Source organism: Candidatus Bathyanammoxibius amoris (assembly GCA_024451685.1).
GTDB classification, from domain to species: Bacteria; Planctomycetota; Brocadiia; order Brocadiales; family Bathyanammoxibiaceae; genus Bathyanammoxibius; species Bathyanammoxibius amoris.
This window is the reverse complement of sequence record JAMXCW010000001.1, coordinates 115344-287405: the sequence shown is the minus strand read 5'-3', so window position 1 is coordinate 287405 and position 172062 is coordinate 115344. Positions and strand designations below refer to the sequence as shown.

The 172062-nt window shown below is 52.3% G+C and carries 151 protein-coding genes, 5 tRNA genes and 1 pseudogene (1 of these 157 cut by a window edge); 93 read left to right on the top strand and 64 right to left on the bottom strand.

Going from position 1 to position 172062, the window contains the following annotated elements:
• The coding region (locus NOU37_01360) for a heme transporter CcmC (protein MCQ4573884.1) at positions 1–350 on the bottom strand (350 nt) is incomplete at its 3' end.
• Positions 351–679: 329 nt separating this feature from the next.
• Between NOU37_01360 and NOU37_01355 the strand changes: the two genes are divergently transcribed.
• From NOU37_01355 to NOU37_01345, 3 genes are all read left to right on the top strand, one after another.
• Positions 680–754: transfer RNA gene (locus NOU37_01355), tRNA-Cys, on the top strand.
• Positions 755–762: 8 nt separating this feature from the next.
• Positions 763–846 (top strand) — tRNA-Leu (locus tag NOU37_01350).
• Between the two features lie 91 nt (positions 847–937).
• The gene (locus NOU37_01345) at positions 938–1123 is read left to right on the top strand and encodes a hypothetical protein (protein ID MCQ4573883.1); all 186 of its coding nucleotides are present in this window, start codon (positions 938–940) and stop codon (positions 1121–1123) included.
• Between the two features lie 138 nt (positions 1124–1261).
• Here the strand turns inward: NOU37_01345 and NOU37_01340 are convergent, their stop codons facing one another.
• Both NOU37_01340 and topA read right to left on the bottom strand, forming a co-directional pair.
• Positions 1262–3862: a DEAD/DEAH box helicase family protein gene (locus NOU37_01340; protein MCQ4573882.1), complete on the bottom strand. Its 2601-nt coding sequence runs from the start codon at positions 3860–3862 to the stop codon at positions 1262–1264.
• Between the two features lie 111 nt (positions 3863–3973).
• Positions 3974–6103, bottom strand: a complete 2130-nt coding sequence (topA, locus tag NOU37_01335; GenBank protein ID MCQ4573881.1) for a type I DNA topoisomerase — start codon at positions 6101–6103, stop codon at positions 3974–3976.
• A 233-nt stretch (positions 6104–6336) separates the two neighbouring features.
• On the opposite strand from topA, the gene NOU37_01330 reads away from it, so the two are divergent.
• The 12 genes from NOU37_01330 to NOU37_01275 all read left to right on the top strand — a co-directional run bounded on the left by NOU37_01330 (position 6337) and on the right by NOU37_01275 (position 18331).
• The gene (locus NOU37_01330; GenBank protein MCQ4573880.1) at positions 6337–8016 is read left to right on the top strand and encodes a peptidyl-prolyl cis-trans isomerase; all 1680 of its coding nucleotides are present in this window, start codon (positions 6337–6339) and stop codon (positions 8014–8016) included.
• Positions 8017–8982 (top strand): riboflavin biosynthesis protein RibF, encoded by a 966-nt coding sequence (ribF, locus tag NOU37_01325; GenBank protein ID MCQ4573879.1) that lies wholly within the window; start codon positions 8017–8019, stop codon positions 8980–8982. It begins immediately after the preceding gene.
• A 13-nt stretch (positions 8983–8995) separates the two neighbouring features.
• A tRNA-Phe gene (locus tag NOU37_01320) sits at positions 8996–9068 on the top strand.
• 127 nt (positions 9069–9195) lie between these two features.
• On the top strand, positions 9196–10014 hold the full coding sequence (locus NOU37_01315) for a transketolase (GenBank protein MCQ4573878.1): 819 nt from the start codon (positions 9196–9198) through the stop codon (positions 10012–10014).
• A 10-nt stretch (positions 10015–10024) separates the two neighbouring features.
• Positions 10025–10981, top strand: a complete 957-nt coding sequence (locus NOU37_01310; protein ID MCQ4573877.1) for a transketolase family protein — start codon at positions 10025–10027, stop codon at positions 10979–10981.
• A gap of 2 nt (positions 10982–10983) precedes the next feature.
• Complete coding sequence (locus NOU37_01305) at positions 10984–12264, top strand: S41 family peptidase (protein ID MCQ4573876.1); 1281 nt, start codon at positions 10984–10986, stop codon at positions 12262–12264.
• A 3-nt stretch (positions 12265–12267) separates the two neighbouring features.
• Entirely contained in the window at positions 12268–13278 is a 1011-nt protein-coding gene (tsaD, locus tag NOU37_01300; protein ID MCQ4573875.1) for a tRNA (adenosine(37)-N6)-threonylcarbamoyltransferase complex transferase subunit TsaD, read from the top strand.
• A 17-nt stretch (positions 13279–13295) separates the two neighbouring features.
• On the top strand, positions 13296–14054 hold the full coding sequence (gene larB, locus NOU37_01295; protein ID MCQ4573874.1) for a nickel pincer cofactor biosynthesis protein LarB: 759 nt from the start codon (positions 13296–13298) through the stop codon (positions 14052–14054).
• Positions 14055–14313: 259 nt separating this feature from the next.
• Complete coding sequence (locus tag NOU37_01290; GenBank protein MCQ4573873.1) at positions 14314–15576, top strand: hypothetical protein; 1263 nt, start codon at positions 14314–14316, stop codon at positions 15574–15576.
• 220 nt (positions 15577–15796) lie between these two features.
• On the top strand, positions 15797–16681 hold the full coding sequence (locus tag NOU37_01285) for an NAD(P)H-hydrate dehydratase (GenBank protein ID MCQ4573872.1): 885 nt from the start codon (positions 15797–15799) through the stop codon (positions 16679–16681).
• A 114-nt stretch (positions 16682–16795) separates the two neighbouring features.
• Positions 16796–17269: a CBS domain-containing protein gene (locus NOU37_01280; GenBank protein MCQ4573871.1), complete on the top strand. Its 474-nt coding sequence runs from the start codon at positions 16796–16798 to the stop codon at positions 17267–17269.
• 102 nt (positions 17270–17371) lie between these two features.
• Positions 17372–18331 carry a phospholipase D-like domain-containing protein gene (locus NOU37_01275; GenBank protein ID MCQ4573870.1) on the top strand — a complete coding sequence of 320 codons (960 nt, stop codon included), beginning with the start codon at positions 17372–17374 and terminating at the stop codon, positions 18329–18331.
• Positions 18332–18368: 37 nt separating this feature from the next.
• Here the strand turns inward: NOU37_01275 and NOU37_01270 are convergent, their stop codons facing one another.
• The 4 genes from NOU37_01270 to priA all read right to left on the bottom strand — a co-directional run bounded on the left by NOU37_01270 (position 18369) and on the right by priA (position 23987).
• Positions 18369–18719, bottom strand: coding sequence for a hypothetical protein (locus NOU37_01270; protein ID MCQ4573869.1), 351 nt, complete (start codon positions 18717–18719; stop codon positions 18369–18371).
• Positions 18720–19064: 345 nt separating this feature from the next.
• Entirely contained in the window at positions 19065–20060 is a 996-nt protein-coding gene (locus NOU37_01265) for a pentapeptide repeat-containing protein (GenBank protein MCQ4573868.1), read from the bottom strand.
• 89 nt (positions 20061–20149) lie between these two features.
• Positions 20150–21691 (bottom strand): IMP dehydrogenase, encoded by a 1542-nt coding sequence (gene guaB, locus NOU37_01260; GenBank protein MCQ4573867.1) that lies wholly within the window; start codon positions 21689–21691, stop codon positions 20150–20152.
• Between the two features lie 43 nt (positions 21692–21734).
• Positions 21735–23987: a primosomal protein N' gene (gene priA, locus NOU37_01255; GenBank protein MCQ4573866.1), complete on the bottom strand. Its 2253-nt coding sequence runs from the start codon at positions 23985–23987 to the stop codon at positions 21735–21737.
• Between the two features lie 355 nt (positions 23988–24342).
• Here priA and NOU37_01250 point away from each other — a divergent pair, with 355 nt between their 5' ends.
• The 12 genes from NOU37_01250 to waaF all read left to right on the top strand — a co-directional run bounded on the left by NOU37_01250 (position 24343) and on the right by waaF (position 38948).
• Complete coding sequence (locus tag NOU37_01250) at positions 24343–24819, top strand: pentapeptide repeat-containing protein (GenBank protein ID MCQ4573865.1); 477 nt, start codon at positions 24343–24345, stop codon at positions 24817–24819.
• A gap of 270 nt (positions 24820–25089) precedes the next feature.
• Complete coding sequence (locus NOU37_01245) at positions 25090–26154, top strand: 3-isopropylmalate dehydrogenase (GenBank protein MCQ4573864.1); 1065 nt, start codon at positions 25090–25092, stop codon at positions 26152–26154.
• A gap of 2 nt (positions 26155–26156) precedes the next feature.
• Positions 26157–26795: an HNH endonuclease gene (locus NOU37_01240; protein ID MCQ4573863.1), complete on the top strand. Its 639-nt coding sequence runs from the start codon at positions 26157–26159 to the stop codon at positions 26793–26795.
• 10 nt (positions 26796–26805) lie between these two features.
• Positions 26806–27876, top strand: coding sequence for a tetraacyldisaccharide 4'-kinase (lpxK, locus tag NOU37_01235; GenBank protein MCQ4573862.1), 1071 nt, complete (start codon positions 26806–26808; stop codon positions 27874–27876).
• Positions 27873–28862, top strand: coding sequence for a hypothetical protein (locus NOU37_01230; GenBank protein MCQ4573861.1), 990 nt, complete (start codon positions 27873–27875; stop codon positions 28860–28862). The genes lpxK and NOU37_01230 overlap by 4 nt, the downstream gene beginning before the upstream one ends.
• A gap of 30 nt (positions 28863–28892) precedes the next feature.
• On the top strand, positions 28893–29318 hold the full coding sequence (locus NOU37_01225) for a YkgJ family cysteine cluster protein (GenBank protein ID MCQ4573860.1): 426 nt from the start codon (positions 28893–28895) through the stop codon (positions 29316–29318).
• A 43-nt stretch (positions 29319–29361) separates the two neighbouring features.
• The gene (rfaE2, locus tag NOU37_01220; protein ID MCQ4573859.1) at positions 29362–30822 is read left to right on the top strand and encodes a D-glycero-beta-D-manno-heptose 1-phosphate adenylyltransferase; all 1461 of its coding nucleotides are present in this window, start codon (positions 29362–29364) and stop codon (positions 30820–30822) included.
• A 73-nt stretch (positions 30823–30895) separates the two neighbouring features.
• A complete protein-coding gene (locus tag NOU37_01215; GenBank protein MCQ4573858.1) occupies positions 30896–31438 on the top strand; it encodes an HAD family hydrolase in 543 nt (180 codons plus the stop codon).
• An 18-nt stretch (positions 31439–31456) separates the two neighbouring features.
• Positions 31457–35842: an AAA family ATPase gene (locus NOU37_01210; protein MCQ4573857.1), complete on the top strand. Its 4386-nt coding sequence runs from the start codon at positions 31457–31459 to the stop codon at positions 35840–35842.
• Positions 35843–35941: 99 nt separating this feature from the next.
• A complete protein-coding gene (locus tag NOU37_01205; protein ID MCQ4573856.1) occupies positions 35942–36343 on the top strand; it encodes a DUF559 domain-containing protein in 402 nt (133 codons plus the stop codon).
• Between the two features lie 18 nt (positions 36344–36361).
• Positions 36362–37879: a B12-binding domain-containing radical SAM protein gene (locus NOU37_01200; GenBank protein MCQ4573855.1), complete on the top strand. Its 1518-nt coding sequence runs from the start codon at positions 36362–36364 to the stop codon at positions 37877–37879.
• Positions 37863–38948, top strand: coding sequence for a lipopolysaccharide heptosyltransferase II (gene waaF / locus NOU37_01195; protein ID MCQ4573854.1), 1086 nt, complete (start codon positions 37863–37865; stop codon positions 38946–38948). Before NOU37_01200 ends, waaF begins: the two co-directional genes overlap by 17 nt.
• Before the next feature lie 216 nt (positions 38949–39164).
• On the opposite strand, the gene NOU37_01190 is transcribed toward waaF, so the two are convergent.
• The 3 genes from NOU37_01190 to lpxD form a co-directional block, all read right to left on the bottom strand.
• Positions 39165–40844 carry a thiamine pyrophosphate-binding protein gene (locus tag NOU37_01190; protein MCQ4573853.1) on the bottom strand — a complete coding sequence of 560 codons (1680 nt, stop codon included), beginning with the start codon at positions 40842–40844 and terminating at the stop codon, positions 39165–39167.
• 78 nt (positions 40845–40922) lie between these two features.
• Complete coding sequence (gene lpxI, locus NOU37_01185; GenBank protein ID MCQ4573852.1) at positions 40923–41741, bottom strand: UDP-2,3-diacylglucosamine diphosphatase LpxI; 819 nt, start codon at positions 41739–41741, stop codon at positions 40923–40925.
• A complete protein-coding gene (lpxD, locus tag NOU37_01180; protein ID MCQ4573851.1) occupies positions 41720–42769 on the bottom strand; it encodes a UDP-3-O-(3-hydroxymyristoyl)glucosamine N-acyltransferase in 1050 nt (349 codons plus the stop codon). Before lpxD ends, lpxI begins: the two co-directional genes overlap by 22 nt.
• Positions 42770–43543: 774 nt before the next feature.
• On the opposite strand from lpxD, the gene NOU37_01175 reads away from it, so the two are divergent.
• The 15 genes from NOU37_01175 to mnmG all read left to right on the top strand — a co-directional run bounded on the left by NOU37_01175 (position 43544) and on the right by mnmG (position 57398).
• Positions 43544–43981 carry a response regulator gene (locus NOU37_01175; protein MCQ4573850.1) on the top strand — a complete coding sequence of 146 codons (438 nt, stop codon included), beginning with the start codon at positions 43544–43546 and terminating at the stop codon, positions 43979–43981.
• A 22-nt stretch (positions 43982–44003) separates the two neighbouring features.
• A complete protein-coding gene (locus NOU37_01170; GenBank protein ID MCQ4573849.1) occupies positions 44004–44291 on the top strand; it encodes a co-chaperone GroES in 288 nt (95 codons plus the stop codon).
• An 83-nt stretch (positions 44292–44374) separates the two neighbouring features.
• A complete protein-coding gene (gene groL, locus NOU37_01165) occupies positions 44375–46087 on the top strand; it encodes a chaperonin GroEL (GenBank protein MCQ4573848.1) in 1713 nt (570 codons plus the stop codon).
• Between the two features lie 45 nt (positions 46088–46132).
• A complete protein-coding gene (locus NOU37_01160) occupies positions 46133–46294 on the top strand; it encodes a hypothetical protein (GenBank protein MCQ4573847.1) in 162 nt (53 codons plus the stop codon).
• A 227-nt stretch (positions 46295–46521) separates the two neighbouring features.
• Entirely contained in the window at positions 46522–47130 is a 609-nt protein-coding gene (locus NOU37_01155; protein ID MCQ4573846.1) for a hypothetical protein, read from the top strand.
• 407 nt (positions 47131–47537) lie between these two features.
• Positions 47538–48041, top strand: coding sequence for an orotate phosphoribosyltransferase (pyrE, locus tag NOU37_01150; GenBank protein MCQ4573845.1), 504 nt, complete (start codon positions 47538–47540; stop codon positions 48039–48041).
• A 24-nt stretch (positions 48042–48065) separates the two neighbouring features.
• The gene (gene purB, locus NOU37_01145; GenBank protein ID MCQ4573844.1) at positions 48066–49514 is read left to right on the top strand and encodes an adenylosuccinate lyase; all 1449 of its coding nucleotides are present in this window, start codon (positions 48066–48068) and stop codon (positions 49512–49514) included.
• Positions 49515–49521: 7 nt separating this feature from the next.
• Positions 49522–50154, top strand: coding sequence for a thiamine phosphate synthase (gene thiE / locus NOU37_01140; GenBank protein MCQ4573843.1), 633 nt, complete (start codon positions 49522–49524; stop codon positions 50152–50154).
• 19 nt (positions 50155–50173) lie between these two features.
• Positions 50174–50911 (top strand): VIT1/CCC1 transporter family protein, encoded by a 738-nt coding sequence (locus NOU37_01135; protein ID MCQ4573842.1) that lies wholly within the window; start codon positions 50174–50176, stop codon positions 50909–50911.
• A 51-nt stretch (positions 50912–50962) separates the two neighbouring features.
• Positions 50963–51346 carry a phosphoribosyl-AMP cyclohydrolase gene (locus NOU37_01130; protein MCQ4573841.1) on the top strand — a complete coding sequence of 128 codons (384 nt, stop codon included), beginning with the start codon at positions 50963–50965 and terminating at the stop codon, positions 51344–51346.
• A 336-nt stretch (positions 51347–51682) separates the two neighbouring features.
• Positions 51683–52339: a flagellar motor protein MotB gene (locus NOU37_01125; protein ID MCQ4573840.1), complete on the top strand. Its 657-nt coding sequence runs from the start codon at positions 51683–51685 to the stop codon at positions 52337–52339.
• 78 nt (positions 52340–52417) lie between these two features.
• Positions 52418–54211 (top strand): cytochrome c biogenesis protein ResB, encoded by a 1794-nt coding sequence (locus NOU37_01120; GenBank protein MCQ4573839.1) that lies wholly within the window; start codon positions 52418–52420, stop codon positions 54209–54211.
• Between the two features lies 1 nt (position 54212).
• Positions 54213–55052 (top strand): c-type cytochrome biogenesis protein CcsB, encoded by an 840-nt coding sequence (ccsB, locus tag NOU37_01115; GenBank protein MCQ4573838.1) that lies wholly within the window; start codon positions 54213–54215, stop codon positions 55050–55052.
• A gap of 10 nt (positions 55053–55062) precedes the next feature.
• Positions 55063–55356 carry an acylphosphatase gene (locus NOU37_01110; GenBank protein MCQ4573837.1) on the top strand — a complete coding sequence of 98 codons (294 nt, stop codon included), beginning with the start codon at positions 55063–55065 and terminating at the stop codon, positions 55354–55356.
• Positions 55357–55559: 203 nt separating this feature from the next.
• A complete protein-coding gene (gene mnmG / locus NOU37_01105) occupies positions 55560–57398 on the top strand; it encodes a tRNA uridine-5-carboxymethylaminomethyl(34) synthesis enzyme MnmG (GenBank protein ID MCQ4573836.1) in 1839 nt (612 codons plus the stop codon).
• Between the two features lie 22 nt (positions 57399–57420).
• On the opposite strand, the pseudogene rho reads toward mnmG, so the two are convergent.
• The 6 genes and pseudogenes from rho to NOU37_01075 form a co-directional block, all read right to left on the bottom strand.
• A pseudogene (rho, locus tag NOU37_01100) lies at positions 57421–58671 on the bottom strand (transcription termination factor Rho).
• 146 nt (positions 58672–58817) lie between these two features.
• The gene (gene coaE, locus NOU37_01095; GenBank protein MCQ4573835.1) at positions 58818–59405 is read right to left on the bottom strand and encodes a dephospho-CoA kinase; all 588 of its coding nucleotides are present in this window, start codon (positions 59403–59405) and stop codon (positions 58818–58820) included.
• Positions 59406–59418: 13 nt separating this feature from the next.
• The gene (polA, locus tag NOU37_01090; protein MCQ4573834.1) at positions 59419–62097 is read right to left on the bottom strand and encodes a DNA polymerase I; all 2679 of its coding nucleotides are present in this window, start codon (positions 62095–62097) and stop codon (positions 59419–59421) included.
• Between the two features lie 522 nt (positions 62098–62619).
• Positions 62620–64317, bottom strand: a complete 1698-nt coding sequence (locus tag NOU37_01085) for a tetratricopeptide repeat protein (GenBank protein MCQ4573833.1) — start codon at positions 64315–64317, stop codon at positions 62620–62622.
• Positions 64318–64333: 16 nt separating this feature from the next.
• A complete protein-coding gene (locus NOU37_01080; protein MCQ4573832.1) occupies positions 64334–65725 on the bottom strand; it encodes an AAA family ATPase in 1392 nt (463 codons plus the stop codon).
• 19 nt (positions 65726–65744) lie between these two features.
• A complete protein-coding gene (locus tag NOU37_01075) occupies positions 65745–67475 on the bottom strand; it encodes a secretin and TonB N-terminal domain-containing protein (GenBank protein MCQ4573831.1) in 1731 nt (576 codons plus the stop codon).
• A gap of 350 nt (positions 67476–67825) precedes the next feature.
• On the opposite strand from NOU37_01075, the gene lpdA reads away from it, so the two are divergent.
• From lpdA to NOU37_01055, 4 genes are all read left to right on the top strand, one after another.
• Positions 67826–69193 (top strand): dihydrolipoyl dehydrogenase, encoded by a 1368-nt coding sequence (gene lpdA, locus NOU37_01070; GenBank protein ID MCQ4573830.1) that lies wholly within the window; start codon positions 67826–67828, stop codon positions 69191–69193.
• A 26-nt stretch (positions 69194–69219) separates the two neighbouring features.
• On the top strand, positions 69220–70089 hold the full coding sequence (gene lipA / locus NOU37_01065; protein MCQ4573829.1) for a lipoyl synthase: 870 nt from the start codon (positions 69220–69222) through the stop codon (positions 70087–70089).
• Positions 70090–70102: 13 nt separating this feature from the next.
• The gene (locus NOU37_01060; GenBank protein ID MCQ4573828.1) at positions 70103–71125 is read left to right on the top strand and encodes a DNA polymerase III subunit delta'; all 1023 of its coding nucleotides are present in this window, start codon (positions 70103–70105) and stop codon (positions 71123–71125) included.
• A 129-nt stretch (positions 71126–71254) separates the two neighbouring features.
• Complete coding sequence (locus NOU37_01055; protein MCQ4573827.1) at positions 71255–72811, top strand: tetratricopeptide repeat protein; 1557 nt, start codon at positions 71255–71257, stop codon at positions 72809–72811.
• Positions 72812–72972: 161 nt separating this feature from the next.
• Here the strand turns inward: NOU37_01055 and ileS are convergent, their stop codons facing one another.
• The 5 genes from ileS to arcC all read right to left on the bottom strand — a co-directional run bounded on the left by ileS (position 72973) and on the right by arcC (position 79771).
• On the bottom strand, positions 72973–76062 hold the full coding sequence (ileS, locus tag NOU37_01050) for an isoleucine--tRNA ligase (GenBank protein ID MCQ4573826.1): 3090 nt from the start codon (positions 76060–76062) through the stop codon (positions 72973–72975).
• A 3-nt stretch (positions 76063–76065) separates the two neighbouring features.
• Positions 76066–76365 (bottom strand): DUF167 domain-containing protein, encoded by a 300-nt coding sequence (locus NOU37_01045; protein MCQ4573825.1) that lies wholly within the window; start codon positions 76363–76365, stop codon positions 76066–76068.
• Positions 76366–76379: 14 nt separating this feature from the next.
• Positions 76380–77126 (bottom strand): YggS family pyridoxal phosphate-dependent enzyme, encoded by a 747-nt coding sequence (locus NOU37_01040; protein ID MCQ4573824.1) that lies wholly within the window; start codon positions 77124–77126, stop codon positions 76380–76382.
• A gap of 266 nt (positions 77127–77392) precedes the next feature.
• On the bottom strand, positions 77393–78730 hold the full coding sequence (locus NOU37_01035) for a cyclic 2,3-diphosphoglycerate synthase (GenBank protein ID MCQ4573823.1): 1338 nt from the start codon (positions 78728–78730) through the stop codon (positions 77393–77395).
• Positions 78731–78820: 90 nt separating this feature from the next.
• Complete coding sequence (gene arcC / locus NOU37_01030; protein ID MCQ4573822.1) at positions 78821–79771, bottom strand: carbamate kinase; 951 nt, start codon at positions 79769–79771, stop codon at positions 78821–78823.
• A gap of 193 nt (positions 79772–79964) precedes the next feature.
• On the opposite strand from arcC, the gene NOU37_01025 reads away from it, so the two are divergent.
• On the top strand, positions 79965–80633 hold the full coding sequence (locus tag NOU37_01025) for an SRPBCC family protein (GenBank protein MCQ4573821.1): 669 nt from the start codon (positions 79965–79967) through the stop codon (positions 80631–80633).
• A 177-nt stretch (positions 80634–80810) separates the two neighbouring features.
• On the opposite strand, the gene NOU37_01020 is transcribed toward NOU37_01025, so the two are convergent.
• Entirely contained in the window at positions 80811–81431 is a 621-nt protein-coding gene (locus NOU37_01020; protein ID MCQ4573820.1) for a MerR family transcriptional regulator, read from the bottom strand.
• Between the two features lie 201 nt (positions 81432–81632).
• Here NOU37_01020 and NOU37_01015 point away from each other — a divergent pair, with 201 nt between their 5' ends.
• Positions 81633–82226: a hypothetical protein gene (locus NOU37_01015; GenBank protein ID MCQ4573819.1), complete on the top strand. Its 594-nt coding sequence runs from the start codon at positions 81633–81635 to the stop codon at positions 82224–82226.
• Positions 82227–82241: 15 nt separating this feature from the next.
• Here the strand turns inward: NOU37_01015 and NOU37_01010 are convergent, their stop codons facing one another.
• Both NOU37_01010 and NOU37_01005 read right to left on the bottom strand, forming a co-directional pair.
• A complete protein-coding gene (locus NOU37_01010; GenBank protein MCQ4573818.1) occupies positions 82242–82724 on the bottom strand; it encodes a hypothetical protein in 483 nt (160 codons plus the stop codon).
• 21 nt (positions 82725–82745) lie between these two features.
• Positions 82746–83639, bottom strand: a complete 894-nt coding sequence (locus tag NOU37_01005) for a DUF4438 domain-containing protein (GenBank protein ID MCQ4573817.1) — start codon at positions 83637–83639, stop codon at positions 82746–82748.
• Positions 83640–83868: 229 nt separating this feature from the next.
• Between NOU37_01005 and NOU37_01000 the strand changes: the two genes are divergently transcribed.
• The 23 genes from NOU37_01000 (at position 83869) to NOU37_00890 (ending at position 111908) form a co-directional block, all read left to right on the top strand.
• Positions 83869–84501, top strand: a complete 633-nt coding sequence (locus NOU37_01000; protein MCQ4573816.1) for a site-2 protease family protein — start codon at positions 83869–83871, stop codon at positions 84499–84501.
• Positions 84498–85265 (top strand): segregation/condensation protein A, encoded by a 768-nt coding sequence (locus NOU37_00995; protein MCQ4573815.1) that lies wholly within the window; start codon positions 84498–84500, stop codon positions 85263–85265. The genes NOU37_01000 and NOU37_00995 overlap by 4 nt, the downstream gene beginning before the upstream one ends.
• A complete protein-coding gene (locus NOU37_00990) occupies positions 85262–85447 on the top strand; it encodes a Trm112 family protein (protein MCQ4573814.1) in 186 nt (61 codons plus the stop codon). The genes NOU37_00995 and NOU37_00990 overlap by 4 nt, the downstream gene beginning before the upstream one ends.
• Positions 85448–85665: 218 nt before the next feature.
• Complete coding sequence (gene yidC, locus NOU37_00985) at positions 85666–87387, top strand: membrane protein insertase YidC (protein MCQ4573813.1); 1722 nt, start codon at positions 85666–85668, stop codon at positions 87385–87387.
• Between the two features lie 184 nt (positions 87388–87571).
• Positions 87572–89020, top strand: a complete 1449-nt coding sequence (gene mnmE / locus NOU37_00980; protein ID MCQ4573812.1) for a tRNA uridine-5-carboxymethylaminomethyl(34) synthesis GTPase MnmE — start codon at positions 87572–87574, stop codon at positions 89018–89020.
• Positions 88983–89474 (top strand): cytidine/deoxycytidylate deaminase family protein, encoded by a 492-nt coding sequence (locus NOU37_00975; protein MCQ4573811.1) that lies wholly within the window; start codon positions 88983–88985, stop codon positions 89472–89474. Before mnmE ends, NOU37_00975 begins: the two co-directional genes overlap by 38 nt.
• A gap of 434 nt (positions 89475–89908) precedes the next feature.
• Positions 89909–90376, top strand: coding sequence for a transcriptional regulator NrdR (gene nrdR, locus NOU37_00970; GenBank protein ID MCQ4573810.1), 468 nt, complete (start codon positions 89909–89911; stop codon positions 90374–90376).
• A gap of 171 nt (positions 90377–90547) precedes the next feature.
• A complete protein-coding gene (locus NOU37_00965) occupies positions 90548–90931 on the top strand; it encodes a hypothetical protein (GenBank protein MCQ4573809.1) in 384 nt (127 codons plus the stop codon).
• Positions 90932–90951: 20 nt separating this feature from the next.
• A complete protein-coding gene (gene nrdD, locus NOU37_00960; protein MCQ4573808.1) occupies positions 90952–93342 on the top strand; it encodes an anaerobic ribonucleoside-triphosphate reductase in 2391 nt (796 codons plus the stop codon).
• An 83-nt stretch (positions 93343–93425) separates the two neighbouring features.
• Positions 93426–93644 carry a hypothetical protein gene (locus tag NOU37_00955; GenBank protein ID MCQ4573807.1) on the top strand — a complete coding sequence of 73 codons (219 nt, stop codon included), beginning with the start codon at positions 93426–93428 and terminating at the stop codon, positions 93642–93644.
• A gap of 44 nt (positions 93645–93688) precedes the next feature.
• Positions 93689–94009, top strand: a complete 321-nt coding sequence (locus tag NOU37_00950; GenBank protein MCQ4573806.1) for a hypothetical protein — start codon at positions 93689–93691, stop codon at positions 94007–94009.
• Positions 94010–94060: 51 nt separating this feature from the next.
• Entirely contained in the window at positions 94061–94792 is a 732-nt protein-coding gene (locus NOU37_00945; GenBank protein MCQ4573805.1) for an anaerobic ribonucleoside-triphosphate reductase activating protein, read from the top strand.
• A 341-nt stretch (positions 94793–95133) separates the two neighbouring features.
• Positions 95134–98769 carry a chromosome segregation protein SMC gene (gene smc / locus NOU37_00940; GenBank protein MCQ4573804.1) on the top strand — a complete coding sequence of 1212 codons (3636 nt, stop codon included), beginning with the start codon at positions 95134–95136 and terminating at the stop codon, positions 98767–98769.
• Positions 98770–99102: 333 nt separating this feature from the next.
• Positions 99103–101058 (top strand): anaerobic carbon-monoxide dehydrogenase catalytic subunit, encoded by a 1956-nt coding sequence (gene cooS, locus NOU37_00935; GenBank protein MCQ4573803.1) that lies wholly within the window; start codon positions 99103–99105, stop codon positions 101056–101058.
• 13 nt (positions 101059–101071) lie between these two features.
• Positions 101072–103258, top strand: coding sequence for an acetyl-CoA decarbonylase/synthase complex subunit alpha/beta (gene acsB, locus NOU37_00930; GenBank protein ID MCQ4573802.1), 2187 nt, complete (start codon positions 101072–101074; stop codon positions 103256–103258).
• Positions 103255–103857, top strand: coding sequence for an ATP-dependent Clp protease proteolytic subunit (locus tag NOU37_00925; protein ID MCQ4573801.1), 603 nt, complete (start codon positions 103255–103257; stop codon positions 103855–103857). The genes acsB and NOU37_00925 overlap by 4 nt, the downstream gene beginning before the upstream one ends.
• Before the next feature lies 1 nt (position 103858).
• Positions 103859–105205: an acetyl-CoA decarbonylase/synthase complex subunit gamma gene (acsC, locus tag NOU37_00920; GenBank protein MCQ4573800.1), complete on the top strand. Its 1347-nt coding sequence runs from the start codon at positions 103859–103861 to the stop codon at positions 105203–105205.
• A 115-nt stretch (positions 105206–105320) separates the two neighbouring features.
• Complete coding sequence (locus tag NOU37_00915) at positions 105321–107273, top strand: ASKHA domain-containing protein (protein MCQ4573799.1); 1953 nt, start codon at positions 105321–105323, stop codon at positions 107271–107273.
• Positions 107274–107287: 14 nt separating this feature from the next.
• On the top strand, positions 107288–108604 hold the full coding sequence (locus NOU37_00910) for an astacin family metallopeptidase (protein ID MCQ4573798.1): 1317 nt from the start codon (positions 107288–107290) through the stop codon (positions 108602–108604).
• A gap of 86 nt (positions 108605–108690) precedes the next feature.
• Complete coding sequence (locus NOU37_00905; GenBank protein MCQ4573797.1) at positions 108691–109467, top strand: AAA family ATPase; 777 nt, start codon at positions 108691–108693, stop codon at positions 109465–109467.
• Positions 109468–109576: 109 nt separating this feature from the next.
• A complete protein-coding gene (gene cdhD / locus NOU37_00900; GenBank protein ID MCQ4573796.1) occupies positions 109577–110548 on the top strand; it encodes a CO dehydrogenase/acetyl-CoA synthase subunit delta in 972 nt (323 codons plus the stop codon).
• A 54-nt stretch (positions 110549–110602) separates the two neighbouring features.
• Entirely contained in the window at positions 110603–111385 is a 783-nt protein-coding gene (locus tag NOU37_00895; protein ID MCQ4573795.1) for a dihydropteroate synthase, read from the top strand.
• A 94-nt stretch (positions 111386–111479) separates the two neighbouring features.
• Positions 111480–111908 (top strand): acyl-CoA thioesterase, encoded by a 429-nt coding sequence (locus NOU37_00890; protein MCQ4573794.1) that lies wholly within the window; start codon positions 111480–111482, stop codon positions 111906–111908.
• A 217-nt stretch (positions 111909–112125) separates the two neighbouring features.
• On the opposite strand, the gene NOU37_00885 is transcribed toward NOU37_00890, so the two are convergent.
• From NOU37_00885 to NOU37_00845, 9 genes are all read right to left on the bottom strand, one after another.
• A complete protein-coding gene (locus NOU37_00885; GenBank protein ID MCQ4573793.1) occupies positions 112126–113877 on the bottom strand; it encodes an alginate export family protein in 1752 nt (583 codons plus the stop codon).
• Between the two features lie 632 nt (positions 113878–114509).
• Positions 114510–115541, bottom strand: coding sequence for a GTP 3',8-cyclase MoaA (moaA, locus tag NOU37_00880; GenBank protein ID MCQ4573792.1), 1032 nt, complete (start codon positions 115539–115541; stop codon positions 114510–114512).
• Between the two features lie 142 nt (positions 115542–115683).
• Positions 115684–116811, bottom strand: coding sequence for a hypothetical protein (locus NOU37_00875; protein MCQ4573791.1), 1128 nt, complete (start codon positions 116809–116811; stop codon positions 115684–115686).
• Between the two features lie 166 nt (positions 116812–116977).
• Positions 116978–118336 (bottom strand): sigma-54 dependent transcriptional regulator, encoded by a 1359-nt coding sequence (locus NOU37_00870; GenBank protein MCQ4573790.1) that lies wholly within the window; start codon positions 118334–118336, stop codon positions 116978–116980.
• Positions 118337–118638: 302 nt separating this feature from the next.
• A complete protein-coding gene (locus NOU37_00865; GenBank protein ID MCQ4573789.1) occupies positions 118639–120591 on the bottom strand; it encodes a molybdopterin-dependent oxidoreductase in 1953 nt (650 codons plus the stop codon).
• Between the two features lie 120 nt (positions 120592–120711).
• Positions 120712–121920 (bottom strand): M28 family metallopeptidase, encoded by a 1209-nt coding sequence (locus NOU37_00860; GenBank protein ID MCQ4573788.1) that lies wholly within the window; start codon positions 121918–121920, stop codon positions 120712–120714.
• On the bottom strand, positions 121917–122618 hold the full coding sequence (locus NOU37_00855; GenBank protein ID MCQ4573787.1) for a class I SAM-dependent methyltransferase: 702 nt from the start codon (positions 122616–122618) through the stop codon (positions 121917–121919). Before NOU37_00855 ends, NOU37_00860 begins: the two co-directional genes overlap by 4 nt.
• Positions 122619–122789: 171 nt before the next feature.
• Positions 122790–123932, bottom strand: coding sequence for an SEC-C metal-binding domain-containing protein (locus NOU37_00850; protein MCQ4573786.1), 1143 nt, complete (start codon positions 123930–123932; stop codon positions 122790–122792).
• A gap of 191 nt (positions 123933–124123) precedes the next feature.
• A complete protein-coding gene (locus NOU37_00845; protein MCQ4573785.1) occupies positions 124124–124420 on the bottom strand; it encodes a hypothetical protein in 297 nt (98 codons plus the stop codon).
• Between the two features lie 178 nt (positions 124421–124598).
• On the opposite strand from NOU37_00845, the gene lexA reads away from it, so the two are divergent.
• The 6 genes from lexA (at position 124599) to NOU37_00815 (ending at position 128837) form a co-directional block, all read left to right on the top strand.
• Complete coding sequence (lexA, locus tag NOU37_00840) at positions 124599–125213, top strand: transcriptional repressor LexA (protein MCQ4573784.1); 615 nt, start codon at positions 124599–124601, stop codon at positions 125211–125213.
• A gap of 36 nt (positions 125214–125249) precedes the next feature.
• Positions 125250–125513: a hypothetical protein gene (locus tag NOU37_00835; GenBank protein MCQ4573783.1), complete on the top strand. Its 264-nt coding sequence runs from the start codon at positions 125250–125252 to the stop codon at positions 125511–125513.
• A gap of 36 nt (positions 125514–125549) precedes the next feature.
• Positions 125550–125675 carry a hypothetical protein gene (locus NOU37_00830; protein MCQ4573782.1) on the top strand — a complete coding sequence of 42 codons (126 nt, stop codon included), beginning with the start codon at positions 125550–125552 and terminating at the stop codon, positions 125673–125675.
• 37 nt (positions 125676–125712) lie between these two features.
• Positions 125713–126981 carry a DNA polymerase IV gene (gene dinB, locus NOU37_00825; protein ID MCQ4573781.1) on the top strand — a complete coding sequence of 423 codons (1269 nt, stop codon included), beginning with the start codon at positions 125713–125715 and terminating at the stop codon, positions 126979–126981.
• 83 nt (positions 126982–127064) lie between these two features.
• Complete coding sequence (locus tag NOU37_00820) at positions 127065–128018, top strand: hypothetical protein (GenBank protein MCQ4573780.1); 954 nt, start codon at positions 127065–127067, stop codon at positions 128016–128018.
• 405 nt (positions 128019–128423) lie between these two features.
• A complete protein-coding gene (locus NOU37_00815) occupies positions 128424–128837 on the top strand; it encodes an ABC transporter permease (GenBank protein ID MCQ4573779.1) in 414 nt (137 codons plus the stop codon).
• Between the two features lie 195 nt (positions 128838–129032).
• Here the strand turns inward: NOU37_00815 and NOU37_00810 are convergent.
• From NOU37_00810 to NOU37_00780, 7 genes are all read right to left on the bottom strand, one after another.
• Positions 129033–129110, bottom strand: a tRNA-Glu gene (locus NOU37_00810).
• Between the two features lie 21 nt (positions 129111–129131).
• Positions 129132–129204, bottom strand: a tRNA-Lys gene (locus NOU37_00805).
• Between the two features lie 129 nt (positions 129205–129333).
• Complete coding sequence (locus NOU37_00800) at positions 129334–129894, bottom strand: response regulator (protein ID MCQ4573778.1); 561 nt, start codon at positions 129892–129894, stop codon at positions 129334–129336.
• Positions 129895–129925: 31 nt separating this feature from the next.
• The gene (locus NOU37_00795; GenBank protein MCQ4573777.1) at positions 129926–132247 is read right to left on the bottom strand and encodes an ATP-binding protein; all 2322 of its coding nucleotides are present in this window, start codon (positions 132245–132247) and stop codon (positions 129926–129928) included.
• Between the two features lie 50 nt (positions 132248–132297).
• Positions 132298–132942, bottom strand: coding sequence for a DUF3365 domain-containing protein (locus NOU37_00790; protein ID MCQ4573776.1), 645 nt, complete (start codon positions 132940–132942; stop codon positions 132298–132300).
• Positions 132943–133318: 376 nt separating this feature from the next.
• Complete coding sequence (locus NOU37_00785) at positions 133319–134440, bottom strand: PilT/PilU family type 4a pilus ATPase (protein ID MCQ4573775.1); 1122 nt, start codon at positions 134438–134440, stop codon at positions 133319–133321.
• A gap of 15 nt (positions 134441–134455) precedes the next feature.
• Complete coding sequence (locus tag NOU37_00780; GenBank protein ID MCQ4573774.1) at positions 134456–135559, bottom strand: type IV pilus twitching motility protein PilT; 1104 nt, start codon at positions 135557–135559, stop codon at positions 134456–134458.
• Positions 135560–136471: 912 nt separating this feature from the next.
• Between NOU37_00780 and NOU37_00775 the strand changes: the two genes are divergently transcribed.
• The 5 genes from NOU37_00775 to NOU37_00755 all read left to right on the top strand — a co-directional run bounded on the left by NOU37_00775 (position 136472) and on the right by NOU37_00755 (position 140735).
• Positions 136472–137131 (top strand): type II secretion system protein GspG, encoded by a 660-nt coding sequence (locus NOU37_00775; GenBank protein MCQ4573773.1) that lies wholly within the window; start codon positions 136472–136474, stop codon positions 137129–137131.
• Between the two features lie 120 nt (positions 137132–137251).
• Entirely contained in the window at positions 137252–137854 is a 603-nt protein-coding gene (locus tag NOU37_00770; GenBank protein ID MCQ4573772.1) for a prepilin-type N-terminal cleavage/methylation domain-containing protein, read from the top strand.
• A gap of 76 nt (positions 137855–137930) precedes the next feature.
• A complete protein-coding gene (locus NOU37_00765; GenBank protein MCQ4573771.1) occupies positions 137931–138536 on the top strand; it encodes a prepilin-type N-terminal cleavage/methylation domain-containing protein in 606 nt (201 codons plus the stop codon).
• Between the two features lie 313 nt (positions 138537–138849).
• The gene (locus tag NOU37_00760; GenBank protein ID MCQ4573770.1) at positions 138850–139617 is read left to right on the top strand and encodes a prepilin-type N-terminal cleavage/methylation domain-containing protein; all 768 of its coding nucleotides are present in this window, start codon (positions 138850–138852) and stop codon (positions 139615–139617) included.
• A gap of 530 nt (positions 139618–140147) precedes the next feature.
• The gene (locus NOU37_00755) at positions 140148–140735 is read left to right on the top strand and encodes a prepilin-type N-terminal cleavage/methylation domain-containing protein (GenBank protein MCQ4573769.1); all 588 of its coding nucleotides are present in this window, start codon (positions 140148–140150) and stop codon (positions 140733–140735) included.
• Between the two features lie 543 nt (positions 140736–141278).
• Here the strand turns inward: NOU37_00755 and NOU37_00750 are convergent.
• From NOU37_00750 to pheA, 20 genes are all read right to left on the bottom strand, one after another.
• Entirely contained in the window at positions 141279–142853 is a 1575-nt protein-coding gene (locus tag NOU37_00750) for a TolC family protein (GenBank protein MCQ4573768.1), read from the bottom strand.
• A gap of 130 nt (positions 142854–142983) precedes the next feature.
• A complete protein-coding gene (folE, locus tag NOU37_00745) occupies positions 142984–143547 on the bottom strand; it encodes a GTP cyclohydrolase I FolE (GenBank protein ID MCQ4573767.1) in 564 nt (187 codons plus the stop codon).
• A gap of 14 nt (positions 143548–143561) precedes the next feature.
• Positions 143562–144428: a 4-hydroxy-tetrahydrodipicolinate synthase gene (dapA, locus tag NOU37_00740; GenBank protein MCQ4573766.1), complete on the bottom strand. Its 867-nt coding sequence runs from the start codon at positions 144426–144428 to the stop codon at positions 143562–143564.
• 53 nt (positions 144429–144481) lie between these two features.
• Complete coding sequence (locus NOU37_00735; GenBank protein ID MCQ4573765.1) at positions 144482–145243, bottom strand: pyridoxine 5'-phosphate synthase; 762 nt, start codon at positions 145241–145243, stop codon at positions 144482–144484.
• A complete protein-coding gene (locus tag NOU37_00730; protein MCQ4573764.1) occupies positions 145240–146232 on the bottom strand; it encodes a CdaR family protein in 993 nt (330 codons plus the stop codon). The genes NOU37_00735 and NOU37_00730 overlap by 4 nt, the downstream gene beginning before the upstream one ends.
• The gene (cdaA, locus tag NOU37_00725; protein MCQ4573763.1) at positions 146207–147034 is read right to left on the bottom strand and encodes a diadenylate cyclase CdaA; all 828 of its coding nucleotides are present in this window, start codon (positions 147032–147034) and stop codon (positions 146207–146209) included. The genes NOU37_00730 and cdaA overlap by 26 nt, the downstream gene beginning before the upstream one ends.
• Before the next feature lie 5 nt (positions 147035–147039).
• A complete protein-coding gene (folP, locus tag NOU37_00720) occupies positions 147040–148230 on the bottom strand; it encodes a dihydropteroate synthase (protein MCQ4573762.1) in 1191 nt (396 codons plus the stop codon).
• The gene (lptE, locus tag NOU37_00715; protein MCQ4573761.1) at positions 148224–148706 is read right to left on the bottom strand and encodes an LPS assembly lipoprotein LptE; all 483 of its coding nucleotides are present in this window, start codon (positions 148704–148706) and stop codon (positions 148224–148226) included. Before lptE ends, folP begins: the two co-directional genes overlap by 7 nt.
• Positions 148703–149629: an outer membrane protein assembly factor BamD gene (gene bamD, locus NOU37_00710; GenBank protein MCQ4573760.1), complete on the bottom strand. Its 927-nt coding sequence runs from the start codon at positions 149627–149629 to the stop codon at positions 148703–148705. Before bamD ends, lptE begins: the two co-directional genes overlap by 4 nt.
• The gene (gene recO / locus NOU37_00705) at positions 149626–150366 is read right to left on the bottom strand and encodes a DNA repair protein RecO (protein ID MCQ4573759.1); all 741 of its coding nucleotides are present in this window, start codon (positions 150364–150366) and stop codon (positions 149626–149628) included. The genes bamD and recO overlap by 4 nt, the downstream gene beginning before the upstream one ends.
• 8 nt (positions 150367–150374) lie before the next feature.
• On the bottom strand, positions 150375–151022 hold the full coding sequence (gene pgsA, locus NOU37_00700; GenBank protein MCQ4573758.1) for a CDP-diacylglycerol--glycerol-3-phosphate 3-phosphatidyltransferase: 648 nt from the start codon (positions 151020–151022) through the stop codon (positions 150375–150377).
• Complete coding sequence (gene rimO / locus NOU37_00695; GenBank protein MCQ4573757.1) at positions 150997–152328, bottom strand: 30S ribosomal protein S12 methylthiotransferase RimO; 1332 nt, start codon at positions 152326–152328, stop codon at positions 150997–150999. Before rimO ends, pgsA begins: the two co-directional genes overlap by 26 nt.
• Before the next feature lie 7 nt (positions 152329–152335).
• A complete protein-coding gene (locus NOU37_00690; GenBank protein ID MCQ4573756.1) occupies positions 152336–154444 on the bottom strand; it encodes a DNA translocase FtsK 4TM domain-containing protein in 2109 nt (702 codons plus the stop codon).
• Between the two features lie 5 nt (positions 154445–154449).
• The gene (gene dut, locus NOU37_00685; GenBank protein ID MCQ4573755.1) at positions 154450–154902 is read right to left on the bottom strand and encodes a dUTP diphosphatase; all 453 of its coding nucleotides are present in this window, start codon (positions 154900–154902) and stop codon (positions 154450–154452) included.
• On the bottom strand, positions 154880–155509 hold the full coding sequence (locus NOU37_00680) for a phosphopantothenoylcysteine decarboxylase (protein MCQ4573754.1): 630 nt from the start codon (positions 155507–155509) through the stop codon (positions 154880–154882). Before NOU37_00680 ends, dut begins: the two co-directional genes overlap by 23 nt.
• Positions 155510–155513: 4 nt before the next feature.
• Entirely contained in the window at positions 155514–156089 is a 576-nt protein-coding gene (gene gmk, locus NOU37_00675; GenBank protein MCQ4573753.1) for a guanylate kinase, read from the bottom strand.
• A complete protein-coding gene (locus tag NOU37_00670; GenBank protein MCQ4573752.1) occupies positions 156079–156963 on the bottom strand; it encodes a YicC family protein in 885 nt (294 codons plus the stop codon). Before NOU37_00670 ends, gmk begins: the two co-directional genes overlap by 11 nt.
• 76 nt (positions 156964–157039) lie before the next feature.
• A complete protein-coding gene (secG, locus tag NOU37_00665; protein ID MCQ4573751.1) occupies positions 157040–157654 on the bottom strand; it encodes a preprotein translocase subunit SecG in 615 nt (204 codons plus the stop codon).
• Between the two features lie 10 nt (positions 157655–157664).
• A complete protein-coding gene (gene tpiA / locus NOU37_00660; protein ID MCQ4573750.1) occupies positions 157665–158441 on the bottom strand; it encodes a triose-phosphate isomerase in 777 nt (258 codons plus the stop codon).
• 16 nt (positions 158442–158457) lie between these two features.
• Positions 158458–159537, bottom strand: coding sequence for a prephenate dehydratase (gene pheA / locus NOU37_00655; protein MCQ4573749.1), 1080 nt, complete (start codon positions 159535–159537; stop codon positions 158458–158460).
• Positions 159538–159722: 185 nt separating this feature from the next.
• Between pheA and NOU37_00650 the strand changes: the two genes are divergently transcribed.
• Positions 159723–160298, top strand: a complete 576-nt coding sequence (locus NOU37_00650; protein ID MCQ4573748.1) for an NYN domain-containing protein — start codon at positions 159723–159725, stop codon at positions 160296–160298.
• On the top strand, positions 160240–160965 hold the full coding sequence (gene rnc, locus NOU37_00645) for a ribonuclease III (protein ID MCQ4573747.1): 726 nt from the start codon (positions 160240–160242) through the stop codon (positions 160963–160965). Before NOU37_00650 ends, rnc begins: the two co-directional genes overlap by 59 nt.
• On the opposite strand, the gene queC is transcribed toward rnc, so the two are convergent.
• Together queC and NOU37_00635 are read right to left on the bottom strand one after the other, a co-directional pair.
• A complete protein-coding gene (queC, locus tag NOU37_00640) occupies positions 160962–161648 on the bottom strand; it encodes a 7-cyano-7-deazaguanine synthase QueC (protein MCQ4573746.1) in 687 nt (228 codons plus the stop codon). The two genes, rnc and queC, sit on opposite strands and share 4 nt — an antisense overlap.
• Positions 161602–162309: a radical SAM protein gene (locus NOU37_00635; protein ID MCQ4573745.1), complete on the bottom strand. Its 708-nt coding sequence runs from the start codon at positions 162307–162309 to the stop codon at positions 161602–161604. Before NOU37_00635 ends, queC begins: the two co-directional genes overlap by 47 nt.
• 250 nt (positions 162310–162559) lie before the next feature.
• On the opposite strand from NOU37_00635, the gene NOU37_00630 reads away from it, so the two are divergent.
• The 3 genes from NOU37_00630 (at position 162560) to NOU37_00620 (ending at position 164989) form a co-directional block, all read left to right on the top strand.
• Positions 162560–163330 (top strand): hypothetical protein, encoded by a 771-nt coding sequence (locus NOU37_00630; protein MCQ4573744.1) that lies wholly within the window; start codon positions 162560–162562, stop codon positions 163328–163330.
• A 52-nt stretch (positions 163331–163382) separates the two neighbouring features.
• On the top strand, positions 163383–164450 hold the full coding sequence (gene mamK, locus NOU37_00625) for a MamK family actin-like protein (GenBank protein ID MCQ4573743.1): 1068 nt from the start codon (positions 163383–163385) through the stop codon (positions 164448–164450).
• A gap of 266 nt (positions 164451–164716) precedes the next feature.
• Complete coding sequence (locus NOU37_00620) at positions 164717–164989, top strand: hypothetical protein (protein ID MCQ4573742.1); 273 nt, start codon at positions 164717–164719, stop codon at positions 164987–164989.
• On the opposite strand, the gene thrC is transcribed toward NOU37_00620, so the two are convergent.
• Positions 164986–166362 (bottom strand): threonine synthase, encoded by a 1377-nt coding sequence (gene thrC, locus NOU37_00615; GenBank protein MCQ4573741.1) that lies wholly within the window; start codon positions 166360–166362, stop codon positions 164986–164988. The two genes, NOU37_00620 and thrC, sit on opposite strands and share 4 nt — an antisense overlap.
• A gap of 206 nt (positions 166363–166568) precedes the next feature.
• Here thrC and NOU37_00610 point away from each other — a divergent pair, with 206 nt between their 5' ends.
• The 6 genes from NOU37_00610 to NOU37_00585 all read left to right on the top strand — a co-directional run bounded on the left by NOU37_00610 (position 166569) and on the right by NOU37_00585 (position 171583).
• On the top strand, positions 166569–166781 hold the full coding sequence (locus NOU37_00610; GenBank protein ID MCQ4573740.1) for a hypothetical protein: 213 nt from the start codon (positions 166569–166571) through the stop codon (positions 166779–166781).
• A gap of 83 nt (positions 166782–166864) precedes the next feature.
• Complete coding sequence (locus NOU37_00605; protein MCQ4573739.1) at positions 166865–167524, top strand: endonuclease III; 660 nt, start codon at positions 166865–166867, stop codon at positions 167522–167524.
• Positions 167525–167773: 249 nt separating this feature from the next.
• Positions 167774–168055 (top strand): thioredoxin family protein, encoded by a 282-nt coding sequence (locus NOU37_00600; GenBank protein ID MCQ4573738.1) that lies wholly within the window; start codon positions 167774–167776, stop codon positions 168053–168055.
• A 12-nt stretch (positions 168056–168067) separates the two neighbouring features.
• Positions 168068–169132, top strand: a complete 1065-nt coding sequence (gene pdhA, locus NOU37_00595) for a pyruvate dehydrogenase (acetyl-transferring) E1 component subunit alpha (protein ID MCQ4573737.1) — start codon at positions 168068–168070, stop codon at positions 169130–169132.
• 107 nt (positions 169133–169239) lie between these two features.
• Positions 169240–170208 (top strand): alpha-ketoacid dehydrogenase subunit beta, encoded by a 969-nt coding sequence (locus tag NOU37_00590; protein MCQ4573736.1) that lies wholly within the window; start codon positions 169240–169242, stop codon positions 170206–170208.
• A 73-nt stretch (positions 170209–170281) separates the two neighbouring features.
• Positions 170282–171583 (top strand): 2-oxo acid dehydrogenase subunit E2, encoded by a 1302-nt coding sequence (locus NOU37_00585; GenBank protein MCQ4573735.1) that lies wholly within the window; start codon positions 170282–170284, stop codon positions 171581–171583.
• A gap of 267 nt (positions 171584–171850) precedes the next feature.
• Here NOU37_00585 and NOU37_00580 read toward each other — a convergent pair whose 3' ends face one another.
• Positions 171851–172062 carry the 3' portion of a YbhB/YbcL family Raf kinase inhibitor-like protein gene (locus NOU37_00580; GenBank protein MCQ4573734.1) on the bottom strand. 346 nt of this gene lie beyond the right edge of the window, so the window shows 212 of its 558 coding nt (coding positions 347–558); its start codon lies off the right edge, out of view; its stop codon occupies positions 171851–171853.

The following is a 172062-nucleotide window of genomic DNA, read 5'->3' as shown; positions in this document are numbered from 1 at the left end:
TTCTTCCAGGAGCCCCAGCCCTCGTCACCAAGGTCCCAGATAAGACCCGTGGACTGACCCCGCTCATAATGGCAGGCAGCGCACGAGTACTCGCCCTGGAGACCCCAGCTGGCGTCGTTAAACAAAAACTGTCCTGTGCGCACCAGCTCACTCCGGTAAGGGGAGTGCTTTACCCTGTAGTGCACCTCAGGGATGGTCAACGGCTCACCTCTCTCGGGGGGTGTCCACTCCGGCCCCGTCTGTATGGTGGCCACAACCTTGGCTTCACCCGCTGTAGCGCTGTCAGCGGCTGCAATGCCAAAGACCATCAAAAAAGACACTGCCGTAAAAAATACAAGCGTTCTACACATTTTCCCCACCTCACCTCCTTAGTACACATTAAAGAGCCCCAAACCTGCCCGGCGGGCCCCAGTACCGCAGACACCATAAATTCAAAGACTTACGTGCCTTTTCTCCGTCTCCCTTCCTTACTTCTGGAACGGTTACAGGCTCTAAGAGAATTATACCACATAATCCCGTTCCGGCAACAAAGGCCCCGCATAAACCCAGGCGCCGCAACAACTGCACCTAACGGCACTTAGGCTTTGAGCCTGCCGGCACGGCTCAACTTCTTGACCTTTGTTGGCGTTGCGCATATAATCCACCTTCTTGCAATCGCGCAAAGATATTTTATAGAAGTGGCGGCTTAGCCAAGTGGGAAGGCGGCGGTCTGCAAAACCGCTATTCCCGGGTTCGAATCCCGGAGCCGCCTCCATAATTTTCGGGCGAGTGGTGGAATGGCAGACACGAGGGACTTAAAATCCCTTGGGCGATGAGCCCGTGTGAGTTCGACTCTCACCTCGCCCATGTTCGCGGGATAACCTCTGTGAAAAACAGGGTCCATGACATATAGAACGATAATCCCAACCACGCTTATTTGTGTCATCCTCAGCGGAGTATGTTCGTTTTTCCCGGTCTCATCCGGCGCACCCACGTAGAAGACATCATAAACGTGGCTATAATGGGGGATAAGAACAAGATTATGCTCCCCGTAAGGATAGAGGAGCAGCCGGAAGATTTGAACGACAGGAAGTTTTTGTCCATACCCCCGTATGGTAAGCCGCAGGCCGGGCCAATGGATTAACCGCGTAAGCTTACAGGGGGAGCAACGCCGACACCCCGGTAGAGAGCAGAGCCAAAAAATCCCGCGTCAAATCTAATCAGACCCAACCGCGGCCGGTTGCTTTAAGAGATGTATGCTATAGACCACTTTCCAATGACTTCACGACGGCCATTCTTTGAAGAGTTCTTCTTCCTCCACAAACTCCGCTCGAGCATTCTTCAACACCCGCAAAAACCATCCATTAGGAGGAAGTGAGGAAAATGCTGCTCGACGCAATTTGGTGCGAACCGCAGCGTTATCACGTAACCAGCCCCTCCAGTAGCCTCGCATTACCTGCTCAAGTCGTGTCTGGATTTCGCTAACCAATTCAAGCGGAAGTATACGAATATCGCCCAGTGCAGTCGAGGCTATTCTATCGCTTTTTTTCATGGAGGTCACTATAACCGAAGCTATCTCCGCGTCATTTAGCGATTGTTCTTTCATGACTCCACGTCGATGCCCATCTGCCTGATTTACGTCGGAAAGGCTGACACTATCTCTCTTGACATCAATCTTTGCTTCAATCGTGATAGCATGATCCCTCGTAACCCAAAGGCCATCCGGTGCCCCATCACCCTCTGGCCGAGTTGCATTGTAACCAAGCGTGTAACCAAGAGTCTCCAGAGTAGCACACACTTGTTTGTGTGTGCCTTCCAAATACGCCTTTTGCACTGCTAGCCATTTCAGAAATCGCCCCTTACGGAGGGGGTACTTTTCAGCTAACTCATCCCAACGGTCGAACAATTCATCATAGTTGGTAATCGGTAAAGAGTCCTCCGGAGTACTGCTCAATTTGTTCTTGGTCTTCCTGAGCCGATTGAACCAAGACGAAGAGCCACCCTCCTTAATTGCCCTCTCTAAGTAGCTCAAGCACACATCCAAAGCTGCTGGCTGATCATCTAACTTGTAGCGGAGGTATTCCGCAAACGCCTCCATATACTTCCAAAAGCCTCTATGCTCACGCTCGGCATCCTCTAGCTTACTACTCACGCCCTCGAAGTATCTTGATGCATTCTCGAAATCATGGGTTCCAAAAAGAGCCCTCCATCCCTCTACCTCTTCGGATACAGTTGCCATTGTAGCTAGAATCTGCGTTGGCTCTACTGAAGGTGGCGAGACTTCTGATTCGCGTTTGTCAAACTCCTTGAAGTTCCCTTTAAGAAATGTTCTGGCGAACGGAACGACCGCACCTAAACCATCTTGCGTCAATTCGAGACCCAGTTCAATCTGCTTACAAGTTCTCTCGCTCTGGAGTGCACTGAAGGCTTTAGACTCCATCTCTGCATAAAAACGAGCATCAAGAAAATAATAGACAGCAAAATCCTCATTTCCACGAGTGCAACGACCTATTCCTTGCTTTATCCGTTCTAGCATCCGGGTCTTCTGGAAGGTAGCATCTTTTAGCTGTTCCGTTACGAACCGTTCTAAAGCACCCGTCGCCCGTGGTAAAGAAGGGAAAACTGCCAGACGACAGGTATCGTTCGGGAAATCCATTCCCTCGAAGCGACCAGCAACAAACAGATGGCCTTCTGCAACGGAGCAGAAGTTCTCTAATTCACTTCCTGTGGAGGTGAGCTCCCAAGTGGGTGGCAAGTTGCCATGTTCACCTAACTGCTCATTAAGCCAAGAGCGCCAGCGTTTTGCCTCATATCTAGATGAGCACAGCCAGACGCTCTTCTTCTGGGTACTGAGGAGTCCTCGCAATGGAACTAGAACTTCCTCTGTCGGTTCATTGCGAGAAGAGAGGGATGAGGTCTGGTTGAAGATGAAGAGACGGCGACCGTCTTCCTCTCTGCATAGGGAAGATGGAATGTCCAGTTTCTTTATCGGTGGCGTTCCGAGGCGGCGCTGAAGGTCATTAGGATCGTGCAGTGTGGCACTCATGTAAATTCGTTGGATAGGAGATTTAAGGTGAGATAATTCTAGACTCGGAAAGATGTATGGGCGCAAAACAATTTCCTCACTACTCAGAAATAGAAGTGCTTGTTGGAGGTTTGGTCGCAGCCGACCCCAGCTATATTTTAGGTTCTTCCACTCGGAATCGTTTCCTGCAGAGGCAAGTTGTTCTTCCACGAGAGCCTCAAGTTCCTCGTGCATCTCTATGAAATTGGGGAATGGAACAAGGTCTGTTGGACCCCACGGTCCCTGTTCTACATTCTTCACGAAGTCATCCGCTACGGGACTGTCCGTGTACTGCTCAATCAGACGCATGGCTTCAGTGAATAAGGAAGAATGTTCTCCGTGCCCTATCCTAACCGAAAACAAAGAGAGAAGAGCTCCCTCTGCAAGCTGTGCGTCATCAAGAACGAGAATATCAGCGGGCGCTACACTCGGTCTCTGGTTGATATAAACCCAATAATTCATTATACCTATGGAGTTGGAGCGGTCATATGCACGTAAGTCCTTGGGTAGGAGCAAGTCCCCACTGCCCTCGAAGCGAACAACTGAAACGCGCAGGTCATCCGCTTCGTCTTCAATCTGACGTGCGAGAGTTTTATTCCCCGTGAGTATTGCCACTTTCTTACCTTGCTTCCGCCAGTACTCTAGAATTAAAAGCGCAATGAGAGTTTTACCCGCGCCCGTTGGAAGTTCGATAGCAATGTCAGAAAGCTCATGGGCTTCCGAGGTATAGATGTCAAGAACTCTCTCCTGTGCCGCCCAGAGCTTAGAAAACCGAGTACCACTTATCGGTGCCGTAATAGTGGATAGGTCAAGTGCCATGAGTAACTACTTCGCTCCTTTTGTTCTATTGATACAGCCTCAAGACGCACCGTCATATTAATCCCGCAATAACCCGGCTGTAACGGTACCGCCAATCCCAGGCATCGGGCCTTAACCATCAGACCCAACCGCGGCCGGTTGCTCAGGCAGTTTGAATGCGGTGAAGTCGCACTTGGGATAGTTACTGCACCCGTAAAACCTTCTGCCCCGCTTCGAAAACCTTGACACGACGTCGCCACCGCACCCCTCCTTGGGACACTTCACCCCCGTAGGCAGGGACTTGGTATTCTTGCACTCAGGATAGGCCGAACACGCGAGAAATCTGCCCATCCGTCCCGACTTTATAACCATCGGGCTTCCACACTTATCGCAGGTCTCCCCGGTGGCTTCAGCAGGCACAGGCTGGTTATCTCCGGAGATGTCCATGGTGAACTTGCACTTGGGGAAGGCGGAACAGCCCAGGAACTTACCCGCCCTGCTCCAGCGCACAACCATACCGGCCCCGCACTGCTTACAGACTATACCGGTTTCCTCCGGGCGTCCCTTCTCACTCTCCATCTCTTCCGTCGCTGCTTCCAGCTCCTTCTGGAACGGGGTATAGAACTCCTTAAGCACTCCTACCCAGTCCAGTTTGGCCTCTTCGATTTTATCCAGTTCTTCTTCCATGTGAGACGTGAACTCGATGTTCAGGATCGTGGGGAAATGTTTCACCAGCTTGTCCGTCACAAGGATTCCGAGATCGGTCGGGTGCAGGGTTTTCTTCTCCCTCTTGACATACCCTCTATCCTGTATGGTGGAGATAATCGCGGCATAGGTGCTGGGCCTGCCGATGCCCTGTTTTTCCAGGGCCTTGACCAACGCGGCTTCCGTATATCTCGGTGGAGGCTCAGTGAAATGCTGGTTCGGCGTAAGTTCAAGCAACTTCAACTCATTTCCTTCCTGCAGTTCCGGAAGGAGTTCTTCTTTTATAGGCCCTGAAAGGACCGTGTGCCCCTGAAAGACTACCACTTTCCCCTTGGCCTTAAACCTGTAAGGGCCGGCGTCTATGGTCGCGTCGATAGTCTCGTACTCGGCCGGGACCATCTGGCTCGCAACGAACCTGTGCCAGATAAGCTGGTAAAGTCTGTGCTGGTCTCTCGTAAGATACTGCTTTATTGAGTCGGGGGTAATCTCAACGCTGGCTGGCCTTACGGCCTCATGGGCCTGCTGAGCACCCTTCCTGGAGGCATATATATTTGGTTTCGGCGGCAGGTATTCCTCGCCGAATTTCTCGGGTATAAACTTCCTGCAGGCCGCAATGGCCTCCTTGGACACGCTGAACGAATCGGTCCTCATATATGTAATAAGCCCCGTCGGACCTTCCGCGATATCAACGCCTTCGTAGAGTTGCTGGGCGACGACCATTGTCTTCTTGGTGCTGAAGTTCAACTGAATAGAGGCCTGCTGTTGAAGCTGACTCGTGGCGAAGGGCGGCAGGGGCTTACTCTGCCTGCGCTGCTTCGTCACGGCACTTACGATATATTTCGAGCCCTTTAAGCTCTCAACGTGTCCCTCGGCCTCGGTTTCATTGCCTATCTTTACATCGGCATCCTCCAGCCGCCACAGTTTTGCCTCAAAGCCTCTGGTCCCGCCGCCCTTAGGCTTCAGCTTTGCAATGATGTCCCAGTACTCTACGGGCTTAAACGCCCTTACCTCTTTCTCCCTTTCCACCAGTATCCTGACCGCTACGGACTGAACCCTGCCCGCGCTAAGTTTTTTTGTGACCTTCTTCCACAACAACGGACTTATCTTATAGCCTACCAGCCGGTCGAGGATGCGGCGGGCCTGCTGTGCGTTGACCTTATTCATATCTATACCCACCGGGTGCTCAAACGCATTCTTAATGGCCTCTTTGGTAATCTCGTTAAAGACTACCCTGTGGGCCTTTCCGTCAGGTATTTCCAGGGCCTTGCAGAGATGCCAGGCTATCGCCTCGCCCTCACGATCCTGGTCGGGCGCGAGATAGACCTCGGCGGCCGCGTCCACCTCGCTCTTCAGGGACTTAACCATTTCCTTGCGCTTCGGCAGAATCTTGTACTCCGGCTCAAAGTCCTTCTCTATGTCCACGGCGAGCTTATTGTACGGCAGGTCCCTGACATGACCCATCGAAGACCGCACCACGTAGTTTGAACCAAGAAATTTGTTTATAGTCTTCGCCTTGGTTGGAGATTCAACGATAACTATCCGCTTTGACGTATTCATCTAAGAACTCCTAACTATGTAACACCCCGTCACCCGGCAGTCACAACTGCCCGATAAAAGAACTCTAATAATGAAGTATATGAGCGGTGTCAAGGGCTTTTTTCCCCTACACGGCCTGACGACACCACCTAAAAAGCAGTTGATGGGGCATGAAAATCATATATAATCGGGTTTTCTGTACTTCAAACAAATTTCTCTGACTTCAACTGTATCTTGTCACTGGAAGGTATCCTATGGCACTAAACTGGATGAGGCGACACAAGAAGAAGATGTACATCGTCATGGTGTTCGCCATGGCGGCTTGGGGAATCGGATATTCCGCGACCTACCTGATACCCAAGAAACCCATAGGCACCATACTGGGTGAAAAGATCTCCACCGAAGAGTTCAACGACGCGATGATACGGTGGAACAGAATATTTTTGCAACAAGAAGGCCTGCCGCTGACCAAACTGGTCTGGGAACGGTTAACGTTTGTCAAAGAGGCTGAGCGGATGGGGGTTATGGTCTCTAACGCGGAGGTAATAGACAGACTCAACACCCTGGGCGTCACCATGTTAGGCAACATCGGTATACCCACGGAACAGATAGTCAGGCTTTTGTGCCAGAACTACAGGGTAACAGAAGAACAACTCCTGAGAACTTATAAAGAGGCGCTGCTGACAGAAAAGATGATGGTACTGCTCTCCGGCAACGTTAAGGTACCGACTGCCGAGGCATGGGAGAGATACGCGAGAGAAAACGAAGAGGCAAAGGTTGAATTCGTGGCCATCAAGGCCCGGGAGCTTGCAGACAACGTCAGCGTAACAGACGAAGAAGTCACCTCCTTCTATAACAAACATAAAGATAATTACCCCGACCCGTCGGAAGGTGTACCCGGATACAAAGAAGCGGAAAAGACAAAAATAGAATATCTGATGGCACGTTACAGGGACGTAAAGAAAAAGGTCACGGTTACGGAAGACGAGATGCGGGCCTATTACGAGGAAAACAAGGACAGGAGATACAAAAAGGAAAGCCCGTCAAAGGCTGACAAGGGCGAAAAGGACGAAGGAAACAAAGAGCCGCAACCTCCACAATACAAACCCTTCGAGGAGGTTAAAGAGAAGATAAACAAAATCATCGAAAGAAAAAAGGCAAAAGAACTGGTTAACGGGCTAATAAATAAAGTCGATGAAAAGATTTACGACAGTCTCGGACGGACCGACCACATAAACTTCGCAGACATCGGCGGCGACATGGGTGTTTACTATAAAGAAAGCGACTTCTTTACCAGAGAAAAGGCCAAGGACGTCATAACAGGCGTGGAGGAGACCGTGTACTCCAAATTCTTTGAGAGAGAGAAATACGATCCCAGCCCGCCGGTTGAGGCGCCGGGCGGTGCGTTTATATTTCAGGTAATCTCCATAAAAGAACCGTCCGCGCCGCCACTGCAAGAAATCCGCGAGAAGGTGGTGAAAGACCTGAAGGAGGAAAAGGCCCTGCAAAAGGCCGAGGAAATGGCCAGGAAGTGTGTGGAGAAGATAAAACAGGCCTCTTTCGAAGAGGGCATTAAATTCCTGAAGAGCGAGGCCAAAGGGATCGCCTTTGTAAAGAGACAAACAGAATTCTTCAAGAGACCGGAGACAAAAGACGGCAAGCCCTCCCGCTATATAAACACACTCGAGGCCAACACCCCCAACGTGGCAAAAAGCGCTTTCCGGCTCAAACAGGGTGAGTTGGACGCGGTCACCGAAAAGGCAGGAAAAAAAACCGTCTACGTCATAAGGCTCGAGGGGAAAAAAGCCGCAAACCAAAAGACGTTTGAAGAAAACAAGAAAAAATTGGTTCAAAAATACCTGGGGCAAAAACAACAAGACTTTTTTGAACAATGGAACGAACGCCTCAAAAAAGAGGCAAAACTAACCAGATAAATGGAGACCCTGTACGGAATAAAGGAACGGCCCAGGAAGCTCACCCGGCCGGTCATAACAATCGGCGGCTTTGACGGGGTACATCGCGGCCACCAGGCGGTAATCAACAAGACAGTGAACTGGGCGAAAGAAATGCAGGGTGAATCCGTCGTACTCACTTTCACCACACACCCAAGAAACGTACTTATCGGTCGCACGTCCAGCTTCATCACCTCATTAAAGCACAGGCTGCTTCTCTTCCGGCGCATGGGAGTGGATTTAGCCGTCGTCCTGGAGTTTGACAAGGTTTGTAAAATGAGTGCGGAACATTTCACCGAGAAGATTGTCTACGACTACCTGGGTGCCAAAGGCTGGGTAATGAGCCGGGGCTTTGCCTTTGGAAAGGACCGGAAGGGAGATTTCGCCTCCGTTTCCGCGCTCTCAAAAAAGTACGGGTTTGAGACACGCCTGTGTCCGGTAATCAAATACATGGACGAAAAAATCAGCAGTACCCGCATCAGGGAAGCCGTACTTCAAGGTGACCTGAAGAGGGCTCAGGAGATGCTCGGCAGGCCCGTCACCCTTATGGGCACGGTAGTGGAAGGCAGCGGCAGGGGCAAAGAACTGGGCTACCCTACGGCAAACCTGGAGCTCGACAACGAAATAAAACCACCTTCCGGCGTATACGCAAGCATGGTAAACGTGGACGGAGGGGACATGTTGTCTCTTACCAGCATCGGCACCAGACCCACCTTCGAGCCACAGGGGAGGGAGGAAGTGGTAGAGGTGCATATAATCAATTTCAATCAATCTCTATACGGTAAGGATTTAGAGCTAAAGTTCCTCTTTAAGCTGAGGGACGAGATGAAGTTTGAGAGCGCCGACGCGCTCCGCGCGCAGATGGACAAGGACAAAAAAAAGGTCGTGCGGAGACTGGGCAAAAAGACCTTGACAACGCAAGACCCCCCTTTTATAATGCGCACGTAAGCTTTTATATACAGGGCAGATAGCTCAGCTGGTAGAGCACGGGACTGAAAATCCCGGTGTCGACGGTTCGACTCCGTCTCTGCCCACAGGTACAGCCCGAGAGGAAAGGAACAAGACTTTTTAATCGAAGCCCTTGCCTACGGGTTCTATTATACAAACCCCGTCGCCGCTTCTTGCGCGCACCGCTACTGATAAACAGGAGACAACCCTTTATTGAGTAGGCCGAGCATCGAAGTACTTGAGGAGAAGGCCCGGCAGGTCAGGAGGCATATAATACGCACGCTGGCCAAGGCCGGTTCCGGCCACCCTGGAGGCTCTCTCTCAGCCACGGACCTCATGGTGGCACTATACCACGGTAAGCTTAAACATGACCCCAAGAATCCTGATTGGCCCGATAGAGACAGATTTGTACTCTCGAAGGGCCACTCCTGCCCTGCCCTGTACGCCGTACTGGCCGAGACAGGCTATTTTCCGGTGAGTGAACTCGACACATTGAGACAGTTCGGCAGCCGGCTTCAGGGCCATCCCGACAGACGTCTGACACCCGGCATAGAGATATCCAGCGGCTCATTGGGCCAGGGCCTCTCAGTCGGACTGGGCATAGCCCTCGCAGCCAAGATAGACAACAAGGACTATCGCGTATACGTTATGCTGGGTGACGGAGAGATAGAAGAGGGTCAGGTCTGGGAGGCTGCCATGGCCGCCAGCCACTACGGTCTGGACAACCTCTGCGCAATAATAGATAATAATGGTTTACAGATAGACGGTCCCATTAACGAGATTATGTCGCCGCTGCCCATACACGAGAAGTGGCTGGCGTTCGGCTGGAACGTTATACAGATAGACGGACACGACCTGGAGAAGATACTCCAGGCATACGATAAGGCGGAAACGCTGAAGGGCAAGCCCACCGTTATCGTTGCAAAGACCGTAAAAGGTAAAGGCGTATCATTTATGGAAGGGGAGGCCGGCTGGCACGGAAAGGCCCCAAACCAGGAACAGGCCGAAAAGGCCCTTGCGGAATTAGCATAAGGACGCACACATGCCCATAAAAACGCCCATTACAAAAATGGTCTCAACCCGCGAGGCTTACGGACAGGCGTTACTGGAGTTAGGAAAATCCCACGAGGAAATAGTCGTACTGGACGCAGACCTGGCAAAGTCCACCACCACGGCAAAATTCGGTAAGGAATTTCCTGGCAGGTTCTTCGACATGGGCATAGCCGAGGCGAATATGATGAACACCGCCGCGGGGTTGGCCACCTGCGGGAAGGTCCCATTCGTCAGTACCTTCAGCATCTTTGCAAGCGGCCGTGCCTGGGAACAGATCCGCAATACCATCTGTCACAGCGGCCTGAACGTAAAGATAGTAGCCACTCATGGCGGGGTCGCCGTGGGTGCGGATGGATGCTCCCACCAGTGTATAGAAGACTTCGCCCTGATGAGGGTTATTGCTGCCATGACGGTCATGGTCCCATGCGACGCCGTTGAGGCAAAGAAGGCGGTAATTGCCGCATATAACCACGAAGGCCCGGTCTATATAAGACTGGGCAGGGCCGCCGTGCCCATCATAACGCAGGAGCAGGACGGCTTCTCAATCGGTAAGGCGATTACCCTGCGTGAGGGAAATGACGTGGCCATCGTCGCCTGCGGCATAATGGTGGCAGAGGCCCTTAAAGCGGCAGAGACACTCTCAGCCAAGGGGGTCGAGGCCTCCGTCATTGACCTCCACACGATAAAACCCATAGACAGTGAGGCCATCACCAGGGTGGCAAAACAAACCGGTGCCGTGGTAACTGCCGAACAGCACGCCCTCGATGGCGGTATGGGCAGCGCGGTCGCCATGGTGCTCGGAAAGGAATGCCCTGTCCCCCTGGAGATGATCGGTATAGACAACCGCTTTGGCCAGTCCGGTGACCCCGGCACGCTTTTCAAGGAATATCGCCTTACCGCCGACGATATAGCCGAGGCCGCCCTCAGGGCCTACAACAGGAAATAACAATGCCTATGTTACGCACGTCATACTGTCTGGTCTTAACCCTTTCCCTGCTAATAACCCTTAGCCGTCCCCTGCCGGCAGAGGAGGAGACAGACTATTACGAGGATTACGTGGAGCTGATAAAGGTGGTAAGGCTTATCAAGGAAAAATACGTGGACGAGGTGCAGCTTCACGACCTTCTCACAGGCGCTTATCGCGGGATGTTGCAAGAACTGGACCCCTATAGCCAGTTCATAAGCCCCGATGAGATGGAAGACCTCCGGATAGAAACGGAGGGAGAATTCGGCGGAATGGGCATTGAGGTCATAATGAAGGACGGCATACTTACCGTCATCACACCTATACTTGACTCACCCGCGTTTAAGGCGGGGATATTGCCCGGCGACAAGATTCTACGGATTGAAGATGAACCCGCGGAAAATATCAGCTTCAGAGAGGCCATAAAAAGACTAAGAGGCGCTCCAGGCACCAAGGTAACCATCAGCGTCCTACACCCTGATGAAACGGAAACCACAGACATCACCATAGAGCGAGACGTAGTTCAGCTAAAAAGCGTAATAGGCAGCAGGATAGTCGACGAAGAGGACAAGATAGGCTACGTTGCGGTCAGCACCTTTCAGGAAAATACCACAGAGGACCTCGAAAATGCCGTCACGGCGCTCCTGCAGGAGGGGATGGAGTCACTCATCCTGGACCTGCGGTTTAATCCCGGCGGCCTCTTAAACGTTGCTGTAGACGTCTCAGACAAGTTTCTCGAAGACGACGTAATCGTCTCTACGAAAGGCAAAGATCCGTCCCAAAACCATGTATACCTTGCAAAAAAATCCGGGACCTTTCCAAACTTCCCTGTTATTGTACTGATCAATAACGGCAGTGCCAGTGCGGCGGAGATCGTAGCCGGGGCCATCAGGGACCGCAAACGCGGTTTACTCGTAGGCACAAAAACATTTGGAAAGGGCTCGGTCCAAAGCCTTGTGCCGGTCGAGGACGAGGGAAGCGCCATAAAACTCACAACCGCTAAATACTACACACCTTCCGGGGCCTCAATTCATGATATCGGCATAGAACCGGACGTCGTTGTAGAACTCAGTAAAGAAGAGACAAGGGATCTGCATGAATCCATAATCAAACTGAAGAACACAAGCCTTTCCAGAAGAGACAGCGGTGAAGAAGCCTCACCTTTAGAAGAGGTCCCTTCAGACATCCAGCTCCAGCGAGCCCTGGACATCCTCAAAAACGACCAGCAGCTGTTCACCAAGCTACTTAACAACCCAACCCTGTGAGTAATGTTAATACTCGGTATAGAAACCTCTTGCGACGAAACCTCTGCCGCAGTAGTAGAAGACGGTTGCAACATCTTGTCGAACATCGTCAGCTCACAGGAGCAACTGCACCTAAAGTTCGGTGGCGTAGTGCCTGAAATTGCATGTCGTGCGCACATTGAAGCCATATTGCCGGTAATAGACAATGCGCTCCGTGACGCACGGACACAGCTTAAGGATATAGACGCGGTGGCCCTGGCAACCACCCCGGGGCTTATCGGCGCGTTGCTCATTGGTCTGACCGCCGCGAAGACCCTTTCATGGCTCTTCAAGCTGCCTCTGATAGCGGTTAATCACCTCCATGCCCACCTCCTCGCCAGCAGGTTAGAATACGGGGAAGAACTCCGGTTTCCCGCCCTGGGTTTCGTAATCTCCGGGGGACACACAAGCCTGTACCTCAGCCGGAGCGAAACCGATCACCTGGCCCTGGGCGCTACACTTGACGACGCGGCGGGAGAGGCCTTTGACAAGGTGGCAAAACTGCTGGGCCTTGGTTACCCCGGCGGGCCGGAGATTGACCGAATCTCGATAAGCGGCAACCCCGCTTCCGTCTCATTTCCCCGTTCATACCTGGAACCCAGCTCTCTGGACTTCAGTTTCAGCGGCCTGAAAACCGCCGTATTGTACCACTATCAAGGCCTCCAGGGACGTAAGGGCGAACTGAACCGGCAAGAGGTAGCCGATATCTCCGCCAGTTTTCAGGAGGCCGTAGTGGACGTCCTGGTGAATAAGGCCCTCCTTGCCCTGAAAAGGCATCGTGTGAACGGAGTAATCCTTGGAGGCGGCGTGGCCTGTAACTCCAGACTGCGAAAGAGATTTTCCCTGGCCCTGGAGGATCTCCCCGTCAGGCTCTTCTGCCCCTCACCTAAACTATGCACAGACAACGCCGCCATGGTCGCCTGCCTGGGTTACTACAAATACCTGGAGAGGGATTTTTCCACCTTAGAGGTTGAGGCAGTCGCTCAGGCCGTATAAACGCCGCGCATGACAACATGGATATAAATCTTATCAAAAAAATACTGACCAAGGTCCGCAAAGGAGAATACTCTATGGAACAGGCCCTGGAGCATCTCAAGGACCTCCCCTATAAGGACGTGGGTTTTGCTAAGGTTGACAGCCACAGGACGCTTCGCCGGGGCTTTCCGGAGGTTATTTTCTCTCAGGGAAAGACGCCGGAACAGGTGGTGAAAATAGCGCAAGAGATTGCACGAGGTGAAGGCGACATCCTGGCTACCAGGGCGAACCCTGAGATCTACCGGGCAATGCTCAAGAATTTCCCGAAGGCGGAGTATAATGAGACTGCCAGGACCATCACCATAAAGAAGACGCGGCGTAAGGCGCCAAAGGGGCTTATACTGGTGGTCACGGCGGGGACACTCGATATACCCGTGGCGGAAGAGGCAAGAGTCACGGCGGAGCTCATGGGCAACAAGGTAAAGACCATTTATGACGCCGGTGTCGCGGGCATACACAGGCTCCTGGGGCATCGCAAGGAACTATCGCAGGCAAACGTCATCATAGTGGTCGCCGGTATGGAAGGTGCGCTCCCCGGCGTGGTGAGCGGGCTGGTAGACTGCCCCGTGGTTGGCGTGCCGACCAGCGTGGGCTATGGCGCAAGCTTCGGCGGTATCTCGCCGCTGCTTACCATGCTGAACACCTGTTCCGAAGGGGTATCGGTCGTAAACATAGACAACGGCTTTGGCGCCGGCTACACCGCTTCCCTCATAAACAAAACACGTGCCAAGACATAGAAGCGCCTGCTGACGGCAGAAACATTTTAGGGCAAATTGTTCCAGGCAAAATCTTATTGACTTTTGTCACATAGCGAATAAATTATTAGGACAAATGACCTTTTAGGCTTACCGTCTGCGGGTAAGCCGTGCCCTGACACAGATCCTTACGGCAGGTTTTAATTTTAGTTTGCGTCTTCCTACATAGTATAGTAAAGTCTGCGTCTAAGGTCTTATTCTGAGGCTGTAGAGGGAAGACAGTACTGGAGGAGAAAAAAACATGCTTCATCAAGTGCAGGTACATCCTGCCAAAAGAAATAACAGCAAAACCGAAGTTTTCTTGTGGTATCCTATATTTTGTGTCCTGTTTTCCGCAATCTTTTTATTCGTAACGAATACCTCTTACGCGCAGTACGCCACCCCCAAGCAGGGAGAAGCGGTTTGGTCCGTTGCCGCCATTGAGACAAACGACGGCGGGTATTTGCTGCTTGGCGGAGCACTTGACCCCACCGGTTCAAACCTTGTGGATAGTTGGGTACTGAAGATGGACGCGCTGGGGGACATTCAGTGGTTCGATACATACGGGGGAAGTAAATCCGAGATAGCCAATGCCGTGGCCCAGACCGACGACGGGGGTTATATTGTGGCCGGCTATGAATATTCACCCGCCACCAAGCTTTCCGACGGCTGGCTTGTAAAGCTTGACGCCCAGGGAGACGAACTGTGGCAGAAGAAATATGGCGGCGACAACCAGGACGATTTGTTCAACAGCGTCCAGCAGACCGGCGATGGCGGCTACGTCCTGGGCGGTTCCTCATGGCCCACAAGTGGAGGTAAATCGGAAGGCTGGGTGTTGAAGACGGATTCCACGGGAAGTATACTGTGGCAGAGGACCTTCGGTGGACGTGGTGACGACCATATCAACGTCGCCAGGCAAGTCCCTGATGGGGGATACATAGTTGTAGGAGAGACCCTGGCCCTTGAATCCGGGCTGAAGGACGGCTGGGTAGTAAGGCTAAACGCCGAGGGAAACAAGCAGTGGGAAAAGGTTTATGGCGGAAAAACCGACGACTCGATAAACGCCGTCTGGCTGACTGACGACGGCGGGTATATAGTTGCCGGCGCCACGAACTCCTTTGGTTCTGGAGGCGACGATATGTGGCTGATGAAGCTCTCCTCCACAGGCGAGACGGATTGGCAGACGGTCTACGGTGGCGAGGAGGATGATTTTGCCTACTCCATCCAGCAGACGGCCGACGGCGGGTACATAGTCGCCGGTGGTACTACTTCCTTCGGCTCCGCGGGTGACAGCTGGATAATCAAGCTGGACCCCTCAGGCAACGCCACCTGGCACAAGACCTTTGGTGGAGAGTTTTATGACACGGCAACCTCCATCCGGGAGACAGCCGACGGCGGCTATATAGTGTCCGGCAGTTCATACAGCTACAGTCCCGACGGTGTAGAGCAGGGTAAGGCCTTCTGGGTGGCCAAGCTCGACGCCAAGGGTGATGTGGTGTGGTACAGAACCAAGTGGCAGGCGTAACCGGTTTCATAAACTAAGCCACTGACGCTATTGTCTCCGATTAGATAGTCAAAGCGGGTACCCCAGGGTTTTGGCCCGGCGGTACCCGCTTTTTTTTACTCCTTGCCGCCCGGTTCCTCCAATGTTTTCTCCGTCTTGGGGGTCATATTGCCTGTTTACTCCGGTGATATAATTTGCTAGCCTGTCAAATGCCAAACAGGCATACAGACAGGATGGTTGAATGAAACGAATCACGGTCTTACCCCCACTTCCAGAGCGCAAGGCCGATTCCCATAAGGGTACATACGGCAGGGTACTCGTCCTGGCCGGTTCATCGGGGATGACAGGGGCGGCCTGCCTTGCCGCCAAGGCCGCCCTGCGCAGCGGGGCCGGGCTTGTAACCCTGGGCATACCGCAGGGTCTCAACCCAATTGTCGCCTCAAAATTGACCTGCGTAATAACAAAACCACTGCCGGAGACCGCGGAACAAACACTTTCCTACGAGGCAAGGGATGAGATAGCGGGCGTGAGTAAGAACGCACAGGTAATTGCCCTGGGTCCGGGGCTTTCTCAGAACCCCGACACGAAAAAACTTGTACTCTGGCTCCTTAAAAACCTTGAGGGACATCTGGTAGTAGACGCCGACGGCCTCAACGCCCTGGCGGAGAAACCAGACACGTTAAACAATATAAAAGCAGACATAATCCTGACCCCTCATCCAGGTGAGATGGACCGCCTCATGGCCCTGGACTCCGCTAGTTCGAGCCGCAACCACGGCCGGCGTGAAGAGGTGGCCGCCAGGTTCATAAAAAAGTATCCCCGTGTCACACTGGTACTTAAGGGACACAAGACCCTCGTAACCCACAGCGACAAGCTGTATGAATGTACGACAGGCAACCCCGGCATGGCAACCGCGGGTACGGGCGACGTGCTGACCGGCCTCATCGCGGGTCTGTGGGCCCAGGGAGTATTCTCCGCCTTTGACGCCGCCGTGCTGGGGGCATATCTCCACGGACTGGCCGGCGATATGGCACGGGAGACCATGGGAGAATATTCACTAATAGCCACAGACGTCCTCGACGCCCTGCCAGAGGCCTTCGTTGCCTGTGGAAAAACCCGCAGGTAACGGGTGCTTGATAACATTAATCCTTTGAAAAGAACCCCTCTCTATGATATATTCTCCTTGTAGTTCTTTAAAGTTTCTTCCCGCCCGGGTTACTAGACAGATGAGGAGCTTCCAGTGAAAGTCGAGCGATGCTATGAAAAGGACAGCGTGGTTTTGAGGCCTGAGGATGGAGTAAAACACGCCGCCTCAAAGTTCATAAGCAACAAGATATGGGCCGCTCCGGTAGTAGATGATGACAAGAAGGTGGTAGGTATTATTTCAATCACAGACATGCTCAACACCTTTAGTCCGGACTTCCTTCCAATCCTCGGCAACGTAGATTACATAAAGGATTATGGCGCACTGGACATTACCATAAAAGACGTGGAGGAACTGGCAAAATTAAAGGTGTCTGACATAATGAGCAAAAACGTCATCACAATAGATGAAGACGGCGACCTCGTGGTTGCCATTTCACTTATGAAAACACACGGTTTCCGAACCATACCCGTCGTCAAACAAGGTAAACTTGCCGGAATGATCACCACCGTAGATATCTGCCGGAGGTTCCTGGAGGTGTGGGAAGGCAAGACAAAGGGTGAAGGTTAATTTGTTTTACGTCAACTTCTTGCCATGGATGCGTCAAAGCTCAAACACCTTCTTCTAAAACTATTTGTTTCATGCCTCCTCTCGGCGACCTGTTACGGGGAGATGGACGTAGTATTCTCCCCCGACAGTGACATACAAGAACTTCTCATAGACAATATATCCCGCAGCGACAGCCGCATAGACCTGGCCGTCTCAAACCTGATCTCAGGCGATCTCATCCAGGCCCTCACCGACGCAAGGGCGCGCGGTGTAAACATAAGGATGGTCGTAGACTATCAAAATACCCGTTCCAGGCCCTCACGGGTCGGCCTTCTAAAAGAGGAAGGGTTTAAGATAAAAGCGCTTAAGGGTGGGGCCGGCGGCCGGATGAACAACAATTTCGCTATCTTTGATGATAAACTGCTCATAACCGGCACTTACGACTGGACAAATAAGGCCCCAAAGTATAGCCACGAAAACGTTGTCATCCTAGACGACCCGGACGTCATCGACTCATACCGCGCGGAGTTTGAACGCCTTTACGGTGAAGAAGACCTCCTGGCCTGGACCAATCCCGTACCAGGGCCGGCCCAGGACACCCTGAATCGTGGTACATATACAGGCGGCCCCGTGCGGGAAGTACCCTTTGCAAAAGGGGAGATACCGTCTCCCAAAGAAATACCGCTTCCGGAATCCGCACGCGGCGACAGAGAATTTGTAGAGGTCACCATAGACGAGCTTAATAAACTCTTCGGCCCGGAGAGCACGTTGAGCAGGAATGAAAGAAATGAGCTCTGGAAACAATATGAAGGAAAATACGTCCAGTGGAACGGCGTCATCGTGTATAAAGGCCTGACACACTCCGACTGGAATACGGTGAAACTAGGTTTTGACATCGGGGAGTCGCCCGAAGTTTCCGTAATCTTCAGAGACGAATACGTACCGCAGTTAATGTGGATAAAAGAAGGCAGTGTTATAGCTTACACGGCGAGGCTGAATAATAGAAAGTCCTTCGGGACACTATACCGGCTTGACGACGGGCAAATCCTGGGGAAGTTAGTAAAAAAGGCCCCAGGGCGTTAACCCTGAGGCCTTTCTTGACAACTTTATTTATATCACCTTAATCCCAAACTGACTCTATCTTCTGGAACAGTTCGAGGACGACAAAACGCTTCTCACCTCTTAACACCACGTCCTGACACTTCTGGCCGCTTTTTCCGCCCCACTCACCTTTTGCACACACTGTGTAGCTTCCGGGAGTAAGGGTAAAGCTTGCGCAACCATTGTTCATTGTGACCTCCTCGTTGTCCCCTACAGTAACGGTAGCGTCCTGTATAGGAGCGTTACCCAAAGCAATGACAATGACGTCCAGAGATACTACCGGGCCTTCATCGTCAGCTGTGGCAAGGCTGCTAAAACCAGATGCCACCAAGAAAACAACGCAGATGGCAAATGTTGCGAATTTCTTCATAAACCCTCTCTCCTTTCTCTTAAGTACCTCTCCCCTAACTTCTTAAAAAATATTTTCCCTTAAGACTAAAACAGTCTCCCAATCATGGAATGAAGGGATTTTCCTCGTCAACTTTACGAAGGTACATATAGTACGGAATTAGTTCTGTTTGTCAACAAAAAAAGTTAGACTGCGGTGTAAGGTCATGCTTTACAAACAGATACACATGGGTAAAGTATTATATTATAATGTACGGCATAGTGTACCCCCGGGTGGGCAATCTCCCACAGGGCCACAAAAAGAAAAAAGCCGGGCAGTATACATTAATTCTTTCCGTACGCGTCTCAGACCCTGTAATAACACGCCTTATTCCACTATTGCGCCGTTTTCCTCAACGTACTTCTTCTGCTCGGCGGAAAGACCCTTGACTTCCCGAAAATCCGCATCCCGGAGCTTGGCATGTTGCAGGTCAGCACCTCTCAGGTTGGCACCGGTAAAGGTTGCGCCACCCAGGTCGGCATAGCCCAGGTTGGCACCGGTAAGGTCGGCGTCATTCAGGCTCGCCCCGTTCAGGTTGGCATCACTCAGGTTGCAATTGCTAAGGTTTGCCTTGCTCAGGTTGGCACCCTCGAGGTCGGCTATGTGCAGGTTGGCTCCATGCATATTTGCCCCCCTCAGGTCGGCATCCTCCAGATTGGCCTCCTTCAGCTCGGCGCCGCGCAGGTCGGCTTCACCAAGGTAGCACCCGGGGCAGGCCATCGTCTTTAACAGTGTATCTATATTTTCTTCCAAAGAACTTCCCGACTCAGGCCCTACCTTTACGCCAGGCGCTACAGAAACAGCTCCGGTCGAAGTGAAAACGGCGCCGCGAGCCGTGAGGTCCTCTACCTGTTTTGCGCTAAGACCTTTTGCCCCCGTAAAGTTCGCGCCCTTTACGTTGTGTGGCTTCAGGTAAGCGTTGGTCAGGTCTGCACCGCTAAAGTCCGCGCCGCCAAGGTCGGCCCCCTGCAGGTTGGTGTCATTAAGCCTGGCCTTAGTCAGAACGGCGCCTGTAAGGTCGGCAGACGAAAGTATAGCGCCCGTCAGGTCAGCACCGCTGAGGTCGGCTCCGCTGAGGTCGGCGGCCTCCATGTTGGCGCCGGTAAGGTCGGCGCCGGTAAGGTCGGCGCCACTGAGCCACACGTCTCCCAGCCAGGCATCATGCAGATTTGCGCCACTCAGATTTGCATCGTGAAGGTCGGCGATGGTCAGTATCTCTCCGCTGAGGTCAGCGCCGCTGAGATCACACCGGGGACACAGGTCCGTCTCCTTCACCTTCTTCAGGTCGGCCTCAGAATATCCATAGGCAGGATGCGGCGGCACACCCCGCCCCACAGGAAGAAACAAGATTGAAACAACAGCTACGGCGGTCAACAGTAAATATTTAGTAGGATTTTTCGGCGGAACCAATGTTATATTTCCCTTCGATCTATTACCTGCTTGAAGAGACCCAGATGAGGGTCTTTGTATGAGTACAGCCCGTGCACACCACCCTCCGTCTGGGCGGAAGAACTTCTTATCTCAAACCGCAGTGTTTCGTTATAGAGGGCCTTGTGCAGGTCCTCAAGGGTTCTGCACCCCAGGTCTTGCATTGAGTGTTTGATGCTCTGTTCCAGATATCCTACCAGGTCAACAACAGAACCCCTGTCAACCACGGCCCCGGTTACTCCCTGCGCGACCTTTACCTTATCCTCATCAGAAAAATATCTCTTTGCCCCACCCGCGTCCATGGCCTCAAACGAGGCCATCCCGCGATACTTTTTTAATCTAACCCCGCCTTCGTAGAAATATTCACCGGGGGTCTCCGTCGTACCGGCAAGCATCCCCCCCAGCATCACCGAACTGGCGCCAAGCGCTAATGCCTTGATAAGATGGCCCAGATTAGATATCCCGCCGTCGGCTATCATGGGTATCTTTGCGTATTCCCTGGCAAACTTCGCACAGTGATATATGGCAGAACCCTGAGCCCTGCCTACGGCCAGCGCCTCCTGTGTTATACATATGGAACCACTGCCCATACCTATCCTGAGGGCATCCACCCCGGCATCTATCAGGGACTTACACTGCCTGGCCATCACCACGTTGCCGCCAATTACCTCCAGATGGGAGTATTTATTTTTCGCGTACTTTACCTGGTCTATCTGATAAACGGAGTCGCCCTGCGATGCGTCAATAACAATCACGTCCACCCCGGCGTCCGCCAGTGCGTCCAGTCTGTCTTTATCCTCCTCCTTTGTGGAGATAGCGGCGCCCACCAGGAGTTGCTTATCCTTATTTTTGGAGGCGTAGGGAAAGTCCTCGTTCTTCAACAAGTCCGTCCTGCTCATAAGCGACACAAGCCGTCCTTCTTTGTCGACTATGGGCAGCTTGCCTTTCTTGCTCTCCTTAAGAATATTGTTGCCCTCCAGCAGGGTTATTCCCACAGGGGCGGTTATAACCTCTGTCGTCATCACATCGCTGAGGCTCTTGGTGTCGTTTGTCTCGAAGCTTATGTCTCTTTGAGTCACTATACCAACCAGCTTTGAACCCAGCTTGCCGTCCTCGGTAATTGGTATACCGGAGAAGCCGTACTGCTCCTTAATTCTACGCACATCGGCGATAGTGTTATCACTACGAAGCACGACCGGCTCGGCAATGAAACCGTTCTCAAACCTCTTGACCCTCCTTACGTGTTTTGCCTGCTCCTCTACCGTGTTGTTGTAGTGGATGATGCCTATACCGCCCAGGAGCGCCATCTGGATGGCCATCTTAGACTCCGTCACCGTATCCATCGGAGAGCTGACAATAGGTCTCTTCAACACGAGGTTCCGGGTCAGCCTGCTATCAAGTTGTACCTCATCCACGTTAAAATCTATATGGCCCGGGAGCAGGATGAAATCGTTATAGGTGATGCCGCCCCTCTGGTTAAAGAAGCCCTCCGCCTCGTGGCCGTTAGCGCTGCCGTCGAATCCCATATCCTTTATTCTCCCATTAAGTTTTTTTGCATCATACTACTTATTACAACATATTATAGGGGTCTACGTCTACAATCTGCCTGACGCCGCCGGAGGTGGCTTTAATGTCGCCTAGCCCACGCTTCAACACATCACTTAACACCTTGTGGGAAGGCGCCTTAAGGGTGAGGTGCCAGCGGTAATTGTCCCTTATCCTGGAAACTGGCGCAGGGGCGGGCCCCACCACCTTTGTCCTCGTCTGACCGTTACTGCCACAGGCGTCCTTCAGGGCCTTCGCCACATGCAGGGCCCTTTTCTCGACCGCGCTTTCATTCCTTCCCCGGAAAACCATCCGGGCAATCACGCCAAACGGCGGATAACCAAGCAACCTCCTGTATTCCAGTTCACGCTTCGCGAAACCTTCGTAGTCATGCTCCGCCGCCGCAAGGATAGAGTACTGGTTCGGGTTAAAGGACTGTATAATAACCCTTCCTCCTTTCGGGCCCCGGCCGGTACGGCCCGCCACCTGAGAGAGCAACTGGAAGGTCCTCTCGCAGGCACGAAAATCCGGAAAATTGAGTATTGTGTCAGCGGAAATAACCCCTACCACAGTCACGTTGGGGAAGTCAAGCCCCTTGGCTATCATCTGTGTCCCTATCAGGATATCCACGTCCCCGTTCTTCAAGGCCCTGAAGGCCTTTTCGTGGGCGTCGCGCCCTTTCATCGTATCACTGTCCATCCTCATCGTCTTATATTCGGGGAAGTGCTTGCGTATCTCGTCCTCTATCCTCTCCGTCCCCAGTCCGAAATAATTCATCTTCGACCCCTTGCAGTCAGGACACTCCTCCGGTGGATGCACCTCTTTGTAGCAGTAGTGGCAGAGGGCGACGTGATGTCTCTTGTGGTAGGTCAGGGTGATGTCACACCTGTCACACCTGAGCACGTAGCCGCACCTTTGGCAGCTGATAAATGGCGAGAAACCCCGCTTGTTCAGGAACAGGATAACCTGCTCACCCCTGGAGAGGCTCCGGCGCATAGAGTGTTCGAGGGGGTGTGAGAGGAGCCGTGTATACCTGCCCACGTGGAACTCCTGTTTCATATCCACCACCTCCACAGGGGGAAGCGGCCAGTCTCCCACGCGTTTGCTCAAGACGGCCCTTCCATACTCACCGGCTACGGCCTTGAAGTAACTCTCCAGTGAAGGAGTGGCTGAGCCGAGTATCACCACCGCGCCCTCCTCCCTTGCCCTCATAATGGCAACGTCCCTGGCATGATAACGCGGCGCCGTATCCTGCTTATAGGTAGACTCGTGTTCCTCGTCAATTACAATCAATCCCAATTTCTTAACGGGCGCAAATACCGCAGAACGCGCACCGATAACCACCCGGGACGTACCATCTCTTACTGCCTGCCACTGGGCGTGATGTTCAGCACCGGTGAGATAGCTGTGCAGCACCGACACGTTATCAAACCGCTCACTAAAGCGCTCTATGGTCTGGGGTGTTAGAGAGACCTCCGGGACCAGCACGATGGCACCAAGGCCCTTTCGGACAACTTCACGCAGGGCCCGCAGATACACCTCTGTCTTGCCGCTGCTCGTCACCCCATGAAGTAATACCACACCGAACCTGTCTTCCGCCAGTTTCGCCTTTATCAGGTCCAAAGCGTCCTGCTGTTCTTTTGTGAGGGTGAAAACAAGGTCTGAAGATCTGGGGGCGTGCCGGCCGGCCGGGACGTCTTCCCGGGGAGATAACTCGTAAGACTCTACCAGTTTACGTCCTATCAGGGCACGGATGCTGGAGGGGCCGCAACCACTAAAGCGCGAAAGTTCACGCACCGGCATCCCTTCCTCAAATGTCTCAAGCAGTATCCGAAGGGCCCTTCCCTGCTTGGGAGCCCTTTTGCTCAGGGCCGGCAGCTCTGCCTCTATCTCATCCCGTTTCCTCGCCAGCCTCAGCACCTTTACCACCTTTGTGCGGTGCCCCCTCTTCACGGCCGCGGGGAGCACTGCCTCAATGGCATCGCCCCAGGGACACTGGTAGCGCTGAGATATCTGCCGGGTGAGACGGAGCATGGCAGGGTCCATGGCCAGCCGGCCATCCTGCACCTCTACCACATCCTTTATCCTCTTGGGGGAAATGTCTGAAGGAGAGTCTGTCAGGCCCACACAATAACCGCTCACCACCCTGTTACCGAGCGGCACCTTTAAGCGTTTACCTACCTCAATATCAGCGGACAGGGTTTCAGGCACACTGTAATGTAGTGTCTTACCAATAGGCGCGTTAACAACTACCTCGGCATAGCGCCTGCCATTCACCCGATATCCTCCGTTTTTAGGTCTTTAGCAAAGAATATTAACACACATTCCAAACACTGTCAACTACCTGAAATGACGCCCGGAATCATTGCTCATGGGAGATTTACAAAAACCGCTCTGGCGCCGTATATCGTTCTTATCCGCGTGAGGCAGAGAAGTTACGCCAAATGGAGGTCCCGCCTCAGACGAGAAAATTTTTTACACTTTCCCACATCTATCCCCCAAGATATTTTAGAGAAATACTTGACACTGCATATATAAGATGCGTATGCTTTCTTTCTTGGAGTGTCGTGCGGTAAGTGAAAGAGGGGACCCCTATAAACAAAATAAAGTAGACCGGTAGGGGGTGTTGGAAATGGGTTGCATTAAGATATCATTATCCGCCGCTGCCCTCATCGTTTCTATCGGGTTTGTCACTATGGTTCCGGGCACACACTCAGATGTGGCCTATGGGGCATCGGTGGAGGAGAACAGAGAAAACCTGCTGAAGACGAAAGAATGTGTCGGATGCAATCTGGAAGGCGTCAACCTGGAGCATGTCGCCCTGCGTGGTGCCGACCTGCACTACTCCAATCTGCATAACGCCAAGATGCGATTTGCCAGACTGCACAGTGCCAATCTGAATGGTGCCGACCTGAGCGGCGCCGACCTGCGTAGTGTCGACCTGCGCAGTGCCGACATGCGCTATACCGCCCTGGTGGGGGCTATAGTCAAAAACGCGGACCTTCGGGGGGCAATAGGCATTACTCCCGCGCAGAAGAAGCATCTCAGGAAACGCGGCGCCATAATAAACCAGGGCGACAGAGCCGTCCCAGACGATAACGACGGATAACCCCAGAGATTACCCAACCCCCTCAACTCTCAGGCACGACTTGCTGCCATGTTCAAATGTCGGAGCAAGCTCCGATGCCACATTGGCCCCATAAATGGGGCAGCTACAAATTGCAAATTAATCGTATTAACAAATTATCGTATGGGCGGAGTTACCCCGCCCCCACACATCCCCCATCCAACCCTCCCAATTTTGCTTGAAAAGACTGCCTAATCTTATTAAAATAAAGAACTTAATATTTATTTTCGTGGGAGGTTCATTACAGAACAAGTGCATAAAATAGCCGTAATACCGGGGGACGGGATAGGCCCGGAGGTAGTCAGCGAAGGGCTGAAGGTCCTCGAGGCCGTTGGCAGGAAAAGAGGTTTCAAGTATGAACTAAAGCAGTACGACCTGGGAGGAGAGCATTATCTAAAGACGGGGGAAACGCTGCCGGAAGGCCTTTTAGAGGAGTTTAAGGGTTTTGGGGCCATATACCTGGGGGCGGTGGGACACCCTGATGTGGCCCCCGGTATCCTGGAACGTGGCCTTCTCCTTAAGTTACGTTTTGAACTGGACCAGTACATAAATCTGAGGCCCGTAAAGCTCTATCCCGGCGTAGATTGTCCGTTAAAGAATAAAACACCTGAGGACGTAGACTTCGTTGTTGTAAGGGAGAATACGGAGGGGCTTTACATTGGCGCCGGGGGTTTTCTCAGGAGAGGGACCCCCCAGGAAGTGGCCATACAGGAGATGGTCAACACCCGGTCGGGAGTTGAGCGCTGCATTCGTTACGCCTTTGAGCTGACTAAGAAGAGAAACAGCAAGGCAAAGAAGCTGCTCCTGTGCGGCAAGACAAACGTCCTTAACTATGCGCATGACCTGTGGATGAGGGTCTTTGAAGAGGTGGCCGGTGAATACCCGGACGTAACTACCGATTACGCGCACGTAGACGCCACGTGCATGTGGATGGTAAAAAACCCGGAATACTTTGACGTAATCGTCACGGACAACATGTTCGGTGACATAATCACCGACCTTGGGGCGATGATACAGGGAGGAATGGGAATAGCGGCGGGCGGGAACATAAACCCGGAAGGTGTTTCCATGTTTGAACCCATAGGCGGCTCGGCACCCAAGTATGCCGGTAAGAACGTCGCCAACCCGCTGGCGGCCATATGTGCGTGTGCAATGATGCTCGACCACCTGGGAGAGACGGAATCTGCCAGGGACGTGGAGGAGGCCGTTAAAAGGGTGATTCCCACCCGGCTAAAGGGACTGGGCGCGGGCAATATGGGCGCCACTACCCGGGAGGTAGGCGACATGGTCGCCACGGAGATAATTAAGAAGGTATAGACATGGCAAGGGCATATGCGCTGGATTCGAGCGTGCTGGTACTGAACAAATTCTTTATGGCGATGAACGTCATCAGTGCCAAGCGCGCCATTACTCTGTTGTACAAGAACTCTGCCGAGGTAGTGTCTATGGACGAGGGCAGGTACAGTTCGTACAACCTGGTGACCTGGCAGGACGTGTCGCTGCTCAAGGCCGAGCTTGAACTGCCGGAAGAGGACGAAGACATAAGCTGGATAAAGACCGTCTCTATAAGCATACAGGTGCCGAAGATAATTCGTCTCCTGTTCTACGAGAAAACGCCAAGGTGGGGGATAAAATTTAACCGGAGAAATATCTTTGCCAGAGACGGGAATCGCTGTCAGTACTGCGGCAGCAGGTTCCCGACCTCGGAGCTTAGCCTCGACCACGTGATGCCGAGGGCCAGAGGCGGTGAGGCCAGCTGGACGAACATGGTCTGTGCCTGCACCGAGTGTAACAAGCAAAAGGGCGGCAGGACCCCTAAAGAGGCGGGCCTGAACTTGATCCGCAGGCCCTTTGTGCCGAAACACAGTCCCGTCATCACCCTGAAACTAAACTCCAGCAAATACAGCTCCTGGAAGCAGTTCATTGACCACGCATACTGGTCTGTACCCCTTAAGTGAAAAAAAAGCCGTGGTACAGAATTTAAGGAGACTATATCTCTCCATTATCAGGAAGGAACAGAAGGGGCTACTTCCTTCTCTAGTCCTGTCCATACTCTCTTTACTTTCGTACTTCTATTACGCGGCACTCAGGATAAGGGGACTGCTGTACCGGTATGGCATACTTGAGAGCGTCCCGCTTCCGGTACCGGTAATAAGCGTAGGAAACATCACCACGGGCGGCACCGGAAAGACGCCGTGTCTGGAGTTTATAACAAGATTCCTTTTGGACAGGGGTAAAAAAGTGGCTATACTGAGCAGGGGCTATGCTGGAATGGAGATACAGGGGAATCAGGTAAACGACGAGTCTCTGGAGCTTGCGGAAAGGCTCCCCGGCGTGCGTGTCTTACTTGGAAAAAACAGGCTTTCAAGCGCCAGGAAGGCCCTGAAGGATGACGGCCCGGACTGCCTGCTCCTGGACGACGGTTTCCAGCACCAGAGGCTTGCCAGGGACCTGGACATAGTCGTGATAGACGCCCTTCAGCCCTTTGGGAACGGTGACTTGATACCGGCTGGAATACTAAGAGAGCCTGTAAACGGCCTGAACAGGGCAAACCTGCTGATACTGTCCCATACAGACCTGTGCGAGCCGGTAGAAATACAGGCCATTAAAAAACGCCTTGGCGAGATAGACTGCCACATACCCACCCTGGAAGCCGTCCATCACCCCTTACACCTTGAAGACATGACCGGCCGGCGTATTGACCTCCCCTGGCTGAAAGGCAAAAAGATATACGCCTTCTGCGGCCTCGGAAACCCTAAATCCTTCGAGAAGACACTGCAACTAACAGGCGCGGACGTTGTGACATTTAATGACTTTCCGGACCATCACTACTACAGTGCGGGCGAGCTGGCGGAAATAGACGCCGGGGCCGTGAAACTCGGGGTTGACGCCGTGGTCACAACCCAGAAGGACCTTGTAAAAATAAAGAATGTGGGGGATCACTCATGGCAAACGCGCATACTCTCCCTGAGGGTGGAGTTGAGGATTACAAACGGGCTTGACGTATTATCAGAGAAACTTGAAAAGGTAATCGCATGAGCACAAAAGGAACTGGCAAGGCGGCGGAAAAGAAGCTGGGCCGGCCCCTGAGCCTCAGCGGTTTGAAAACCTACTCGATAAAAGACAGAAAAGGTCTTGCGAACATAGAGCAGTTTGCAAAACCCTTAAAAAATATTCCTCCCGGGGGTTTTGGGGAATTCCTGGACTCCCTGCCAAAGATCCTGGCGGCAAGGTCTCTACTGGAGGTTGTCAGGGCCATCGTAGAGGCCCACAACAACGAACGCCCCGTGGTAATGGCCATGGGAGCGCACGTGATAAAGTGCGGCCTGTCTCCCCTGGTAATAGACCTGATGGAACGGGGGGTCATAAACGCCGTCGCCATGAACAGTGCCGTGGCCATCCATGATTATGAGTTGTCTCTGGTGGGCAGCACCTCTGAAGACGTGCAAAAATCCCTCAAGGACGGAAGTTTCGGCATGGCACGGGAGACCGCCGAGGCCATCCAGGAGGCCGCTTCGCGGGGAATAAAGGAAGACGTCGGTCTTGGCGCCGCTCTGGGCAGGAAGATTAACGAGGACGGCTGCGAGTTCGCCGGTTACAGCATCCTGGCCGCGGCAGCCAGGCTTGACGTACCGGCAACGGTTCACGTTACCATAGGCGCAGACACCATCCACATGCACCCGAACGTCTCGGGAAGCGACCTGGGTGGATCGAGCCACATAGACTTTCGCATTCTGGCAGGGGTGGTTGCAAACCTTGAAGGCGGGGTATGGCTGAACGTCGGCTCCGCAGTGGTGATGCCGGAGGTATTTCTCAAGTGCCTGTCCGCAGCAAGAAACCTGGGCAATGAGGTGCAGAATTTCGTGACCGTGGACATGGACATGTTGAGACACTACCGGCCCACTGTAAACGTCGTCCAGCGTCCAACACAGCAGGGCTACTCACTGACGGGACATCATGAGATAATGCTGCCCCTGTTGAGGATGGGGATACTCTCTCTTCTCGACCAGGAGGAAGTTTCGTAACCTGTAACCATGGATATGAAAGGGTATGCCGTGACAGTATTGGGCAAACAACTTCGTAGAATCTACAATGACCTGGATAAGGAGCTCTCCGCAGTGGCCCCCTCGTGCGGGGCATGCGGCGAATGCTGTCATTTTGACAAATACGGCCACACGCCGTACACGAGCGGCTTAGAGGTGGACTACATACTCCACAACGCCGGACGGCCGGAGATAGCTGCCGAAAAGGGGGTCTGCCCGTACCTCGTTGACAACAGGTGCACGGTAAGAAAATACAGGCCCCTGGGGTGCAGGACGTTCTACTGCGAGGAGGGGTGGAAGGACACGTCATCTGACATCTACGAAAAGTATCTCCGAAGGATTAAGGGCCTGTACGAGGCAAACGGTATGGAGTGGAACTACGCGGAGATGCTTGTTCTATTAGACAACGCCGCGTGCGGGAGTTCATGCGTTGCATAGCAAACTGATACAAATACTGTCAGACATTAAGAGTCCTACCGTAATGGTGGTAGGCGATCTCATGCTTGACAGGTACGTCTGGGGAGAGGTAAACCGTATCTCGCCGGAAGCCCCTATACCCGTGATAAACGTGACTCAAGAAGAACTACGCCCCGGCGGTGCGGGTGCCGTCATAACCAATCTCACCCACCTCGGCGCAAAAGTCTTCTGCACGGGGATACTCGGTAAAGACCCGGCAGGCCAGGACCTCCTGCGGATTATAAAGGATTTAGGGGTGGATACCTCCGGGATATTTACCGAGAGTGAACGCCCGACCACGGTGAAGACCCGGATAATGGGCCAGTTGCATGCCGCCGGGCGCGCCGTCCAGCAACTCCTCAGGATCGATTACGAAAAGACACACCCCGTACCGAAGACGATAGAAGACAAGGTCCTGGACTATATCGGGGCGAACCTCCACCGGTGTGACGCCGTGGCCATATCGGACATGAACAAGGGGCTGCTCACGGAAAGGCTCCTCAGCGCCATCGCCGGCCTGGGACAAACCGCGGGAAAACCCGTTATCGTAGACCCCAGGGTGAACCGCAACTGCTCGTCCTACAGGGGTGTCACCGCAGTCACCCCCAATCGCCACGAGACGGAGATAATGACGGGCATAAACATCTCAGGCCCGGAAGACCTCAAGAACGCGGGAGACAAGCTGGTAAGCGAGCTGGACCTGCAGTGCGCCGTAATAACACTCGACAAAGACGGCATATTTCTGTACCAGAGGGACGGAACCAGCCAGATACTATCCACAGACCCCCGTGAGGTATATGACGTTACCGGCGCCGGCGACATGATACTGAGCATGATAACGTTTGTGGTGGCCGGGGGCTTCAGTTTCGCAGAAGCGGCACGGCTTGCCAACGTGGCCGCGGGTATTGAGGTTAGAAAGATAGGCGTCGTCCCCGTCAGCAAGGAAGAGATGCTCAGAGAACTCTCCGGAAACCACTCCGCGCTTGAGAAGATTCAGGCCGTTAAGAAACTCAAGAAGATACTCGACAAACACCGCACAAGGGGAGAAAGAATAGTCTTTACCAACGGCTGTTTTGACCTCCTGCACAGGGGCCACGTAGAGTATCTCGGGTTCGCACGCAACCAGGGTGAGTTGCTGGTGGTAGGGCTCAATTCCGACCGCTCCGTTAGTGACATGAAGGGGCCGGGTCGCCCTGTATTGCCGGAGCAAGACAGGGCCAGAATACTCGCTGCCCTGGAGGACGTAGACTACGTGGTTCTGTTTGACGAGCCTACCCCGGAGAAACTGATAAAGGAAGTAAGGCCGGACGTGCTGGTAAAGGGCGAAGACTGGAGGGAAAAAGGAGTGGTGGGACGTGAGTTCGTGGAATCTTGCGGGGGTAAAGTGGTACTCGCGCCGTTTGTCGAAGGTATATCCTCCACCGACATCATATCCAATATCGTGGAAAACCACCATAAAGCCCCTCAACAGCCTCATCTAAAATAATTAAAGCAATAATGAATATCAACATCGAAAAGGAACTGTTTGAAGGGCCCGCGTCCGAAAGGGATAAACAGGCATGAGCAGAAGGGCCGCTTTTATAGACAGAGACGGGACAATCGTCAGGGGCGTCGAATACCTGCGCTCTCCCGATGAGCTGGAGGTCTTGCCCAACGCCGCGGAGGCGATAAGACGGTTTAATGAGCGTGGATACCTCTCGATAATAGTGACAAACCAGTCCGGGATAGCCAGGGGGTTTTTTACGGAAGAAACGCTGGCGGCGATTCACCACAGGCTTTTAGACATGCTCTCGGAGGAAGGCGCACGCATAGACGCCGTCTACTACTGTCCCCATCTGGCCGGCGGCGCCGTGGAGCCATACGGCATAGACTGCCAGTGCCGCAAACCCAGGCCGGGGATGCTGGAGAAGGCGGCCAGAGAACATGACATAAATCTCTCAGAGTCGATAATGATCGGCGATACCCCCGCCGACATAATGGCCGGTAAGGCCGCCGGCTGTAAGACCGTGCTGGTACAGCCCTCCGCGAACGGCTTCGATATGCCTGAAAGTCCCGATTTGATTGTAAAAGACCTTATGGGCGCGGTCTCATTAGTATCTTAATGTCAGGACGCCAGAAACATGTCACTTGGTCATTGTGAAAGGTGCGAACATTATACAGATGTGGTGTTTGATAGTATTAACGAACAATGGTTGTGCGATGAGTGTTTAGATACACCCAGCGAACTTATCAATACCATTCTTCATTTACCAAAGGACACCTTTGCAGAAGAAAAAGATGCTCCACTTGCAAAGTGCGAAATGAACGATAAAGACCCTATAAAGAATGTGGTTATCTGTCCAAATTGCGGGCAAAAACTTAACGCACCCAAAGGAAGTTCTTTAATTACATGCTATCGCTGCAAAGAAGTCTTTGACTATCCAACCTTTAAGCTTGAGTCCCACCCACAAAAAGAACAATTACATCTCTTTGAAGGGCAAGAGAAAGATGTTCCGTTTACACATAAATTGGAAGAACAAAAACAAGGAAATCCTTCTTTTGTTGACACTGAACCACATTTGTTGGGAGAAGCAAGAGATAAGACAACACGGTTATTTGACTACATTGCAAAGGTGCTTTCTATTGACCTTCCAGTAATACGCAATATCATAGAACACAAAGAACAACTCTGGTGGTTAAATGATGTGCCCGTAGGGTCTTCCTGTCGACTGAGAAAAGTAGATTCTGTTGAAGCATCAGAAGAAGCATCGGAAGAGGAGTGGTGGTTAAGCGTCAGGAAAACAGAAATAAAAGAAGCGCCATCCTTACCCGAAGAATTACAAGACTGGGTAGAGTTAGATTTTCACAATCCTTCTAAATTACCTGAAGCATTTCCGTCAAGAAGCCGCGAAGTGTCCTCCGGTGACTACTACAACAAGGAAGAACTTCCTGAGAACGCAGATAAAAACCAACAAGTAATCGACAAAGAATTAATATCAGAGAGATTTGAGGATGACCCCACGAGAGCCGACTTATTAAATGACTATATAGCTAATCAATGGGGGCCTTGGTCAAAAAAGTTTATGCCTTACTTTAGAGCTAATCGGCTTTATCGCGAGCTTTATTCCCTTCACCAGAGATTGCAAATAGACGGTGAGCGTATTGAACTCCTATTTGGACATGCATTACTTACCTGGAAACACAAGGAAGGAGTTACAATAAGTCATCCTCTTTTTGTTACACCTATTGAAATTCATTTTGATCCTGACGAACGGGTCATTTCTCTCCTCCCCAGCGCTACGCTGCCAACGACGCCAGAGTTTGATTGTCTACGTGATTTAGAATACGACAACATGACGCAAATTGTTGAATTGACTGATAAATTGACAAGAGAACCACCCAACGTTTGGGACAATGAAGAAATATACGGGTGGACCCAAACTATTACCGGTCTAATTAGTCCAGAAGGAGCTAACAAGTATGATGAGTCAACATGCTCTAATCCCCCCATTATGAAACAACCATCCATTTGGAATGCTCCCAATTTTTTTGTAAGGCCAAGAGCCAAGAAGTTTTGGGTACAGGATGCAGAACAAGTACGTGATAATATAAAGGAAGATAGTTCTATTCCTTGGTTTATCAGTTCCCTAACCAGCGATCCTGCCGATAAGCAGCTAACTAATAACGTTGATGACGAAAATGTTGCTTCAGAATATATTCCGGAAGGAGAGTTACTTCTTCCGCTTAAGTATAATGATGAGCAGAAGGAAATTGTGCAACGACTACGCAAGCATAACGGAGTGTTGGTTCAAGGGCCGCCGGGAACGGGGAAGAGCCACACAATTGCCAATATTATCTGCTCTCTGCTTGCCCGGGGGAAACGTGTCCTTGTAACCGCCCAAACAGACCGAGCACTTAGAGTGTTGCGTGAAAAGATCCCTAAAGAGATTCAAAGCTTATGTGTTAGTCAACTCAGCAGCGACAGGGCTTCAAGGGGTGAAACTAAGGCGGCAGTCAATGCAATATGCGCAAAATTGGATCGAGCTAATACCCGTGAAATTCAATCACGTATTGATGAGATTCGGCAGAAACTGCGGAGCAATAGAGAGCATCAAGCCAGGTTAAGAAACGCTCTTTGGCAATGCGAAGAAGTAAACTTTGAAACCCTACCTTTAGGGGTAGAAAAAATTGATGCAGTAAAGGCTGCAAAAGAGATTTCAGCTAACCAAAAAGAACACGGTTGGCTCCCTGACAAACTTGCTCCATCAGATGAACCTCCTCTGACAAATGAAGAGTTAGAAGAATTATGCCAATTGCTTTCACAGATTGACCCGAAGGACCAAAAGATACTCTCTCAAGGACTCCCAAGGCTGTCCAATATGCCAAGTTCTGGCGAATTCAACGATGTCATTTCTCATCTTAAAGGCATTTTGTCTGCTCTTGAACAGTTTGAGGAAGTACCTACCGTGTTTAGAGAGGAACTTGACAGTACCTCCACAGATTTTATAGATGAAACCAATCAACTTACAAAAGAAGCACTTGCCAAACTATGTAATATCAGAGAGGACTGGCAGCATAACATCCTGAGCCATCTGTCTGCACAAGGTGACCAGAGGGTTTTATGGCATGAATTTGCCAGCAAAGCCCATAACACGTTAAATAAGGCGTGGCCTCATTTTAAAAAAATCCTACACCATGAAATTAGTTGTACACCCACTCAAAGTAATATTGACTACGAATTAGGTATTTCACAATTGTGGAAGTATGCAAAAAAAGGAAAGAAACTTAAAAAGCCATTGTTTGGATGGCCAAAGGAAGCAAAAGCAGTTTTGCAATGTAGCAAAGTTGATGGTGCACCGCTAGCCACTGTTGAGCAATTAGAGGCACTAGGGGCTGATTTTAATTACAAAAAAAATATTCGGGACTTTAAAAAGTTCTGGTCTGGATACAGAGGGCTTATTAACGCTCCTGATTTAAGGGATGACACCCCTTTACCCCTTCAGGATTTTGAGGAGAAATTAAATCAAGTTAAAGAGGTCTTAGATTGGGAGGAGAAATATGGACTAGTTCTCACTTCCAAGTTAGATGCTTTAGGTGTCCAGCAACAAAAGGCTTATCAAGTCGAATTCTTACGAGAATTTTCCAACTCACTGGAACACCAACATCTTGTTCGTGAAGATACACGCCTAAACAAGATTTTTAAAGATTGGGTTAATAACTTGCCGCAAGAAGCTTGTACGGCAGATTCTCGTACCTTATGGGGACGCATCAGGCATGCATTCGAGCAAAAAGATTACACTGCTTACCAAGAGGCATACAATGAGGTGATACGGTTAAATCAGCTTACGCCCAAAATTCTTAAACTAGAAGCATTACTTAGTCGATTAAGCAAGGTTGCCCCGCTATGGGCCTCACAGCTGAAAGCTGAGGCAGTTAGAAACAGAAGCCTTAGCCTGCCTAAGGCTTGGCAGACAGCCTGGCGGTGGAGCAGACTCAGTAGCTGGTTGGACGACCTTCACCGTTGCGGTGATATTGACTCTTTACAGAAACAGCAAGAGAGGGAAAAGGATAATGAGCGACAACTGGTAACGGAGTTAGTAACTAACCTCACATGGCAAAGACAGATTGAGCTTGTTACGCCTGAGCAACGGCAGGCGTTGATTGCATGGTCACAGGCGGATGCAAACTATGGCAAAGGTACAGGACCGAGAGCACACCACTATTTGGCCGCAGCACGAGAGGCGATGCGGAAGGCACGAGGGGCTGTCCCTATATGGATTATGCCGTTACACAGGGTGGTTCAATCATTCTCTCCACCTTGCCCGGATATGTTTGATGTTGTTATTGTGGATGAAGCCAGTCAGTGCGACATACGTGCCATCCCTGTGCTTTATCGTGCAAAAAAGGTCCTTATCATTGGTGACCCGCAGCAAATTAGTCCGGCAGGCCTGTTTATCAATAAAGAAAAGGTTTTTCAACTGATAAAGCAATTCCTTAAGGGAATCCCATTCCCAGAAAGCTTCGCGATCGAAAATAGTCTTTATCATATTGCAGAACTTAGGCTTCCGACAAGGACATTTCTCAAAGAACACTTCCGCTCTGTCCCAGAAATTATAGAATTTAGTAATCACCATGTCTATGTTAACGACAGAATAGAGCCTTTGAGGATACCGAACCCTGGTAATGCTTTACTGCCGACACTTAACGCTGTTCCCGTACGCAATGGGTTTAAAAACGAAAACAACGATGTAAATGAACCTGAGGCAGAGGCGCTTGTAAACAGATTAGTTGAGTGTTGCAAAAACCCAAAACATAAAAACAAGACCATGGGCGTAATTTCACTACTTGGTGAGCAGCAAGCAAAATACATTGATAAGTTACTTAGTAATTCCCTTGATGAACAAGAGATAGATAGACGCAAAATTATTTGTGGAGATGCCTATTCCTTCCAGGGAGATGAGCGCGATGTAATGTTCTTATCTCTTGTGATTGCAAATAACGCAGGATTTAATGCCTTGGCTAAATGAACTGACAAGCAACGTTTTAACGTTGCTGCTAGCCGTGCTCGTGACCAGGTTTTTCTGTTCCATTCTGTCAGTCTAAATGATATTGGCAATAAAGAGTGCATGCGTTACAAACTCCTCGATTGGTACTGCAATCAACGTAAGGCACAAATAGAAGCAGGATTAGAGGCCCTAAAACGAAAGGCTAATGAATTTGAAACAGATGTGGGCAAAATTATAATAGAACGTGGCTATCGAGTTATTCCACAGTACGAAGTTTTGACTAGGAAGCGGATTGACCTTGTAGTCCAGGGGAAGGAAAGCCGCCTTGCCGTAGAGTGCGACGGAGATAAATACCACGGCATGGATAAGTGGGAGGATGACCAACGGCGTGAAGAGCAACTGCGTAGGGCCGGCTGGACTTTTTGGAGAGTTATGGCAAGTGCCTTCTACAGAAACCGCGAAAAAGCGCTTGCCAGTTTGTGGGAGAAATTGGCTGAGCTTAAGATCGAACCATATTCCTAATTCAACTAACAAATTACCATGAAAGTGCTCTTCATATATCCAAACATAAACGCCCAGGTGGGGTTTAACTACGGGCTGGCCTTCATATCCGCAGTGCTAAAGAAGCACGGACACACCACAAGGCTCCTCAACCTGAATGAGAAATTGAACGAACTCCCCTCTGACGATGAGATAAAGGAATACATCCGGGATTACGCCCCCGGGCTGATAGGCATGTCGGTGGTAACGCCCCAGTACCCTACCGCGCTGCGGATAGCGCGGCTTATAAAAAAAGATTTCCCCGGTATACCCATCCTCATAGGAGGCGTGCATCCGACTCTCGTCCCCGACGAGGTATTGAAGGAAGACTGCTTTGACTATGCCTGCGCAGGCGAGGGAGAAGAGGCCGTGCTTGAGCTGGTAACAAGGATGGAAAAAGGTGAAGACACCTCCACCGGCCCCAACATATGGACGAGGATGAACGGCAAGATAAAACAAAACAACGTCCGCTCTTTTGTCGACCTGGCCACGCTCCCGATGAAGGACTATGAGCTTTTTGACCTCCAGCACATGATAAACAAAGAGGACGGCTGGGTGAGGCTGATGGGCTCCAGGGGCTGCCCCTTCCGCTGCAGCTACTGCTTTAACCACAAAATAGTAGAACGTTACAGGGACGAACTCGCCAGTTCGGACATCGGCTACGTAAGACGCCACGGCCTTGAAGAGGTGCTGGACGAGATAAAATACCTGCTCGACACGTACCGGGGCATAAAGACCTTCATCTTCGACGACGACATCTTTACCTTTGACAAAAAATTCCTTAAAGAATTTTGTGCCAGATATCCCGTGCTGACAGACGTCCCCTTCGTCGTGAACGCCCACGTAAGGGCCTTTGACGGGGAGAGGGCGAAGATGCTCAAGGAGGGGGGCTGTAGCATAGTGAAATTCGGGCTCGAGAGCGGCAGCGACCGCGTAAGGCGTGACGTGCTCCACCGACCGATGAGCAACGAGGAGATAACCCGGGCCTTTGACGCGGCCCATAAATATGGCCTGCACACCTCGGCCTTTGTCATGATAGGGCTTCCCTACGAGACGAGAGAGGACGTTATGGCCACGATAGAACTCCTGGGCAGGATACAACCGGGCCGCTTCCGCTGGGCGATCTTCTTCCCGTTCCCGAGGACGGAGGCGTATGAAATGAGCGTGCGGGGAGGGTTCGTTAATTTTGAGAAAATGCGGCAGCTGAAAAATTTTACGGAGGCCTCGTGTCTGAACTTCGGCCCCGAGCACAATCTCTTTATATCCAAACTGCAGAGGACTTTCCCCTGGTACGTAAACGCTTGTACTGAAGGCACTGCGGGCAACATCTACTCCTTCCTGACGCATATGATAGAAGGTCTGCCCCCTGAGAAATGGGAGGAGACCAGAGACGGCATAATCCCCGTTGACAGAGAACTATCCAATTATCTCAACAAAGCCGGTTGTAAACACTATTCATTCCGCTATAATAGCTTTACAGCGGTACGGTCAGACTGGGACAATGAAAAAAGCGAATAACATCCTAGTAACTTCCCCCAACTGGGTGGGCGACGTCGTAATGGCGACACCCGCTTTCAGGTGCATCAGGGAAAATTTCTCTAACGCAAAAATATCCCTCCTGCTCAAACCCTACGTTAAAGGCATAGTGGACGGCGCGCCGTGGTTCGACAACTTCATCGAATATGACCCCAAGGCAAAGCACAAACGGGCCGGTAAAACACTCTCCCTGATAAAAAAGCTGAGAAAAGAAAAATACGACTTCGCCTTCATATTCCCCAACTCAATCAGCTCCGCGCTTATAATCCGGGCGTCCGGCGCAAACAGGCGCATAGGATACGCACGTGATAACCGCTCATTGCTGCTCACCGACGCCATCCAGAGGCCCAATGAAAACGGACGCTTCTTACCCACGTACATGGGCGACTATTACCTCAGACTTTGTTCCAGTATAGGCTGCCGTGTGGGTTCCAAAAAAACCGAGGTATTTGTCACCCCGGAAAGCGCTAAAAAAGTAGATGAGCTCTTTACCAAGTACGGAATAGACGATTCGAAACCAAAAGTGCTTATAAATCCGGGGGCCTCTTATGGTTCGACGAAGTTCTGGAACGTGAACGGCTTTGCCGAGACCGCAGACCTCTTGCGTAAGAAACTGGACTGTCACGTGCTACTCGCCACCGGTCCCGACGAAAAAGACCTGGCCAAAGAGATAACGGAGGCGGCCAATGGAAATATTGTTAACCTGTCACAGAACAACGTCTGTCTCAAACTGCTCAAGGCCCTGATTAAGAAGTGTTCACTGCTGATAACGGTTGACTCCGGACCCAGGCATCTCGCCGTAGCCTTGGGCAAGCCCGTGGTCACCGTAATGGGCCCTACAGACCCCAGGTATTCCCGGACCAAGCAAGAAGTAGGCAAGGTCCTTAGAGAGCCCATAGACTGTGCCCCCTGCCATCTTAAGACGTGTCCCACAGATCACCGCTGCATGCAGCAAATAAAACCGCAAAGAGTGGCAGAGGCCGCACTGGAATTGCTGGCCAAACCGAAGGCAAGAACAAAGCCCCGGAAACGCAAGGCGAAGGTCTCTTAAAGGTCTGTTTAGCCCCCGGCATTTATTGTAAGTCTACCCCTCACCACGACTACCAATACATTACAACATACCCTGCATGGCTTAATTCGTCTTTTGGCAGTTGTAGGGGCAATTCACGAATTGACCCTGCCACAATGTTTCATGTCTTGTTTTAGTGTAATGCGGTTGGGCCATTTGTACGGGCGGTGCGGCAGGCTCCACTGTGCAATGAAGACGTTATTTAGGATTTGCGCGTTTATACTGGGCGGCCATCTGCTCACACGCACGGCGCAGTGAATCGCTGCAGTCCATCCTGTCGAAGTGGACTTCTATCAGAGAAAGGCCCTGATTCTTCTTCGCGGTTTCCAGGGCGTCTTCCAAATCACCCTCCGTATGTACTTCACAACCCCAGCCGCCGCCGAAAACATCCGGTAAGAGGTGGTATTTCCACGGTTGGATGTCGTTGTAAGGTCCGTCGATAATAAGCCGTTCAACGGTATATCCGTCGTTATTAATAACAAAAACGATGGCATCCAGATTGTTACGTATAACGGTCGACAACTCCTGGCAGGTGAGCTGAAAGGCACCGTCACCCACGAAGACGACAACACGCCGCTTCGGTGCAGCCAGGCCGGCTCCGAGTACGGCCCCCACGGTATAGCCAATGGAACAATAAAAGGCCTGCCCGATAAACGTCACCTCGTCCGGCATAAACACCTCGCCCGCGCTGAAGATGGCGCTGCCCCCGTCGGCTATAACAATATCATCCGCCTGTATAAAATGCGCCATGCGGTCATAAAAACGGTGGTTAGTCAGTTTCTGTTCAGCTTGGGGCTCGAAGGCCGCAGATTTACGATGCGTGCAGGAATCTACGGCAGGCCTGACGTCAAAACTCTCCGGTGACCCAGCCGGAAGCTTCTCCGTCAGTTTTTTGATGAAATCCCTCAGACTAACCTGATTATAGTAATGATTCTTGATTCGTACCCGTCCATCCCGTGCCACGATAAGCCTGTCATTGTCCAGCTTGGCCGTGAACCCGCCCAGGTTAATGTCGCTCATAAATGTGCCCAGACATAAGAGACCACCGGCGTTTTCGATGCGTTCCCTCACGTAATCCCGGCTGGACATACCTTCATAAAGGCCGATGAACTGGGGGTTTTTTTCGGGAAGCACCGTCTTGCCAAGCAGCATCGTCGCGAACGGATAGCCCGTTTTCTCGAGTAATTTACCGGCGGATTCCTGAAGACCGTACCGGTGGATTTCCACCCCTGCGAGTATTGCCGGATTATTGCAACCACCCAACAACGCAACCGCTTCATCAACCGCCTCTGCCAGGGCCGCCGGGTCACTGGCCATCGGTTCCGGAAACTCAAAGTCCCCGGGTTCAGCACAAGCCTGACGTGTAATATCGCTAGGCAGCTCAATGTACACGGGCCGCTTGTGATACAGGCAGGCACGAAGCGCCTTATCAATCTGTTCCGGCGCCTTGACCGGGTCGGTAAGCGACACCGCGGCGACGGTCACCCTCTGAAAGACCTCCACGGGGATGTTATAGTCGCCCAGGGTATGATGCAGCACCGCCGCGTGCTTGCGATTGGCGACCGTAGGGGCCCCGGTAATTGCAACGACCGGCACCTTCTCCGAGTACGCGCCCGCCACCGCGTTAATCGCGCTAAACTCACCGACGGCGTAAGTCGTGACCACACCGCCAATGCCGTTAATACGCGCGTAACCGTCGGCCGCGTATCCGGCGTTGAGCTCATTGCACGTGGTGACAAGCTCGACGCCGCTCTCCAGGATCTGGTCCATGAACCCCAGCACAAAGTCCCCTGGCACGCCGAAGACGTGCCTGAGACCGGCCTGTTCCAAACGGCGCAGCAGATACCGCCCCACGTTCCATCCCTGTGTCTCAGCCATTTATCTCCTAAACCCGTAATTGGACAGGGGCACGGCATGCCGTGCCCCTGCAATAGAATATAATGTTTTTGTTATTCGCTAGCGGGCGATTATACAGACCCCCGCCCTGTCGGCGGCATGTTTGACCTCGTCCCTGTCAAGCACCAGGGTCCGCCCCGCCTCTATCGCAAGACACGTCACACCGGCGTGCTTCAGCGTCTTCACCGTCTCCGGACCGATCGTCGGTACGTCGAACCTCATGTCCAGGTCTTCCTTGCTCACCTTTATTGCCACCACTCCTCCCCTGGCAAGCTTGCTCCCCCGGAGCAGGGTCTCGTCGGTGCCCTCTATGGCCTCAACGGCAACCACCACCTGGTCCTTCACCACGATGCTCTGGCCTACCCCCAGCCGCGCTATCTCCTTGGCGACATTCCAGCCGTATTCGATATCCTTATTCTCGTTCTCTGACGGCTCCCTTGTGGTAAGACAACCTTTTTGGGCAAGCAGTTGTGGCACGAAAAGCACGGAACTCTCCAGTTTTATGCCGTCCTTGGCCAGTTCGTCGGCCACGGCGCTCAGGAGGGTGTGGTCGTTCCTGTCCCTGACCTGTCTATAAAACAGGCTGATTCCCCGCCAGTCGGGCCGGTATTTAAGGAACGGGAAGCGGGAGTACATCTTTGATTTTGTCAGGCCCCCTGCCATAACGGCCCTGGTAACCCCCTCACTTTTCAGGCACTTGATGAGCTTGCCCAGCTGGGCGAGCTTTATCCAGTGGAGGCTCTCCACAAAGTCCTTTATCTCCGGCGAGGTCTCTCCCTCTATACCCACGGCGACAACCTTGACGTTATTCTCCCTCGCCCCCTGCGCGAACAATATGGGAAAGCGCCCGTTTCCCGCTATGAGTCCGATTTTTTCCATCCGAGCTTCTCTTCCAGGTCCCGTATCCGCCTTTTTAACGACCTCATGTCCTCGATGAGATTGGGCAGCCTGTGCGCGGCCATTTGTGAACGACGCATCTTTTTTATAGAGACGGCCGGGTAACCCAGGTAAGTATCGCCGCCGGGGAGGTCGTTCGTCACGCCGGCGCGCGCGCCGATCGTGACCCTGTCACCCACGGTAACGTGCCCCACGACGCCCACACCCCCTGCCAGGATGCAGTTACTGCCTATCTTTGCGGTCCCGGCCACGCCTATCTGGCCTATCAGCAGTGTGTTTTCTCCAATCTCAACGTTGTGTGCAATCTGACATTGACTGCCTATCTTTGTGCCCCTGCCTATCCGGGTAGCATCCAGGGCGCCCCTCTGTATGGTGGTGTTGTCACCTATCACCACGTCGTCCTCTATCACGGTCTCGCCCACCTGAGGGATGTCAAAATAACCGCTGCCGTCCGGGGCATAGCCGAAACCGCCGCTGCCGAGCACGGTATTGGCGTGGATTGTAACGTTCCTGCCTATCTTCGTATTCGCGTAGATAACCACATTGGGATGTATTACCGTATTATCTCCAATCTCACAATCGTCCCCGATATAGACCTTGGGCATAAGGACCACGTTGTCACCGAGAACCGTACGTTCTCCCACGTAGACGTGAGAGAATATACTCACGTCCTTACCGGTCTGAGCCGAAGGGCTTATTACGGCAGTTTTGTCAATGGTCTTCGGGTATTCCGTCTCCGGGTTCATCATGAGGTCCACTATCTTGGCAAACGCCAGATAGGGGTTTTTGCTGATAAGAAGAGGTTTATCTAAATCCTGGAACTTGGGTGAGACGATGATGGCGGATGCTGCGGTATTGTTTAATTTCTTCTCATACTTCTCATTGGCCAGGAAGGTAACGTATCCCTCTTCGGCATCGTCCATGGCCTTAATTCCACGGATCCTTATGTTCTTGTCTCCCTTTACCGTACCACCTACGTACTCGGCCAGCTCTCCAAGGGTTTTCTCCATCCTCTTCTCCTAGGTCCCGGTAAGAGAGATAAATTTAACTCCCGGTATCATCATTATAAACGGCCCCTCCGACAAACAGACACGACATCCCGGGCCGCCGCCTTCCTGCCAAAAAGCTCTCGGCAAGGGCAACTCTTTTCTGTAAATAACAATTATAAACCTTTTGCCCCACAGAGTACGTTACTGGAAACAGATGATCCATGATAAAGACCCCCCGGTGATTTGTCAATAGACAACACGCATAAGTACTTCTGTAAAAACATTTAAGAGAGACTGTTGCGCGGGTGTTAACACATATTTTGAGAAATTAATTAATTAAGAAACCGAAAAAATTGAGGCAAGCGGGGCCGGGGCATGCGCTTCAGGCACGGCATGAACCGCGCCCCCTTTACCCTGCTGGACTGCCACCAAAATTGTGAAGAATTAACACTTTTAAGGTGGATGACAGGCCACAACAGCGATAATGCAACAGCACCCCTCACTCTGCCAAGAACAACCGCAGTCTGTAAAGTATCAAATCGCGGTGTCGGACGTACCATTTTGATGACCCCGTAAAAACTGCCATTTCGGCAGGAGATTAACACGCCACATAGACTGTAGGGACCATGCATCTGACCTCATAAAAAAAGGCACAGATTTCGACTTCCCCACTAAGTACTAACACCATAAAACCTTATGTGTTGTATCGCCACGCCGGTGCCCACGGAAATGTATGAATGTATCAACCCTGAACTTGTGCGTGTTATTGGCATTTATTTTGCACAAAAGATTGCCATGGTAGCAATTTGTTCACCTTACAGTAACCGAAAGCAATACTCTCTGCTCATCACTGACACGGACGAGACCTCCAGGGAGATTATAAAGGATTTTTTCGAGCCAGAGGGTTATAATACCTATCTGGCCGGTTCGGGCAGGGAAGCCGTGGAGATTGCGAGAGAAGTGGTCATCCACGCGCTTATAACGGACATGAACCTGCCGGACATAAGCGGTCTCGATACGTTCGGGTTCATAAAGAAAGAGTTCCAAGTCGTCCTCCCGTGCATCCTGCTCTCAAGGGACGCATCAAAGGAGATGTTGTTGAGGGCAATCTCCGCAGAGGCCTACGCGGTTATCTCCAAGCCTATTAAGCTCGACGTACTGCACTTTGCCATGAAACAGATAATGAAGAAATACTACTGGGAAAGAGAAGATTTTAAGGGAATCCACATATAATAATTAAGGAGAGGCGTTCGCTATGAAGGTAAAACCTATCGGGGAAAAGGTCCTGGTAAAGAGACTCGAACCTGAAGAAAAGACTGCCGGCGGGATTCTACTTCCCGAGTCCGCAAAGGAAAAACCCCGGGAGGGAAAGGTGGTTGAACTGGGAGACGGCAAGCTCCTGAAGAGCGGCCAGAGGGTTAAGAGTCAGCTGAAGAAGGGTGACCGCGTGATTTTCTCATCATATGGGGGCACGGAGGTCATAATCGACGACGAGGAATACCTTATTATGTCTGAAGAAGACATACTGGCCGTTTATGCTTGAGAAGGCACACCGACCGCTGTTTACGCACAAACGTCTACAAACGATAACCCATTTTGCGTTTCCGCGCAGGAGGTTGGCGCACCATGGCAGTTAAGAAGATTTTCTACGGGGAAGATGCCTCTGGCATAATCTCCAGTGGAGTAAGCAAGATATCCCAGGCCGTCAAAATTACACTGGGACCGGGGGGCAGAGACGTAATCATTGAAAAAAGCTTCGGTTCCCCGACCGTCACAAAGGACGGTGTCACAGTAGCCAAGGAAATAGAACTGGAAGACCCGTACGAGGACATGGGTGCCAAAATGATAAAGGAAGTAGCCTCCAAGACCAATGACGTCGCCGGTGACGGCACCACCACCGCTACCGTCATAGCGGAGGCCGTCCTCCTGGAGGGCCTGAAGAACAAAACTGCCGGAGCAAACCCGATGTCCATCCGTAGAGGCATAGAAAAGGCCGTTGAAAAGGTGACACAGGAACTGCACAAGATGAGTGTCCCCGTTGCCGGCAAGAAAGAGATTGCCCAGGTGGCAACGGTGGCGGCCAACAGCGATGAGGAGATAGGTGCGCACGTCGCCAACGCCGTGGAACGTGTAGGGAAAGACGGTGTGATTACCGTCGAGGAAGGAAGCGGCATCGAGACCACGATGGACATGGTTGAAGGCATGCAGTTTGACAAAGGTTACCTCTCCGCGTATTTTATCACCGACGGGGACACGCAGGAGGTAGTCTTTGAGAACCCGCTTATACTGGTCCACGAGAAGAAATTGTCGCAGATAAAAGAACTCGTACCCCTGTTGGAAAAGGTCGTCCAAGCAGGCAAACCCTTCTTGATCATCGCTGAGGACGTGGCGGATGAGGCGCTGGCCACGCTCGTCGTCAACAAGCTTCGCGGCACACTGAACATTGCCGCCGTAAAGGCGCCGGGTTTCGGCGAGAAACGTAGGGCCATGCTGGGTGACATCGCCGCACTAATCGGTGCAAACCCCATCTTTGAGGACCTCGGGATTGAACTGGCAAAGGTAGACCTCTCGTACCTGGGAAGCGCAAAAAAGGTAATTATAGACAAAGAAAACACGACCATAATCAAAGGACGCGGCAGTAAGGAGAATATTGACGGCAGGATACAACAAATACGTGCGGAGATGGAGGCAACCACCTCAGACTACGACAAGGAAAAGCTCCAGGAACGTCTGGCCAAGCTCTCAAGCGGGGTCGCCGTATTAAACGTCGGTGCCGCCACCGAGGTGGAGATGAAGGAAAAGAAGGCCCGGATGGAAGACGCCATCCAGGCCACCAAGGCGGCTCAGGAGGAAGGTATACTGCCTGGAGGCGGTGTCGCACTGCTCCGCGCGGCAAAGGTCCTGGACAAACTTGAGCTTGCGGGCGACGAAGGGACGGGCCGGGACATCGTCAAAAAGGCACTGGAGGCACCCATAAAACAGCTTGCGACAAACGCCGGATTTGACGGAGAGGTGGTACTCTATAAGGTAAAGGAGGCCAAGGACGGTCGGGGCTTTGACGTTGTCCGGGGCGAGTATACCGATATGATAAAGCGCGGCATAATAGACCCCGCCAAGGTGGTGCGGACCGCCGTACAAAACGGGGCCAGTATCGCGGCATTACTGCTCACCACGGACGCGCTGGTCGGGGAGGTCCCCGAAGAGAAACCCCCGGCACCCATGCCCGGCGGTATGGGCGGCATGGGCGGGGGCATGCCCGGTATGGGTGGCATGGGCGGTATGGGTGGTGGTATGCCCGGTATGGGCGGCATGGGTGGCATGGGCGGCATGCCCATGTAATAATCGCCTTACTACATTACTACAATGGATGGGGGTGACTGCCGAATGGATATAGAGATAAGGTGGTCTTCAATAGTCCTTATAGTACTTGTTCTAAACGTCTCTTTCAGGGTCTTTGGCTACCAGATAATATCAAGAGCTGACCCCGGCTCAAAAAAAAACTCCTGTTCTGGGGCTCACTGCTGCCCCTTGGCCTGGCTCCGCTAATACTCCCCCTCTCAAACCCCATAATAAACTGGTTACTCCTGTCATACACATTACTACATATACTAAAGCTTATAGATTACTATAACAGATACGAATCACTCCCCGGCCACTACAAGGATTTCTGGAAGTTCTTCCACTCCTTCGACCACCTGTATACGACAAACATAACCAGATGCCTCCCAAGAGGGGCCTGCACCCTGCCCACCTCGACCATATTAAAAAAGCTCATGAAAAGTATCTTATACGGTGTAGTGGGGGCCGTGTTTCTTGTCCTCAACAGGGACCTGGGGTGGTGGCAGGTTTCACCGGTTGTCAACTACATCCTGCTGGGGATTGTGTATTACATGTCCTTCATGTGCGGCACGAACCTTGTGCTAAACGTTTACCGTCTCATAGGTTACGAGGTCGCTGAATTCTTCGGGGCCCCGGCATTCGCCCAATCCCCGGGTGAGTTCTGGAGGAGATGGAACAAACCCATGCACGAATGGCTCATGGACAACGTGTATCACCAGCTGACAGGCCACAAACGACTATACACGGGCATCCCCCTGGTCTTTGCGGTAAGCGGCCTGTGTCATGAATACACGATCAGCCTTGCCTCCGGCACCATAAACGGCTTTATGATGACGTTCTTTTTGATACAATCCTTCATGTTTGTACTGAGTATCTTCCTGCATGACCTGCTGTCAGCAAACATCACGGATTACAAAAACAGAAAAGACCTGGCCTTACTAAGATGGACCGCTACAATGACGTCTATTGTGGTGCCCGGAGTCCTCTTTGTGCATAATCTGGAGACGGTCTTCGCGCTGCATACAATTCGAATACCTTTTTGAAACCCTCTTATCAAAGGATGATACTTCTGAAAAATGCAAAGTAATGCTGCGTATTGTCATTGCGAGCGAAGCGAAGCAATCTCATCTCCCTTAGTGAAAATCACTTGCGCGATTGCTTCGTCGCCTTCGGCTCCTCGCAATGACAGGTTTGTACGTTTTGCAGAGGTCTCAGGATGCAAAGGGGCCTGTAAACGGCCGGAGAATTTTTCTCAGTAAATTTCTCAGTAAATATAGAACCGACGGCTCAGGGGTACAGGCCGTCGCGCCACAAATATACTACTAATAAGCAGATAAAAGTGTTAAAATGTTTTTTGTTCCTGTTTATCCTGATACCTGTGTAATTGTCAGCATCCGTATCCGTATCTGTATAAATGTCTATGTCAGCGTCGCCGTCGACAAAAGAAGAATTGGGTAAAAAGATAATGCAGGCCGCCTACAGGACGGGTGAATTCACACTCAGTTCCGGCAGGAAGAGCGATTACATCTTCGATAAATACGCCTTTGAGACCCGGCCGGGACTCCTGGGGGCAATAACAGACCTTCTGGCCGAGATGGTCCCTCCCGAAACAAAAAGACTTGCGGGGATGGAGATAGGGGGCATACCCCTGGCCACCGCGCTGTCTATAAAAACAGGCCTCCCGTTTGTAATCATCAGAAAGGCGCCAAAAGGACACGGTATCACGCGCCAGATAGAGGGGCAACTATCCGAGGGCGAGGAGGTATTATTGATTGAGGACGTAGTCACGACCGGGGGACAGTCCGTCACGGGGACAGACACCCTGCGCGCGGCAGGCGCAACGGTCAATAAAGTTCTCTGCGTAATCGACAGGGAAGAAGGCGGCAGGGAGCACATCGAATCAAAGGGCCTGGCCTTCGACGCCCTCTTCACAAAGAGCGCTCTGACGGCGTGAAAGCATAGACAGGAGCCAAACTCCTTGACAGAGAGACACGACACATACCGGAATCCGTTGGCGGACAGATACGCAGGCCCTGAGATGGCCCGGCTGTTCTCCGACAATAACCGCCACACCACCTGGCGCAGGCTCTGGATAGCCCTGGCAGAGGCGCAACATGAAATCGGGCTTAAGAACATAACCGGGGCCCAGATAGACGAGATGAAGGCCCACCTCGAAGACATACCGTACGATGAGGTGCGTAAACTCGAATCCCGGATAAGACACGACGTGATGGCCCACCTGAGGGTCTTTGGGGAGCAGTGTCCCGGCGCAAAGCCAATTATGCACCTGGGTGCCACCAGCGCCTACGTCCTTGATAATACGGACCTTATAATCATGCGCGGCGCCCTTGAAATAATAAAGAAACGGCTGGCCGGCGTCATAGATGCCCTGTCGAAACAGGCGGGCACGCACAGAGACCTTGTAACCGTGGCCTTTACCCACTACCAGCCTGCCCAGCTTACCACAGTCGGCAAGCGGGCCTGTCTCTGGCTCCAGGATTTCCTGCTGGACCTTGAGGACCTGGAATACCGGGTCGGGACGCTCAAGTTCAGGGGCGTAAAGGGCGCGACCGGCACGCAGGACAGCTTTATGGCCCTCCTGGACGGCGACTCCGGAAAGATAAAAAGACTTGAGGAACTGGTGGCAAAGAAGATGGGCTTCAGCGCCTCGTATCCCGTAACCGGCCAGACCTATTCCAGAAAGATTGACAGCCAGGCCCTGGCCCTCTTGAGCGGGATAGCCCAGTCGGCCCACAAGTTCTCCAACGACGTCCGGCTGCTGCAAAACCTGCGCGAGGCGGAAGAACCGTTTGAGGCGGAGCAGGTGGGCTCCTCAGCCATGCCGTATAAAAGAAACCCGGTACTCTCTGAGCGGACAGCGTCGCTGGCGCGTCTTGTCATATGCGGCAGTCTAAACCCCGCCTTCAACGCCGCCGGACAGTGGTTCGAGAGGACGCTCGACGACTCCGCCAACCGCCGCATCTCCATACCCGAGACATTCATGGCTACTGAAGGTCTTCTCACTCTCGTACACAACGTCGCGGCAGGACTAAAGGTCAACCCGAACATAATAGAACACCATGTGAGAAGTGAACTGCCCTTCCTGGCCACCGAGCGCATTCTCATGGCGGCCGTCAAGGGCGGTGGCGACCGGCAGGAGCTTCACGAACGCATCCGCGTCCACGCAATGGAAGCCGTCCGCCTCATCAAGGAAGGCGCCACGGATAATGACCTGCTCGACAGGATCGCCGGAGACCCCAAATTCTCCGCCTTTATCGACAGAAAACAACTTGACCAGGTACTCGACCCGGGAAAATTTGTCGGCCGCGCGCCGGAGCAGGTGGACGATTTCCTTAAGGATACGGTGGCGCCCGTCCTGAAGAGACACAAGCATCTCATAGAAAAACCCGTAAAGTTGACCGTTTGAAAAAGATATGCCCGCGCTGGAAAAACTCAGACTAACCCTCATCACGGACAGGAGCGTCTCAAGCCTCCCTCCAATGCAGGTCGTACACAGGGCGCTGGAAGGAGGCGTGACCACCGTACAGCTCAGGGAAAAAGACCTCGACAGCAGGAACATGTATTTTCTGGCATCCGAGCTGAGGAACATGACAAACGATTACGGCGCCAACCTCATCATAAACGACCGCGTTGACATTGCTCTGGCCGTCGGTGCCGACGGCGTCCACATGGGGAAAAATTCCATGCCCATTATGGACGCGCGGCGGCTGCTTGGCCGCGACAGACTCATCGGTTTCTCCGCCCATAACATGCAGGAGGCGGTGGGCGCGGAGGAAAACGGCGTCAATTACATAACCATCAGCCCCATCTACCAGAGCCCGGGCAAAGGCAGGCCCATCGGCCCGGCGGCGGTCGCAACGATGAAAGTATGCCTCAAAATACCGGTCATCGCACTGGGCGGTATAAACGAGGACAACGTGGACGACGTCCTCGGCAATAAGGCCGACGGGGTAGCGGTCGTCTCGGCCATAATGGCCTCCGACGACCCCAGGGCTGCCAGTGAACGGCTTCGCCGGAAATTAGACCTATGCGGGCAAATCACCTAGAGATTCACCAGGCACATAAATGTTATCTTCAACTGACATTTTAAATCAACCGCGGGAACACTGGCACAGCCCCGAGGGGAAGTTCATACGCGAGGTAATCTTTGGGATAAACGACGGCCTGATAGAGACACTCGGTTTCGCCACGGGCGTATTCGGCGCCACGGCCGCAGGCAATATAATTGTCATAACGGGGACGGCGCAGGTCATCGCGGGCTCGATCTCAATGGGCATAGGGGCGTACGTCTCGCAGAAATCGTTTAAAGAATTTTATGACAGGGAAGAAGAGATTGAGAAGAAAGAGATAGAGGCCAAACCCGGGGAGGAGCGGGCGGAAATAGAGGCAATATATAAGAAGAAGGGTTTTGAAGGAGACGAGCTAAAGATGGTGGCCGACCATATAACCTCGGACAAGAAGGTCTGGCTTGACACCATGATGGCCCAGGAACTGGGCCTCATCCGCGAGGGTTACACACATCCGGTAAAATCCGGTGCCGTCACGGGTCTCTCATACGTACTTGGCGCAATCCCGCCGCTCGCACCCTATTTTTTCCTCCCCGCGGAAAAGGCCTTCATCGCCTCCATACTCCTCTCCATGATGTTCCTGTTCTTTGTGGGCGCCATGAAGAGCCGCTGGGCACGAATCTGGTGGGTATGGAGCGCCGTTGAAGTGGTGGGGTTCGGGCTGGGCGCCGTGGCTATCACATACTCTATAGGAAGACTAATCGCCACCATCTTCGCAGTGGACATTGCAACGTAGCACTTGCACGATACTTTGAACGTTCATTCTAACGACTGAAGGAAGCAGAAAATGTCACTCATAGAAAACATAAAGTTTAACGAGAAGGGTCTTATCCCGGCCATCATAGTAGACGATGCGGACGGCCGGGTGCTCACGCTCTGTTACCTGAACCAGGACGCCGTAGCAAAGACCCTGGAGACAGGACTCGTCCACGTCTTCAGGCGCTCACAGAACCGCCTGATGATAAAGGGCGAGAGCTCGGGCCATACCCAGTCGGTAAAGGACGTATCTATCGATTGCGAGGGCAATTCCATCCAGTTCAAGGTAGACCAGAAGGTGGCCGCATGTCACGCCGGATACCGGTCCTGTTACTACCGCGGGTATAATCCCGGGACCGGGGAGCTTGAGGTCCGGGAGCCCCTGGTGTTTGACCCCAAGTCTGTCTACAAGTAACAACACGGGTAATAAATAAAAACGCAAAAGACCCTTGAAAAGATTTTTTCGGGGTGATATATTCATAGTTTAGCCTATGTCTCTGGGAGCGATGAACAGTCTGCAAAATCTGCAATATACGTTAAGTCCTTTTGTCGTAACAATAAGGGTTGTGTCGCCTGTACTCCCGGAGAGGGTTTTTCAGCCCAAAAACCCCTGCCGTCTGCCGATAGGCTGAAAGTTCTCTTCCTCTCCATCGTCTTTCGTTGAGGAAGATATTATAATAAAAATTTTGGTTCCTAAATATTTCTGGTGAGGGGCTACTGGAAATACCAAAGACTGCGGAGAAAAAAAGAAATGAATAGAACTTCGCTATACCTAAAGCTGTTCCTGGCCACTGTGTTTACGGGCATGGCCCTGGGATGTGCAGAGACAGAAGAACTGAGAGGCCTTAACCGTCGTCAGGCCATAACCATCAGAGACCAGGCCGACGAAATAGACCTCCTGAAAGGCGATCTGGCCGGCTCCAAGGAAAGGATCTCTAGGGAGTCTGAAGAGAAGTCAAGGCTGATGGCCGAGCTTAACAACCTTGCCAAGGCGATTGGCGGCGGCGCCACCGTAAGGCAGACGCCGGAGGGGCCGGTAATCCAACTTCCTGAAATAATACTATTTGACTCAGGGCTGGCAGACATCAAACCCGGAGGGGAGGATGCTCTAAAGAAGCTCGCGGAGCACCTGAAATCACGACCCAATGAGAACCTCAGGATAGCCGGCAATACCGACTCAGACCCGATAGTAAAGACCAAGTACATGTGGAAATCGAACCACCATCTCGCCGCCGGAAGGGCGCTCAGCGTCTTCCAGTATCTCACCGAACAGCAGGGAGTGGACCCGGGCCGCGTATACGTAATCGGCTACGGTCCTAATCGACCGATCTCAAACGACAACACAAACGAAGGCAAGAAAAAGAACAGAAGGGTTGAATTTATGCTCACCGAAGCTGAAGGGTCGTAAATGTGGTGTAAAGAAGTATAGTAACCACATGGCGGGGCACCACCCGGTTCGCTTCAAGGGCTTTGGAAAATAGATGTTATGGCTAAGGTTGTAAAAAATACCGGGGCCTCAGGTAGCGGCAGCCCCCTGTGGAACCTGTTTACCTCTGTGAAGCTGGCTGTAGCGCTGATATTAATTATGGCCTTAGCCTGCGTACTGGGTACGTTCATAGTCCAGGGCAAGCTTCCCCAGGAATACGTCACACACTACGGGGAGAGCCTGGCATCTATACTGCAGCTTGTCCAGTTTAACAACGTATTCCAGTCCTACTGGTTCATCCTGCTGATTTTACTCCTCTGCGTCAACCTTGTCTGCTGCACCATAGACCGCTGGCGCGGCGACATACTGCAACTGGGCTTCCTGCTTACCCACATCAGTATAATACTCATCCTGACAGGCAGCGTCATCGGCCTGAAGTTTGGCCATAAGGGCGCACTCTGGATAGCCGAGGGCGAGAAGGTGCACCAGTTTCAGCAGTTTGACGGCACCACTTCCCCTCTTCCCTTTGAGCTTGAACTGGTCAAATTCGTAACAGAGAAACACCCTCCAAAGGTGGAGCTCATTGCCTACGTCAAAGACCAGCACCGTGAGAAGGTGCTACCCATCGACGTGGGAGTGCCCCAGCACGTGCCGAAGTCCCCGTACACCGTTACGATACAGGAGTACTACCCCGACGCGGCACTGGTGGAGGAGGCCATAAATAATTCCGAGGAGCTGAAAAACCCCGCCATCTTTGTCCAGCTTTACGGTTCAAAGGAAGTAACGGTGGAGGGATGGCTGGTAGCGAAGGACCGGAACTCGTACGTTGACAATAAAAGAAATTTAAAGCTGGAGTACCTGTGGATAGATTCTCCGGAGGCCTTTCAGCGCGCTTCTACACAGACAGGGCCGTCAAGAAAACCCACCCTGACTGTAACGCTGGAAGATAAGACAACCTCCAAAACCGTCCCCATCGTGGTAGGTGAGAGTTTCGACATCGGGAACTATAAGATTAAGTTTCTGGAGTTCGTGCTTGATTTCACCAGAAAATTCCTGCCCATTAACGAACAGCAGCCTACCAACCCCGCCATCCATATAGAACTCCAGGGGCCCGCGGCCACAGAGTCCCGCTGGGTCTTTGCAAACTTCCCGGATTGGGACAAGATGCACCCCGCCAAGAACAAGGGCCTTAAGCTCACCTGCAGTGTGCCTTCAGACTTTTCCTTCGTCACCCAGCGAATAAGGATACTTCAAGGCCCCGACGACAAAAGGCTTCTAACGTTTATCAGGGACGATAAGGTGATAGAGACCGTAAGCTGGGAAATGGAAGGGAAGTACGACATAGCCGACACGGGCCAGCAGCTCAGGATAGCAAAGTTTTACCCACATTTCGGGATTAAACAGTCTGTGGTGAAGCAATCTGACGAACTCAAGAAACCCGCCATCCGCGTTGAGATATCAGGGCCCGCGGGCAAGCTTAACAACTGGGTCTTCGCCGATGCGGCAGAGCCCACCCCATACATGGACGGGAATTTCTTTTTACTTTACGAGCAATTAGGAGAGAATATCAAGGACTGGAAAAGCACGCTCAGGGTGATTGAGGCCGGCGAGGTTGTGGTGGAAAAAACCATCGAGGTCAACAACCCCCTCAAGTACGGCGGCTACTCATTCTTCCAGTCAAGCTATGACCCGGAGAACCCAAAACTCTCCGGTCTCCAGGTGGCTCGCGACCCCGGGATCTTTTTAGTTTATACAGGCTTTACAACACTGTGTTTTGGCATTATATTTATATTTTACCTGAAACCGCTTGTCAGGCGAAGAATACAGGCGATGAAGGCGAAGGAGGAGAAATAAGATGGGATTCGTAACCATTAACGTAACCCTTGTGGCCTTTATACTGGCATCCATCGCCTATGTAATGAAAGAGATATGGAAGCCGGAAATGCTCCGCAAGGGGTCGCTTGTAATATTCGTTGTCGGCTTTGCCTTGAACACCGTGCTAGTGACGAACAGGTGGACGGAAGCAGGCCATGCGCCTTTTTCTAATCTCTACGAGTCGCTTATCTTTTACGCCTGGTCGGTCGGTTTTGTGTATCTAATCCTCGAGTATATGTACAGCCTGAGGATAGTGGGCGCGCTGGCCACGGTGATGATAATGCTCCTGTTGCTGTATGCGTCTACTTCCGACGAGACCATAAGGCCTCTTATGCCCGCCTTGCAGAGCAATTGGCTTACCGTGCACGTCATCACCTACTTTATCGGTTATGCCGCCCTGGGTATATCGTTCCTCACCGCCATTCTCTATCTTGTGGGACGGACGAGACCCAGTGGAACCCTTATAGCCGCGGCATCGGGTATAGACTTCGGGACGCTCTCATACAAGATCGTCGCCTTCGGTTTCCCGTTCCTGACCCTGGGAATGGTCACCGGCGCGGTATGGGCCAACAAGGCATGGGGCACGTACTGGTCATGGGACCCGAAAGAGACATGGTCGCTGATTACCTGGCTGATATACCTGGTCTATCTGCACTCGCCGCTGGTACTGCCGCGGATACAGATGATCTCCAAGGAGAGAAGGCCCGTAATCCAGAGCATATGTCTGGTGATAGCCTTTTCCGCGGTAATCTTTACCTATCTGGGCCTGTCGTATCTCCCTTCAGCCGCAGATAGCGCACACGTTTACCAGAACCAGTAACCTTCCGTAGATGTCAAAAGAAGAGCAACGGGTCAGGGCCCACGTCTTTGTCGAAGGCACAGTCCAAGGCGTGTTCTTCAGGGCAACCACACACGAGATGGCCTCGGCCCTGGGACTGGCAGGCTGGGTAAGAAATTGCCGGGACGGCCGTGTTGAGGCCGTCCTCGAAGGCCGCCGCGCCGACGTTGAAGAGATGATAAGGTGGTGCCACAAAGGGCCGCCCGGCGCCGTCGTGAGAAGCGTCGACACCGAGTGGGAAGAACCCCGCGGCGAAACCGGAACCTTCTCCGTCAAGTTCTACTAGACCCCGACCTGTTAAACCACCTTACCCACAAACAGCAACTTGCCAGTATTATATCGACACTTACCTGCAGGAATTAATCTAATGTTATGTGTCATTCTGAGTTCTTTGAACGAAGTCACGCCAGAGGCCAGGCTAGGATTTTGACCTTCCATAAAAGATTTTGCCCAGCTTGATATTCTTGTATTTTGCGTTAGACTTTTAGTATGCTTAACAACTTCGACATAATCGTGGTGGGTGGCGGGCATGCGGGGTGTGAGGCGGCACTAGCCGCGGCCCGCATGGGGTTCGGCACCGCCCTTATTACCATCGACCCGGACACCATCGCCCAGATGCCCTGTAACCCGGCTATCGGGGGTCTTGCCAAGGGACAGCTCGTCCGTGAGATAGACGCGCTCGGTGGGGAGATGGCAAAGGTCATTGACGCCACAGGCATCCAGTTCCGCATGCTGAACACCAAGAAAGGACCCGCCGTCCGTTCTCCACGCGCACAGGCCGACAAGTATCTCTACAAAGAGGAGATGAGAAGGAGGCTGGAGGCGGAGGAGAATATATCTATACACCGGGACACGGTGGAATCCCTGTTGATAAGCAAAGACAGGATTACGGGGGTGACAGGGGGGTCTGGTATTGCATACAGGGCCGGTGCGGTTATCATCACGGCGGGCACCTTCCTGAGGGGGCTTATCCATACGGGTGAATCTATCGAGGCCGGCGGCAGGGCGGGAGAGCCCTCTGCCGAGAAGCTTTCCGGCTCACTCAGGGCCGCCGGGTTTGAGCTGGGACGGCTCAAGACGGGTACACCTCCCAGACTTGAGGCCGGAACCATACCGTTTGAGGAATTAATCCCACAATACGGCGATGCGCGGCCAATGCCATTCTCCTTTTCCACCGCTGAGATAAAACGTCCCCAATTACCCTGCTACATTACCTGCACAAACCCCGAAACACATCGGATTATAAGGGAGAACCTGGACCGTTCTCCCATGTACACGGGCCAGATAAAGGCCACGGGGCCACGCTACTGTCCATCAATTGAGGACAAGGTGGTCCGCTTCGCCGATAAGGACGCGCATCAGATATTCCTCGAGCCGGAGGGGCTTGAAAGCAGCGAGATATACTGTAACGGTATATCCACAAGCCTGCCCCGCGACGTGCAGGAGGAGTTCATACATTCCATAAGGGGGCTGAAGGGGGCAAGGATTGCCCGCTACGGGTACGCGGTAGAGTACGATTTCGTGCCTCCTGCCCAGATAAATGCTAATCTGGAGACAAAGCCGGTGGGGGGCCTGTTCCTCGCGGGCCAGATAAACGGCACCTCCGGGTATGAGGAGGCGGCGGCGCAGGGGATAATGGCAGGGATAAACGCTGCGCTAAAGCTACGGGGAAGACCACCGTTTGTGCTGGACCGCTCAGAGGCCTATATCGGCGTGCTCATAGACGACCTTGTAACAAAGGGGACCCTTGAACCCTACCGGATGTTTACGTCACGGGCGGAGTACAGGCTTATACTGAGGCAGGACAATGCTGACAGGAGGCTTATGAAATATGGTCACCGGTTCGGGCTTATAGACCGTTCGCAGTGGAATAAGATCCAGGAAAAGGAATCCCTCATCAACCGGACAAGAAAACATCTGAGGGAAAACCTGTACAAAGGGGAATCGCTGGAAAAGATTCTCAGGAGACCGGAAAACGACCTCAACCATCTATTAGAACTTGACGTATACCGGGAGCTGAGGGAGCGAAATCTCCCGCAGGACGTAAAAGAGCAGGTTGAGATAGAGGTAAAATACGACGGTTACATCCAGCGGCAGTTAGCCCAGGTCGAGAAATTCAAGAAAATGGAAGCGCTTCACCTTCCCCCGTGGCTTGATTATCGTGAGATTCCAGAGTTGGCAAATGAGGCCCGTCAGAAGCTCCATCAGATTAGACCCGCTTCAATCGGTCAGGCGTCCCGCATCTCAGGTATATCCCCCGCCGACATCTCCATTCTCCTCGTCTACCTGAGCGGCAAGTCCCGCAGGAGCGAATCTCCCCCCGCCTGAAACCGGGGCGGCAGATAAGCCCCTAGACCTTCAGACTCATCAGAAACTCCGCATTCGACTTCGTCTTTGAGAGTCTTTCCCTCAGCAGTTCTATGGCCTGTACCGGATTCGTCTCGTTCAGGTACTTCCTTAACAGCCATATCCTCCTGAGCTCCTCCGGGTCGAGAAGCAGTTCTTCCTTACGGGTACCGGAGCGGGTGATGTCTATTGAGGGGAACAACCTGCGGTCGGCCAGCTTTCTGTCCAGATGGAGTTCCATGTTGCCCGTCCCCTTGAACTCTTCATATATGACGTCATCCATGCGGCTTCCGGTATCTATCAAGGCAGTGGCGACTATGGTAAGGCTTCCGCCCTCCTCGATGTTCCTGGCGGCTCCGAAGAACCTCTTCGGCTTCTGCAGGGCGTTGGCGTCTATACCGCCGGAGAGGATCTTACCGCTGTGCGGGATCTCCGTGTTATAGGCCCTTCCAAGCCGGGTGATAGAGTCAAGCAGTATCAGGACGTCCTTACCGCATTCCACCATCCTCTTTGCCTTCTCTATGACCATCTCTGCAACCTGCACGTGCCGGCTGGAGGGTTCGTCAAACGTGGAACTTATTACCTCTGCCTTGGTGGCCCGTTCCATCTCGGTAACCTCTTCCGGCCTCTCATCTATCAGGAGGATGATGAGTACGATCTCCGGGTGGTTTTTGCTTATCGAATTGGCTATCTTCTGCAGCAACACGGTCTTACCCGCGCGCGGGGGCGATACAATCAGTCCCCTCTGGCCCCTCCCAATCGGGGTAATCAGGTCAATCACCCTTGTGTTGAGGTCTTTAGGATCGCTTTCGAGAATCATTCGCTCGTCGGGGTGTAGAGGTGTCAGGTCATCAAAAATCACCCTTTCGCTCATCAGTTCGGGATCTTCGAAGTTTATCGCCTCCACCTTCAGAAGCGCGAAATATCTCTCGTTCTCCTTCGGCGGGCGTATCTGTCCGGATACTACAGCCCCCGTCCTTATACCGAACCGGCGTATCTGAGAAGGCGATATGTAGATGTCATCCGGACATGGCAGGTAGTTGTAGTCGGGGGAGCGCAAGAAGCCAAACCCCTCCTGCAACACTTCTACCACACCTTCACCGTACATGAGACCGTCCTTGGTCACACGGTCCTTGAGTATCCTGAAGATAAGGTCCTGTTTCTTAAGACCGTGGAACTCTTTTACTCCCTCTTTCCTTGCCAGGTCCTGGAGAGCCTTTATGGTCATCTTCTGAAGCTCGCGGATATGGAGCTCTTCCTTCTTGCTCGACCCTTTCTTTGGCTCTTTTACTGGCTCTTTTACTGGCTCTTTTACGGGCTCTTTTACTTCTTCCGCAACCTCCTGGACTGCGGTACCGCTCTTTTGTTGTTTAACTGCCATTACATTCCTCCAAAATTAACTTATAGAACAAACCTGTCTAAAAACTCCTTAACCTGTTTGAGTGTCTCCTCCTTTGAAAAGTTGTTGTCAATCACGCAGTGGGCCATCTTTCTTTTCTCTTCCACCGGTGCCTGAAAGCGTTCCCGCCTGGCTATCTCCTCGGGGCTCCAGCGCCTCTGTTTAACGGCCCTTTCCTCCTTTACCCTCTTCTCCGCCGCTACAAACAGCAGCAAGTCACATAATTCGGTAAGCCCCGTCTCATGAAGAAGTGCGGCATCCAAAACGACAATCCTGCCGCCCTCCCCTGCTATCTCCCGGTGAATGGCCTCAAGTATTAAGGGGTGAAGCGTATCGTTTAACTCCCTGAGCGCCTCTGCGTCAGAGAAGACCCGCCTGGAAAGCCTGTCGCGGTCTACACCGCCCCCTTCATCCAGTATCTCCTTACCCCATCTTTTAGCCAGCTTTTCCTTAACCTCCGGCGTGTCCAAAAATCCATGGCCAATTTCATCCGCGTCAATGACCCTTGCGCCAAACGAGCCCAGCATCTCTGCCACAGTGGTCTTACCGCTCGCAATACCACCCATGATGCCTATTACCGTGGGTCGCATATAGTAGTGTGTTTCACTCTGCTTCTAGCCAATTCTTACCTGTCTTTACGTTTACCCTGATGGACACCCGGAGTGTAAGGGCCTGCGTCATCTCCTCCTCTACGGCTTTTCTGGTAGCATCCAGCTCTTTCTCGGGCAGCTCAAAGAGCAGCTCATCATGTATCTGCAGGAGCATTTTGGCGTTTAGTCCCGTCTCCTTCAGGCGCGCGCAAGTTTTGTTCATGGCCACCTTTATAAGGTCTGCCGCCGAACCCTGCACAATGGTGTTAACCGCTATACGCTCCGCCAGAGACCTCTTATGTTTATTCTGGGCGCTTATCTCTGTAACGGGCCGCCGCCTTCCGAGTATGGTGGTCACGTAGCCCGTCTCCCGCGTCTCCTCGATGACCCTGTCGCGGAAGCGCTTGACGCCCTCAAACAGTTTAAAGTACGACTCAATAAACGCACCGGCCTCTTTCAGCGTTATTCCAACCTCCCTTGAAAGCCCCATCGGGCTGAGCCCGTACACTATCCCGAAGTTGACGGCCTTTGCCGTCCCTCTCATCTCAGGAGTCACGTCGTCCAGCCCTACACCATAGATATCAGAGGCCACAGAGGCGTGAATGTCTCGCTCATTCTTGAAGGCGTCCATCAGGGCAGGGTCTTCGGAGAAATGCGCCAGGATCCTCAACTCTATCTGGGAATAGTCCATGGACATAAAGATAAGGCCGTCGCGTGAAGGTATAAAAGCGCGGCGTATTTGCCTCCCCAGGTCGCTGCGCACGGGTATATTTTGCAGATTGGGCTCACTTGAGGACAATCTCCCCGTGGCCGTAGCGGTCTGATTAAAGGACGTATGCACCCTGCCGGTCCTGGCGCTTATCAACCTCGGGAGGGCATCGACGTACGTGGACTTCAGCTTGCTTAACTGCCTGCGTTCCATCAGTAATGCGGGCAGGGGGTGTTGCTTCGACAACGTCTCCAGTACCCTGGCGACCGTGGACGGGCCGGTCTTCGTCCTCGCAAGGGGCTTGAGGCCCAGTTTCTCAAAGAGTATCCCGGCCACCTGTTTGGGCGAATCCACGTTAAACCTCTCTCCTGCCAGATGGAAAATGTCTTCTTCAAGCGTGGATAGTTTTTCCTTCAAATGTCCGGACATTTCTTCCAGGAGCTCGGTATCAACCTTTATCCCCGCATATTCCATATCGGCAAGCACACTCACAAGGGGCACCTCCACCTCCTCGAAGAGTTTCAACAGGCCGTCTCGCTCCAGGAGCGGACGCATCCGGTGGGCCAGACAACAGGCCACATCCGCGTCCTCGCAGGCGTATCTCGCCACTTTCTCCAACTCCACTTTGTCCATGGTAAGCTGTTCCTTACCGCGGCCCTGCCCTATAAGCTCGGTTATCGGCGTGGTCTGATAAGACAGGTACTGCATTGCCAGCTCATCCAGGCCGTGTCTCCTGCGCCCGGGATTAATCAGATAAGAGGCAATCATTGTGTCGAAGGCTATTCCCCTGAGCTCAATGTCATAGTTCTTGAGGACCGTACAGTCGTACTTCAGATTCTGCCCTATCTTCTTTATTCCCGGGTTCTCGAGTATCGGCTTCAGGTCATCAAGCACGTCCTGTGGGAGAGTCACCGCTCCTTCGGGTGCCAGTAGCGGCACATAGTACGCCTCATCTTCATTCCAGGAGAAGGAAAGGCCGACTATTCCGGCCTCCACAACGTTAAGGCTCGTGGTTTCAAGGTCAAAGGAAAACACATCCTGTCCCGACAGTTCTTTAAGGAAGTCCCTGAATCGCTCCGGTGTGTTTACGATATGATAATCGGTCTTCTTTGCTTCTGTCGCGGGAGCCATTTGTGCCAGAAGGCTGTTGAAGCCGAGTTCTTCGAAGATTTTCCTCAGTTCGTCATCATTTCCACGGTCTCTACGGCTGGCCTCCAGGTCTAACTCTACGGGCGCATCCAGGGATATGGTCACCAATTCTTTGGCGGTGTGTGCCTGTTGCGCTGAGGAGCGAAGGCTGTCCCTGATCTTCTCCATACGCTTCGTGCCGTTAAGACTGTCAAGGTGCTCCAGTACACCCTCCAGCGAGCCCCACTTCTGCACAAGTTCCACCGCCGTCTTGGGGCCAATGCCCGGCACCCCGGGTATGTTATCTACACTGTCTCCCATCAGGGCCAGCACGTCTTTCACCTGCTCAGGCGTAATACCCTTTTCTTTCTTCAGGGTCTCGAGGTCCTGGGTTCGGTCTTTCTTTGCGTTGTATATCTTTACGTAGGGGTCTATAAGTTGTTCCATGTCTTTGTCAGCGGTAACGATATGCGTCTCCACATGTTTCTTCGAGGCCTGCTTGGCGAGTGTACCAATTACGTCATCCCCCTCGTAACCCTCACAAGAGTAGACGGGTATCCCGTAGGCCTCCAACACCCTGAAGATCAAAGGAAACTGCACTTCGAGGTCATCGGGTGTTTCCTTTCTGTTCGCCTTGTATTCTGCATAACTTTCATGACGGAACGTGGGGCCTTTTGAATCAAAAGCCACTGCCAGGTATTCGGGATTCTGCTCCCTGATAAGCTTCCTGAGCATACCGATAAAACCGTACACCGCGTTTACGGGGGTTCCAGCCGGACTGGTCAATCCGGAGATTGCATAGTAGGCCTGATAACAATGTGAATGGCCGTCTATTATAAAAAGTCTTTCTGGCATTGCAGCGTCTTCTAAATAATATTGTCCAATACAGTTCAGGATTTCTAAGATGCAGCTCGCAAAAGGGGAATCCGGGAAAGAAGGTCGGGGGAAAAGTTATCCTCTCAAAATCTTTTTATGTTTTAAGCCTCTGGAAATTTAAATTTTTGTTTTCACACACTCTTTATAAGTGACGCGAACTGCGCCTCCCGGCGCACCTTCACCATATGCGTAAGATAACACTCCGTACTAAAAGGCCTTGATAAATTGGGCCCTGAGAGAACTAAAGATACGAAAACTTAAGGGTTTTATTACATAAATAGGTCAAACATAAAAAATTGTTACAGGAATTAAAACCCGGCTGGATTTATCTCTAATGCCTCAGAATGGCGTTGATTGTACCTTGATTTCAGGAAGTTATAGAATAGGCGTCCGTCAAGGGAAGTAGCAGCCGGCTTTACACTGCACCGGCAACTAGACGTTCTCTTTTAAAGAACACGAAAAGTCTACACAAAAACCGTATATTTGTCAAGTCTCTTTTACTTACCCCCACGGCTTCCTGGTCAGGCTATTCAGGTGCTGCATAACCTGTTCCTCCAGAGTGGGATACTGACCTCCAGAGTATTCGAGGAATTTTTGATAGTGGAAAATGGCATTGACGGGTTCATTCTCTTCCAGTATCAATGCCAGGTTATAATGGGCCTCCGCGTGCGAAGGGTCTATGGATAGTGCCTTTTCAAAGAACTGACGGGCCCTGCCAGGCTGTTCCAGTTTCTTTGATATGACACCAAGGTTTGTAAGGCTCTGTATGTCTCTGGGGTTGGCGTCGGTCGCGATTCTAAATTCTCGCAGGGCCGCCTGAAGATTGCCCTGTTTGTAAAGGGCTACCCCGAGGTTGTTGCGTGCTTTATAGTAATTGGGTCTTATGAGCAGGGCCTTTCTGTATTCACTTATTGCGCTATCCAGGTCTCCCCACGCCTGGTAGATTGAACCCAGGTTATTGTGCGTCTCAGGGTCCATGGGATCGAGTTTTATTATCTCCAGATACTGACTTCTGGCCTTTTTTAATTCTCCGCTTTTCTGATAGAAAACTGCCCGTTTAAACTGCTCAAGTTTCGCAAGGGTTTTTTGCGGAAACACCATCTCCTCTTCAGGTACGGCTTCCTCTTCAGGCTGTGCAGGAGCAGGGACCACAGCCGGAGGTGTGGGCGCTTTTGCAACGGCCGGAGGTGGTATTTCCACCGTGGTGTCTTCAAACACCTTTACGGGAGGGGAGGGTTTTGTGGGTTCAGGTGCGGGCACAGGTTGCGGTGTGGTCTTTATCTCTATACGTGGAGCTCTCGCCACCTTTGGCGGCAAGCGGGGCGATACCGGTACGAGTAGAGCTTCGCTGACCTCCTGCTCTTCCATCACCACGGTAGGCGGTGCCTCAACAAGCGTGGCCTCTTCAGCAGCTCTGCCCTCCACGACAGCTTCCTTAACCTTTATTTCTATACGTGGAGGCTCCACTCTCTCTGGCTTAACCGCCTTGGGCGGTGCCGGTGCAAGCTCCACCACCTCGGTCTCCGGAGGTGCGGCAGGTGTGGGTTTCGGTTCGACAGTCTCTATCTCTACTACGGCAGCAGGGGCCTTTTCCGCTTCTTCTTCCACAGGTATAATTTCGAGTTCGACGACCTCTATCTCCAGATGTGCGGCAGGTGCAGGCCCCAACTCGATATCCTCTATCTCTATCGCCTTAGCAGGGGCCTTTTCCGCTTCTTCCTCCACAAGTATAATTTCGAGTTCGACGGCCTCTATCTCAGGTGGGGCGGGTCCGAGCTCTATCTCTTCTATAACAGGGCCTTCATCTATACTCTCTATGGATAATATCTCTATAGGAAGCGTTTCCGCCTTTTTCGCCGCGAGTTCTTTTGAAGCCAGTTTCTGCCAGTCCGCCTTTGACGAAGGAGAGCCGGCAAGAACCTCCCGGCCCGCCTGCCCTGTAGTTTGTACCGCCGATGAAACGCCGGAAGGGGTGATATGTTCATTTTGCGCAATCAACTGCAGCGCCGTGAAGACGGCAATAAGAATAAATCCTATACTGGCACATAATATGATTATTAACCTCTTAAGGCCCGGCCTCCTGGATTTTCTTGGAGTATTATATTCAATTACCGTATCTAAAGAGGCGCCGTCAATATTCGGTAAAGGCGCCTTCTTGTTTTCTCGCGCACTTTTAAGTTGGTCTAATATCCTGCTCATAGACTTGAGTAAGTGCCTACTTTACTTTAAGCACCTCAGTGAACGGCATCACCTCGGCATCAAGAAGTTCTCCCTGTATCTGCAGCTCATCCAGTACACCAACGGCTTCTTCTTCATCTTTGAAGTTGCCAAGCACCAGTAGATACTTTCGTCCCCCTTCTTCGGTGCCGATACCGATGATGTGGGCCTTTTGTTTCACCCCGCGCATGCCCTTTACCTTTTCCACGGCAGGCAGCCTTTCATCAAACACACCCACGAAAATCGTGGAGGAACCTTTCCACGCCTCAGGTATAGCTACCGCGGGTGTCTCGGGTGTGGCAACCGGTCTGGCCTTCAATTCCTTTATCTGGTCTTGAAGTTCGAGTACTTCGTTTTCCGTCCTGGCCCTTTCTATCTGCCGGCTCACCTTGAGCTGGGCATACTGACGTTCTATGTTTCTTTTGGCCCGGCGCTCATTCAGCCCTAAGATATTCATGTAGATGAGGAAGCCTATTGCGAAAGCAACAGCGATTATTCCGGCAATAAGGATGGGCATTCTGACCATTGGCTTGCCGCTTGGAGCTGTTCCTGGAAGTGTCATCTTCGGCTCCTTCCTTTGTAATTTAAGATTCTGAACCGCCTTTACTACGACTTCCTTTGATATATCTGTAGTCTGCAAGGTGTATGCGCCCAAGAGCGCCCTGTCACAGATAAGGTTTATCATACGGGGGATACCCAGGGAGTATTCGTGTATGACGGCCAGGGCCTTTGGAGTGAAATTTATCTGTCCCTTGGAACCCGCCACCATGAGACGATGTTCAATATATTTTGGTATTTCTTCTTTCTTTAACGGGCTAAGCTGACACTTGACGGAAATCCGCTGGTCAAGCTGCTTGAGCTCTGAAGACTGCAGAAGCCGCATGAGACCAAGCTGCCCGACCAGTATAATCTGCAGGAGCTTCTCCTTTTCCGTCTCAAGGTTGGATAGAATCCTTATCTGCTCCAGTACCGGCAGCGGCAGGTTTTGCGCCTCGTCAATTATAAGCAGCGCATTCTCGCCGCCTTTCAGGGCATTCAACAGGAACTGGTTCAGCTGATTTATCATCTCCTGTTTAGTACTTTTCCCGGTGCTTTTTAACGTTATCCCGAAGTCGTGGAGGACGGATTCAAGGAGTTCGTCTTCGGAGATGAAGGGGTTCAGTACGAGCGCGGAGTGTGTCTTCCTGTCCATCTTCTCCAGAATCATCCGGCACATGGTGGTCTTACCCGTGCCGATGGCCCCGGTTATGACGATAAAACCCTCCCTCGTCTTTATACCGTAGAGAGAAAGATCCAGGTTGGTTTTGTGGGTTTCACTCAGGAAGAAATATTTGGGGTCCGGGGTGAGACTGAAGGGTTTTTCTTTAAGTCCGAAGAATTCTAGATACATGTACCTCCCCCAAAACGGGTTAGAAGCGCCTTACCATCTCCAGCCGTTCCGCCTCCTCTGTAGAGAAGTTCTCCACGCGCTCACCCAGCATAATGGTGGGTGTCAGGAATATCACCAGGTCGGTCTTCTCTATTTCCTCTATTCTTGATGTAAACAACTTGCCTATGCCGGGTAATTTCCAGAGGAGAGGGACTCTCCTTTCCTCGACTTTTTTCCTGTCCTGCATAAGACCGCCGATTACGATGGTCTCCCCGTCCCTTACCCTTACCACGGTGTCTGTCTCCCTGATGGTTAAGACGGGAGCCGTGGCCTTTTGCTGATCATCACCTGAGCCGACCGTGAAGGTAGTCGTGTCCTTGAGCTCAGTAACGGCCGGGTGTATGTTCATAGTAATCATGCCTGACGCGCTTATCTGCGGTGTAACGTCTAGTGTAACACCTATATCAAAAGTTTGCTTCTCTATTTGCGTTGTCGGTGTTGATGCCCCGGTCCCCGTTGTCGCGATAAAAGCAGTACTCGTACTGAAAAAGGTCTGCTGTGTCGTGGCCCTTATTACCGCCGTCTGGTTATTCAGGGTAGATATTTTTGGGCTGGAGAGGACCTTTACGTCACCTTGTTCCCTGAGCCCCTCCATAATGATTTTAAGGGCGCCGGTGTGCATCGTGAAATTATTAAAACCACCGTCTAAGGCCGCCTCCATCCCCGCCCATGTTGTAAGACCTGTCTGACTGACCATGGCAGGCTTTTTATAACTTTTATCCCCTCTGGGGTCAAACAGCACCTTCCAGTCAATTCCATAACTAAATTTATCGTTGAGCGTTACCTCCACTATCTTAGCCTGTATCAGGACCTGCCGCTGGACACTGCCCTCTACGGCCTCGATGAGTTCTGCGGCCTTTGCAATGATGTCAGGGTAGGAAGTTATCAGTATTATACCCGCCTGGCGGTTAATAGAAAAGTGGCCATAATAGCCTTCCTCGCGCCCGCCCCCTTCTTCCCTCCCGGTACGTGTACGTGTACGTGTACGTGTAGTACCAACGGCACCACCGCCCGTAGCGCTGCCTCTGCTTACGTCCTCGTCCTCACTTTCAAGTCCTAATGCATAAAGCCCGTTCTCAAGCTCTCTAAAGATATCTTGAGACTCAGTCCCACTGACGCTGCTGCCCGTCGTGCCCCTGGTGGTTCCCCCCGTGGTGGTTCCCGTCGTTCCCGTGGTTCCCGTCGTTCCACCCCTACTGCTGGTAGTGCCAAGATTGCTGGCGATATCCACAGTCATTCCCCGCGAGCCCCGTCGTATCGTCATAATATAGTTCATGCGAAACAGGCGGGTCATCATCCTTGGTTTGGATATCCGTACGAAGCCGCTCTCCATGTGGTATTCCAGATTGAGGGGTATCAACAGCGCGTCAAAGGCCTGGGTAAGCGTTACGTTCTTGAGGTCCACGGTAACCTTACCACGCACGTCGGGGTCTACTATGATATTCTCCTTACTCTCCCTGGAGAAGCTTAAAAGGACGTCTTTGATATCTGCGTTCCTGACCGAGAGTGTGTATAGCTTTTCCGGCGGTGGTTTTTTCGGTTTGTCTTCTACCCGAAGCACAGGCAAGTCTGTCAGCTCCACGCCTTCAAAGACGACAGGAGATTCAACCTCAACACGCGAGGTGAGGGGTTCGAGCTTTGTGCGGGCACAACCCAAGACACAGACCATAAGAAAAACGGCGACAGGAATGGCTTTCAACCCAGCAGACACACAACCTCCCCAAACAATTAAGCACCTTCGCCACCCCTACCGGCCGAAAGGCAAAGATACCGCAGCCTTGGGCAGGTTCACCTATTAGTTAACCCCGAAAATATAACAAAATAATGCGTCAAGTCAAGAGGAAAACTTTAGTTTGTCAGTGTTTTATCTAATTATAATTTAAAGACATAGCAACATCTGACGAAATTTGAACCAGGCGCCGTACGCCGGAAACGTGCCCTGCCGGGCAAGTCCTTGACAAGATTTTTAGTGGTAAGTATAATCATCAAACCTCCAAGACATGGGCTGCTAGACACGCTCTTTACCTTTGCCGTAAGATATTAAATAATAAGAGGTTGTGTATGCTTGACTTCGTCATATTAGGCTCCGGGCCCGCTGGCATGGCCGCCGCGATTCGCGCCGCCCAACTGGGGCAAGGCGTGTGTGTGGTTGAGCGGGACCGGCTCGGTGGTGTATGCCTCAATAGAGGGTGTATACCCACAAAAATGCTTCTAAGGAGTGCCGGCATCTTTTCACAAATAAAGAGGGCGCGTGACTGGGGTATTGATACAAAAGGGGCAAGCTTCGATTTTAATCGAATCCTGGCCAGAAAAGACCGGGTGGTAAACGCCCTCAGAAAGGGCATGCAAGACCTTTACAACGAGTCCGGAGTGGAAGTCGTCAGCGGCAGGGGCAGACTCAAGGGACAAAACGAGGTGGAGGTAGTCCTTTCCGATGGTGGTCTCCGGTCGCTAAAGGCCGCCAGGATAATTCTGGCAACGGGCTCTTCCCCCGTCGAACACGCGGCCCTGCCGGTGGACGGCCACAGGGTGGTGACAAGCGACCACGCACTGCGTTTCGAGTCGATACCAAAAAGCATCATAATCGTCGGCGGCGGCTACATAGGCTGTGAGTTTGGGTACATATTCAATGAATTTGGCTCGGACGTCATCCTGATAGAATGCCTGAACCACCTGCTGGGTGACATGGATGCAGACATTGGTAAGGCCCTCGCAAAGGAATTTACACGGTCCGGGATAAGGGTCATGACGGGCGAATCGGTGGCTGACCCTGACGTGAAGGAAGAAGGTGTCTGTGTGCATGTCGCGGGTGAGGTCTTGACTGCGGAGAAACTCCTGGTGTGTACGGGAAGGTCGCCAAACACGAGCGGCCTGGGCCTTGAGGACACCGGCGTCCGCATTAATGAGCGGGGGCACGTCGAGGTCGACGAGCATTGTCTTTCCAGCATACCTGACGTCTATGCGGCGGGAGACGTTACGGCCAGGGGCCAGTTGGCCAACGTGGCGCACCGGCAGGGTGTGGTAGCGGTGGAAAGCGCCCTCGGTCTTGACTCGAAAATGGATTACCGGACAATACCCCGCTGTGTCTTTACCCAGCCCGAGGTTGCCGCGGTGGGGATTGGTGCGCGTGAGGCCGGCGAGGCGGGGCTCAACGTAAAGACGGGCATCTTCGAGTTCAGACAACTGAGCAAGGCCTGGGTCTCAGCCGACACAGGTGGTTTTGTAAAATTGACAGTGGAGGCGTCTTCGCATAAGATACTGGGTGTCCACATGTTAGGACCATACGCCAGTTTTCTAATCGGGGAGGCGGCACTGGCCGTTAAGACAGGCGCGCGCCTGGAGGACCTGGCCGCCAGTATGCCCGTTCACCCCAGCTTTTCAGAATCCCTCGCAGAGGCGGCCAGAAAACTTCTTGGCAGGGGTATGTAAGATTATCAGAAATAGTAGAGCCAAACATGAAAAGCCTGTCACCCTCTAACCGCGCCATCACCAGGCTGCCGCCCTGGCTAAAAAAAAGGGTGATATCAGGCGGCTCGACGGCCAGGGTTGTCCGCGCGCTGGAGGAGTTCAGGCTGAAGACGGTCTGCCGGGAGGCATTATGCCCAAATATGATGGAGTGTTTTGCAAGGGGCACGGCCACTTTTCTCGTCCTCGGTGACACCTGTACCCGTAACTGTGGTTTTTGTGGCGTAAAGAAGGGACGGCCTGAAGACATCAAAGGGGAAGAAGACGAACCCGAGAGGCTTGTCCGGGCCGCAAGGCTTCTGGGTCTCGACCACGTAGTAGTCACCTCCGTCACCAGGGATGACCTGCCTGACGGAGGTTCCGCGCACTTCAGCAGGATAGTACTCGCCCTTAAGGAGGGATGTAACGGGTTAAGAATAGAGGTACTGGTGCCTGATTTCCGGGGGGCGCGGGACGACGTACTCAGGGTGCTGGAGGCAGGGCCGCACGTTTTTACCCACAACGTCGAGACCGTGCCCAGACTTTATCCCGGGGTCAGACCTGAGGCCAATTACAACAGAAGTCTCCGTGTGCTTGATTTTGCGCGTAAAGGGTGTAAAAATATACGCGTCAAGTCCGGGCTCATGCTGGGTCTGGGCGAAAAAAAAGAAGAGGTCTTCAAAGTCCTCGAAAACCTTCTCCACGCAGGATGTGACACTGTGACAATCGGGCAGTATCTAAGACCGTCAAGAAACCATTTGCCCGTAGACAGATTTCTGACACCGGAGGAATTTGAGGAGTTTGGGGAGACGGCCAGGGAGTTGGGTTTCCCGGAGGTGTTTTCAGGGCCGTTTGTAAGAAGTTCGTACTGTATCGTGTAAAGTTATACAAAACATGTCCTTCAAAAAAATCTTGTCCCAGTCCCACGTAGTCGCCAGCTTCCAGAGCGTCCTGTCCAGAGGGCGGCTGGCACACGCCTACATGTTCCACGGCCCGGAGGGCGTGGGCAAGGCCCTCTTCGCCAGAGAACTCTCCAAGGCGCTACTGTGTCAGGAGGGAAGGAGCGACGCCTGCGACACGTGCGAATCATGCAGGGGCGTAGACACCGGCAGAAACCCAAACCTGTCGTGGATTACCGCCGGGTATAAGGTAATAACAATCGCCTCCATACAGGAGTTGGAGAGACTCGCGGCACTTAAACCCGTCGAGGCCAAGCGAAGGGTCTTTGTGATTGAAGACGCCGAACGGATGAGTTCTGAGGCCGCTAACTGCCTGCTTAAGACCCTGGAGGAACCTCCCCCCGGTGTAGTCATCCTGCTAACGACCACCTCCCCGCCGCGACTGCCACGGACTATCATATCACGCTGCCAACTGGTAAGATTCCACCCCATCGACCCGGGCACGCTCAAGGGGCTGATTACAGAAAATTTCGGCGTGGAGGGCGACGGGCTCGAATGGCTTACCGCGGCCTCCTGCGGCAGCATGGGACGTGCCGCGAACCTGCTCAAGGAAGACGCCATCACCAGGAGAAAAAGACTCATCGAGAGATTGTTCTCGCTGCACATAGAAGACAATTTCTCCATCTCCCAGGAGGTGTTGGACTGGTGCCCCGGTGAAAAAGACGAGGGGCTTGAGGCAAGACGTTCACGTCTGAGGATATGGATGTGCGTCATGCTGGAATACTACAGAGACATACTCCTGTGTAAGGCCGGGGCGGAAGAGGTTGCCGGGCTATTCAACAGCGACGAGCGGGACAGGATACAGGCGAAGGCCGGCCGCCTGTCCATGGGAACCATAACGGACATAATGGATGAGATAAAATACTCACTCGAAGCCCTTCGGCGCAACGCCAACATAAACCTGCTGGTAGAGAACATGTTCACCCGCATCGCCCGGCTGGAGACGACACATCATTAGCGTCAAAACGACATACACAGGCCCGTGCAGTAAATTACCTGATTATTTACTAACTTTTCGTTTGATTTCTGGTGATTATGGTATTATACTTCCCGGCAGGGTGGCGGTACACAACGTGTAATCTCCCTTATGAAAGTATACAAATATCCGGGTAGGACCGATTCAAATGGTCCCCCACCAAAAAATTCTCGTAGACTTCCTGCCCTTATTTCCTCCATCGCTCTTGTATTTCTCCTGCTCGCGGCGGTTGCGGTCCATGCAGAGACGTCGCCGGGCAATGACAGCGGCTCCCAGGCCCTGCGGCATTACGAGGCAGGTGTGTCTTTCCTGGAAGACGGCCAGCTTGACCCCGCGATAATCGAGTTCCGCGAGGCCATTATGCAGGAACCCGATAGTGAGTGGGCGTATTTTGGTCTCGGTTTCGCCTACGCGGAGAAGGGTCTCTACGAACAGGCCATAGAGCAATACAAAGAGGTCATCAGGCTGAACCCCGAACTGGCAGACGCATACGTTAACCTGGGCGCGGCCTACGGAGAGACGGGCCAGTATGACCTTGAGATAGAGCAGTACGAGGAGACGGTACTGCTTATACCCGACGATGCAACGCTGCGCTATAACCTCGGACTCGCCTACGACACGAAGGGCCTTCAGGACGAGGCGATTAAGGAATATAAGAAGGCCGTGGCCCTCAGGCCTGACAACGCGAATTACCGCTATAACCTCGGCCTGTCATACGCCGGCAAAGGGCTTTATGACCTGGCAATGGGACAGCTAAAGGCGGGTTTAAGGCTGTACCCCGACGACGCAGACGCGCGCCTCGCCCTTGGCAGTATATACGCCAGGAAAGGAAGACACGACCTGGCCATGGAGCAGTATCAGGAGGCGATCGAGCTAAGACCCGATTTCGTAGAGGCACACAACAGGATTGGTGAACAGTACGCCATAAGGGGCCAGTTTGAACAGGCCACAAAACAGTACGAACAGGCCATAACAATAAAACCGGCCGACCCGAAGGCCCATATCCTGCTCGCCGAACAGTACGCCATAAAGGGGCAGTATACTCAGGCCATAGAGAAATTAAAGGCGGGTATAGAATTTAACCCGGGGAACGCAGACGTACATTACGTCCTGGGCAAGATATATCTGTTAGACAACCAGTATGACCTGACGATAAAAGAGTACGAGGACGCCGTCAGAATCAAGCCTGATTTTAGGGGTTTTGCCGACGCGTACCTTCAGCTCGGCCTTCACTACTCAGAGAAGGCACAGTATGGCAAGGCCATAAAACTGCTGGAGACGGGCCTCAGGTTTAAGCCCGATGACGCGGGCGCATACTGCGTCCTCGGTATCTGTTACGGCGACCGGGGGCAGTACGACCGGGCGATAGCACAGTTTGAGAACGCCATAAGGTTCCGCCCCGATTATGAAGCCGCGTACTATTTCCTTGGCCTCTGTTACGGCCACAAGGGGGAGTACGACCTGGCGATAGAACAACTGGAAAAATCCGTGAAGCTAAAACCCGGCTACGTGGGCGCGCACTATTTCCTCGGACGCTATTACAACGAACAGGGCGACTACGACCACGCCAAAGAACACCTTCAGCTCGCACTGCGGATTAAACCCGGAATGACCAGCGCCCGGAAACTCCTTGACAACCTCGCCCGGGCGCAAATAAGTAGTAAATAAGTCACGCCTCGACGCACTACAAACATACACGCCCCATAAATAGGGCAGCTACAGGTAAAAACCACAACACAACCACAAACCGAAATTGTAGCTGCTCGATTTATCGAGCTAAAAGTAGGGGCACGTTGCAACGTGCCCCTACAGTACTTCTTGTCTGGCAGTTACATCGCCTCTACCACACCAACACACCTTGAGCAGAGGGTAGGGTGTTTTGCTTCCTGGCCAACGCTCGGCAAAAAATTCCAGCACCTCTCACATTTCTGGTTGGTACACTTCTCGGACCACGCGGTGACCTTTTCTGTGGCGGCCTGTTGTGCTCCAGTAGTGCCCTCCCGCGGACGCAGGTCGGATGGGATTTTTTCGATAATCTTATCCAGCGGAACGTCGTCCCAAGGTGGTATCTGTGAAAATGCGCCTTCGCGTTCCGGCTCTGCAAGTTCCGTTGGCGGGGGCACGGCAAATAATTTTACCTCGGATACAATAAAAAGCGTCGGAAGAAAATCCTCGTAGCTCTTTAACAGCTTATGGGTCTTATCGTCCGTGGTGTATAGGCTGACCGACGCCTCAAGCGAACTCCTGATGCGCTTCTTTGCGCGGTTACATTCTATCGAACGGTTGGCAATCTCCCTTATCCTCATAAGCGATTCCCAGCGCGCGTCAAGTTCCTTGTCCATCCATTCCTTCTTTGGTTCCGGCCAGGTCGTGAGGTGCACGCTGGTGGCCGGTTCGTCCCTGTTGGCCTCTTCTATAAACGACCAGACCTCTTCCGAGGTGTGTACCAGCATAGGCGCCGAGAGTTTTACCAGCGTGTGCAGTATATGGTGCATGGCGGTCTGTGCGGCGCGGCGTTCGGTTGATTTCCTGCCCGCGGTGTAGAGCCTGTCTTTCAGTATATCGAGATAGAAGGCGCTCATATCAACGGCGCAGAAGTTGTGTATCGAGTGGTGCACCTTGTGGAACTCCATATTTCTAAATGCCCGTGTCACGGACTCGACCAGCCCCTGTGTCCTGCTCAGCGCCCATCGGTCTATCTCCGGGAGTTCGGCATAGTCTACACTGTCGGTCCTTGGATCAAAGTCATCGAGATTGCCCAGCAGGTAGCGGAAGGTGTTTCTTATCCGCCTGTAGACGTCCGACATGCGGGCCATAAGCGCCACGGACGTATTTATGTCCTGCCTGTAGTCCTGGGACGAGGCCCAGAGCCGGATAATATCGGCCCCGAACCGTTCGAGGGCGTCTTCGACCGAGATGAAGTTGCCCAGCGATTTTGACATCTTTTCGCCCTTCTCGTCCACCACGAAGCCGTGGGTAACCACCGTCCGGAACGGTGCGGCGCCCCAGGCCCCTATGGAGGGGAGCAGTGAGAGCTGGAACCAACCGCGGTGCTGGTCGGTGCCTTCCAGATAGACGTCCGCCGGGAAGGCGAGTTCGCGGTTGCCGTGGAGTACGGCGTGGTGGCTGGAGCCTGACTCAAACCACACGTCGAATATGTCCATCTCCTTCTTAAAATTTTTACCGCCGCATTTCTCGCAGGTCACGTCCGGCGGCAGGAACTCCCTCGCATCGAGGAGGAACCAGCTGTCCGAACCCTTTTCACGAAAAATATCCCTGACGCGGTTGACCGTCTCCGGTGTCATCAGTATCTCTTCGCAGTCCTCGCAGTGAAACGCTGGTATGGGGACACCCCAGGCCCTCTGACGAGAGATGCACCAGTCGGGCCGCTGGTTAATCATACCGTGCATTCTTTCCATGCCCCAGGCGGGCACCCACCGGGTGTCTTCTACCGCCTTCAGCGCGCGGCCCCTCAGGTCATTATGGTCCAGCTTTATAAACCACTGCTTCGTCGCGCGGAATATTACCGGCTGCTTGCACCTCCAGCAGTGCGGGTACGAGTGTTGTAGCGATGTTTTGCTGACCAGCAGGCCCAGCTCCTCAAGCCTCTCGACTATGCGGGGATTCGCCTCGTATACCTCCTGGCCCTGTATGAAGTCCACCGCCTCGTCTGTGAACCTGCCTCTGCCATCCACGGGGCTGAAGATGGGCAGCTTGTATTTGAGTCCCGTCTGGTAGTCATCCTGCCCGTGACCGGGCGCGGTGTGGACGCAGCCCGTACCCTCTTTAAGACTGACGTAGTCCGCGGTGACTATCGCGCCCTCCACGTCCCTTATCGGGGAATTGTATTTCCTGCCCTCAAGTTCACTCCCGGTAGCCGTGTCAAGTGTTTGGTAGTCTGTTACGCCCAGCTTCTCCATGACCGGTTCCACGAGGCTCCGGGCCATGACGCTAACCACCTTTTTCCCATTAAGCGGATTCGTGTACCGCACGGCGGCGTAGTGCGAATCAGGGTGGACGGCGGCGGCTATGTTCGCGGGTATGGTCCAGGGGGTCGTGGTCCATATCAGTATGCCTACGTCCTCTCCGGACTCAACGCCCTTAAAGAGGTCGGCGACGCTGTCCGTGAGTCTTAAGTTTACAAAAATAGACGGGCTGGTCTTATCGGCATATTCCAGTTCCGCCTCGGCCAGCGCGGTCTCGCAGTGCGTGCACCAGTGGATCGGTTTCAGACTGCGGTAGACATACCCGCCCTCTACCAGTTTCCCGAACGTGTCGATAACCGCGGCTTCGTATTGGGCGTCTGTCGTCAGGTACGGGTTCTCCCAGTCTCCCGATACGCCGAGGGCCTTGAACTGTGCCCTTTGGAGGTTGACGTAGAGTTCGGCATAATGCCTGCAGAGCCTGCGTATCGTGGGCTTATCGGCTACGTGGGCCTCCGGAGCCCCGGCCTTTTCCTCCGGAACCAGTAAAGAGGCGAGCATCTTCTTTGTCTCTTTACTGAGCTGACCGGTCTTCGTGGACTCGTCCCTCGCCTTCTCAAGCAGCTTGTCCAGCTCCTTCGGGTCCCTGCCCTTTGTAAGCGACTGCATCACCCTGTGCTCTATGGGGAGCCCGTGACAGTCCCAGCCGGGGACAAAGGGGGAATCATAACCCCGCATAGTTTTGTACCTTACAATCAGGTCCTTCAGGGTCTTGTTAAGCCCGGTGCCTATATGGAGGTCGCCCGTGGGATACGGGGGGCCGTCGTGGACTATATACTTTTTCTTCTTATTACCCTTCCCGGCCCTGCGTATCTGTCCGTAGAGGTCCTCTTCGTCCCATTTCTTCCGTATCTCAGGCTCCCTGCGGACGAGGTCCGCCTTCATGGGAAACTTTGTGACGGGGAGGTTTAGAGTGGCTTTATAATCTTTGCCCATTTATCACTTCCGGTATAGAACTTCTAAAAAATCCTTTTCTGAACTTATACCCTGAACCAAGACCTTCTTGTCGCGGGACAACCCGCCGGAGACGATGCGGACGCTTGACCTCTGAACTCCGAGGACTTTTGCAAGCAGCTTTACCACCGCGTCGTTCGCCTTGCCTTTTTCAGGCGGCGCTGTCACCTGCAGCTTGAGCCTCCCGGCCCACTCGCCCACTATGCTATTTTTTTTTGCGCCGGGCTGCACCCTTACAGGGATGACAATACCTTCCGAAGTCTTTTTCAGCTCTATTGCAGGCATCGAAAAAATTTTTGCTAAATTCCCCTGAACACGGCGGAACCAATCCTTAAGAGGTTTGACCCCTCCTCCACCGCTATCTCAAAGTCCTGTGTCATGCCCATCGAGAGGTACTGCATCTTTATATTCTCTATACCAGTTCCTTCTATGTCTTCTGATAGCTGCCTGAGGCCACGGAAGATGCCCCTGCAGAGCTCCGTATCAACGTCGTCTATCTCCATAAGCGGGGTCATTGCCATGAGGCCAAGCACCTGAATGCCCCGCATGGGGCCGAGTTTTTCCATAAAAGCCGAAGTCTCCTCCGGCCTGAGCCCGTATTTCTGCGGCTCACCGCTGACGTTGACCTCTACCAGGATTTTTGTCCGCCTGCCCATGCCCCGCGAGACCTTGTCAATCTCCTCCGCCAGCGGCAGGTTCTCGACCGAGTGTATCAGCTCAAAAAATTTCAGGGCTTTTTTCACCTTGTTGCGTTGCAGGTGGCCGAACATGTGCCACCTGACGGGGAGGTCCGACAGGAGTTCTTGTTTTTGCTGCGTATCCTGTATGCGGTTCTCGCCCACGTCGCTGACACCCAGCTTATAGAGCAGCCTTACGACACTTGCATCAACGTACTTGGTTGAGAGTACAAGCTTTATGGACTCCGGGTCACGCCCTGAACAGGCGCACGCGGCGTCTATCCTTGAGCGAATTTCTTCCAGGTTGCGGCTCAGGGTCTCCCTTGCCTCTTCTTCCGACTTAACAGTGAGAAGTGGGTTCATCATCATTTACGTCCCTAATAAACCCGGACATAATCACTTCGTACAAACAATACGCGAATCCAGGCTTTGTGCTGCACTTCAGGACCTTCACTAATGCATCTATATAATATGACATAACGTCATCAGCATGCGTGTATATCCTCCTGTCGCCGCTCGAAAAACTACGGGGGAAGAAGACATAAAAAGCGGTAAAAGAGGGGTATTATACTGAAACAAACACATTTGAGAAATACTTTATTTCAGACAGGCAGTCACAGGCTTATGCCACAACCTTACAATCCGTGGCGGGCAAGAAACTCCTTCAGGACCTTTCTGAGGCCGGGGCGGCCGGGGCCCTTTATTTCCTCAAGCTTGTAGTCCACGCGGACGATAGGTTTGTTGCAGTCTATAATACGTGAGAGGTCGGTGGGGGTGGCGGATATGACGGCGTCGCACCTCACGCAGTCTATGACCCGGCGCAGTTCCTCAAGCTGTTTCGGCCCGTAGCCCATGGCGGGCAGGACCTTGGACAGATGCGGGTACTGCCGGAAAACTTTTTTGAGTGAACCTGTCAGGCAGGGCCGGGGGTCTACTATGCGGGAATTATACCTCTTCGCCGCGAACGTGCCGGCGCCGTAGGCCATCCCGCCGTGGGTGAGCGTGGGGCCGTCCTCCACCACAAGCACCTTCTTACGCTCCACGCACTCCGGGCAGTCTATGGTTATGGCAAGGCTCGCGTGGATAACCACGGCACCGGGGTTGCACTCACGGATGTTTTTTTCCACCTGTCTTACCCCGCTCTTTTTGGCGGTCTTTATCTTGTTAATAATAATCACGTCGGCGCTTCTCAGGTTTATCTCGCCGGGATAGTACGAGACCTCGTGTCCGGGACGGTGGGGGTCGACCAGCGTGATATATAAATCAGGACGGAAGAACGGGAAGTCGTTATTCCCCCCGTCCCAGATAATCACGTCGGCCTCACGCTCCGCGCGCCTGAGTATCTTGCCGTAGTCCACACCGGCATAGACCGTGAAACCCCTGTCTATCAGCGGTTCGTACTCCTCCCGTTCTTCGATGGTACAGTTATGGCGGTCCAGGTCATCGTAGTTCACAAAACGCTGGCAGGTCTGTTTCTCAAGGTCGCCGTATGGCATGGGGTGACGCACCACTACGGGACGCACGCCCATTTTTTTCAAGAGTCCCGCTATCTTTCTGGTAGTAGAGCTCTTGCCGCAGCCCGTGCGAACGGCGGTGACGGCGACCACGGGTTTTTTTGATTTGAGCATGGTCCCGGCAGGTCCAAGCAGCACGAAATCCGCGCCGGCCGCATTCACCAGCGCGTCTTTCTTCATAACCTCAGCGTACGGCAGGTCGCTGTAGGCAAGCACCACCTTGTTCACCTTATGCTTACGTATAAGCTCAACCAATCTTTCTTCGGGATAGATTGGGATTCCGCGCGGGTAGTGTTTACCCGCGAGGGAGGGGGGATACCTCCTGCGGCTTATTCCGGGTATCTGCGCGGCGGTAAAGGCGACCACCCGCGAGTTTTCCGGGTCTTTGCGGAAGCAAAGGTTAAAATTATGGAAATCCCTGCCCGCCGCGCCCATGATTATAACCCGGTCTTTTTTCATGATATGAAAACCCTTGCGAAGATTCCCAAAAACGTCGTTCTGATGCACTGAAGGTGCCGAAGAAGCTCTAAATTGATGCTGCTGTGCGTACTAACTGCCCTTTACTATCCTGGTGCCGGTGAGACCGTCCATGGCGGGCTTGAGAGTCCCGGCGGCGGTTATCAACACCTGATGGCCCGTTGCCTCTACGAATTCAAGGGCCGCGGAAATCTTTGGGGCCATACTACCCGCCGGGAATTCACCCCGCGCAAGATAGTCCCTGGCCTCGGCGGTGGTGATGCGCCGCAGGGGTTTTTCATCAGGACCACCAAAATTTACGCACACACTCTCCACACGGGTAAGGACGATTAACAGCTCCGCCCCCACCTCACGTGCCATCAGACCGGCCGTATAGTCCTTGTCAATTACCGCCTCTACGCCGCTAAGACGTTCGCCGTTTCTTCTCAGGACGGGTACGCCGCCCCCGCCTGCCGCGATAACGATGTGTCGCTTGTTAATAAGCGACCGGATTGTCTCGATTCCCAGTATCTCGACCGGTCTTGGTGAAGCTACAACACGGCGAAATCCCCTGTGGCTGTCTTCTACAATATCCCAGTGCCTTTCGCGCCTCAGTTCCCCGGCACGTTCTTCGTCGTAAAACGGTCCTACAGGTTTCGTGGGATGTTCGAACCTCTCCCTGTCGGGGTCAATGACCACCTGGGTCATAAGCGTGGTCACCTCTTTGTCAAGCCCGCGTTCCTTCAACCGGTTGCGCATCTCTATCTCAAGCATAAACCCCATCGTACCCTGCGTCGCGGCGACACAGACGTCAAGGGGCAGTTCCGGCACTTTTCCGCGCACCCCTTCCGCGCGCAGGAGCATGTTGCCCACCTGGGGGCCGTTGCCGTGCACTATAACAAGCTCATACCCCGTGCCTACGATGTCAAGCAGCGCGTCACATGTCTCACGGCAGTGCGTGAGCTGTTCCCGGATGGTTCCCCTCTCCCCCTGCTTAAGGATTGCGTTACCGCCGAAGGCAATGACCGCTTTTTTGATGGCCATGTGTCAGGCTCTCCTGAAACAAAACGGTATTCTACTGCCGCAATACCGTGCGCGCAACGGGAAAGGACACACACAAAATAACCTTAAGGGCGAGCCCGCTCTCCTGGACCTTGACACGGTGGCGAGAAAAGGGGTATTATCTTTTTTGACCGTGAGGGGGCGCAGGATTAACACTTGTAAAAGAGCCACAACCATGTCACTCAAGCAGTACTCGCCACGACCGCCCCGGCTCCTTATCTTTCTCCTCTGCATACTCTTACTTCCCTCTCAGGCGCGGGGCGCGGCGGATGATTCACATAAGAAGGGCCAGACCCAGGCGCAGGGCGCGGCGGATGATTCACCTAAGAGGGGCCAGCTGGTGATAATCAAAGAAAAAACCTCCGGCTCGTGGCCCATCAAGCTGAAGGTCTCTCTGTTTGTAGAGGTGCCCCAGAAGATCCTGTGGCGTGTGCTTACCGATTACAAAGGCTTGGACGAGTACGTGCCGCACCTGAAAAAGTGCACCATCGCAGACAGGAAGGGGGACAAGGTATTCCTGGAACAGACGTACAGATACTTCCCGCTGACAATGCACCTGGGGTTGGAGATAAAGGAGGAGCCCCCGAACCGGATTGTTTTTGACAGTTACTCCGGCAACATGAAGACGTACAAAGGATACTGGAAACTGGAGCCGGTACACTCCAAGAGTACCGTCTTTACCATGGAGGTGGAGGCGGAGCCCAACTTCCCCGTACCTCATACAATAATGGCCTGGGTTCTGGAAAGCGAACTTCCAAAGGGGTTGCTGGCAATGAGGGAAAGGGCACTTAAAATCAGCGGTCAGCCTGTGCCGACTTACCCTATAAAGGTACTCACACGGTAGGGATTTCAGGGGCCTTTTGCGTCGCGCTACAAGCTTAACGTTTTCTTCAGGGAATTCCCCCCCCCCTCCGCATATAAGCAAAAAAATTTAGTGCCGCAGCTTTAGAGGAGGGTACTCATGACTCTGAAAAGAGGAGAAAAACCGCCACGAGTTTTTGGGAAGCCACGGCACTAAACTCTAGCTTACCATATCTTTTGCCTGTTCCTGTATTCCCTTGCGCAAAGTCTCCTTCATTATTTCCAGGGCCTGTTCCTCAGTCTCTCCCATACACGTATGGTTCATTGCGAGACACCGTGCGAGAAAACCAGAACCCTCGGGGTCTGATTCCAACTGCACCTTGAATTGAACACCACTTACATCAATCAGCTTTTCCTTCCTGACAATAAACTTCTGCACCTGGCCGTTTAATTCCTTCACTAAATCGCCAAGGGCAATGCTAAAGATCAGCTGGCCGCCTTTCAGGGCATCGACTATCTTCTCTTTGTCCCTTGTAAGGACAAAGATGGCGTCGCCGTCGGTAATAAACCGCAACTCTGCGAGCGGGTTTTTTACCTCCGGGGCATGGGCCCTGAGAAACTCTAAACTCTTCCTGATCTTCTGCAAACTGACCCCTCCATCCAACAGGGTCTTTGCCACGCGCATCTGCACCAGGTCGAGAAAGGAGTACAACCTGCTGCTCCCGTGGCCCGTCGCCTGCCTTATTGAAGGCTTAATAAAACTGGTTTCGTCCCAATACTGAACCTGCCTCGGCGTTATGCCGATTACACTACATACCGCTTTTGTGTTAAAGTTAGCCATCTCCCCACCCACCTAAAGTTGAACAAGTGAACCATTTAGTGTTTTTTAAAAACAAACTTGTTTAAAGTTTAACATGTAACATCAATTTGTCAAGGTGAAATATTTTGTTTTTTCCATTCGCCTTCTTTAATATATATTGACGCCCGATAGGCGCTGGTGTTATATTGCCCGAAAATAGCCCCCTTTGGAGAAGAAGAGACCATGTTATGCAGAGTAACGACGTTTTTTGCTATAGCCTTTGTGTGCCTGGTCTTATGTACCCGGGCCGAGGCAATGCTGGTTCATCTGACACCGGCTCAGATTAAGGAGGCCATCGAGTACGGCAAGGCGGGTAAGACAACGCCTATGTTAGACTTTTCGAAGGAATGGACCGTCAGTCTGGGCGAGAAAGTGGGCTGGGCAACCCTTTACGATGAATTTCACAACCTTGCCTACAAGGCCCGTAAGGCCGCCCTTGAGAACAGGGAACTAAGTCCACAAGAGATAAAAAAGGCCCTCTCAAAATCTGATTTTCTGATGTTTTCCGTTACGGTACTGACAGACTCGATGTATTATAATTATTATAGGCCGTCGACGCTGCGCTTTGGAGACCGCGTTGTGGCCGCTTCCTATGAGTTTCAGCCGAACATGTGTGAAGACAGCGTTTACTTCCCCGAAAGCCCCTATTACGTAGCGGCGTGCGTCTACCAGTTTCCGGTTGAGGGCCTTGACCCAAACTCGGAGGTAACGCTCTCGGTGGTTAAGCCTGAAGGGGACGAGATCCAGTTCAACTTTGACCTGTCCAAGTTGAGGTAAGCTGGGGGTGATGTTTTAGTTAGAACCTGCGCCCGTCTTCGCTTCCCGCTCCTTTTTCACCGCCTCTATACACTCGTTGACGAACATGCCAACATTAGTGTTGTGCATCAAGCAGGCAAACCCGATGTCTTCCGTACCAAAGGCAGGACAGTCGAAACATCCCTTGCCGAAATGCTTTACAAAAACACTCTTGGCCGCGGGATAGTTGTCCGTAACCTCTGTGGTCTTCATTTTCTTGTGGATCTTAATCTCTCCGGTGTCCGTCTGTGTCTCTTCGGAGGTGTGAGAGCAGCCGGAGACCTCTTCCCTCAGGTCTGCAAGCAGTTTTTCCATGTCGGCACCCTGCTGCCCACAGGCCTTCTCTACGGTCAAATCGTCAAGAGAGCCACCCTGGACGCGAGCCATCAGTGTGAAAAAACCGTTTCGTTTGAATACTATCGTAGCCCTCGGCTGTTCCCTCACTAAATCCGCCACCTTGGTATCCTTGGTTATCTCCATCAGCTAAGTAAACCCTCCCTGTTACTTTTTCCTTCCCTTTTGTGGCCTGAAACAACCTAAATTCATATACCTGGCTATGTTCGCCGTTGTATCCTTTTCCGGCTTAATCCTCCCCTTTGACGAGGTGAAGAGCGTGGTGACACCCGGACCGTGTCCGGCAGTTACACTGTTGGTGTGGACGACAACGCCCACCGTGACTGCGCCCTTACGGAATATCCTGCCAAAAGAGTGATCCGCATCCATTATGGCCACCAGGTCACCCAGGTTAAGCTTTCTCAGATTATATTCTTTCACCGTCGTTTCGTCAAAGAGTTGTATGTCATAATCGCCGCGGTAGCTGTGGTGTGAACCCAGGCCTGAGCCCATAATTCCGGCGGGTACCTGATGTGTAACGGGAATAAGAAGCGTGCCTTTCTCTACCTTTATGGGTATGGCGTTCAGGGCTTCCGGGGTGAGGTTCATTATCTTTACCTCCGGATAGTCCAGGAACTTAAGCCCAACCCCTTGCCCCCTTACCATTATCTTGTCTCCAATGGCAAGCTTCTCAAGGACGTCGTCGGCAAAGTCCATAAGCACGTGCTCTATACCCCCGTGCTTGCCCGTGACGACTCCCTCGCCGCCCTTGGCGTCGCCGGAAGAGACCCAGGCACGGTTACCCACACACGCAAGGAGGTTCAGCGCCGCGTTTGCCTCCTTGTTGGTGTTCTTGACAGACACCCCCGGCTCAACGTGGTCAGCCGCCCAGTTGACCGCGGTGTCGCCCACCTTCACGTTGTACGTAATCCCCCCGACACCCGGCAAGACGACGGGTTGCCCCTCTGCACTCACGGTGTACGGGGAGGAATCCGATACGGGGCTGGCAACCTCACCAAACACAGAGATACTGACTAACTCCTCGACATTTGTTCTAAGCATTTGTCACCAAGTGCTGAACACTCACATAAAAGTACAAATCAGCGCGGCATTTTAGCAAAACCCTTCCCGCTTGGCAAGATATAACCCCACTATACAATTTAATCAACCCGGGTCAGACTCACGAGGGTGTGTGCCTTTGCGTGTCAGGTTATTCATTACCGGCAAATCCGCGATAAATCCTTTTCTTGACCTTGACACGGTTATACACAGATGCTAGAATCCGGACTACATGTTCGGAGACCCGTATTTTATACTTGTCCTTCTGCCGGTGATACTTATAGCCATTACGGTGCACGAATTCTCCCACGCCTACGCCGCCGACAAACTGGGCGACGCTACGGCAAGGTTGGAAGGCCGTCTGACGCTAAACCCCATCGCCCACCTTGACCCCATCGGCACGCTCTGCCTCTTTATAGCACATTTTGGGTGGGGTAAGCCCGTGCCCGTAAACTCGCGCAACTTCAGACATCCGCTCAGGGACGATATGATTGTCTCCGCATGCGGACCGATGTCCAACTTGATAACCGCCCTGGTAATAGGCATTATACTGCAGGTATCCGTAGAAAACTCCCTTATACCCGCCCGCAGTTACCTGTTCGACTTTCTGCGCATGGGGCTTATAATAAACCTTTCACTATGCTTTTTTAATCTGCTGCCACTTTATCCCCTGGACGGTTCTCACATACTGAGGGGCCTCCTGCCCAGGAATCTTATACCCCAGTACGAACATATAAGCGGCTACAGCCCCTTCATACTACTGGGCCTCATCGCCCTTGGCCCGATATTCCATGTGCCGGTCTTCCGCAGCGTTCTCGGCACGCCGATATTCTTTTTTGCGAGGCTTTTCACCAGCATATTATGAACACAACCGAATATAAGGTAGAACTTGACAACTACAACGGCCCCATAGACCTGCTCCTGTATCTTATAAAGAGGGAGGAGGTGGACATATACGACATCCCCATAGCCAAGGTAACAGACCAGTACATGGCCCATATGGAGCTGTTGAAGGCGCTCGAGCCCGCAGTAGTGGGAGATTTCATGGTCATGGCCGCGACCCTGATGCAAATAAAGTCCCAGATACTTCTCCCCCAAACCACTGAAGAGAAAGAGGATGACCCGAGATGGGAACTGGTAAGGCAGTTGCTGGAATACAAGAAATTCAAGGAGGCGGCGTCTGCCCTCGATGGCATGAGAGAGGCCAGGGCAATGAAGACGGCGAGGGCGCACAAGACGAGAATCGGCCCCGCCCCCGAGGAAGAAGGAGAGCACCTGAACCTGGAGGATATGGGCCCGTGGGAACTGCTGGGCTTCTTCAAACGACTTATGAGGGAGACCCTGCAGGACGTCCCAACCACCATTACCATCGAGGAGACCCCGATAGAGGAGTTCATGGGGGTAATCCTCGAAAGGCTCGGCGTCGTGGAATCGTTCGGTTTCCTGGACCTGTTCCCCCGAATTAAAGACCGGCTTGAGGTCATCGGAGCCTTTCTGGCCATATTGGAACTGATGCGCCTGATGAAGATACGCGTCCAGCAGACGCACGACGCATCCGACATACATATAACCAGAGGACAACGTTTTGCCGCGCCGGATCACGAACTGTACATGGAGCTAAAGGCGTGATTGATAAGGAACTACTGGAAATCCTCGCCTGTCCCGTTTGCAAGACAGACGTACGGCTGGAGCAAGAAAAGCTGGTCTGCACGAAGTGCGGCAGACGCTACCCGATTAAGGACGACATCCCTGTAATGTTGGTGGAAGAGGCGGAGCCACCGGAAGAAGGTCAAAAGGAAAAGACCCGGTAACAGTGCCATTCTCCACCCGCCACATCATCCCGGTAGCGCAGTCTTCCCTTGTTTCAGAACGCCGCAGGATGTATAATTACGGCTTTGACCAGACCGGAGAAAACCTGACAGTATAAGTACGTTAACATTTTCAATTGGAAAACGAACAACCTGGGACCCCTGCTTGCACTCTGCCAACAACCATATTGCTTGCTGTACCTGGGAGTCTAAAATAGAAAATGGATAGACAAACTCTTCTTGCACTTCTCCTTGGCTCGGCGATGATACTCGCGTACTACATGTTTTTCTTGCCCTGGATGTTCCCGCCCGACAAGAGACATCACGGGCCAAAGACGACCAAGGCCCCGAGCCACAAGGCGGCCAGAGCCCCGAGCCGCAAGGCGGCCAGGGCCCCAGAACGCGAGACGGAGAAGTTCACGCCGCGCCCGGTAGAGCAGACGAGGGAAAGCGCTCTCCAGGCACTGCCCCAAACGGGGATAGAGCCTGTGGATAATATAGTGCTCGAAAACGACGACCTTAAAACAGTCTGGTCCAACAGGGGCGCATCACTAACGAACGTGACGCTGAAAAAATACAAGGATTACGCGGGAAAGGACTTGCGCCTGATTCTCTCATCAAACACATTTCCACGCACCATGACAATAGCCTCGATACAGGGCACGTACGACCTCTCGAACCGCCTCTACCGGGTAAAAGAGGCCACCCCGGAGCAAATAAGCTTCCAGACCACGCTGGAAAACGGAATCACGCTTACTAAAAACATCTCCCTGCACAAGAGGTCGAGATATCTCGTCAACGTACAAATTTTGATAGAAAACACTACCACCGATAAAGAGATACCGCTGGAATATTCTCTCGTTTCCGCCAGTCAGATATGCCCGGAAGGAGTACCGGATTACGATATGGCCTCTGTTGTGGGCGTATTGTTGGGCACGAAAACCAAGCTCATACAGAAGACCATGGGCAAACTGAAAAAATCACCTGAGACAAACGAATCCCACGGCATAGCCTGGGCCGGTGCAGTCAACAAGTACTTTGCCTGTGTCCTGAAATCCACGACTGACGACATAATATATTCGGTAAATTCCACATATACCCCAGGGAGAAAAGCCAAAAGCAGTGGAAACATCACCGTTAGTATAGACACGGGCCGCTTCTCTCTGCCGCCCGGGGGCATAGAGAAAGATGAATACTACCTCTTCGTAGGCCCGAAGAAGGAAGAAATTTTAAAAGAATATGGTCTTGTCTCACTCCTGAACTTCGGCGTGTTCACCCCCCTGAGCAAGGGCCTGCTCTACATCCTTAATACATTCTACAACATTGTGCCCAACTACGGCGTGGGCATAATAATAATGACTGTTCTTGTCAAAGCCCTCTTGTTCCCGCTCACAAGAAAGAGCCAGATGTCAATGATTAAGATGCAGAAGCTGCAGCCTCAACTCAAAGAGCTTCAGGCAAAATACAAGAGCAACAAACAAAAGATGGGTCAGGAGCAGATGGCGCTGTTCCAGAAGCACGGGGTAAGTCCCATGAGTGGCTGCCTGCCCATAGTACTCCAGCTCCCCATATTCTACGCCCTCTTCCGCACTCTTCAGCTATCGTTCGAGATGAGACAGGCACCGTTTGCCTTCTGGATACACGACCTCGCCAGACCCGACATGCTGTACACGCTGACGTCACCCCTGCCATTCCTGGGCAACCATATAAACGCGCTGCCCATAATAATGGCCGCGGCAAGCATAGTGCAGATGAGGCTGATGCCCACAAACCCCGACCCGAAGGCACAACAGCAACAAAAACTCATGAAGTACATGCCCTTGATGTTCGCCTTTATCCTGTATAATATGCCCGCAGGGCTTCTACTTTACTGGACAACCAGCACCGTCCTCAGCATCGGAGAACAGCTACTCATACGAAGGATGGTGGCAAACGCAAAGTAAAATGAGAACCCCTCAAAAACCCGCAAGCACTTTATGCCATCTGAACAAAGCGAAGATTCCAGTATTCCAGAGATTCTTCGGTCGTTTCACTTAACGCCCGAGGCGGACTCGCTACGCCCCAGGCGGATTGGGCAAGCCCTCAGAATGACAACTGAGCATGGTCTTGTAAAGGTCTCAAGATATTTTGGATGAACTAAGCGACACCGTCCTGGCAGTATCTACACCCTGGGGCAGTTCCCCGCGGGCCATAATAAGAATGAGCGGTCCCAACGCCCTCTCCTGCGCAATGAAGATATTTGCGGAAGAAGAGCCCTTCCACACCGGCACACCTGGCACGTACCACTCACTCAGGGGCCGTATAGAACTCGAAGACCGGACTGCCGCACCGGCCGTCCTATATATAATGAAGGCCCCTCGCTCCTATACCAGAGAAGACGTGGTAGAAATACACACCTTCGGGAGCATACCCCTGGTAGAGATGCTGACGGAAAAGCTCCTGCGAGACGCCCACAGCGCCGGGAGGGAACTGCGGCTCGCAGAACCGGGCGAATTTACAAAGAGGGCCTTCATGAACGGACGCATAGACATAGTGCAGGCCGAGGCCGTACTGCAGATCATACGCTCCCGCACAGACGCCGAACTCAAACTGGCCGCCGTTCAACTCGGCGGAGCGTTCTCGCAGGGGTTGAGGAGAACGCACGAACGCATCGCCAACCAGCTCTCTCTACTGGAGGCTTCCATCGACTTTTCAGACCAACAAGACGATATAGACGTTCACCTGATATCGGCGCGAGACACCACCGACGAACTTGAGGCCGTCAGGGAAATCCTGCTCGAGCAAATACGCAGACCGGATAACGGCCAGTTTCACCGGGGCGGCGTACGGACCGTGTTCTTCGGCCCCCCAAACGCCGGCAAGTCAAGCCTCTTCAACATGCTGCTCGGATGGCCCAGGGCCATTACCAGCCACAAGAGCGGCACCACCAGAGACGCCTTGGAGGCCGAGCTGATCGTTGACGGCATCACCTTCCGCCTGCTGGACACCGCGGGACTGGGACGGATAGAGACACCGGGAAACAATAAACCCGCGCTGGAAACGCTTACAACAGACATGACTACCAGGACTATTGGCACGTCGTCTCTCTTTGTCTGTGTGCTTGACGGTTCCAGGCCGCTGGAGAAATCTTACGCGGAGTTCCCGCAACAACTCCCCCTTCACCAGCGTCCAAACGGCGCCAACTGCCTGCTTGTCATAAACAAGACCGACCTTCCACCAAAATTTTCCGTTGAAGACCTGCCCCTGCCGTGGCAAGATTTTACTATAATCTGTACCTCTGCGGTGACAGGAAGCGGGATTGACGTACTCAAGAAAAAGATGGCCGGGAAAATAACCGGCGGGGGCATAGATTGCTCTGCCTCCCCGGCGGTATTAAACGCTCGCCAAAGGATACTGGTCGAAAAGTGCATAGAATCCCTGGAACAGGCATCCCGGTCTGTAAAAGAAGGCGCGCCGGCAGAGCTCGTCGCCCTCGACGTCAGAGAGGCCTCAGACCATCTGGGAGAATTGTTGGGGAAAATAACCACAGAGGACATACTTGAAAAAATCTTCTCACAATTCTGCATCGGCAAGTAGAGACACCCGGCCGAGCTGGGACGAATATTTCCTCAAGATCACCAGCGAGGTGGCCCAGAGGTCTACCTGTCTCCGCCGCCAGGTGGGGGCCACACTCGTACTCGACAAACACATACTCGCCACCGGCTACAACGGCGCGCCAAAGGGGCTGGTGCACTGCACAGAGATTGGATGTCTCCGGGACAAACTCGGTATACCTTCCGGGGAGAGGCAGGAACTCTGCCGGGGGCTCCACGCAGAGATGAACGCGCTGCTTCAGGCCGCCAACCTCGGCATATCCATGGAGGGCGCAACATTATACACAACCAGCCACCCGTGCGTCCTGTGCGCAAAGATGCTCATAAACTGCGGCGTCAGGCGCATAGTCGCGCTCTCAGACTACCCTGACTGGCTGGCGAAGGAGATGCTCCAAGAGGCCGGCATCAAGGTAGAAATCGTAGAAGACAACCAATAACCCCCCTTACCCCCGAGACACCACTGCAGTACGTCTCTTAAAGTATCACTCTCTAACCCACTAACAAAAACCACGCAGAAAGTTTCCAAAAAAACCTGAATTTCCCTTGACAACATGTGGGACATAGTGTAAAAGTCTGTACAACATCTGGCAATACTAAATGTTGTATACTTGGTATGCAGGGGGCTTGTTTATGTTACGCAGTTTTAGGGGGACAAGTGCTGGGGATCGCACATCTGGACGCAAGAAAAAGGTGCAGCTTTGCGGCGTCCGTCCCGTGAGTGGAACATTGCTTTGAAACAGTCTTGCCGGGAGTTTTTTAAAGATGAGTAATGTGTCCAGGGAGAACTTAACGGCTGATGAATACATTCGTCTGTGCGCGCGTCGCTTCTCACTTCACGGTCTCTCTAGAATGTAAATTCTAAAAGTCTCTAATGCAGTGCCCTTATTGCAAACAAGATAATGACAAGGTAATAAACTCGAGGCCCTCGGCCGACGGCCTCAACATAAAGCGTCGCAGAGAATGTCTAAATTGCGGGAGGCGTTATACCACCTATGAGCGGATGGAGGAAACTCCACTAAAGGTGATAAAGAAAGACGGACGCAGGGTTGCGTTTGACAGGGGCAAGATACGCGCCGGGCTGGAAAAGGCCTGTGAGAAGAGACCCATATCCACCGACACGATCGAGGCGACCATCTCCGACATAGAGCGCGACCTGTATAACAGGTTCGACCGTGAGGTGCCCTCCAAGTACGTCGGCGAGCAGATAATGCAAAAACTCAAGAGCCTGGACAAAGTGGCGTACGTAAGGTTCGCCTCTGTGTACCGGGAGTTCAAAGACATCGCCGACTTCATGGAAGAGGTAAAACCCCTGATTAAAGGCGAAAAGAAGAAAAGATAGTTATGGATGCAGCGCGGGAGCTTGCTCCCGCGTTTTGGAGGGAAGAGCTGCAGCGTGCGGGTTCGCATCGTACGTGCGATGCAAGCCATCCGAAGCTGCGCATAGGACTGGCAGGGCCGCGCGCTACGTATTTAGTCAGGGATTTAAGTCATTCGTTCAGGAGTGGCAGTTATGTATGGGATATACAACTTAAACGACGTCGGCATCGTTGTAACGAGGGATTTCCCCGGCACGTACGTCTTATCCCGTGACGGGACCCATGCGGATTACATCGGAAGGTCTGACAGCAATCTGAAAGAACGCCTGTTAAAACATAAAAATAACGGCTACTACAGGTACGTCTGGTTTGACTACGCCATCTCCCCCAAAGAGGCCTATGAGATGGAGTGTGAGTGGTACCATCGGTATGGGCCTCTTAATAACGTGTTCCATCCGGGCGTACCCTGTAGTAGCCATTTAATCTGTCCCATTTGCAGCTTTTCTCATCACAAAGAACGTGATACAGGCCGTATGCCAGGCGGAGAACAAACGCGGGTAGAACTGCCAATCAAGTAAACGAGAAAGGAAGAACACTGGTGAGCCCCATAGAGACCGTAAGAAAACGCGACGGCAGGTTGGTACCGTTTAACGTAAAAAAGATAGCCGATGCCATCTTCAAGGCAGCGTACGCCGTAGGCGGCGATGACAGGAGGATGGCCGATGAGCTGGCCGAGGTGGTCGCCTTCTCACTTAAAAAGAACTCCAACGGGGACCTCCCGGGCATAGAAGACATACAGGATATGGTAGAAGACGTACTCATAAAAACCGGCCATGCCAAGACGGCAAAGGCCTATATCCGCTACAGGGACAAGAGGGCGCACCACAGAGAGGCACTTAAGGTCAGAAAAAAGAAGACCAAGGGCCGTGATACGACAGACGCAGCCCTGATGGTAGACACAGACCTCCACGACGAGAGCTCCCCGTGGGACAAGGGCAAGATAGCGTTAGCCTTGGAGAAAGAGGCCGGCATCCTGATAGACGAGGCGGTAGAGATAGCCAATGTGGTCGAAAAAAGGGTCTTTGCCTCAGGTATACACCGCATCTCTACCACCCTGCTAAGAGAGCTCGTAGACAACGAACTCTTCGAGAGGGGTTACGACACCCAGTTGAAGAAGCAGGCCACGATCGGTATGCCCAAGTACGACCTGGACCAGCTCATATTCTCAAAGGTCAACGAGAACAGCAACATCGCCACCAATAACCCGGAGGCGATAAACCTCTCTATCGCCGAAAACACACTGAAGCAGTACGCACTCCAGGAGGTATACTCCAGTGACGTGGCCGAGAAACACCTCTCCGGCGCGGTACACATCCACGACCTGGGTTATCCGACAAGGGTTTACTGCTCCTCACATTCGCTGGAGTACCTGAAGAAATACGGTCTCCAGCTCGACAACCTTGACACCTCCTCAGCCCCCGCAAAACACGCCCGCACCCTCACCGGCCACCTGAACACCTTCCTGGCCTCCATGCAGGCATACTACGCGGGAGCCCTCGGCATAGGCTACATAAACATCATGTACGCCCCGTACCTGGAGGACATGAGCCAGAAGGAACTCCTTCAGGAGGCCCAGCACCTCATCTTCAGTTGCTCCCAGAGCGCCTTCTCACGCGGAGGCCAGACCCTGTTCCTGGACTTTAACATCCACACAGGCGTGCCAAACTACATGAAAGACATACCCGCCATAGGTTCGGAAGGGAAGTACACGGGAAAAACGTACGGCGACTACTCTGAAACGGCCCGCCGCTTCACCATGGCCATGCTGGACGTATGGCGAGCCGGTGACTGCCACGGCCATATGTTCGCATTCCCGAAATGCGACCTCCACATAAACCAAGACACCCTGGATGACCCTAAACAGTATGAGATACTGGAGTATGCCTGTCAGATAGCCAGCGAAAACGGCGTACCGTATTTCGTGTTCGACAGAGACGAGGTAACGCTCTCTGCCTGCTGCCGGCTCCGGACTACTATAGAAGAAAACATCATGATAACCAACCCGGAGAGCATGCGCTTCTGCGGTTTCCAGAACGTCACGGTCAATCTCCCCCAGGCCGCTTACAGGGCGGGAAAGGGCGACTGGGAAAGACTTTACAAAGAGATAGACAACACCATACAAGTGTGCATCAAGGCACATCTCCAGAAAAAGGCATTTATCGCCAAGCTCATGTCAAGCCCGGAGATGCCACTCTGGCAGATAGGGCGGATAGCCAAAGACGGCCGTCCCTATGTAGACCTCGAAAAATCCACCTACATCGTCGGCATACTCGGCCTCAACGAGTGTCTGCAGTATATGATGGACAAGGAACTCCACGAGGGCGAAGAACCCCTGAGACAGGGGCTGAGGATAATTGCCTCCATGTACAAGAAGGTAAAAGAAGAGGGAAAGAAACACGGCCTGAAATTCTCACTGGAGGAGTCACCCGCAGAAAGCGCGTCCAGAAGACTCGCAAAGGTAGACGTGAAGAAATTCCCACAGGCAAGGGAACTTGTAAAAGGCGACATGGAGAGAGACGAGTACTACTACACGAACAGCGTCCATCTCAGACCGGACGCCCCGATTGACATGCTGACCAGGATAATCCTGCAGAGCAAATTCCACACCATGATAGAGTCCGGCGCCATCATCCACGCGTTTTGTGGAGAAGAAAGGCCCCCTGCCACGAGCATCATGAACCTGGTGAAAAAGACCTTCAAGAACACGCAGGCGGCACAAGTTACTATATCCCCTGAATTCACCATATGCACCGTGTGCAATCGCCTCACACCCGGGATTTCAGACCAGTGTGACCACTGCGACGCGTACAACATACGTGGTGTCGAGAGGTCAGACAACTATGAAAGCAGACTGAGCAACTGGAACGCGTCTAGAGTAAGGACCCTGGTAGAGAGATTCAGGAACGAATCACCCGTGGAGCTGGTATAGCAAAACACAAGCAATAAAGTTGTCTGAACGGCGAGATTTACATGGCAAGACTGAAACCGTCTCGCCACCGGAGAAGACCAGTAATGGACGAAAATTTGTCACAAACCACAAAGGCCTACAAGGGTTACGGAATCAGGGTCCAGGAGCCACACGCACCCGGGATGATAACAATAACCGTGACCCGTAGAGAATCGGGGCCCACCCTGCTATCCTTCCATCGCTTTTGCGAAACAAACGCAGCCGCCGAGAAGGCAAGGGGCGAACTGGTGGGTGAAGCAAGAAGATACATTGACAGGGCATAGGGCTTACCACATACAAATCTCTATTACAGCGAAGGAGACTCATTATGTGGAGAACGGATGAACCATCAGAAAGGTTGATGGAGTTGGAAAAAAAGATTACCTCTTATGAGACCGATTTCCTGATTGGCCTATACCTGTACAATCCAATCCCGGACACGGTAAACGTCGACAGCGTAGCCGAAGGACTGTTAGACTACCTGCGCAGTCTTCCCCGGACCTCCGGCGCACATTATAAGATAAAGCTTCACGGGATAGGTCTCGACGGTTTTGCCAACGTCTACTATGCGTCACCGGGGATGGGTAACGTATTCTCTTACGACCAGCCGATTATGGTCAAGCAGCGGGAGCTGGCCCGGGCACAATAGTAATCCGTTTACACAACAAACCAGGCGGCAATACGACCGGAGGAATCAGACATGGCCGTACAGATAAAAGGGTTCATAAAAAGCAGCCTCATCGAATGGGAAGGCATGATAAGCGCCGTCATCTTCCTGCCGGGCTGCAACTTCCGTTGCACCTACTGCCACTCACCCCATCTTGTCAACCCGGCGGAAGACATGGACACAATACTACTTGAGTCCGTGATTAGCTACCTGAAAAATAACACGTGGATAGACGGCGTTGTTATCTCAGGCGGAGAACCCACCCTCCACACCGGCCTCAAGGAACTGCTAAAGAAGCTGAAAGACATGCGTCTCAAGGTAAAACTGGACACTAACGGCACAAACCCGGACTTACTGGAAGAGTTTATTAGAGATGGACTGCTTGACTGCATAGCCATGGACGTAAAGGCCCCGCTCAAAGACGAAAGTTACCGGGAAGTCACCAAATGGCAGGGCAATGTGCAAGATATCAGGCGCAGTATAAACGTAATAATCGAGAGTGGGCTGGAGCACGAATTCCGCACGACAGTGTGCCCTTCCTACCTGGGAGAAGAAGAGATAAAAGACATTGCCTGCTCGCTGCAGGGTGCGAAAAGGTATGTCTTACAGCCCTTCAGGCCCACAAATTGTCTTGACTCTAACATGTTAAAAGTCGTCCCTTATCCTCCTGACACACTCAAACGCCTTGGCGAGACAGCCAGGGCCCATCTGGAGGGCTGCCGTGTCAGGGGAGAACCGGAGATACTGAGCAGCCGAATCCGTTAAAATCTCTTACAGTTGGCCCTTGAAAGGAGGCTCAATCAATGGCGAAAAAGAAAGCAAAGAAAAAGGCCCAGAAAAAGGCCAAGAAGAAGGCTAAAAAAAAGGCTAAAAGAAAAAGGTAGCCTTTCTCAAAGAAAAGTGTTGACAGTAGTTACGTAATGAACTAGTTAATGGATTAGTGGCAAGATGAATGAAACTTTTCGGGACTTATGAGATTCCTAAGATCAAAGTCTCTTAGAGTTACAAATCCTACGGGTTCAATTTGTAAGAGATGAGTGCTCCCAGAGCTTACATGTTTCTCATGGGAGCACTCTTTTTTTTCTAAACACCATCAAGATAAGCCAATGCAACTAGCGAAATTGGAACTCCGCGGCTTTAAGTCCTTTGCAGACAAAACCGAATTCAACTTTGGCCCGGGCATTACCATAATTGTAGGCCCAAACGGCTGTGGCAAGAGCAACATTGTAGACGCGGTCAAGTGGGTACTCGGCGAGCAGGGCACCAAGAGCCTCAGGGCCAACGAAATGTCGGACGTAATCTTCAGCGGCAACCCCAGCCGCCCGTCCCAGGGATACGCCGAGGTCTCCGTCACCATACTCAACCACAAGGGCCTCCTGCCCGTTGAATATCAAGAAGTATGCATCTCGCGCCGGCTCTACGCCTCAGGAGAGTCAGAATACTACCTGAACAAGCAACTCTGCCGCCTCATGGACATTAAAGAACTGCTCATGGACACGGGCCTGGGCACAAACTGCTACTCTCTCATAGAACAGGGAGAGGTAGACGTACTCCTGCAGGCGAACGCCAATGAACGCAGGATAGTCTTTGAAGAAGCGGCCGGAATAAGTAAATACAAGGCAAAGAAAAAGGCAACAATAAGTAAACTGGAAAAAACAGAACAAAACCTGCTGCGCCTGGGCGACATCGTAGAAGAGGTCCAAAAGCAACTCCGGTCGGTCAAACTCCAGGCTGCCAAGGCCAGAAAGTATAGAGAATACACCCAAAGACTCAAAGAGCTAAAGATACAGTGGAGCCTCAAGACATTTCATGAGCTTGGGATAAAACAACAGGAGCTCGCCCTCGGAATATCAGAACTTTCCGGGCGTGGTAAAACAATCCTCGACCAGAAAAAGTCCATAGAACAGGAAAAGATTGACCTGGAGAAGGAACACTCTCGTCTAAGCGAACTGCTCTCGCAAATACACACAGAAATAGTGACCGTCAACAGCCAGATAACGAGTTCAAGGGACAAGATATCCCTGAACACCCAGCGGGTCAAGGAGCTGGAATTCCAGAGGACAAAAGCCGTACATCACATAGAGGTTCTGAATGAGAAGGCGGAGGAGCTGAAAAACAGGAGCCTTGACGCCGACCGTGAACTCGCTGAGACTACAGAAGAAATAAACACCCTCCAGGAAACCCTCGACCGGCAAAGGGCCGAACTGGACCAGCTCAACCAGGAATCCCGGTCTCTCCAGGAAGAGATAGAACAGAAGAAACCGCAGGTAATAGACGCCCTTAAACGCCAGTCACGCCTGCAAAACGAGATTGATTTCGTAAACCACGAGAGACAGTCCCTTACAAACAGGAGAACCAGACTGGAAGGTCGTCTCTCCAACATATCACGGGAAAGCGAAACTCTCCGTCAGGAGAGAAGGTCCCTTGAGGAAGAAAAAGAGCGGGTTGACAGCGAAATAAGAGACCTCGAAGGAAAGCTGGCGCAGTTAGCCGCCGGGGAGGAATCACTGAGGACAGAGGCAAGCACCGTAGACGAGGCATTATTCAAGAAAATAAGTCTGCTTACAGCAAAACAGTCCCGCCAGGAGGTGTTGAGGGATTTGGAAATGAGGGCGCTTGGGGTAGATATGGGGACCCAGACCGTGCTTGAAGAGTCCCAAAACGGCGGCAGCCTGCAGGGGATACACGGTATAGTAGCTGACAAGCTGAAGGTCGACCTGCCCAATGCCCTGGCAATCGAGGCCGCCCTGGGGCTAAAGGTCCAAGCAGTTATTACCAACACCACACAGGACACTATAGACGCCCTCTCACACCTGGAAAACACAGAGAAGGGCAGGGCCACATTCGTGCCAATGGACTCTCCGGAACACGAACAAGGCGGCCACTCAATCACGTCTGAAGAGGGTGTGATAGCAAGTGCCGTTGACCTGGTAAACCCGGACGAGACCTATACGCCCGTTGTGAAGAAACTACTCCACAATACCGTCGTTGTAAAAGACCTCTCACGCGCCATTGAAATCTCAAAGAAGTATCCCAGGACCCGTTTCGTCACCCTCAAAGGCGAGATCGTAGAATCTGACGGTTCCATAGCCGGAGGTGGTTCAAAGGGGCAGCCGGGACTCATATCCAGAAAGAGTGAACTGGAAGTCGTTGAACGCGAAATCTCCCGGATATCGAGCGAGATTAAAACCACTGAACTCATGAAGGGTGAATTACAGAAAAAAGCGAAAGAACTGGAGGACCTTGCCGGCGGGCTGAAGCAGCGACACAGTGAATCTCAGATGGAACGACTATCCCTTGAAAAGGACATCCACGACAAAGACCTGAAACTCAAGACCCTGAGGGAAGAAGAAGAGCTAAATGGCACAGAAATCACTGAGACAAACAGCCTCCTTGAACAGTTGTCCCTGAAAGAAGACAGCCACAAAAACGACCTGCAAGAGGCCATCTCCAACGGCAAACAGATAGAGGAAGAAATAAACGCTGCCGGTGAGCGTCTCAAGGATAAACAGTCGCTCCGGAACGAACAGGAGGCCAGGCTGACAGAATATAAGGTCGCCCTGGCAAGCAAACAAGAAAAGAAATACGGGCTGACAGAAACCCTCCAACGGCTGGAAGAAAGCACCGGGGAGACGCAGGAAGAACTCAACCTCAGTCTTCAAGAAAGAGACAACTGTGAAGAAAAAAAGATTGAGACACAAAAGGACATAGACACGCTGGAGACACTGGTGCGGGAACTGGAAGAGAAAAGTAACATTCTTCAGTCAGAACAAACCGCAAAGGAAGAAGAGGCAGGCGGCCTGCGGGACAAACTCTCGCCCCTTACCGGAAAGATCCATGAGAAGGACGAAGAATACAGCGCGTTCCAGGAAGAGCTTCAGGGGTTGAAGCTGAAGGAAAAGGAGCTTGAAATAAAGCGCATAGACCTGGAAGAACGCGTAAAAGAAGAATATCAGGTGCAGATCTCAGAAATCGAGGCACAGGAGATAGACTGGACCACGGCCACCCAGGAGATGGAAGAACTCCGGGGCAAGATAGGAAGAATAGGCAACGTCAACCTTGAGGCCCTGGAGGAGCAAGAACAGCTGGATATAAGAGAACGGTTCCTGCTCAATCAGCAAGAAGACCTCATGAAGGCAAAAAACTCCCTCTCAGACATAATAAAAAAGATCAACCAGACCTGCCGTGAACGCTTCGAAAAGAGTTTTGAAGAGATACGAGAGAACTTCAACGCCATGTTCCGTAAGCTATTCGGAGGTGGAAAGGCCCACGTATATCTGGAAGAAGGAACCGACATCCTGGACGCGGGCATCGAGATAGTGGCCCAGCCACCGGGCAAAGACCTGCGCTCCATAAGCCTTCTGTCCGGTGGTGAAAAGTCCTTAACCGCGGTGGCCCTGCTGTTCGCCATATTCCAGACTAAACCCAGTCCCTTCTGTATACTTGACGAGGTCGATGCCGCCCTGGACGAGAGCAACATTGCCCGCTTTGCCCAGGTGGCACAGGAATTTGCCCAAAAGTCCCAGTTTATCATTATAACCCACAACAAACGCACGATGGCCGTGGGGGACACACTGTATGGGGTTACAATGCAAGAATCCGGCGTATCCAAAAAGGTCACCGTCAAACTCGAGGAGATAGAAAAACAGAAGGGCTTGTTAGCGAAGGCCGGCAAAAAAGAGAAAGTAAAGGAGAAAGAAAAAGAGAAAAATATGGTCGGCTCCGAAAAGTCGGCGCCTTAGCATTGATATTACCGTTATCCGTCCATACACCCGTTAAGACCACACGTTGTCCTACACCTCTGGCATCATAAGCCCTGCCATTTGTTAGAGATAGACCTACAGTCAGAATCCCTCAGCCACGCCTCGGGCGTCTTATCACGACAGAAAAGGTGTTGATTTTCTATACTATAGGAGTTAAAATAGACGTTTTCGCTGACGCTACTTTAGTAAGCAGTCTCTTCTTCTTTCAGAAGGACAAAACAAAAAAGCAGAGGGCCTGAAGTATACCTGCGCTTTACAGTTGTAGGGAGTAACCGCCCTCCGGCTTAGTGCCACAGAATTAAGGAGTTGTAAATGCCCAAAGAGAAGAATACGGGTGGAGACAAGGTTGCAGAAATAATGCTGGAGAGGATGAAAGAAAGCGGCATAGAATCGTTATACGACCGCTACCAAGCCCAGCAGCCCCAGTGTGGCTTCGGCCTGGTGGGGTTATGTTGCAGGCACTGTAATATGGGACCCTGTAACATAGACCCTTTCGGGAGGGGTCCTAAAACAGGCATATGTGGCGCTGACGCCAATACTATAGCAGCCAGACATTTTACCAGGATGGTCGCCGCCGGAGCAGCGGCCCACTCAGACCACGCCAGAGCCGTCGCCCAGCTTCTCGTCGCTACCGCCAGGGGAGAGGCCCCGGGCTATAAAATAAAGGACGAAGAAAAGCTGATGATGGTCGCCGAGTGGTTTGACGTGAAGACCGAGGGCCGGAAGGTCGAGGAAATCGCAGAAGAGGTAGGCGAGATGGCCCTGGCCGAATTTGGCAAACCATACGGTTATCAGCGCTTCACCAAACGCGCCCCCGAGGCACGCCAGAAGCTCTGGGAGAAACTAAACATCACCCCAAGGGCCATAGACCGCGAGGTCACAGAGAGCATGCACCGCACCGGCATGGGCGCAGACCAGGATTATAAAAACCTCATACGCCAGGCCAGCCGCACCTCACTTGCTGACGGCTGGGGCGGTTCCATGATAGCCACCGAACTCCAAGACATCCTCTTCGGTACACCAAAACCCATCAGGGGCAAGGCGAACCTGGGTGTACTCAAAGAAGACCAGGTAAACATCCTGGTACACGGCCACGAGCCCCAGCTCTCCGAGATGGTGGCACTTGCATCCCAAGACCCGGAACTCCTTAAGGCCGCCGAGGCCATCGGCGCAAAGGGTATCAACCTCTCAGGAATCTGCTGCACCGCTAACGAACTACTCATGCGCCACGGGATACCTATGGCCGGCCACATGAAGATGCAGGAGATGGCCATCGCAACAGGGGCCATCGAAGCGATAATCGTCGACATACAGTGCATAATGCAGGGCGACGTAGAAACGGCCAAGTGCTTCCACACAAAGCTTATCACCACATCCCCCAAATGCAAGATTACGGGAGCAGAGCACATCGAGGTCAGCGATGAGAACGCGATGGTGGTGGCAAAAAAGATCGTTAAGCTGGCAATCGATAACTATCCCAAGCGGGACCGTTCAAAGGTCTTCATCCCGAAGGACTGCGAAAAAGAGATAGTGGTAGGTTTCAGCCACGAGACCATTAAATACATGCTCGGAGGCAGGTTCAGGGCCAGCTACAGGCCCCTGAACGACAACATCATGAACGGAAGGATACGCGGTATTGCCGGCATCGTGGGCTGTACCAGCCCAAAGGTCCTGCCGGGCCACAAACCGTACATCGACCTTGTAAAAGAGCTGATATCCAACGATATACTGGTCATCCAGACCGGGTGTGCCGCCACGGAGTGCGCCAAAGAGGGTATGATGGTACCGGAATACAAAGAGGCATGTGGCAAGGGTCTCAGGGAGGTGTGTGAAGCCGTAGGGATGCCCCCGGTGCTCCACGCCGGGGCCTGTGTGGACAACAGCCGCATACTCATAGCCTGCTCCGAGATTGTAGAGGAAGGCGGGCTTGGCAACGACATAAGCGAACTCCCCGTGGCAGGGGCGTGTTTCGAATGGATGCACGAAAAGGCCCTCTGTATAGGGCAGTTCTTCGTCGCGTCCGGCATCTTTACCATATTCGGGATTAACTCCCCCGTCCAGGGCGCGCCAGACCTGCAGAAACTGCTTCTCGAGGGACTCGAAGACGAGCTTGGAGGCAAGTGGGCCTTTGAACCCGACATAGACAAGGTCGGGAAACTGATGATCGACCACATTGAGAAGAAGAGAGACGCGCTCGGCATTAACGTTGCCACGGAACGAAAACTCTACGACATGGAAGACAGGCGCAAGCTCGACATAAACGTCTGAGGAGACAAGCTTTATGTCTAGGATTATATGCACTGCCGCTATCCGTGGTGCCCATAAGATAATAAAACGTGCTGAAGACAAACTGAATGAGGCTATCGCCCAGAAGGGTAAGGACCAGCAGGTTGAGTTCCCAAATACCGGCTACTTCTTTCCAATAATCTACTCCATGACGGGCATGGAGGTCAGAACGCTTGGAGAATTCAAACCCGTCCTGGAACGTGCGAAGAACCTGTTGCCGCCTATCCCCGGAGATAAACACTGGCTCCCCTACCTGGGACAGGCGCTGGACGCCGGGATGGGCACCCTCTTTGCGGAAGAGATTATCGAGGCCTGCAAGTATGTCATAGGCCCTGACCCCGTTGAGGGCATCTGGCTGGGCGCGGCCGACGACTCAATACTCCGTGAGAGGGGGATTGAGTTCGTAGATGGCACTGCCCCCGGGTTCGCCGCCGTGGTAGGCGGGGCCCCAGATGCGGACACGGCGGTCAGGATAGCCAGAGAACTTCAGGAAAAGAACCTTTACGTCTTTATGTGCGACAAAGGGGCCAACGGTTTGCAATTTGCGGAGCAGTTGGACAGTAAAGGAGTACAGCTTGGCTGGGAGACACGATTGGTGCCGTTTGGCAATAGTATAAGCGCCGCGGTGTACGCCCTTGGCTTTGCCAATCGTGCGGCCCTGTCCTTCGGTGCCGTCAAGCCGGGCGACTTCCGCCGCAATCTGAAGTATAACCAGAACCGAATATTCGCCTTTGTAATGGCCCTGGGAGGCGGTGTAAGCGACGAGCAGTACGCGACCGCCGCCGGGGCGATAAACTACGGCTTCCCGACCATCACCGATGCGGATATCCCGGAGATACTGCCCACCGGCGTCTGTACATACGAACATGTCGTGTCGAACATCACTCACGACAAGATAGTCGAAAAGGCCATCGAGGTAAGAGGCCTTAAGGTCAGCATCCACAAGATAGACATCCCCGTGTCCTACGGTCCCGCCTTCGAGGGAGAGAGAATCAGAAAGGACGACATGTATGTCGAGCTGGGCGGCCCGAAGACGGACGGCTTTGAATTTGTAGTTATGAGAGAAATCAGCGAGATTGATGACGGCCAGATAGAGCTGGTAGGGCCTGACCTTGACGAGTTTGAAGAGGGGTCACACGTAAGCACAGGCATATACGTGGAGGTGGCGGGGCGCAAGATGCAGAAAGATTTCGAGCCTATCCTTGAGCGTCAGGTACACCGTTTCATTGGTGAGGCCCAGGGCATATTCCACATGGGCCAGCGCGACCAGATACGCCACCGCATAAGTAAAGAAGGCTTTAAGACGGGCCTCCGGCTCAAACACCTCGGTACCATACTCCATGCGAAATTCCACGAGGAATACGGGGCAATAGTCGACAAGGTGCGGGTGACGATCTACACCAAGCCGGAAGACGTAACGGGGCGGCTGGAAGAGGTACGCAAGGCATTCACAGAGAGAGACGAACGTATAATGGGCATGAAGGACAATACCATTAACCTCTTCTACAGCTGCACCCTGTGTCAGAGTTTCGCGCCCACCCACGTCTGCGTCGTCTCCCCTGAGCGTTCCGGCCTCTGCGGCTCGGTAAGCTGGCTCGATGCGAAGGCCTCTTACGAGATTACACCCACAGGACCTAACCAGCCCATAGAAAAGGGCGCCGTTATTGACGAGGCGGCCGGTCAGTGGGAAGGTGTCAACAATTTCCTCTTAGATGCCTCCAGCCGTAAGCTCGAGAGGCTGAGCATGTACAGCATGCTGGTTGATCCCATGACCAGTTGCGGCTGCTTCGAATGCATCTCGGTGCTGCTTCCCATGTGTAACGGCGTAATGACCGTGCACAGGGACTTTACAGAGATGACCCCCTGCGGGATGAAGTTCTCCACGCTCGCCGGCTCGGTGGGCGGCGGACAGCAAACCCCCGGATTTGTGGGCCACAGCAAGCTCTTCCTGGCAAGCGAGAAATTCATCTCTGCAGACGGCGGTCTTGCAAGACTTGTCTGGATGCCCAAAGAGCTTAAAGAAGAAATCGGCCATTTCGTAGAACAGACGGCCAACGAACTCGGACTTGAGGACTTTATCAGCAAGATCGCCGATGAGACCATAGCCACAACGGAAGAAGAGGTATTGAACCACCTGCAGAAGGTAAATCACCCGGCCCTCGCACTGGAATCACTAATATGAAATATAAACTAATGAACAAAACAAAACCAGACGCACAAGAGAAGGAGCGCGAAGAAGAGGGGTTTGTCGCCCGTCTACTTAAAACACGCACAATAATCATCGCAGACGAGATAGACAAGAAGATAGCGCAGCGGGTCATCTCCCAATTCCTGCTGCTGGAGCAGGAAGACCCGAAGAAACCGATAAAACTGTTTATCAACTCCCCCGGTGGCGACGCGGACGCCGGGTTTGCAATATTCGACCTGGCCAGATTCATAAAGCCTGAAGTGAAAACCATTTGTGCCGGTATCACCGCGAGCGCGGCCGTAATAATCCTTCTCGGAGCGACAAAGAAGAACAGATACAGCCTGCCCAACGCCCGTATACTCATACATCAGCCAAGCACCGGCGTAACGGGTTCCGCAGCTGACATACAGATTGAGGCCAGCGAGATATTAAAATTCCGTGACAAGATAAACCGCCTTATCGCTAAAGAAACCGGCCAGGACGTAAAGAAGGTGGAGAGTGATACTCGAAGAAACTATTGGATGGGTGGAGAGGAGGCCCTGAAATACGGCCTAATTAGCAAAATAATCAAGAACAGGGACGAACTGGGATAAAATGGCACTAACCGGACTAGACATCTACAAACTGCTTCCGAAGACAAACTGTAAGAAATGCGGCAGGCCCACCTGCCTGGCCTTCGCCATGCAAATGGCACAGAAGAAGGCCTCACTGGACGAATGTCCCGACGTCAGCGAAGAGGCGAAGAATGCGCTGGGCGCGGCCGCTGCGCCTCCTATAAAGCTGGTTACCATCGGTGCAGGAGACGACCCGCTCAAAATAGGTGAGGAAAACGTACTCTTCAGGCACGACGAGAAATTCTATAACCCGGGGGGCGTAGCCGTCTCCATCAGTGACAACCAGAGTGAAGAAGAACTCTCTGCAAACATAGAGAAAGCAAACGCCCTGACGTTCCACCGTGTCGGTACGGAAATTTCCATAGACCTCATAGCCCTCAAGAATGAGAGCGGCGACAAGGACAAATTCTCGAAGGCGGCGCAGAAGTTAGGCTCCGGAACCAAGCTGGGTATTGTGCTTGTAAGCGACTCAGCGGAGGCCATGGGCGCGGCCCTTGAACACGTGGCCGAAAAGAAACCTCTGGTCTACGGTGCAAACGGCAACAACTATGAACCGATGGCGAAACTGGCCAAGGAAAAAGGCTGTCCTTTAGGAGTGTTTGCCTCAAGCCTCGAGGAACTGGCGGACCTTACTGAAAAGGTCAAGGCCTTGGGAGTCAACGACATCGTGATAGACTACAAAGGTAATGGAGTCAAAGACATACTCCAGGGATTAACTAAAATAAGGAGACTCGCCCTCAAGAAGAACTTCCGTGCGCTGGGCTTCCCTACAATCACCTTCATGGATAATGGCGATCCGTACCAGGAGATAATCTACGCCTCAACCTTTATGGCAAAATATGTGGGCATAGTGGTACTGTCGAGCTACGAACCATGGCAGGTAATGCCCCTTCTCACCGTCAGGGAAAACATATACACAGACCCGCAGAAGCCCGTACAGGTAAAATCACAATTATATGAAGTAGGACAGGTAAACGAGAACTCTCCCGTTATGTTTACCACCAATTTTTCTCTTACGTATTACACCGTTGAGGGTGAGGTTGAGTCCAGCCGCATTCCTTCCTACATCCTCGCAGTAGACACAGAAGGGACCTCCGTCCTTACCGCTTACTCGGGAGACAAACTAAACGAAAAGGTGGTGGGGAAGGCGCTTACTCAGTCAGGAGCACAGGAAAAGGTAAAACACAAGAAACTCATCATCCCCGGACTCGTAGCGGTTATGTCTGAAAAGATTAAGGAGGAAACCGGCTGGGACGTGCTCGTCGGCCCCAAAGAGGCATCAGGGCTTCCTTCCTTTCTTAAGACCTCCGGGGAACATTTAAAATAGCCGGCCAAAAGTGAGGAGGTCATGCCCGGAACAGATTCCTTGCGTCGAAAACATGGAAACGTTTACCACCAGCTCAGCCTGACACCTCGACCAAACCTCACTCCCACTCATCACTATGTCCAAGAAAAACCATACTTTTAAAATCCGTTTCCTTCCCAACGATAAGACAGTCGGGGTTGAACCGGGCACCACCGTGCTGGAAGCGGCACACAAGGCGGACGTCTACATCTCCAGCCTCTGCGGCGGTGTCGCCACATGCGGAAAATGCAAGGTCATAGTAGAAGAAGGGGCCACTGAGAGCCCGCCGTCACCGCTGCTATCAAAGAAGGAAATAAAGAACAAATACGTCCTCGCCTGCCAGGCAAAGGTAGAGAGCGACCTCCTGGTCTCAATCCCCCCCGAGACCAGGATAGAAGCAGGAAAGATACTCATAACCCGGGAAGAAGAGAGGGAAGTAACCCCGGGTATGACACCGGCACTGCTGCCCGGTCTGGAATACAGGCATGACCCGCTGGTAAAGAAACTGCACGTCGAGCTCGAACCCCCTACCATGGACAACAACCTTGCGGATTATGAACGTCTGCTGAGGGCTGTCACGCTCAAAGAGGACGTCGACATGGAATCGCTGGAGGCAGACATCGAGCTCATAAGGCAGATGCCCGATATCCTCAGGAAAAGCGACTGGAAATTAACGGCCACAGTGGCTGAGCACGGCACTATGAGGGAAATTATCAAACTGGAGCCGGGTGACACGACAAGAAATCAGATCGGCGCTGCCGTTGACGTGGGCACGACTACCGTCGTGGTACAACTGCTCGACCTGGCAACCAACCATACACTGGATTCCGAGGCCACGTACAACTCCCAGATGAAGTGGGGAGAGGATTACATACAGCGAATCATTTACGCCACGGAAAAAGGCTCTCTGAAGGAAATGCAAGAAACCATCATAAACGACATAAACGAGCTTATTTCCACCCTCACGTTAAGAAACGGCCTTCACCCGGAAGACGTCTCAGTGATGTGCTGCTCCGGCAATACCGCGATGATACACTTCTTACTGGGTCTCGACCCCTCACTTATCCGCAAGGAGCCTTATATTCCTGTGGCAAACTCCGTCCCCCGGCTGAAGGCCGTAGAGCTGGGGATCAACATAAACCAGGACGGCCTCCTTTATTGTCTTCCCAGCGTCGCTGCCTATGTCGGCGGAGACATAACCGGGGGCGTCGCCGCCATCGGGTTAGACAAACAGGGTCCACTCTCTCTGTTCATAGACATAGGCACAAACGGCGAGGTCGCCCTTGGTAACACGGAGTGGTTGGTATGCTGCTCATCCTCCGCGGGGCCGGCGTTTGAGGGCAGCGGCGTCAAACACGGAATGCGCGCGGCCAACGGGGCCATTGAAAGATTACAGATATCGGAAGATTTCGACGTCAGATACAAGGTAATCGGAGACTGCCAGCCCAGGGGAATATGCGGGTCAGGCCTCCTTGACACCATTGCAGCCCTGCTGCGCTCCGGAGCGGTGAACAAATCCGGGAAGCTCGTAAAGGGTGCCACACCCCGCGTCAGGAAGACGGAAGACACCTGGGAGTTCCTGCTGGTAGAGGGGAAAGAAACCGCCACGGGTACGGACCTCGCAATAACACAGGCAGACATAGAGAACCTCATCCGTTCAAAGGCGGCTGTATACGCGTCGGTTTCCACACTTATTGATTCAATGGGTCTTAACGTCACGGATATAGAGACGGTCTATCTCGCCGGCGGGTTTGGCAATTACCTGGACATCGATAACACAATAACCATAGGCATGCTGCCCGAGATGCCTCCACACAAGGTCTGTTTCGTTGGAAACAGCTCCCTGGCAGGGGCCAGACTCTCACTGCTTTCGAAGGAGGCCTTCGGCAGGGTAAATGAGATCGCCTCAAAGATGACCTACTTCGACCTTATGGGAAATCCGGCATTTATGGACAAGTTTATGTCGGCCAACTTTCTTCCCCACACCAATCCGGACGAATTTCCAAACGTTTACCGCGCGCTCGCAATAGAAAGTGAGACAAAGGATTAGAGGGGTTTAAATCCTTGAGAAAATCCTGTATATTATTATTTTCTGCCCTGCTGTTGTTGCTGTTCTGGCCCGCCGGTGCAGGGGGGCTGGAAGAGGGCAGTAAGGACGACTCACTTGACGCCGTCATAGAGGAGATAGCCCTGGACGTATCAGCCATAAGAGGCATTGAATTCGATGGTCCTGTCCAATACGGCATAAAGACGAAGGACGAGCTGCGCGAGTATCTCAAAAAACTCATAAAAGAAGAGCTTCCGGGAGATAAGCTGCTGGCCGACCAGAAGGCCCTGGCCAAGTTTGGACTTATACCGCCGGATATGCATCTGGAAACCTTCCTGCTCGAATTGTACACCGAACAAGTAGTGGGCTTCTACGACTGGCGGACCAAAACACTGTACCTGATAGACGACATACCGGAAAACCTGCTCAGGCCCGTAATAAGCCATGAGCTGACTCACGCCCTTCAGGACCAATACGTGGGTATAGAAAACCTGCCCATATTCCGGGAGAAAGAGAACGACGACCGTATAATGGCAACACAGGCACTTCTGGAAGGTGATGCGAACTCGGTGATGATAGACTATGCGCTGAAACCCATGGGGAGAGACTCCACCATGCTCCCAAACATCGAGCCGCTTATCGAGGAATTCACGAGCACGATGGGCGGAAGGCTCATGACATCCGCCCCCGCGTTTATAAGAAGCAATGTGCTGTTCCCGTACATAAACGGATTCACCTTCATACAACAATTGAGACAGTCCGGCGGCTGGGCACAGGTGAACCGTCTGCTTGAGCACCCCCCACAGTCAACGGAGCAGGTGCTGCACCCTGAAAAATATTTCGCGGAGGCAGACTCCCCCACAACCATCACACTTCCACAGCTATCGAAAGAGTTGGGAAAGGGATGGACGCTGCTTGGCGAAAATACACTGGGCGAATTCAACACGAGTATGCTACTTGACGAATTTCTTGAAGATGCCCCGGAGACGATCACCTCGGGATGGGACGGGGACCTCTATCAAGTATACGAACATGAACCATCCGGCGAGGTTGCCCTGGTATGGTTCACTACATGGGATGGGCCCGGCGACGCGCAAGAATTCTTTGCGGGTTATGCGTCCGTGCTCGCAAAGAAGTACGGCTCCGAGGGGGTCTCCGGCACCGAACAGTACTCATTGGTATTCACAACGCGGGAGGACGACGGCACCCCTGTCACACAGGCGCATATAGCGCTCAGAGAGAGCGACGTAGTAGTCCTGGACGGGGTTCCCCGGGCGTCTATAGATGCCGTAAAGGCATCGGCATTGAGCAAAGAACCTGGGACAATACGCTGAAGCTGTAGTGGCAGACCTGCCTCCGGCATGGCTCTGACGCAAGGTTTTGCAAAGGTCTTAGTTGTTTCGCAAGGAAGGGATATTTTATGCCATTTACAATCGCATTAGCCGGCAAGGGTGGAACCGGTAAAACCACCATCGCCGCCTTAACTATTCGCTACATGATAGAACAGCTCGGGCAATCGGTGTTTGCCGTAGACGCCGACCCGAACGCCTCCCTGGGCAACGCCCTTGGGGTCGACTGTGAAAGAAGCGTATCCGACGTCCGGGAAGACGTAATCGAGAAGAAATTGGACTTTCCGGCGGGGATGTCAAAGGAGATGTACATAGAATCCAGCATAGAGGGCTGTTTAATTGAAAAGTCTAAGTTCGACCTCCTGGTCATGGGAAGACCGGAAGGCCCAGGTTGCTACTGCTACGTGAACAACCTCTTGAGAAAGTATTTGGACAGTTACGGGAAGTCGTACTCGTTCGTGGTCATAGACAACGAAGCGGGTATGGAACACCTGTCCAGAAGGACCACCAACCGCGTTGACCTCATGCTGGTAGTATGCGAGCCGACGGTAATAGGCGCCGTTACCGCCGAGAGGATAATGAAGCTCTCACGGAAGCTTCCCATATCGATAAAAGAAAGGGCCCTTCTGTTAAACAGGGTGCCCGAAGAAGGTGTAAGCGAGAATATCAGGAAGCAACTGGACAAAAACAATCTCAAGCCGGAGCTTCTCATAGGGTTTGATACCGAAATACTCAAGGCGTCTTCCGATGGGACGTCACTCCTGGAAATACCGGGAGACAACCCTTCATATACGGCGTTGAGCGGGTTTCTCAAGAAACGCCTGACCGCAGAGGTATTAAGTAAATAGCAGTAGGGGCTGAGTCTTCGATATGGTCGTTGACGTCTTTGGCCGATGTATGGGCAATTCATGAATTGCCCTCAAAAAACTTTGCCAAGGAAGAGGAAAAGGAATACTTATGGAGATACCCAGTGTAGCAGAGAACTGGTCCGGTAAAGTGAGGGAAGTCACCATCGGAGCTACTAAAGAAGAAGGTGGCACCCGTGAGAAGGTAGTAAAGGTCGGGGGGGCCGCCAGTGTCCCCTGCATGGATTTTGAGGGCGGCACGGGCAACAAACCGGCGATTGCCATGGACGTGCTGGATATGCCTCCGGAGGGCTGGCCCGAATCACTTCTGGAGCATTATAAGGACGTCATTGACGACCCTGCCAGGTGGGCGGAAAAATGTGTAAAGGAGTTCGGCGCGGACCTTGTCTGCCTGAAGCTGGACAGTGTCCACCCGGACAAGGGTAACAAAAGCCCGGACGACGCGGCCAAGACCGTGCGCTCCGTGTTAGAGGCCGTCAGCGTGCCGCTTATAATCTGGGGGTGTGACGATCCAAACAAGGACAACGAAATCATGCCAAAGGTCAGTCAGGCCGCCAAGGGGGAGAAATGTCTCCTCTACGGTGCTACACAGGACAACTATAAGACCATCACCGCCATATGCATGGCGGACGGGCATAACCTGATTACGCAGGCCCCGGTGGACGTAAACATACAGAAACAGGTGAACATACTCACGACCGACATCGGTTTCCCTGTGGACAGGATAGTAATGTTCCAGACAACGGGTGCCCTGGGTTACGGCATTGAGTATGTCTACTCAATCCACGAACGACAGCGGCTTGCGGCCCTCTCCGGTGATAAGTGGCTCGCGCTGCCAGTCCTCACGAACGTCGGGTACGAATCCTGGAGGGCCAAGGAGGCGAAGGCCGGAGACAGCGAGGCACCGGGATGGGGCCTTGCAAAAGAAAGGGGCCCAATCTGGGAGACCGTGACCGCCACCACTATCCTGCAGTCGGGGATAGACATCATCAGGATGCTCCACCCAAAGGCCGTAAAAGCGGTGAAACAGTGCATCGACGACCTCTACGGCAATGGTGCCTGAGGCGGGCATGGATACTGACATTATGCAGATGATTCATGAGAGAGGAAGGGGAATATGATAGTTGTCGGTGAAAGAATAAACGGTATGTTCTCTAACGTTAAGAAGGCGATAAAGGACCGTGACCCTGCGGCCGTTCATGACCTGGCAAAACGTCAGACAGAGGCCGGGGCAAACTACCTGGACGTGAACGTGGGTCCCGGAGTGGCCGACCAGGCAGAGGCCATGCAGTGGCTGGTCAGCGCCACGCAAGATGCGTCTGAAACCCCGGTATCCATCGACAGCCAGAAAATCGACGTGACAAAGGCAGGGCTGAAGGCCGCCAGCGCCCCCGCGCTGATAAACTCCTGCAAGAGCCTGGAGGTCCTGGACGAGTGGGTGGCCCTCGCCCTTGAGCACAACGCCTCACTGGTATGTCTTACCATCGACAAGAGGGGCATACCCCAGGATATAGATACGCGTCTGGAGATAGCCGCAGGCATCGTTGGAACGGCGATGGAAAAGGGCCTTGAACCGACACGGTTATTTATAGACCCTATACTGTTCCCGGTAAACGTTGACCAGAAACAGCCTGGCTACCTGCTTGAGGTCTGCCGCCAGATAAGTATCATCTCAGACCCGCCACCGCACATCATCTGCGGTCTGAGCAACCTGTCACAGGGAACCAAGGAGAGACCCCTCATAAACAGGGCATACCTTACAATGGCACTCTCGGCAGGACTTGACTCCGCCGTTATGGACGCGCTGGACAAAGACCTGATGGACGCGGCCATAACTACGGAGATGCTCCTTAATAAACATATCTATAACGACGATTTTTTAAAGGCGGCACGGAGCTGACCGGAAAGACGCAAGAATAGGGCGATGTCCGCCACAGGCGGATCGTGCCTGTATATCCTGTGTACCTTTACGTCTAACCCTTATAGACTTTACAATGAAATCTTCCACCACAAAACTGCGGGTCAGATATCCCGAAACGGACAAGATGGGTGTGGTACACCATACCAACTACTTCGTCTATTTTGAAATCGCGCGGCTCGAATATCTTCGCGGCCTGGGCCTGCCATACTCAGAACTTGAAAAAGACGACACACAGCTGGCCGTCCTTGAGGCACACTGCAAGTACAAGGCCCCGGCGCGTTTTGACGACCTGCTGGTGGTGGAAACGTGGCTCTCGGGGATTACCGCCGCACAGATGGAACTGTCTTACAAGATCTACCGTGAAGAGTCCGGCGGCGACACCTCCACCCTCCTGGCGGAGGGCTATACCAAACTGGTCTGCATAGACGAAAATCTCAGGGCGAAACGCATACCCGACAAGATAAGAAACATCCTGCCACTGGAGGACGTCTCCGGCACATAATGCAGGGAGAGGGCTCGCGCCCACACACCATAAGCAAACCAGCCATCTGTTGCGCAGGCCTGTCCCTACGAAAAACTACGAATAGGGATAAGGCTTGAAACTGTCCGTTGAGCACCGCATCATACAACAAAAAAAGGGATGGGCATTTCTGCCCATCCCTTTTGTGTTCATTCACGGACAGACCTAAAGGCCCGTCCTTACAACTAACAGAACTGACTTAGAAGCCTATTACCATCTGCATGTAGCCCCAGTCACTGCTAGCACCACTATTACTCCGCCTTACACCCTGGGTAGCTGGATCCGAGCCAGTCGCCGCAGTATCCTTGAGATAATCACCAGCAAAGAAATGCGAGTATCCCGCCTGCAGGGCAACGTTCTTGTAGAGCTTGTACTTCCAGGTCAGGTCAAGCTCTGTACCCAGATGAGAACTCGGATTCTGGTTGGCAAGGCCATTCGTCGAGTAACCGCGCATCGTAGCCTGACCGGCGTTGTACCAGTTATCATCGGTATCATCCAGCCACATGCCCCATACATCTGCCCAGGCAACCATCTTCTTCATCGGTTTAATCTTTAACTGACCCCTGATAGCCTTTATGTTCATCCAGGCCATCTGGTCCATGTAGCCGTAGTGCTTGTGGTTTGTGGGGTAGAAGTTGAAGAATGTCTCGTGGTCTCCAGAGCGACCGTCATCGTCGCCGGGCGACCAGTCGCCTTCAAGACCGAACCTTGGCTTCCACATAACGTCATGCAGGGTGTAGCCAGCGGCTATATAACCTGCGAACGCCTCATGGTCCTGGTTCTGATACTCACCCCACTGCCCGTGGAATTCGCCGGAATAGTCAAAGGGCTTTCCGACCTTACCCGCTATCCTGCCGCCAACGTCCCATATCTGCCTGTTGCCGCGACTATTTGCCTGTGTATTCGCTAAGCCACCAAGCTGGTTATTATTGTGAAGGACCATCAACGCCAGATTACCATCAGGCACCAGGTTCTTAAGGGTAAACATAGCGCCATAGTTCTGGACGTCATTGGACTTCATTGCCCTTCCCCCCACAGGGACACCTACCGCTGTGGCGCGGGATGTACGCGGGTCATGGGCCAATATAGCAGCAAAGGTCTGGAACGCGTAATCCTCCACGTCATAGAATCCCCTGATGGCGTTAAAGCTGTTGGCTATGTTATGCCATCCGAAGCTGCCAAACAGCCTGTGGTCGCCCCAGATAATCTCCTGGCGGCCAACCCTCATCGTAACCGGGTAGTCGAACAGCTTCCTGACGTCTACATAGGCCTGATGGAAGTCCGTCGTAATCTGGCCCGTGCCGCCCCCGATAGGAGAAGTACCACCCATCCTGGCAGCAGTGCCTCCGGTATTACCCTCAATACCCCAGTATCTGGAGTCCTGGATCTGCAAGAACGCCCTGAGGTGCTCATGGATGTCGGCGTCGATATTGAGCCGAACACGGCTCAATACGACCGTCTGACTGTTGGCGGGCTTACCGAAGTTCGGGAAAATCGGCGCACCACTTCGCCAACCCGACTGACCGATAAGGTCCGTCATCTGAGCGAAGGTGTTGGAATACTCACCCCTGGTCCTCAGATTCATCCCTACACGTATCTTCCGGGCCGCGTTGTTGTAGACGTTGGGGATTATTCCCAACTCTTTCTTGATCTGGTCCTTCAGCGTATCCGTGCCCTGCGTGTTGGCCTGCCTCAGGCCTCTTACTTGTTCCGAGAGTTGACTGTATTCTCTCTTCGAGGCAAGGAGTTCATCATTCTGAACCTGAATCTCATCCTTGCCGTTATTCAAATCCGCCCTCAAAGACTCTACCTCCGCCTTGAGTGACCGAAGTTCCTGCTGCATATCATCTATGCTGGCTGAACTATCGGCGCTGCAAGGCAGGGCGTAAAGAAGCACGCAAGCGCTCCCTAGCAACACCCCCAGGCAGGTCTTTAAACGACCCGTCATCATCGTACGGCCTCCTTTCAAAACTAAAGACACATCCCGCCACTCTTTAAAAAAACTCGTTAACAGGTTCTTGTATATAATCTTTCCCCTACACCCCTCGTTTTACGAAAAAGCAACAAATACAGGCGAGCAACCCCTTCGGTCTGCCGCAACACATCAAAACGAAGGGGATAGGCACACATAGTTTAGTTTACCCCCAGCGCATAAACAAATCAGCAACGACAAGCCCCAAATAGAAGGTTGGGACATTCGACCCCCAGTTCCCGCAGATTCTATTCCTTTCGAGCCGAAATGCAAGAGAAAAGCATTAAAAATTTTAAAACTTTTTTTGCCCAAAAAGTGGGGATACAATGGTTACCCTTAGTGTCTATGTCCACTAGACTTAGGACAAAAACACTTTCTGTCGCCAGGGGCATCTTTAGAGGTTACGCTCCCGCAGTCGCTTGCAACCGGCAAGAAAACATTGAAGGGGCAGGGCATCGCACACCCAGGATGACGTAAGGAAATTGTGGCTAGTATGCAACGACCTTCACAGTCTTAAGACCATTTGGTAGTCGAGATTTCCGACAATAAAATTCGCCAAGACGGAAAGTTCGACCAACGCTGCAGAGATATGGTTGAGGATTTGTGAAGGTTCAGCCGCCTATCTGGCACATAACCGGTTCACCCCGGCCTGAGTGGACCTCTGGTTTCATATGAGATACCTTAATAAACGCCTCGCACACGGCCTTCTCCAGGTCTGGATTCGGCTGTCCGTCTGAGACATGGCCTTCCGCCCTGAGGATGGACTTCAGGTCTATCTCTCCGCCTGAAAGCAGGCAGGCCCTTAGTTTGCCCTCGGAGGTGAGTCTCAGGCGATTGCAGTCTCCACAGAAGGGCTGACTTACTGGAGATATCAGGCCCAGGACGCCCCGGGCACCCTCCAGACGATATAGTTTAGCAGGACCTCTCAACCCCTGTGACGCGGAAACACGCGGCATTTTTTCTGCCCCGGAAGCTGCCGCACTCACAATTTCCAGGGCTCCAATCTTACCGATACGCTCCAGTACCTCCCGACCAGGGACAAATTTTTTCTCTTCAATCATCCTGCACCCAAATGCCATGTACTCTATGAAGCGGACCTCCAGCGGCTTGTCCAGGCTGAGCCGGGCAAAATCCTCTATTTCGTCGTCATTGACGCCGCGCATGACCACCATGTTGACCTTGGTCTGCTCAAAACCCGCACCAATGGCGGCCTCGATGCCATCTATCACGTCTTGAATGTTGCCGCCGCCGGTGATTCGTTTGAAACGCTCCTGCCGGAGGCTGTCGAGGCTGATATTTATCCGCATAAGGCCTGCGTCCCTGAGCGCGCGGGCGTAGCGTTTGAGTATTACCCCGTTTGTGGTCATGGCCAGGTCTTCTACACCGGGGGTCTTGCTCAGTAAGGCGACCAGAGACTTCATGTTCCTCCGGGTTAAGGGTTCGCCTCCAGTGAGCCTGTAGCTCCTGACGCCTAACTGCGCGGCACACCTCACCACCATGGCAATCTCCTCAAAGCTCAGTATCTCCTTCCGCGGCAGGTGATGCACCCCCTTTGGCGGCTTGCAGTAGACACAATATAGGTTGCAAAGGTCTGTTACGGATATCCTGAGGCGGGTTATCTTTCTCTGGAATCGGTCCAACATGATAAATGCCCTCTATGTTTGCTTCGACCGTGTTGGAACGGGTCTTGCTTCTTCAGTGGCTGCTTCTCCCGGCACTCACCCCTGTGGCATGCCGTTCCGTACTTCATATAAATAATATACTATTCCATTTTGCATTATATTACTAGCGTGTCGCCCCAAAATGGCGCGCGCCCTCTCTATCTATTCTGCGTACCGGCACGCCTTCCGGCACAAAACGATATACCCACACATGGGCCTCCGGGCTCTGGTATACGGGCGTAAAATACCCTATCTCCTGTCCGTGCCCCGTGCTAAACGGCAGAAATCTGAGCAGCAACGCCCCCTGCATCTCAGGGTCCCCCCGGTCCTCGAGAAACCAGAGTGTGTAGTAGTCGTCAAAAACCTGTGTGTAATACGTTTCTATGCCCCGGCCTTTCAGCCATTGGGTCAAAAAGACCATGTCGTTTTCAAAGGTGGTGGCAAACCTACGTACATAATGTTTACGGAGCTTTATATACCCGTCGCCGAGGCGGTTTATGTTCTCCATCTCGGGTAGCTCTTCGGCACTGGCCACTATGTAAACGGGCCTGTTCAGCGGGTTGTGCTTCTGCATTATATCAATGGCCGCGGCCTCAGGGGAGCAGAACATCCTGGCCACGTCTCTCAACTTCTCGTCATTCTCCAGCCCTTCCTTTTCTCTAAACCGTTTCAGTTCGTAACGGCGCGTGGCCTCTGCGTACCTCTCATCCGGTACGGGAAACTCCTTGAGAAGGCCCGTGGACGGGCCTGATACCAGGGTCTCTCTTCCCGTGAAGAGCTGCAGTCTTCTGGCGTGGGGCCACCAGCATATAATCAAGGCGTTCTTCTCCGTATCATTCTTTATAAATTCATACGCCTTTATCCACGACGAAGACACCATGGAGGTCTTTATTCCGCGGTCAGCCTCGGTATAGTCCACTGAGTATATAAGCGGTTCGTAGGTTTCACCCTGACCTTGTTGATACCTTACCCTGTATTCCACGCCCAGCAGATCGCCTTTATTGAAGGTCCTCGTTACCTCCTCAAACTGGAACGTGAAGCCCGCGTTGAGCCGTTTCTCATATTTTATAACCTTCTCGATGGGAAATACTGATTCAGGGAGTAACAGTAACGCGAAGTCTTGCGGGTCATACTCCTCGACCTTGATGTATTCATAAAGAGGTTCGGTCCGTGCCAGACAAACCGTAGTTCCAAACAAGATGCCCGCTGCCGTTAACAACAGCGTCAACCCTAGCAAGCGTTTGCGTAACATGGCGACTTTGACCCCTTTCTTGGCCTGACAGTTTACGATTAGTTTAATTCGTGGCGACTGACGGGCGAGTGTTCACTACCAGCTAAACTAACGTGTTATCCATAACAAAGTGCGTAACGAGTAAATCTCTAAACGGACGCATAAGTCTCTCCGCTCCCAAGACCGGCTATATGGATATGTTAAACTTTTTTATCTTTTTATACAAGGTCTCTCTATGGATTCCTAACACGCGTGCGGCCTCGTTCTTATTGCCTTTGGTAAGCTTAAGGGTGTCGCCGATGTGTTGCATCTCCAGGGCTGCAAGCGTACGTTCGCCTGAGAGTTTCATTGAAGGAATCTCCATATGTCCCTCCCGGACGTTCGTAGGGAGGTCATCGGGCCTTATTTCACCGTCTTCGCAGAATATTGTCGCTCTCTCGATCGCATTGGCCAGCTCTCTGACATTGCCCGGCCACGGATATGACACCATAATATCCATTGTTTCATCTGTCACGCGCGGCGCCCTCTTGCTCATTTCAGTAGAAAATTTTTCTAGAAAATGCTCTATCAGGAGGGGTATGTCGTCCTTCCTCTCCTCCAGGGCCGGCATGTTAATGATAACGGTGTTGAGCCTGTAGAAAAGGTCGCTGCGGAAATGTCTTTCCTCTATCATTTCCACAATGTTCTGGTTGGTGGCCGCGATAAAGCGTACGTCTACCTTTATCACATCATTGCCCCCCAGCCTCTCGAATTCGCCCCTTTCAAGTACCCTGAGGAGCTTCGCCTGCATGGCCATGGGCATGTCGCCTATTTCATCAAGAAAGAGCGTGCCGCCGTGTGCCACCTCAAACTTGCCTATCTTCTGTTTATCCGCCCCCGTGAAGGCGCCCTTCTCGTAGCCAAAGAGCTCACTCTCAAGCAGGTTCTCAGGAAACGCCGCACAGTTTATCTTGACGTACGGCTTGGCGTAGCGCCGGCTGGAGTAATGGATGGCGTCAGACACCATCTCTTTCCCACTGCCGCTCTCCCCGATGACAAGCACCGTGGAGTTTGAGAGAGATACCTTTTTTATAGTCTTGACTATCTGTCTTATCAATCTGGACTCACCGATAATGTTCTTGTAACCATGCTTCTCTTCCAGCTGCAACTGCAGGAAACGCGCCTCTTCTTTGAGGGATTTAAGCCTGACTATCTTCTGGATGTTTACCAGCAGTTCGTCAACGTCAAGGGGCTTAAGCATGTATGCGTACGCACCCAGTTTTGTCACCTTTATGGCCGTCTCGATCGTGCCGTAAGCCGTCATTATTATTGTTTCAAGCCTTTCGTGCTTCTCCTTTATTCTTTCGAGGAGTTCAACACCGTCCATGCCGGGCATCCTGATGTCAATCAGGGCTATGTCGAACTCCTCTTTCCCCAACATCTCCAATGCCGCACGCGCGTTCTTCGCCACTGAGACCTCAAAGCCGTTCTCACAAAGTATGTCACTGAGGGTTTTAAGGAGGTTGGTCTCGTCGTCGACTATCAGGATTTTGAGCTTATTTTCCATCTCTTCTTACTACTTCTCCCTCCAGACCTCTTCCCCCGTTGTTGTCGGGTAGAGTCTTGAACGCGTTTATAACCCTGGGGTAGGCAACCACTCTGAGGAATAATACAATCCGTCTGGTTTTTATAGACCTAAACATAACACGGCCCATTGTTTGAAAATATACAAGTTTGGGAATATACAAAATAATAACACAGCCAAACAACAGGCTCAAGGGGAAAAGTGTATAAAAAACCGACACAAAAAAATTATTATCAATAAAACACGACACTGTTTCCCCAGAGGTCTTAAAACACAAAACCACGCTAAATCTTCTCTACGTCAACATAAGTAGAGTTGTAAGCGGCATTTCCGCCAAATGCCTGTATGTGGTCGGGTATTAGTACGTTGACGCCTCTGCCACCGGTGAGCCGGGGCCAGATTCCTCCGTATGCCAGTGCTACTCCAGGGCTTACGTTATCCGTGAGTTTGACCGTCATAATGAGTTCGCCCAGCCCGTTCTTGAGCCTTACCCTATCGCCGTCGGCTATCCCCCTGGCCTTCGCATCGTCTTTATTAAGAAGCACCCCGGTCTCTACCTCTTCCTGCCATACGTTGTGGAACTGAGAGCGGGTGACGTGCATCTCGTTGGCGGTTATCAACTGGAATGGATATCCCCCCGTATCGTCTTCATAATAACCGGGGAGCGGCGGCAGCCCGTCCTTCTCAGCCAACCGGGAATAAAACTCTATCTTGCCCGAAGGGGTGGGGAAACGGTCCTGAGGCATAACGGCCATCTTTAGAAACCCCTCTCTACGCAGGTCATTGAGGGAAAAATCTATTGCAGGGCTCCTCTCCATGAACTCTTGCAGGATATCTTCTTCGGGCGGGTACAGTTCCCCTGCGTTAAGCCCCATGGCCCCGGCAAGCCCTTTAAACGCCATATAATTGGGCCTCGCCTCACCCGGCGGCGCTATTGCCCTCTCGTTTACGGATAAATAATTGTGGTAGTAGCATGTGTGGACGTCAAAACTCTCAAGGAAACTGGTGGCCGGGAGCACGATGTCCGCATAGTCACACGTATCGTTCAAGAACAGGTCATGGACGACTACAAAGACGTCCTCGCGGGCCAGACCCCTCCGCACCAGCTCCTGGTTGGGCAGGTTAACCGCCGGGTTCGTGTTGAACACGAATAAACCCTTCACACCGCCTTCCTCAAGTATCCTGCCCAGCAGTGACATGTTGTAGCTCTTCCTCAACCCTTTGGAAAACTGTGTGCCCTGCAGGAAACCCAGGTCCACCTCCCTGTCGGTGTTGCTGTACTGGACACGAAGAGAGCCCGCCAGAACGGGGAGCAGCGCTATGGCCCTGGCCGCCTCACCCCCGTAGAGGTGCTTCTGCGCCCCAAACCCCAGGTGAATAAAATTTGGCCTGAGTTCGACCATGTCACGCGCAAGCTGGACGATATCTTCTTTTGAAAGGCCCGTTGTCCATGCGACCCTGTCCAGCCCGAACTCCCTTGCGACCGTGGCAAACTTCTCAAAGCCGTGCGCATACCGTTCCACCGACTCCCTGTCATAGAGGTCGTTTGTTATCAGGTAATTCGCCAGCCCCAGTGCGAGCGCGCCGTCTGTGTTCGGCCTGATGGGGAGGTATTTGCCAAGGTCTTTTGCGGTCTTTACCGGGTCGATAAGATAAAACCTGGCGCCGTTGCGCACCGCCTTCTTTGCCATGTTGTAGCCGTGGAGATTGCTCCACGGACCGTTAAGCCCCCAGAAGATTATCAGTTTCGCGTCGAGGATTTTCTCCGGGTCGATACCCCAATACCCGCCGTATACATAATTAAGCGCCATCCTCCCCGCAAGCGCGCACACCGTAGGTTCGCCGTGTCCCACACCCAGCGCGTTAAAGACCCTCTGGGAGGCGTGTGCCGCCAACAGGCCCATGTGGCCGAAATAATGAAAGGGCAGGACGGCATCGGGCCCGTGTCTGTCTATTATCCCCCCGAACCTTTCCGCAATCTCTCTGTACGCCTCGTCCCAGCTTATACGCCGGAACTTGCCCGACGATCCCTTGGGGCCGGTCCGTTTCAACGGATAGAGCACCCTCTCCGGCGAGTACACGAACTTCAAGGCGTTCTTTATCTTCCAGCATATAAAACCCTGTGTGACCGGGTGCTTCGGGTTACCCTCGAGCTTTACCGCCCTGCCGTCCTCAACCGTGGTGAGGATGGAACAGGTGTCATAACAATCCCTGGGGCATGTTGTCTTTACAATCATCTGTTAACCAAATTTGTAGGGACAGACCTTCCGGTCTGTCCGTTCGCGGGCAGGTTGCAAATCCGCCCTTGGAGGGTGCCGCAGGGCTTTAGCCCTGCGGTTGGCACGGATCTTTAGCCGTTAGCCGTACCGCTTCCCAATCTTCTCAATCTTATCAATCACCCTGAGGACAAGGCGTCCGGTGGTGTCAAAACCCTCTAGCTCAAGCTGGTCTATACCGTCTTTGTTGGTGTGCACTACCCGGGCCTTTTTTGAGATAGTCGAGAGCGTAACGGCATTAAAACCCTCGTAAACAAGAGGAAAATGGTCGGCCATGACACCCAGCACCACGGGCGGAGCCTTCACCTCAAGCCCCTCCTCTTTGCCCGCCTCCTTTACCAGCCTTGCGAAATCTCCCTGCCCCCTTGTGAACGTGAGGTGGATGCCTATCTTGTGGGTGCAGTATATGCGGCCATTAAGACCCACACCGTCGAGGTTGATAAAATAACAATTACCTTTATCATCCACAGCGTCGTCGGTAAGCGACTTCGTCAGGTGAAAGGCGCCGGCAAGCGCCTCTTCTTCGGCCCCCGTTGCCACGAAGGTTATGTCCACGTCTTTAAAAAACTCCGGCTCCCGGCTGACAATCTCGGCCAGATGGAGGAGCGTTCCCACGCCTGAGGCGTTGTCAATGGCGCCCGGCGAGTAGTTCCCCTCTACCATAGACAACAGCAGGATGCCGGAAAAATTTACCAGACAGTACGCGGCGTAGAGCCATCCGCCGGGACTGCCCCACACCAGCGCGGCAAGGATGTAGTGGCCCAGTATGTATATACAGCCGAAGTAGAAGACCCCTATCAGCACCATCCTGTAGATGAGCGGCAGGCTCTGGCTCTTTGAGTCGTAGTGGGCCAGGATGTAGACATGCGGTCTTTTACTCGTACTGCCAGTGGCCGTCGTCGCGACTATATTCCTTGACTCCTGTCTGCCGGAAAAAGGCAGCTTCCTGAAGAGAAGCCCCCTGACAGTGGCAACAAACGGTATGCCCGACATGAAGCGGAGCACGAGAAAGAGCATGAGCGCTACCGCCACGCCCGTAAGGAACGGGTTAACGTAAAACAAAAAGAACACGAGGAGAAGTGTGACCAGTATGGACAGTATGGTCAGCTTCATGAACAGCTTGAGCGCGGTGGAAAAACTGAACGGGTCCTCACGCACGTCAAACCCGAACCCCCTCAGCCTGTCGGTTATATACCCGACGGCCGCGGCCTCCCCCGGCGAACCCGTCTTGCGGGGTCCGGCAACCGCGCACGCATACTCGTACGCCTTTCGCGCGTCAAACGCCGTCATGTCCATCCCTTCTTCAGTTTTATGGTCATAAACACGCCGTCTGTATGGATGTCGCAGCCGCCGAAGCTGCTTGCCCCCGCCATCTCCTCTATCTGCGCCATCGAGTAACAGCTCATCCTTATCTCCCTCCACATTCCAAAGCGGAGCCACAGCCGGCCAAAGAATCCGGCCTCAGAGAGTTTAGTAATTTTCTCCAGAAATTCTTTCCACTCCTCTTTGGAACACTCCTTGTTTGGGTCAAGCACCCATGCCTGGCCGCCGGGCCTCAGTACCCTGTACATCTCGTCTATTACCCCGGCCGGATTCTTCCAGTGGTGCAGGGCGCCCGTGCTTATTACCATATCGTAGCTGTTATCCTCAAACCTCATACCGGTGGCGTCGCCCGGCTCAAAGTGGAGTCTGTCCGATAGGGCCGCCTCGCGGGCGTTACGTTCGGCTATCGTTATAAAATTCTCCGCGATGTCAACTCCGTCCACACAGACCTCTTTATTCCTCTTCGCTATCTCTATGGGCACGTAGCCGGGTCCCGTGCCGACGTCCAGTATCCTGCCCGATTTGAGCTCACGTGCCACCGCCTCCACAAATCCGCGGTAAAGCTCGGGGGTTATCTTTCCGGCAAGGACGTCATAGCGGTCAGCAACCGCGTTGAACGCGGTCTCGCGTCTTAAGAGACCCGTAACCCGGGTAAGAACGCCCATGCCATCTCCTTACATTATTAATTAATCCAAAGCCCGCAGGAAGACCGCTTAGACTAATGTCCGGGATCGGAGTTTTTTTCGGCAAAAACAACCGGAAGGATAGCAGATATGGGAGGGGATTTATAGGGGAAAAGACGGAAGGGTGGCAAAACGTTATAAATAGATTTAATTCTAATTGTTAAAATCTAGTGGGAATTCATTAGGCACATTTCCATGTTGCCTAGCTGCATCATGTAAATCAATTATACATTGATAACGTGTGGGTATAATGGCTGGCTTTGAAGAAAAGACACTTGTAGTATGTCGTTGCGGATCGTCTTCATCATCGCGTCCATAATGATGCGGATGATTTGTAAATACTATTAGGTTAAACAAATCCTTGCCATCTTTAGATGCTTGCATCTTATCTAGGATCCTCTGAAATTCCTTCGAGGGTTGTTGCCCTTTGTATACCTGTTTAGCGTTACTTGGGGGTAAATTCGTATCAACAAAAATGACTAAGGGAATATCTGCACCCTTTTTGATTGCCTTGTTTATGAGTGAAGTTACGTCTAGCTTGATTTCGTTATTCGCTTCACGTATTCCTGGATATCCAAGTATCCCTTTCCTATGCTTACTTTTAGCTTCCACAGCTATTTTTTGACCAGTTTGTTTATGTGTTGCAATGAACTCGGGATGTTTTTTGCTCCTGTCCTTCTCGTCCTCAAATTCTATTGAAAATCCTGCTCTTCTACATGTTGCAGTGGCAAATAACTCATGCCGCGCACCTTGAAATTGGTCAGGTATTTTCAATCTTCTTATAATGTCGTCTTGTAATACTTGATTATCTCTAAGGACATATAAGTCATACGCCAGTAATATATAGGCAGAAAATGCGCCATTAGGAACTGCTTCATAGATACCTTCTGAATTAGGCTTTTGCTTTTGTTGGAAACGACACATAGCGTCATACCATTGCATAATTTGATGTCTTTGTTCAAGAGGCTTCTTTAATTCTGCATTACCCCAATCGCTTCCCAAGCGTGTTTTAATGTAATACAAAAGGAAGCCCGGAAAGCTTTTCCAATTCTTTCCGTAATGAAGTTCACTCCCAACGGCAACGAATTTATGTCCTTTGAAATCAGCGTGAATTATTGGGCGAACTTCACCATACTGTCTACGCCTCTCATTCTCTTGATCTTGAGTTTCTTGAATCTTTCTGAGTATCTCAGGAGGAATAGTCTGCGAAGAGGGGGTTTTGGGTTTTAAATAGCAGCACTTTTTATACTTTTTCCCACTTCCGCATGGGCAGGGGTTGTTTCTGCTAATCTTCATTTAATGTACCTTTGTGACTAGAACCAAGTAGCTTATCCTTGGGGTATCTTTAGAATTTCTTCCAAGGGCTAAGTGGGGAAGCTAGTGTCATAAAAAATAACCTAGCCAAGTTGAGAGAGGAACAAGGTGCAGTTAAAAAAGCTGTTTAGGCTGGTTAACATTACGCTTAACAAAATCCCTACAGGCAAAGCCTACGTCTTTAGCCGTTTGTAATCAGCATTATTTTGCTTTGCCCATTCCTTAAATGCCTTGTCCTGTTTCTTTTCAGCACCGATCAATTCCCCCGTGTCTATCTCTCTTATTGTGGGTGTTCCATCTGGTTTCTTCCAGGAAACATCCGGTATACGGCCAGCAATTTTTGGCGGTTGTTTGTGTCCCGGCAAAGCAACCTTAACTCCTCGAGCTCCATGAGCTTTAGCATTCGCAGCAACCGCAGCAACTTTCCTATCGTGGGTTTCTTGTCCTTTTTTAAATTTTTTGTGAGCCATATTTTAATTCTCTTCCGCTAAAAAGGTAAAAGGGTGTTTGTTAGATACACCCACCATATTGCTACATATTGTACCATAATAAGCTAATTATGCAATATGTTGTATTCTAAAACAAAACACTATGTGCAGGCATAATCTCTCTTGACAACCTTTACATAATATGGTACAAACGTACCATATGGTAACAAGAACCCTTACAAAGGCACAGACCAGGGCATTTGAGTTCCTGAAGAAATATATTGAGGAAACGGGTTACCCGCCGAGTATACGGGAGATGAAGGACGGGCTGGGGCTGGCCAGTCACAGCGCCATCCAGAACTGTTTATCCGCCCTTGTGGAAAAGGGCTACATCCGGCGTTCAAGTAAGGCACGGGCAATCGAGTTCTGCGAGTCTCTGGGCGCGGGCAGACCGGTAACCCTCCCCCTCGTAGGCCATATCAGGGCTGGCGCACCCCACCCGGCCATAGAGGACGTGGAGGAATATGTAGCCGTTGATAAATCTTTTACGGTGGGGGGTGGCAACTTCCTACTTAAAGTAGAAGGGGACAGTATGGTTGAGGCCCACATAGAGGACGGCGACTACGTGGTGGTAAGGCCCCAGCCCACTGCGAATAATGGCGACATCGTGGCCGCGCTGATAGACGACGAGGCCACCGTGAAAAAATTCTACAAGCGGGGCAGGGAGATAAGGCTTGTGCCCGCAAACCCCGCCTATAAGGACATAGTTATCGGGCCGGGGCAATCCAGCGTCACCGTGGTGGGTAAGGTAGTGGCGGTTCTGAGGAGTTTATGAGGGGAAAAATTCTACAGCAGCAGCAGCAGCATCCCGGTGGAGAGCGACACAGTGATTGCCCCGATTAACGAGCGCGTCAAGGTTGGCGCGGTATTTGGAGACGGCGAGAAGATAAAACCCGTGTGGTTCAAATGGAACAGCAGACAGCACCGCATCAAGTCCATAACCTACACCTGGACAAGCCGTCAGGGAAGGGCGGTTATACACCACTTCTCCGTGACCGACGGGGCGAACCTCTACGAGCTGCTGTACAACACCGAAAATTCCGTATGGGAACTTGCAAACGTGGAAACCGGATGAACCGGAAACTGTTTATAACTAAAACGGAGGAACTGAATGGACAGAGATGAGTACGGTTTGGGCTGTGATGCGTCGTCGGCCTTTTGTGTGTTCTGGACGACGGTCGTCTTTATTGCGGTCCTGATAGTGTATCTGTTGCAAGGGGTGGCCCATCAAATCTAAGGTCGTTACATCATAGACCGAATGGAGCCTGTTTATTATGAAGAAAAATAAAGTTATTATGCACGTAGACATGGACGCCTTTTTCGCCTCGGTGGAGCAGCGGGTAGACCCGAGGCTGAGGGGCAGGCCCGTAGCCGTCATCGGCTCTCAAAAGAGGACCGTAATCAGTACCGCCTCCTACGAGGCCAGGGCCTTCGGAATAAAGACGGGCATGACCAGGGGCGAGGCAAAGAGGCTCTGCCCGTGGCTTATCTTCGTCCATGCAAATAACCAGAGATACACCGATACCTGCACCCGGCTGGTTAAACTATATAAACAGTACACCCCCCTTGTAGAGGTGTATTCGGTGGACGAGGTCTTTATGGACATAACGGGCGCCGCGGGGCTCTCTAACGGGGCGGCAGACATGGCCTCGGAGATAAGACGCCGGATTAAGGACACTTTTGGCCTTACCTGCTCCATAGGCCTGGCCCCCAACAAGCTCCTCGCGAAACTCGCAAGCGGCATGAAGAAGCCGGATGGGCTTGTGGTAATCCGTAACCGCCGGGAGGCGGGAAAAATCCTTAAAGACCTGCCCGTCGGTGACATTACCGGTATAGGGCCGCGGATAACAAAAAACCTCGGTGAGATGGGCATAAAGACCTGCGGTGAACTGGCAGGCACACCGGTAAGGACGCTGAAGAAGAGGTTCGGCGTGGTGGGCGAGAGACTCCACCTCATGGCGCAGGGCCTCGACGACAGCCAGGTCGTACCCGTGGACCGGGAGCCGGACGTAAAGTCCGTTGGCCACAGCACCACCCTGAACAGGGACGTCTATAACCCCGAAACCCTCGAACGTCACATCCTCCAGCTCTCGGAAATGGTGGGCAGGAGGTTGCGGCGCGGACACTACCTCGGCAGGACGGTCACCCTTACCATCCGCTACTCGAACTTCCACACCTTCTCCCGGAGAAAGACCATCGGGGAGTATCTGAACGACGGGTTTGAGATATGCCGTCTGGCCACGTCACTCCTTAAATCCTTCAAGCTGAAAAAACCGGTGAGGCTGGTGGGGGTGAGCGTGAGCGGTCTGGTGAAAATAGAACAACCGCCGCTTTTTAAGAAAGACCGGAAGGAAAAAGACCTTATCCACGCCGTAGACTCGGTAAACGACCGCTACGGCGAGTTCACCCTCGCCCGGGGAAGGCTGCTTGAGCCCGTTAACGGCAACGGTAATGGTAACGGCCATGGCAGCAACGGTAACGGCGGCAACGGCGTCATCTCCCCCGCCTGGCGCCCAAACGGTGTGAAGAGGGTGGAATATTAAACAAAGTTATCGAAGAACAAATGGCAAGACCATGTATTTATGAGATTTCCATCGAGACTTTCCTTAAGACAACTCGGCGAAATATGGAGAAATACAATAATCTCGGCATGTTCTGGTTGCCCATTATTGAAGCACGTGCCGCGAAACATTCTCATTCGGCTGAAGATTGCCTGCTGAATCCGATATTTTGTTGGTCTTATCTAAACACAAAGGAAAGGCTCGGAAAACTAGAAAAGGAACTGAAAAAACTCGAGGAAACACTTACTTCCGATGATTTTAAGGACTATCATAATGACCTTGCGAAGGAGATGATTACTAAGGCATTAGAAAACGAGGTACATAATCGGATGTTGGATGCTAGGGCTGAAATTCGTGGGATGCTTCATTATGCAGAGTCAGGCCACTCTATTACCTTAGAACCCAGACAACCAAAAATAAAAACTCCCGATTTCAACGCCTGTTCTAGTGATTCTAATATTGCCGTAGAGGCCAAATTCCTCCGTCACCCTGATAAACTTCGTGAATACCTTATGAGATGGTGGGCTGCCGCAGAGGCTATAAGCGGTACAAGGCCACTGGGGATAGCTCCTTATATTAAATTTAAATGGAAACCCATAAATAGTAAGAATGATCTTAATTTAGATGAAATTGAAAAATTGAAACAATTTTTTAGATCGGTTTTTATTCAACACAAGCTAAATGGGTCGCTATCCACAGGAAGAATACAAATTGAGTATTCTCCAGATAATAGCTTGTCAGTGTCAATAAGGCCACTTGGAACAATAGAACAGAATGCCAAACACCCCGTTGACCTATTGATAAAGAAAATGAGGGTAGATATTGAGGATCGAGCTAAAGACCAACTCAAGCAGGCTAGAGAGAGCGGGATGCAAACAGCTTGTTACCTTCTTGTTAATATTACGAGCGATATAGAATTTGAATGGCCAAAAAATTACAATAGTGCTAAGCAGACCTTAAAGGAAGAATATAGTCGGCAAGAGTTAGAAATCGTAATTGAAGAAGTGGAATATTTATAATTAAGATATAGAAAAGGGTGGAATACTGAAACGGATTGGAGAACATGGAGACCGAAAAAACCGTTAAGTGAAAATGAGACCTCTGAAAAAGTCTCTTAACACCGTGTTGTCATTGCGAGCCGAAGCCCTGAGCGCAGCGAAAGGGCAGCGAAGCAATCTCACGTTTTTCGGTAAAAACGATTTACGAGATTGCTTCGTCGCTTTAGCTCCTCGCAATGACAGTTTTGTCATGCATTCTTGCAGTGATCTCGTTACATGAAAAACATCTAAACAGACATAAATCATCAGAAAAAACTACTTGAAAATAGCAGTCCAATAGCTGATAGTCCTCGCAGAGACAGCCGCAACTTCCGGTCCCGGATTACAGTACCGCCGGGTCCGCATATTCAACAGGGGGTTGGAAATATGAAATGTTTCGGAAAAACGGGAAACCGGGTGGTCCTATTCTTCCTGACAGGGACTTTTTTCCTGGTAGTTCTTTCTTATTTGATTATGTTTGAGGGCTCAAACACCGGCAATAAAGTTGTTGCTGCGGACATGGACCTGGACCAGAGATACGCGTCATTGGCCAGCTTCCGCCAATTAGTCCGCGCCGTTGAACAATGCAACCGTAATATTCAAAACAACACCAGTGCGTTGCAGGACCTCAAAAAGCAGATTAAAAACGATTCATATACTATGTCCCGGATAATAAAAGAAAACGCGCAGAGGTGTAAAAAGCTCGAGGACAAGCTGACCTATGAGCTGGAGCCCAAGGTGCGCAAGATTGAAAAGGCGCTTGCGGCTGTGGCACAGCGCCTGCCGCGACAGGGATACTAAGTCACACAACCCGGCTGAACCAGCGAGAACTGTTTACAGTTTCCACCCGTCATATCCCAAGGCCTTTTCGTTTTTCTTCGATGTGGTTGAGCCTCTTGCGGGATGCGGCGACGGGGTCTCCCTCTATCATGAGCCGGGCGCTGCCCTGTCCGTCGCTGTACATGTTTTTTCACCACAAGGAATACAAAGAGAGGATGGTGACCCCTACGGGATTCGAACCCGTGTTCTCAGATCGAAAATCTGATGTCCTGGACCGGGCTGGACGAAGGGGCCACGATAAACCGCTGATACAAGTGAGGGCAGGAGGGCTCGAACCTCCGACCTACGGCTTAAAAGGCCGTTGCTCTACCAACTGAGCTATGCCCCCCTTACAGCAAAACTCAAAAAAATTGATTATAGCGATGAAAGAACGTTCTTGCAAAGGGGTTTTTGTCTAATCAACCATTTACAGATAACAGCAGAGGGATTTGAAAGGATAATTTGGAAGATAAAGGCTCTATTTTTTCTTCCCTCGTGCGGCTTCCTGGTGTTTTGCCTGGAGTTTGTTGAGTTTACGTTCGAGTACGGTTGTCTTCTTCTCCATATCGGCTATAGTCCTGCTGGCGGAATCGGCCTTTTTGGCAAGTTCTTTATTTTGTTCGAGCAACTGCCTGTGCAGGCGTCTGTCTTCTGAAACAGTCTCGTAGTGCTCCAGCGCCTGTTTTACTACCTTTTCCAGATGGTACCTGTCCCACGGTTTAAGTATAAATTTAAACACGCCCAGATTGTTTATTGCCTCGGCTGCGGCCTGGATGTCCGCGTAGGCGGTCATTACTATTCTCACGGCGTGGGGTACGGTCTCCCTGGCCTTTTCTAAAAACCCAACGCCTGACATTATGGGCATCCTGACGTCTGAAATTATAAGTTCTACATTATTGTTGCGGAGGAGATTGAGTCCCTCCTCGCCACTCTGTGCCAGGAGTACGTTGTACCCGATCCGTTTAAAGGTCCTCTCCAGGGAGCCCAGGACCTTTTCGTCATCATCAACTATCAATATCGTATATTCTTCCGGCTTCATAAGTTAAATCGTTATTATGCGGATTCAGTGCTTATCCGCGTTCCGGTGAAGAGGTGTCTGCTTTTGCCCCAAGGGGCAAGGTTATCTTAAACGTCGTACCTTTCCCGACGGTGCTCGACACCTCTATGTCACCCTCCGCCTTTGTGACCAGGTTGTAAACGATGCTCAATCCAAGCCCCGTACCCTTGCCCACGTCTTTCGTGGTGAAGAACGGGTCAAATATTCTCTTTAGATCCTCTTCCGGAATGCCTACGCCCGTGTCACTTATTTCGATGCAGACCGCCTGCCCCTGCCGGTAGGTCTTGATGCGTATTTCCCCGGAGTCAGGGATGGCATGGACCGCATTCAGAAACAGGTTTGTAAAGACCTGGACCAGATACTGGGGATAGGACGATATCTCCGGAAGCTCGGCATAGTCCTTCGTTATCTTTACCTTGTACTTGAGTTCGTGCCGTACGACCTCCAGAGCGGCATCTACCGTCTTGTTTATGTCAACGTGGTCGAGTCTGTCCCGTCCGGGATGTGAGAACTCATACACGGTTGAGATTATCCGCCGTATCTGTTCCGTCCCCGCGCTGGTGTCGTCCAGGCATTTCTGCATCTCCCCCAACGTGTGGAGAACCTTCTTCTTATCCAACTGCTGCCCCTCAATAGAGGCAATATCTCTAACATAGTCCTTCATCAGTTCGAGATTGTTTATTGCATAGCTCAAGGGGTTATTTACTTCATGTGCTATACCCGATGCAAGCGTGCCGAGAGAGGACATCTTTTCCGCCTGAAAGAGCTGTTTCTGCGTCCTTTTCAGCTCGTCCTCCATCCGCTTGCGCTCGGTGATGTCCCAGAAGATACCGAGTATGCCGACGGTATTGCCTTTTTCATCCTTAACGGGTGTTTTGACCATATAGACAAAAAACTCTTTTCCATCACGAAAGTATTTCTCTTCTATGTCTTCCGTCTTCCCCAATTTCATAATTCTTTTGTCGCCCGCCCTGTGTTTTTCGGCCACCTCCTTCGGGTAAAAGCCATAATCTGTCTTTCCGGCTATCTCCTCAGGCTTGATCTTCAGGTCTCGCGCGTAGTTTTCGTTGCAAGAGACGTAGACCGAATCTTTATCCTTATAGAATATCTTTTGCGGCAGGTTTTCAACCAGTGTTCTGTACTTCTTTTCACTTTCCAGGACCTCTTTCCCCCTTTGCGCCATTTGCTCCGTATATTCCTTTAACCTGCCGGTCATCGCGTTAAAGGAGAGGCCCAGGTCCTTGAGTTCATCCTTTCGCTTCAGTTCTATCTTGTGGTCGAGGTTTCCCTTGGCAACTATTTCAGTGCCGTCTTTGAGTTTTCTGATGGCAACGCCCATGTTTCTTGAGACAAAAAAGGCGACCAGGAACGCCATAACCGCCGCAGAACAGTTAAGTATAATAAACAGGTTCCGAATCCTGCCAAGGGGGGCAAAGGCAGCGCCGTAGTCCCTCTCGGCCAATATTACCCAACCTGTCTCTTTGACAGGTACTGCTGCACCCAGCACCCAATGCCCCGAGGGGGCTTTATACGTGTCAATCACTGCCATGTTCTCTGCAAACGCCTTTTCTATCACGGACGTACCGGCAATATCCCTCGAATGCGCGTCCGTTAACCCGCCTGACGTTGCCAGTACAAAGTGGTCTTTGTTTAAGATGTGAATCTTGCTATGGTCCCTCGGATTTGTACCTTCGCCGGGGATATACAGACTTTGCCTTATGGTATTCAGCAGTACGCCTATCGAAACCCTGTTGGCTATAATACCTATCGGCGTATGCAGGTGCTTATCGGTTAGTAAGGTAGAGAAAATAAGGTCCGGTTCACCGGTACTGTCCATCGGCATTGTTTCCCTGCCAAAAACGGGGCCGGTCTGTTCAAAATGGAGAAATGGCTGTGTGAAATACCGTTTCCCTGAAATGTCTTTCCCGGCCTGGCCACCGGACGTCGAGGCGACAATCTTCCCGGTAGTGTCTGCGACAAAGACCTCGATAATACCCGGGTCAAGGCTCTTTTTGTTCACCTCGAGGTGTATATTGAGGTCCTGCCTTATCTTTTGTGATTCCTCTACCTGGAGCGTCAGAGCCCTGGTGGCATCTCTGATGTACCCGTCTGAACTAAAGCCCTCAACCCTGGCCAGGTTTTCACCCAGGATGGCGGCTATATCACCTTGAATGCCCCATGCCTCTACCTGCAGCTCGTTAAACACGTCCTGCTTGATCTGGCCTTTAACAAAAAAGTAGCATACCGTGCCCGCAATCGTTAAAGGCAACAACGCAACCAGCATGAACCAGCAAAGCAGGTTCACGCCAAAACGTGTTAAAATCTTTCTGGGCATATAGCCCTTCGATTAATACAGGTTAGACAAAACTTCCGCCCCGCAAGGACTCAAGGACAAGGCATATCCATTACCGGTACTACAACACTTATACCTCCGCGCAGGTCGCCCAGCTTATACCCCATCGCGTTGTCACTGCCGTAATTGCTCTCCATGTATGCCCTGACCTCCGGGGGCATGGCCTCGTACGTGGAATGGCAGACCACACATTCCTTTTCCATATATAACGGCTTCATGTAACGATAAACCTCTCTACCGTCCATCTCGGTCATTTCTCCGAAACTCTCTTTCATTCCGTTCTCTTCGAGTATCAACAGTGTCTTTTTTTCCCACTCGTCAGGTTTGTTCTGGGGGTTCCTGACCCTGAGGGCCGTCTGCTTCAACTTGTAACCCGTCCTGAGGCTGAAGTCGTTGGCTACACGGCTGCCGGCAACCGCCGGCACAAAACCCTTGAAATAGAAGTTTCCCGTCTCGGGGTCCCGGTTTATGAGCTTCTGGTTTTTCGCAATAACGTTACGGATGGAGAGAAGCATGGTGGCACTCGTGTCGGCAATACATTCATACATACACTCCAACTCTATCGTACGTTTGTTTTGGGACTCAATGTCTTTTTCGCGTGCGCTGACGTCTGATAACAACGCCAGGCCAATACAAAATGCCGTCAAGAAACAAACCAGACGAAGATTATTATACATCACAAAACGGCCCTCCTGACGAGAATGCGTGCATAAACTAGCTCCCTCAAGTCCGGTAACAATTCGTTAAACGTTTTTCACGTAGACACAGAACACAAACACCGCAAGAATTGAAGCCTCCCGGCACAAGGACAGAGCCAACAGCGCTCCGCAGCGGTGGGTCATCATATACTATCAGTACTGCCGGTTGTCACTGTTCACGCGTCGTTCGCACACCGAAACATATTTTAGCCTATTTTAGCGTCTTTTCCAGGCTAAAAGCCTCGCAGGGCATTCTATAAAATAAATCTGCATTCGTAAGTGTAGAAAATAACTGTAAAATAGACGTTCCTTTTCGTGGTTTCTGTCGGACTGCAGCAGCTTTGTCGTGGAAGTCTTATGTGGTTTTCAGTTTGAAGGAAGACTTCCGCGTCCCCTTTGACTCCTTCATAAGACCCTCGGTCTTAATCCTCAGGCGGAGATCACTCATGCCGTCGGCATGGGACAGGGCGGTCTCATAGCTTATCTGTCCCCCCTTAAACAGTTCAAAAAGGGACTGGTCGAAGGTAAACATGCCTTCCTGGTTCCCCTTTGCCATCGTCTCTTTCAGCAGTTCCACCTCCCTCTTGTGTATAAGGTCCTTGACCCGTGGCGTATCGAGTAAAATCTCCATGGCGGCCACCCTGGAGCCGCCGGTCGTGGTAGGGACGATCCTTTGAGATACGATTGCCCGGAGGTTCAGCGACAGCAGTACGTATACCTGCTCGTGCATGGCCGCGGGAAAGAAGGTCAGTATACGTTCAATCGCCTGATTGGCATTATTGGCGTGCAGCGTACTCATGCAGAGGTGTCCGGTTTCGGCAAAAGAAAGTGCCGCCTCCATGGTCTCCGTGTCACGTATCTCACCGATAAGGATAACGTCCGGCGCCTGTCTGAATGCGTTCCTCAGGGCATCTCCATATGAGTGGGTGTCTGTGCCCACCTCCCTCTGCGTGACTATTGAACGCTTGTGTGTATAAAGAAACTCTATGGGGTCCTCTACCGTGACGATATGCCCGGATGCGTTGGAGGCCCTGTAGTCCACCATCGCAGCCAGTGTGGTAGATTTACCGGAGCCCGCAGTGCCCACAACCAGCACCAGCCCCCTCCTGCTCATCGATATATCCCCAAGTATGGGGGGCAGGCCAAGCTCTGTAAAACTCATCACGCGATGTTTAACGTGTCTTATAACCAGGCCGATGGAACTTCTCTGATAACACATATTCACCCTGAAACGGCCGAGGCCGGGATACGAAAGGGCGGAATTCAGCTCGCGTTCCCTCACAAACGCCTCTTTCTGCCTGTCACTCATCAGGGAGAAGGCCAGCTCCTGTATCTGCTCACGGCCGAGAGGTTCCTTATATTTATCCGAGACCGTCAGGTCATCCTCAATGCGGTAGGTTACGGGCACACCCGTGGTAATGTAGATGTCAGAGGCCTTCCTGCGGACCATTTCTTCCAAAAGTTTTTCTATATCCATAACCAGACCCCGGCCCTAAGCCTTTTCCGGCTGATTACCCAACGCCTTTCCCTGCTGATTGGCCATCGCCTCAGGGCTGCTCAGGTGGGGCAATATGACGTCCATACCCACCAACCCGGCGTTATACAGGTCAATAAGCGCCGCATCCATCGTCTGCATACCCATCTGTTTACTCGTCTGCATGGTAGCCGGTATCATCGCCACCTTTCCGTCTCTAATCTGGTGCCGGATGGCCGGCGAGCCCAGCAGCACCTCTACGGCGGCCACCCTGCCCTTGCCGTCCTTACGTCTTAGCAGCACCTGAGACATAATAGCAGATATCGCCCCTGAGAACATGCTGCGTATCTGTGACTGCTGGTCTCCGGGGAAGGCGTCTATTATCCTGTTAACGGTCTTTGACGCACCCGAGGTATGGAGTGTACCGAGCACGAGATGGCCTGTTTCTGCGGCTGTCATGGCGAGGCCGATGGTCTCAAGGTCCCGCAGTTCACCCACCAGAATAACATCGGGGTCTTCCCTCAATGCCGCCCTCAGAGCCCGGGCAAAGCTCTTTGTGTGTGTGCCAAGCTCACGCTGATTTATCAGACACTTCTTTGGCTCGTAGGTAAACTCTATGGGGTCCTCAATAGTTATAATATGAAGCCTCTGGCTCTGGTTTATCATCTCTATCATGGCCGCCAGAGTGGTAGATTTGCCGGACCCCGTAGGCCCTGTGACCAGAATAAGCCCCTTGGGCTTCTTTACCATTTCAGCGAGGATGCCGGGAAGCCCAAGTTCCTTCAAAGTCGGGACCTTATTCGGTATGGGCCTGAACGCAATCGCCTCACCGCGGTTCTGGAGATAGGCGTTCACCCTGAAACGCGCTATACCCTTGAAATCCAGCGAGAAGTCTATCTCATGGTCCTCCTCGAACATCATCTTCTGTCTATCGTTGAATATGTCGTAAAGGAGGTCATGGATATCCTCTCTCTTCAACGGGGGTGAATCAATCTTCCTTATCTCGCCGTTAACACGCAACATCGCCGGCTCACCCGCGCTGAGATGCAGGTCTGAAGCCCCCTCCTCTTTGGCGAAACGGAGAAGCTCGCTAATATCCACCACCGCCTTCTTGCGTTCCAACTCGCCAGGCACCTCCCCTTACTCAGCATGTGATATCAAAGACGCAATAAGCTCTTTTTATACAAGACTATGCGTAATTTGATATATGACAAACCCCCTGTGACGGAAACTATAATAACACAGCGTAAGGTCCCGTATCGGACGCAGAACAAACATGTCTTGTGCGTTTATAAGATGCTATAAATGAACAATTCGCTCGTTTTAACGTCAAAACACACGTTTCACAGAGGTTCAAAACTACCTTCCATTCCCGCCGTGGCGTAGTTACTGCAACAGCAGGGTAACTCGCCTTAAAAAACTACAGCAAATTGCCACTAAACAGAAGCCCATTGACTACCGCAGCCGCCACACCCAGCACGATTAATGCAAGAATCATTATTTTCACCCTCTTACTCATCTCTTCTCCCTATAAATATAAATTACGATGAATAGATATCTTGCCCCAATACGATACTTTCTGGTCCTGATTCTTTTACCTTTTTGTCCACATTTTTGTCAAGTCTTTTCTATTGAACCATTAACGTGGTAACGATGTTTGACGCGAGGCCTTATGGCTGTCCCTACAACAACGGAACGCCCGTAGGGGGGGCACGCCCGCCCTGCGGCACCCGCAGCAGCGCCAAGTTCCTGCCAGGAAGACACTTAGGCAAAAACCCGTGCCATGTAAGTACCGTAATACAGCTGGATCAGGACTACAAACAATGTAGCACCAACTACAAAATTTGTAGCTTAATATGCCTGCACAAGAGATGCAAACACCAGTGTATGCAATGACTTATATCATAACCTCTTTACAGTGCGAATCTTATAATATTAGCATTCCACCCCCCCCCCACGGTATCTTTCTGGCATGGAGATTGCGAACTATATTTATGGGATATGTGTCTTTAACCGGAGTAAAGGATTTGTTAAATGATTAACTGGGTGCTAGTTAGGGTGGCCGAATTGAGGTCCTCACGGGGTCTCACACTCATGGAAATTGCGATAGTGGTAGCAATTGTGGCGGTACTCGCGGCTACCGTTATGCCTATTGCCCTGGACAAGGTTAATACCGCGAGAAAGGTTTCCGCCAGAGCCGAGGTTAAGAGTATCGCTACGGCCATAGTTACCCTTTATAACGACACGACAGAGTTCCCCACCAGGAAAGGCGCGGATATGGACAAGATAGAGGTGTTGAGAACCGGGAGTGACAGCACTCTCGACCCGAACTTCGTTTCGGAAATAAGCGCTCTGTGGGAACTTTCGGAGGCGGATAAGTTAAGCAACCATCTCCTGGTAGACAATCCCGGCGGTGTTGCCGATGCTTATGAGGACAACAACGGTGCTTGGAGAGGGCCGTATATAGGCGAGGTGGGTACGGACCCCTGGGGAAGGAACTATCTGGTGATAGCCAAGGGGTTCTACGATTCGGGCACAAGCGAGGCCCCTATCTATGCCTGGGTGCTCTCCGCCGGACCTAACGAGACCATAGAGACCGATAAAGACTCGGAGACATTGAACTCCGACCCCACAACCGGCCTGACGTCAAACGGTGACGATATAGGATATCTGATGCTGTCCGGCGGCATATGATTGTGGAGAGGAGAACGGTTTATCTGGGGGGCAGAACCGACAAGAGATGCATTGAGCGTTAGTGTTTGTTATTTTGTTAGTAGTTTTTAAACCTTAGGGCATTTTTAAGAGGGTAAGAAAATGACAAAAAACCTTAGAAGTGCGAGCGGTTTTACACTGATTGAAATCGTCATCGTGCTGGCCATAATCGCCGTGCTGGCCGGTATACTGGCCCCGACCCTGACCCGGTACGTGGGTGATTCCAGGAACAGGAAGGCCCAGGCGGACACGCAGCACATCGCAACGGCATTAGCCGCTTTGAACGCTGACACCTTAGACTGGCCTATTTCGACGGATTTAAGCGCTTCGCCTCCAACTGAAAATGTTGACATGCTGGCAGGATCTGGAGACGCCGCTGTTGACGGTACTGGGACAGGCTGGACGATAAAAAAAGTCGCTTTGCTCCAGGATGACCTTTCCGACCACATTTTCACGAATGGTGCGGTCTATGACTCCACCGGCAGACGTCGCTGGAGAGGTCCATATCTGGAAAAGATCGATGAAGACCCCTGGGGCAGCGCGTATCTTGTTAACGTAGAGTTCCTGCAGAAAGGCAACGTCAACGGCACAAAGCCCGTGTTTGTGCTCTCTGCAGGTCCCAACAAGGTCATTGATACCAACTTTGACCAGGCCGGACCTACTATCACGGTGGGCTTAGACGACATCATTTTCCGTATCAAGTAAGCGCAGGTGCGGGTGCCGCAGGGGGGCAATAACCTGTACCCCTGAAACGGCACTGGAAATTAAAAGGAGTAGAAAAATGACTAAGAACCTTAGAAGTACGGGTGGTTTCACACTGATTGAAATCGTCATCGTGCTGGCCATAATCGCCGTGCTGGCCGGTATACTGGCACCGACCCTGACCCGGTACGTGGGCGATTCCAGGAACAGGAAGGCCCAGGCGGATGTGCAGCATATCGCAACGGCACTAGCCGCTTTGAACGCTGACACCGCAGAGTGGCCTATTTCGTTGGTTTCAAACGCTTCGCCTCAATTGGAAACTATTGACATACTGGTAGGAGCCGGAGACACCGCTGATGACGGTACTGCGACAGGCTGGGAGGCCAAGGTCACTGGGGCGCCGGATGACCTTTCCGACCACGTTTTCACGAATGGTGCGAGCTATGACTCCACCGGCAGTCGTCGCTGGAGAGGTCCATATCTGGAAAGGATCGATGAAGACCCCTGGGGCAGCGCGTATCTTGTTAACGTAGAGTTCCTGCAGAAAGCCAACGTCAACGGCACACAGCCCGTGTTTGTGCTCTCTCCGGGTCCCAACAAGGTCGTTGATACCGACTTTGAACAGACCGGGACCGGGGGGACTATAACCGTGGGCGGAGACGACATCGTCTTCCGCATCAAGTAAGCGCAGGTGTGGGTGCCACAGGGCTTTAGCTCTACGATACTCTCATCAAAGGCGGTGCGTCGAGACGCACCCTGGGACTGTAGCGTCCGATCCTCGCTGAAGGTGAGTCCGCCTCAGGCGCGATCCGTATCGGACGAAGAGAAGATGCAGGGACAGCCCTTGTGGCTGTCCGCGGACAGAGATAAACCCTGTCCCTGCTACAGAGGACAAAAAGGGAAAGCAACCTTGTTCAACAGCGCTTATCATGGTAATGTGCGTAAGTTAGCCTGATTTTTATGGCTGACGAAACCTTAAAATAAAGAGGGTAAGAAAAATGAAGCTATTAAGGAGGGCAAAGAAGCTCTTCTCGGGGCTGAAAGATAGAAAAGGGTTTACACTGCCTGAGGTGGCGGCTGTGGTAGCCATTACGGCCACACTGGCGGCAGTCGTAGTACCCGTCGCGATAGACCAGATCGAGTCCGCACGCGTGGCAAAGGCAAAACAGGACGTTGACGGTATAAGCGCCGCCATATCCCTGTTCCACAAGGATACCGGCACATGGCCCACCAGGACAGGTGAGACCTCTCCAACCGGCGTAGAGGTACTGAGGAGCGGTTCGGTAGACGCAAACTTTAATCTTTTCGCCACAACAGGACTTGGCGGCAACGTGCAAGACCCTGATGCGGGCGATGCGGGTGCAACTTGGGGAGGCAGCACCACCGAGGTGCAGGCATTGGTGAACCACCTCACAATCGACAATCCCGGCGGCACTACCGCCACTCCTAACGGCTTCTACATAGCCGCCGATGTGAACTGGGCGGGGCCGTACATGGCCCAGGTGTTCAACGACCCGTGGGGCAGGAACTATCTGATATATGCTAATGCCTTTACGAATCGTACAACCGGCACGGGGGTGGGCCTTGTATTCAACTACGTGTGGATAATCAGCGGCGGGCCGAACGAGACGCTGGAGACGGGCGTGAACTCGCCCATCCTGAACAACGAGCCCGCTCCTAGTAGCCTGGGGTTGTCCTCCACGTCCGATGACATCGGGATAATGATGTTCCAGAAAAGGGCGTCCATCAGCGGCGTATCTGATTAATACGGCCTGGCTTGTTGTGCGGCACGTTTTGGCAGGGCGGTTCAGAGCCATTAGTCCTGGGGCATGGAGACTGCAGCGTTCGATCCTCGCTGAAGGTGAGTCCCCCTCAGGCGCGATCCGTATCGGACGAAGATGTAGGGACAGCCCTTGTGGCTGTCCGCGGACAGGGACAAACCCTGTCCCTACAAAAGACAAAGTAGCTGCCCCATTTATGGGGTCACAGATAAGCTCGATAAATCGAGCAGCTACAGGAAACAGCTACAGAAGACAGGCTGGTGCGCCAAGTCGCAATATCCGCATCAGGAGGCGTGACAGACCTGCCTATGGCACGGCCCGACCAGTAACATTTGTAGGGGCAGGCTTACTCTGCTAACATATCGGTAGGGGCAGACCCCCGTGCCTGCCCTAGAAACCTACAAGGGCAACCACAGGGGGTTGCCCCTACAGAAAGTCGAGCAAGCCTTCGGGCTGAGGCCCTTGAGGCCGAAGGCTCGACCAGTACACAATCCGTAGAGGGAACAGGTGGAAAAGTGAACAGCAGGCGTAAAAACGGTTTTACACTCTTAGAGATTGTAATAGTACTTGCCATTGTGGGGATAATGGCGGGTATACTTGTCCCGACGGTAAGAACCTACCTAGGGTCGGCGAAGACCCGGAGGGCGGAGCAGGACACGAAGGCCCTCGGTGAGGCGTTGTTGGCCTTTAACAAGGACACGGCACGCTTTCCTATATACGCAAACGGGACTTTGACCAGCCCGAGTGATACCGTATTTGACGTTCTAATCACCTCGGATGGGGATACACCTAGTGGCTGGTCCTTTAGCACATCCGACACATTTGAAAACCAGCTAAACGAGAACAAGCCGAGTGGCACTGGTGGTGGGAACGCATATTCCGAGAGCGGGGAATTTGCCTGGCGGGGGCCTTATATGGGCCCTATCCGGCAGGACCCCTGGGGAAACCAATACGTGTGCAACGCGAACAAGCTCCTGCCCAACGCCAGTAACGCGGTCTGGGTACTATCCGCCGGACCCAACGAGACAATCGAAACAACGTTTTCGCAGGGGAGGGATGCGCCGACAGTCGACGGCGACGACATCGCCTACCGTATAAAATAAGGGATGGCGGTCCGTTTACAGTAGAAATAAACGGGGTTTCGTAGGGGCAAGGTTGAAGGGGAGCGGGCAGCTCTCATCCCTTGCCGTTTTTGTTGGTCAAACATGCGGCAAACAACTGTCTGTCCGCGCCGTGGCCAGGAAACAATCACATACCCGGACTCTTTCATCACATAACTTCTAATAAAGCAGAAACATAATTACGTTAACTACTATAGCGGCCACTGCAATAGGTATCGCTACGATAATCAATATCCTCTGCCGTGAGGTATTATACCATTTCTTCTTCTTCTTCTTCATGCCGTCCTCTCACTTTAGCAGTCCCCACAACCTTTAATGCACCTTTTCAGAACTCTCATAATATAACATCCGGCCGGCAGGCGGAAAATAACCCCGCGGCCAAATCCTTCCACATATCAGACCAATAAACCCGTCAGTATAATGGCAACCTCCGGTATTACCACTTTAATTATCAGCGCCGCCTGTCCCTTGCGCCAACCATTCATTTACACGTCTTTAGCTCCGCATAAGCGCACACAGACAAGCTCATTGACCGAGACCCGTGCCCTCCAGAACAATATTGAACCGCTCAAGGATGGTTCCCTTGGCGGCCTCAAGCTCTCCCTGCGACTTATGGTGCTCTGTCAGGGCCCTAATCGCCCTTGCTTCCTGTGCGGCCAGGGAATTTTGCGCCCTCAAGACCTCGATGTTTGTGGTCCTCCCGACGGCGTATTTCTTCTCCTCCGCTTCCAGCCTGCGTCTGGCATATTTCAGGGTCTTCCTCGTGTTCCCTACAAGCTTCCGGCTCGTGCGCAAGCGCCTCACGACCTCTCTCACATCAACAATTATCTTGCGCTCCTGTTTTGAAAGTTCCAGCTGGGCCTTCCTCTTTTCATACTTTGCCTTTGCGTACTCGGCACGTCCCTTCCTGAGGCCTATGGGTATCTTGAAGATGATTCTCGCGTATTCCTCCTGAAAGTCCCCTGTAAGCAGTGATTTCTGGGACCTGTCGAGGTGTCTAGCCAGCCCGCTGTATCTCAGACCGCCTTCCAAATCCAACTGGGGGAGGAGTTCGTTCCTCTTCCTTCTTCTCTCTATCTCTGTGTTATCCAGCGTGAGTTTTTGTTCAAACAGTTCCGGCCTGTTTTCAAAGGCCACGTTTATGGATTCCTCCAGGCTTACGTCCCTCACGTCAAACACGGGTTTGTCTACGGGGATAACCGATATCTCGGCAAGCCACGGGGCGCCGCCCGGACTGAAGAAATTAAGGAGATACTTCAGTTCGTCCTCCATGTCCTGCACATCTCTTTCGGCGAGGATTATTTCTTCCTCTCTAAAAGCAACCTCTTCCTGGTCTACCATTAAATCCAGTGGCGCAAGGATTCCCGCATCCACCTTGAGCTTATCGCTCCTCAGGAATTCCTGGGCCCTGGTCAGGGCCTGGTGCGCGACCTTCAGGTCCTCGATAGTCCTCACAAGGTCCCAGTACGCCTTCTGGATCTCGTTTGCTACGTTTATGGCGATCCTTTTAAAGGCGTAAAGAGATATCTTTTTGTCGTTCCGGGCCATGTAAATCTTGCTTCTGGTGTAGAATATGCCGAACTTCTTCAGCAGGGGCTGCGTGAAACTCACCTCAACAAAGGTGTCAACGGCCGGATTGAGCGCCACACCTCTACTCGTGCTTCGCAATGTCTTGTCAAGAAAGTAGTCTACGTTGAAGGTCGCACCTATGGGGGTCAGCATGCTGAGCGAGACGTCGAGCGTCTGGATTTTCCGGTGCAGCTCACTGGGCGCAACACCCGTGATAAAGTCAGAGTTGATGGGGTCGTTGGGGTTTCGAAACCCGCCTTCCGCCTCAAAGACCGGGTCAAAGGGGGCCTTCTGGACGGATATGTCTTTGTCTTCGATAAGCGGGTCTATTCTGGCAATCTCCATGTCCAGATTGTTCTTGAGACCGATAAGTATGCAGTCCGTCAAGGAGAGGTTTAGAAAACCAATACTCGTGCTAAACTCCACGGCACCCTTTTCCGGAGGATTAGCCCCTTTTTCTTCTGCCCGCGCGGCCGGCCCAAGCAACAGGAACGCCGACAGGCAGAGGCATAATAAGGTCTTTTTTATCATATTATGTCCTCCTTACTTCACACTAACCGGTAAAGATTTATTTCGCGCCAGAGCGGTATAGCTCATCCGGCCCGGCATGTATCAAGCGCGGCCTCGAATCCAGATGTCCTTTTCTCATGGCAAAAGGGCGCTATCTGACGGCCAGTATAAGGGACATGGCCTCAGCCCTGGTCGCAGGGTTTTCCCTGAAAATACCCCTCACCACGGAAGTCTGAACCTTCGAACCGGGTTTCTTCACTCCCCGCATGGTCATACACAGGTGCTCGGCCTGGATTACCACGAGCACCCCCCTGGGCTCGAGTGCGTCCATAATGCTGTCTGCGATGTCAGTTGTAAGCCGCTCCTGGACCTGTAACTTATTCGCGTGTAGTTCTACCACGCGGGCAAGCTTGCTTATTCCCGTTATACGGCCTGCCTTGGGGATATAGGCCACATGGGCCATACCCACAAACGGCAGGATATGGTGCTCACAAACGGAATAGAAGGGCAGGTCTTTTAGCAGGACTACCTCGTCGTGACCTGTGGCCTTCAAGACCTTTATCTCCTTACCTGCATCCACCCCTATCCCGCCAAAAATCTCCTTACACATGTCCGCAACCCTTTCCGGTGTGCCGCGCAGGCCGGGGCGGTCCGGGTCCTCCCCGATGGCTTCCAGGAAAAGGTGTACGGCTTTTATTATTTTTTCGTGGTCCATCAAACCTTTTCTCTCTATAGAAGACCGTAGTCCTTGAGGGCCTCCGTCAACTGCTGCTCATGGGCCCCGGCCATATCGCAAAGGGGCAGCCTCATCTCCCCGTTCAGCCTGCCCAGTACCCTCATGGCCGTCTTTACGGGAATAGGGTTTGTCTCTATGAACATGGCCTTTGTCAGCGGGTAGAGCCTGTCGTGTGCCTTTCTGGCCGTCTCCAGGTCTCCCTTAAAGAAGCTGTCTATCACGGCGCGCGTATCCCCGGGCACAATGTTGGCTACTACGGAAACCACGCCTTTTCCGCCTATTGAAAGGATGGGAAGGATTAAGGAATCCTCTCCCGAAAGTACGGTTATGTCGCACAGCCTCAGGATTGCGCTAATCTGGTCAAGACTGCCGCTGGCCTCTTTTATTGCCACAATGTTCTTCAGCTCGGCGAGCCTTGCAACGGTTTCGGGGGAGGTAGACACCCCGGTTCTCGATGGCACGTTATAAAGAACGATGGGTATATCCGCCTCTTCAGCCAGGGTCTTAAAATGTCTGTAAAGTCCCTCCTGCGTCGGTTTGTTATAATACGGTGTAATGACGAGTGCGCCGTCAGCGCCGGCCTTGCGCGCGTACCTGGTCAGCCTCAAGGCCTCGCGGGTATTGTTAGAGCCTGTGCCGGCTATTACGGGCACGCGGCCCCGGACCATCCGGACTACTTCAGATATCACCTTTTCGTGCTCCTCATGCGAGAGGGTGGGAGATTCCCCCGTCGTACCACACGGAGAGATGGCACTGGTGCCCTCGCGTACGTGGAACTCTATTAGTTCCTCCAGCTTTTTGAGGTCTACTTCACCGTCCTTAAAAGGTGTAACCAGCGCCACTATCGAACCGGCAAACATCTGTTCTCTCCCGCTTCTGGGGGTTTTTGTCGTCCCGGACGCACGTTTCGGGTCTAAGAACGCACCCTGGGCCGCCCGCCCGTCTTTGCCCGCAAACTATGTTTATATATCAACTCCTTCATTTCTTCAACCGCCTTCTTAATCCCCACAAACACTGCCCTTGAGATGATGCTGTGGCCTATGTGGAGTTCTTCGGCGCCTATTTTTTCTACAACAGGCCCGACATTTTTGTACGTAAGGCCGTGACCGGCGTTTACCCTTAGCCCCGCTTCTCTGGAGAGGCCGGCGCACCGGTAAAGTTTCTCGAGCATGTCCATCTGCTCGGTCTCCGTCTCCGCATTGGCATAGGCGCCCGTGTGGAGTTCTACAAATTCCGCCCCTACCTCCCTGGCTCCCTGTATCTGTTGTGTCTCAGGGTCAATAAACAGACTTACCGCTATGCCCCGTTCCTTAAACCTCTCAATCAGCGGGGCAAGGACCTTTCTCCGGGAAACCACGTCAAGCCCGCCTTCGGTGGTAATCTCCTGTCTCTTTTCAGGTACGAACGTAACCTGTGCAGGCCCCTCTGCCAGGGCTAATTCTACTATCTCACGGGCCATGGACATCTCCAGGTTTAACTTCGTAAACACCGTCTGTTTGAGCAGTTTCAGGTCTCTGTCCTGTATGTGCCTGCGGTCCTCCCTGAGGTGTATAGTAATGATGTCGGCCCCTCCCAGGTCTGCCAGGGAGGCTGCCGTTACCGGATCCGGTTCATAGGTCATCCTGGCCTGCCGAAGCGTAGCCACATGGTCTACGTTTACCCCCAGCTTTGTCATTTCTTTGCTGCTTCGCCCCCCGTGATGTCCAGATGTATGTCCGGCAGCTGTTCGTCTAATTTCACCATCGGGGGTAATTTGCAGATGAGAGGCTCTTTGTATGGTCCGGGGGGTTTGAGATCGCTCACGTCTACGTATACGGACGGCGACATTAATTTATCCAGGACTGACCGTGGGCCCTTTACCTTGAGGTTGACAAACTTCTGCTCCAGTTGTACCTCGTACGGGAAGTCAGGCGGCTCAAGGAGCCTTACCCCTACCCTCTCGAACTCCTTGCTTTCCAATTCCTCTGCGATATCAAACCACACGTTAACCACCCCTTCACACTCTACAGGGGCCGTTAAGGTCTTATCGTCTCTATTAATTATCACCCTCTGTTCCAGCGGCACCTGCCATGGAAACGTACGGTTTTGGTCGGGGGTCAGATTGGATATGTCAATTGGGAGCGTTTTCAGTACCGTCGCGTCTCTGAGGATGTTGGCCGGGCCGGTCACCTGTACCTCAAACGGGAAGAAAAACTCCCCGGTAACCTCGTAACCCGGTGGTGGTTCTCCCCATTTTTGAAGCTCCACCGACAGGGTCTTAGTCTCCCGTTTCACCAGCGTGAACTTCACCTTCTTGGGCCTTACCATATCCAGCTTGACGTCATAGGGGAGATTAAAATTCTTCTTCTCGAGAATCACCATTTCCTCAATAACGTCTTCGTTCTCCCTGCCCTCAACGTACACCCCGCATCTGGCAATTATCTTTCTCTGTCCTACCAGTTCGGATACATAGTCGATACCGCCCTTTGGCCCTTTGAGCCTTATATCAACCGTGGTTGCAGACTGGTTAAGCAACGTATACCCCGGAGGAAAAGAGACCTCCAGGGGTACCGTGGAGCTTAATTCACCCGTATACTTTCCCGTTGCGAACAGCCAGAGTGCCAGGGCCATCGCAAGGGCCATGAGTTTCGCACCGAGATTATTGAATAGCGCTTCCTTGAGCAAGTCTATCACCTCTAGAATTTCCGCTACCGCCCTTTAACAGACGACCCAGGGCTTTTTTCAGGTCTTTTTCATCCAGCCCACTGTTGATTTTTCCCTTTACGGCAAGGGAAATAACCCCTGTCTCCTCTGAGATAACGATTGCGACTGCATCGGTTTCCTCGGTAAGCCCCATCGCGGCCCTGTGACGTGTGCCAAGGGATTTGTCCATGGTGGGGTCATCGCTCAGGGGTAACAGGCACCCGGCCGCGGCCACCTTTTGTTCCTGAATTATAACCGCCCCGTCGTGCAGCGGAGAACCGGGCCAGAATATCGTGTTTATAAGTTCGCTGGATATATTTGCGTCAACGCGCGTTCCCGCCTCCACAAAATGATCGAGCCCCACCTTTCTCTCAATGGCGATAATCCCGCCCAGCCCGTTCTTCGCCAGGACGGAGGCGGCCACGACCACCTCATCTAACATAGGAGACTCGCCCTTAAAGAAAACCCCCAGGAATGGGTTCTCTCCGAGCCGGACCAGCGCACGGCGCAGCTCGGGCTGAAAAAGGATGATGAACGGTATCGTAACCATCGGTAAAAACTCTGTAAGGAGCCAATCTATAGTATAGAGCTGCAACTTGCGCACGATAACGAGCAGAATTACCGTCGCAATGACCAGGATAAATACCAGGCCCCTCATGACCCCGACACCACGGGTACCCTGCATAAAGCGGAGCATGAAATACAACATCAAGAATATGATGAATATCTCTGCCGCCGCTTTAAGGGCAACAAAAAGGTCTATATCTCCGTATAACCGGTCCATTTTTCTTAAGATTCTCTGGTAACGGCCGCGCAGACAGCGGTGAAGTGTACCGCTTCACGCACTTGATGCACCCTCACAATCTTGGCGCCATTATTGATGGCCAGTGCAATGGTGGCAAGCGTTCCATACAACACATCGCCAGCGTCCGGCGCTTCCCCATTGTCTGTCGAACTCAGGACGTGCCTTATAAAACTCTTATTCGAAGTGCCTACCATAATAGGCAGGCCCAGGGACCTCAATTCACCTAATCGGCGCAATACCTCCAGCGACTGACCGGGACTTTTCCCAAAACCTATGCCGGGGTCAACTATTATGTTCGATTCATCAACACCGGCACTCACGGCCTCGCCGATTCTCTTCCTCAAAAAAAGTGTAATTTCCGCGAGCAGGTCTTTGTACGCAGGGTTTTTGGGCATGCGGTGGGGCCTGCCTTTCATGTGCATGATGACGACGGGTGCGTCGGAAGAGGCAACCACCCTGGCCATGTCTTCATCCCCAAGTCCGCTAACGTCGTTTACGATCTGCGCGCCGGCTTCAAGTGCCTTCTCAGCAACACGCGCGCGGCAGGTGTCGACTGAGATGGGCACCCTGGTGTGGCTGGAAAGCCCTTTAATGACAGGAGTTATCCGCCTGAGCTCTTCTTTCTCAGAAACAGTCCCGGAGCCCGGCCTGGTTGAGACGCCACCTACGTCTATTATGTCCGCTCCCTCCTCTATCATCTTAAAGGCGCGGGCTAAGGCCTTTTCCGGTTCATAATAACAACCGCCATCATAAAAGGAATCGGGCGTCACGTTAAGAACCCCCATTACGCAGGTCTTCCGACCGAGTTTCAGGGTACCCTTACCATAAGTGATACGGAAAGACTCCTTCCTGTATCTGGAAACCGTCTCCCCTGCCGCATCCAGGACATGTTCTATACCTGCCCCTGCATCTCCAGGAGAAGGACGGGTCCGTCCCAAGGCCCGCTCGCTAACAGACAAGAACGCCGAGCGGGAAGCACCGTTAACCACCGTATTAAGTCTCCCCCCCACGCTTGAAGCCCACTTGCTGAGCAGGTCACGCTGTGTCCCACTCAGGCCGTCCAGGCTCAGGGTACAGTGCGCACCTCCCCCGCCACCCTCACGCCGGAGACCCTTTCTCTCCAACTGTGAGATGTCCAGTACCCTGGGATTGTACCTGGTAAGGATATCTACCAATTTCTTTCCATCAAATTAACGACCTTTGCTGCGAGGTCCGTGAACGCCTCTATCTCGCCAAACTCAACGTCCTCGTCCCTGGTCGCGATGAACTCCGCGGCCGCAGATACAGCCCTGTTATTCATTAAGAATCTTCCGGTCCTCTGGTCTTCCCATGAAATCACCACGGTAACCGTTACACGACTTTCTACAACCACTGCATCGGGGTTCTCTATCAGCACGTTTTCCTGCACCTCTTTTATTTTCCCGGTGAGGATTGTATCGGCGTGCCTTTTGTCTACAATCTTGAGTTGTGTCCTGTACAGTATCTCTTCTTTTATGGCCCTGGTCAGGTTGAATTCCAGCCCGCGGCGGAACGTCTCATTATCAAAGATAGGCACGTATATACTGCGTACGTTCTGCTCGATAAGTGAGCGAGACGTATAACCACAACCCGCAAGAAACAATACCAGAATAATCAGTATGCGCTTTATCACTTTCTGACGGCATCAATCTTTTTCAAAAAGTCAATTGTATCCTGTGATTTCGCTGCCCATCGTGTGTTGGAGAATCTGCTCACTATCCTCTTCAGGTACACCATGGCCGACGCAGGCTTCCTTTTGCGGAGGTAGAACTCGGCGATGTCATACTCTTTATGGGCTATAAAATCTTCGACTCTGTGGATGTTCTTCTTCGCTTCATCAGCAAGAGTACTGTCTGGATAATTCGCAAGGTACTCCTCAAACCCGTTTCGAGCCTTCCAGAGATTATCCATGTCCCTCTCCCTGCGGAGCTCCAGACTCAGCTTGCACAACGGTATACGGTACATGGAATACGGCGCCCACTCACTCTTCGGATAATTCTCAAGTACACCCCTGTACGCATCTTCGGCATTCACAAAATCCTCGCCAAGGAAATACGCGTCTGCCATCTTCACCTGAGCGTCGGCCGCCAGAGGGCCCTGCGGATTGTGCTCTATGATTCTCTCGAATATCTCAACAGATTTCTTCGGCTTCACCTGCATAAGCCCCAAGCCCGCCTCAAGCTCTTTTTTGTACACCAACCCGGTTATTCTCGTACCCGGAAACATTTCAAGGAGCCTCTCGTAGGCCCTAAACGCCTTCTTATACTTACCGGCCAGAAAAAGGGATTGACCGATATTGTACTGACACGGTTCAGCGAGGTCGGTATCGCGGTGTCTGTCTAATACAGCCTGAAATTCCTTTACCGCACTTTCGTAATCGCCGTTCACCATCAGCGCGACAGCAAGCTTGTAGCGCTGGTCCGGGACGCTGGGGTCCAGGGTCAACGGGTCTACCCACCCCGTCCCTTTGTTCCACACCCAGTCCGCATAAACACCGGATGGAGAAACCACCAGAATCGCCAGTATAAACGACAGAATAAGACGCTTTCGTTTCATACCACTAACTTTCGCATCTCCACGGGCCTATTCAATACAAACGTCATACAGCCCTGGCTTAACAACCTGATCTCCTCTGAGACCTTCTGGGGCAGCCGAAGGCGGTCACACGTCGTGACACAGGAACCTGCCAGGAAGACTGCCGCCCTGACGGCGCCTGGTGAGAGACCGTGATGCGCCTTTCCTCCCGCGCACCTTCTACACAACAACCCTTTATCGACGGGGCTGAAGACTGCTCCGGGCCTCCCAGCAAGGTCAGCACCACAGTTGGCACACTCATCTAACTGTGGCAGGTAACCCAGAAGCTTCAGCGTTTGAAGTTCGAAGGCGCGTAAGACCACGTCCGTGTGTTTAGTCAAAGAAAGGCTGAAAAGGGCATTCAATATTAAATCAAAGAGAGGCTCATTTTCATCCCCGTCCCCGGTAAGCTCACAGGCCAATTTTACGACGTGGCAGGCCGCATAGAACCGCTCAACGTCCTTCCTGAACGCCGGAGAGTCTCCGAGTGATTCCCACTCCGTCAGCAGATGCAGGTCCGTATTTTCCTTTTGTATGAAGACTATCTCCATGTGTGAAAACAACTCGATGGCACCGGGGGGTTTCCTCCCCGCGCGCTTTGACCCCTTTGCCAGCGCACGGACCTTCCCGTGAGTTCTTGTGTAGAACGTGACTATCTGGCTGGAATTACTATAATCATTCCGCCTTAGTACTACTGCCTGTGTCTTACAAAACCCCATAAGCTCTCCTACTCTATTGCTACGCCCGCAGCGCGTTTTCGCAGGAGCGAACCGGCACCATACAGGTAGAGCAGCCCTGAGTAAATGGTAATGCTCACCGCAAACCAGACCGTGAGGTCCACCCACATCCTGGCCCACCACACCCCGGTGAAATGGCCGGCGTAAAGCATCACCGAATACAGGGCGACACACTGGCCCGTCATCTTCCACTTCCCCGCGGTGCTGCCGGGGAAGCGTATACCCCTGAAAAACTCAACATAACCTCTCAGGAGACCAATGAGCAGCTCCCGTAACACGATTACCGCCGCCACCCAGGCCCCGATAACAGGCTGGTCGTTTGCAACAAGTACTATAAACCCGCCGCATATAATTACCTTGTCTACCAGGGGGTCCGCTATCCTTCCAAAATTACTTATCAGTCCCCTCTTCCTTGCCAGATACCCATCAAGAAAATCTGTTATTGTGGCGATAATGAACACCACCAGGGCAAGGTCATATAACCCGAGAGTCAGGATGAAAAAGAACACTATGCCCATAACCAATCTGAGCACGGTCAACTGATTCGGTAGATAATAGAAAGGCTCGATAAGCCTCTTAACTCCGCGCCGTTTCTCCGCCTGCTGGTAATCACTACACGCAATTTGCGACAAGGTCATATCCCTCTTGATGTGTAATTGTTACTTTTTTAAATTCTCCGGGTACCAATCCCGTATCAAACACTATCACGTTTCCGTCTACCTCGGGGGCGTCTCTGTACGACCTGGCCAGCCAGCTCCGGCCACCCTCCTGAACGCCGTCCACAAGGACCTCAAGGTTTTTTCCAACAAGTTGGCCGTTTTTGTCGAAGGTTATTCCCTGCTGCAGGGTCATCACCTCGGCAAGCCTCCTCTGTTTCTCCGGCTCCGGAACCCGGCCCTTAAAGGCCGCGGCCGGTGTGCCTTCTTCTTGCGAATAAACAAACACCCCCAGCCTCTCAAAGGCTGTCTCTTCCAGGAATGCAAGCAGTTCGCGGAACTCCCTCTCGCCTTCCCCGGGGAAACCCACTATCATGGTAGTGCGCAGAACGAGCCCCGGGATCTCTTTGCGAAGCCTCCGTATCAGTTCCTCCACCCGGGAGCGCGTGACCTCCCTGCCCATCAGTTCAAGCATCTTATCACTAATATGCTGCACGGGCATGTCTACGTACTTAACGACCCTCTCGTTACCGGCTATTTCACCGATAAGTTCCGGGTAGAAGTGTGCGGGGTGTGTATAGAGAAGCCTTATCCACTTGATGGGGTCTATTTTTGAGAGCCTTCCCAGCAGCTCGTGCAGGCACTGGCGTCCGTAAATATCCACGCCATACAGGGTGCTGTCTTGTGCTATCAGGTTTAACTCCCTGGCACCGCCGGCCGCAAGCCCTTCGGCCTCCCGCAGAATCTCATCCATGGGACGGCTCCCGAAGGGGCCCCGTATCGCGGGTATTGCGCAATAGCTGCAACTGTTGCTGCAGCCCTCGGATATCTTCAGATACGCATAATGCTTGGGGGTCAGGCGGACGCGGAACGAATCGCTAACGTCGCACGACCCGTTAGACCCCTTTTCCCGCCCAGTTATACCTGAGAGTTCGGCTATCCTGTCAAAGTTCTCAAGTTCCACCACGTGGTCGATTTCCGGTATATCCCTTATCAGTTCCTTTTCGTAACGTTCAGCAAGACAACCGGTTACGATAAGCTTCTCCAGTCCACATTCCTCCTTAAGTTTCGCCATCTCGAGGATGGTATTTATGGATTCCTCTTTAGCGTCTTTTACAAAGCCACAGGTGTTTATGATCAGTACATCCGCAAGCGCCGGGTCTTGACAGAAGACGACCTCTCCCTGCGCGAGCCGGCCCAGCATCTTCTCGGAATCGACCAGGTTCTTAGAACAACCCAGGCTTACCAGCGCTATCTTCTGCGTCTGTATCTGCGTCTTTGTCTTCATACATATCTCATCTGTTGGTTCGTACTTTTTTATTGCCCGGCGGTTCCCATTCTTCCGGGCTGAGCAGGACCTCCCTCTGCACACCTTCTTTATATTCACTGACAATGCCGTCTTCCGTCATCTGGCACAGCAGTTTAACGGCCTGCGGATAGGTTAGGTTAAGTTTTTCCTGAAGCAGTCTTTCGTTGCACCTCCCGGCATCAAGCACCGTCTTAACGGCCTCACTATAAAGGGGGTCGCTTCTATCTTCTCTCTTGGCCTCGAGTTTCCAGTCTCTAAGCTCTGTGGAGAATTCCGGCCGGGCCTGTTTCTTCACGAATTCCACCACCCTTTCAACCTCTTCGTTACTGACGTACGCACCCTGCACCCTCACCAGCTCGGAACTCCCCGGCGGCATAAACAGCATGTCACCTTCTCCAAGGAGGTTCTCGGCGCCATTTTGGTCGAGCACCGTTCTCGAATCTACCTTCGAGGCCACGAGGAACGAAACCCGGGCAGGGAGATTGGACTTTATCAGACCCGTAACGACGTCCACGGAAGGACGCTGGGTGGAGACTACCAGGTGGATGCCCACGGCACGCGACTTCTGCGCCAACCGTGTAACCGCATTCTCTACCTTCTTCGACGCCGCCATCATAAGGTCCGCAAGCTCGTCTATTATTATCACTATGTAAGGAAGGCTATAAAACTCCGGGTCGATATAGCTGTCCAGGCCCAACCTCTTCTTAAGGCCCTTTTCCCCCAATTTGTTGTATTCCGCTATGTTCTTTACGCCTGCCCGCGCCAGCAGCCCGTAACGTTCGTCCATCTTGCTCACTGCCCACTCAAGTACGGCCTGCGCCTCCTTTACGTCAGTAACCACGGGGCTGATGAGGTGTGGTATGTCTTTAAACGGTGAGAATTCTACCAGCTTGGGGTCTACAAGCAGGAGCTTTAACTCCTTCTGGGACATCAGGAATAATATGCTGAGTATCAGTGAGTTCAGGCAGATGGATTTTCCGGAACCGGTAGTGCCGGCAATAAGGAGATGCGGCATTCCGGACAGGTCACAGTAAATAGGATAGCCCGTTATGTCCCTGCCAAGGGGCAGGGGGATCGCGCTGTCCTCCAGGTTGACCTTGCCGTCCTGAATGATTTCGAGCAGCCCCCTCAGTCCCACGTTCTTTCTCTTGTGATTCGGCACCTCTATGCCTACGGTAGACTTCCCCGGCAGCGGGGCCACCACCCTGATGCTGGGGGCCTTCAAGGCCATCGCCAGGTCATCGGAAAGTGATAAAACTTTTGAGACCTTGGTGCCCGGCGCCAGTTCCAGTTCATACATGGTTATGGCGGGGCCCGTCTCAAAGCCAACCACCTGCGCGATCACGTTAAACTGTGCCAGAGAATCTTCCAGCGCCTCCGCCCTCTTCTTCAGAGACTCTTCGTCATCTACCTTCTCTGACTCAGAGCGCTTCTCAAGCAGGTCAATGGGCAGTAAAAGTGGTCCCGGCCACGAAGCTGTTCCCTCAAGAGGTCTTTCCTCTGCGGGGGGTTTGGAAACACGTTCCTCCTTGGAAACAGCGGGCTTAGACCTCCTTCTATTCTTGATCCGTCTGACTAAGGATGAGACGGTCTCGACCGGACTCACGTTAAAGAGGAGAATGCTTGAGGTCAGGAATCCGAAACTCAGGAATACGCAGGTGCCGGCAAGACCTAAATTGTCGAGGAGCCTGCTGGATGCGGCATTACCCAGAATCCCCCCGGCCCATCCGATGGCGCCCTTGTTTGGCAGGATATGCCCTATCAAAGAAAATACCAGTGCGATGGATACCGTAAGCATTAATCCGCCAATGGCCTTTATCCACAGGTCTTCCACCCTCCCGCGCAAGAGCAGCATCACGCCCCCCGTGCCTATCAACCCTACCAGCGGAAAGGTGGCAAGGCCCAGCCATGAGAGCGCGTAACCTGAAAGTACCGCCCCAAACCGTCCGCATAAGTTCTTTATAGAACTGCTCCCCGGGTAATCGGCGAACGGCGGGTCTGACGCGTGATAGCTTATTAAACTAATGAGGGTAAAGAGCGCAAAAGCTATCAGAAACACCGCCAGAGAGATCTTCAGGAGTTTCTTTTTATCCATCTGCCTTATACCCCCGTGTGGCCGAAACCACCCTCGTTTCTCCGGGTGGTTCCCAGCTCCTTCACTTCAATGAATTCAGCTCTCACTACCGGCTGAAAGATCAACTGTGCGATGCGCATACCGCGGTTTATCTTAACAGGTTCTTTCCCCAGGTTGCACAGGATGACACATATCTCCCCGCGGTAATCATTGTCTATTGTCCCCGGGGCGTTAACTATGGAAAGCCCGTGCCTGAGCGCCAGCCCACTCCGCGGCCTCACCTGCGCCTCGTATCCCGATGGAAGCTCTATAAACATTCCAGTAGGCACGGTCAGTATGCCGGACGGCTCCAATACCTGTTCTCCATTTACGGCCGCATACAGGTCTGCGCCGCTGGCTCCCTCACTCATGTACTGAGGGGCGGGCAGGTCTTCGCAACCCTCTTTTTTCTTTATATTAACCCTTACTACTCTTTCCACCGGCCTGTCTCCCAACCTTTTTTTTAACGGTAGGGGCACGGCGTGCCGTACCCCTGCTTTTTGGTGAAAGCGTTTTTAATTCCTCCAGTACCGTATTTATTATCTCTTCAACGGGTGCAAGACGCCCCACGCCTACCTTTCCCGTGGAGAGACGTCCCTCAACGGGGCCTATGAACCCGTACCCAATCTCCTTCAATCTCGAAATATTTGCCTGGACTATGGGGTGGTGGTACATATTGTCATCCATTGCAGGGGCCATGATTACCCTTGCACGGGATGCCAGGAGCGTGCAGGTAAGTATGTCATCGGACACACCTGAGGCAACATTGCCGATAATGGCGGCCGTCGCAGGTGCCACCAGTATCAGGTCTGCCCTGTCGGCCAGGGAGACGTGATACGGGTCATGGACCTCTGTCCTTCCAAAAAGACCCGTAACGACTTCATTCTTCGAGAGCGTGCGAAACGTCAGTGGCTGGATAAAACGCTGGGCCGGTCTGGTCATAACCACCACCACGTCCACACCAGACTTTACCAGGCCTGACGTAATCTCGCAGGCCTTATAGGCCGCTATACTGCCCGTCACTCCAAGGATTATGGTGTAGGACATTCCATTACCCCTTAAGCAGCCCCAGGATGTCGAAAATTTCGTCCAATGCGTCCTCCAGTTTGTCGTTCACTACACGATATTTGTACCGGGAGGAGTGCTCCAGCTCCTGCCCGGCTATGTCCAGCCGCCTGTTAATATCCTGTTCTTTGTCGGTATTTCTATCCATAAGGCGTCTTTTGAGGACGTCCTCACCCGGCGGCATGATGAAGATTGAGATGGCATCAGGGTATTTCTCCATTACCTGAAGCGCTCCCTGGACGTCTACCTCAAGCAAATATGTCAGGCCTTCTTCCAGGGCCCTCTCCAACGGTTTACGAAGTGTACCGTAAAGGGTCCCGGAATACCGGGCGTGTTCTACAAAGCGCCCTTCCTTTACTCTCCTTCCAAATTCATCCTCACCGACAAAATAATAATCCTGGCCCTCCACCTCCCGGGGACGCGGGGCCCTGGTGGTTACCGAGACTGATATCTTCACCCCGGGGTGTTTGACCAGTTCCCGGCAAATTGTGGTTTTCCCCGAACCGGACGGACCCGAGATTATTACCAGCTTCCCTCTTCTACCGCCGTTGTCACTCGACATTGAAGACCTGCTCTTTTATCTTCTCAACTTCCATCTTTATGTCGATTACAATCTGAAGCATGTCCCCGTCACAGGCCTTAGAACCCATTGTGTTAGCCTCTCTGAACATCTCTTGCACAATAAACTCCTGTTTCCTGCCCGACGGGGCCTCTTTTCCCAAGGCTTCATCCATCTGTGCGATGTGACTCCTGAGCCTGGTAATCTCCTCCGTGATATCAGAGCGCTCCGCGAAAACTGCTACCTCTCTGGCCAAGTCACTATCCGACAGTTCCACGTCTACGCCTTTAAGCAGATTGGACACCCTTTTTTTCAACCTGTCCCTGTAGCTGCTAACGACCTCAGGTGCACGCTCCTCCAGTACGCCAAGGAGACGTGCTATCCGTTCCTTCGAGCAGACGAGCCCCTCTTCCAGGGCCTTGCCCTCTTGTTCACGCATATTGATTAGCTCGTTCAGTGCTGAACCCACCAGACCCTCGAAGGCGGGCAATAATTCTTCTATGTTGTTTCCCTGCGGCTTGACCCTCTCACAGATACCCGGCAGGGAGAATAAGGCGGCCAGAGGCACTTCTCCTTCCGGTCCCAATTCACCTCCCAGTTCTTTTATGGCACGGTAGTAACCCTTAAGTGTCTCCAGATTGACCTGAAAGGCCGGAGGCTCATGAAGAAGTTTGTACTCTATCTCCATAAATACACTGCCCCGTGTCAGCCTATCTTTCAATATCCTTTCCAGCCGCTCTTGAAACGGTAAGAACGGTTCCGGCACCCTGGAACTCACTTTCAGGAACCGGTTGTTGACGGAACGGACCTCCACCGTAAGGGTGGCATTGCCTTCTCTACTTTCAGCCCTGCCGAAACCGGTCATACTCCTCAACATACTACCTCCAATACCTGGTCAGTCTTGTACGGTTACTACCCAACACACATGCAGCAACCACCCCGGATACACCACGTTACTTATCAGGAGACCCCTTTTGCTCCTCAGATTCTTTTGCCTCCTGCTTCTTCTCTTTGTCTGCCTCCGGCTTTTCCTGCCAGCCTAATGTAGCGCTTGCCGGCTTCTCCTGCGGAGGTACAATTGCTGGTACCCCTCCCGGAGACGGATGTCCCGGCGGGAGCCCTTCCGTGGGCGGATGTCCGGGCGGGAGCCCTTCCATGGGCGGATGCCCCGGCGGGAGCCCTTCTGTGGGCGGATGCCCCGGTGGTAGTTGTCCGGCAGGCATCTCAGCTGCCGGCTGCGGGGCAGCCTTCTCTACAAACGTGACACTTGAGATCTTCGTCAAACATATAGTTGTGACAATGAAGACTGCTCCTATCAGATAGGTAAGCTTACTGAGGAACGTGCTCGTCCTGGTGCCAAAGGAAGACTGGTCCTGCAGACCGCCAATAGCCGCCAATCCGCCTCCTTTGCCCGCCTGTAATAGTATGGTGCCTAAGAGCACGGCACATGTAAGCACCAAAAACATCTTAAGGGCCGAAACCATCTGCATCATAGTCATGGTAAATACAAGGCCAAAGACTACGATGACGGCCAGCGCCCATTTAACTGTTTTTTCGTTTAACTCCATCTTCCTCTCCCTAAGCGGGACTCTCCACTTGTTCAAATGCGATTGAGACCATTTTCAAGAATGAATCCTTCTTCAGACTGGCGCCTCCTACCAGGAACCCGTTTATATCCGGTTGTGACAGCAATTCGGCTGCGTTATCCGGCTTGGCACTCCCTCCGTACTGTATTCTAATCCGGTTCGATACGCCTTCATCGTAAGACTGTTTCAGCAACGCTCGAATCCGGCCATGAACCTCTTGTGCCTGAGCGGGGGTTGCGTTCTTACCCGTGCCAATGGCCCATACCGGTTCATAGGCTATGGTCAACTTTGAGGCATCTCCGGCACTGAGACCTTCCAGGCCGGCCTTGAGTTGTCTCTCTATAACCTCAGAGGTCTTGCCTGACTCTCGTTCCTCCAGCTTCTCGCCAATACAGAATATGGGCATCAAGTCCCGGGCAAAGGCCGCCTTAAGTTTCAGGTTTATCATTGAATCCGTTTCACCGAAGACGTGTCTTCTCTCGGAGTGGCCCAGTATAACATGTGTACACCCCACCTCTCTAATCATATCGCCGGAGACCTCTCCTGTGAAGGCCCCTTTACTCTCCCAGTGCATGTTCTGGGCACCCAGGATGACGCTGCCGCCCTTCAAGACAGAGTACACGCCGTCGAGAAACGCAAAGGGCGGACATACACCTACATCCACGTCCTTGATATCTTTGACGCCGTCCCTTATGGAGCCAGCCAAGTCTTTCGACTCCTCCAGGGACAGGTTCATTTTCCAATTACCTACAATAAAAGGTCTTAGCACTACCCGGATTCCTTTCTCAGAGTTGGCTGCTTCTTGGGAATGAGCCCAAGACCTTAAGCTCCAGGCACACGCGGCTGACCCTTTCAAGGGCCTTCTTAACGTTTTCGTCCTGGACATGGCCCTCAAACTCTATGTAGAAACTGTAATTCCAGGCCTTCCTGCCGGAAGGTAGCGACTCTATACTGGTCAGGTTGACACCATATTTTCTAAACGGGTGCAAAATCCCGTAAAGGGCGCCCACCTGGTTTTTTATGTAGCACATCACGGCCGTCTTGTCCTTACCGCTCGGGCTGGAAAACGAATTACTTAAGACATAGAATCTTGTAACGTTGTCGGGGTTGTCCTCAATGCTGGCGCACAGGACTTCAAGTCCGCATGGTTCAGCCACTTCAGCGTGGGCTATAGCAGCGGCGCCGGACTCTTTTTTTGCCATCTGCGCGGCCTCGGTGGTGCTGCCTACCTCCAGCAGTTCCGCATCGGGGAAATTGTCCGAAAGCCAATTCCTGCACTGGGAAAAGACCTGAAGTTTTGAGTACACCCTCTTAACCTCCCCCATAGCGCAGCGGGCCATAAGGCTATGGTGCACGGGGAGTATGACCTCCGCACAAATCTTGACGTCACACTCCTGAAACATGTTCAGCGTCTCACGTATGCCCCCCTCTGTAGAGTTCTCAGCGGGGACTATCCCGTAGTCTACCCGGCCGGTTTCTACCTCCCTGAAGACCGCGTCAATTCCCCTTTGGGGTACGTATTCAACAGAGGCGCCAAAACTCTTTCTGGCGGCCACAAAGCTGAAGGTGCCCACCGGTCCCAAATAGGAGACCTTGAGGGTTCCCTCGAGGGCCCTGGAACCAGCCATAAGCTCCCTGTATATTGCCCTCAATGTGTCGTCGGGCAGAGGGCCTGTGTTTTCTGAGATAACCCTCTCGTAGACCTGCTGCTCCCTGTTCGGGTGATAGACCTCCGCACTGGTTTGTCTCTTCACCTCGCCTATCTTTTGGGCAATCCTGGCGCGTTCATTAAGGAGCTTAACCGTCTTTAAATCGAGGCCGTCAATCTGTTTTCTTAAGGATTCTAACGTACCTTCAGTATTCATTTTGACCCTTGGGAAAGGTTATCTACACGGAGGAATTTTCGAAGGCTAAAGCGTTTTAACTCATACCTATATCAGAATTTAAGAAGAGTGTCAAACAAATTTAGTTTGACTGTTACCGTAACAATGATAGAATGAAAATTTAGAGAAATCCTATGGTTTTAACCACAATATTTCAAGGGAGATAGATGAGTCCAGGTCCAATAACAATATCAGAACAACGGGTAGCGGTATTCGTAGACGTCCAGAATATGTTTTATTCGGCTAAGGCCTTGCACCAGTCAAAGATAGATTACTCCAAGCTTCTTCAGGAAATAATCGGGGACAGAAAACTTATAAGGGCCATAGCCTATGTGGTCAAGAAGTCAGACGTAGACCAATCGAGCTTTACAGACGCCCTTGAGCGGCTGGGTTACGAGATAAAATCAAAGGACCTTCGGTTACGTCCTGACGGTACCGCCAAGGGGGATTGGGACATGGGCATCGCCATAGACACGATCGCCATAGCGCCCAAGCTGGACACCGTGGTGCTTGTCTCAGGCGACGGCGATTTCGCGCCTCTACTTGAGATGCTAAAGGCGCACGGGTGCAGGGTTGAAGTCGTCTCCTTCCGCAAGAGCACCTCTGTCGAGCTTATTGACGCTGCCACAAAATACACCGCCATAGAAGAGTCACTGTTATTTAAGGAGAAAAAGTTTCAGCGGGATGATAGTTCAGGAAACCAGCAGGAAAGAGAAGCTAAAGCGGTGTCAGAAAGGTCTTAAACACACCTTTAAGGACATCTCTTTGCTTGAGAGGGCGCTTATACACACGTCCTGTAAGCTTGAATACAACGGCAGCAACGAGAGGATGGAGTTTCTTGGCGACGCCGTACTTGGGATGATAATCTCCGGGTACCTCTACAATACCTTTCCCGACTTCAGCGAGGGCGAGCTCACAAGGATAAAGTCCGTCGTGGTGAGTCAGCCCATCCTGGCCAAGGTTGCAAACAGGTTGAAGCTCGGCCGATACATAACCGTTGGCAAGGGACTCAACGGTAAGAAAGGTTTCCCGAGATCCATCGTCGCCAACGTATTCGAGGCCATCATCGCGGCTATTTATTTGGACGGTGGTGTCGGTGCGGCAAGCGATTTTATCCTTACACATCTGTCAGAGGAAATAGGGCCTGTCTCTAAAGACGAACATGCCAGGAACTACAAGAGCCTGCTTCAACAGTACTGCCAGAAGCATCTGAATACTACCCCGCAATATAACGTAATTGGACAGCACGGGCCGGACCATGGCAAGACCTTTGAGGTTGTAGTGGCAATCAATGACAATACCTACGGCCAGGGTAAGGGACTGAGCAAGAAAGAGGCGGAACAGATCGCCGCGGAAGAAACACTCGACTTAATCACCCGTGACAAAGATCACATAGCGACAAAACTCTAGGGGTTGTCTGTCTGGCAGGGTACCGGGTCTTTGTGTCCTGCCTGGCTAAAGGCCTCATGCCGTAACAAGCAACTCTGACACCGCCCACATGCTTTTTCTTCTTCCTTGTAGCAAGACCAGCTGAGGTGAAAGGGCGCTCCCAGTGAGACCCCTTTAGCGACTATCTCGGCCTTATTCATGTGAATCAGGGGCGTCTCCACGGTTACGCGTGTCTCAGGTCTGGTACCGGCCTCCACGAGCTTGTTAAAGACCTTATAATACTGTTCCCTGCAGTCGGGATAACCTGTAACGTCATCCTCCACTGCGCCGATAAATACCTTCTCCGCCCCTATCACCTCTGCCCACGAGACCCCGGCCGCAAGCAGGTGTGTATTCCTGAAGGGTACATATGTGGAAGGTATATTATTCGAGGTTGTGGCAGATGTTGGGACGGCGATGTCACGGTCGGTGAGACTGGAACCGCCAATGGCACCCAGATAGGCCATATCTATGACCAGCCTCTTTTCCTCAGGCACTCCGTAGTAAGACGCAATTTCGCTGTATGCCTTTAGCTCTCTTACCTCAGTCCTCTGCTTGTAGTTTACGTGAAGACAGGCCAGCTCATAAGACTCGCTGGCCATGGCTGCAACTACACAGCTATCCATACCTCCACTCAGGAGTACCACTGCCAGACCCGCTTTCATATCTACACATGCTCCTCAGCGTTATGCCTTCCCGTGTTCCAGCCGGCCAGATATAACGATGTACCTGTAATTGGAAACGGACGTCAACCCCGTCTTCCAATATCCAGGAGGCTACCTGTTGGAGTTCCAATTTACCGAAAGCTACGCCAACGAGAACCTCCACCTTCTCCGTCAGTTTGTGTTTCTCTATAACCCCTTTTACCCAGTCATAATCCCTTCTCGAACTTATAACAAACTTCACCTCATCACCCGGTCTCAGCCTTTCAATGTTTATCCAATCCACTTCATCAACCATACCACTGTCAGGGCATTTCAGGTCTACAATCCTTACGGCCCCCTCAGGCAGTACACTTATATCCAGCGAACCATTGGTCTCGACCAGCACACGGCGACCCTCCTCCAGGAGCGCCGAAACTAATTCTCTGGTCTCATCTTGAAGCAGGGGCTCACCCCCGGTAATTTCCACCAAATTACAGTCCAGCAGCCTTATACTGGAAAGTATCTCCTCAATATCCATATCCACACCGTTCTCGTAGGCATGGACCGTGTCACAGTAGTTGCACCTCAAATTACACCCCGTCAGCCTCACAAAGGCGCAAGGCAACCCGGCATAGGTAGATTCCCCCTGAATACTCTTAAATATCTCCGTTACTTTTAGCATAAAACAGACTTATTCCCCCTTCAAACAGTAGGTTCCGTCAATACCTTTTCAAATTATAAACCAGCGCCTGTTTACTTGGCAAGGGCCTTCGAACCTTTCCATAACCCATTTCTCTAATAACGCTTAGATATATTGAAATTATACTATTGACAAGGAATTTGGTTTATTGTACGATTCCGTAAAGTAAATTCATAGGATGTTTTTAAATCTTGCTAACCGTACCGTTAGCAGGGCTTTGTAAGGAAAGGGCATGTACAAAGAGCACTTCGGCTCCTATCCAGACGAAAGTACTTCTGTTGTAGGAAGTGCAATCGATCAGGTGGTATCGAGCATTCCCCTTAAGGCCTTTCGCAAACAGGGTCTATCCGAGGTTCGCGTAGTTAGCGAGAAGACGCTTAACGAGATCGTACAAAAAGCCGTCGAGGACGGGCTTGAAAAGAGGTCTGAGGCCTTATCGAAGGAAAGGGACGAACTCCGGATTAAATCAGAGAACCTGTCGGAGCAATTGGAGGCACTTAAGGAGGGCTCGGGAGGGCCTCCCGGCGAGAAGGAAAGGCTAGAAAAGAAGTGTGTGGCACTTGAGGATGAGATGACCCGCCTTCGCAGTGAGGTGGACGCGAGGAAGATAGCGTTCCAGGGGGGCACAAGGGCTCAAACGTCAATAACCAGTGAAAAGTACGAGGAAAAGATACAACAGGTGGTAGAGGATATACTGGAGGGGGCAAGGGGGACAATACCAATCGATCTGTTCGAAAATATCAAAGAGAGCCTTCCTACTCAGCTTATTGAGAGTTTCCCGCATAATACATATCCCCTTCGCGTCGTAAGCAAAAGTGAAACCACACCAACCAGCCATCCCCAACCCACCGTGTCCGCTTCAGGCGCTGCCCAGTCACAACCAAAAACCCCTGCTTCGCGCCCTGGTGCGATAAAATCAGGGAGTTTATTCCACAAGCTTGTGGAAAGCAATATCAAATGGCGTCACAAGCAAAAGGCCGAGGAAGAAGGACAAAAGGAATAAATAAGAATTTTGTAACAAAATATCACTTTGTGCTCCCCTGGAGGAAGGTTATATGATGGCAGAGGTTGTTACAGAAGAAAGAGACCCCAACGTAATGTACGTAGGCATGGACCTGGGTACCTTCAGGGCCTCTATAACCGCAAGTAACGGTATACGGAAAACAGTGGTTAGCGTAGTAGGATGGCCAAAAGACGATATCTCCAGAAAATTATTGGGTAAGGATCTGGTCTTTGGGCTTGAGGCGTTAAAGCACCGTCTTGCACTTAACCTTGTAAGGCCCCTGGAAAAAGGGGTAATAAAATATTCTGACGATTCAACGCTGGCAAGCGAAGAAGAGATAGAATTATACAAAGAAGCTGCAAAAGAGATAGTTAAACACGCCATAGCGCTGGCTCAGCACAAAAGCGGGCAAACGGTTTATGCCGTTATTGGCGCGCCCGCCCAGGCGAGTGTAATAAACAAGCAATCGTTGATAGAAGCGGCCATGGAGGCCGTTGACTCTGTCATCGTTGTCTCGGAACCCTTCTCGGTAGCGTACGGGCTGGACATGCTGGACGACGCCCTGATTATTGACATCGGGGCAGGCACGGTCGACCTGTGCAGGATGCACGGCGCATTGCCAGAAGAAGGAGACCAGGTAACGCTTACCACCGCCGGGGACTATGTTGACGAACTGCTGTTAAAGCTCATAAAGGAGAATCATCCCGACGCCCAGCTTACCATCAATATGGCCAGAGACATAAAGGAAAGAAACGGCTTTGTCTCAGACACAAACGACAGGGTGGTCGTCAGGATTCCCGTAGAAGGCAGACCCAGAGTAATCGACATAACAGAAGAATGTAAGCAGGCCTGCAAGGCGATAGTGCCACCCATAATTGAGGCCGTCGGGAATCTTATAGCTACATATGACCCGGAATTCCAGTCCCGCATTCGGAACAATATAATACTGGCCGGCGGCATGAGCCAGCTAAAGGGCCTTGGCAGTCTTCTGGAGGAAGGGCTTGAGGAGTATGGCGGCGGAAAGGTCAACAAGGTAGATGAGCCCGTTTACGCAGGTGCTGACGGCGCCCTCAAGCTGGCCTACGATATGCCCGATAACCTCTGGAAAGAACTGCGATAGACGCCGCCGAGAAAGCCCGGGCTGAGCTTTAGAAAATCTTTCCGTTGTAAAAAACACTTCCCAACGTTATTATGCCTTTCCGTCTCCGCCCAAGGTTTACCAGAGGCTTTATGGCGCAAATTGCTTGTTGACGGTGTGTTACTTACTCCCGGGCAAAAACCCTTTCCATGCAACTACACTTTTATTATAATTGAAGTAGGAAAGCGAGTGGCCGTTAACGCAATGACAACCTTCTAAGGAACCTAGCACATCTAAGGGACTTAAATATGATAAAGTGGCAAAAGCCTGTTCGCAAATGTAACGACTGTAAACTTAACCTCGGTGACCATTGCGCCATATACGAGAGTCCAAGGGACAAGTGGCACCACGGTAGATGTTCCGGGTTCAACAACGCAGAGTTAATAAAGAAATTCGAAGAAGAACTGGCAAAACATCCACCCAAAGAAACAAAGGAAAAGAGGAAAATGGTAGCAAAAGAGAGGGGCACAGAAGAACATCATCAGGGAAAGACAAAGACCGCCAGGCAAAGCACCCACTAGGAAAGGTCTTTGTTCTGAGAAGGCTGCAGGTCGTAGCATCCCCGTTCAATCGCCTTGAAAATGGCCGTCTTAATGGGTTCGTAGGCGGCGGGAACCTCTACAGGACGGTTTGCGTATCTGGACTCTACACCGTCCAGTGCTCCCATGTGATATCCAATCTTAAAATCCGGAAACTTCAACCCGTGCGCCGTTGAGATTACCACAACCTTGTCCTCCGGCTTTATAAGCCCCCTGTCCGTCAGTTTCATCAAGACCGCAAGCGCTACCCCGGTGTGCGGGCAATTAAACAGCCCACTGCGGTCGGCACGTGCGGCCGCATTGGCCAGTTCATCCTCCGTAGCCTGCTCAACCACACCCTCGAAGTTCTTCAAGACCCTTATTGCACGATGCACGCTTACGGGGTCTCCTATCTGAATAGCGGTGGCAAGGGTCTTTTGCGCCTGAACGGGTCTGTATTCCTTGAAACCCTTCAAGTAACTGCGATAGAGGGGATTAGCCCTCTCGGCCTGGGCGCATACCAGCCTGGGCAGCCTGTCGACCAGACCAAGCTCCCTAATCATAAGGAACCCCAGGCCTATGGCCGTCACGTTCCCCAGATTTCCACCGGGAACGACAATCACGTCAGGCACTTCCCAATCAAACTGCTGAGCTATTTCTATACTTATCGTCTTCTGGCCCTCTATGCGGAGGGAATTCATGGAGTTGGCAAGATATATGTTGTTCTTTTCACATGTTTCTCGAACCAGTTTCATACATCCGTCAAAGTCCGTGTCGATAGACAACGTTAACGCATTATTGGCCAGGGGCTGAACCAGCTGAGAGGTAGAAACCTTGTCCTTGGGCAGGAACACTATTGCCGGTATGCCTGCCGCCGCACAATAAGCCGCAAGCGCGGCAGAAGTGTCACCCGTCGACGCACAGGCCACACCGAGTATCCCCTTGCCCTCGGAGATCATCTGCTTGACCATCGACACCAACACCGTCATCCCAAGGTCCTTAAAAGAACCTGTATGGGCGTTCCCACACTGCTTTATCCACAGGTCCTTTAACCCCAGATCCTCGCCAAAACGTTTTGCCCAGAAAAGATTACTGCCTCCTTCATATAAAGAAACGACGTTCTCATTCCTTATATTTGGACACACCAGCTCCTTCTTGCCCCATACACCGCTGCCATAGGGCCACTCTGTCCGCATGTAGCGCTTCTCAAAAAGTGTCTTCCAGTGGCCGGGCTCTTTCTGTTTTAGTTTGTCCAGGTCATGTTTTACTTCCAGAAGCCCTCCACATTGCCTGCAACTGTAGACTATCTGGTTAAGCTCGTATCTTTCGTCACAGCCGCTTGAGCACTGGAACCAGGCATTATAGTCAGCTACCATAACAACTAAGTCCTCTCTTTTAACAAAAGAAAATTTACTCCAAGAATTATAGGGTCAGGATTACCAGCTTTCAAGGAGATAAAAAGATTCAAAAATTTCTCTCCTTCTGTCTTGACACGTATTGCGTGAACGCTATAATTTTTTAAAAGCTTTACCTTATTACCTGCGGTTCAGTAACGTTTGGTCGTTTATATTAACTGCCTGCTATGGCCAATGATCAAATTACCAAGGTAAGAAAGATGTCGGTGAAAGTCAACGTAATAGAATGGCCACAAAAGACGGAACGCCTGGCACTCATAAAGGAAAGATACGAAAAGCTGGTCCTTGAACCAAGAAGAGAGATTGAGTTTGAACTGGAAAAGGACCTTGCAGAAGAAAACGTGAGTGACCTTCGCTTTCCAAACCTTGCCCAGGCCTAAAAATAAAAAAAGGAACTCTTTCCCAGAAACTTCCCCACCCAAAATGGTAGCGGTGCCTTCTCACTACAAGCTGTTCCAACCATATGCCCAAAACAGATACTAACGTCCAGAAAGTAATCGTTACCATAAAAAAAGAAAATAGTGCCTTCAAAGAACCCGCGGTAACCACGGTCGCTAAAAGCCGGAGCCCCTTCAAAGTCCTTATTTCCTGCCTGCTGAGCCTGCGTACAAAGGACAACGTCACATCAGCCGCCAGCAAAAGACTGTTCCGGCTGGCAGAAACACCCGATGCCATGCTAAAACTAAAGACCCCCGAGATTCAAAAGGCAATATACCCCGTCGGCTTCTATAAAACAAAGTCTGCAAGAATAAAGGATATTTGCAAGATGTTGATTGACGAATACGACAGAAAGGTTCCTGACGATATAGATACCCTCCTGAAATTCCCCGGCGTCGGGCGAAAGACGGCAAATCTGGTCGTAACGCTCGGATACGGCAAGCCGGGTATCTGTGTAGACACACATGTACACAGGATCACCAATCGCTGGGGGTACGTAAAGACAAAGACACCCTTTGAGACAGAGTTTGCGCTGCGTGATATACTACCGGGGAAGTACTGGCTCGTTATAAACGACATCCTTGTCACCTACGGGCAGAACCTCTGCACCCCGCTTCTGCCGAAGTGCAGCATCTGTAAGGTCCACTGGTACTGCAAAAGGGTCGGCGTGGAAAAACACCGCTGAGCGGCAGAAGTTTTTTGTTATCCGCGCTCCCTAACCCCGGGAAAGAGGGCACTTCGTAAATTTCCTCCCCCATAACCACTTGATGTAATGACGGCTCGTGCCGAAGGTTCCCCCAAAACCAGCCTCACAGCGTCCTGGTTCCTCCACAAATAAGCGCTTTTCAATTGATATTAGCTGCAATTTGGATAACATGACAAATGCAGAGAACGCCCGCGCGTCTTTCTTAAACAATTCAGGAGAAGTTGTAAAATGGGAGACAGGCTTATCGACTTTTACGGTACGGAATGCGTGCACTGTAAGGAAATGGACCCCCTGATTGAAAAACTCGAGAACGAGGAAGGGGTAAAAGTCACGAAGCTTGAGGTCTGGCATAACAGCCAGAACGCAGCGCTCATGAAGGAACTGGACAAGGACGAAAACGGCAGCACATTCTGCGGAGGCGTCCCCTTTTTCTACAACGAAAAGACGGGCAAGAAGATCTGCGGCAACACCACCTATGAGAAGTTCAAAGAATGGGCCCTGGGGGGTTAAAAAGGCCGCCATATGCCTAAAAAGACCCTCAAGAGTTTTAAGGTGGAGTACCAGCAGGTCCTTGACAACCGTGGCAATGCCGACAAGTCCCTTCTGCCGAGGCTCAGCCCGGAACAGACGAAGGAGCTTTATGAGCTTATGGTGCTTATAAGGGCCTTTGATGACAAGGCCTTCAAGCTTCAGAGGCAGGGAAGACTGGGGACTTATTTACAGTCAAGGGGGCAGGAGGCGTCACAGGTCGGCGCGGCGTATGCCTTGAAGGAAGAGGACTGGCTGTACCCCTCCGGCAGGGACGTAGGGGCGCTCATTACCCGGAACCACCCCATGTACATGCTGCTTCAGTACAGGGGCGGGGACGAGAGGGGGGGTATCAAGCCCCCTGAAGGACTCAACAACTTCCCCTTTACCATACCCGTCTCCACACACATACCTATCTGCACCGGCGCCGCATGGGCCTCAAAAATGCGCAAGGAGCGGGTGGTACACATGGCACTATTCGGAGAAGGCGCCACCTCCAGGGCAGACTTCCACGAAGGACTGAACTTCGCCGGTATCTTCAAGGTCCCCGCGGTCTTCATATGCGAGAATAACGGCTATGCCATCTCGCTGCCCAGGGCCAGACAGACCGCTTCAGAAACCCTCGCACAGAAGGCGTTCAGCTATGGATTCGAGGGCGTGCAGGTGGACGGCAACGACGTCTTTGCAGTTTACGGTGCCGCCAGCCGCGCCGTAGAAAAGGCCAGAAAAGGAAAAGGCCCTACGCTCATAGAGTGTATCACATACAGGATAGCAGGCCATTCTACATCCGACGACGACACAAGGTACCGGACAAGACAGGAGGTCAAGGAATGGCAAAAAAAAGACCCTATAGACAGGCTTGAAAAATACATGAAAAAGAATGACCTCCTTACCGATAAGTATAAACAGTCCGTTATCCAAAAATCAAAAGACCTGATAGAAAAAGCAGTTGAAGATTATGAAAAGGTTCCGCCGCCCGAACCGGCAGATTTTTTTACCAGTACATACGCCCGGCCTACGGAAGAACTGAAAGACCAGATGAAAGACCTGTCGGGCTAAGCCTTTCTAGCTTTTAGACGTACGCCTTACAAGGGTGCAGGGGGCAATTCATGAATTGCCCCTACCGTGTGTCGTCTACAACCTTTCTGTTCCCGGGAGAGACAACAGTGGCTAGACTAAATCTGGCTCAGGCCGTCAACCTCGCCCTGAGACAGGAGATGGGGAGAGACGAGAGGCTGGTAGTCCTTGGTGAGGACGTCGGCAAGAGCGGTGGCGTCTTCAGGGTAACAGACGGCCTGCAAGAAGAATTTGGGGCGGAAAGGGTGGTTGACACGCCCCTTTCAGAGGTGGGCATCATCGGGACATCTATCGGCCTCGCGGTGAACGGCATGCGTCCCGTCGCCGAGATACAGTTCAGCGGCTTCCTCTACTCGGCCTATGACCAGATTACCACACATGCCGCCAGAATAAGGACAAGGAGCAGGGGCGGGCTCACATGCCCGATGGTAATCAGATGTCCCTACGGGGGAGGGGTGAGGGCGCTTGAGCTGCACTGTGAGAGCCTGGAGACAATCCTGGCACACACGCCGGGAATAAAGGTGGTAATCCCCTCAAGGCCCTATGACGCAAAAGGTCTCTTAATCTCGGCCATAAGGGACCCGGACCCGGTGGTCTTCCTGGAACCCACCCGCGTATACAGAGCGATAAAGGAAGAAGTGCCGGAAGAGGAATACACCATCCCCCTCGGCAGCGCCAATATCATAAACAAAGGGACAGACCTCACCGTTATCTCCTGGGGTGCCATGATGAAATATACGCGCGAGGCCCTCGACAAAACAGACTACAGCGTAGAAATAATAGACCTCAGGACCATAAACCCTCTGGACACGAAGACTATCGTGGATTCCGTCAAAAGGACCGGGAGGTGTTTGATAGTACACGAGGCGCCCAGGACATGCGGGTTCGGCGCGGAGATAATTGCACAGATAAACGAGAAGGCGTTCCTTAATTTGGAGGCGCCGGTCGAAAGGGTGACGGGTTTTGACGTCCCCTTCCCGTTGTACAAGCTGGAGAACTATTACCTCCCAGATGAGAGGAGGATATTGAAAGGTGTTGAGAAGGTAATGAAGTTCTGATAATCTTTTAGTCGTAGAGGCGAAGCTGCCTCGCCCCCGTGTCAATGAAAGAACATTTCTTACAGGCATCGATATGGCATATGACTTCAGATTTCCGGACATCGGCGAAGGCCTTGTAGAAGGCATAGTGGTGGAGTGGAAGGTTAAAGAGGGCGACAGGGTTGAGGAAGACCAGGACATTGTCGACATAGAGACCGAGAAGGCCGTCTTTACCCTGCCTTCACCTGCCGCCGGGACAGTGCTTAAGATAAATTACAGGGAGGGCGATACCATCTACGTGGGCGACATTATTATAACCATCGGGGAAGCGGGAGAGGAGGTGTCGAAGGCCGTCGCCCGGAAAGAGAAGGAAAAGGTATACGGCGAGGCCGTCGTAGGCGTCCTGGAAGAAGCCCCCGAAGAAAACAATGAGTATGAGAAAAAAAAGAGGCCCGCCGGGAAGGAAGCTGTCGCAGAGGAAGCGTCCAAGGGCAAGGTGCTGGCAACTCCGGCGGTAAGAAAACTGGCCAGGGAATCCGGAGTGAACATCTCGCGCATCAAGGGCACGGGCAAGGGCGGAAGGGTTACCGCCGGGGACGTGAAGAACCTTGCCGCAAAGAAACCCGCTGCCGTAAAAGAAAAGAAAGAGATTAAACAGGTCAAGAAGTATGACATGTACGGATACATAACAAGAGTCCCGCTGAAGGGCGTGAAAAAGGTGGTAGCAAGAAAGATGAGCGAGGCCGTTTCAAACGCCGCGCTTGTCACCCATCAAGACGATGCCGACGTAACCCACCTTGCGGAGATAAGGGAAGCACACAAGGAATATGCGAAAAAGAAGGGAGTAAAGCTGACCTACATCCCGTTCGTGGTAAAGACCGTCATCGAGGGCCTGAAAAAGTACGCCTATTTGAACTCGACCCTTGAAGGTGACGAGATCGTATTGAAAAAATATTTTAACATCGGCGTCGCCGTCGACACTCCCGACGGGGTCATCGTGCCGGTAATAAAGGGTGCCGACCAGAAGGCCGTCCTCGACATAGCAAAAGAGATAGGAGAACTGGCCGGGAAGGCACGTCAGAAGAAGATTGACATAGCAGACCTTAGGGGCGGGTCCTTTACCATAACCAACGTCGGCTTCATCGGGGGCACACACTTCACACCCATCCCAAACCACCCTGAGGTGGCCATCCTGGGCCTGGGCAGGATTGAGGACCGGCCCGTAGCGAGGGAAGGCAAGGTGGTTGTCCGCAAGATTATGCCGCTATCCCTTACCTTTGACCACAGGGTCGTAGACGGCGCAGACGCTGCACGCTTCGTAAATACCGTGAAGGAATATCTCGAAGACCCCGATTTGTTCCTGGTAGGGCTGGGCCCGGACAAAAAACCGGGCTGAGTTATTTAACCTCCTCCCCGGACAGGAACATATAGTAGTATGCCAGCCAAGTCATCACCAGTCCGGCCGCAAACGGGAGCAGAACGCCGGTCCAAGAGACAACAGACACCCAGACCGGCATATCAGAGGATGTGAACCGTGAGGCAACTTTAACGGCAATCAGTACGTGAAAACAGATTATTATAAGCCTGTTATGCCTTGTGGTCGCCTTTAGCCTTTTCCAATCCAGCATATGGCTAATATATTAAAATCTTTTCAAGAAAGGCGCTAGCGGCCATAAAACCCTACCAGCTTGGTGAAGCCGAGGTCATGACCCTCCATGGCCTTCTCCAGGTCAGACTTCGTCTCTCCGCGCGGCAGGTCAAGAACTGTATCAAGTGCATATAGCTTGAAGAAGTATCTGTGGGGTCCGCCACGTGGCGGACATGGGCCGCCGTAGCCAATCCGCCCGAAGTCGTTTGTGCCCTGTTTGGAGCCGT

What these genes read in the sequence shown, in the direction of transcription:
- NOU37_01135 (MCQ4573842.1), top strand. Translation starts at nt 50,174, where the DNA reads ATGTTATCTTCAACTGACATTTTAAATCAACCGCGGGAACACTGGCAC.
- larB (MCQ4573874.1), top strand. Translation starts at nt 13,296, where the DNA reads ATGGATATAAATCTTATCAAAAAAATACTGACCAAGGTCCGCAAAGGA.
- NOU37_00950 (MCQ4573806.1), top strand. Translation starts at nt 93,689, where the DNA reads ATGTGGAGAACGGATGAACCATCAGAAAGGTTGATGGAGTTGGAAAAA.
- NOU37_00850 (MCQ4573786.1), bottom strand. Translation starts at nt 123,932, where the DNA reads ATGAAGATTAGCAGAAACAACCCCTGCCCATGCGGAAGTGGGAAAAAG.
- NOU37_01285 (MCQ4573872.1), top strand. Translation starts at nt 15,797, where the DNA reads ATGAAACGAATCACGGTCTTACCCCCACTTCCAGAGCGCAAGGCCGAT.
- NOU37_00855 (MCQ4573787.1), bottom strand. Translation starts at nt 122,618, where the DNA reads ATGGGCGTTCTTACCCGGGTTACGGGTCTCTTAAGACGCGAGACCGCG.
- NOU37_01020 (MCQ4573820.1), bottom strand. Translation starts at nt 81,431, where the DNA reads ATGGCTAACTTTAACACAAAAGCGGTATGTAGTGTAATCGGCATAACG.
- NOU37_00995 (MCQ4573815.1), top strand. Translation starts at nt 84,498, where the DNA reads ATGAACACAACCGAATATAAGGTAGAACTTGACAACTACAACGGCCCC.
- NOU37_00770 (MCQ4573772.1), top strand. Translation starts at nt 137,252, where the DNA reads ATGACAAAAAACCTTAGAAGTGCGAGCGGTTTTACACTGATTGAAATC.
- NOU37_01175 (MCQ4573850.1), top strand. Translation starts at nt 43,544, where the DNA reads ATGGTAGCAATTTGTTCACCTTACAGTAACCGAAAGCAATACTCTCTG.
- NOU37_00765 (MCQ4573771.1), top strand. Translation starts at nt 137,931, where the DNA reads ATGACTAAGAACCTTAGAAGTACGGGTGGTTTCACACTGATTGAAATC.
- lpdA (MCQ4573830.1), top strand. Translation starts at nt 67,826, where the DNA reads ATGCTTGACTTCGTCATATTAGGCTCCGGGCCCGCTGGCATGGCCGCC.
- NOU37_01000 (MCQ4573816.1), top strand. Translation starts at nt 83,869, where the DNA reads ATGTTCGGAGACCCGTATTTTATACTTGTCCTTCTGCCGGTGATACTT.
- dapA (MCQ4573766.1), bottom strand. Translation starts at nt 144,428, where the DNA reads ATGTTTGCCGGTTCGATAGTGGCGCTGGTTACACCTTTTAAGGACGGT.
- NOU37_01170 (MCQ4573849.1), top strand. Translation starts at nt 44,004, where the DNA reads ATGAAGGTAAAACCTATCGGGGAAAAGGTCCTGGTAAAGAGACTCGAA.
- cdhD (MCQ4573796.1), top strand. Translation starts at nt 109,577, where the DNA reads ATGGAGATACCCAGTGTAGCAGAGAACTGGTCCGGTAAAGTGAGGGAA.
- NOU37_01015 (MCQ4573819.1), top strand. Translation starts at nt 81,633, where the DNA reads ATGTTATGCAGAGTAACGACGTTTTTTGCTATAGCCTTTGTGTGCCTG.
- NOU37_01275 (MCQ4573870.1), top strand. Translation starts at nt 17,372, where the DNA reads ATGGACGTAGTATTCTCCCCCGACAGTGACATACAAGAACTTCTCATA.
- NOU37_00650 (MCQ4573748.1), top strand. Translation starts at nt 159,723, where the DNA reads ATGAGTCCAGGTCCAATAACAATATCAGAACAACGGGTAGCGGTATTC.
- NOU37_01110 (MCQ4573837.1), top strand. Translation starts at nt 55,063, where the DNA reads ATGTCAAAAGAAGAGCAACGGGTCAGGGCCCACGTCTTTGTCGAAGGC.
- rfaE2 (MCQ4573859.1), top strand. Translation starts at nt 29,362, where the DNA reads ATGGTGGTAGGCGATCTCATGCTTGACAGGTACGTCTGGGGAGAGGTA.
- NOU37_00785 (MCQ4573775.1), bottom strand. Translation starts at nt 134,440, where the DNA reads ATGGATATAGAAAAACTTTTGGAAGAAATGGTCCGCAGGAAGGCCTCT.
- NOU37_00795 (MCQ4573777.1), bottom strand. Translation starts at nt 132,247, where the DNA reads ATGCCCAGAAAGATTTTAACACGTTTTGGCGTGAACCTGCTTTGCTGG.
- NOU37_01310 (MCQ4573877.1), top strand. Translation starts at nt 10,025, where the DNA reads ATGCCCATAAAAACGCCCATTACAAAAATGGTCTCAACCCGCGAGGCT.
- NOU37_00890 (MCQ4573794.1), top strand. Translation starts at nt 111,480, where the DNA reads ATGAAATCTTCCACCACAAAACTGCGGGTCAGATATCCCGAAACGGAC.
- yidC (MCQ4573813.1), top strand. Translation starts at nt 85,666, where the DNA reads ATGGATAGACAAACTCTTCTTGCACTTCTCCTTGGCTCGGCGATGATA.
- NOU37_00680 (MCQ4573754.1), bottom strand. Translation starts at nt 155,509, where the DNA reads ATGTCCTACACCATAATCCTTGGAGTGACGGGCAGTATAGCGGCCTAT.
- pdhA (MCQ4573737.1), top strand. Translation starts at nt 168,068, where the DNA reads ATGCCTAAAAAGACCCTCAAGAGTTTTAAGGTGGAGTACCAGCAGGTC.
- nrdR (MCQ4573810.1), top strand. Translation starts at nt 89,909, where the DNA reads ATGCAGTGCCCTTATTGCAAACAAGATAATGACAAGGTAATAAACTCG.
- NOU37_00820 (MCQ4573780.1), top strand. Translation starts at nt 127,065, where the DNA reads ATGGAGAAATACAATAATCTCGGCATGTTCTGGTTGCCCATTATTGAA.
- NOU37_01200 (MCQ4573855.1), top strand. Translation starts at nt 36,362, where the DNA reads ATGAAAGTGCTCTTCATATATCCAAACATAAACGCCCAGGTGGGGTTT.
- NOU37_01250 (MCQ4573865.1), top strand. Translation starts at nt 24,343, where the DNA reads ATGGGTTGCATTAAGATATCATTATCCGCCGCTGCCCTCATCGTTTCT.
- gmk (MCQ4573753.1), bottom strand. Translation starts at nt 156,089, where the DNA reads ATGTCGAGTGACAACGGCGGTAGAAGAGGGAAGCTGGTAATAATCTCG.
- NOU37_01155 (MCQ4573846.1), top strand. Translation starts at nt 46,522, where the DNA reads ATGAAAAGTATCTTATACGGTGTAGTGGGGGCCGTGTTTCTTGTCCTC.
- arcC (MCQ4573822.1), bottom strand. Translation starts at nt 79,771, where the DNA reads ATGGCCATCAAAAAAGCGGTCATTGCCTTCGGCGGTAACGCAATCCTT.
- NOU37_00865 (MCQ4573789.1), bottom strand. Translation starts at nt 120,591, where the DNA reads ATGATTGTAAAGACAACATGCCCCAGGGATTGTTATGACACCTGTTCC.
- NOU37_00585 (MCQ4573735.1), top strand. Translation starts at nt 170,282, where the DNA reads ATGGCATATGACTTCAGATTTCCGGACATCGGCGAAGGCCTTGTAGAA.
- NOU37_00830 (MCQ4573782.1), top strand. Translation starts at nt 125,550, where the DNA reads ATGGACAGAGATGAGTACGGTTTGGGCTGTGATGCGTCGTCGGCCTTT.
- NOU37_00915 (MCQ4573799.1), top strand. Translation starts at nt 105,321, where the DNA reads ATGTCCAAGAAAAACCATACTTTTAAAATCCGTTTCCTTCCCAACGAT.
- NOU37_00860 (MCQ4573788.1), bottom strand. Translation starts at nt 121,920, where the DNA reads ATGACGGCGTTTGACGCGCGAAAGGCGTACGAGTATGCGTGCGCGGTT.
- NOU37_01330 (MCQ4573880.1), top strand. Translation starts at nt 6,337, where the DNA reads ATGGCACTAAACTGGATGAGGCGACACAAGAAGAAGATGTACATCGTC.
- NOU37_01130 (MCQ4573841.1), top strand. Translation starts at nt 50,963, where the DNA reads ATGTCACTCATAGAAAACATAAAGTTTAACGAGAAGGGTCTTATCCCG.
- NOU37_00800 (MCQ4573778.1), bottom strand. Translation starts at nt 129,894, where the DNA reads ATGAAGCCGGAAGAATATACGATATTGATAGTTGATGATGACGAAAAG.
- NOU37_01270 (MCQ4573869.1), bottom strand. Translation starts at nt 18,719, where the DNA reads ATGAAGAAATTCGCAACATTTGCCATCTGCGTTGTTTTCTTGGTGGCA.
- NOU37_00605 (MCQ4573739.1), top strand. Translation starts at nt 166,865, where the DNA reads ATGCCCAAAACAGATACTAACGTCCAGAAAGTAATCGTTACCATAAAA.
- NOU37_01035 (MCQ4573823.1), bottom strand. Translation starts at nt 78,730, where the DNA reads ATGAAAAAAGACCGGGTTATAATCATGGGCGCGGCGGGCAGGGATTTC.
- waaF (MCQ4573854.1), top strand. Translation starts at nt 37,863, where the DNA reads ATGAAAAAAGCGAATAACATCCTAGTAACTTCCCCCAACTGGGTGGGC.
- lipA (MCQ4573829.1), top strand. Translation starts at nt 69,220, where the DNA reads ATGAAAAGCCTGTCACCCTCTAACCGCGCCATCACCAGGCTGCCGCCC.
- moaA (MCQ4573792.1), bottom strand. Translation starts at nt 115,541, where the DNA reads ATGTTGGACCGATTCCAGAGAAAGATAACCCGCCTCAGGATATCCGTA.
- NOU37_00775 (MCQ4573773.1), top strand. Translation starts at nt 136,472, where the DNA reads ATGATTAACTGGGTGCTAGTTAGGGTGGCCGAATTGAGGTCCTCACGG.
- tsaD (MCQ4573875.1), top strand. Translation starts at nt 12,268, where the DNA reads ATGTTAATACTCGGTATAGAAACCTCTTGCGACGAAACCTCTGCCGCA.
- NOU37_01190 (MCQ4573853.1), bottom strand. Translation starts at nt 40,844, where the DNA reads ATGGCTGAGACACAGGGATGGAACGTGGGGCGGTATCTGCTGCGCCGT.
- NOU37_00790 (MCQ4573776.1), bottom strand. Translation starts at nt 132,942, where the DNA reads ATGTATAATAATCTTCGTCTGGTTTGTTTCTTGACGGCATTTTGTATT.
- NOU37_01205 (MCQ4573856.1), top strand. Translation starts at nt 35,942, where the DNA reads ATGCGTTACAAACTCCTCGATTGGTACTGCAATCAACGTAAGGCACAA.
- guaB (MCQ4573867.1), bottom strand. Translation starts at nt 21,691, where the DNA reads ATGGGATTCGACGGCAGCGCTAACGGCCACGAGGCGGAGGGCTTCTTT.
- acsC (MCQ4573800.1), top strand. Translation starts at nt 103,859, where the DNA reads ATGGCACTAACCGGACTAGACATCTACAAACTGCTTCCGAAGACAAAC.
- NOU37_01040 (MCQ4573824.1), bottom strand. Translation starts at nt 77,126, where the DNA reads ATGATGATGAACCCACTTCTCACTGTTAAGTCGGAAGAAGAGGCAAGG.
- NOU37_01060 (MCQ4573828.1), top strand. Translation starts at nt 70,103, where the DNA reads ATGTCCTTCAAAAAAATCTTGTCCCAGTCCCACGTAGTCGCCAGCTTC.
- NOU37_01025 (MCQ4573821.1), top strand. Translation starts at nt 79,965, where the DNA reads ATGTCACTCAAGCAGTACTCGCCACGACCGCCCCGGCTCCTTATCTTT.
- NOU37_00815 (MCQ4573779.1), top strand. Translation starts at nt 128,424, where the DNA reads ATGAAATGTTTCGGAAAAACGGGAAACCGGGTGGTCCTATTCTTCCTG.
- thiE (MCQ4573843.1), top strand. Translation starts at nt 49,522, where the DNA reads ATGCCCGCGCTGGAAAAACTCAGACTAACCCTCATCACGGACAGGAGC.
- NOU37_01160 (MCQ4573847.1), top strand. Translation starts at nt 46,133, where the DNA reads ATGGATATAGAGATAAGGTGGTCTTCAATAGTCCTTATAGTACTTGTT.
- lpxD (MCQ4573851.1), bottom strand. Translation starts at nt 42,769, where the DNA reads ATGGAGAAAACCCTTGGAGAGCTGGCCGAGTACGTAGGTGGTACGGTA.
- NOU37_00905 (MCQ4573797.1), top strand. Translation starts at nt 108,691, where the DNA reads ATGCCATTTACAATCGCATTAGCCGGCAAGGGTGGAACCGGTAAAACC.
- ribF (MCQ4573879.1), top strand. Translation starts at nt 8,017, where the DNA reads ATGGAGACCCTGTACGGAATAAAGGAACGGCCCAGGAAGCTCACCCGG.
- NOU37_01340 (MCQ4573882.1), bottom strand. Translation starts at nt 3,862, where the DNA reads ATGGCACTTGACCTATCCACTATTACGGCACCGATAAGTGGTACTCGG.
- NOU37_00895 (MCQ4573795.1), top strand. Translation starts at nt 110,603, where the DNA reads ATGATAGTTGTCGGTGAAAGAATAAACGGTATGTTCTCTAACGTTAAG.
- NOU37_01045 (MCQ4573825.1), bottom strand. Translation starts at nt 76,365, where the DNA reads ATGCCTGCAATAGAGCTGAAAAAGACTTCGGAAGGTATTGTCATCCCT.
- NOU37_00620 (MCQ4573742.1), top strand. Translation starts at nt 164,717, where the DNA reads ATGATAAAGTGGCAAAAGCCTGTTCGCAAATGTAACGACTGTAAACTT.
- smc (MCQ4573804.1), top strand. Translation starts at nt 95,134, where the DNA reads ATGCAACTAGCGAAATTGGAACTCCGCGGCTTTAAGTCCTTTGCAGAC.
- pheA (MCQ4573749.1), bottom strand. Translation starts at nt 159,537, where the DNA reads ATGAATACTGAAGGTACGTTAGAATCCTTAAGAAAACAGATTGACGGC.
- groL (MCQ4573848.1), top strand. Translation starts at nt 44,375, where the DNA reads ATGGCAGTTAAGAAGATTTTCTACGGGGAAGATGCCTCTGGCATAATC.
- NOU37_00735 (MCQ4573765.1), bottom strand. Translation starts at nt 145,243, where the DNA reads ATGACAAAGCTGGGGGTAAACGTAGACCATGTGGCTACGCTTCGGCAG.
- ccsB (MCQ4573838.1), top strand. Translation starts at nt 54,213, where the DNA reads ATGGGATTCGTAACCATTAACGTAACCCTTGTGGCCTTTATACTGGCA.
- NOU37_01120 (MCQ4573839.1), top strand. Translation starts at nt 52,418, where the DNA reads ATGGCTAAGGTTGTAAAAAATACCGGGGCCTCAGGTAGCGGCAGCCCC.
- NOU37_01215 (MCQ4573858.1), top strand. Translation starts at nt 30,896, where the DNA reads ATGAGCAGAAGGGCCGCTTTTATAGACAGAGACGGGACAATCGTCAGG.
- NOU37_00925 (MCQ4573801.1), top strand. Translation starts at nt 103,255, where the DNA reads ATGAAATATAAACTAATGAACAAAACAAAACCAGACGCACAAGAGAAG.
- recO (MCQ4573759.1), bottom strand. Translation starts at nt 150,366, where the DNA reads ATGGGGTTTTGTAAGACACAGGCAGTAGTACTAAGGCGGAATGATTAT.
- NOU37_01240 (MCQ4573863.1), top strand. Translation starts at nt 26,157, where the DNA reads ATGGCAAGGGCATATGCGCTGGATTCGAGCGTGCTGGTACTGAACAAA.
- NOU37_01010 (MCQ4573818.1), bottom strand. Translation starts at nt 82,724, where the DNA reads ATGGAGATAACCAAGGATACCAAGGTGGCGGATTTAGTGAGGGAACAG.
- mamK (MCQ4573743.1), top strand. Translation starts at nt 163,383, where the DNA reads ATGATGGCAGAGGTTGTTACAGAAGAAAGAGACCCCAACGTAATGTAC.
- ileS (MCQ4573826.1), bottom strand. Translation starts at nt 76,062, where the DNA reads ATGGGCAAAGATTATAAAGCCACTCTAAACCTCCCCGTCACAAAGTTT.
- NOU37_00760 (MCQ4573770.1), top strand. Translation starts at nt 138,850, where the DNA reads ATGAAGCTATTAAGGAGGGCAAAGAAGCTCTTCTCGGGGCTGAAAGAT.
- dinB (MCQ4573781.1), top strand. Translation starts at nt 125,713, where the DNA reads ATGAAGAAAAATAAAGTTATTATGCACGTAGACATGGACGCCTTTTTC.
- rimO (MCQ4573757.1), bottom strand. Translation starts at nt 152,328, where the DNA reads ATGAAGACAAAGACGCAGATACAGACGCAGAAGATAGCGCTGGTAAGC.
- cooS (MCQ4573803.1), top strand. Translation starts at nt 99,103, where the DNA reads ATGCCCAAAGAGAAGAATACGGGTGGAGACAAGGTTGCAGAAATAATG.
- NOU37_00630 (MCQ4573744.1), top strand. Translation starts at nt 162,560, where the DNA reads ATGTACAAAGAGCACTTCGGCTCCTATCCAGACGAAAGTACTTCTGTT.
- thrC (MCQ4573741.1), bottom strand. Translation starts at nt 166,362, where the DNA reads ATGGTAGCTGACTATAATGCCTGGTTCCAGTGCTCAAGCGGCTGTGAC.
- mnmG (MCQ4573836.1), top strand. Translation starts at nt 55,560, where the DNA reads ATGCTTAACAACTTCGACATAATCGTGGTGGGTGGCGGGCATGCGGGG.
- NOU37_00690 (MCQ4573756.1), bottom strand. Translation starts at nt 154,444, where the DNA reads ATGGATAAAAAGAAACTCCTGAAGATCTCTCTGGCGGTGTTTCTGATA.
- polA (MCQ4573834.1), bottom strand. Translation starts at nt 62,097, where the DNA reads ATGCCAGAAAGACTTTTTATAATAGACGGCCATTCACATTGTTATCAG.
- folE (MCQ4573767.1), bottom strand. Translation starts at nt 143,547, where the DNA reads ATGGACCACGAAAAAATAATAAAAGCCGTACACCTTTTCCTGGAAGCC.
- lpxI (MCQ4573852.1), bottom strand. Translation starts at nt 41,741, where the DNA reads ATGGAAAAAATCGGACTCATAGCGGGAAACGGGCGCTTTCCCATATTG.
- NOU37_00670 (MCQ4573752.1), bottom strand. Translation starts at nt 156,963, where the DNA reads ATGTTGAGGAGTATGACCGGTTTCGGCAGGGCTGAAAGTAGAGAAGGC.
- NOU37_00610 (MCQ4573740.1), top strand. Translation starts at nt 166,569, where the DNA reads ATGGCCAATGATCAAATTACCAAGGTAAGAAAGATGTCGGTGAAAGTC.
- NOU37_00875 (MCQ4573791.1), bottom strand. Translation starts at nt 116,811, where the DNA reads ATGTTACGCAAACGCTTGCTAGGGTTGACGCTGTTGTTAACGGCAGCG.
- lexA (MCQ4573784.1), top strand. Translation starts at nt 124,599, where the DNA reads ATGGTAACAAGAACCCTTACAAAGGCACAGACCAGGGCATTTGAGTTC.
- NOU37_01290 (MCQ4573873.1), top strand. Translation starts at nt 14,314, where the DNA reads ATGCTTCATCAAGTGCAGGTACATCCTGCCAAAAGAAATAACAGCAAA.
- NOU37_01210 (MCQ4573857.1), top strand. Translation starts at nt 31,457, where the DNA reads ATGTCACTTGGTCATTGTGAAAGGTGCGAACATTATACAGATGTGGTG.
- secG (MCQ4573751.1), bottom strand. Translation starts at nt 157,654, where the DNA reads ATGGAGTTAAACGAAAAAACAGTTAAATGGGCGCTGGCCGTCATCGTA.
- NOU37_01230 (MCQ4573861.1), top strand. Translation starts at nt 27,873, where the DNA reads ATGAGCACAAAAGGAACTGGCAAGGCGGCGGAAAAGAAGCTGGGCCGG.
- topA (MCQ4573881.1), bottom strand. Translation starts at nt 6,103, where the DNA reads ATGAATACGTCAAAGCGGATAGTTATCGTTGAATCTCCAACCAAGGCG.
- NOU37_00600 (MCQ4573738.1), top strand. Translation starts at nt 167,774, where the DNA reads ATGGGAGACAGGCTTATCGACTTTTACGGTACGGAATGCGTGCACTGT.
- NOU37_00845 (MCQ4573785.1), bottom strand. Translation starts at nt 124,420, where the DNA reads ATGGCTCACAAAAAATTTAAAAAAGGACAAGAAACCCACGATAGGAAA.
- NOU37_01085 (MCQ4573833.1), bottom strand. Translation starts at nt 64,317, where the DNA reads ATGAGCAGGATATTAGACCAACTTAAAAGTGCGCGAGAAAACAAGAAG.
- NOU37_00635 (MCQ4573745.1), bottom strand. Translation starts at nt 162,309, where the DNA reads ATGCTAAAAGTAACGGAGATATTTAAGAGTATTCAGGGGGAATCTACC.
- acsB (MCQ4573802.1), top strand. Translation starts at nt 101,072, where the DNA reads ATGTCTAGGATTATATGCACTGCCGCTATCCGTGGTGCCCATAAGATA.
- pgsA (MCQ4573758.1), bottom strand. Translation starts at nt 151,022, where the DNA reads ATGACCTTGTCGCAAATTGCGTGTAGTGATTACCAGCAGGCGGAGAAA.
- NOU37_01080 (MCQ4573832.1), bottom strand. Translation starts at nt 65,725, where the DNA reads ATGTATCTAGAATTCTTCGGACTTAAAGAAAAACCCTTCAGTCTCACC.
- queC (MCQ4573746.1), bottom strand. Translation starts at nt 161,648, where the DNA reads ATGAAAGCGGGTCTGGCAGTGGTACTCCTGAGTGGAGGTATGGATAGC.
- NOU37_00885 (MCQ4573793.1), bottom strand. Translation starts at nt 113,877, where the DNA reads ATGATGACGGGTCGTTTAAAGACCTGCCTGGGGGTGTTGCTAGGGAGC.
- NOU37_00965 (MCQ4573809.1), top strand. Translation starts at nt 90,548, where the DNA reads ATGTATGGGATATACAACTTAAACGACGTCGGCATCGTTGTAACGAGG.
- coaE (MCQ4573835.1), bottom strand. Translation starts at nt 59,405, where the DNA reads ATGCGACCCACGGTAATAGGCATCATGGGTGGTATTGCGAGCGGTAAG.
- NOU37_01345 (MCQ4573883.1), top strand. Translation starts at nt 938, where the DNA reads ATGTTCGTTTTTCCCGGTCTCATCCGGCGCACCCACGTAGAAGACATC.
- NOU37_01055 (MCQ4573827.1), top strand. Translation starts at nt 71,255, where the DNA reads ATGAAAGTATACAAATATCCGGGTAGGACCGATTCAAATGGTCCCCCA.
- rnc (MCQ4573747.1), top strand. Translation starts at nt 160,240, where the DNA reads ATGATAGTTCAGGAAACCAGCAGGAAAGAGAAGCTAAAGCGGTGTCAG.
- NOU37_01125 (MCQ4573840.1), top strand. Translation starts at nt 51,683, where the DNA reads ATGAATAGAACTTCGCTATACCTAAAGCTGTTCCTGGCCACTGTGTTT.
- NOU37_00750 (MCQ4573768.1), bottom strand. Translation starts at nt 142,853, where the DNA reads ATGATAAAAAAGACCTTATTATGCCTCTGCCTGTCGGCGTTCCTGTTG.
- NOU37_00870 (MCQ4573790.1), bottom strand. Translation starts at nt 118,336, where the DNA reads ATGGAAAATAAGCTCAAAATCCTGATAGTCGACGACGAGACCAACCTC.
- NOU37_00945 (MCQ4573805.1), top strand. Translation starts at nt 94,061, where the DNA reads ATGGCCGTACAGATAAAAGGGTTCATAAAAAGCAGCCTCATCGAATGG.
- NOU37_01305 (MCQ4573876.1), top strand. Translation starts at nt 10,984, where the DNA reads ATGCCTATGTTACGCACGTCATACTGTCTGGTCTTAACCCTTTCCCTG.
- NOU37_01005 (MCQ4573817.1), bottom strand. Translation starts at nt 83,639, where the DNA reads ATGCTTAGAACAAATGTCGAGGAGTTAGTCAGTATCTCTGTGTTTGGT.
- bamD (MCQ4573760.1), bottom strand. Translation starts at nt 149,629, where the DNA reads ATGAAACGAAAGCGTCTTATTCTGTCGTTTATACTGGCGATTCTGGTG.
- cdaA (MCQ4573763.1), bottom strand. Translation starts at nt 147,034, where the DNA reads ATGGACCGGTTATACGGAGATATAGACCTTTTTGTTGCCCTTAAAGCG.
- NOU37_00955 (MCQ4573807.1), top strand. Translation starts at nt 93,426, where the DNA reads ATGGACGAAAATTTGTCACAAACCACAAAGGCCTACAAGGGTTACGGA.